196 protein-coding genes, 5 tRNA genes, 4 pseudogenes and 1 riboswitch (1 of these 206 running past the window's edge) are annotated in these 230,686 nt (G+C 71.4%); of the genes and pseudogenes, 67 read left to right on the top strand and 138 right to left on the bottom strand.

The window, feature by feature from the left end; genetic code table 11:
* The 6 genes from rbfA to rimP form a co-directional block, all read right to left on the bottom strand.
* A protein-coding gene (gene rbfA / locus ACFYP3_RS01910) for a 30S ribosome-binding factor RbfA (protein WP_031148855.1) crosses the window boundary here: on the bottom strand, positions 1-249 show its 5' portion. The gene continues 204 nt to the left of window position 1, outside the view; only the first 249 of its 453 coding nucleotides appear in the window; its start codon is at positions 247-249; its stop codon lies beyond the left edge, outside the window.
* A gap of 28 nt (positions 250-277) precedes the next feature.
* Positions 278-571: a DUF503 domain-containing protein gene (locus tag ACFYP3_RS01905; RefSeq protein ID WP_030651158.1), complete on the bottom strand. Its 294-nt coding sequence runs from the start codon at positions 569-571 to the stop codon at positions 278-280.
* Between the two features lie 185 nt (positions 572-756).
* Positions 757-3,879: a translation initiation factor IF-2 gene (infB, locus tag ACFYP3_RS01900; RefSeq protein WP_388825136.1), complete on the bottom strand. Its 3,123-nt coding sequence runs from the start codon at positions 3,877-3,879 to the stop codon at positions 757-759.
* 148 nt (positions 3,880-4,027) lie between these two features.
* Positions 4,028-4,315: a YlxR family protein gene (locus ACFYP3_RS01895; protein ID WP_388825132.1), complete on the bottom strand. Its 288-nt coding sequence runs from the start codon at positions 4,313-4,315 to the stop codon at positions 4,028-4,030.
* 169 nt (positions 4,316-4,484) lie between these two features.
* On the bottom strand, positions 4,485-5,495 hold the full coding sequence (gene nusA, locus ACFYP3_RS01890) for a transcription termination factor NusA (RefSeq protein ID WP_327737706.1): 1,011 nt from the start codon (positions 5,493-5,495) through the stop codon (positions 4,485-4,487).
* Between the two features lie 2 nt (positions 5,496-5,497).
* Positions 5,498-6,010: a ribosome maturation factor RimP gene (gene rimP / locus ACFYP3_RS01885; RefSeq protein ID WP_388825129.1), complete on the bottom strand. Its 513-nt coding sequence runs from the start codon at positions 6,008-6,010 to the stop codon at positions 5,498-5,500.
* Positions 6,011-6,166: 156 nt separating this feature from the next.
* On the opposite strand from rimP, the gene ACFYP3_RS01880 reads away from it, so the two are divergent.
* The 4 genes from ACFYP3_RS01880 to ACFYP3_RS01865 are packed head-to-tail and all read left to right on the top strand — an operon-like array spanning position 6,167 to position 9,073.
* Positions 6,167-6,706: a hypothetical protein gene (locus ACFYP3_RS01880; RefSeq protein ID WP_388825126.1), complete on the top strand. Its 540-nt coding sequence runs from the start codon at positions 6,167-6,169 to the stop codon at positions 6,704-6,706.
* The gene (locus tag ACFYP3_RS01875) at positions 6,703-7,170 is read left to right on the top strand and encodes a ferritin-like domain-containing protein (protein ID WP_388825123.1); all 468 of its coding nucleotides are present in this window, start codon (positions 6,703-6,705) and stop codon (positions 7,168-7,170) included. The genes ACFYP3_RS01880 and ACFYP3_RS01875 overlap by 4 nt, the downstream gene beginning before the upstream one ends.
* Positions 7,171-7,186: 16 nt before the next feature.
* Entirely contained in the window at positions 7,187-8,092 is a 906-nt protein-coding gene (locus ACFYP3_RS01870; RefSeq protein ID WP_388825120.1) for an aminoglycoside phosphotransferase family protein, read from the top strand.
* A 42-nt stretch (positions 8,093-8,134) separates the two neighbouring features.
* Positions 8,135-9,073 carry a slipin family protein gene (locus ACFYP3_RS01865; protein WP_388825117.1) on the top strand — a complete coding sequence of 313 codons (939 nt, stop codon included), beginning with the start codon at positions 8,135-8,137 and terminating at the stop codon, positions 9,071-9,073.
* Between the two features lie 44 nt (positions 9,074-9,117).
* Here the strand turns inward: ACFYP3_RS01865 and ACFYP3_RS01860 are convergent, their stop codons facing one another.
* The 8 genes from ACFYP3_RS01860 to ACFYP3_RS01825 form a co-directional block, all read right to left on the bottom strand.
* Positions 9,118-10,818, bottom strand: coding sequence for a proline--tRNA ligase (locus ACFYP3_RS01860; RefSeq protein WP_388825114.1), 1,701 nt, complete (start codon positions 10,816-10,818; stop codon positions 9,118-9,120).
* A 42-nt stretch (positions 10,819-10,860) separates the two neighbouring features.
* Positions 10,861-11,403: a GNAT family N-acetyltransferase gene (locus ACFYP3_RS01855; protein ID WP_388825111.1), complete on the bottom strand. Its 543-nt coding sequence runs from the start codon at positions 11,401-11,403 to the stop codon at positions 10,861-10,863.
* Between the two features lie 112 nt (positions 11,404-11,515).
* On the bottom strand, positions 11,516-12,361 hold the full coding sequence (locus ACFYP3_RS01850) for a GNAT family N-acetyltransferase (RefSeq protein ID WP_388825108.1): 846 nt from the start codon (positions 12,359-12,361) through the stop codon (positions 11,516-11,518).
* 148 nt (positions 12,362-12,509) lie between these two features.
* On the bottom strand, positions 12,510-13,667 hold the full coding sequence (gene ispG / locus ACFYP3_RS01845) for a flavodoxin-dependent (E)-4-hydroxy-3-methylbut-2-enyl-diphosphate synthase (protein WP_388825105.1): 1,158 nt from the start codon (positions 13,665-13,667) through the stop codon (positions 12,510-12,512).
* Between the two features lie 178 nt (positions 13,668-13,845).
* A complete protein-coding gene (locus tag ACFYP3_RS01840) occupies positions 13,846-15,147 on the bottom strand; it encodes a M50 family metallopeptidase (RefSeq protein WP_388825102.1) in 1,302 nt (433 codons plus the stop codon).
* Complete coding sequence (dxr, locus tag ACFYP3_RS01835; RefSeq protein WP_388825099.1) at positions 15,144-16,397, bottom strand: 1-deoxy-D-xylulose-5-phosphate reductoisomerase; 1,254 nt, start codon at positions 16,395-16,397, stop codon at positions 15,144-15,146. Before dxr ends, ACFYP3_RS01840 begins: the two co-directional genes overlap by 4 nt.
* Positions 16,398-16,418: 21 nt before the next feature.
* A complete protein-coding gene (locus ACFYP3_RS01830) occupies positions 16,419-17,741 on the bottom strand; it encodes a hypothetical protein (RefSeq protein WP_388825096.1) in 1,323 nt (440 codons plus the stop codon).
* A gap of 91 nt (positions 17,742-17,832) precedes the next feature.
* Complete coding sequence (locus ACFYP3_RS01825) at positions 17,833-19,818, bottom strand: acyl-CoA dehydrogenase family protein (RefSeq protein WP_388825093.1); 1,986 nt, start codon at positions 19,816-19,818, stop codon at positions 17,833-17,835.
* Between the two features lie 338 nt (positions 19,819-20,156).
* Between ACFYP3_RS01825 and ACFYP3_RS01820 the strand changes: the two genes are divergently transcribed.
* The 3 genes from ACFYP3_RS01820 (at position 20,157) to ACFYP3_RS01810 (ending at position 29,861) form a co-directional block, all read left to right on the top strand.
* Positions 20,157-23,510 carry a helicase-related protein gene (locus ACFYP3_RS01820; RefSeq protein ID WP_388825090.1) on the top strand — a complete coding sequence of 1,118 codons (3,354 nt, stop codon included), beginning with the start codon at positions 20,157-20,159 and terminating at the stop codon, positions 23,508-23,510.
* Positions 23,511-23,592: 82 nt separating this feature from the next.
* Positions 23,593-26,454: a DUF1156 domain-containing protein gene (locus tag ACFYP3_RS01815; protein WP_388825087.1), complete on the top strand. Its 2,862-nt coding sequence runs from the start codon at positions 23,593-23,595 to the stop codon at positions 26,452-26,454.
* A complete protein-coding gene (locus ACFYP3_RS01810; protein ID WP_388825084.1) occupies positions 26,454-29,861 on the top strand; it encodes a Swt1 family HEPN domain-containing protein in 3,408 nt (1,135 codons plus the stop codon). Before ACFYP3_RS01815 ends, ACFYP3_RS01810 begins: the two co-directional genes overlap by 1 nt.
* A gap of 67 nt (positions 29,862-29,928) precedes the next feature.
* Here ACFYP3_RS01810 and ACFYP3_RS01805 read toward each other — a convergent pair whose 3' ends face one another.
* The 3 genes from ACFYP3_RS01805 to ACFYP3_RS01795 form a co-directional block, all read right to left on the bottom strand.
* Positions 29,929-31,374: an aldehyde dehydrogenase family protein gene (locus tag ACFYP3_RS01805; protein WP_388825081.1), complete on the bottom strand. Its 1,446-nt coding sequence runs from the start codon at positions 31,372-31,374 to the stop codon at positions 29,929-29,931.
* Between the two features lie 208 nt (positions 31,375-31,582).
* Positions 31,583-33,163, bottom strand: a complete 1,581-nt coding sequence (locus tag ACFYP3_RS01800; protein ID WP_388825078.1) for a PucR family transcriptional regulator — start codon at positions 33,161-33,163, stop codon at positions 31,583-31,585.
* 142 nt (positions 33,164-33,305) lie between these two features.
* Complete coding sequence (locus ACFYP3_RS01795; RefSeq protein ID WP_388825075.1) at positions 33,306-35,420, bottom strand: ATP-binding protein; 2,115 nt, start codon at positions 35,418-35,420, stop codon at positions 33,306-33,308.
* 253 nt (positions 35,421-35,673) lie between these two features.
* Here ACFYP3_RS01795 and gabT point away from each other — a divergent pair, with 253 nt between their 5' ends.
* On the top strand, positions 35,674-37,020 hold the full coding sequence (gabT, locus tag ACFYP3_RS01790) for a 4-aminobutyrate--2-oxoglutarate transaminase (protein WP_388825072.1): 1,347 nt from the start codon (positions 35,674-35,676) through the stop codon (positions 37,018-37,020).
* 156 nt (positions 37,021-37,176) lie between these two features.
* Positions 37,177-37,989 (top strand): phosphatase PAP2 family protein, encoded by an 813-nt coding sequence (locus ACFYP3_RS01785; RefSeq protein ID WP_388825069.1) that lies wholly within the window; start codon positions 37,177-37,179, stop codon positions 37,987-37,989.
* An 89-nt stretch (positions 37,990-38,078) separates the two neighbouring features.
* On the opposite strand, the gene ACFYP3_RS01780 is transcribed toward ACFYP3_RS01785, so the two are convergent.
* The 8 genes from ACFYP3_RS01780 to ACFYP3_RS01745 form a co-directional block, all read right to left on the bottom strand.
* A complete protein-coding gene (locus ACFYP3_RS01780) occupies positions 38,079-39,881 on the bottom strand; it encodes a chitinase (protein ID WP_388825066.1) in 1,803 nt (600 codons plus the stop codon).
* Between the two features lie 85 nt (positions 39,882-39,966).
* Complete coding sequence (locus ACFYP3_RS01775) at positions 39,967-40,455, bottom strand: hypothetical protein (RefSeq protein ID WP_388825063.1); 489 nt, start codon at positions 40,453-40,455, stop codon at positions 39,967-39,969.
* Positions 40,456-40,679: 224 nt separating this feature from the next.
* The gene (locus ACFYP3_RS01770) at positions 40,680-42,098 is read right to left on the bottom strand and encodes an NAD(P)/FAD-dependent oxidoreductase (RefSeq protein ID WP_388825060.1); all 1,419 of its coding nucleotides are present in this window, start codon (positions 42,096-42,098) and stop codon (positions 40,680-40,682) included.
* A 23-nt stretch (positions 42,099-42,121) separates the two neighbouring features.
* A complete protein-coding gene (locus ACFYP3_RS01765; protein ID WP_351288836.1) occupies positions 42,122-42,928 on the bottom strand; it encodes an ABC transporter permease in 807 nt (268 codons plus the stop codon).
* On the bottom strand, positions 42,928-43,866 hold the full coding sequence (locus ACFYP3_RS01760) for an ABC transporter permease (RefSeq protein ID WP_388825056.1): 939 nt from the start codon (positions 43,864-43,866) through the stop codon (positions 42,928-42,930). The genes ACFYP3_RS01765 and ACFYP3_RS01760 overlap by 1 nt, the downstream gene beginning before the upstream one ends.
* The gene (locus tag ACFYP3_RS01755) at positions 43,863-45,011 is read right to left on the bottom strand and encodes an ABC transporter ATP-binding protein (RefSeq protein WP_388825053.1); all 1,149 of its coding nucleotides are present in this window, start codon (positions 45,009-45,011) and stop codon (positions 43,863-43,865) included. The genes ACFYP3_RS01760 and ACFYP3_RS01755 overlap by 4 nt, the downstream gene beginning before the upstream one ends.
* 64 nt (positions 45,012-45,075) lie before the next feature.
* Positions 45,076-46,323, bottom strand: a complete 1,248-nt coding sequence (locus ACFYP3_RS01750; RefSeq protein ID WP_388825050.1) for a spermidine/putrescine ABC transporter substrate-binding protein — start codon at positions 46,321-46,323, stop codon at positions 45,076-45,078.
* A gap of 47 nt (positions 46,324-46,370) precedes the next feature.
* Positions 46,371-47,885: a gamma-aminobutyraldehyde dehydrogenase gene (locus ACFYP3_RS01745; protein ID WP_388825243.1), complete on the bottom strand. Its 1,515-nt coding sequence runs from the start codon at positions 47,883-47,885 to the stop codon at positions 46,371-46,373.
* A gap of 194 nt (positions 47,886-48,079) precedes the next feature.
* Here ACFYP3_RS01745 and ACFYP3_RS01740 point away from each other — a divergent pair, with 194 nt between their 5' ends.
* Together ACFYP3_RS01740 and ACFYP3_RS01735 are read left to right on the top strand one after the other, a co-directional pair.
* Complete coding sequence (locus tag ACFYP3_RS01740; RefSeq protein ID WP_388825047.1) at positions 48,080-48,634, top strand: NADAR family protein; 555 nt, start codon at positions 48,080-48,082, stop codon at positions 48,632-48,634.
* Positions 48,631-49,083 (top strand): NUDIX hydrolase, encoded by a 453-nt coding sequence (locus ACFYP3_RS01735; RefSeq protein WP_388825044.1) that lies wholly within the window; start codon positions 48,631-48,633, stop codon positions 49,081-49,083. The genes ACFYP3_RS01740 and ACFYP3_RS01735 overlap by 4 nt, the downstream gene beginning before the upstream one ends.
* Before the next feature lie 426 nt (positions 49,084-49,509).
* On the opposite strand, the gene ACFYP3_RS01730 is transcribed toward ACFYP3_RS01735, so the two are convergent.
* Positions 49,510-50,199, bottom strand: coding sequence for a DUF4190 domain-containing protein (locus ACFYP3_RS01730; protein WP_388825041.1), 690 nt, complete (start codon positions 50,197-50,199; stop codon positions 49,510-49,512).
* A 110-nt stretch (positions 50,200-50,309) separates the two neighbouring features.
* Here ACFYP3_RS01730 and ACFYP3_RS01725 point away from each other — a divergent pair, with 110 nt between their 5' ends.
* The 5 genes from ACFYP3_RS01725 to ACFYP3_RS01705 all read left to right on the top strand — a co-directional run bounded on the left by ACFYP3_RS01725 (position 50,310) and on the right by ACFYP3_RS01705 (position 55,275).
* Positions 50,310-51,335, top strand: a complete 1,026-nt coding sequence (locus ACFYP3_RS01725) for an adenosine deaminase (protein ID WP_388825038.1) — start codon at positions 50,310-50,312, stop codon at positions 51,333-51,335.
* 36 nt (positions 51,336-51,371) lie between these two features.
* Positions 51,372-52,067, top strand: a complete 696-nt coding sequence (locus ACFYP3_RS01720) for a glycerophosphodiester phosphodiesterase (RefSeq protein ID WP_388825035.1) — start codon at positions 51,372-51,374, stop codon at positions 52,065-52,067.
* The gene (locus ACFYP3_RS01715) at positions 52,064-53,230 is read left to right on the top strand and encodes a sensor histidine kinase (protein ID WP_388825032.1); all 1,167 of its coding nucleotides are present in this window, start codon (positions 52,064-52,066) and stop codon (positions 53,228-53,230) included. The genes ACFYP3_RS01720 and ACFYP3_RS01715 overlap by 4 nt, the downstream gene beginning before the upstream one ends.
* A complete protein-coding gene (locus tag ACFYP3_RS01710; RefSeq protein WP_388825029.1) occupies positions 53,227-53,919 on the top strand; it encodes a response regulator in 693 nt (230 codons plus the stop codon). Before ACFYP3_RS01715 ends, ACFYP3_RS01710 begins: the two co-directional genes overlap by 4 nt.
* Positions 53,920-54,069: 150 nt before the next feature.
* Positions 54,070-55,275 carry a serine hydrolase domain-containing protein gene (locus tag ACFYP3_RS01705; RefSeq protein WP_388825026.1) on the top strand — a complete coding sequence of 402 codons (1,206 nt, stop codon included), beginning with the start codon at positions 54,070-54,072 and terminating at the stop codon, positions 55,273-55,275.
* A gap of 8 nt (positions 55,276-55,283) precedes the next feature.
* Here the strand turns inward: ACFYP3_RS01705 and ACFYP3_RS01700 are convergent, their stop codons facing one another.
* From ACFYP3_RS01700 to ACFYP3_RS01690, 3 genes are all read right to left on the bottom strand, one after another.
* Positions 55,284-55,748, bottom strand: coding sequence for a hypothetical protein (locus tag ACFYP3_RS01700; RefSeq protein ID WP_388825023.1), 465 nt, complete (start codon positions 55,746-55,748; stop codon positions 55,284-55,286).
* 77 nt (positions 55,749-55,825) lie between these two features.
* Positions 55,826-57,004: a PotD/PotF family extracellular solute-binding protein gene (locus tag ACFYP3_RS01695; protein ID WP_388825020.1), complete on the bottom strand. Its 1,179-nt coding sequence runs from the start codon at positions 57,002-57,004 to the stop codon at positions 55,826-55,828.
* A 92-nt stretch (positions 57,005-57,096) separates the two neighbouring features.
* Positions 57,097-58,536, bottom strand: coding sequence for a gamma-aminobutyraldehyde dehydrogenase (locus tag ACFYP3_RS01690; RefSeq protein WP_376611195.1), 1,440 nt, complete (start codon positions 58,534-58,536; stop codon positions 57,097-57,099).
* A gap of 168 nt (positions 58,537-58,704) precedes the next feature.
* On the opposite strand from ACFYP3_RS01690, the gene ACFYP3_RS01685 reads away from it, so the two are divergent.
* From ACFYP3_RS01685 to ACFYP3_RS01640, 10 genes are all read left to right on the top strand, one after another.
* Complete coding sequence (locus ACFYP3_RS01685) at positions 58,705-59,208, top strand: Lrp/AsnC family transcriptional regulator (RefSeq protein WP_007266859.1); 504 nt, start codon at positions 58,705-58,707, stop codon at positions 59,206-59,208.
* Positions 59,193-60,572 carry an aspartate aminotransferase family protein gene (locus tag ACFYP3_RS01680; RefSeq protein ID WP_388825016.1) on the top strand — a complete coding sequence of 460 codons (1,380 nt, stop codon included), beginning with the start codon at positions 59,193-59,195 and terminating at the stop codon, positions 60,570-60,572. The genes ACFYP3_RS01685 and ACFYP3_RS01680 overlap by 16 nt, the downstream gene beginning before the upstream one ends.
* A gap of 203 nt (positions 60,573-60,775) precedes the next feature.
* The gene (locus tag ACFYP3_RS01675) at positions 60,776-61,531 is read left to right on the top strand and encodes an ABC transporter ATP-binding protein (protein WP_388825013.1); all 756 of its coding nucleotides are present in this window, start codon (positions 60,776-60,778) and stop codon (positions 61,529-61,531) included.
* Positions 61,513-62,586, top strand: a complete 1,074-nt coding sequence (locus ACFYP3_RS01670; RefSeq protein WP_388825011.1) for a hypothetical protein — start codon at positions 61,513-61,515, stop codon at positions 62,584-62,586. The genes ACFYP3_RS01675 and ACFYP3_RS01670 overlap by 19 nt, the downstream gene beginning before the upstream one ends.
* A gap of 26 nt (positions 62,587-62,612) precedes the next feature.
* Entirely contained in the window at positions 62,613-63,704 is a 1,092-nt protein-coding gene (locus ACFYP3_RS01665) for an LOG family protein (protein ID WP_388825008.1), read from the top strand.
* 80 nt (positions 63,705-63,784) lie between these two features.
* Positions 63,785-64,690 (top strand): hypothetical protein, encoded by a 906-nt coding sequence (locus ACFYP3_RS01660; RefSeq protein WP_388825005.1) that lies wholly within the window; start codon positions 63,785-63,787, stop codon positions 64,688-64,690.
* 96 nt (positions 64,691-64,786) lie between these two features.
* Positions 64,787-65,437: a hypothetical protein gene (locus tag ACFYP3_RS01655; protein WP_388825002.1), complete on the top strand. Its 651-nt coding sequence runs from the start codon at positions 64,787-64,789 to the stop codon at positions 65,435-65,437.
* 120 nt (positions 65,438-65,557) lie between these two features.
* Positions 65,558-65,821: a ferredoxin gene (locus ACFYP3_RS01650; protein ID WP_388824999.1), complete on the top strand. Its 264-nt coding sequence runs from the start codon at positions 65,558-65,560 to the stop codon at positions 65,819-65,821.
* Positions 65,818-67,224 (top strand): NAD(P)/FAD-dependent oxidoreductase, encoded by a 1,407-nt coding sequence (locus ACFYP3_RS01645; RefSeq protein WP_388824996.1) that lies wholly within the window; start codon positions 65,818-65,820, stop codon positions 67,222-67,224. The genes ACFYP3_RS01650 and ACFYP3_RS01645 overlap by 4 nt, the downstream gene beginning before the upstream one ends.
* Before the next feature lie 60 nt (positions 67,225-67,284).
* Positions 67,285-68,535 (top strand): cytochrome P450, encoded by a 1,251-nt coding sequence (locus ACFYP3_RS01640; RefSeq protein ID WP_388824993.1) that lies wholly within the window; start codon positions 67,285-67,287, stop codon positions 68,533-68,535.
* Here the strand turns inward: ACFYP3_RS01640 and ACFYP3_RS01635 are convergent.
* The 9 genes from ACFYP3_RS01635 to rpsB all read right to left on the bottom strand — a co-directional run bounded on the left by ACFYP3_RS01635 (position 68,532) and on the right by rpsB (position 78,339).
* The gene (locus ACFYP3_RS01635) at positions 68,532-69,560 is read right to left on the bottom strand and encodes an ABC transporter ATP-binding protein (RefSeq protein WP_388824990.1); all 1,029 of its coding nucleotides are present in this window, start codon (positions 69,558-69,560) and stop codon (positions 68,532-68,534) included. The genes ACFYP3_RS01640 and ACFYP3_RS01635 overlap by 4 nt on opposite strands.
* The gene (locus ACFYP3_RS01630; protein WP_388825240.1) at positions 69,560-71,176 is read right to left on the bottom strand and encodes an ABC transporter permease; all 1,617 of its coding nucleotides are present in this window, start codon (positions 71,174-71,176) and stop codon (positions 69,560-69,562) included. Before ACFYP3_RS01630 ends, ACFYP3_RS01635 begins: the two co-directional genes overlap by 1 nt.
* Positions 71,177-71,271: 95 nt before the next feature.
* Positions 71,272-72,363 (bottom strand): thiamine ABC transporter substrate binding subunit, encoded by a 1,092-nt coding sequence (locus ACFYP3_RS01625; protein WP_388824987.1) that lies wholly within the window; start codon positions 72,361-72,363, stop codon positions 71,272-71,274.
* An 85-nt stretch (positions 72,364-72,448) separates the two neighbouring features.
* Positions 72,449-72,558: riboswitch (TPP riboswitch) on the bottom strand.
* A 58-nt stretch (positions 72,559-72,616) separates the two neighbouring features.
* Positions 72,617-73,729 (bottom strand): 23S rRNA (adenine(2503)-C(2))-methyltransferase RlmN, encoded by a 1,113-nt coding sequence (rlmN, locus tag ACFYP3_RS01620; protein ID WP_388824984.1) that lies wholly within the window; start codon positions 73,727-73,729, stop codon positions 72,617-72,619.
* Positions 73,730-73,857: 128 nt separating this feature from the next.
* Positions 73,858-74,931, bottom strand: a complete 1,074-nt coding sequence (locus ACFYP3_RS01615) for a phosphatidate cytidylyltransferase (RefSeq protein ID WP_388824981.1) — start codon at positions 74,929-74,931, stop codon at positions 73,858-73,860.
* Positions 74,931-75,488, bottom strand: a complete 558-nt coding sequence (gene frr / locus ACFYP3_RS01610) for a ribosome recycling factor (protein ID WP_031144133.1) — start codon at positions 75,486-75,488, stop codon at positions 74,931-74,933. Before frr ends, ACFYP3_RS01615 begins: the two co-directional genes overlap by 1 nt.
* Positions 75,489-75,573: 85 nt before the next feature.
* Complete coding sequence (pyrH, locus tag ACFYP3_RS01605) at positions 75,574-76,353, bottom strand: UMP kinase (RefSeq protein WP_052872354.1); 780 nt, start codon at positions 76,351-76,353, stop codon at positions 75,574-75,576.
* 162 nt (positions 76,354-76,515) lie between these two features.
* Positions 76,516-77,352, bottom strand: a complete 837-nt coding sequence (tsf, locus tag ACFYP3_RS01600) for a translation elongation factor Ts (protein ID WP_030708563.1) — start codon at positions 77,350-77,352, stop codon at positions 76,516-76,518.
* Positions 77,353-77,487: 135 nt separating this feature from the next.
* Positions 77,488-78,339 (bottom strand): 30S ribosomal protein S2, encoded by an 852-nt coding sequence (gene rpsB / locus ACFYP3_RS01595; RefSeq protein WP_388824977.1) that lies wholly within the window; start codon positions 78,337-78,339, stop codon positions 77,488-77,490.
* Here rpsB and ACFYP3_RS01590 point away from each other — a divergent pair.
* Positions 78,338-78,958: pseudogene (locus ACFYP3_RS01590) on the top strand (M23 family metallopeptidase); the annotation flags it as partial. The gene rpsB and the pseudogene ACFYP3_RS01590 overlap by 2 nt on opposite strands.
* Positions 78,959-79,191: 233 nt before the next feature.
* On the opposite strand, the gene ACFYP3_RS01585 reads toward ACFYP3_RS01590, so the two are convergent.
* From ACFYP3_RS01585 to ACFYP3_RS01570, 4 genes and pseudogenes are all read right to left on the bottom strand, one after another.
* Positions 79,192-79,749, bottom strand: coding sequence for a TetR/AcrR family transcriptional regulator (locus ACFYP3_RS01585; RefSeq protein ID WP_388825237.1), 558 nt, complete (start codon positions 79,747-79,749; stop codon positions 79,192-79,194).
* A 52-nt stretch (positions 79,750-79,801) separates the two neighbouring features.
* Positions 79,802-80,638, bottom strand: coding sequence for an RNA polymerase sigma factor WhiG (gene whiG / locus ACFYP3_RS01580; RefSeq protein WP_388824974.1), 837 nt, complete (start codon positions 80,636-80,638; stop codon positions 79,802-79,804).
* 209 nt (positions 80,639-80,847) lie between these two features.
* Positions 80,848-81,753 (bottom strand): annotated as a pseudogene (gene dprA, locus ACFYP3_RS01575) (DNA-processing protein DprA); the annotation flags it as partial.
* A 357-nt stretch (positions 81,754-82,110) separates the two neighbouring features.
* Positions 82,111-82,977: a GNAT family N-acetyltransferase gene (locus ACFYP3_RS01570; protein ID WP_388824971.1), complete on the bottom strand. Its 867-nt coding sequence runs from the start codon at positions 82,975-82,977 to the stop codon at positions 82,111-82,113.
* A 563-nt stretch (positions 82,978-83,540) separates the two neighbouring features.
* On the opposite strand from ACFYP3_RS01570, the gene ACFYP3_RS01565 reads away from it, so the two are divergent.
* The 5 genes from ACFYP3_RS01565 to ACFYP3_RS01545 all read left to right on the top strand — a co-directional run bounded on the left by ACFYP3_RS01565 (position 83,541) and on the right by ACFYP3_RS01545 (position 89,268).
* Positions 83,541-84,650 carry a hypothetical protein gene (locus tag ACFYP3_RS01565; protein WP_388824968.1) on the top strand — a complete coding sequence of 370 codons (1,110 nt, stop codon included), beginning with the start codon at positions 83,541-83,543 and terminating at the stop codon, positions 84,648-84,650.
* 23 nt (positions 84,651-84,673) lie between these two features.
* A complete protein-coding gene (locus ACFYP3_RS01560) occupies positions 84,674-85,006 on the top strand; it encodes a hypothetical protein (protein WP_388824965.1) in 333 nt (110 codons plus the stop codon).
* Positions 84,993-85,883 carry a hypothetical protein gene (locus ACFYP3_RS01555; RefSeq protein ID WP_388824963.1) on the top strand — a complete coding sequence of 297 codons (891 nt, stop codon included), beginning with the start codon at positions 84,993-84,995 and terminating at the stop codon, positions 85,881-85,883. Before ACFYP3_RS01560 ends, ACFYP3_RS01555 begins: the two co-directional genes overlap by 14 nt.
* Positions 85,884-85,943: 60 nt before the next feature.
* Positions 85,944-87,140, top strand: a complete 1,197-nt coding sequence (locus ACFYP3_RS01550) for an MFS transporter (RefSeq protein ID WP_388824960.1) — start codon at positions 85,944-85,946, stop codon at positions 87,138-87,140.
* A 562-nt stretch (positions 87,141-87,702) separates the two neighbouring features.
* The gene (locus tag ACFYP3_RS01545) at positions 87,703-89,268 is read left to right on the top strand and encodes an ISL3 family transposase (protein WP_388824957.1); all 1,566 of its coding nucleotides are present in this window, start codon (positions 87,703-87,705) and stop codon (positions 89,266-89,268) included.
* Here the strand turns inward: ACFYP3_RS01545 and ACFYP3_RS01540 are convergent.
* A complete protein-coding gene (locus tag ACFYP3_RS01540; RefSeq protein ID WP_388825234.1) occupies positions 89,240-89,944 on the bottom strand; it encodes a transposase in 705 nt (234 codons plus the stop codon). The genes ACFYP3_RS01545 and ACFYP3_RS01540 overlap by 29 nt on opposite strands.
* Here ACFYP3_RS01540 and ACFYP3_RS01535 point away from each other — a divergent pair.
* Positions 89,889-90,116, top strand: coding sequence for a hypothetical protein (locus tag ACFYP3_RS01535; RefSeq protein WP_388825249.1), 228 nt, complete (start codon positions 89,889-89,891; stop codon positions 90,114-90,116). The two genes, ACFYP3_RS01540 and ACFYP3_RS01535, sit on opposite strands and share 56 nt — an antisense overlap.
* Before the next feature lie 172 nt (positions 90,117-90,288).
* Here the strand turns inward: ACFYP3_RS01535 and ACFYP3_RS01530 are convergent, their stop codons facing one another.
* From ACFYP3_RS01530 to proS, 20 genes and pseudogenes are all read right to left on the bottom strand, one after another.
* Positions 90,289-90,813 carry a hypothetical protein gene (locus ACFYP3_RS01530; protein WP_388824954.1) on the bottom strand — a complete coding sequence of 175 codons (525 nt, stop codon included), beginning with the start codon at positions 90,811-90,813 and terminating at the stop codon, positions 90,289-90,291.
* Positions 90,810-93,023, bottom strand: coding sequence for a hypothetical protein (locus ACFYP3_RS01525; RefSeq protein ID WP_388824951.1), 2,214 nt, complete (start codon positions 93,021-93,023; stop codon positions 90,810-90,812). Before ACFYP3_RS01525 ends, ACFYP3_RS01530 begins: the two co-directional genes overlap by 4 nt.
* A complete protein-coding gene (locus tag ACFYP3_RS01520) occupies positions 93,020-94,735 on the bottom strand; it encodes a hypothetical protein (protein WP_388824948.1) in 1,716 nt (571 codons plus the stop codon). Before ACFYP3_RS01520 ends, ACFYP3_RS01525 begins: the two co-directional genes overlap by 4 nt.
* 71 nt (positions 94,736-94,806) lie before the next feature.
* Positions 94,807-96,267 carry a site-specific integrase gene (locus ACFYP3_RS01515; RefSeq protein WP_388824945.1) on the bottom strand — a complete coding sequence of 487 codons (1,461 nt, stop codon included), beginning with the start codon at positions 96,265-96,267 and terminating at the stop codon, positions 94,807-94,809.
* Positions 96,260-96,604, bottom strand: coding sequence for a hypothetical protein (locus ACFYP3_RS01510; protein WP_388824942.1), 345 nt, complete (start codon positions 96,602-96,604; stop codon positions 96,260-96,262). Before ACFYP3_RS01510 ends, ACFYP3_RS01515 begins: the two co-directional genes overlap by 8 nt.
* Positions 96,601-98,235, bottom strand: coding sequence for a YifB family Mg chelatase-like AAA ATPase (locus tag ACFYP3_RS01505; RefSeq protein WP_388824939.1), 1,635 nt, complete (start codon positions 98,233-98,235; stop codon positions 96,601-96,603). The genes ACFYP3_RS01510 and ACFYP3_RS01505 overlap by 4 nt, the downstream gene beginning before the upstream one ends.
* Positions 98,235-98,606 (bottom strand): YraN family protein, encoded by a 372-nt coding sequence (locus ACFYP3_RS01500; RefSeq protein WP_388824936.1) that lies wholly within the window; start codon positions 98,604-98,606, stop codon positions 98,235-98,237. Before ACFYP3_RS01500 ends, ACFYP3_RS01505 begins: the two co-directional genes overlap by 1 nt.
* Positions 98,607-98,715: 109 nt before the next feature.
* Positions 98,716-99,024 (bottom strand): DUF2469 domain-containing protein, encoded by a 309-nt coding sequence (locus ACFYP3_RS01495; protein ID WP_005311352.1) that lies wholly within the window; start codon positions 99,022-99,024, stop codon positions 98,716-98,718.
* Between the two features lie 55 nt (positions 99,025-99,079).
* A complete protein-coding gene (locus ACFYP3_RS01490) occupies positions 99,080-99,583 on the bottom strand; it encodes an NUDIX hydrolase (protein WP_388824933.1) in 504 nt (167 codons plus the stop codon).
* Positions 99,573-100,355 (bottom strand): signal peptidase I, encoded by a 783-nt coding sequence (lepB, locus tag ACFYP3_RS01485; RefSeq protein ID WP_388824930.1) that lies wholly within the window; start codon positions 100,353-100,355, stop codon positions 99,573-99,575. Before lepB (ACFYP3_RS01485) ends, ACFYP3_RS01490 begins: the two co-directional genes overlap by 11 nt.
* A 43-nt stretch (positions 100,356-100,398) precedes the next feature.
* Entirely contained in the window at positions 100,399-101,295 is an 897-nt protein-coding gene (gene lepB / locus ACFYP3_RS01480) for a signal peptidase I (RefSeq protein ID WP_388824927.1), read from the bottom strand.
* Positions 101,219-102,265, bottom strand: a pseudogene (lepB, locus tag ACFYP3_RS01475) (signal peptidase I). Before lepB (ACFYP3_RS01475) ends, lepB (ACFYP3_RS01480) begins: the two are co-directional and overlap by 77 nt.
* Entirely contained in the window at positions 102,258-103,019 is a 762-nt protein-coding gene (gene lepB / locus ACFYP3_RS01470; protein WP_388824924.1) for a signal peptidase I, read from the bottom strand. The pseudogene lepB (ACFYP3_RS01475) and the gene lepB (ACFYP3_RS01470) overlap by 8 nt, the downstream one beginning before the upstream one ends.
* Positions 103,020-103,063: 44 nt before the next feature.
* A complete protein-coding gene (rplS, locus tag ACFYP3_RS01465; RefSeq protein WP_030823745.1) occupies positions 103,064-103,414 on the bottom strand; it encodes a 50S ribosomal protein L19 in 351 nt (116 codons plus the stop codon).
* A gap of 132 nt (positions 103,415-103,546) precedes the next feature.
* Positions 103,547-104,368 carry a tRNA (guanosine(37)-N1)-methyltransferase TrmD gene (gene trmD, locus ACFYP3_RS01460; RefSeq protein WP_388824921.1) on the bottom strand — a complete coding sequence of 274 codons (822 nt, stop codon included), beginning with the start codon at positions 104,366-104,368 and terminating at the stop codon, positions 103,547-103,549.
* Positions 104,368-104,937 carry a ribosome maturation factor RimM gene (gene rimM / locus ACFYP3_RS01455; RefSeq protein WP_388824918.1) on the bottom strand — a complete coding sequence of 190 codons (570 nt, stop codon included), beginning with the start codon at positions 104,935-104,937 and terminating at the stop codon, positions 104,368-104,370. Before rimM ends, trmD begins: the two co-directional genes overlap by 1 nt.
* 82 nt (positions 104,938-105,019) lie before the next feature.
* A complete protein-coding gene (locus ACFYP3_RS01450) occupies positions 105,020-105,259 on the bottom strand; it encodes an RNA-binding protein (RefSeq protein WP_030011889.1) in 240 nt (79 codons plus the stop codon).
* 2 nt (positions 105,260-105,261) lie between these two features.
* Positions 105,262-105,702 carry a 30S ribosomal protein S16 gene (gene rpsP, locus ACFYP3_RS01445; protein WP_030386406.1) on the bottom strand — a complete coding sequence of 147 codons (441 nt, stop codon included), beginning with the start codon at positions 105,700-105,702 and terminating at the stop codon, positions 105,262-105,264.
* 383 nt (positions 105,703-106,085) lie between these two features.
* Positions 106,086-106,682, bottom strand: coding sequence for a hypothetical protein (locus ACFYP3_RS01440; protein WP_030708534.1), 597 nt, complete (start codon positions 106,680-106,682; stop codon positions 106,086-106,088).
* A 210-nt stretch (positions 106,683-106,892) separates the two neighbouring features.
* Positions 106,893-108,305 carry a proline--tRNA ligase gene (gene proS / locus ACFYP3_RS01435; protein ID WP_388824912.1) on the bottom strand — a complete coding sequence of 471 codons (1,413 nt, stop codon included), beginning with the start codon at positions 108,303-108,305 and terminating at the stop codon, positions 106,893-106,895.
* A 131-nt stretch (positions 108,306-108,436) separates the two neighbouring features.
* On the opposite strand from proS, the gene ACFYP3_RS01430 reads away from it, so the two are divergent.
* The gene (locus ACFYP3_RS01430; RefSeq protein WP_388824909.1) at positions 108,437-109,114 is read left to right on the top strand and encodes a class I SAM-dependent methyltransferase; all 678 of its coding nucleotides are present in this window, start codon (positions 108,437-108,439) and stop codon (positions 109,112-109,114) included.
* 58 nt (positions 109,115-109,172) lie between these two features.
* Here ACFYP3_RS01430 and ftsH read toward each other — a convergent pair whose 3' ends face one another.
* The 6 genes from ftsH to ACFYP3_RS01400 form a co-directional block, all read right to left on the bottom strand.
* Positions 109,173-111,110, bottom strand: a complete 1,938-nt coding sequence (ftsH, locus tag ACFYP3_RS01425) for an ATP-dependent zinc metalloprotease FtsH (protein ID WP_388824906.1) — start codon at positions 111,108-111,110, stop codon at positions 109,173-109,175.
* 128 nt (positions 111,111-111,238) lie between these two features.
* Entirely contained in the window at positions 111,239-112,813 is a 1,575-nt protein-coding gene (gene ffh, locus ACFYP3_RS01420; protein ID WP_388824903.1) for a signal recognition particle protein, read from the bottom strand.
* A 160-nt stretch (positions 112,814-112,973) separates the two neighbouring features.
* Positions 112,974-115,403, bottom strand: coding sequence for a [protein-PII] uridylyltransferase (locus ACFYP3_RS01415; RefSeq protein WP_388824901.1), 2,430 nt, complete (start codon positions 115,401-115,403; stop codon positions 112,974-112,976).
* Between the two features lie 17 nt (positions 115,404-115,420).
* Positions 115,421-115,759: a P-II family nitrogen regulator gene (locus ACFYP3_RS01410; RefSeq protein ID WP_030708521.1), complete on the bottom strand. Its 339-nt coding sequence runs from the start codon at positions 115,757-115,759 to the stop codon at positions 115,421-115,423.
* Positions 115,756-117,099, bottom strand: coding sequence for an ammonium transporter (locus ACFYP3_RS01405; protein ID WP_388824898.1), 1,344 nt, complete (start codon positions 117,097-117,099; stop codon positions 115,756-115,758). Before ACFYP3_RS01405 ends, ACFYP3_RS01410 begins: the two co-directional genes overlap by 4 nt.
* Before the next feature lie 292 nt (positions 117,100-117,391).
* Positions 117,392-118,882 (bottom strand): hypothetical protein, encoded by a 1,491-nt coding sequence (locus tag ACFYP3_RS01400; protein WP_388824895.1) that lies wholly within the window; start codon positions 118,880-118,882, stop codon positions 117,392-117,394.
* Between the two features lie 421 nt (positions 118,883-119,303).
* On the opposite strand from ACFYP3_RS01400, the gene ACFYP3_RS01395 reads away from it, so the two are divergent.
* Positions 119,304-119,972, top strand: coding sequence for a bifunctional DNA primase/polymerase (locus ACFYP3_RS01395; protein WP_388824892.1), 669 nt, complete (start codon positions 119,304-119,306; stop codon positions 119,970-119,972).
* An 87-nt stretch (positions 119,973-120,059) separates the two neighbouring features.
* On the opposite strand, the gene ftsY is transcribed toward ACFYP3_RS01395, so the two are convergent.
* Positions 120,060-121,274, bottom strand: a complete 1,215-nt coding sequence (ftsY, locus tag ACFYP3_RS01390; protein WP_388824889.1) for a signal recognition particle-docking protein FtsY — start codon at positions 121,272-121,274, stop codon at positions 120,060-120,062.
* Between the two features lie 142 nt (positions 121,275-121,416).
* Here ftsY and ACFYP3_RS01385 point away from each other — a divergent pair, with 142 nt between their 5' ends.
* Both ACFYP3_RS01385 and ACFYP3_RS01380 read left to right on the top strand, forming a co-directional pair.
* A complete protein-coding gene (locus ACFYP3_RS01385) occupies positions 121,417-122,883 on the top strand; it encodes a cytosine permease (RefSeq protein ID WP_388824886.1) in 1,467 nt (488 codons plus the stop codon).
* A 63-nt stretch (positions 122,884-122,946) separates the two neighbouring features.
* Complete coding sequence (locus tag ACFYP3_RS01380) at positions 122,947-123,933, top strand: LLM class flavin-dependent oxidoreductase (protein ID WP_388824883.1); 987 nt, start codon at positions 122,947-122,949, stop codon at positions 123,931-123,933.
* Positions 123,934-123,973: 40 nt separating this feature from the next.
* Here ACFYP3_RS01380 and ACFYP3_RS01375 read toward each other — a convergent pair whose 3' ends face one another.
* The 4 genes from ACFYP3_RS01375 to ACFYP3_RS01360 form a co-directional block, all read right to left on the bottom strand.
* A complete protein-coding gene (locus ACFYP3_RS01375; protein ID WP_388824880.1) occupies positions 123,974-125,404 on the bottom strand; it encodes a sugar porter family MFS transporter in 1,431 nt (476 codons plus the stop codon).
* Positions 125,405-125,621: 217 nt separating this feature from the next.
* A complete protein-coding gene (locus ACFYP3_RS01370; RefSeq protein WP_388824877.1) occupies positions 125,622-129,920 on the bottom strand; it encodes an AAA family ATPase in 4,299 nt (1,432 codons plus the stop codon).
* Positions 129,921-130,140: 220 nt separating this feature from the next.
* A complete protein-coding gene (locus ACFYP3_RS01365) occupies positions 130,141-130,359 on the bottom strand; it encodes a hypothetical protein (RefSeq protein ID WP_030708500.1) in 219 nt (72 codons plus the stop codon).
* Positions 130,360-130,707: 348 nt separating this feature from the next.
* Positions 130,708-130,989: an acylphosphatase gene (locus tag ACFYP3_RS01360; RefSeq protein ID WP_030708499.1), complete on the bottom strand. Its 282-nt coding sequence runs from the start codon at positions 130,987-130,989 to the stop codon at positions 130,708-130,710.
* A gap of 136 nt (positions 130,990-131,125) precedes the next feature.
* Here ACFYP3_RS01360 and ACFYP3_RS01355 point away from each other — a divergent pair, with 136 nt between their 5' ends.
* Positions 131,126-132,046, top strand: a complete 921-nt coding sequence (locus ACFYP3_RS01355; RefSeq protein WP_388824872.1) for a CAP domain-containing protein — start codon at positions 131,126-131,128, stop codon at positions 132,044-132,046.
* 5 nt (positions 132,047-132,051) lie between these two features.
* Here the strand turns inward: ACFYP3_RS01355 and ACFYP3_RS01350 are convergent, their stop codons facing one another.
* Entirely contained in the window at positions 132,052-132,663 is a 612-nt protein-coding gene (locus tag ACFYP3_RS01350; protein ID WP_388824869.1) for a flavodoxin family protein, read from the bottom strand.
* Positions 132,664-132,802: 139 nt separating this feature from the next.
* Between ACFYP3_RS01350 and ACFYP3_RS01345 the strand changes: the two genes are divergently transcribed.
* The gene (locus ACFYP3_RS01345; protein ID WP_388824866.1) at positions 132,803-133,207 is read left to right on the top strand and encodes a winged helix-turn-helix transcriptional regulator; all 405 of its coding nucleotides are present in this window, start codon (positions 132,803-132,805) and stop codon (positions 133,205-133,207) included.
* On the opposite strand, the gene mutM is transcribed toward ACFYP3_RS01345, so the two are convergent.
* The 9 genes from mutM to ACFYP3_RS01300 all read right to left on the bottom strand — a co-directional run bounded on the left by mutM (position 133,180) and on the right by ACFYP3_RS01300 (position 143,117).
* Positions 133,180-134,064, bottom strand: a complete 885-nt coding sequence (mutM, locus tag ACFYP3_RS01340) for a bifunctional DNA-formamidopyrimidine glycosylase/DNA-(apurinic or apyrimidinic site) lyase (RefSeq protein ID WP_388824863.1) — start codon at positions 134,062-134,064, stop codon at positions 133,180-133,182. The genes ACFYP3_RS01345 and mutM overlap by 28 nt on opposite strands.
* 115 nt (positions 134,065-134,179) lie before the next feature.
* A complete protein-coding gene (gene rnc, locus ACFYP3_RS01335; RefSeq protein WP_030708490.1) occupies positions 134,180-135,025 on the bottom strand; it encodes a ribonuclease III in 846 nt (281 codons plus the stop codon).
* Positions 135,026-135,044: 19 nt separating this feature from the next.
* Entirely contained in the window at positions 135,045-135,218 is a 174-nt protein-coding gene (gene rpmF / locus ACFYP3_RS01330; RefSeq protein WP_003965982.1) for a 50S ribosomal protein L32, read from the bottom strand.
* Between the two features lie 2 nt (positions 135,219-135,220).
* On the bottom strand, positions 135,221-135,871 hold the full coding sequence (locus ACFYP3_RS01325) for a DUF177 domain-containing protein (protein ID WP_351597467.1): 651 nt from the start codon (positions 135,869-135,871) through the stop codon (positions 135,221-135,223).
* Between the two features lie 140 nt (positions 135,872-136,011).
* The gene (locus ACFYP3_RS01320) at positions 136,012-137,043 is read right to left on the bottom strand and encodes a DivIVA domain-containing protein (RefSeq protein WP_388824860.1); all 1,032 of its coding nucleotides are present in this window, start codon (positions 137,041-137,043) and stop codon (positions 136,012-136,014) included.
* 103 nt (positions 137,044-137,146) lie between these two features.
* On the bottom strand, positions 137,147-137,626 hold the full coding sequence (gene coaD / locus ACFYP3_RS01315) for a pantetheine-phosphate adenylyltransferase (protein WP_388825231.1): 480 nt from the start codon (positions 137,624-137,626) through the stop codon (positions 137,147-137,149).
* 14 nt (positions 137,627-137,640) lie between these two features.
* Positions 137,641-138,219: a 16S rRNA (guanine(966)-N(2))-methyltransferase RsmD gene (rsmD, locus tag ACFYP3_RS01310; RefSeq protein ID WP_388824858.1), complete on the bottom strand. Its 579-nt coding sequence runs from the start codon at positions 138,217-138,219 to the stop codon at positions 137,641-137,643.
* A 72-nt stretch (positions 138,220-138,291) separates the two neighbouring features.
* Entirely contained in the window at positions 138,292-141,408 is a 3,117-nt protein-coding gene (locus ACFYP3_RS01305) for a helicase-related protein (protein WP_388824855.1), read from the bottom strand.
* 26 nt (positions 141,409-141,434) lie between these two features.
* Positions 141,435-143,117 carry a DAK2 domain-containing protein gene (locus ACFYP3_RS01300; RefSeq protein WP_388824852.1) on the bottom strand — a complete coding sequence of 561 codons (1,683 nt, stop codon included), beginning with the start codon at positions 143,115-143,117 and terminating at the stop codon, positions 141,435-141,437.
* 239 nt (positions 143,118-143,356) lie between these two features.
* On the opposite strand from ACFYP3_RS01300, the gene rpmB reads away from it, so the two are divergent.
* The gene (gene rpmB, locus ACFYP3_RS01295; protein WP_007266795.1) at positions 143,357-143,542 is read left to right on the top strand and encodes a 50S ribosomal protein L28; all 186 of its coding nucleotides are present in this window, start codon (positions 143,357-143,359) and stop codon (positions 143,540-143,542) included.
* Positions 143,543-143,630: 88 nt separating this feature from the next.
* Here rpmB and thiD read toward each other — a convergent pair whose 3' ends face one another.
* Together thiD and ACFYP3_RS01285 are read right to left on the bottom strand one after the other, a co-directional pair.
* Positions 143,631-144,431, bottom strand: a complete 801-nt coding sequence (thiD, locus tag ACFYP3_RS01290; RefSeq protein ID WP_388824849.1) for a bifunctional hydroxymethylpyrimidine kinase/phosphomethylpyrimidine kinase — start codon at positions 144,429-144,431, stop codon at positions 143,631-143,633.
* Entirely contained in the window at positions 144,428-145,411 is a 984-nt protein-coding gene (locus ACFYP3_RS01285) for a thiamine-phosphate kinase (protein WP_388824846.1), read from the bottom strand. Before ACFYP3_RS01285 ends, thiD begins: the two co-directional genes overlap by 4 nt.
* 245 nt (positions 145,412-145,656) lie before the next feature.
* On the opposite strand from ACFYP3_RS01285, the gene ACFYP3_RS01280 reads away from it, so the two are divergent.
* Together ACFYP3_RS01280 and ACFYP3_RS01275 are read left to right on the top strand one after the other, a co-directional pair.
* Positions 145,657-145,890, top strand: a complete 234-nt coding sequence (locus ACFYP3_RS01280) for an Lrp/AsnC family transcriptional regulator (protein ID WP_030028650.1) — start codon at positions 145,657-145,659, stop codon at positions 145,888-145,890.
* 23 nt (positions 145,891-145,913) lie between these two features.
* Positions 145,914-146,405, top strand: coding sequence for a DUF3515 domain-containing protein (locus ACFYP3_RS01275; protein WP_388824843.1), 492 nt, complete (start codon positions 145,914-145,916; stop codon positions 146,403-146,405).
* A 93-nt stretch (positions 146,406-146,498) separates the two neighbouring features.
* Here ACFYP3_RS01275 and ACFYP3_RS01270 read toward each other — a convergent pair whose 3' ends face one another.
* Genes ACFYP3_RS01270 through ACFYP3_RS01260 form a run of 3 tightly spaced genes read right to left on the bottom strand, consistent with a single transcriptional unit; the run spans position 146,499 to position 149,455 of the window.
* Positions 146,499-147,656: a D-alanine--D-alanine ligase family protein gene (locus ACFYP3_RS01270; protein WP_388824840.1), complete on the bottom strand. Its 1,158-nt coding sequence runs from the start codon at positions 147,654-147,656 to the stop codon at positions 146,499-146,501.
* A gap of 39 nt (positions 147,657-147,695) precedes the next feature.
* Positions 147,696-148,706 (bottom strand): NAD(P)H-dependent glycerol-3-phosphate dehydrogenase, encoded by a 1,011-nt coding sequence (locus tag ACFYP3_RS01265; RefSeq protein WP_388824836.1) that lies wholly within the window; start codon positions 148,704-148,706, stop codon positions 147,696-147,698.
* Positions 148,703-149,455 carry a lysophospholipid acyltransferase family protein gene (locus ACFYP3_RS01260; RefSeq protein ID WP_388824833.1) on the bottom strand — a complete coding sequence of 251 codons (753 nt, stop codon included), beginning with the start codon at positions 149,453-149,455 and terminating at the stop codon, positions 148,703-148,705. Before ACFYP3_RS01260 ends, ACFYP3_RS01265 begins: the two co-directional genes overlap by 4 nt.
* Before the next feature lie 229 nt (positions 149,456-149,684).
* On the opposite strand from ACFYP3_RS01260, the pseudogene cofC reads away from it, so the two are divergent.
* Positions 149,685-150,326, top strand: a pseudogene (gene cofC, locus ACFYP3_RS01255) (2-phospho-L-lactate guanylyltransferase); the annotation flags it as partial.
* A 317-nt stretch (positions 150,327-150,643) separates the two neighbouring features.
* On the opposite strand, the gene ACFYP3_RS01250 reads toward cofC, so the two are convergent.
* From ACFYP3_RS01250 to leuC, 4 genes are all read right to left on the bottom strand, one after another.
* The gene (locus tag ACFYP3_RS01250; protein WP_388824830.1) at positions 150,644-151,324 is read right to left on the bottom strand and encodes an HU family DNA-binding protein; all 681 of its coding nucleotides are present in this window, start codon (positions 151,322-151,324) and stop codon (positions 150,644-150,646) included.
* A gap of 144 nt (positions 151,325-151,468) precedes the next feature.
* On the bottom strand, positions 151,469-151,696 hold the full coding sequence (locus tag ACFYP3_RS01245) for a hypothetical protein (RefSeq protein ID WP_030009267.1): 228 nt from the start codon (positions 151,694-151,696) through the stop codon (positions 151,469-151,471).
* Between the two features lie 137 nt (positions 151,697-151,833).
* Positions 151,834-152,427 (bottom strand): 3-isopropylmalate dehydratase small subunit, encoded by a 594-nt coding sequence (leuD, locus tag ACFYP3_RS01240; protein WP_388824827.1) that lies wholly within the window; start codon positions 152,425-152,427, stop codon positions 151,834-151,836.
* Positions 152,428-152,430: 3 nt separating this feature from the next.
* Entirely contained in the window at positions 152,431-153,855 is a 1,425-nt protein-coding gene (gene leuC / locus ACFYP3_RS01235) for a 3-isopropylmalate dehydratase large subunit (protein WP_388824824.1), read from the bottom strand.
* Positions 153,856-154,038: 183 nt separating this feature from the next.
* On the opposite strand from leuC, the gene ndgR reads away from it, so the two are divergent.
* The gene (ndgR, locus tag ACFYP3_RS01230; protein ID WP_007266782.1) at positions 154,039-154,755 is read left to right on the top strand and encodes an IclR family transcriptional regulator NdgR; all 717 of its coding nucleotides are present in this window, start codon (positions 154,039-154,041) and stop codon (positions 154,753-154,755) included.
* Between the two features lie 197 nt (positions 154,756-154,952).
* On the opposite strand, the gene ACFYP3_RS01225 is transcribed toward ndgR, so the two are convergent.
* From ACFYP3_RS01225 to ACFYP3_RS01185, 9 genes are all read right to left on the bottom strand, one after another.
* Positions 154,953-155,025, bottom strand: a tRNA-Glu gene (locus ACFYP3_RS01225).
* A gap of 23 nt (positions 155,026-155,048) precedes the next feature.
* Positions 155,049-155,120 (bottom strand) — tRNA-Gln (locus ACFYP3_RS01220).
* Between the two features lie 24 nt (positions 155,121-155,144).
* Positions 155,145-155,217, bottom strand: a tRNA-Glu gene (locus tag ACFYP3_RS01215).
* 61 nt (positions 155,218-155,278) lie between these two features.
* Positions 155,279-155,351 (bottom strand) — tRNA-Glu (locus tag ACFYP3_RS01210).
* Between the two features lie 27 nt (positions 155,352-155,378).
* Positions 155,379-155,450 (bottom strand) — tRNA-Gln (locus ACFYP3_RS01205).
* Positions 155,451-155,536: 86 nt separating this feature from the next.
* On the bottom strand, positions 155,537-156,265 hold the full coding sequence (locus ACFYP3_RS01200) for an HAD family hydrolase (protein WP_388824821.1): 729 nt from the start codon (positions 156,263-156,265) through the stop codon (positions 155,537-155,539).
* Positions 156,266-156,392: 127 nt separating this feature from the next.
* Positions 156,393-157,868: a glutamate--tRNA ligase gene (gene gltX / locus ACFYP3_RS01195; protein WP_388824819.1), complete on the bottom strand. Its 1,476-nt coding sequence runs from the start codon at positions 157,866-157,868 to the stop codon at positions 156,393-156,395.
* On the bottom strand, positions 157,861-158,649 hold the full coding sequence (locus tag ACFYP3_RS01190; RefSeq protein WP_030708445.1) for a fumarylacetoacetate hydrolase family protein: 789 nt from the start codon (positions 158,647-158,649) through the stop codon (positions 157,861-157,863). The genes gltX and ACFYP3_RS01190 overlap by 8 nt, the downstream gene beginning before the upstream one ends.
* Before the next feature lie 96 nt (positions 158,650-158,745).
* A complete protein-coding gene (locus tag ACFYP3_RS01185; RefSeq protein WP_388824816.1) occupies positions 158,746-158,931 on the bottom strand; it encodes a hypothetical protein in 186 nt (61 codons plus the stop codon).
* A gap of 578 nt (positions 158,932-159,509) precedes the next feature.
* On the opposite strand from ACFYP3_RS01185, the gene ACFYP3_RS01180 reads away from it, so the two are divergent.
* The 8 genes from ACFYP3_RS01180 (at position 159,510) to ACFYP3_RS01145 (ending at position 169,854) form a co-directional block, all read left to right on the top strand.
* A complete protein-coding gene (locus ACFYP3_RS01180; protein WP_388824812.1) occupies positions 159,510-163,169 on the top strand; it encodes a nitrate- and nitrite sensing domain-containing protein in 3,660 nt (1,219 codons plus the stop codon).
* Between the two features lie 9 nt (positions 163,170-163,178).
* The gene (locus ACFYP3_RS01175) at positions 163,179-163,592 is read left to right on the top strand and encodes a roadblock/LC7 domain-containing protein (protein WP_030708442.1); all 414 of its coding nucleotides are present in this window, start codon (positions 163,179-163,181) and stop codon (positions 163,590-163,592) included.
* Between the two features lie 151 nt (positions 163,593-163,743).
* The gene (locus ACFYP3_RS01170; protein ID WP_030037344.1) at positions 163,744-164,136 is read left to right on the top strand and encodes a DUF742 domain-containing protein; all 393 of its coding nucleotides are present in this window, start codon (positions 163,744-163,746) and stop codon (positions 164,134-164,136) included.
* A complete protein-coding gene (locus ACFYP3_RS01165; RefSeq protein WP_266605322.1) occupies positions 164,117-164,701 on the top strand; it encodes an ATP/GTP-binding protein in 585 nt (194 codons plus the stop codon). The genes ACFYP3_RS01170 and ACFYP3_RS01165 overlap by 20 nt, the downstream gene beginning before the upstream one ends.
* 333 nt (positions 164,702-165,034) lie before the next feature.
* Positions 165,035-168,214 (top strand): nitrate- and nitrite sensing domain-containing protein, encoded by a 3,180-nt coding sequence (locus ACFYP3_RS01160; RefSeq protein ID WP_388824808.1) that lies wholly within the window; start codon positions 165,035-165,037, stop codon positions 168,212-168,214.
* 10 nt (positions 168,215-168,224) lie between these two features.
* On the top strand, positions 168,225-168,638 hold the full coding sequence (locus tag ACFYP3_RS01155) for a roadblock/LC7 domain-containing protein (RefSeq protein WP_030037347.1): 414 nt from the start codon (positions 168,225-168,227) through the stop codon (positions 168,636-168,638).
* A 93-nt stretch (positions 168,639-168,731) separates the two neighbouring features.
* Positions 168,732-169,286, top strand: a complete 555-nt coding sequence (locus ACFYP3_RS01150) for a DUF742 domain-containing protein (protein ID WP_388824805.1) — start codon at positions 168,732-168,734, stop codon at positions 169,284-169,286.
* The gene (locus ACFYP3_RS01145; protein ID WP_073911148.1) at positions 169,267-169,854 is read left to right on the top strand and encodes an ATP/GTP-binding protein; all 588 of its coding nucleotides are present in this window, start codon (positions 169,267-169,269) and stop codon (positions 169,852-169,854) included. The genes ACFYP3_RS01150 and ACFYP3_RS01145 overlap by 20 nt, the downstream gene beginning before the upstream one ends.
* A 167-nt stretch (positions 169,855-170,021) precedes the next feature.
* Here the strand turns inward: ACFYP3_RS01145 and ACFYP3_RS01140 are convergent, their stop codons facing one another.
* Positions 170,022-170,222, bottom strand: coding sequence for an acyl-CoA carboxylase subunit epsilon (locus ACFYP3_RS01140; protein WP_388824802.1), 201 nt, complete (start codon positions 170,220-170,222; stop codon positions 170,022-170,024).
* Positions 170,223-170,245: 23 nt separating this feature from the next.
* Positions 170,246-171,829 (bottom strand): acyl-CoA carboxylase subunit beta, encoded by a 1,584-nt coding sequence (locus ACFYP3_RS01135; protein ID WP_388824799.1) that lies wholly within the window; start codon positions 171,827-171,829, stop codon positions 170,246-170,248.
* Between the two features lie 279 nt (positions 171,830-172,108).
* Here ACFYP3_RS01135 and ACFYP3_RS01130 point away from each other — a divergent pair, with 279 nt between their 5' ends.
* Positions 172,109-172,732: a YceI family protein gene (locus tag ACFYP3_RS01130; RefSeq protein WP_388824796.1), complete on the top strand. Its 624-nt coding sequence runs from the start codon at positions 172,109-172,111 to the stop codon at positions 172,730-172,732.
* A 31-nt stretch (positions 172,733-172,763) separates the two neighbouring features.
* On the opposite strand, the gene ACFYP3_RS01125 is transcribed toward ACFYP3_RS01130, so the two are convergent.
* The 6 genes from ACFYP3_RS01125 to ureA all read right to left on the bottom strand — a co-directional run bounded on the left by ACFYP3_RS01125 (position 172,764) and on the right by ureA (position 180,395).
* Complete coding sequence (locus ACFYP3_RS01125; protein ID WP_388824793.1) at positions 172,764-174,122, bottom strand: hypothetical protein; 1,359 nt, start codon at positions 174,120-174,122, stop codon at positions 172,764-172,766.
* 63 nt (positions 174,123-174,185) lie between these two features.
* Positions 174,186-175,814, bottom strand: a complete 1,629-nt coding sequence (gene cimA, locus ACFYP3_RS01120) for a citramalate synthase (RefSeq protein WP_388824790.1) — start codon at positions 175,812-175,814, stop codon at positions 174,186-174,188.
* Positions 175,815-176,142: 328 nt separating this feature from the next.
* On the bottom strand, positions 176,143-176,772 hold the full coding sequence (locus ACFYP3_RS01115) for a TetR/AcrR family transcriptional regulator (RefSeq protein WP_388824787.1): 630 nt from the start codon (positions 176,770-176,772) through the stop codon (positions 176,143-176,145).
* A 29-nt stretch (positions 176,773-176,801) separates the two neighbouring features.
* Positions 176,802-177,848: an agmatine/peptidylarginine deiminase gene (locus tag ACFYP3_RS01110; RefSeq protein ID WP_388824784.1), complete on the bottom strand. Its 1,047-nt coding sequence runs from the start codon at positions 177,846-177,848 to the stop codon at positions 176,802-176,804.
* A 34-nt stretch (positions 177,849-177,882) separates the two neighbouring features.
* On the bottom strand, positions 177,883-179,565 hold the full coding sequence (locus ACFYP3_RS01105; RefSeq protein WP_388825228.1) for an urease subunit alpha: 1,683 nt from the start codon (positions 179,563-179,565) through the stop codon (positions 177,883-177,885).
* Between the two features lie 56 nt (positions 179,566-179,621).
* The gene (gene ureA / locus ACFYP3_RS01100; RefSeq protein ID WP_388824781.1) at positions 179,622-180,395 is read right to left on the bottom strand and encodes an urease subunit gamma; all 774 of its coding nucleotides are present in this window, start codon (positions 180,393-180,395) and stop codon (positions 179,622-179,624) included.
* A 156-nt stretch (positions 180,396-180,551) separates the two neighbouring features.
* Here ureA and ACFYP3_RS01095 point away from each other — a divergent pair, with 156 nt between their 5' ends.
* Complete coding sequence (locus ACFYP3_RS01095) at positions 180,552-181,991, top strand: cytosine permease (RefSeq protein ID WP_388824778.1); 1,440 nt, start codon at positions 180,552-180,554, stop codon at positions 181,989-181,991.
* A gap of 91 nt (positions 181,992-182,082) precedes the next feature.
* On the opposite strand, the gene ACFYP3_RS01090 is transcribed toward ACFYP3_RS01095, so the two are convergent.
* The 3 genes from ACFYP3_RS01090 to ACFYP3_RS01080 form a co-directional block, all read right to left on the bottom strand.
* Complete coding sequence (locus ACFYP3_RS01090) at positions 182,083-183,168, bottom strand: branched-chain amino acid aminotransferase (protein WP_388824775.1); 1,086 nt, start codon at positions 183,166-183,168, stop codon at positions 182,083-182,085.
* A gap of 229 nt (positions 183,169-183,397) precedes the next feature.
* Complete coding sequence (locus ACFYP3_RS01085) at positions 183,398-184,438, bottom strand: 3-isopropylmalate dehydrogenase (RefSeq protein ID WP_365469821.1); 1,041 nt, start codon at positions 184,436-184,438, stop codon at positions 183,398-183,400.
* 78 nt (positions 184,439-184,516) lie between these two features.
* Positions 184,517-184,645: a hypothetical protein gene (locus ACFYP3_RS01080; RefSeq protein WP_388824772.1), complete on the bottom strand. Its 129-nt coding sequence runs from the start codon at positions 184,643-184,645 to the stop codon at positions 184,517-184,519.
* 532 nt (positions 184,646-185,177) lie between these two features.
* Between ACFYP3_RS01080 and ACFYP3_RS01075 the strand changes: the two genes are divergently transcribed.
* Positions 185,178-185,339 carry a hypothetical protein gene (locus tag ACFYP3_RS01075; RefSeq protein ID WP_388824769.1) on the top strand — a complete coding sequence of 54 codons (162 nt, stop codon included), beginning with the start codon at positions 185,178-185,180 and terminating at the stop codon, positions 185,337-185,339.
* Between the two features lie 119 nt (positions 185,340-185,458).
* Positions 185,459-187,489: a phosphocholine-specific phospholipase C gene (locus tag ACFYP3_RS01070; protein ID WP_388824766.1), complete on the top strand. Its 2,031-nt coding sequence runs from the start codon at positions 185,459-185,461 to the stop codon at positions 187,487-187,489.
* 4 nt (positions 187,490-187,493) lie between these two features.
* On the opposite strand, the gene ACFYP3_RS01065 is transcribed toward ACFYP3_RS01070, so the two are convergent.
* On the bottom strand, positions 187,494-188,036 hold the full coding sequence (locus ACFYP3_RS01065; RefSeq protein ID WP_388824763.1) for a GNAT family N-acetyltransferase: 543 nt from the start codon (positions 188,034-188,036) through the stop codon (positions 187,494-187,496).
* Positions 188,037-188,161: 125 nt separating this feature from the next.
* On the opposite strand from ACFYP3_RS01065, the gene ACFYP3_RS01060 reads away from it, so the two are divergent.
* Positions 188,162-188,863, top strand: a complete 702-nt coding sequence (locus ACFYP3_RS01060) for a nitroreductase family protein (protein ID WP_388824760.1) — start codon at positions 188,162-188,164, stop codon at positions 188,861-188,863.
* Here the strand turns inward: ACFYP3_RS01060 and ACFYP3_RS01055 are convergent.
* The 4 genes from ACFYP3_RS01055 to ACFYP3_RS01040 form a co-directional block, all read right to left on the bottom strand.
* Entirely contained in the window at positions 188,847-189,065 is a 219-nt protein-coding gene (locus ACFYP3_RS01055) for a hypothetical protein (protein ID WP_388824757.1), read from the bottom strand. The two genes, ACFYP3_RS01060 and ACFYP3_RS01055, sit on opposite strands and share 17 nt — an antisense overlap.
* Complete coding sequence (locus ACFYP3_RS01050; protein WP_388824754.1) at positions 189,062-189,955, bottom strand: hypothetical protein; 894 nt, start codon at positions 189,953-189,955, stop codon at positions 189,062-189,064. Before ACFYP3_RS01050 ends, ACFYP3_RS01055 begins: the two co-directional genes overlap by 4 nt.
* Before the next feature lie 250 nt (positions 189,956-190,205).
* Positions 190,206-191,837 (bottom strand): L-glutamate gamma-semialdehyde dehydrogenase, encoded by a 1,632-nt coding sequence (pruA, locus tag ACFYP3_RS01045; protein WP_388824751.1) that lies wholly within the window; start codon positions 191,835-191,837, stop codon positions 190,206-190,208.
* 31 nt (positions 191,838-191,868) lie between these two features.
* Positions 191,869-192,795, bottom strand: a complete 927-nt coding sequence (locus tag ACFYP3_RS01040; protein ID WP_388824748.1) for a proline dehydrogenase family protein — start codon at positions 192,793-192,795, stop codon at positions 191,869-191,871.
* Between the two features lie 159 nt (positions 192,796-192,954).
* Here ACFYP3_RS01040 and ACFYP3_RS01035 point away from each other — a divergent pair, with 159 nt between their 5' ends.
* Positions 192,955-194,307 (top strand): PucR family transcriptional regulator, encoded by a 1,353-nt coding sequence (locus ACFYP3_RS01035; RefSeq protein ID WP_388824745.1) that lies wholly within the window; start codon positions 192,955-192,957, stop codon positions 194,305-194,307.
* Between the two features lie 174 nt (positions 194,308-194,481).
* Here the strand turns inward: ACFYP3_RS01035 and ACFYP3_RS01030 are convergent, their stop codons facing one another.
* A complete protein-coding gene (locus ACFYP3_RS01030; protein WP_388824742.1) occupies positions 194,482-195,075 on the bottom strand; it encodes a TetR/AcrR family transcriptional regulator in 594 nt (197 codons plus the stop codon).
* An 89-nt stretch (positions 195,076-195,164) separates the two neighbouring features.
* On the opposite strand from ACFYP3_RS01030, the gene ACFYP3_RS01025 reads away from it, so the two are divergent.
* Complete coding sequence (locus ACFYP3_RS01025; protein ID WP_388824739.1) at positions 195,165-196,721, top strand: MFS transporter; 1,557 nt, start codon at positions 195,165-195,167, stop codon at positions 196,719-196,721.
* Between the two features lie 66 nt (positions 196,722-196,787).
* Here the strand turns inward: ACFYP3_RS01025 and serA are convergent, their stop codons facing one another.
* The 6 genes from serA to ACFYP3_RS00995 all read right to left on the bottom strand — a co-directional run bounded on the left by serA (position 196,788) and on the right by ACFYP3_RS00995 (position 206,523).
* Entirely contained in the window at positions 196,788-198,377 is a 1,590-nt protein-coding gene (serA, locus tag ACFYP3_RS01020; RefSeq protein ID WP_388824736.1) for a phosphoglycerate dehydrogenase, read from the bottom strand.
* 241 nt (positions 198,378-198,618) lie between these two features.
* Positions 198,619-199,620 (bottom strand): ketol-acid reductoisomerase, encoded by a 1,002-nt coding sequence (ilvC, locus tag ACFYP3_RS01015; RefSeq protein WP_388824733.1) that lies wholly within the window; start codon positions 199,618-199,620, stop codon positions 198,619-198,621.
* 128 nt (positions 199,621-199,748) lie between these two features.
* Positions 199,749-200,273 carry an acetolactate synthase small subunit gene (gene ilvN, locus ACFYP3_RS01010; protein ID WP_030010002.1) on the bottom strand — a complete coding sequence of 175 codons (525 nt, stop codon included), beginning with the start codon at positions 200,271-200,273 and terminating at the stop codon, positions 199,749-199,751.
* Between the two features lie 31 nt (positions 200,274-200,304).
* A complete protein-coding gene (locus tag ACFYP3_RS01005) occupies positions 200,305-202,191 on the bottom strand; it encodes an acetolactate synthase large subunit (RefSeq protein ID WP_388824729.1) in 1,887 nt (628 codons plus the stop codon).
* Between the two features lie 204 nt (positions 202,192-202,395).
* A complete protein-coding gene (locus tag ACFYP3_RS01000; RefSeq protein WP_388824727.1) occupies positions 202,396-205,293 on the bottom strand; it encodes a putative bifunctional diguanylate cyclase/phosphodiesterase in 2,898 nt (965 codons plus the stop codon).
* 282 nt (positions 205,294-205,575) lie between these two features.
* Positions 205,576-206,523, bottom strand: a complete 948-nt coding sequence (locus ACFYP3_RS00995) for a 2-hydroxyacid dehydrogenase (protein WP_388824724.1) — start codon at positions 206,521-206,523, stop codon at positions 205,576-205,578.
* 73 nt (positions 206,524-206,596) lie between these two features.
* Between ACFYP3_RS00995 and ACFYP3_RS00990 the strand changes: the two genes are divergently transcribed.
* The 3 genes from ACFYP3_RS00990 to ACFYP3_RS00980 all read left to right on the top strand — a co-directional run bounded on the left by ACFYP3_RS00990 (position 206,597) and on the right by ACFYP3_RS00980 (position 209,166).
* A complete protein-coding gene (locus ACFYP3_RS00990) occupies positions 206,597-207,604 on the top strand; it encodes an aldo/keto reductase (RefSeq protein WP_388824721.1) in 1,008 nt (335 codons plus the stop codon).
* A 104-nt stretch (positions 207,605-207,708) separates the two neighbouring features.
* Positions 207,709-208,944 carry a PQQ-dependent sugar dehydrogenase gene (locus tag ACFYP3_RS00985; protein ID WP_388824718.1) on the top strand — a complete coding sequence of 412 codons (1,236 nt, stop codon included), beginning with the start codon at positions 207,709-207,711 and terminating at the stop codon, positions 208,942-208,944.
* Positions 208,945-208,986: 42 nt separating this feature from the next.
* Complete coding sequence (locus tag ACFYP3_RS00980; RefSeq protein ID WP_388825225.1) at positions 208,987-209,166, top strand: DUF6191 domain-containing protein; 180 nt, start codon at positions 208,987-208,989, stop codon at positions 209,164-209,166.
* Here the strand turns inward: ACFYP3_RS00980 and ACFYP3_RS00975 are convergent.
* From ACFYP3_RS00975 to ACFYP3_RS00950, 6 genes are all read right to left on the bottom strand, one after another.
* The gene (locus tag ACFYP3_RS00975) at positions 209,129-212,224 is read right to left on the bottom strand and encodes an AAA family ATPase (protein WP_388825222.1); all 3,096 of its coding nucleotides are present in this window, start codon (positions 212,222-212,224) and stop codon (positions 209,129-209,131) included. The genes ACFYP3_RS00980 and ACFYP3_RS00975 overlap by 38 nt on opposite strands.
* 59 nt (positions 212,225-212,283) lie before the next feature.
* Positions 212,284-212,472: a hypothetical protein gene (locus tag ACFYP3_RS00970; protein ID WP_388824715.1), complete on the bottom strand. Its 189-nt coding sequence runs from the start codon at positions 212,470-212,472 to the stop codon at positions 212,284-212,286.
* 167 nt (positions 212,473-212,639) lie between these two features.
* Positions 212,640-213,227 (bottom strand): hypothetical protein, encoded by a 588-nt coding sequence (locus ACFYP3_RS00965; protein ID WP_388824712.1) that lies wholly within the window; start codon positions 213,225-213,227, stop codon positions 212,640-212,642.
* Between the two features lie 109 nt (positions 213,228-213,336).
* The gene (locus tag ACFYP3_RS00960; protein ID WP_388824709.1) at positions 213,337-213,891 is read right to left on the bottom strand and encodes a GNAT family N-acetyltransferase; all 555 of its coding nucleotides are present in this window, start codon (positions 213,889-213,891) and stop codon (positions 213,337-213,339) included.
* Between the two features lie 39 nt (positions 213,892-213,930).
* A complete protein-coding gene (locus tag ACFYP3_RS00955; RefSeq protein ID WP_388824706.1) occupies positions 213,931-216,180 on the bottom strand; it encodes an MMPL family transporter in 2,250 nt (749 codons plus the stop codon).
* Between the two features lie 128 nt (positions 216,181-216,308).
* Positions 216,309-216,746 (bottom strand): signal peptidase I, encoded by a 438-nt coding sequence (locus ACFYP3_RS00950; protein WP_365469889.1) that lies wholly within the window; start codon positions 216,744-216,746, stop codon positions 216,309-216,311.
* A gap of 60 nt (positions 216,747-216,806) precedes the next feature.
* Here ACFYP3_RS00950 and ACFYP3_RS00945 point away from each other — a divergent pair, with 60 nt between their 5' ends.
* Both ACFYP3_RS00945 and ACFYP3_RS00940 read left to right on the top strand, forming a co-directional pair.
* On the top strand, positions 216,807-217,610 hold the full coding sequence (locus ACFYP3_RS00945; RefSeq protein WP_388825220.1) for a GNAT family N-acetyltransferase: 804 nt from the start codon (positions 216,807-216,809) through the stop codon (positions 217,608-217,610).
* Between the two features lie 114 nt (positions 217,611-217,724).
* Positions 217,725-218,225, top strand: coding sequence for a DinB family protein (locus tag ACFYP3_RS00940; RefSeq protein ID WP_388824703.1), 501 nt, complete (start codon positions 217,725-217,727; stop codon positions 218,223-218,225).
* Positions 218,226-218,280: 55 nt separating this feature from the next.
* Here ACFYP3_RS00940 and ACFYP3_RS00935 read toward each other — a convergent pair whose 3' ends face one another.
* Positions 218,281-219,021 carry a siderophore-interacting protein gene (locus ACFYP3_RS00935; protein WP_388824700.1) on the bottom strand — a complete coding sequence of 247 codons (741 nt, stop codon included), beginning with the start codon at positions 219,019-219,021 and terminating at the stop codon, positions 218,281-218,283.
* 76 nt (positions 219,022-219,097) lie between these two features.
* Here ACFYP3_RS00935 and ACFYP3_RS00930 point away from each other — a divergent pair, with 76 nt between their 5' ends.
* From ACFYP3_RS00930 to ACFYP3_RS00920, 3 genes are all read left to right on the top strand, one after another.
* Positions 219,098-221,239: a penicillin acylase family protein gene (locus ACFYP3_RS00930; protein ID WP_388824697.1), complete on the top strand. Its 2,142-nt coding sequence runs from the start codon at positions 219,098-219,100 to the stop codon at positions 221,237-221,239.
* Positions 221,236-221,835: a GNAT family N-acetyltransferase gene (locus ACFYP3_RS00925; RefSeq protein WP_388824694.1), complete on the top strand. Its 600-nt coding sequence runs from the start codon at positions 221,236-221,238 to the stop codon at positions 221,833-221,835. The genes ACFYP3_RS00930 and ACFYP3_RS00925 overlap by 4 nt, the downstream gene beginning before the upstream one ends.
* A 169-nt stretch (positions 221,836-222,004) precedes the next feature.
* Positions 222,005-223,897 (top strand): protein kinase, encoded by a 1,893-nt coding sequence (locus tag ACFYP3_RS00920; protein WP_388824691.1) that lies wholly within the window; start codon positions 222,005-222,007, stop codon positions 223,895-223,897.
* Between the two features lie 183 nt (positions 223,898-224,080).
* On the opposite strand, the gene ACFYP3_RS00915 is transcribed toward ACFYP3_RS00920, so the two are convergent.
* The 6 genes from ACFYP3_RS00915 to ACFYP3_RS00890 form a co-directional block, all read right to left on the bottom strand.
* Positions 224,081-224,362: a hypothetical protein gene (locus ACFYP3_RS00915; protein WP_388824688.1), complete on the bottom strand. Its 282-nt coding sequence runs from the start codon at positions 224,360-224,362 to the stop codon at positions 224,081-224,083.
* A 157-nt stretch (positions 224,363-224,519) separates the two neighbouring features.
* Entirely contained in the window at positions 224,520-226,028 is a 1,509-nt protein-coding gene (gene gatB, locus ACFYP3_RS00910) for an Asp-tRNA(Asn)/Glu-tRNA(Gln) amidotransferase subunit GatB (protein WP_388824685.1), read from the bottom strand.
* Between the two features lie 16 nt (positions 226,029-226,044).
* Positions 226,045-226,290 (bottom strand): hypothetical protein, encoded by a 246-nt coding sequence (locus ACFYP3_RS00905; protein ID WP_356878288.1) that lies wholly within the window; start codon positions 226,288-226,290, stop codon positions 226,045-226,047.
* A complete protein-coding gene (gatA, locus tag ACFYP3_RS00900) occupies positions 226,287-227,780 on the bottom strand; it encodes an Asp-tRNA(Asn)/Glu-tRNA(Gln) amidotransferase subunit GatA (RefSeq protein ID WP_388824682.1) in 1,494 nt (497 codons plus the stop codon). Before gatA ends, ACFYP3_RS00905 begins: the two co-directional genes overlap by 4 nt.
* A gap of 5 nt (positions 227,781-227,785) precedes the next feature.
* Positions 227,786-228,082 (bottom strand): Asp-tRNA(Asn)/Glu-tRNA(Gln) amidotransferase subunit GatC, encoded by a 297-nt coding sequence (gene gatC / locus ACFYP3_RS00895; protein WP_030010586.1) that lies wholly within the window; start codon positions 228,080-228,082, stop codon positions 227,786-227,788.
* Positions 228,083-228,279: 197 nt separating this feature from the next.
* Complete coding sequence (locus ACFYP3_RS00890) at positions 228,280-230,460, bottom strand: putative bifunctional diguanylate cyclase/phosphodiesterase (RefSeq protein ID WP_388824679.1); 2,181 nt, start codon at positions 230,458-230,460, stop codon at positions 228,280-228,282.
* Positions 230,461-230,686: the final 226 nt, after the last annotated feature.

The raw sequence follows: 230,686 nt of genomic DNA, 5'->3' as shown, positions 1-230,686 counted from the left end.
CGCCCGGCCGACCGCGGAGCGCAGGACGCCCTTGGCGCTCTCCAGGCCCGCTGCCGCGCTGGCACGGTCCTCGTCGTCCCCGTAGACCGTGTAGAAGACCGTGGCCTCCCGCAGGTCGCCGGTGACCCTGGTGTCGGTGATGGTCACGTGCGTACCGAGGCGGGGGTCCTTGACACCACGCTGCAGCTTCTCCGCCACCACCTCCCGGATGAGGTCCGCCAGCTTCTTCGCCCGCGCATTGTCGGCCACTGGTCCGTCTCCTTCTTATGTCTTGCTGTCAGTCTTCATCACCGTGGAGGCGCCGTCGTACGGACAGCAGCTCCACTTCCGGACGTGCCGCGACCAGCCGCTCGCAGCGGTCGAGTACGTCCGAGAGGAACCCCGCGTCCCCACTCACCAGAGCGACCCCTATACGGGCCCTGCGGTGCAGGTCCTGGTCGCCCACTTCAGCCGCGCTCACGGAGAACTTGCGTTGGAGCTCGGCCACGATGGGCCGGACGACGGAGCGTTTCTCCTTCAGCGAGTGGACGTCGCCGAGGAGCAGGTCGAAGGACAGAGTCCCCACGTACATGCAGTTCCGGATGTCCCGCCGGTGCGGGTTCGGTGGCCTGCCGGGCCGTCGCCCGGCAGGATCACCCGGCGCTCGCGCGGCCGGGTCACCAGAACCGTACACGCAACGGCCGGGGCCGATCGACGGATATTCCGCCGACCGGCCCCGGTGTGACGAGTTACGACACGGTGCGAACCGCCTCGCGCTTACGCGCGGGGCTTCTCGCGCATCTCGTACGTCGCGATGACGTCGTCGATCTTGATGTCGTTGTAGCTGCCGAGGTTGATACCGCCCTCGAAGCCTTCGCGGATCTCGGTGACGTCGTCCTTGAAGCGGCGCAGACCGGAGATGGTGAGGTTCTCGGCGATGACCTTGCCATCGCGCAGGAGCCGCGCCTTGGTGTTGCGCTTGACCTCGCCGGACCGGATGAGGACACCGGCGATGTTGCCCAGCTTGGACGAGCGGAAGATCTCGCGGACCTCCGCCGTACCGAGCTCGACCTCTTCGTACTCCGGCTTGAGGAGACCCTTCAGGGCCGCCTCGATCTCCTCGATGGCCTGGTAGATCACCGAGTAGTAGCGGACGTCGACGCCCTCGCGGTCCGCCATCTGCGCGGCACGGCCGGCCGCACGGACGTTGTAACCGATGACGATGGCGTCGGAGCCCATCGCCAGCGAGATGTCGGACTCGGTGACCGCACCCACACCGCGGTGCAGGACCCGGATGTCGACCTCTTCACCGACGTCGAGCTGGAGCAGCGAGGACTCGAGAGCCTCGACCGCACCGGACGCGTCGCCCTTGATGATGAGGTTGAGTTCCTGGACCAGACCGGCCTTGAGCACGGAGTCGAGGTCCTCGAGGGACACGCGACGGACGCGCTTGGCGAAGTTGGCGTTGCGCTCACGCGCAGCACGCTTCTCGGCGATCTGACGGGCCGTACGGTCCTCGTCGACGACGAGGAAGTTGTCGCCGGCGCCGGGGACGTTGGTGAGACCCAGGACCAGGACGGGAGTCGACGGACCCGCTTCCTCGACGTTGTTGCCCTTGTCGTCGAGCATGGCGCGCACTCGGCCGTAGGCGTCGCCCACGACCATCGTGTCGCCGACGCGGAGGGTACCGCGCTGGACGAGGACGGTGGCGACGGCACCGCGGCCGCGGTCGAGGTGGGACTCGATCGCAATACCCTGAGCGTCCTGCTCCGGGTTGGCGCGGAGGTCGAGCGAGGCGTCGGCGGTGAGGACGACGGCCTCGAGCAGGGAGTCGATGTGCAGACCCTGCTTGGCGGAGATGTCGACGAACATCGTGTCGCCGCCGTACTCCTCGGCGACCAGACCGAACTCGGTGAGCTGACCGCGCACCTTGACCGGGTCGGCACCCTCGACGTCGATCTTGTTGACCGCGACGACGATCGGGACGCCGGCGGCCTTGGCGTGGTTGAGCGCCTCGATCGTCTGCGGCATGACGCCGTCGTTGGCCGCGACCACGAGGATCGCGATGTCGGTCGACTTGGCACCACGGGCACGCATGGCGGTGAACGCCTCGTGACCCGGGGTGTCGATGAAGGTGATCTTGCGCTCTTCGTCGTTGACCTCGGTGGAGACCTGGTACGCACCGATGTGCTGCGTGATGCCACCGGCCTCGCCCGCAACGACGTTCGTCTTGCGGATGGCGTCGAGCAGTCGGGTCTTACCGTGGTCGACGTGACCCATGACGGTCACGACCGGCGGACGCGGCATGAGGTATTCCTCGCCGCCCTCGTCCTCGCCGAACTCGATGTCGAAGCCCTCGAGGAGCTCGCGGTCCTCTTCCTCCGGGCTGACGATCTGGACGACGTAGTTCATCTCGCCGGCCAGCATCTCGAGCGTCTCGTCGGAGACGGACTGCGTGGCAGTGACCATCTCGCCGAGGTTCATCATCACGGCGACGAGCGACGCCGGGTTGGCGTTGATCTTCTCCGCGAAGTCGGTGAGGGACGCACCGCGCGACAGGCGAACGGTCTCGCCGCCACCGCGGGGCAGCATCACGCCGCCGACGGACGGGGCCTGCATGGCCTCGTACTCCTGGCGCCTCTGACGCTTGGACTTGCGACCACGACGGGCCGGACCACCGGGACGACCGAAGGCGCCCTGCGTGCCACCACGGGCACCGGGACCGCCGGGACGGCCACCGAAGCCGGGACGACCGCCGCCACCGGCGCCGGCCGGGCCGCCGCCGAAGCCGCCGCCACCCGGACGCGGGCCGCCGAAGCCGCCGCCGCCCGCGGGACGCGAGCCGGGACCGGCCGGACGGCCGGCGAAGCCGCCGCCACCGGGACGACCGGCGCCACCACCGGGACGCGCGCCACCGGCACCGGGACCACGGCCACCGGGGCCGCCACCGGGACGGGGCCCGGGACCACCGGCAGCGGGACGCTGCGGCATCATGCCCGGGTTCGGACGGTTACCACCGGGGGCACCACCCGGACGCGGGGCGCCGGCCTGCGGGCGCGGCATGCCGCCCGGGGTCGGACGGGCGCCGCCGGGACCCTGCGGACGCGGGGCGCCGCCGGGGCCGCCCTGCGGGCGGGGAGCACCCTGGCCGCCACCGGCGCCGGGGGCACCGGGACGGGGAGCGCCGGCCGGACGGGGCGCCTGCGGGCGCGCCATGCCGGTGGAGCCACCAGAGGTGAAGGGGTTGTTGCCCGGACGGGGACCGGCCGGACGGGCGCCCTGGGGACGCGGGGCCTGCGCACCCTGGGGGCGCGGGGCCTGGCCACCGGGGGTGGCGCCGGCCGGACGCGGGGCGCCGGGACGGGCGCCGGCCTGGCCGCCCTGAGCCGGACGCTGCTGCGCCGGACGGGGACCGGGGGCCGCGGCGGCGGGACGCTCGGTGCGCGCCGGGGCGGCCGGGGCCGCCGGAGGCGCGGAGAACTCGGTCGCCACGGGCGCCGCCGGAGCGGGCTTCGGGGCGGCCGGGGCCTTCGGGCCGGGACGCGGGCCGGAGGCGGCCGGAGTCACCGGGGCCGGCGCTGCGGCGGCGGGAGCCTCCGAGACGACCGGCTTGGGGGCCGGTGCGCCGGGCTTCGGCGCAGCGGGACGTGCAACGGCACCCGGGGTCGGGGCCCCGGGCTTGGCGGGCGCCGCCTTGCGGGGCGCACCAGGCTTGGCAGCGGACTTGCCGGCGTTGCCGCCGGGCCCCTGCAGTGCATCGGTCAACTTGCGCACAACCGGCGCCTCGATCGTCGAGGACGCCGAACGGACGAACTCACCGAGTTCCTGGAGCTTGGCCATGACGACCTTGCTCTCAACTCCGAACTCCTTGGCGAGTTCGTATACCCGGACCTTAGCCACTTCGCTCCTTTTAGGTCCGGGTTACGCCGGACCGTTGCTACTTCATGGGCGTACTCATCGCGTACTCATCGAGTGCTCATCGCAATCTCGACCTACTTCCAACTCGCGAGGTACCTGACCGCACGGGGTATCCGTGCCGTTCTACGTCTTACGGTGTGGCCCCGGCCTCGTCGACCAGGGCTTTGCGCAGTTCCGCCGTGTCGAGCGCCCCGGCGGACCGAAGGGCCCGGGGGAACGCCCGGCGGCGGACCGCCTGGTCGAGGCAGACCACGGCGGGGTGCACGTAGGCACCCCGGCCGGGCAGCGTACCGCGAGGATCGGGGACGCATTCGTCCTCGACCGCCACGATGCGCAGCAGATCGCTCTTGGCCGCTCGCTCCCGACACCCCACACAGGTGCGTTCGGGGCATGCGCGGGCTTGCGTCCGGCCAGACACGCCTAAGTCTACCTCCCCGCACCGACCTCTCTCCCGACAAGTGGCGGGCGAAAAATCGAACGGCTGTCGTGTTGTCTTGATCCGCTGCCTTCGCAGCGGCCGTACGGCGCCGCCTCGGCGGCGGCCGTACGCCCTGTCTACCGTCCGGGAAGCCCCGGCCGGTACCGGTTTATTCCCCGTCGCGGTCCCGGTCCGCGTCCGGGGACGCCTCGGTGTCGGGACGGATGTCGATGCGCCAGCCGGTGAGCCGCGCGGCGAGGCGGGCGTTCTGGCCCTCCTTGCCGATGGCCAGCGACAGCTGGTAGTCGGGCACGGTCACCCGGGCGGAACGGGAGTCCCAGTCGACGACCTCGACCTTGCTCACCCGAGCGGGTGACAGCGCGTTCGCGACCATCTCCGCCGGGTCGTCCGACCAGTCGACGATGTCGATCTTCTCGCCGTGCAGCTCGGCCATGACGTTGCGCACGCGGCTTCCCATCGGGCCGATGCAGGCGCCCTTCGGGTTCAGGCCCGAGCGGGTGGAGCGTACGGCGATCTTGGTGCGGTGACCGGCCTCACGTGCGATCGCCGAGATCTCGACGCTGCCGTCGGCGATCTCCGGGACCTCCAGCGAGAAGAGCTTCTTCACCAGGTTGGGGTGGGTGCGGGAGAGGGTCACGGACGGACCGCGGACACCCTTCGCCACTCGCACGACGTACGCCTTCAGGCGCAGACCGTGCGTGTACTCCTCACCGGGGACCTGCTCCTGCACCGGCAGGATGGCCTCCAGCTTGCCGATGTCGACGAGGACGTTCTTCGGGTCCTTGCCCTGCTGCACCACACCGGTGATGACGTCGCCCTCACGGCCGGCGAACTCGCCGAAGGTCAGGTCGTCCTCGGCGTCGCGCAGACGCTGCAGGATCACCTGCTTGGCGGTCGTCGCGGCGATCCGGCCGAAGTCCGACGGCGTGTCGTCGAACTCCTTGGGCTCCTGGCCCTCTTCGAGATCCCTCGGGTCTTCCGTCGCCCACACGACCACGTGACCGTTGGTGCGGTCCAGCACGACGCGTGCGCGGCGGAAGCTCCCCTCGGTCCGGTGGTACGCGATGAGGAGGGCCGACTCGATCGCCTCGACGAGCAGGTCGAAGGAGATCTCCTTCTCCCGGACCAGACCCCGCAGGGCACTCATGTCGATGTCCACGGCTACGCCTCCTCTTCCTTCTTGTCCTTGCGGTTGAACTCGATCTCGACACGCGCCTTGGCGATGTCGGTGAAAGCAATGCGGCGGGCGGTCGCCTTGCGGCCCTTCACGCCCGGGACCTCGAGGTCCAGTCCCTCGTCGTCGACGTCGAGGATGCGGGCGACCAGTTCCCCGGCGGCCTCGTCCCCCTCGGCGGACAGCTGGAACTTCACGAGACGGCCGATGGCCCGTACGTAGTGACGGTGCTCGGTCAGCGGGCGGTCGGCGCCCGGCGAGCTCACTTCGAGGACGTACTCGTCCTCACCCATCACATCGGTTTCGTCGAGCTTGTCGGAGACCTCGCGACTCAGCTCCGCACACGCGTCCAGCTCCACGCCCTCGTCGGAGTCCACGATGATCCGCAGCATCCGGCGCTTGCCCGCCCGCGACATCTCGATCTCTTCGAGGTCCAGGCCCTTGGCGGTGACGAGCGGCTCCAGCAGTCCGCGCAGCCTGTCGCTCTGGGTGGTGCTCATCCGGGTGACTCCTCGGCCGCGTGTGCTGTTGTGATTTCCGTCGTGTGTCAGGTCAAAGGGTATCCGGTGTCGGAGGGTGTTGCCGTCCGCCCTGTGGACGGGGCCCCGGGTACCGTGATCACACCCTGCCCCGCCATCACCCCCGAGGACGTCGCCGTGCCCTGGACTGTGCCTTCGAGACCCTCGCGCCGGAGCCTGCTCGCCGGAGCCGTCGGCGTGGTCGGAGCCGCGGCGCTGACGGGGTGTTCCGACGACCGCCCGGCCGCCGGCGAGGGCGGGATTCCACTCGAACGGCGGATGCGGGAGGCGGCCGTTCGTGACAGTGCGCGCCTGCTGGAACGTTACGACGCCACGGCCGCCGCCCATCCGGCCCTGGCCGCCCGGCTGGCGCCGCTGCGCGCCGCCGTCGCCGCGCACTCCGGGGCCCTGGCGGCCGCGGCGGGCTCGCCGTCGCCCTCCGCGTCCCGCTCGGGCGGTACGGGGGCCGCCGCGCCCGCGCCGGGCGGCGAGCCGGTGCCCCCGAAGGCCGAGGAGGCCCTGACCGCCCTCGCGGACGCCGAGCGGAGCCTGTCGCAGGCCCGCACCATCGATCTGGCCGGGGCCCCGGGCGAGCTGGCCCGGCTGCTGGCCTCGGTCGCCGCCTGCGGCGCCGTCCACGCGTACCTGCTGACCTCGACCCCCGGAGCCACGTCGTGAAGCCCGAACCCCCCGCCGCCGGCCGGGCCCTGGAGGCCGCCCAGGCCGCACTCGCCGCCGAGCACGCGGCCGCCTACGGCTACGGGGTGATCGGCGCGCGCACCACCGGCGCCCGCGCGACCGAGGCCCGGGAGGCGTACGGCGCCCACCTCGCGCGCCGGGACGCGCTGGCCCGGACCGTACGGGAGCTGGGGGGTGCGCCCCGGCCGGCGGAGGCGGCGTACGCGCTGCCGTTCGAGGTGCGCGGGCAGGCCGACGCCGAGCGGCTGGCCGCGGTGGTCGAGGACCGGGTGGCGGGCGCGTACTCCGATCTGGTGCGCGCGGCGGAGGGTCCGCTGCGCCGCGAGGCGGCCGACGCGCTGAGCGCCGCGGCCGTGCGCGCGGCACGCTGGCGCGGTGTCGGCGTAGCCTTCCCTGGGCTCACGGAACGCGCTGACGAGGCGCAACGGGCCCGGCACAGCTGAAAGGGACCACGCACGCATGGCTTTCGAACCGCCGCAGCGGCTTGTACGGGCGCTCGGCGAGATGCCGGAGACGGCGCAGGACGAGGACTGGCTGGGGCAGTTGCCCCGACTCACCGAGGCCGCGCTCTCCCGGCGCGGGGTACGCGCCCAGCGGGTCCAGGCGCCCGGCGGCCGCAGCAGCCTGGTGGTCCTCGTCACGTACGCGGACGGGACCCCGGCCGCGCTGAAGCTGGCGCCGCCGCACGCCCGGCCCGACCGGGAACTGGCCGCGCTGGCCCACTGGGGCGGTTTCGGCGCCGTACGGATCCTCGACACCCGGCATCACGAGGACGACGGGGCGCTGTTGCTGGAGCGGCTGCACCCGGAGGTGTCGCTGCGGTCGCTGCCGGAGGCGAAGGCGCTGCTGGAGGCCAGCGGCACCCTGCGCAGGCTGTGGGTGGCCCCGCCGGCCGGGCACGTCTGGGAGACGGTGGCGGAGCGCACCGGGCAGCAGTCGGGGGCCCTGCGGGCGGCCCCGGCGGAGGTGCGGGCCCTGGCCGACACGGCTCTGGCGATGCGTGCGGAACTGGTCGCCGCCCCGTCGGAGGAGCTGCTGCTGCTGCACGGCAACTTCCGGCAGGGCAAGGTCCTCGCGGGCGAGCGGGCGCCGTGGCTGACGGTGGGCCCCGACCCGCTGGTCGGCGAGCGGGCGTACGACCTGGCGCGGCTGGTCCGGGACCGGCTGGAGGACCAGGTGGCCTCCTCGGCGGGGGCGGCGGGCGCCCGGCGCCGGGTGAACAAGCTGGCCGACGCCCTGGAGGTGGACCGGGACCGGCTGCGGGGCTGGACGCTGTTCCGGGCCGTGGAGTCGGGCAACCGGGCCCTGGCCGCCGGGCGGCGCCGGGACGCGGAGCTGCTGCTGGAGTTCGCGGCCTGGCTGTAGGGCATACCGTAGATAGGAAGGTATGTCCGGCAGGGGGCCGTCATGGTCGAAGAACTGCTGACAGCGGCGATCGCCGCGGGTGTGGGCGTCGCGGTCTACGTGGGCGCGGCGGCCCGGGTGGTGAAGCAGTACGAGCGGGGCCTGGTCTTCCGCTTCGGCAGGCTGCGTGAGGAGATACGGCCTCCCGGCTTCGCGATGGTCGTTCCGGTCATCGACCGGCTCCACAAGGTGAACATGCAGATCGTGACGCTGCCGGTGCCCGCGCAGGAGGGCATCACCCGGGACAACGTCACCGTGCGGGTGGACGCGGTGGTGTACTTCAAGGTCGTCGACCCGGCGAGCGCGATCGTGGCGGTGGAGGACTACCGGTTCGCGGTCTCGCAGATGGCGCAGACCTCGCTCAGGTCGATCATCGGAAAGTCCGACCTGGACGATCTGCTGTCCAACCGGGAGATGCTGAACCAGGGTCTGGAGCTGATGATCGACAGCCCGGCGGTGGGCTGGGGCGTGCAGATCGACCGCGTCGAGATCAAGGACGTCTCCCTGCCGGAGACGATGAAGCGGTCGATGGCCCGGCAGGCGGAGGCCGACCGTGAGCGGCGGGCGCGCGTGATCAACGCCGATGCGGAGCTGCAGGCCTCGCACAAGCTGGCCGAGGCGGCGGAGGTCATGTCGGAGCAGCCGGCGGCGCTGCAGCTGCGGCTGCTGCAGACCGTCGTGGCGGTCGCCGCCGAGAAGAACTCGACGCTGGTGCTGCCGTTTCCGGTGGAACTGCTGCGGTTCCTGGAACGCGCGGCTCCGTCGCCTCCGGCGACGGCGGCGCCCGAAGAACCGGCCCCGGCCGGCCCGGCTTCCGAAGGCCCCGGGCCGACCGAGGTCGCCGACGCGGCGGGCGACGCCCCGGCCGAGCTCGACGGCCCGGAGCCCGGCCTGATGCTGGACGCGCCGCCGCCGCCCGACCCGGACGAGCCGCGCGCGTAGTGCACCGGACGCGGCCGGGCCGGGCCCGGCCGCGTCCGCGCGGGTCAGCGCGTCGTCAGGCGGGACAGGGCTTCGGCCAGGGGGAGTTCCTCGCGGGTGCCGGACGCGCGGTCCTGGAGCTCCACCACCGACTCCGCGGAGCGTCGGCCCGCCACGAGGATCCACGGCACGCCGATCAGCTCCGCGTCCGTGAGCTTCACACCGGGTGACAGCCCGGGCCGGTCGTCCAGCAGGACCCGCAGGCCGGAGCCGGCCAGGGCGGTCGCCGCCTCCTCCGCCAGCGCCAGCGGCACGGCCTTGCCCGCGGCCACCACGTGGACGTCGGCCGGGGCCACCGCCGCCGGCCAGCACAGCCCCCGCTCGTCCGCCGTCTGCTCGGCGAGCGCGGCCACCGCCCGCGAGACGCCGATGCCGTAGGAGCCCATGGTGACGCGGACCGGCTTGCCCTCCTTGCCGAGGACGTCGAGGCCGAAGGCGTCGGCGTACTTGCGGCCCAGCTGGAAGATGTGGCCGATCTCGATGGCCCGGTCCAGGCGCAGTCCGGCCCCGCAGTTCGGGCAGGGGTCACCGGGCTCGACGACCACCACGTCGAGGTACTGGTCCACCTCGAAGTCGCGGCCGCAGACGACGTTGCGCGCGTGCGTGTCCACCCGGTTGGCCCCGGTCACCCAGGCGGTGCCGGGCGCGACCCGCGGGTCGGCGAGGTAGCGGACCTTGTCCAGGCCCTGCGGGCCCACGTAGCCGCGGACGAGGTCGGGCCGGTCCGTGAAGTCCTCGGCCGTGACCAGTTCGACCACCGCCGGGGCCAGGTGCTCGCCCAGCTTGCCGAGGTCCACCTCGCGGTCCCCCGGGACGCCCACGGCCACGATCTCGCCGTCCACCTTCACGAGGAGGTTCTTCAGGGTCGCCGAGGCGGGGACGCCCAGGTGCGCCGCGAGGGTCTCGATGGTGGGGGTGTCCGGGGTGTCCACCTCCTCCGGCAGCGGGTGCTCCGCGGCCACCGGGGTCAGGGCGAAGGTCACGGCCTCCGTGTTGGCCGCGTAGTCGCAGGACGGGCAGTCGACGAAGGTGTCCTCGCCGGCCCCGGCCGGGGCCAGGAACTCCTCCGACGCCGAGCCGCCCATCGCCCCCGACACCGCCGAGACGATCCGGTGGTCGAGGCCGAGCCGCTCGAAGATGCGGACGTACGCCTCGCGGTGGAGCCGGTAGGACTCCTCCAGCCCCTCGTCGGACACGTCGAAGGAGTACGAGTCCTTCATCTGGAACTCGCGCCCGCGCAGCACGCCGGACCGGGGCCGCGCCTCGTCCCGGTACTTGGTCTGGATCTGGTACAGCATGACCGGCAGGTCCTTGTACGAGGTGCACTGGTCCTTCACGACCAGGGTGAAGATCTCCTCGTGGGTGGGGCCGAGGAGGTAGTCGGCGCCCTTGCGGTCCTTGAGCCGGAAGAGCAGGTCCCCGTACTCCGACCAGCGCCCGCTGACCTCGTACGGCTCCTTCGGCAGCAGCGCCGGCAGCAGCACCTCCTGGGCGCCGATGGCGTCCATCTCCTCGCGGACGACGCGCGAGACGTTGTCGAGGACCCGCTTGCCGAGCGGCAGCCACGTCCACACCCCGGCCGAGCTGCGCCGGACGTAGCCGGCGCGGACCAGGAGCCGGTGGCTGAGGGTTTCGGCGTCGGCCGGGTCCTCGCGGAGGGTCTTGGCCATGAGACGGGACATGCGCTGCACGTGTTGCGTAGACATGCCGGGAGGTTACCGGGGGCCGCGCGGGCCCCGGTAATCAATTCAGTGCCTGCTCAGCGGCAGTGTGGCGCCCATGACGGCGTACGGGAGGCTCGCGCTCGGGAAGTGGACCTGGCGGGCGAGGTCGGTGTAGCCGAGGGCCCGGTAGAGCCCTCGGGCGGGGCTCTCGGTGTCGATGGCGGAGAGGATCGAGCGGGGCTCGACGGCGTCGTCGGTGATCCGGGTGATCAGCTCGCGGCCCACTCCGTGGCCCTGGAAGCCGGGGTGGACGTGCAGTTCGGTGATCACGAAGGAGTCGTCGAGCCAGCCCTCGTGTCCGCCGGCGCGCAGGTAGGGCTCGACGATCGTGGACCACCAGTGGCTCCGGTCGTTCGGCATCCCGTAGACGAAGCCGGTGAGGGCCCCGTCCTCGGCGAAGGCCCCGAGGGCGCGGGCGCCGCGGCAGGTCATGTGGCGCTGGACGATGTAGCGCCGGATGCCCACCTCGTCCTCGCTGAGGCCGAAGGCGACGGCCTGCACGCGCAGGGCCTCGTCCACGCGGGCGGCGAGGTCGAGGGGGCCGATGCGGACTCCGGAAGGCAGCATGCGGCGACCTTACTTCGCGGTAGGGGCGGGCCGGAATGCCATCGGCGGGGTCCGGGGGCCGCCTTTTCGATCAGGGCGGCCGGGAACCGGTGGCCCGCTCGGAGCGGCGGGCTCAGAACAGCACGCTCATGAACGCGCCGACCTCGCGGAAGCCGACCCGCCGGTAGGCGGCCCGCGCGGCGGTGTTGAAGTCGTTGACGTAGAGGCTGACCACGGGAGCGACGTCCCGCAGCGCGTACGCGACGACGGCGGCCATCCCGGTCTCCGAGTGCCCGCGGCCGCGGAACTCGGGGGCCACCCACACGCCCTGGATCTGGCAGGCCCGCGCGGTGGCGGCGCCGATCTCCGCCTTGAAGACGACCTTGCCGTCGTCGACGTGCGCGAAGGACCGGCCGGCGGCGACGAGCTCGGCGACGCGGGCCTGGTAGAGCAGCCCGCCGTCGCCGGCCATCGGCGAGATGCCGACCTCCTCGGTGAACATGGCCACGCAGGCGGGCATGATCAGGTCCATCTCGTCCTTGCGGACCCGGCGGACCCGCGGGTCGGCCTCGACGGTGGCGGACGGGCGCTCGATGACCATGAGCGGCTGGTGGGAGCGGACCTCGCGGGCCGGTCCCCAGCTGGGCTCCAGGAGCTGCCACAGCAGCCGGGTGGCCTCGGCGGGGCCGACGATGGACGAGCAGCGGCGGCCGGTGCGGCGGGCGCGGTCGGCGAAGGCGCGTACGGCGTCGGGCTCGGCGCAGACGGGGACCAGGTTGGCGCCGGCGTAGCAGAGCGAGCGGAGCTCGCCGTCGGCGTACCAGCCCCACATCTCGCCGCCCAGGCGCCAAGGGTCGAGTCCGGCGACCTGGACCCGGGAGGTGACGAAGGCGTTCTCGACCGGCTCGCGTCCGAGGATGTCGAGCGCGGCGTCGAGATCACTGGGCTCAAGGACCCGGGTGGTGGTCTGCGTCAACACTGGGGCCTCACCATGCAAGTCTGCTGATCTCCGCACTGTACCCGGCGATGCCTGGCGATGCCGCGTCGCAGGTCACGAAAAGGCCCCGGCCCCGCCCGCGAACTGCGGGAACGGGGCCGGGGCCACTGATCGGGCCGGGTCCGCAGGATCAGACTCCGATGGCGACGCTGGGCTCGCCGCTCGGGACGCCGTCCTTCTCCATCTGCTCGGCGATCTTCATCGCCTCTTCGATGAGGGTCTCCACGATCTTCGACTCGGGGACGGTCTTGATGACCTCGCCCTTGACGAAGATCTGGCCCTTGCCGTTGCCGGAGGCGACGCCGAGGTCGGCCTCACGGGCCTCGCCGGGGCCGTTGACGACGCAGCCCATGACCGCGACGCGCAGCGGGACCTCCATGCCCTCCAGGCCCGCCGTGACCTCCTCGGCCAGCTTGTAGACGTCCACCTGCGCGCGCCCGCAGGACGGGCAGGAGACGATCTCCAGGCGGCGGGGCTTGAGGTTGAGCGACTCCAGGATCTGGATGCCGACCTTGATCTCCTCGACCGGCGGGGCCGAGAGGGAGACGCGGATGGTGTCGCCGATGCCCTCGGAGAGCAGCGCGCCGAAGGCGACGGCGGACTTGATGGTGCCCTGGAAGGCGGGGCCGGCCTCGGTGACGCCCAGGTGCAGCGGGTAGTCACAGGCGGCGGCCAGCTGGCGGTAGGCGTTGACCATGACGACCGGGTCGTTGTGCTTGACCGAGATCTTGATGTCGCTGAAGCCGTGCTCCTCGAAGAGGGAGGCCTCCCAGAGCGCGGACTCGACCAGCGCCTCGGGGGTGGCCTTGCCGTACTTCTTCAGCAGTCGCGCGTCGAGGGAGCCCGCGTTGACACCGATCCGGATCGGGGTGCCCGCGTCCTTGGCGGCCCGCGCGATCTCCTTGACCTTGTCGTCGAACTGCTTGATGTTGCCCGGGTTCACGCGGACCGCGGCGCAGCCGGCGTCGATCGCGGCGAACACGTACTTGGGCTGGAAGTGGATGTCGGCGATCACCGGGATCTGCGACTTCTTCGCGATGACCGCGAGCGCGTCGGCGTCGTCCTGCGTCGGGCAGGCCACGCGGACGATGTCGCAGCCGGAGGCGGTCAGCTCGGCGATCTGCTGGAGCGTCGCCCCGATGTCCGAGGTCCTGGTGGTGGTCATCGACTGCACGGAGATCTGTGCGTCGCCACCGACGGCGACCTTGCCGACCTGGATCTTGCGGCTGACCCTGCGGTCGGCAAGCTTCGTCGGCACGGCCGGCATTCCGAGAGAGATGGCAGTCATCTGCTGTGCAACCCCAAGGTGTGGATCAAGGTCCCGAATTCGGCGGGCTCCAGGCTTCGAGATTACGCCAACCACGGGACGCCCCGTGCATCCGAGGGGGGTGAGCCACCCGAACGTAGGGAGCCGGGCACGATGTGTGCCCGGCTCCCGTGGATGCGCGGTGGTGCCCCGCGCCCGACTAGGTGATCTTGATGGGGTTCACCACGTCCGCGACCATCACCAGCAGGGTGAAGCAGATGAACAGACCGGCGACCACGTACGCGACGGGCATCAGCTTCGCCACGTCGAAGGGGCCGGGGTCGGGTCGCCGGAAGACCCGCGCGACGTTGCGCCGGAGCGACTCCCACAGGGCGCCGGCGATGTGGCCGCCGTCGAGCGGGAGCAGCGGCAGCATGTTGAAGAGGAACAGCGAGAGGTTGAAGCCGGCCAGCAGGTTGAGGAAGAACACCAGCTGGTGCTGGGCGGGGATGTCGAGGGTGAAGATCTCACCGCTGACCCGCGCCGCGCCGACGACGCCCATCGGGCTGTCCTGCTTGCGCTCGGCGCCGTTGAAGGCGGCGTTCCACAGGTCCGGGACCTTGGACGGCAGCTGGACCAGCGACTGCACGCCGGCCTCCATCATCTCGCCCATGCGGTCGACGGACTGGCCGAAGGACTGCGGGACGTAGCCGGAGGCGGGGGCGAAGCCGAGGAAGCCGGCGGTGACGTACTCGTCCTTGACGTAGCGGCCGTTGCCGTCGGTCTTGGCGACCTTGTTCTCGATCAGGTTCGCCGTGAGGTCCAGGCGCTGCCCGGCCCGTTCCACCGTGATCGTGGCGGGGCCGACGGTGGCGCGGATGTCCTTCTGCAGGGCGGACCAGTCCCCCACCGCGCGGCCGTCGAAGGCGACGATCTTGTCGCCCGCCTTCAGGCCCGCCGCCTTGGCGGGGGCGGCCGGGTCGCCGGGGGCGCACTTGTCGCGCCTCTCGCTCTGCTGGATGACGCAGTCCGAGACGGTGGCGACCGAGGTGGTCTGGGTGTTCAGCCCGAAGGTCATCAGCGTGGTGAGGAAGATCGCCACGGCCAGGACCAGGTTCATGAAGGGGCCGGCGAACATCACGATCACGCGCTTCCACGGCGTGCGCGTGTAGAAGAGCCGGCTCTCGTCCCCGGGCTGGAGCTCCTCGTACGCGGCCGAGCGCGCGTCCTCGATCATCGAGCGGAACGGCGAGGTGGAGCGGGCGGTGACCTTGCCGTCCTCACCGGGCGGGAACATCCCGATCATGCGGATGTAGCCGCCCATGGGGATGGCCTTGATCCCGTACTCGGTCTCGCCCCTGCGCCGCGACCAGACGGTCGGGCCGAAGCCCACCATGTACTGCGGCACGCGGATGCCGAAGAGCTTGGCCGTGGACAGGTGCCCCAGCTCGTGCCACGCGATCGAGACCAGCAGGCCGACCGCGAAGACCACGACCCCGAGCACCGTCATCAGTAGTGTCATGCGCGCGCCTCCACGGCGGCTCGCGCCGCCCTCTCCCGCGCCCGGGCCCTGGCCCAGGCCTCGGCTTCAAGGACGTCCTGGACGGTCAGGGAAGTTCCCGACTCCGGTGTCCCGTGCTCGTCTACCACGGCAGAGACGGTATCCATGATTGCTGTGAACGGCAGCCGCCCGGCCAGGAACGCCTCCACGCACTCCTCGTTGGCCGCGTTGAACACGGCCGGGGCGGTGCCGCCGAGGGTGCCCACGTGCCGGGCCAGGCCCACGGCGGGGAAGGCCTCGGTGTCCAGGGGGAAGAACTCCCAGGTGGAGGCCTTGGTCCAGTCGAAGGCGGGGGCCGCGTCCGGGATCCGCTGGGGCCAGCCGAGGCCGATCGCGATGGGGCCGCGCATGTCCGGCGGGGTCGCCTGGGCGAGCGTGGAGCCGTCCGTGAACTCCACCATCGAGTGCACGTAGGACTGCGGATGGACCACGACCTCGATGCGGTCGAAGGGGATGTCGTAGAGCAGGTGCGCCTCGATGACCTCCAGCCCCTTGTTGACCAGGGTGGCGCTGTTGACCGTGATCACCGGGCCCATGGCCCAGGTGGGGTGCGCGAGGGCGTCCTCGACGGTGACGTGTCCGAGCTCGGCGCGGGTGCGGCCGCGGAAGGGCCCGCCGGAGGCGGTGACCACGAGCTTGCGGACGTCGGCCCGGGTGCCGGCGGCGAGCGCCTGGAACAGCGCCGCGTGCTCGGAGTCCACCGGGATGATCTGGCCGGGCTGCGCGAGGGCCTTGACCAGCGGGCCGCCGACGATCAGCGACTCCTTGTTGGCCAGGGCGAGGGTGCGGCCCGCGCGCAGGGCGGCGAGGGTCGGCGCGAGGCCGATGGAGCCGGTGATGCCGTTGAGGACGGTGTGGCACTCGGAGGCGGCGAGCTCGGTCGCGGCGTCCGGTCCGGCCAGGACCTCGGGCAGCGGCTCGGAGGGACCGTACTGGGCGCTCAGCGCCTCTTTCAGGGCCGGTACGACGTCCTCGCGGGCGACGGCCACCGTCTTGACCCGCAGCAGCCGGGCCTGCTCGGCCAGCAGCCCGACCCGTCCGCCGGCGGCGGACAGTGCGGTGACCCGGAACCGGTCCGGGTTGCGCAGGGCGAGGTCGATCGCCTGCGTGCCGATGGATCCGGTGGACCCGAGGATGACGATGTCCCGGAGGCCGGCCGCGGGGTCGAAGAGGAGGTGCGGATCGGCGAGGGGGGCTGGGCGGTCGCTCATGCCCCCCATTGTTGCCGGAAGTCAGGAGCGGCCGGACACGGAGCCCCCTTCCGTGACGCGGAGCAGCAGGTGCGGGAGCGTTCCGGCGAAGTCCGGGAGGGTGCGGGCCACCCGCCACCAGGCGTCCGGGTCCTCGCCGAGGGCCGCGGCGAACAGCCGGTCGGCCTCGGCGTGGGCGGCGAGAACGGCCTCGGGGTGGTCGTGCCGGTCGGGGTGGTCCACCTCGCCGAGCCAGTGGTCCTCGTCGAGGGCCCAGCAGGCCGGCAGCTTGTGCCGGATCACGTCGATGCCGGTGAGCAGGCCGCGGTCGAGGCAGTCGCGCACCCAGCGGATGTCCTCCTCGACGCTGTCCATCGGGACGGCGAGGCTCGCCAGGGCCAGCTCGCGCTCCACCTCGCCGGGCGGCTCGGCGGCCGCCGGGGCCAGGTGGCGCACCGCCCGGGTGAGCTCGGGGCCCGGCTGCCGCGCGTCGGCCGGCTCGGGCAGGGTCCCGTCGGTCACGGCGGCCACGAGCGCGGGCAGCGGACCGGGGTGGTCGGGGGCGTGCCTGAGCAGCTCCGCCCACAGGCGCGGGTCGTCGCCCAGCGGGCGCAGGGCCCGCATCACGGCCGTCTGCATGTCGGCCTGTTCGGGCAGGGTCCAGCGCAGGGACCGGAGGGCGGGGAGGTGGCCGAGGAGCAGGGTGTGGTGTGCGGGGGCCACGTGGGCGACGAGTTCCTCGTGCGTGACGCGGCCCATCCGCACGGCGCGGACGGCGGGCCGGTGCCAGGAGCGCTCGTCCGGCGCCGAGGTGGCGAGCAGCCCGCGGACGGTCTCCGGGGGCAGGTCCTCGACGAGGAGCAGGGCCTCGACGGAGCCGGCGGGCAGGGGCCGGCGCCGGTGCTCGGCGAGCAGCAGTTCGGGATCCGGGCGGTGGCGCAGCGCCAGGATGTCCAGCGGGACTCGGGGGCCGCGCCGGCCGTGGCGGCGCAGCAGGCCGATCAGTTCGGCGGCGGTGAGGGGCTCCTCGCCGGGGTCCCGGCCGAGCTCGGCGCGGAGCACGGGCAGGAGTTCCGGCGGGGTCCGGCGGCGGGCGTAGCGGGCGGGTCCGGGCAGGCCGGGAAGCGGCCGGCCGACGACGCGGGGATTGCGGGCGATGTAACTCCGGTCGGTCGCGCCGCCGTGGCGCAGGAGCAGGGTGACCGTCGAGGCCGCCAGCCATTCGTCCCGGCACAGGTACTTGAGGGCGGGCCCGTCGAGCCGGCCGGTCATGTCGGTGACGACGTGGTCCGGTGCGTGGCGCAGCAGGTGCGCCACGCACCAGGCCAGCCGTCGGCTGGTGCGGTCTTCCTCGGCCGTCGGCATCGTTCTCGTCCGCCTCGCGCTGTGCTCGTACGCGTACCAGTACTCGTACTCATCCTCGTACGTCTGTCCGACGTCCGGCGATGATCGCAGGTCAGCGGATGGGGCGGTGCACGTTTTTCCGAGTGGAGGGTCCGGGGGCGGCGTCCGCGATCCAGGGGCCGTCGCCGGAGGGGTCGAGGACGCCTTCCTCCAGCCAGGCGTACGTGCCGGTGAGGACTCCGGCGACGACCTTGCGGTCGAGGTCGTCGGTGTTGGCCCAGAGCCGGCCGAAGAGCTCCTCGACGCGCAGTCGGGACTGCTCGCAGAAGGCGTCGGCCAGCTGGTACGCCTCGCGGCCGTGCTCGCCGGTGGCGCGCAGGTGCTCGGCGCGGACGCAGGCCGCGCTCATCGCGAAGAGCTCGGCGCCGATGTCGACGATCCGGCCGAGGAAGCCCTGTTTGGTCTCCATGCGGCCCTGCCAGCGGGACATGGCGTAGAAGGTGGACCGGGCGAGCTTGCGGGCGCTGCGTTCCACGTAGCGCAGGTGGGTGGAGAGGTCGGGGTGGCCGCCGGGGTGGAAGGCGCGGTAGGTGCCGGGGACCTGGCCGGGGCCGGCGGCCAGCTTGGGCAGCCAGCGGGCGTAGAACCCGGCGGCCCGGGCGCCCGCCTTCGCCTTGTCGCCGAGGGCCTTGTCGGGGTCGATGAGGTCGCCGGCCACCGAGAGGTGGGCGTCGACGGCCTCGCGGGCGATCAGCAGGTGCATGATCTCCGTCGAGCCCTCGAAGATCCGGTTGATCCGCAGGTCGCGGAGCATCTGCTCGGCGGGGACGGCGCGCTCGCCGCGGGCGGCCAACGACTCGGCGGTCTCGAAGCCGCGTCCGCCGCGGATCTGGACCAGCTCGTCGGCCATCAGGCAGGCCATCTCGGAGCCGTAGAGCTTGGCGAGGGCGGCCTCGATGCGGATGTCGTTGCGGTCCTCGTCGGCCATCTGGGAGGCGAGGTCCACGACCGCTTCCAGGGCGAAGGTGGTGGCGGCGATGAAGGAGATCTTGGCGCCGACCGCCTCGTGCCGGGCGACGGGCCGGCCCCACTGTTCGCGTACGGAGGACCATTCGCGGGCGATCTTCAGGCACCACTTCCCGGCGCCGACGCACATGGCGGGGAGCGACAGCCGTCCGGTGTTGAGGGTGGTCAGGGCGATCTTGAGGCCGGCGCCCTCGGCGCCGATGCGCTGGGCGGCCGGGACCCGTACGCCGTGGAAGCGGGTGACGCCGTTCTCCAGGCCGCGCAGGCCCATGAAGGCGTTGCGGTGCTCGACGGTGATGCCCGGGGAGTCGGCCTCGACGACGAAGGCGGTGATCCCGCCGCGGTGGTTCTCCGACTTCGGGACGCGGGCCATCACGACGAGGAGGTCCGCGACGACCCCGTTGGTGGTCCACAGCTTCACCCCGTCGAGGACGTACGCGTCCTCCCCGTCCGGGACGGCGGTGGTGGCCAGCCGCGCCGGGTCGGAGCCGACGTCGGGTTCGGTGAGCAGGAAGGCGCTGATCGCGGTGGTGGCGCAGCGCGGCAGGTAGGCGTCCTTCTGTTCCTGCGTGCCGAACATCTTCAGCGGCTGCGGTACGCCGATCGACTGGTGGGCGGAGAGCAGGGCGCCGATGGCCGGGCTGACCGAGCCGACGAGGGCGAGCGCCTTGTTGTAGTAGACCTGGGTGAGGCCGAGCCCCCCGTACTTGGGGTCGATCTTCATGCCGAGGGCGCCGAGCTCCTTGAGCCCGCGCACGGTCTCGTCGGGGATCCGCGCCTCGCGCTCGATGCGGGCGCCGTCGATCTCGGTCTCGCAGAAGGTCCGCAGCCGGGCGAGGAAGGCCTCGCCGCGCCGGACGTCCTCGTCGGCGGGCAGGGGGTGGGGATGGATCAGGTCGAGCCGGAACCGTCCGAGGAAGAGTTCCTTGGCGAAACTGGGTTTGCGCCAGTCCTGTTCCCGGGCCGCTTCCGCGACCTGCCGTGCCTCGCGCTCGGTCACCTTGGGCTGCGTGCCGCCGGGCTGTACGGGCTGTGCGGGCTGTGCTGGCTGTGCGGGCTGTGTTGCGGACATGAGGGGACTCACCTCGCCGCCGGAGTCGGGGGGTTCAAGGGATTACCAGCCGGTGCTACCTGTGAGTCGTACCCCAAGTCGGCGGGATGGAAAAGGGGAACGGCCGGGGCCCCCGCGCACCGGCGTCTCGACACCCCTTCTGACCTGCGCTTTCTCGTCGCCCTGCGGGGGCGCGGCGGAGCCTGGGCCGGCATCTTCACTCATCTGTCCGAATCCCCCCGGGTGCGGCGGCCGTCCGACCGGGGACTTTCATGATCGAACAGGGCTGACGGGCGCCTCCTCCTGGCTACGATGGAAACGCCGGGGCCCCTCGGCTCCCGGCCGAAGAGAAGGGCCCCATGCCCGCCGACGATGTCCAGCCCGGCGTCCGCCCGACCGACATCGCCGCCCTCCGACCGCAGGCACCGCGCCCGCGGTGGTCGTTCGACGCCGACCCCGGCCGGTTCCGGCTGGCCGCCGAGGCGCTGCGGATGCGGCACGCGGGCCTGTCGGACCCCATGGCGGCGGTGGAGAGCAGCGACATCGACCCCCTGCCCCACCAGATCCGCGCCGTCTACGGCTCCCTGCTGGCCCGGCCCGGCTCCCTGCGCTTCCTGCTCGCGGACGACCCGGGGGCCGGAAAGACGATCATGGCCGGCCTGTACCTCAAGGAACTGCTGCTCCGCGGCGACGTGCAGCGCTGCCTGATCGTCGCGCCCGGTGGCCTGGTCGAGCAGTGGCAGACCGAACTCGCGGAGCGGTTCGGGATCGAGATGACGGTCCTCAGCCGCGAGCGCGCCGCGGCCGACCGCGACGGCGACCCGTTCCGCCACCACCCGATGCTGCTCGCCCGCATGGACCAGCTGGCCCGCAACGACGAGTGGCGGGCGCTGCTCGCCGGGTCGCAGTGGGACCTCGTCGTCGTGGACGAGGCCCACCGGATGAGCGCCTCCTGGTCCGGCGGCGAACTCAAGCGCACCCGCCGCTACGAACTGGGCCGGCTGCTCGGCGGGATCACCCGGCACTACCTGCTGATGACGGCGACCCCGCACTCCGGGTCGGAGGCCGACTTCCAGACCTTCCTCGCCCTGCTGGACCCCGACCGCTACGCCGGCCGGTACCGCGAGGGCGTGCACTCCACCGACACCACCGGGCTGATGCGCCGGACGGTCAAGGAGGACCTCCTCACCTTCGAGGGCAGGCCGCTCTTTCCCGAGCGGGTGGCGGAGACCGTCGCGTACACGCTCTCGCCGCAGGAGATGCTGCTGTACGAAGAGGTCACCGCGTACGTGCGCACGGAGATGAACCGGGCCGAGCAGGCCGACGGCAGGCGGCGTACGGTCGGCTTCGCGCTCACCGTCATGCAGCGGCGCCTCGCGTCCAGTCCCGAGGCGATCCACCGGTCGATCCAGCGCCGCATCGCCCGCCTGCGCGACCACCGTGAGCAGACCCCGGCGGGCCCGTTCGTCCCCCCGTCCGGGACGCCTTCCTTCGACCCGGACGACTTCGACCCCGACGAGCTGGGCTGCGCCGAGCTGGAGCAGTTGGAGAACGAGGTCCTGGACTCCGCGACCGCCGCGCGCACCGCGGCCGAGCTGGACGCCGAGCTCGCGGCCCTGGCACGCCTGGAGGAGATCGCCCGGCGGGTGCGGTCCTCGGGCGAGGACCGCAAGTGGCAGGAGCTGCGCTCCCTCGTGCTGAAGGCGCGGGAGGACGGTCTGGGCGGGGCCGGGCGGGCCCCGCTCAAGCTCATCGTCTTCACCGAGCACCGCGACACCCTCGACTACCTCGCGGGCCGCGTCACCACCCTGCTGGGCGACGACGACGCCGTGCGGACGATCCACGGCGGGACGGCGCGACAGGCGCGCCGGAAGATCCGCACCGACTTCACCCACGACCCGCGGTGCCACGTCCTGATCGCCACCGACGCCGCCGGCGAGGGCCTGAACCTCCAGGCCGCCCACCTGATGGTCAACTACGACCTCCCCTGGAACCCCAACCGGATCGAGCAGCGCTTCGGACGCATCCACCGCATCGGCCAGCGGGAGGTCTGCCGGCTGTGGAACCTCGTGGCCTCCGGGACCAGGGAGGGCGAGGTCTTCCAGCGGCTGCTGACCAAGATCGAGCAGCAGCGGCGCGCCTACGGCGGCAAGGTCTTCGACGTCCTGGGAGAGAACGCCTTCGCGGACGAGCCCCTGCGCGACCTGCTCGTCCGGGCCGTCCGCTACGGCGAGCGGCCCGAGGTCCGGGCGTACCTGGACCGGGTCATCGACACGTCCGTCGCCGACGGCCTCCGGGAACTGCTCAGGGAACGCGCCCTGGCCACCCCGGAGATGGCGCCGGAGGAGCTGGCCGGGCTGCGGCGGCGGATGGACGAGGCCCGGGCCCGGCGCCTGCAGCCGCACTTCGTGCAGGCCTTCGTCATGGAGTCGCTGCGCGCCCTGGGCGGGCGGGCCGCCGCGCGGGAGAAGGACCGCTTCGAGCTGACCCGGGTGCCCGCCGCCCTGCGCGCGGGCAGGCGTACGGTCAGCCCGCGCTACGCACGCGTCACCTTCGACCCGTCCGCCGTGGTGATGACCGGCCGCCCCGACGCCGAGCTCATAGCCCCCGGTCATCCGCTGATGGACGCGATCATCAGCGAGATATTGGCCCGGTACGGCGAGGCCCTGACCCGCGGGGCCACCTTCCCGGACCGGACCGCCACCACGGCCCGGCTCGTGGTCACCCTGCTGGAAGAGGCCTCGGACGGACACGGCACCGCGATCGGCAGGAGGTTCTCGTACGTCTGTGTGGAACCGGACGGAACCGCGCGGCCGGCCGGCCCCGCCCCGTACCTCGACCTGTCCCTGCCCCCCGCCCCTGACCCCGGGCAGCGCGCCGCGCAGGCCCGTGCCGTCGCCTGCGAGCTGTCCTCGGCGTGGCTCACCGAAGGGGTGGAGAAGATCGCCCGGGACTGGGCCGTCGAGCACGGCCTGCCGGAGCACCGCGCCGACCTCGTCGCCCGCGTGCTCCCGGCCGTCGAGCGCACGCGGGGGCTCGTACGCCGGCGCCTGAGGGCCCAGATGAACTACTGGGACGGCGAGGCGATCAAGCTCGCGGAGGCGCAGGCCGCCGGCAGGAAGGTCCGCGTCTCGCCGGCCACCGCCCGCGAGCGCGCCCGGTCGCTGGAGGCCCGGCTCGAACGCCGCCTGGCCGACCTCGACCTCGAAGCCCGGGTCCACATGCACCCGCCGCAGATCATCAGCGCCGCGCTCGTCCTGCCCGCCCCGGTCGTCGCCGCCCCGGCCGGCGAACCGCCCGCCCCCGACGGCTTCGCCCTGGACACCACCGTCACCGAGCGCCGGGCCGTCGACGCCGTACTGGCCGCCGAGCGCCGGCTCGGCCGGGTGCCCGAGGAGATGCCGCACTCCCACAAGGGCTTCGACATCCGTTCCGTCATGCCCGACGGCCACCTGCTCTTCATCGAGGTGAAGGGGCGGGTGCTGGGCGCCGACACCTTCACGGTCACCACCAGCGAGGTCGCCTGCGCCAAGAACGCCGAGCCCCGCTACCGGCTCGCCCTGGTCGCCGTCGACCCGGAAACCCCGGACGGATCCGCCGATCGGGTCCGCTACGTGCTCAACCCCTTCGCCGACCTCGTCCTCGACCAGTACGTCGACGACCTGCGCCGCACCTGGAAGGCCGAGTGGGAGCGCGGGGTGGAGCCCCTCTGACGCACGACGTCCACCTCCCGCCCCCCCCGCTCGAAGACCACCCGAGGCACGGTTCGAGCGCCCCGGAAACTAAATTGAGTAGGTGAACACCGCAGTGCAGCCCGGAACGCCGTCAGGCTCCGTCCCCCGACGCAAGCTCATCGAGGTCTCCCTCCCGCTGGAGGACATCAACGCCGAGTCGGCCCGAGAGAAGTCGATCCGCCACGGGCACCCGTCCACGCTGCACCTGTGGTGGGCCCGCCGTCCCCTGGCGGCCGCACGGGCGGTGCTCTTCGCCCAGCTCGTCGACGACCCCTCCTCGCATCCCGCGCTGTTCCCCACCGAAGAGGCGCAGAAGAAGGAGCGCGAGCGCCTGCACGGCATCATCCGACGGCTCGTGGTCTGGGAGAACATCAGCGACGAGGGTCTGTACCGGGAAGCCCGCGAGGAGATCCTCAAGAGCACCGGCGGGAGTCCGCCGGCCGTCCTGGACCCCTTCGCGGGCGGCGGGACGATCCCGTTGGAGGCGCAGCGCCTGGGCCTGCCGGCGCACGCCAGCGACCTCAACCCGGTGCCGGTACTGATCAACAAGACCCTGATCGAGATCCCGCCGAAGTTCGCGGGACAGCCGCCCGTCTTCCCCGGCGCGGCGGAGGAGCTCCTGCTCCCCTGGCCCCGTGCCACCGGTCTGGCGGAGGACGTCCGCCGCTACGGCGCCTGGATGCGGGACCGCGCCCGGGCCCGGCTCGGGCACCTGTACCCCACGGCGCGGGTGCCGGTGCCGGGACCCGACGGCGAGCCCACCGGGAAGACCACCGAGGCCACCGTCATCGCGTGGGTCTGGGCCCGGACGGTGGTCTGCCCGAATCCGGCGTGCGGCATCCGGATGCCCCTGGTGCGTTCCTGGTGGCTGGGCAAGAAGAAGGGCAAGGAGGCGTACGTCGTCCCGACGGTGGTGGACGACGTGGCGGCGCCCGGCGGGCGGCGGGTGGAGTTCGGCGTCGGGCACGACCCGAAGCAGGCCCCCACCAAGACGCACGACGGGACCATGACGAGTAGCAGGGGCGCCACCTGCGTCGCCTGCGGGGGGTTCGTCGAGCTGACGGTCATCCGGTCCGAGGGAGCCGCCGGCCGGATCGGTGTCCAGCTGATGTCGGTGGTCGCGGAGGGCAACCGCCGCCGCGTCTACCTCGCCCCGGACGAGGAGCACGCGAAGGCGGCCGAGGTCCCCCGGCCGGACGACGCGCCCATGGGGTCCATCGCGACGAACCCGCGCTGGTTCTCGCCGCCCCAGTACGGTCTGACCGAGTTCTCCGACCTGTTCACCGACCGGCAGCTCACCACGCTGATGACCTTCACCGACCTGATCGCCGAGGCGCGCGAGCAGGTGCTCGCCGACGCCGTCGCCGCCGGTCTGCCCGCGGGCTCCCGGCTGGCGCAGGGCGGCACGGGCGCCGCGGCGTACGCGGACGCGGTCGCCACGTACCTCGGCCAGGCGGTGAGCCGCCTGGCCTCCACCAACTCGTCGTTGTGCCGCTGGAACTCCGCGCCGTCGAAGGAGAGCGTCTCCGACACGTTCTCCCGGCACGCCCTGCCCATGCTCTGGGACTTCGCCGAGGGGAACACGTTCTGCAAGGGACCGTGTGACATCGAGTGGAGCGCGACCTGGGTGTCCCGGGCCCTGGACATGCTTCCCGCGTCCACGCACGGCACGGTCACCCAGGCGGACGCGTCGAGCCGCGACTACACGGGCCTCCTCGTGTCGACGGACCCTCCCTACTACGACAACATCGGGTACTCCGACCTGTCGGACTTCTTCTACGTCTGGCTGCGCCGGTCCCTGCGCGGCATCCACCCGGACCTGTTCCAGACGATGCTCGTTCCCAAGGCGGAGGAGCTCGTCGCGAACCCGTACCGGCACGGGAGCAAGGAGAACGCGGAGGAGTTCTTCGAGAACGGCTTCCAGCACGTCTTCGCGCACGCCCGGGAGACGGCCTCGCCCGACTACCCCATCACCGTCTTCTACGCCTTCAAGCAGGCCGAGCTGGAGAAGGAGGGCGTCGCCTCCACCGGGTGGTCCACCTTCCTGCAGGGCATGGTCCGGGGCGGCTGGACCATCACCGCGACGTGGCCCGTCCGTTCGGAGCGCGGCGGCCGGATGATCTCGGTGGGCACCAACGCCCTGGCCTCGTCGATCGTGCTGGCCCTGCGGCCCCGCGAGACGACCGCACCCGCGACGGACCGCGCGGGATTCCTGGCGGCGCTGCACACCGAGCTGGACGAGGCGCTGCCGCGGATCCGCGAGGGCGCCATCGCGCCCGCGGACCTGCGCCAGACGATCCTCGGCCCCGGCATGGCCGTGTTCTCCCGGTTCTCCCGGGTGCTGGAGGACGACGGCTCCACGATGTCGGTGAAGACGGCGCTCGCGCTGATCAACCAGACCTTCGACTCGCTGCAGAACGAGCACGACGCCGAGCTGGACGCCGACACCCGTTTCTGCCTGGACTGGTTCCGCTCCTACGGCTGGGACACGCGCCCCTACGGTGACGCCGAGTCGCTGGCCGTCCCGCTGGGCCTGTCGGTGGACGGGATCGCCCGCGGCGGATCCCTCACCTCGGGCGCGGGGAAGGTCGCGCTGGTCAAACCGCAGGACATGGACGCCCGGTGGGTGCCGGCCCTCGACGACCGGCTGACGCTGTGGGAGGTCACCTGCCACCTGGCGCGGGCGTACGCGACCGAGGGGCGCGAGGAAGCGGCCCGGCTGATGTCCGAGGTGGCGGGCCGGGTGGACCTGGACGAGGTCAACCGCCTGGCCACCCGCCTCTACGAACTGACGGAGTCCCACGACTCCTTGACCGCCGGCCTGTTCAACGGGCTCGGCGGCGCGTGGGCGGACGTCTGCGCGACGTCGACCACGATCCGCCCGGCCGCCGTGGCCGAGATGCTCTTTGGGGAGGAGATCTGATGGCGCTGACGAACAACGAGAAGGTCCTGCGCAGCCTCGACCAGCTGATGGAGGGCATGCGCCCGTGGGTCGACATGCGCATGTCCGCCCAGGCGCCGGCCGGCAAGGACTGGATCGAGCTGATCTCGGCCGAGGACACGGCGAAGTTCGGCATCCCGAAGACGTACGCGCGGGAGGACGTGCGGTTCCTGCTGCGCATGGTCACCGAGCGCTGGAAGGTCTTCGAGAAGGACCTCTCGCGCCCGCAGTCCGCCCTGGCCTCGGAGCTGCGGGAGACGGCGAACGCCGCGCACCACGGGCAGAAGTTCTCCTCGGACGACACCTACCGCGCCCTGGACACGATCGAGCGCCTGCTGACGGTGATCGGCGCCGGTGAGGAGGCCGACGCGGTCGCCAGGATGCGCATGGAACACCAGCGGGAGGTCTTCGAGAAGCAGACCCGCAACCGGCTGATGCGCGAGGCGCAGGCGGTCAAGGTGGCCGGCATGCAGGCCGGTACGACGATCAAGCCGTGGCGCGAGGTCGTCCGGCCGCACGCCGACGTGATCCGCGGACAGTTCTCCGCCGCCGAGTTCGCCGCCGACCTGTACGCGGTGGCCCACGGGCACACCGCGGCGCCGGAGTACCTGGACCCGGCGGAGTTCTTCTCCCGTACCTACCTCACCAGCGGGCTGTCCGACCTGCTGACCCGTGCGCTCAAGCGCCTGTCCGGGGACGCCGGCGCGAGCCCGGTGGTGAACCTCCAGACCCAGTTCGGCGGCGGCAAGACGCACTCGATGCTGGCCCTGTACCACCTGTTCTCCGAGGGGCTGGCCACGAGCGCGCTGTCCCAGGGCGTGCAGGACGTCGTGCACGCCGCGCTGCCCGCGGCCGGGGACGACCCGCTGCGGTCGTTGGACGTGCGGCGGGTCACGCTGGTGGGCACGAAGCTCTCCCCGAGCCAGCCGATCGTCAAGGACGACGGCACCCGGGTCCGCACGATCTGGGGGGAGCTGGCCTGGCAGCTCGGCGGGCGCGCGGCGTACGACCGCGTCGCGATGGCCGACGCCACCGGCACCGATCCGGGTGACGCCCTCGACGCCGTCGTGCGCGACGTCGTCACCGACGGCAAGAGCGTGCTGATCCTCGTCGACGAGTGGGTGGCCTACGCCCGCCAGCTCGTGGGACGCGACGACCTGCCCGGCGGATCCTTCGCCACCCAGCACACCTTCGCCCAGCACCTGACCGAGATGGCCAAGTCCGTCCCGGGCGTCATGCTCGTGGTCTCCATCCCCGCCTCCGACTCCCTGGACAACGGCGGAGGCGGCTCGGCGCTGGAGGTGGGCGGCCCCAACGGGCACGTCGCTCTGGAGACCCTGCAGCACACCATCGGACGCAACGCCGACGACTGGCGGCCGGCGAACAACATCGAGTCCTTCGAGATCGTGCGCCGCCGCCTGTTCGAGGAACCCGATGCCGTGGCCCTCGCGGACATCTCCGCCGTGGCCAAGCAGTACGTGAAGTACTACCAGGAGAACACCGGGTTCTTCCCGCGCGAGACGACCACCGTCGAGTACGAGCAACGCATCCGGGCGGCGTACCCGATCCACCCCGAGCTGTTCGACCGGCTCTACGAGGACTGGTCGACGCTGCCGAAGTTCCAGCGCACCCGCGGTGTGCTGCGTCTGATGAGCGTGGTCATCAACGCGCTGTGGGCGGCCAACGACACCGCGCCGCTCATCACCCCGGGCGCGGTGCCCGTCCACGACACCCAGGTCTTCAGCGAGATCACCAAGTACCTCGACGACAACTGGAAGCCGGTGGTCGACAAGGACGTCGACGGCGAGGGGGCCACCCCGGTCCAGATCGACCGCGAGCGCCCCTCCTTCGGGCAGCGGGCGCTGACCCGGCGCGTCGCCCGGTCGGTGTTCATCGCGACCGTCCCGACCCTGCGCTCCGCGCACAAGGGCGTCGACATGCAGCAGCTCCGCCTGGGCACCGCGGTGCCCGGCGACGTCATCAACCACATGGGTGACGCCCGCGCCCTGCTGGGCCAGCGGGCCACGTACTTCTACGAGGAGGGCGACCGCTCCTGGTACGACCTGGCGGCCTCGGTCTCCCGGGTGGCGGCCGACCGGGCCGCCGGCTACGGCGAGGCCGACGTGCACGCCACGATCGTCGAACGCCTCAAGGCCATGGGCAAGGCGCCCAAGGCGGCCTTCGGCGCCGTGCACGCCGCGCCCCTCGACACCGGGGACGTCCCCGACTCCGAGGTCCTCAAGCTGGTGGTGCTGCACCCGCGGTTCACCTGGGGCAAGGACGCCTCCACCGCCGCGGACTTCGCCGAGCGCCTCCTCAGGGAGGCAGGCAGCGGGCAGCGGCAGCGGCGCAACATGCTCGTCATGGTCGCCGCCGACCGCGAGACCTACCCCGAACTCGAAGGCGTCGTGCGCGAGTACCGGGCCTGGCAGTCCATCGCCGACGAGGCCGAGGAGCTCGAACTCAGCGCCCAGCAGCGCAAGCAGTCCGTCACCCGGGCCCGCCAGCTGGACGCGGCCGTCGACGACCGCGTCCGCGCGGCCTTCACCGCGGCGCTGGTCCCGACCGAGGTGCCGGGCCGGAGGCCGACCATCTCCTTCACCCGTGTCGCCAAGGACGGCGGCCCCCTGGCCGAGCGCGTCACCGCGGCGCTCAGGGCCAAGGGGTGGATCACCCCCGTGCTCGGGGCCACGCTCGTGCGGATGGCCCTCGACAACGCCCTGGCCAATGCGTGGGGCAAGGGGCACGTGCGCTTCGGCGACCTGTGGTCCTGGTACACGCAGTACCCGTACCTGAAGCGGCTGCCCCACCGGCAGGTGCTCGAACAGGCCGTGCTCGGCGCCGCGGACGTCCTTCTGTGGCAGCAGGACGCCTTCGCCCTCGCCGACGGCTACGACGAGGCCTCCGGCGAATACCGGAATCTGTGGATCCACGGCGACAAGCCCGAACCCGGTTCGGTCACGGACGACACCCTCCTCGTCCAGCCGGGCCGGGCCGTGGCCCAGCGCGCGCGGGTCGTCGCCGCGCCGCCGGCCGAGCCGGCCGTCCCGGCGGCCGCCGCCCACGGCGGGGCCGGCACCCCGCAGCCGGGTACCGCCGCTCCCCACCCGGCGGGCGCCGGCCCCAAGCCCCCGCTGCCGGTGGCCCGGCAGGTCGCGCGGAGGTTCTGGGGCGTCAAGGCCCTCAACCCGAACCGCCCGGCCGCTGACTTCGCCCACATCCAGCAGGAGGTGCTCGCGCACCTCGAAGCCGCCGACGGCGTCCACCTGGAGGTCCGCATCGAGATCACCGCGACCACCGCCGACGGGTTCACGGAGCAGCAGGTGCGCACCGTCCGCGAGAACGCCGTCCAGCTGAAGTTCGAGGACAGCGGCTTCGAGGAGAACTGACAAAAAAAGAGACGGCCGGAGCCCCCGCACAGTGGGCTCCGGCCGTCGGCCTTCGGGTCGTACGAGATCAGATGTCGAGGCCGGTGAGGACCAGGACCCGCTCGTACGTGTAGTCGTCCATCGCGTAGCGGACGCCCTCGCGTCCCACACCGGACTGCTTGACGCCGCCGTACGGCATCTGGTCGGCGCGGTAGGACGGCGCGTCGCCGACGACCACGCCGCCGACCTCGAGCTCGCGGTGGGCGCGGAACGCGGTCTGGATGTTCCGGGTGAAGACGCCGGTCTGCAGACCGAACTTCGAGTCGTTCACCGCGGCGAAGGCCTCGTCGGTGTTCTCGACCCGCTGGAGGGTCAGGACCGGGCCGAAGACCTCCTCGGTGGCCAACTTGACGCCGTCGGGCACGTGCGCGACCACGGTGGGCTCGTACGAGGCACCCTCGCGCTTGCCACCGGTGAGCAGCTTGGCTCCGGCGGACACCGCCTCGTCGACCCAGGACTCGACGCGCTGGGCGGCGGCCTCGGAGACGAGGGGGCCGACGTCGGTGGCGTCGTCGTTCGGGTCGCCGGTGACCTGGGCCTGGACCTTCGCGACGACCTTCTCGACGAGGCGGTCGTAGACGGAGGCGTCGGCGATCACGCGCTGCACGGAGATGCAGGACTGGCCGGCCTGGTAGTTCGAGAAGGTCGCGATGCGGGTCGCGGCCCAGTCGAGGTCGGCCTCGGAGGACCAGTCGTCCAGGACCACGGCCGCGGCGTTGCCGCCGAGCTCCAGCGTGCAGTGCTTGTGGGGCACCGACTGCTGGATGGCGTAGCCGACGGTGTCGGAGCCGGTGAAGGAGATGACGGGCAGACGCTCGTCCTTGACCAGGTCGGGCATCTTGTCGTTCGCGACCGGCAGGACCGACCAGGAACCGGCCGGGAGGTCGGTCTCGGCGAGCAGCTCGCCCAGGATCAGCCCGGAGAGCGGGGTGGCCGGGGCCGGCTTCAGGATGATCGGCGCGCCGACGGCGATGGCCGGGGCCACCTTGTGGACGCACAGGTTCAGCGGGAAGTTGAACGGCGCGATGCCGAGGACCGGACCCTTGACGAAGCGGCGGGTCAGCGCGAGCCGGCCGACGCCGCCGGCGTCGGTGTCGAGGCGCTGGGCCTCTCCGCCGTTGAAGCGGCGGGCCTCTTCGGCGGCGAAGCGGAACACGGACACCGCACGGCCGACCTCACCGCGGGCCCACTTGATGGGCTTGCCGTTCTCGGCGGAGATCAGCTGGGCGATCTCCTCGGTGCGCTCGGCGAGCCGCTTGGACACGTGGTCCAGGGCGGCGGCCCGTACGTGGGCGGGGGTCGCGGAGAATTCCGCCGTCACGGCGTGCGCCGCGGCCACGGCCTCTTCGACCTGCTCGTCGGTGGGCACGCTGACGGTGCCGACCAGCCGGCCGTCCCACGGGGAGTGGACGTCGAAGCTGTCCTCGCCGGTGGCCTGGCGGCCGGCGAGCCAGAAGGCGTGGGTGGAAGTCATGCGAATCCCGGCCCTTCGGATGGGTGCGGTGGGGCTTGTCCCCTCCACCGTAGGACTCCGCCGGCGTTTCGGCGTTTGTCCCAGATGGAGCGGCGGGTCGTCGGGCTTCGCCGCTTTGTCACTGTCGCCCGGCCGGTCCGGCCGCCCCGGCCGGGCGGAAGGGGCGCTCCGGCAGCCCCGGGGCGCCGACGGGCGGTCGGCTACGCGACTACGACGGGGCCGACGTGGCCTTGAGGGCGAGCCAGAGCTCCATGCGGACGTCCGGGTCCTCCAGGGAGCGGCCGAGGATCTCCTCGACCCGCTTCATCCGGTAGCGCAGGGTGTGCCGGTGCACGCCGAGGTCGGCGGCGGCCGCGTCCCACTGTCCGTGGCGCGAGAGCCAGGCCTGCAGCGAGGCCACCAGGTCGCCGCGGCCCGTCGCGTCGTGCTCCCGCAGCGCGCGCAGGGTGCCGTCCGCGAAGGCCCGTACCGCGTCGTCGGCCAGCAGCGGCAGGACCGAGCCCGCCGCCATGTCCTCGTGCTCCACCATCGGCCGCCCGCGCCGGCGGGCCACGGCGAGCGCCTGGTCGGCCTGCTTGAGGGCCGCCGCCACGCCTTCCGGGCCGGCCGGGGCCGACAGGCCGACGACCAGTTCGTCCGGTTCGGGTCCGGCCGCGTCCCGGCCGCGCCGGGACTCCAGTGCCTCCGCGTGGTCCGCGCACGCCTGGACGGCCGGGCCCGCATCGGAGGCCAGCACCATCAGCCGCCCCGGTTCCGGCACCACCAGCAGCGCCTCGCCCGTGCGGGCGGCCGCCGACTCCACGGCGTCGGCGAGCAGCGCCAGACCCTCCGGCTGCGCGGTCCCGGGCAGCGCCGGCTCGGCCACGATCAGCCGGAACGGCGCCTCCAGCAGGTTGCCGTACAGGTCCCCGGCCACCGACCGCGCGTGCTCCGCCTCGCCCGCCAGCAGCATCCGCAGCACCGCCGCCCCCAGCCGGGACTCGGCGTCGTGCAGCGAGCGCGACCGCTCGGTGGTGAGGGTCAGCAGGGCGACCGCGGAGTGGACGGCGTACCGCTCGGCGGTGCCCAGCGGGGCCCCGGTGCCGACGGCGAGCGCGCCGCGCGCCCGCCGGCCCGTGCCCAGGGACTGGAGTTCGACGCGGTCCTCCGAGCCGCCGACCACGGCGCTGGCGGGCGCCGGCCGCTCCCGCAGCCGCTCCACGTCGGGGGTCAGCCGGGCCGCGCGCCGCGCGGCCCAGTCGGGGGCGGCCGCGACGACGGCGCCCGAGGTGTCGTACAGCGCCGCCCAACCGTGCACGTGCGCCGCCAGCTTCGCCAGCAGTTCGGCGGGCCCGTCGGCGGAGAGGGCGGCGCGGGTCAGCTCCCGCTGCGCCTCGAAACCGGCGGTCACCGCCCGGTACTGGTCCGCCGCGAGGGCCGCGGAGACGGCCTTGCTGATCGCCAGGAAGGGGGTCCGGCGCGGCACCTCCAGCAGCGGCATGTCCTCGGTGCGGGCCGCCTCGACCAGCGCCTCGGGGATCTCCTCGTAGTTCACGCCGATCGCGAAGCCGATGCCGACGACCCCGGCCGCGGCGAGGCGGCGTACGTAGCGGCGCATCTCCTCCGGGTCCTCCGCGTCCAGCTTCATCGCGGTGATCAGGAGCAGCTCGCCGCCCTCCATGTACGGGACGGGGTCGGCGAGCTCGCTGACGTGGGCCCAGCGCACCGGGGTGTCGAGGCGGCCCTCCCCCGCCCGGACGCCGAGCTTGAGCGCCGAGTGCTGGACGAGTGAGGCGAGGGTGAGCGGCATCGGTTTCCAGGGGCCTTGGCGGGAGGGGACGGCGGGCGCGGGTGCAGAGCTGCAGGGGAACAGAGCCACCGCAGACACTTTTCGCCTCTACGTACGAACGGCTCCTCTCGATTCTGCCACCCCGTACGGGTCGGGGCGCGGGTCAGGCCGTCGGGCCGGACCCGCCGCCCTCGGCCAGGCGGACCAGCAGCGGAGCCGCCCGTTCCCCGCGGACCGAGGTCAGCGACAGCACCGCGTGCCCGGGCGGCACGGCGTGCGCCAGGTCCGAGGCGGACCACCGCTCCCGCTCGACCTGGCGCACGGTCACCGCGTCGGTGGTGACCGCCTTGCCGGTGACGAGCTTGCGGAAGGCGTGCATGGCGCGGGTCAGCGGCTGGTCGGCGAAGACGGTGCGGTGGGTGACGTCGCGGGTCTCCACCCATTCGGTGCCCCAGGCCTCGGCGAAGCGCTTGCCGTCCCAGGTGGTGACCCCGGAGAAGGCCATGCGGCAGCCGACCGCCCCGAGCAGCGGCGTCCGCAGCGCCTCGGGTACGTCGTCCAGCGTGCGCAGCGTGAGCAGTACGCCGGCGTGCGCCGAGCGCAGCCGCTGGACGCCCCGCACGGTCTCCGCGGTCAGGGTCTGCGAGGCGTCGTCGAGGGCGAGGAAGGCGAAGAGGGAGCGGTCGGTGCGGGCGGCGGCCGCGGCGTTGAACTGGCTGAGCAGCAGCCGGGCCAGGATCCGGGAGGCGTCGGCGTGCCCGCGTTCGGGCAGGTCGACGCGGACGCGCAGCGGGTGTTCCAGGGCGCGCAGCGAGAACGGCTGCCCCTGGCCGGTGGTGTCGAAGAACCCGGCGAAGGCGGGCCGGTCCAGCAGGGCCACCCGGTCGGCGAGGGCCGGTCCGGGGTCGCCGTGGGCCCCGTGCTGGCGGGTCCGGGCGTCGAGCTCGCGCAGCATCGCCTGCTGCCCGGCGAGCTCACCGCGCAGCGCCTCGAAGGCGGTGGGGAGCCCGTCGAGGAGTTCGCGCAGCTCGGGCACGGCCGGGAAGCGGCCGTACGCCGCCCGGAACGGGCCGAGGAGCTGGGCGAGGGCGGTCGCGGCCCGGCGCACGTCGATCCCGGGGACGTCCCCGACGAAGGCGTCGGCGAGCAGCGTGGCGGCCTCGTCGGGGTCGGCGGCGCCGCCGTAGAGGTCGAGGTCGTAGACGGAGGCGGGGTCGCCGATGCGGACCACGACGTCGTAGCCGGTGTCCGGCCCGAGCGGGGCCCCGGCCGCGCCGACGGCGACGACGGCGGCCTGGCCGGCGAGCGCCTGCAACATGAGGGACTCGACGACGGGCCGCACCAGGCGCTGGGTCTTGCCGCTGCCGGAGGGTCCGACGGCGAGGAGGGAGGTGCCGAGCACGTCGGGGTCGAGGGCCAATCCGGTGGCGCGGCGGGCGTAGGGGTTGCGCGCGCCGTCCGCGACGGTGCCGAGCAGCACCTGCCGGGCCAGCAGATCGTGCCGGGCGGCCCGCACGGGCAGGTCCCGCGCGCCGGACGGGTGGACGCAGGCTGCGGCGCCCTTGTCGCGCACGGCCTCGGCGAAGGCCCGCATCCGGGAGGGGTCGACGCGCACGGAATCCCAGGCGCGCCGGATGCGCGCGTAGTCCACGTCGTTCATCCGCCCGGCCCCGGCCTCCCCCTCCAACCGATCGGCCACCTCCCCCAACCCGACCTCCCGCAACTGCGGCCACCGGGCGGGATCGTCCGGGCCGCCGGCGACGGGGCCGACCGGTCCGGCGGGGTGCCGGGGCCGCGCGGCGCGGCCGCGGATCGCCCGGCGGCCCAGTTCGGGCCAGCGGCCGAGGCGTCCGAAGCCGAAGACCAGGGCACCGATGACGATGGCGTACCAGACGTACGCGGCGACGACGGCGGCATTGGTGCGGGCCCACGAGTCGGGCGTGAACATGTAGAGCGGCCACAGCCAGAAGCCGCCGAGGTAGTTGTTCACCAGCAGCGACCACAGCAGCAGCCCGGCCAGCAGGGAGATCAGGGCGCCGCTGATCAGCTGGCGGGTGGGGGTCTCCTCCGGCTCCTCCGCGGACCGCGGCACGTGTCCGTACGTCCACACGCCCGGCCCGTCCGAGGAGCGCGGGACGCGCAACCAGTCCCCCAGCGTCGGCCCGGCCGCCGGCGCGTGGGACGGCTTCGGCGGGAGGCCCTGGGGCGGCGGGGCGGCCGGTCTCGGGATGTGCCCGGCGTGGGCCGGGCGCGTCTCGTGCGTGCCGTCGGTGTCCATGAACCCCTGCCCCCTGACCGTGCCTGCGCTGCTGCGTCGCTCAATGTAGTTGCCCGGCGTCGGCCGTGGGCCCGTACCGGCCCTCCGGTTCGCCGCGCCGTCCACAAGACCCCCCGCGGCCCCCTTCTATGGCCGTCGCGGACAAGGACACGCGGAGATCACTACCGAACGGAGCATGCAGGACCCCCTCCCCCGGGCCTAGCCTGCGGACAAAGACACAAGTGCGTCCGAAAACACCCCCCAGGAGCCCCCTATGACCGCTGTCCCGCAGGAGCGCAAGATCGTCACCGCGATCCCCGGCCCCAAGTCGCAGGAGCTGCAGGCCCGCCGCCTCCAGACGGTGGCCGGCGGCGTGGGCTCCGTCCTGCCCGTCTTCACGGCCCGCGCGGGCGGCGGCATCATCGAGGACGTCGACGGCAACCGCCTGATCGACTTCGGCTCCGGCATCGCCGTGACCTCGGTCGGCGCCTCCGCCGAGGCCGTCGTGCGCCGCGCCTCCGCGCAGCTCGCCGACTTCACCCACACCTGTTTCATGGTCACCCCGTACGAGGGCTACGTCGAGGTCTGCGAGGCCCTCGCCGAGCTGACCCCCGGCGACCACGCGAAGAAGTCGGCCCTGTTCAACTCCGGCGCCGAGGCCGTCGAGAACGCCGTCAAGATCGCCCGTTCGTACACCAAGCGCCAGGCCGTCGTCGTCTTCGACCACGGCTACCACGGCCGCACGAACCTCACCATGGCGCTGACGGCGAAGAACATGCCGTACAAGCAGGGCTTCGGTCCGTTCGCCCCCGAGGTCTACCGCGTCCCGGTGGCCTACGGCTACCGCTGGCCCACCGGTGCCGAGAACTGCGGCCCCGAGGCCGCCGCCCAGGCGATCGACCAGATCACCAAGCAGATCGGCGCCGAGAACGTCGCCGCGATCATCATCGAGCCGGTCCTCGGCGAGGGCGGCTTCATCGAGCCGGCCAAGGGCTTCCTGCCCGCGATCGTGAAGTTCGCCAACGAGAACGGCATCGTCTTCGTCGCCGACGAGATCCAGTCCGGCTTCTGCCGCACCGGCCAGTGGTTCGCGTGCGAGGACGAGGGCATCGTCCCGGACCTGATCACCACCGCCAAGGGCATCGCGGGCGGTCTGCCGCTCGCCGCCGTGACCGGCCGCGCCGAGATCATGGACTCCGCCCACGCGGGCGGCCTGGGCGGCACCTACGGCGGCAACCCGGTGGCGTGCGCCGGTGCGCTCGGCTCCATCGAGACCATGAAGAAGCTCGACCTCAACGCCAAGGCGAAGAAGATCGAGTCCCTCATGAAGGCCCGCCTGACGGCCATGCAGGAGAAGTACGACATCATCGGCGACATCCGCGGCCGCGGCGCCATGATCGCGATCGAGCTGGTCAAGGACCCGGTCTCCAAGACCCCGTTCCCGGAGGCGGCCGGCGCGCTCGCCAAGGCCTGCCACGCAGAGGGCCTGCTCGTCCTCACCTGCGGCACCTACGGCAACGTGCTCCGCTTCCTCCCCCCGATCGTCATCGGCGAGGGCCTGCTGAACGAGGGCCTGGACCTGATCGAGGCCGCGTTCGCCGCCATCGGCACGGACGTCTGAGCGGACGTCTGAGCGGACGGCTAGAACGTCCGCACGCAGCCGCCCCCATCCCTACCGGCGGTAACGGGCGGACGCTGTGAAGAAGCTGTGGGGGGCCGATGGCGGGAACGCGATCCTGCTGTCGGTCCCCCTTCCGCTGCCGTACGGTTTCTGCAGATGAGTGAGACACCCCGCTCACGGGAAACCGAGGGCGACACCAGTACCGGGCTTCCCCAGCACCGTATTGGGCATGCGTTCGCGCACACTCCTCACCGATCGGACAGCCGTTCGCCCCAAACCCCCCGGGGCGTGCGGCAACCCGGTCCGGGCGGCCGTCCCGGAACCACCCCCCCTGTTCCGGGACGGCCGGCCATTCCTCTTCTGAGCGCCGCGGTCTGCGGCCTCCTCTTCTCCCTGATCACCTGGCAGGTGCTGGTCTCCGGCCCGCTGCTGACGCCGGATCACGAGCTGAGCCGCGCCCTGGTGCGCACGGTCCCGGACGCCGTCACCGAACGCCTCTCGGACCTCGGCAACATCCCGGTCGCCGTGCCCGTCCTCGCGCTCGCCATGGCCTACGCCGCCCGGCGCGGCCGGCGCCTCGCCGCCGGGGCCGCGGGCCTGGCCATGGCCTTGGTGCCGGCCCTGGTCATCCCGTTCAAGGAGTGGACCGCCCGGCCGGGCCCCCTGGAACCCTGGGCCGCCGGCTACTTCCCCTCGGGCCACACGGCCACCGCGGCCGTCGCCTACGTCGGCGCCGCGCTGCTGGTCCGCCCGTACACCCGCCGCCCCTGGCCGACGGCCCTCGCCCTCGCCCTCACCGGGGCCACGGCCACCGGCCTGATCCTGCGCGGCTGGCACTGGCCCCTGGACGTGGCGGCCAGCCTCCTGATGTGCGCGCCCCTGCTGCTCGGCGTGGGCTGGGTGGTCGCGCGCGGTCGTTCCGGCCGCGGAAGTACGCGTTCACGGCCGGGGGCCGCCCGCACGAGGTGACCTGTCGGGCGGCTGCCGGGCGCCCTCGCGGTGCCGGGCGGGCCGGAGCCCTTCGGCGGCTCCGGCCCGGTTGCGGCGGACGCGCCGGGTCAGCCGCCGAAGTAGGCGTCGAAGGTGCGGCTGAACTCCCAGCCGCCGAAGCGGTCCCAGTTGATCGACCAGGTCATCAGGCCGCGCAGGGCGGGCCAGGTGCCGTGGGTCGGGTAGCTCCCGCAGTTCGTCTTCTTCGTCAGGCAGTCCAGGGCCTTGGTCACCTCGGCGGGCGGGGTGTGTCCGTTGCCCGCGTTGGTGGTGGCCGGGAGGCCGATGGCCACCTGGTCGGGGCGCAGCGGCGGGAAGACCCGCGCCGTGTTGCCCGCGACCGGGAAGCCGGTGAGCAGCATGTCGGTCATGGCGATGTGGAAGTCCGCGCCGCCCATGGAGTGGTACTGGTTGTCGAGGCCCATGATCGGGCCCGAGTTGTAGTCCTGGACGTGGAGCAGGGTGAGGTCGTCGCGCAGGGCGTGGATGACCGGGAGGTACGCGCCGGCGCGCGGGTCCTGGCCGCCCCAGGGGCCGGAGCCGTAGTACTGGTATCCCAGCTGGACGAAGAAGGTCTCCGGGGCCATGGTCAGGACGAAGCCCTGGCCGTACTTGGCCTTGAGGGTCTTCAGGGCCGAGATCAGGTTCACGACCACCGGCGTGGTGGGGGCCCGGAAGTCGGTGTCCCCGGTGGCCAGGGAGAGGGAGTGGCCCTCGAAGTCGATGTCGAGGCCGTCGAGGCCGTACTCGTCGATGATCTTGCTGACGGAGGAGACGAAGGTGTCGCGGGCGGCGGTGGTCGCCAGCTGCACTTGGCCGTTCTGGCCGCCGATGGAGATGAGCACCTTCTTGCCCGCGGCCTGCTTGGCCTTGATCGCGGCCTTGAACTCGGCGGGGGATTCGACGTTCGGGCACTCGGCGACCGGGCAGAGCCGGAAGCGGATGTCGCCGGAGGTCACCGAGGTCGGTTCGCCGAAGGCGAGGTTGACGACGTCCCAGGAGGCGGGCACGTCGGCCATCCGGACGTAGCCGGAGCCGTTGGCGAAGCTCGCGTGCAGGTAGCCGACCAGGGCGTGCGCGGGCAGGCCTCCCCCGCCACCGCCGCCGGCCGTCGTGGTCACGGAGGCGGGGGCGCTCTGCGGGGACTCGCCCGCCGCGTTCACCGCGCTGACCCGGAAGGTGTACGTCGTGGACGCGGCGAGGCCGGTCACGGTCGCCGGGGCGGAGCCGACGGAGAGCGGCGCGGCGCCGTCCCGGTGGACGGCGTACGAGGTGGCTCCGGGTACCGCCGTCCAGTTCAGGGAGACCGAGCTCGACGAGGTGGCGGTGGCCGTCAGGCCGGTGGGGGCGGCCGGGGGCTGGGGCTGGCCGGGGCCGCCGGGGTCGGGGCCGATCAGGGTGACGTCGTCGGTGAGGTGGGCGGGCTGGCCGTACCAGCCGTGGGTGTAGACCGTCACCGAGGTCGTCGAGGGGCCGGTCCGGAAGGTGGTGGTGAGCTGCTTCCACGCGCCCGGGGTCTGCGTCCAGGCCGACACGTCGGTGGTGCCGGTGCCGCTCGCGCCGAGGTAGACGTAGGCGCCCTGCACCCAGGCGGCCAGCGTGTACGAGGAGTCGGGCTTGACGGTGACGCTCTGGGAGCAGCGGGCGTTGTCCTGTCCGGCCGGGGTGGCCCGGAGGGCGGAACCTCCGCTGTGGACGGGTGTGGTGACGACGGCTCCGCTGCCCGCCGAGCAGCTCCAGCCGTCGAGGCCGGCCTCGAAGCCGCCGTTGCGCACGAGATCGGCGTCGGCCGCCGCGGCGGGCGGTCCCGCGGCGAGGAATGCGGCCGCCGCCAGGACGGCGGCCGTGAGGATGGACCAGGTTCTGCGCACAACTGCCTCCGGGGCATGGGGGGATGGAGTCAGGCTGCGGAACGGGGAACAGCGGCGCCCAAGATGGTCCAGACCAATGCCCTTGTCAAGACGTGCGACCGTCCCCCTCCCCGGCCGGCGCCGAGGCGGGTGCCGCGACCGTCGCCGCCGCCTCGTGCATCGCCAGCTCCAGCACGGCCGGGTCGGTGAGGGTCCCCTCCCCGTCCGGGAGCACGGCCCAGCGCACCCCGCCGGTGGCGCGGCCCGGGTAGGGGACGACGATCCAGGTCCCGCGCCCGGCTCCGCGCACACCCGTGCCGATCCAGCGGGACGCGGTGCCCGCGGGCACGAAGAAGCCCGTACGGCAGTCACCGAAGTCGGCGAGCACCGGGCCGGGCCGGTCGACGATGAGCCGCAGTACGTCGAGGGTCAGCTGCCCCAGGTCCCCGGGCAGGATGAGCACGTCCCACAGCCGGCCGGCGGGCAGCAGGACGACCCCGAGGGGGCTGCGCTCCCACTCCCACCGGCAGGCGTCGGGGTCCGGCGCCACCGATACCAGCCACTCCACTGCCGTCTTGGCCCCCGGGAACGTCATCGCCCGGCCTCCGTTCGTCTCGTGACTCGGTGAAGGGTTCTCACCGGGAGAGAGCGGGGCCGGGCGGGACCATGACGCGGGTTTCGTTACTCCATGGTGGTGAATCGGGTCACACGGTGACCGGCGGAGTGCGCCGGGGCGCGTGCGCTCGGCGGCAGAAGTTCAGCCGCCGGGACCACCTGTCGGGGTCGGCTGGATCGGCTGGTTCAGCTGGTTCAGCCGGTTCAGCTGTCGAAGCCGAGACCGAAGCGGTCGAGCGTGCGCAGCCAGAGGTTGCGGTGCCCGCCGCGGCGGTCGGCGCGGGCCAGCGACCACTTCGTGAGGGTGATGCCGGTCCAGGCGAAGGGCTCGGGCGGGAACGGCATCGGCTTGGACTTCACCATCTCCAGCCGGGTGCGCTCGGTGGAGAGCCCGTCCAGCAGGTCGAGCATCACCTCCGCGCCGAAGCGAGTGGCACCCACGCCGAGCCCGGTGTAGCCGGCCGCGTACGCCACCTTCCCGGAGTGCGCCGTGCCGAAGAAGGCCGAGAAGCGCGAGCAGGTGTCGATGGCGCCGCCCCAGGCGTGGCTGAACTTCAGCCCTTCCAGCTGCGGGAAGGCGGTGAAGAAGTGCTCCGCCAGCTTGAGGTACGTTTCGGGGCGGTGGTCGTACTCGGAGTCGAGCCTGCCCCGGTAGGGGTAGACCGCGTCGTAGCCGCCCCACAGGATCCGGTGGTCCTTGGTGATCCGGAAGTAGTGGAACTGGTTGGCGCTGTCGCCGAGCCCCTGCCGGTTCTTCCAGCCGATCGCCGCGAGCTGGGCCTCGTCCAGCGGCTCGCTCATCAGCGCGTAGTCGTAGACCGGCACCGTGAAGGGGCGGATCCGCCTGACCAGCGAGGGGAAGATGTTGGTGCCCAGGGCGACCCGGCGGGCGAGGATCGTGCCGTAGGGGGTCTGGACGGCCATCCCGGTCCCGACCGCTGACATCTTCAGCCCGCGGGTGTTCTCGTAGATCCGCACGCCGAGGCCGAGGCAGGCCTGCTTGAGGCCCCAGGCCAGCTTCGCCGGGTTGAGCATGGCGACGCCGTCGCGGTCCCAGAGGCCCGCGAGGAAGGTCGGCGAGTCGACCTCGGCGCGCAGGGCGTCGGCGTCCAGCCATTCGGAGTTGCCGGCGAGGCCCAGGCGCTGCGCCTCCTCGTGGAGCTCGCGCAGCTCCTCCACCTGGTGGGGTTCGGTGGCGACGTCGATCTCGCCGGTCCGCTCGAAGTCGCAGTCGATGCCGTAGCGGGCGACGGCCTCCTCGATGGCGTCGAGGTTGCGGGCGCCGAGTTCCTCCAGCTTGGCCAGCTCGTCGGGCCAGCGGGCGATCCCGTTGCCGAGTCCGTGGGTGAGGGAGGCGGCGCAGAAACCGCCGTTGCGCCCGGAGGCGGCCCAGCCCGCCTCCTTGCTCTCGATGAGGACGACGTCCCGCTCGGGGTCGCGCTCCTTGGCGAGCAGCGCGGTCCACAGCCCGCTGTAGCCGCCGCCGATGACCAGCAGGTCACAGCGCTCGTCCGCGGTCAGCGCCGGCTGTGGCGCGGGCTTGCCGGGGTCGTCCAGCCAGTACGAGACCGGCTTCGCTTCGGAAAGGGATTTCGCAACACTACGCATGGCGACTGGGGCCATGGCTTCCAACTCCCTACAGGGGTCTACTTCGGTTGTGCCTTCTTGCGGCGGTTGCCAACCATCTGGCCGACGAGGACCACCAGCACCGCGATGACGAACATCGCCGTGCCGATGACGTTGATCTGCACGGGCGTACCGCGCTGGGCCGATCCCCACACGAACATGGGGAAGGTGACGGTGTTGCCCGAGTTGAAGTTGGTGATGATGAAGTCGTCGAACGACAGCGCGAAGGAGAGCAGCGCGCCCGCCGCGATGCCGGGGGCCGCGATCGGCAGGGTGACCCGTACGAACGTCTGCACCGGGCCCGCGTAGAGGTCCCGGGCGGCCTCCTCCAGTCGCGGGTCCATGGACAGGACGCGCGCCTTGACCGCGGCGACGACGAAGCTGAGGCAGAACATGATGTGGGCGATCAGGATCGTCCAGAACCCCAGCTGGATGCCCATGTTGAGGAAGAGCGCGAGCAGCGAGGCCGCCATCACGATCTCGGGCATGGCCATGGGCAGGAAGATCAGCGAGTTGACCGCGGCGCGCCCCCGGAAGCGGTAGCGGACCATCGCGAAGGCTATGGCCGTGCCCAGGGCGGTCGCGGCGAGGGTGGACCACAGGGCGATCTGGAGCGACAGCGAGAGCGAGCCGCACATGTCGGCGACGCCGCAGGGGTCCTTCCACGCGTCGAGTGAGAACTCCTGCCAGGCGTAGTTGAACCGCCCGGTGGGGTTGTTGAAGGAGAAGACGGTGACGACGACGTTCGGCAGGATCATGTACGCGAGCGTGCCGAGGCCCGCGATGACGACCAGATTGCGGCGGAGCCACGTGAGGGGATTGCGCATCAGACCAGGTCCTCCGTCCCCGCTCGGCGGATGTAGATGGTGACCATGATCAGCACGATGGCCATGAGGATGAAGGACAGCGCGGCCGCCGTCGGGTAGTCGAGGATCCGCAGGTACTGCGACTGGATGACGTTGCCGATCATCCGGGTGTCCGTGGAGCCGAGCAGTTCGGCGTTGACGTAGTCGCCGCTCGCCGGGATGAAGGTGAGCAGGGTCCCGGAGACCACGCCCGGCATGGAGAGCGGGAAGGTGACCTTCCGGAAGACCGTGGCGGGGTGGGCGTACAGGTCCCCGGCCGCCTCGTGGAGGCGGGTGTCGATGCGCTCCAGCGAGGAGTACAGCGGAAGGATCATGAAGGGGAGGAAGTTGTACGTCAGACCGCAGACGACCGCGAGCGGCGTGGCCAGCACCCGGTCCCCCTCGGTCATGCCGAGCCAGCTGGTGACGTCGAGGAAGCCGATGTCGTTGAGGACGGCGACCACCGGGCCGCCGTCGGCCAGGATCGTCTTCCAGGCCAGCGTGCGGATCAGGAAGCTGGTGAAGAAGGGCGCGATCACCAGGACCAGCAGGAGGTTGCGCCAGCGGCCCGCCTTGAAGGCGATCAGGTAGGCCAGCGGATACCCGAGCAGCAGGCACAGCGCGGTCGCGGTGCCGGCGTAGAGCAGGGAGCGCAGGAACTGCGGGTAGTACTCGGTGAAGGCGTCCCAGTAGGTCCCGAAGTGCCAGGTGACCTGGAAGCCCTCTTCGAGGGAGCCGGTCTGCACCGAGGTGGAGGCCTGGTAGACCATCGGCAGTACGAAGAACACCAGCAGCCACAGGATGCCGGGGAGCAACAGCCAGTACGGGATCAGCCGCTTGCGCACGGACGGCTTGTGCACCGGGGGTTCGGCGGCGGCGGGCGCCTGGGGCGGCGCCGTGTCGACGGCGGGGCCGGTCATGCGCTCTCCTCGACGGTTTCGATGCCCGCGTCGATGTCCTGGGCGGCGTCGAGGCCGAAGGTGTGCTCCGGGTTCCAGTGCAGGATCACGTCGGCGCCCGGGACCAGGCGGGCGTCGCGCTCGATGTTCTGCGCGTACACCTCCAGCTCGGGGCAGACCCGGCTGTCGATGACGAACTGGGTGGAGACTCCGATGAAGGAGGAGTCGGCTATCTTGCCGGCGACCTTGTTGCGGCCGCTCTCGATGGTGTGCTCGTCCGACGCCAGGGCCAGGGAGATCTTCTCCGGGCGCACGCCGACCAGCAGCTTCCCGCCGGCGCGGGGCGTGGTCGAACATCGGGCGGCGGGCAGCCGGAGCGTGGTGCCGGAGGCCGAGACGACCACGTCGGACCCGGCGGACTCCACGTTCGCCTCGATGAGGTTCGAGGTGCCGAGGAAGTTGGCGACGAAGGTGGTGCCCGGGTTCTCGTACAGCTCGGCGGGGGCGCCCAGCTGCTCGACGCGGCCGCCGTTCATCACGGCGACCGTGTCGGCCATGGTCATGGCCTCCTCCTGGTCGTGCGTGACGTGCACGAAGGTGATGCCGACCTCGGTCTGGATCCGCTTGAGCTCCAGCTGCATCTGGCGGCGCAGCTTGAGGTCGAGGGCGCCGAGCGGCTCGTCGAGGAGCAGCACCTGCGGGTGGTTGATCAGCGCGCGGGCGACGGCGACGCGCTGCTGCTGGCCGCCGGAGAGCTGGTGCGGCTTGCGCTGGGCGAACTGACCGAGCTGGACCAGCTCCAGCATCTCGTCGACCTGCTTCTTGACCGACTTGATGCCGCGGCGGCGCAGTCCGAAGGCGATGTTCTCGTAGATGTTCAGGTGCGGGAACAGCGCGTAGCTCTGGAAGACCGTGTTGACCGGGCGCTTGTACGGCGGCAGGTCGGTGACCTCCCGCTCGCCGAGGTGGACCGTGCCGGTGGAGGGCTCCTCCAGGCCGGCGATCATGCGCAGGGTGGTGGTCTTCCCGCAGCCGGAGGCGCCGAGCAGGGCGAAGAAGGAGCCCTGGGGGATGGTGAGATCCAGCGGGTGCACGGCGGTGAAGGTGCCGTAGTGCTTGCTGATCCCGGAGAGGCGGACGTCGCCGCCCGCGGTCTTGTCAGTCATGGATGGGTCCCGGGGGTGGGTGGGCGGAGCGGGCAAGGGAGGGTTCGCGGCGGGGCGCGGACGGCTACGCGCCGATGAGCTTGGCGAACTTCTCTTCGTACGCGGTCTCTTCCTCGCTGGTGAGGGAGCGGAAGGCGTGGGCCTTGGCGGCCATCGCCTGGTCCGGGACGATCAGGGGGTTGTCCGCGAGTTCGGGATCGATCTTGGCCAGCTCGTCCTTGACGCCGTCGACCGGGCAGACGTAGCTGATGAAGGCGGCCAGCTGGGCGGCGACCGCGGGCTCGTAGTAGTAGTCGATGAGCTTCTCCGCGTTGGCCTTGTGCCGGGCCTGGGCGGGGACGAGGAGGTTGTCGCTGGAGGTGATGTACCCGGGGGCGGGGATCGCGTACTTGATGTCCGGGTTGCCGGCCTGCAGCTGGATGACGTCGCCGGCCCAGGCGAGACAGGCGGCGAGGTCGCCCTTGTCGAGGTCCGCCGTGTAGTCGTTGCCGGTGAAACGGCGGATCTGCTTGGTGTCCACGCCCTTCTGGAGGCGGCCGATCGCCCCGTCGAAGTCCGCGGTGGTGAAGTCGGCGGGGTTCTTGCCCTGGTCGAGCAGGGTCATGCCGACGCTGTCGCGCATCTCGGTGAGGAAGCCGACGCGGCCCTTGAGGGTGGGGTCGTCGAGGAGCTGGGTGACGGAGTCGACCTTCTTGCCGCCCGTCGCCTTCTCGTTGTAGGCGATGACGGTGTCGATGCCGGTCCAGGGATAGCTGTACGCCCGTCCCGGGTCCCAGTCCGGGGTGCGGAACTGCGGGATCAGGTTGGCGTAGGCGTGCGGCAGGTGCGAGGGGTCCAGCCGCTGTGCCCAGCCGAGCCGGATGATGCGGGCGGCGAGCCAGTCGGTGACGACGATCAGGTCGCGGCCGGTGTCCTGGCCGGCCGCGAGCTGCGGTCTGATCTTGCCGAAGAACTCGACGTTGTCGTTGATGTCCTCGGTGTACTTGACGTTGATCCCGGTCCGCTTGGTGAACTCCTCCAGTGTGGGACGGGACTTCTCGTCCTCGCTGGTGTCCATGTACTCGGTCCAGTTCGAGAAGTTGATCTCCTTCTCCTGGGCCGAGTGGTCGTCGGAGGCCACCGCCGCGTCGCCCGCGCGCTTGGCGGGCGGGATGCCGCACCCGGCGAGGGTGGCCAAGCCGCCGAGGGTGAGCGCCCCGACACCGGAGGCGCGCAGCAGTGAGCGGCGGGTGAGGGCGCCGCGGCCACTGGTGAGGCTGCGCCGCATCGCGGCGAGTTGCGCCGCCGAGAGGCGGGGCTCGAACTGCTCCATGCGCTGTGCCCTTTCGGGAGGTGTACCGCTGGTCGGGCGGTGGTTTCTTATCGGTCCCCGAAGATCGTGCGGTGCCAGTCCTTCGCGGCCACCGCGGTGTTGTCGTACATCACGTGCTTGACCTGCGTGTACTCCTCGAAGGAGTAGGCGGACATGTCCTTTCCGAAGCCGCTCGCCTTGTAGCCCCCGTGGGGCATCTCGCTGATGATCGGGATGTGGTCGTTGACCCAGACGCAGCCCGCCTGGATCTCACGGGTGGCGCGGTTCGCCCGGTAGAGGTCGCGGCTCCAGGCGGAGGCCGCGAGTCCGTACGGGGTGTCGTTGGCCAGCGCGATGCCCTCGTCGTCGGTGTCGAAGGGCAGGACCACGAGGACCGGGCCGAAGATCTCGGACTGGACCACCTCGCTGTCCTGGGCGGCGCCGGAGATGAGGGTGGGCCGGTAGTAGGCGCCGTCGGCCAGCTCGCCCGCCGGGATCTCGCCGCCGGTGACGACGGTGGCGTAGCCGCGGGCCCGCTCGACGAAGCCGGCGACCCGGTCGCGCTGGGCGTGCGAGACCAGCGGTCCGAGGTCGGTGGTGGGCGCGAACGGGTCGCCGAGGCGGACGGTCTCCATCAGCTCGGCCACCCGGACGACGAAGGCGTCGTGGAGGGGGCGCTGCACGTAGGCGCGGGTGGCGGCGGTGCAGTCCTGGCCGGTGTTGATGAGGGAGGCGGCGACGGCGCCGTGCGCGGCGGCCTCCAGGTCCGCGTCGTCGAAGACGAGGAAGGGGGCCTTGCCGCCGAGCTCCAGGTGGAGCCGCTTGACGGTGGCCGTGGCGATCTCCGCGACCCGCTTGCCGACGGCGGTGGAGCCGGTGAAGGAGGTCATCACCACGTCGGGGTGGCCGACCAGGTGCTCGCCGGCGACGCGGCCGGCGCCGGTGACGATGTTGATCACGCCGTCGGGCAGGCCCGCCTCCTTGGCCGCCTGCGCGAACATCAGCGAGGTCAGCGGGGTGAGCTCGGCGGGCTTGAGGACGATCGTGTTGCCGGCGGCGATCGCCGGGAGGATCTTCCAGGCCGCCATCTGGAGCGGATAGTTCCAGGGTGCGATGGAGCCGACGACCCCGATGGCCTCACGGCGCACGTAGGAGGTGTGGTCGCCCGAGTACTCGCCGGCGGCCTGCCCCTGGAGGTGGCGGGCGGCTCCCGCGAAGAAAGCCGTGTTGTCGATGGTCCCCGGCACGTCGAACTCCGTGGACAGCTTGATCGGCTTGCCGCACTGGAGGGACTCGGCGTACGCGAAGTCCTCCGCCTGCTCGGCCAGTACGGCGGCCAGCCGGTGCAGGGCGTCCGAACGCTCGCCGGGGGTGGCCCCGGACCATGCCGGGAAGGCACGCTTGGCGGCGGCGACCGCCTCGTCGACGTCCGCGGTACTCGCCAGTTCGTAGGTGAGGACCTCGTCGCCGGTCGCCGGATCGACCACCGTGTGTGACCGTCCGGAGGTGCCCGGCCTGAGCTGCCCGTCGATGTACTGCGCGCCCTCTGCGAAGCGGTCCTTGACCTGGAAGCGGTTGCCCATCACGCTCTCACGCTCTCCGTAGCTACAGTTCGAGCTACAGCTCGAATTGAGTGCCGATCCTGACAGAGGTGGTGCCCTCGGCCAAGTGATTCCGTTGTTGCCTTTTGATTACGCGACGGAATCGGTCGACCATGTGTCGAGGCACACCGAAAATCCCGTACGAAGTGTCAGTGGCGACTGCCAGACTCGCGTGCATGGAGATGATCGAGGACCTGATCAAGCAGGTCAGCCGCGGTGAACGGGTGAAGTACCTGCCCTTCTGGGGGCACCGGCCGCTGCCCGACGGCAGGCTGGGTCCGAGCTGCCTGAGCCAGTGGTGGCCCTCGGCTTTCACTGTCGGTGACGTCCGGTACGCCACGGCCGAGCACTGGATGATGGCGGGCAAGGCCCGGCTGTTCGGGGACGCCGAGGGGGAGCGGGCCGCGCTGGCGGCGAAGAGCCCGGCGGAGGCGAAGAAGGCCGGGCGGCTCGTGCGCGGCTTCGACAACGCGATATGGGAGCGGGAGCGCTTCGCCCTGGTCGTGGAGGGCAGCGTGCACAAGTTCGGCTCCGACCCGGCGCTGCGCTCGTACCTGCTGGGCACCGGGAGCCGGGTGCTGGTGGAGGCGAGCCCGATGGACCGGATCTGGGGCATCGGACTGGCCGCCGACGACCAGCGCGCGCTGGACCCGGCGCGCTGGCGCGGGCTGAACCTGCTGGGCTTCGCCCTGATGGAGGCCCGGGAGCGACTGCGCGGGGACGGCGCGTGACGGAGCGGCGCCGGGTCGCCGCGATCATCGTCCGCGACGGCTGCGTGCTGATGGTGCGCGAGCGCGGCATCGGGGCCACGGGGCGGCACGACGGGCCGGAGTACTGGACCCTGCCCGGCGGCGGCCTGGAGGCCGGCGAGGAGCCCGAGGAGGCGGTCCGGCGCGAGGTGGCCGAGGAGACCGGCCTGCGCGCCCTGGGCGTGCGGTACGCGTACGAAGCGCCCTACCCCTCGGGCCGGACCTCCTGCTTCCGCGTGGACGTGGCGCCCGAGGAGCCGGTCCTCGGCGTCGACGCCGACCTGGAGTGCGACTGCCCGCGGATGGTCGGGCTGATCTGGGTCCCGCTCTCGCGCGGCACGGACGGCGCGTCGGTCATGGTGCCGACGCTGCTCAGTCATTGCGTGGTGGATCCCGGCCCCGCCGCCTCCCATGATCTTCGCCGGGTGTGAAGGCGAGCCCTGCTTCGACTCATGATCGGGCGGGCGGGGGTTCGAGCCCCGTCACCGGCGCCCTGCCGGTGTAGCTCAGCAGGCGGGCCGGGCCCGCGCCGGCCGGGGCGGCCCCGGCCACCTGCGCGATCCCCGCTCCGAGCCGTTACCGCTCGCCGTCGCCAACTCCGTTGCGCAGCGCACCGCGTGCGAGAGCGGCGAGGCCCGCGACGACCGCTTCGCCGCGCCCGTGCGCACCCTCGCCGTCGAGGATGCCGCGGGGACGCGAACGCGCACCGCCTCCCTCGTCGGCGCCGCCGAGTACGTCAAGGCACGGCCCGACGCGGGCGCCACCGACGGGCCTTCGACCGCCAGGGCGTGGACTGCGTCCTGCGGCGGCACCGAAGCAGCCTTCCGGATCGTCTCCCTGGCCCCCCGGGGCCTTGGTCAGACCTTCTCGTGGACCTGGGAGTTGTCGTACGGGCTGTCGTACGGGGAGTCGTCGATCGGCCCCAGGTCCATGACACTGGCGAACACGGCCAGGAGCACCAGCACGCCCAGCAGGATGCCCACCGCGCCGAGGATGATGCCCGCGAGCGCCATCCCGCCGTTGTCGGCCTCGCCGCGGTTCGCCTTGCCCTTGCCGAGGGCGCCGAAGACGACCGCGGCGATCCCGATGGCCACCCCCGCGAAGCTCAGGAAGCAGCCGAGGACCGAGATGATGCCGAGGACGAGCGCGGCTATGCCGAAGCCGTTGCTGGGCTGCGGCCCGTACGGCGCGTAGGGGCCGTGGCCCGGGTACCCCTGCGGGCCCGGGTAGCCCGGGTACCCCTGCGGGCCGGGGTAGCCCGCGTCGCCGGGGTATCCGTAGCCGGGCTGGACGGGATATCCGTACGCCGCGGACGCGGGGCCGGCCGGCGGCGCGAACGGCGCGGCCGCAGGCTCCGGCGCCGGAGCGGTCGGCGGCGGCTGGTCCCCCGGCATTCCCGCGAGCGTCGGCTGGTCGTGCACGGACGGCGGGCCCGACACGCCCGGTGTGCCGTGGGCGTCCTGCGTGCCCTGCGGCTTGCCCAGGTCCACCGCGGGCCGCTCCGGCGGCGCCCACGGGTCGCCCGGCTCGGGACTGTTGTCGTTCATACGGCGCCCCCCTCTCGTACAGCCATGCTAAGCGCTGCCACCGACAGTCACGGGCCTGCCTACGATGAATCCCGACCCGCCCGCAACCGTGTCCTCCCGGAGGCAACCCCATGACCGACCTGCACCCCTTCATCGCGGGGCTGCCCAAGGCCGAACTCCACGTCCACCACGTCGGCTCGGCATCCCCGCGCATCGTGGCCGAGCTCGCCTCCCGGCACCCCGACTCGAAGGTCCCCACCGACCCCGAGGCCCTCGCCGACTACTTCACCTTCACCGACTTCGCCCACTTCATCGAGGTCTACCTGTCGGTCGTCGACCTGGTCCGCACCCCGGACGACGTACGCACCCTCACCTTCGAGGTCGCCCGTGACATGGCCCGGCAGAACATCCGCTACGCCGAGCTGACCATCACCCCGTACTCCTCCACCCGCCGCGGCATCGACGAGCGGGCGTTCATGGAGGCCATCGAGGACGCCCGCAAGGCCGCCGAGGCCGAACTGGGCGTCATCCTGTGCTGGTGCTTCGACATCCCCGGCGAGGCCGGCCTCGAAGCCGCCGCCGAGACCGCCCGGCTCGCCGTCGACCTGCGCCCCGAAGGCCTGGTCTCCTTCGGCCTGGGCGGCCCCGAGATCGGCGTCCCGCGCCCGCAGTTCAAGCCGTACTTCGACGCGGCGCGCGCCGCGGGCCTGCACAGCGTGCCGCACGCCGGCGAGACCACCGGCCCGGAGACCGTCTGGGACGCCATCCGCGAGCTCGGCGCCGAGCGCATCGGCCACGGCACCAGCTCCACGCAGGACCCGGAGCTCCTCGCGTACCTCGCCGAGCACCGCATCGCACTGGAGGTCTGCCCGACCTCGAACATCGCCACCCGCGCGGTCACCGACCTCGACCAGCACCCCGTCAAGGAGATGGTGGCGGCGGGCGTGCTCGTCACCATCAACAGCGACGACCCGCCGATGTTCGGTTCCGACCTCAACAACGAGTACGCGGTGGCCGCCCGTCTCCTGGAACTCGACGAGCGCGGTCTCGCGCAGCTCGCCAAGAACGCCGTCGAGGCCTCCTTCCTGGACCCGGCCGGCAAGGCGCGGATCACCGCGGAGATCGACGCGTACACCGCCGAATGGCTGGCGCGCTGACGTCCGATCGGCCTCCGCGGCACGGAGAATGGGGCCATGCGCACCCTGACTGCCGTCGGCCACCGCGGCGATCCCTACCGAGTCCGTGAGAACACCCTGCCCTCGATCCGCTCCGCCTTCGCCCGCGGGGCGGACGCGGTGGAGATCGACGTACGGCTGACCCGTGACGGGGTGCCGGTCCTGCTCCACGACGAGACGCTCCAGCGGTTGTGGGGCCATGACCTACGCCTCGACGACGTCACGGCCCCCCAGCTCAAGGAGCTGACGGAGGGCGGGGTTCCCACGCTGCGCGACGCCCTGACGGACGCGGGGGCGGCCGCGGGGCGGCTGATGCTCGACCTCCCGGGTGCCTCTCCCGAGGCGGTGCGCGACGTGGTGGGCCTGGTCCGCGAGTGCGGCGCGCGCGAGCGGACGTACTACTGCGCGGGCCCGAACAGCATGCTGGCGGTCCGCGCCGCCGATCCGGACGCCGAGATCGCGCTGACGTGGACCACGCTGTCGCCGCCGCGGCGGGTGCTGATCGACGCGGTGACGCCGCGCTGGCTCAACTACCGCTTCGGGCTGGTGAGCCGGGAGCTGACGGACGCGCTCCACCGCGACGGCCTGCTGGTCTCGGCCTGGACCGCGGACACCAAGTGGGCGATGAAGCGGCTCGTCAAGGCGGGGGTCGACTCCATCACCACGAACCGGATGAGCGCGCTCGCGGCCGTCCGGGCCGAGTCCGGGCGGTGATACGCGAGCTGGCGGAACGGGTCCGGCGGGCCGATCCGCGCTGGCAGGACGCGGGTCTGATGCTGCTGGTGCAGGTGGCGACGACGATCCCGTTCGTCGTGCCGCGGGACCCGCTCGAATCGCCGGCGAACTGGCCGGCGTACCTCCTGACCACTCTGGTCAACGTCCCGCTGGTCTGGCGCCGGCGGGCTCCGGTGTGGGTGATGTTCGGCGTGATCGCGGCGGGGTCGGTGTACCGGCTCTCGCTGGACGGCCCCGGGCAGCCGCTCCCGTACGCGGCGCTGATCTGCGCCTACACGATCGCGCTGATCTGCGCGCCGCAGGTGCGGCTCGTGATGTGGATGGTCGTGACGGTGGCGATCCTGGGCTCCGTGGCACTCAACACCACGACGGCCAAGGAGCTGCTGTTCGCGCTGTTCGTCTTCGGGGCGGCGGTCGCGCTGGGCCGGCTGCAGGCGACCCGGCAGGCGTACACGGCGGCCGTCGAGGACCGGGCGGCCCAGCTGGAGCGGGCGAACCGGATCGAGGCGGAGCAGGCGGCGGCGCGCGAACGGGCCCGGATCGCACGGGAGATGCACGACGTCCTCTCGCACGCGGTCAGCATCATGATCGTGCAGGCGGAGGCCGGTCCGGTGGCCGTGCGCAGGGCGCCGGCCCGGGCCGAGGCGGCCTTCGAGGCGATCGCCGAGACCGGCCGGGACGCGATGGCGCAGCTGCGCACGATGCTGGGGGTGCTCCGTACGGACGAGGGCGCTCCGCGGGCGCCGCAGCCCGGGATCGGGGCGCTGCCGGCGCTCCTGGACCGGGTGCGGGCCGGCGGGGTCCGGGTGTCGTACGAGCGGTCGGGCGAGGTGCGCGAGCTCGCGGGCGCGCTGGAGGCGACGGTGCACCGGGTGGTGCAGGAGGCGCTGACGAACGTCGTGAAGCACTCCGGCGCCTCGGCGGTGGAGGTCCGGCTGGAGTACGGGGCGCGGACGCTCACCGTGTCGGTGACGGACGACGGCCGGGGCCCCGGGCCGGGTTCGGGCGGGCACGGTCTGATCGGGATCCGCGAGCGGGCGGCGGCGCACGGCGGGACGGCGCGGACGGGGCCGGGGCCGGACGGGCGCGGCTTCTCGGTGCAGGTCGTCCTTGTAACCTCGCCGCTGGAGGTGGGGACGTGACGATCCGTGTGGTGGTGGCCGACGACCAGGAGCTGGTGCGCAGCGGGTTCGCGTTGATCCTGGACGTGCAGGAGGACATCGAGGTCGTGGCGGAGGTGGGGGACGGCGCGGCGGCGGTGGAGGCGGTGGCCCGGCTCGCCCCCGACGTGGCGCTGCTGGACATCCGCATGCCGGTGCTGGACGGGATCGAGGCGTGCCGGGCGATCTCGGCGCGCAGTGCGTGCCGGACGGTGATGCTGACGACCTTCGATTCCGACGCGTACGTGTACGAGGCGCTGCACGCCGGGGCGAGCGGCTTCCTGCTGAAGGACGTGCGGCGGGACGATCTGGTGCACGCGGTACGGGTGGTGGCGGCGGGCGAGTCCCTGCTGGCGCCCTCGGTGGCGCGGCGGCTGATCGAGGAGTACACGGCGGCGACGGCGCGGCCCTCCCTTCCGGCGGAGCGGCTGGAGGTGCTGACGGCGCGGGAGCGGGAGACGCTGCTGCACCTGGGGCGGGGGCTGTCGAACGCGGAGATCGCGGCGGCGCTGGTGGTGAGCGAGCACACGGTGAAGTCGCATGTGGGGAACGTGCTGGCGAAGCTGGGGCTGCGGGACCGGATCCAGGCGGTGATCTGCGCCTACGAGACGGGCCTGATCGCCGCGGGCACTCCGGCGGGTACTCCGGCGGGTTCTCCCTCCGGGGAGTGAGGGGACGGCGTGTCGCCTCCCTCCCGGAGGTGAGTTGTCGTACCGGTGAAGACCCCTCTTGATGGTGATCCGCAACTACCCCTTCGACCTGCAGCATTGAGGTCATCGGGGCGGAAGGTCCCGGTCACCTCACAGGGGGAGCACACCGCCATGAACGCACGTACGCGCACGCTGATCGCCGCCGCTCTGGTCCTCGGGATCGCGTCCGGCCCGACCGTCGCCCACGCCGCTCCGGCCTCGGCCCCGGCTCCGGCCCCGGTTTCCGACGCGCGGGTCGCGCCGGAGATTCCCACGCCGCCCGACGTCGCCGCGCTGGAGAAGGCCATCGCCGGGCTGGGTCCGGATCACCGGGACGCGACCGCCGCTCTGGTCCGCGTGGGCGGCAGCAGCGGCACCTGGCAGGGAAGTTCCGGTGTCGCCGATGTCCGTACGGGGCGCGCGGCCCTGGAGCAGGGCCGGTTCCGGGTGGGGTCGGTGACCAAGACCTTCACGGCGGCGGTGGTGCTCCAGCTGGCCGCCGAGGGCTCGGTGGATCTGGACCGTCCGGTGCAGGAGTACCTGCCGGGTCTGCTGCCGGCGACGTTCAAGCCGGTCAGCGTGCGGCAGTTGCTCAACTACACGAGCGGCATCCGGTCGGCCGACGGTCCGGGGGATTCCTTCGCGCAGGCGTACGCCCACCGGTTCGACGTGGAGGATCCGCGCGCCCTGATCGCCAACGCGGTGGCGAAGGGGCCGGAGTTCGACCCTGGGACCAGGCAGCACTACCTCAACATCGACTACACGATCCTGGGCGTACTGATCGAGAAGGTGACGGGCACGTCGTACGAGAAGGCCCTCACCGCCCGGATATTCAAGCCCCTGGGCCTGCGTCACACCTCGCTGCCGGCTCCCGGGCAGACCCGCATACCGGGTCCGCACAACCACGGTTACCAGGCGGTGGCGAAGGCCGACGGCGGCCGGATGCTGGTCGATGTGACCGAGTGGGGTTCGTCCCGGGAGTGGGCCGCCGGCGACCTCATGTCGACCACGGCGGACCTGGAGCGCTTCACCACGGCCCTGTTCGCCGGGCGAATCGTGCCGAAGGCCCAGCTGGAGGAGATGTTCACGGTGCCGGCGGTGGCGGACTTCACCACCGGCGCCCCTGCCGAACTGACCGCGGGGATGAAGCGGTTCGTCCTGCCCGACGGCAGGGTGGCCTGGGGAAAGACGGGCGGCCGCCATGGCTACAACACCGCGATCGGCGGGACCCGCGACCTGTCCCGCACGCTCGTGTATTCGGTGAACTCCACCGACGCCAAAGGCCAGGACATGAACAAGGTGGCCTTCGACATCGTGATGGCGGCCTTCGCACGATAGGGGCCCGGCTAGGCGGGCATCGCCTCCAGGCGCTTGATCATGCGGCGGAGCACGAGCAGGGGGATGACGCCGAAGACGCCGAACGACATGTCGATGACGCTCCACCAGATGGGGATGCCCCGGATCGGGCCGCAGATCAGGGCCAGGGGTATCACTCCGGCACAGGCGATCATGCCGGCCTCGACGATCCAGATGTTGCGGACGGGGTCGCGGTGGACGCCGTAGAAGAAGACGGCGATGACGAGGTGGGCGAAGGCGAGCCAGTCGGTTCCGTAGAGGAGGAAGGGGTATTCGGCATCGGCCCGGTCCAGGCCGTCGCCCACCCGCCGCACCCAGTCGTTGTCCACGAGGGAGTTGGCCCAGTGGAGTTCGGTGACCAGGGGGAAGGCGGTGAGGCCGCTCAGCACCAGGCAGATGAGGAACAGGGTCAACCAGGCACGGATCCGCCGCTGAAGGGCGCTTCTCTCGCTCATGGGAGTAAGCCTACGGAAGTTTCTGAACACGTTCAGCCAAATTGCTGAACGCGTTCAGTTCCGTGGCCGGACCGTGATCAGAGCCCGACGATCGCGTTCCAGCGCCTGGCGAGGGAGCGGCGCTCGGCCGAGGAGATGTCGCGGGACACCACCAGCCGCTTGCGCATCTCGTCGTCCGGGAAGATCAGCGGGTTCTCGGCCAGTTCGGCGGTCTCCTTGTCGTCGGAGCCGGCCAGGACCTCGCGGGCGGCCGGGACCGGGCAGACGTAGTTGACGGAGGCGGCCAGTGACGCGGCCACCGCCGGGTCGTAGTAGTAGTCGATCAGGGCCTCGGCATTGGCCTTGTGGCGGGCCAGGTTGGGGACGAGCAGGCTCTCCGCCCAGAGTTCGGCCCCCTCCTCGGGGACCACGAACTCGATGTCCGGGTTGTCGGCCTGGAGCTGGATGGCGTCACCGGAGTAGGCCTGGCAGGCGAGGACGTCGCCCTTGCTCAGATCGGAGGTGTAGTCGTTGCCGGTGAAGCGGCGGATGTGCTTCTTCTTCACCATGCTCTCGACCTGGTCGCACATCCGGTGGAAGTCGGACTCGGTCCAGCGGGTGACGTCCACGCCGTTGCCCTGCATCAGGAGCGAGAAGGACTCGTCGAGTCCGGAGAAGAGGGTGACGCGACCCGCCAGGTCCGGGTGCCACAGGTCCTTGACCGACTTGATCTCCCGGCCCAGGGCCTTGCGGTTGTAGGCGATGCCGGTGATGCCCGACTGCCAGGGCACGGTGTGCAGCCGGCCCTCGTCGAAGGCGGGGGACCGCAGCTGCGGGTCGAGGTGCCGGGACACGTTGGGCTGCGCCGAGCGGTCCAGCTTCTGGGCCCAGCCCAGGTGGACGAAGCGGGCGGCCATCCAGTCGCTGACCACGACCAGGTCGTGGCCGGTCTCCTGGTGGTTCATCAGGGCCGGGCTGACCTTGCCGAAGAACTCGTCGTTGTCGTTGATCTCCTCGGTGTACCGGACCTCGATGCCGGTGTGCTCCGAGAAGGCTTCCAGCGTCGGCCGGCGCTCCTCGTCCTCCTCGTCGGTGTCGATGTAGAGCGGCCAGTTGGAGAAGGCGACGCTCCGGTCCCGCTCGGACCGGTCCGGTCCGGTACGCCGTTCCTCGGGAACGTAGGCGGCCGGCACACCACAGCCGACGAGGGCGGCCGACAGGCCCGCGGCACCGAGGCCGCACAGCGCCGCACGGCGGGAGAAGGCGAGTTCAGGCATGGGCACAGCCTCGGGGAACGCGGAAGGGCGGGCAATAGACATGTTGTCTACTGCCCGCCCCATCAACGCTGTGCTGTGATCGATGCGGCCGATCAGCCGTCGAGCGAGGTCATGACGTGCTTGATGCGCGTGTAGTCCTCGAAGCCGTAGGCGGAGAGGTCCTTGCCGTAGCCGGACTTCTTGAAGCCGCCGTGCGGCATCTCGGCGACGAGCGGGATGTGGGTGTTGATCCACACGCAGCCGAAGTCGAGGTTCTTGGACATGCGCATCGCACGGCCGTGGTCCTTGGTCCACACCGAGGAGGCGAGGGCGAACTCGACGCCGTTCGCGTACTCCAGGGCCTGGGCCTCGTCCGTGAAGGACTGGACGGTGATGACGGGGCCGAAGACCTCGTTCTGGATGATCTCGTCGTCCTGCTTGAGGCCGGAGACCACGGTCGGGGCGTAGAAGAAGCCCTTCTCACCGACCTGGTGGCCACCCGCCTCGACCTTGGCGTGCGCGGGGAGCCGCTCGATGAAGCCCGCGACCTGCTTGAGCTGGTTCGGGTTGTTCAGCGGGCCGTACAGCACGTCCTCGTCGTCCGGCTGGCCGGTCTTCGTGTCCGTGGCGGCCTTGGCGAGCGCGGCCACGAACTCGTCGTGGATCGACTCGTGCACGAGCACGCGGGTGGCGGCGGTGCAGTCCTGGCCGGCGTTGAAGTAGCCGGCGACCGCGATGTCCTCGACGGCCTTCGGGATGTCGGCGTCCTCGAAGACGACGACCGGGGCCTTGCCGCCGAGCTCCAGGTGGACGCGCTTGACGTCCTTGGAGGCGCTCTCGGCGACCTGCATGCCGGCGCGCACCGAGCCGGTGATGGAGGCCATCGCCGGGGTGGAGTGCTCGACCATGGCCTTGCCGGTCTCGCGGTCGCCGCAGACGACGTTGAAGACGCCCTTGGGCAGGACCGAGTCGATGATCTCCGCCATCAGCACGGTGGAGGCCGGGGTGGTGTCCGAGGGCTTGAGCACGACGGTGTTGCCCGCCGCGATGGCCGGGGCGAACTTCCACACGGCCATCATCATCGGGTAGTTCCACGGCGCGACCTGGGCGCAGACACCGACCGGCTCACGGCGGATGATCGAGGTCATCCCCTCCATGTACTCGCCGGCCGAGCGGCCCTCCAGCAGACGGGCGGCGCCCGCGAAGAAGCGGATCTGGTCCACCATCGGCGGCAGCTCCTCGCTGGCCGTGAGGCCCAGCGGCTTGCCGGTGTTCTCCGACTCCGCGGCTACGAGCTCGTCCGCGCGCGCCTCGAAGGCGTCCGCGATCTTCAGCAGCGCCTTCTGACGCTCGGCGGGGGTGGTGTCGCGCCAACCCGGGAAAGCCGCCGCGGCGGCGGCCATGGCGGCGTCGACGTCGGCCTGGCCCGACAGCGGGGCCGTGGCGTACACCTCGCCGGTGGCCGGGTTGACCACCTCGGTGGTCCGCCCGTCGGCGGCGTCCTTGAACTCCCCGCCGATGTAGTTGCGCAGACGACGCAGTTCGGTGGTCACTACAGCCACACTCCTGATCACATGTCCAACGATTGAGACAAAAGCCAAGCCTAGCCCCTAGGCGGAGGCTTTCGACAGACCCAGACGCCATCAACTACGAAATCAGTGAGATCGGCGAGCGCAAACAACGAATTTCATCGGTTCGGTCTTGCGGAACAGACGACCCTCGTGCACAGTGAGGTCGTGGTCAGTCGAAGCGCAGATTCCAGGAACAGACAACCGTCCCCTTCGGTCGATGCTGTGTCCCTGGCGATCATCGAGCAACTGCAGGAGGACGGCCGCCGTCCCTACGCATCGATCGGCAAGGCCGTCGGCCTCTCCGAAGCTGCCGTGCGCCAGCGCGTGCAGAAGCTGCTCGACCAGGGCGTCATGCAGATCGTCGCCGTCACCGACCCGCTCACCGTGGGCCTGCGACGCCAGGCCATGGTCGGCATCAACGTCGAGGGCGACCTCGACCCGGTGGCCGATGCACTGACCGCCATGGCCGAGTGCGAGTACGTGGTGATGACCGCAGGGTCCTTCGACCTGATGGTGGAGATCGTCTGCGAGGACGACGACCACCTGCTCGAAACGATCAACAAGAAGATCCGCACGCTCCCCGGCGTGCGATCAACCGAAAGCTTCGTTTACCTGAAGCTGAAGAAGCAGACCTACATGTGGGGAACCCGATAACCGTGAGCCAGGACCTCTCCAAGACCGCGTACGACCACTTGTGGATGCACTTCACCCGCATGTCGTCCTACGAGAACTCCCCCGTCCCCACCATCGTCCGGGGCGAGGGCACCTACATCTGGGACGACAAGGGCAAGCGCTACCTCGACGGCCTCGCCGGCCTGTTCGTGGTCAACGCCGGTCACGGCCGCAAGGAACTGGCCGAGGTCGCGTACAAGCAGGCCCAGGAACTCGCGTTCTTCCCCATCTGGTCGTACGCGCACCCCAAGGCCGTCGAGCTCGCCGAGCGCCTCGCCCACTACGCCCCGGGCGACCTGAACAAGGTCTTCTTCACCACCGGGGGCGGCGAGGCCGTCGAGACCGCCTGGAAGCTCGCCAAGCAGTACTTCAAGCTGCAGGGCAAGCACACCAAGTACAAGGTCATCTCGCGTGCGGTCGCCTACCACGGCACCCCGCAGGGCGCCCTGTCGATCACCGGCCTGCCGGCCCTGAAGGCCCCCTTCGAGCCGCTGGTACCCGGCGCGCACAAGGTGCCGAACACCAACATCTACCGCGCCCCGATCTACGGCGACGACCCCGAGGCCTACGGCCGCTGGTGCGCCGACCAGATCGAGCAGGAGATCCTCTTCGAGGGCGCCGACACCGTCGCCGCCGTCTTCCTGGAGCCGGTGCAGAACGCCGGTGGCTGCTTCCCGCCGCCGCCCGGGTACTTCCAGCGGGTCCGCGAGATCTGCGACGAGTACGACGTCCTGCTCGTCTCCGACGAGACGATCTGCGCCTTCGGCCGTCTGGGCACCATGTTCGCCTGTGACAAGTTCGACTACGTGCCGGACATGATCACCTGCGCCAAGGGCATGACCTCGGGCTACTCCCCGATCGGCGCCTGCATCATCTCCGACCGCCTCGCGGAGCCCTTCTACAGGGGCGACAACACCTTCCTGCACGGCTACACCTTCGGCGGCCACCCGGTCTCCTCGGCGGTCGCGCTGGCCAACCTCGACATCTTCGACAAGGAAGGCCTCAACCAGCACGTGCTGGACAACGAGGGCGCCTTCTTCTCGACGCTGAAGAAGCTGCACGACCTGCCGATCGTCGGCGACGTCCGCGGCAACGGCTACTTCTACGGCATCGAGCTCGTCAAGGACAAGGAAACGAAGGAGTCCTTCACGGACGAGGAGACGGAGCGCGTGCTCTACGGCTTCCTCTCCAAGGCGCTCTTCGAGAACGGCCTGTACTGCCGGGCCGACGACCGTGGCGACCCGGTCATCCAGCTCGCGCCGCCGCTGATCGCGGACCAGGGCACCTTCGACGAGATCGAGGGCATCCTGCGCTCGGTGCTCACCGAGGCGTGGACGAAGCTGTAAACAGGCCCGCCCGGCCGGCCGGGATGTAAATCGTCCCAGGCTGCAATAGTCCGATCACACGGCCCGGATCCCCCGTTCGAGTGAGAACGCGGGGGTTCGGGCCGTGTGCTGTCGCCATCCAGGACGTTCATCTCTTTACATCGCAGTGCGGCGCCAGTGACCGAACCGGCTCCGCTTCGTTCCCCCGGACGGAGGTGTACGCCATGGTGGCTCCACCGGACACAGCCCCGCCTGACAATGACGTTCTCTGGGCTCGGTCCCTTCAGTACTCCCACGACGGATCCCCCGCCCTCGTCGGGGTCTCCGTGGCCGTACGCCAGGGCGAGATCCTGGCCCTGACCGGTCCCCGCGGCAGCGGCAAGACCACGCTGCTCCGCTGCCTGTCCGGGCAGCTGCGGCCCGAGGGCGAGGTCTGGTTCAACAGCGTCCCCGTGCACACCATGGGCGCGACGGCCCGCGAACGGCTGCGCCGCGACCGCTTCGGCTGGATCGGCCCGGAGCCGCAGTTGCTGCCCGAGCTGAAGGTCTGGGAGAACGCCGCGCTGCCGCTGCTCCTCGCCGGCGCCTCCCACCGCGCCGCCAAGAACGCCACCTGCGCCTGGCTGGACCGCCTCGACATCGGCGGTCTCGCCCGCAAGCGCCCGGCTTCCCTCACCCGGGCCGAGGGTCAGCGCGTCGCCCTGGCCCGCGCCCTGGTCAACGAGCCCGCGGTGATCTTCGCCGACGAGCCCACCGCCCCGCTGCACCGCGCCGAGCGGGCCCTGCTGCTCCGGGCCCTCACCACCGCGGCCCGCTCCCACGAGGTCACCGTGCTGCTGGCCACCGACGACGAGTCCACCGCGGCCGTCGCGGACCGCCGGCTGGCGATGCTCGACGGCCGGCTCGCGGGGGCCGCGGCCGTCTCCTCCGCCGCCCACGACACCCCGGAGGGCCAGGCCGCGTGCTCGCTCTCCGCCTAGCCCGCGGTTCCCGGCCGCTCGTCCAGCTGCGCCGGCTCCTGGTCGCCGCCGCGTCGGCCGGGACCGGGTTCCTGCTGCTCTCCGTACTCGCCGGGGCCGTGGCCCGGCCCGCCGGATCGTTCCCTCGCCTGCTCTGGGCGCTGATCCCGGTGGCCGTCACCGTCCACTTCGCCGTGGTCGTGGCCCGCGCCGACCCGGCGAACCGCCCCCGCGCGGGCCTGGACGCCGTCGGACCCGGACCCGTACGCCTCGTCCTCGTCGCCGCGATCTCCACCGCCGTCGCCTGCACCCTGGGCAGCGCCCTGGCCCTGGCCGCCTTCCTCCACCTGCGCGGGGACCTGGCCGGACTGCCGTTCGACGGAGCCGGGGCCGCGCTGCTCCACGCCGACCAGCCGCTGCCCGTGGCCGGAGCCCTCACCCTGCTGGCCCTGGTCCCGCTGACCGCCGCGGCCGCCACCGCCCTCGCCCTGCGCCCGCACCGGCCGCTCGCCCCGCAGACCGGCCTGCCCTGGGGGATCGCGCTGACCGCCTGCGGGTTCGCCGCCGAGGCCTACGCGGGCCGCAGCGGCCCCGGGATGCTCGCCGGCTGGTCACTGACCGCGATCGGCCTCGCCCTCGCCGGGCCGGGCTTCGCCTACGCCTCCGGGAGCCTGATCCAGGCCGTGCGCCCCGGCGCGCTGCGGCTGCTCGCCGGGCGGGTCCTCCAGGAGGAGGCGCCCCGGATCGGCCCGCCGCTCGGCGTGCTGTGCTCGGTCGGTGCGGGCGCCCTGACCGCCGTGGCCCTGCGCGGGCAGGGCGGGCCGCTCGCCCCGCTGGGACCGCTGACCGGGCCGGCCGCCGCACTGGTGGCCCTGTGCGCGGCCGCGACCCTTCTCACATCCGCGGTGGAGGCGCGCCGCAGCCGGGGCGCCGCGCGGGAGGCCCTGCTCGACCTCGGCGCGCCCGCCAAGGTCCTGCGTACGGCGGCGAGTCTGCGGGCCGGCGCGCTCGTGGCGGTGTGCGTTCCGCTCAGCTGGGGTGTGGCGCAGCTGACGTCGCTGGCACTGACCCGCTGACGCGAGCAGCCCTTAGGGTGGGCCGAATGGTCAACGCAGACATCGAGATAGAGACGCTCGCCGAATTCGACCAGGTCGTGGCACGCGGCTCGCTCAGCGGCTACCGGATCCAGTCGGTCAACCTGCTGGAGCGGACCTTCGCGCTGCTCTCCGCCGACACCTCGGCAGCCGTGTTCCTGGGCTGCGCGATGGAGCCCGATGCCTCGGTGAAGGTCCGCGCCGACGGCGCGCTGGTCTTCCCGCCGGTCCCGGACCTGCCGTTCAACCCGTACCGGGGGCTGCTCTACACGCCCGAGGAGCTGTTCGACGGACTCCCCGACGGGTACGAGGCCACCCCGGACGCCCTGGCCTACGCCTGGTTCCAGGAGACCAAGGCCGACGGCGACGTCTTCTCCTCCATGCTCCGCTCCATCCACGACGACGCCGTCTCCGACGCCCTCGACGAGCACCTCGCCGGCGCCCGGGTCGTCGGCGTGATGGGCGGCCACGCCATGTCCCGCGGCGGTACGGACTACCGCGGCGCCGCGGAGCTGGGCCGGGCCCTGACCCGGTCCGGGCTGACCGTGGCCACCGGCGGCGGCCCCGGCGCGATGGAGGCCGCCAACCTCGGCGCCTACCTGGCCCCGGCCCCCGACGATGCCCTCGCGGAGGCCCTGGAGCTGCTGGCCAAGGCCCCGTCCTTCACCCCGTCGGTGTCCGACTGGGCGCGCGCGGCCTTCGCCGTACGGGAGCGCTGGCCGGCCGGCGGCGACTCGGTGGGCATCCCGACCTGGTTCTACGGGCACGAGCCGCCGAACGCCTTCGCCGCGCACATCGCGAAGTACTTCGCGAACGCCACCCGGGAGGACGGGCTGCTGGCCCGCTCCACCGCGGGCGTGGTCTTCCTGCCCGGTGCGGCGGGCACGGTCCAGGAGGTCTTCGACAGCGCCACGCCGAACTACTACGGGTCCCGGGGCGAGCCGGCGCCGATGGTCCTGGTCGACCGCGAGCACTGGACCGAGCACCTCCCTGTCTGGCCGCTGCTCCGGGCGCTCGCCCGCGGCCGCGCCATGGAGTCCCGGATCGCGCTGGTCGACTCGGTGGACGAGGTCCCCGGCGTCCTCGCCTCGATGAGCTGAGCTCCGGAAGCAACTTCGCGGGCCGTTCGCACGTCTGGCAGAGGTACCGCAAAACCTGCCAGACGTGAACGGAGCCCTTGGTGCTCATAGGCCTGCTGACCGCTGTCGCGGCGTCCATCTGCTACGGCACGGGATCCGTGCTGCAAGCCGTCGGATCGCGCCGCGCCGCCCGGATGTCGCCCACCGCCGCCGGGGTGACCGCCCACGGCGGACCCAATCTGTCGTCCACCGCGAAAGCGGCGATGACCTGGGAGTTCATCGTCGGCACGATCCTGGACTTCGTGGGCTTCGGGCTGGGCGCCCTGGCGGCCCGCCTCCTTCCCCTGTTCCTCTCGCAGACGGTGATCAGCGCCAACCTGGTGATCACGGCCGTGCTGAGCGTGAAGATGCTGGGCATCCGGCTGAGCCGGAAGGAGTGGACCTCGATCGGCGTCGTCTGCACGGCGCTGGTGCTGCTCGCGACGGCGGCGGGCCACGAGGGCGGCCACCACGCACCGATGTCCACGCACTGGTGGCTGTTGGGGATCACCGTGCTGCTCATGGTCGGCGGCACGGTCGCGGTACGCCTCCTCGGCGGCGGGGCGGCGATCCTGGCGGGCCTGCTGTCGGGCCTGGGCTTCGGCGCGCTCGGCGTCGGCGTCCGGATCCTGGACGGCGTCGACCCGTTCGACCTCGGCACCCTCCTTGCCGACCCGGCCCTCTACGCCGTTCTGGTGGCGGGCGTCGGCGGCATGTACCTGCACACGGTCGCCCTCCAGATCGGCTCCGTGAACGGCGCCACGGCGGCGCTGGTCGTCGGCGAGACGGTGCTCCCCGGCGCGATCGGCGTGCTCTGGCTCGGTGACGCCTCCCGTCCGGGTCTGGCCTGGCTGGCGGTCCTCGGCTTCGTCCTGGCCGTCGCCGGCGCGGTGGCCGTCGCCTGGTACGGCAAGCACGAGGGCGCCCAGGAGGCGGCCCCGACCCCAGTGCCGGAGGCCGTCGGCTGACCCGCCCGCCGGCCGGGCGTCACCCGGTCGGCCGCCCCCGGTGGTGGCGCGGCGGCGGCTGCCGCTTGCTGGACCGGGGGAGAGAGCGAGGGGCTGATGGAGCCCACGACCGATCGGCTGAAGACACCGCGCGCCGCCGGGATGGCCGGAGTCGGCTTCGCCCTGCTGCTCGGGGTGGCGATCGTCCTCATGCGGATCGCCGTCCCCGGCGACGCCGCCGACGCGGCCGTCGACCCGGACAAACGCTGGGCCGTCCAGGTGGCCCTGGAGATCGTGCCCTTCGCGGGCATCTTCTTCCTCTGGTTCATGGGCGCCCTGCGCGCGCACACGGGTGACGCCGAGGACCGGTTCGTCGCCACCGTGTTCCTCGGCAGCGGATTCGTCTTCGTGGCCACGCTGTTCGCCTCCGCCGCCGCCGCGGGCACGGTGTTGAACGAGGACACGCCCTCCGACTTCGGCCGCCACTACGCCTATGTGCTCCTCGCGACCTACGCCATGCGGATGGCGGCCGTCTTCGTCCTCGCGACCTCGACCATCGGGCGGCTGCTCGGGGTCTTCCCCCGCTCGCTGGCCCTGCTGGGCACCGTCGTCGGCCTGATCCTGATCGTGGTGGGTTCCGGCGTGCCCTGGTCCGAGATGCTGTTCCCGGCCTGGGCCCTGGTCATCAGCGTGCACATCCTGCGCGCCCGCCGCGCCGCCGCCAGGACGGCCCGGTCCGACCGCCCTGACCCGGCTGACCCGGGCTGACCTGGGGGTGTGTACTCCGGCAGGCGGCCCGGGGGCCCCACGTGCATGCTGGGGTGAAGGGGAGGATCCGGGGATTTCGGGGGTGACGGGGTACCCAGCCGAGGGAAAGGCAGCACCGTCATGAGGCTTGTCGTCGACCTCAACCGATGCCAGGGATACGCCCAGTGCGCGTTCCTCGCTCCCGACGTGTTCGCCATGCACGGCGACGAGTCGCTCCTCTACAACCCGGAGGCGGCCGCCGAGCAGCGCGAGAACGTCGAACGCGCCGTGGCCGCCTGTCCGGTCGGTGCGATCCTCCTGGAACTGACCGACGAGGACATGGCGAACGTGCCGTCCCCCGACGCCGTGGCCGGAGCCGGCTCCCGTTCCGGAGGCCCGCGGTGACCGGTGAAGGAACACGCGACGGAGCCCTGGAGCGGCTCAAGCGCGAGGGGCGCATCGTCGTCGTCGGCGCTTCGCTGGCCGGCCTGCGGGCGGCCGAGACCATGCGCGAGAAGGGCTTCGCCGGTTCGCTCACGATGATCGGCGACGAACCGTACGAACCCTACGACAGGCCCCCGCTGTCCAAGCAGGTCCTGCTGGGCAACGCGGTGGCCGACCACACGGCGCTCCCCCGCCGCCGCGCGATCGACGCCGATTGGCGCCTCGGGGTCCCCGCCACGGGACTGGACATGTCCGCCCGCCGGGTCCGGCTCGGCAACGGCGACGAGGTCGAGTACGACCGGCTGCTGATCGCCACCGGAGTGCGGGCACGGCCCTGGCCCAACCCGGAGGAGGGCGCCCTCAAGGGAGTCTTCGTCCTGCGCACCCGCGACGACGGCGAGAAGCTCCAAGCGGCCCTCGCCGCCGGCCCCCGCCGGGTGCTCGTCATCGGAGCCGGCTTCACCGGGTCCGAGATCGCCTCCGCGTGCCGGGAACGCGGCCTGGAGGTCACCGTCGCCGAACGGGGCGCGGCGCCGCTGGTCGGCGCGCTCGGCGGGGTCATCGGCGAGATCGCGGCCGGGATGCACCGCGAGAACGGGGTGGACCTGCGCACCGGTGTCATGGTGACCGGGCTGGAGGGCGATCCCTCCGGGCGGGTGCGCGCCGCCCACTTCTCCGACGGATCCACCGTCGAGGCCGATGTGGTGGTGGTCGGGCTCGGCGCGCAGCGCAACACCGAGTGGCTCGCCGGGTCGGGGCTGGGCGCCGGCCCCCGCGGCATCGCCTGCGACGCGGGCTGCCGGGCCTTCGACATCCGCGGCATAGTGACCGATGACATCTACGTGGCGGGTGACGTGGCGCGTTCCCCGCACGCCCTGTTCGGTTACCAGTTCCTCTCCCTGGAGCACTGGGGCAACGCGGTCGCGCAGGCCGACACCGCCGCGCACAACATGCTCAGTGAGAGCGCGGACCGCCGCCCCCACCTGTGGGTGCCGGCGTTCTGGTCCTCGCAGTTCGGGGTGAACATCAAGTCGGTCGGGGTTCCGCCGATGGGGACCGAGCTCCTCGTCACGCAGGGCTCGCTCGCGGAGCGCCGGTTCGCGGCCGTGTACGGGTACCAGGGGCGCGTGATCGCCGCCGTGACCTTCGACAACTGCCGGTGGCTGCCGTTCTACGAGCACCAGATCGAGACGAACGCCCCGTTCCCCCCGGAGTTCTCCACGGTGGACCGCAGGCCGGAGGGGCACAGGCCGGTGCCGGCGGACTTCCCGGACCCCTCGGTGCCGACGCACGGGCCGACCATCACCCTCAGCGGCTACTCGCCGGCCGACCGGAAGATGACCTTCGTCCCCGGGCGCCCCTGACCGCGTCCCGGACCGCACCGCGCCCTCCCCCGAGGATCACGAGGATCACGAGGACCCGCCATGACACAAGCCCTCCTGCGGGAGATCATCGACTACGCGAACCGCGCGAACCCGTATCCGCTGTACGAGGAGCTCCGCAAGACCCCGGTGTCCCACGACGGCGACGGCCCGTACGTGGTCAGCACGTACTACGAGATCCAGAGCCTCCTGCACGACCCGCGGATCAGCTCCGACGCGAAGAACCTCAAGTCCACCGGGGACGACCCGCTGGGCCAGGCCGAGGACGAGGGGACCGGGACGGCCCTGCCGCCGTCCTTCCTCAAGCTCGACCCGCCGGACCACGACCGGCTGCGGCGGATGACGAACCGGCCCTTCGGCCCGCCCCACAGCCCCCACCGGGTGCACGACATGCGCGACGAACTCGGCGGCCTCGTCACCGGGCTCATCGACTCGATCTCCGAGAGGGGCAACCTGGACCGGGTCGACCTGGTCGACCAGTTCGCCTACCCCTTCCCGGTCACGGTCATCTGCCGGCTGCTCGGCGTGCCCCACGAGGACGAGCCGAAGTTCCACGTCTGGGCGGAGACCCTCGCCGCGAGCCTGGACCCCGACCCGGACGCCGACCCCACCGAGCACGGCAAGGGCGCCATGGACGCCCGCATGGAACTGGGCATGTACCTGGCCGGGTTGATCGAGGAGCGCCGCAAGAACCCGGGCACCGACATGCTGTCCCAGCTGGCGACCGACGACGGCCCGGACGGGTCGATGACCACCATGGAGGCGCTCAGCACCTCCGCGCTGCTGCTGATCGCGGGCCACGAGACCACGGTCAACCTGATCACCAACGGGATGCTGACCCTGCTGCGCCACCCGGACGTCCTCAAGAGGCTCCGCGAGGACCCCGGTCTGTCCGTCCCCATCGTCGAGGAGCTGCTGCGGTACGAGCCGCCCGTGCAGCTGCTCCCCCAGCGCACCACCCTCTCCGACATCGAGGTCGCCGGCGTCATGATCCCCAAGGGCGCCTCCCTGTGGCTGATCCTGGCCTCCGGGAACCGTGACCCGAAGCGGTTCGAGAACCCCGACCGCTTCGACCCCGACCGCAAGGACATCCAGCACCTCGGCCTCGGCAGCGGCATCCACAGCTGCTTCGGGGCTCCGCTGGCCCGGCAGGAGGCGCAGCTCGCGCTGAGCGAGCTGGCCCGCCGGCTGGAGAACCCTCGGCTGCTGGAGGACCCGCCGCCCTACCGGCAGAACGCGGTCCTGCGCGGCCCGCGCCACCTGCCGATCGCCTGCGACGGCATCCGTCCCTAGGTCGGGTCCGGCGGGAGGACGACGACCTCGGACGGGGTGAAGGTGACCGCGACCCGGTCCCCCACGGCCGGCGCCCCGGCCAGTGCGCACTCCGCCTCCAGCTGCGGCCCGGCCCCGGGCCTCAGCCGCAGCGCGACGTGCGTGCCGCGGAAGGTGCGGGACACCACCTCGCACCGCAGGCCGGCCGCGCAGAGCACCACCCCGGCCGGGCGGATCAGCAGCCGCTGCTCCCCCTCGGGGGATCCCTCCGGGACCGCCACCCTGCCCCACGGGGTCCCGGCCGCCGTGCCCGAGACCACGGCCGGGACGACGTTCTCGAAGCCGAGGAACCGCGCCACGAACTCCGAGGCGGGCCGCTGCCACACCTCCAGCGGGGTCCCGGCCTGCGCGATCCCGCCGTCCCTCATCACGACGACCCTGTCGGCCAACGCGAAGGCCTCCCCCTGGTCGTGGGTGACGGCGAGCACCGTCGTGCCCAGCCCGGAGAACAGCTCCCGCAGTTCCACCACGAGCCGCTCCCGCAGCCCGCGGTCCAGCTGTCCCAGCGGTTCGTCGAGCATCAGCAGCCGGGGCGACGGCGCCAAGGCCCGGGCCAGCGCGACCCGTTGCTGCTCGCCGCCCGACAGGGAGGCCACCGCCCGGCCCTGGGCCCCGGGGAGCCCGACCAGTTCGAGCAGGTCCGCGACCCGGGACGCGTGGGAGGCGCGCGCGCCGCCGCGCATCCGCAGGCCGAAGGAGACGTTCGCGCCGACGTCCCGGTGCGGGAAGAGCTGGTGGTCCTGGAACATCAGGCCCACGCCCCGCCGGTGCACGGGCACGTCGGACTGGTCGTCCCCGCCCAGCAACACCCGGCCCTCGGACACCTGCTGGAGTCCGGCGACGACCCGCAGCAGGGTGGACTTGCCGCTTCCGCTCGGCCCCAGCACGCATACGATCTCGTGCTCGGCGACCTCCAGGTCCACGGAGTCGACGACCGCGCGCTCGCCGAAGCGGACCGACACCCCTTCCAGCTGAAGCAGTGTCATCAGAACTCCCCGGAGGTCTTGTCGGGTCGCAGTCGCTCCAGCACCAGCAGGGACACTGCGCACACCAGCATCAGGATCGTGCTCAGGGCCATCGCCTGCCCGTAGTTCATCTCGCCGGCCCGCCCCAGCAGCCGCGCCACGGCCACCGGCAGCGTCGGCCGGTCCGCCCGCGCGATGAACACGGTCGCGCCGAACTCGCCCAGCGAGACGGCGAAGGCGAACCCGGCCGCGATCAGCAGCGCCCGCCGCACCAGCGGCAGGTCCACCTCCCGCCAGGCCCGCAGCGGCGACGCGCCGAGCACGGCGGCCGCCTCCCGCAGCCGCCCGTCGACCGCGCGCAGCACCGGCAGCATGGTCCGTACGACGAAGGGCACGCCCACCAGCGCCTGGGCCAGCGGCACCAGGATCCACGAGGTCCGCAGGTCCAGCGGCGGCTCGTCCAGGGTGATCAGGAAGCCGAAGCCCACCGTCACGGCGGACACCCCGAGGGGCAGCATCAGCAGCGCGTCGAAGCCGCGTACGAAGCGGCCCGCGCGCCGGGTCAGCGCGGCGGCCGCGAGTCCCCCGACGAACAGGGCGATCGCGGTGGCGGCGAGCGCGTACCGCAGCGAGTTCCAGATCGCCTCCAGCGGCGGCACCAGGAAGGTCCCGCCGCCGGCGCCCGCGTCCTGGAGGGCGCGGTAGAAGCCGAGGCCGTATCCGCCGGGGGTGTCGAAGGACCGCTCGACCAGCACGCCCAGCGGGAGCACGATCAGCAGCGCCACGGTCAGCAGCACCGCGCCCAGCAGTGTGCGCTGCGCCCAGCCGCGGGGCCGGTGCGTGGTCCGGCCCGGGTCCACCAGCCGCAGCGCGGTCTCGCGCCGCCGCACGGTCCGGGCGTGCACGGCGAGGATCCCGCCGATCGCGGCGAACTGCACCATGGTCAGCACGGCGGCCGTCGACAGGTCCAGGAGCTGCGCGGTCTGCCGGTAGACCTCCACCTCCAGGGTGGAGTAGGCGGGCCCGCCCAGGATCAGGACGACGCCGAAGGAGCTGAAGGTGAACAGGAAGACCATCAGCGAGGCCGCGGCCACCGACGGGGCCAGCGCGGGCAGGGTCACGCGCCGCCAGGCGGCGAACCGCCCTGCGCCCAGCACCCGGGCGGCCTCCTCCTGGCGCGGATCGAGCTGGGCCCACAGCCCGCCGACGGTACGGACGACGACCGCGTAGTTGAAGAAGACGTGCGCGAGGAGGATCGCCCAGACGGTGGTGTCGAGCCGGACCCCCATCGTTTCGTCCATCAGCCCGCCGCGCCCCAGCAGTGCGAGGAAGGCGGTGCCGACGACCACGGTCGGCAGCACGAAGGGAACGGTCACCACGGCCCGCAGCAGCTGCTTGCCGGGGAACTCGAAGCGCGCGAAGACGTACGCGCCGGGGAGTGCGATCAGCAGCGTGAGCACGGTGGAGGCGAGCGCCTGCCAGGTGGTGAACCACAGCACGCCGGCGATGTCGGGCCGGGTCAGCACCTCGCCGATCCGGCCGAACTGCCAGCCCTCGTCGGTCTTGACGCCGCGGCCGACGATCGCGGCGACGGGGTAGGCGAAGAACAGCCCGAAGAAGGCCAGGGGCACGGCCATGAGGGCGAGCCGTACGGCCGTCGCCCGGCCGCCCTCCCGGGGGCCGGGGCCCGGCGCGGCGCCCCCCGACGCCGCGCCCGACCCTTTGGCACCGCCTACTTCACGACGAGCGAGGTCCATGCCTTGACCCACTGCTCACGGTTCTTGGCGATGGTCTCGGGAGCCACGCTCTCGGGCTTCTCGACCACCACTCCGTGCTTCGTGAACAGCTCCGGCAGGGCGGCGTCCTTCGTGACCGGGTTCACGAACATCTGGAGCGGCATGTCCTCCTGGAACTTCTTGCTGATCAGGAAGTCCAGCAGGGCCTTGCCGCCCGCCTCGTTCTTCGCTCCCTTGAGCAGGCCCGCGAACTCGACCTGGCGGAAGCAGGTGCCGGTGGCGACGCCCGTCGGGGCCTCGGCCGGCTGCGGCTCGCCGTACAGCACCTCGACCGGCGGGCTGGAGGCGTAGGAGACGACCAGCGGGCGGTCGCCCTTGGCCTTCTTGCCGCCCGCGGAGCCGGAGAACCGCTCGTTGTAGGCCTGCTCCCAGCCGTCGACGACCTCGACGCCGTTGGCCTTGAGCTTGCTCCAGTAGTCCTTCCAGCCGTCCTCGCCGTACTTGCCGACGGAGGCGAGCAGGAAGCCGAGGCCGGGCGAGGAGGTCGCGGCGTTCTCGGTGACCAGCAGGTTCTTGTACTCGGGCTTGACCAGGTCGTCCAGCGTCTGCGGCGGGGCGATCTTCTTGTCGGCGAAGTAGGCCTTGTCGTAGTTGACGCAGATGTCGCCGGAGTCGATCGGGGTGACCCGGTGCTCCTTGTCGAGCACGTACTCCGGCTTGACCGTGTCCAGGCCCTTGGCCTCGTACGCCGTGAAGATGCCGTTGTCGAGGGCGCGCGAGAGCAGGGTGTTGTCCACGCCGAAGAACACGTCGCCGCGCGGGGAGCCCTTGGTGAGGATCTCCTGGTTCAGGGCGGCGCCGGCGTCGCCGGACTTGAGCACCTTGACGGTGTAGCCGCTCTGCTGCTCGAACTCCTTCAGGACCGTGTCGGTCACGTTGAAGGAGTCGTGGGAGACGAGCGTGACGGTCTTGTCGGTCGTGCCGGCGGACTTGCCGCCGGAGTCGCCGGAGTCGCCGCACGCGCTCAGCGTGGTCACGCCCAGCGCGGCCGCGAGCGCGGCGCCCGCGATCTTCTTGGTGGTGCTCACTGGTGAATTCCTCCTGGGATGTCCAGGAGAAGACGCGGCCCTGCCCGGCGCTCTGTGGGAGCGGACGCCGGGCAGGGCGCAACAGCTTGAGTGGTGACCGAACTTCCTACCCCGAATGACCGGGGCGAGGTTCAGAGGGTCTGCGGATGACGGATACCGCACTCTCAGCGCTGTGGCGCTCCCCTGTCGGAATATGAAATTGGTTCGGCCACAGGGTACCCCGTGGCCGAATAGGGCCTCCGCTGACCGGAACCTAGCGCTCCGAGGCCGCGAGCTGGCCGCACGCGCCGTCGATCTCCTGGCCGCGGGTGTCCCGTACGGTCACGGGTACGCCGTGGCGGGCGATGGCCTCGACGAAGGCCTTCTCGTCCTCGGGCCGCGAGGCGGTCCACTTCGAGCCGGGCGTGGGGTTCAGCGGGATCAGGTTGACGTGGACGCGCTTGCCCTTGAGCAGCTTGCCCAGCAGGTCGCCACGCCAGGCCTGGTCGTTGATGTTGCGGATCAGGGCGTACTCGATGGAGATCCGGCGGCCGGACTTCTCCGCGTACTCCCAGGCCGCGCCGAGCACCTCGCGGACGTTCCAGCGGGTGTTCACCGGGACCAGCGTGTCGCGCAGCTCGTCGTCGGGCGCGTGCAGCGAGACGGCGAGACGGCACTTGAAGCCCTCGTCGGCGAACCGCAGCATGGCCGGGACCAGGCCGACGGTGGAGACGGTGATGCCGCGCTGCGACAGGCCCAGGCCGTCGGGCTCGGGGTCGGTGAGCCGGCGGATGGCGCCGACCACGCGGTTGTAGTTGGCGAGCGGCTCGCCCATGCCCATGAAGACGATGTTCGACAGCCGTGCCGGGCCGCCGGGGACCTCGCCGTCGCGCAGCGCGCGCATGCCGTCGACGATCTGGTGCACGATCTCGGCGGTGGACAGGTTGCGGTCGAGGCCGGCCTGCCCGGTGGCGCAGAACGGGCAGTTCATGCCGCAGCCGGCCTGCGAGGAGATGCACATGGTGACCCGGTCGGGGTAGCGCATCAGCACGGACTCGACGAGCGTGCCGTCGTGCAGCTTCCACAGGGTCTTGCGGGTGGTGTCGTCGTCGCACGAGATGTGCCGGATGACGCTCATCAGGTCCGGCAGCAGCTCCTGCTGGAGCTTCTCCCGCGAGGCCGCCGGGATGTCGGTCCACTCGGCCGGGTCGTGGGCGTAGCGCGCGAAGTAGTGCTGGGAGAGCTGCTTGGCCCGGAACGGCTTCTCGCCGATCGCGGCGACCGCCTCGCGGCGCTCGGCCGGGGTCATGTCGGCGAGGTGCCGGGGCGGCTTCTTGGCCCCGCGAGGGGCGACGAAGGTGAGCTCTCCCGGAACGGGGCGGGCCATGGCAGGTACTCCTTGTAAGACGAAAGGCGCGCCGCAGAAGCAGCGCGCCCTCCAAGAGTAACCGCCCGGCGTGTCACACCGCCTTTTCGCAGGTCAGCCGGGGTCCGCGAAGGCGTCGGCAGGAGGGCTCAGCCCGTACCCACGAAGGCCGCCAGCAGCAGCCACACCACCGGGGCGGTCGGCAGCAGCGAATCGAGCCGGTCCATGATGCCGCCGTGGCCCGGAAGGAGGGTGCCCATGTCCTTGATGCCCAGGTCCCGCTTGATCATGGATTCGCCCAGGTCGCCCAGGGTGGCGCTGACCGCGACCGCGAGGCCGAGCAGGAGGCCCTGCCACCAGACGCCGCCGTCGATCAGGAACTCCATGCACAGCGCGCCGGCCGCCATCGCGAAGGCCACCGCGCCGAAGAGCCCCTCGCGGGTCTTTCCGGGGCTGATGCGCGGCGCGAGCTTGGTCTTCCCGAAGCGCCAGCCGACCGCGTAGGCCCCGGTGTCGCTGACCACGGTCAGGAGCAGGAAGGTGATCACGCGCTGGGGGCCGTCGTCGGCGGTGAGCAGCATCGCGACGAAGGTGGCCAGGAAGGGCACGTAAAACGCCGCGAAGGCGCCCGCCGTGACGTCCTTGAGGTAGTCCTCGGGTGGTTCGGTCATCCGCCACACCAGGACCGCCAGCACGGTCAGGGCCATGGCGACCCAGGCGCCCTCGGCCCCCCGGACGTACCCGGCGATGACCATGGCGGCGCCGCCGACCGCGAGCGGGACCAGCGGGGCCTTGATGCCCTTCTTCTCCTGGAGCCGGGAGGTGAGCTCCCACAGGCCCACGACGACCGCGACGACGATGACGCCGACGAAGACCGCCTTGACGATCAGCAGCGAGGCGAAGATCACCGCGCCGAGACCGACGCCGACCCCTATGGCGGCGCGCAGATCCCGGCCCGCGCGCTTCTTCGGCGGCGGCGAGGCGTCCTGCGGCTGCGGGGCATGCGGAGGCGGAGGGCTGGGCATGGGCTCCTGCGGCGGCGTATCGGCGCGGAAGAGGGGGCCGCCGTCCGGGGCGGCCCCCCGATCGCGTGCTTCCCGGTCGTCGAAGTCACGGCCGGCGGCATCGGGCACGATGGGCATGGGCCGAGTGTGCGGGCCCACCTGCGCATCGTATGCGGGACCCGCCGGAACCGGCTCCGGCTGCCAGGAAGTGTCGTTCATCAGACTTCGAGGAGCTCGGCTTCCTTGTGCTTGAGGAGCTCGTCCACCTGCGCGACGTACTTCGCGGTGGTGTCGTCGAGCTCCTTCTCCGCGCGACGGACCTCGTCCTCGCCGGCTTCCTTGTCCTTGACGAGCTTGTCGAGGGCGTCCTTCGCCTTGCGGCGCACGGCGCGGATCGAGACCTTGGAGTCCTCGGCCTTGGTGCGGGCGACCTTGATGTACTCCTTGCGCCGGTCCTGCGTCAGCTCGGGGAAGGTCACCCGGATGATGCTGCCGTCGTTGCTCGGGTTGACGCCGAGGTCGGAGTCGCGGATGGCCTGCTCGATGTTGCGCAGGGCGCTCTTGTCGAACGGGGTCACGATCGCCATGCGCGGCTCGGGCACCGAGAAGGAGGCGAGCTGGTTGATGGGCGTGATGGCGCCGTAGTAGTCCGCCACGATCTTGTTGAACATCGCCGGGTGCGCACGGCCGGTGCGAATCGCGGCGAAGTCTTCCTTGGCGACGACGACGGCCTTTTCCATCTTCTCCTCGGCCTCGAGGAGGATCTCTTCGGTCACCACGTGCTCCTGCATGTCTTGAATGGATGGTTCAGGCGGGCGGGGCCGGCGGGGCCGGTCCGGGCTCGGTCCGGCAGCGGACCGCTCAGACCCGGGTTTCCTGGTCGCTGACGAGCGTGCCGATCTTCTCACCCTTGACGGCGCGGGCGATATTGCCCTCGGCGAGCAGCTCGAACACGAGGATCGGCAGCTTGTTGTCGCGGCAGAGCGTGATCGCGGTGGCGTCGGCGACCTTGAGGTCGCGGGAGAGGACCTCGCTGTACTCCAGCGCGTCGAACTTGACCGCGTCCGGGTTCTTCTTCGGGTCGGAGTCGTAGACCCCGTCGACGCCGTTCTTGCCCATGAGCAGGGCTTCGGCGTCGATCTCCAGGGCACGCTGGGCGGCCGTGGTGTCGGTGGAGAAGTACGGCATGCCCATGCCCGCGCCGAAGATGACGACGCGGCCCTTCTCCAGGTGGCGCACGGCACGCAGCGGGATGTACGGCTCCGCGACCTGGCCCATGGTGATGGCGGTCTGCACGCGGGAGTCGATGCCCTCCTTCTCCAGGAAGTCCTGGAGCGCGAGGCAGTTCATGACGGTGCCGAGCATGCCCATGTAGTCGGACCGTGCCCGGTCCATGCCGCGCTGCTGGAGTTCGGCGCCGCGGAAGAAGTTGCCGCCGCCGATCACGACGGCGATCTCCGCGCCGTCGCGGACCACCGCGGCGATCTCACGCGCGATGGCGTGGACGACGTCGGGATCGACGCCCAGTCCTCCGCCACCGGAGAAGGCCTCGCCCGACAGCTTCAGCATGAAGCGGCGGCCCTTCTTGTCCTGGTCGCTCTTGTCGTCGGATGCGGTGTGGGGGTCCACGCCCTGATTCATGGAGATCTCCTCGTGCACATACGAAGAAGGCCATTGCCGGTGGGTCCTTGCGGTTCCCTCTACGGCAATGGCCTCCTCGTCAGATCTGCGGTCGCCTCGCGCAAGCGCGGACGACTGCTTCAGACCCTACCGGGGTCCGGTGTCCGTCGCGTACGGACGGACTCAGATGCCGACCTTGATGCGGGTGAAGCGCTTCAGGGTGACACCGGCCTCGTCCAGAACCTTCTGGACGGACTTCTTGTTGTCCAGGGCGTACGCCTGGCCGAGCAGCGTGGCGTCCTTGAAGAAGCCGTTGACGCGACCCTCGACGATCTTCGCGATGGCGGCCTCGGGCTTGCCCTCCGCGCGGGTGACCTCTTCGGCGATGCGACGCTCGGACTCGACCTTCTCGGCCGGGACGTCCTCGGCGGACAGCCACTGCGGGGCGAACGCGGCGATGTGCTGCGCGACGCCGCGGGCGACCTCGGCGTTCTCCTTGTCGAGCTCGACCAGGACGCCGATCTGGAACGGCAGGTCGGGCATCGTGCGGTGCATGTACGCCGTCACGTAGCCGCCGTTGAACTGCGCGAAGCGGTCCAGGACGATCTTCTCGCCGAGGTTGGCGTTGGCCTCGTCGACGAAAGCGGTGACGGTCTTGCCGGGCTCGATCTCGGACGCGAGGAGCGCCTCGATGTCGGCCGGGGAGGTGGCGGCCACGTGGGCGGCCAGCTGGTTGGCGACGGCCAGGAACTTCTCGCCCTTGGCGACGAAGTCGGTCTCACACTTCAGCTCGACGATGACACCGGAGGTGTTGTCGTCGGCGATGAGGGAGACGACCGCACCGTTCTCGGCAGAACGGCCCTCGCGCTTGGCGACGCCCTTCTGACCCTTGATGCGGAGCGCTTCCTGGGCCTTGTCGACGTCGCCGTCGGCGTCCACGAGCGCGTTCTTGCAGTCCAGCATGCCGGCGCCGGTGAGCTCGCGGAGCTTCTTGACGTCAGCGGCGGTGTAGTTCGCCATGAGTCTGTGATTCTCTCTCGAAGTCGTAGATCTACGGGTGAACGGCGGAGGTGCCGCGCTCGTGGCGCGGCTCCCCCGCCGTCATCGTCCGTGCTGTGAGTGCCCGGCGTGTGAACACCGGGCGCTCTCAGTGGGTCAGGCCTGCTCGGCGTCGGCGGCCGGGGCCTCAGCCTCGGCGGCCGGGGCGGCCTCGGCGTCGTCGGCCTTCTTGTCACCCTCGAGCAGGTCGCGCTCCCACTCGGCGAGCGGCTCGGCGGCGGCCTTCTCGCCCGGCTTCGAGTCGCCGGTCGCAGCGCCGGAGCGGGCGATGAGGCCCTCGGCGACGGCGTCGGCGATCACGCGGGTGAGCAGGGTGACGGAACGGATCGCGTCGTCGTTGCCCGGGATCTTGTAGTCGACCTCGTCGGGGTCACAGTTGGTGTCGAGGATCGCGACGACCGGGATGTGCAGCTTGCGCGCCTCACCGACGGCGATGTGCTCCTTCTTGGTGTCGACGATCCAGACGGCGCTGGGAACCTTCGACATCTCGCGGATACCACCGAGGGTCTTCTCCAGCTTGGTCTTCTCGCGGGAGAGGACCAGGAGCTCCTTCTTGGTGAGACCCGAGGCGGCGACGTCCTCGAAGTCGATCGCCTCAAGCTCCTTCAGACGCTGGAGGCGCTTGTAGACGGTGGAGAAGTTGGTGAGCATGCCACCCAGCCACCGCTGGTTGACGTACGGCATACCAACGCGCGTCGCCTGCTCGGCGATGGCCTCCTGGGCCTGCTTCTTGGTACCGACGAACATGATGGAGCCACCGTGCGCGACGGTCTCCTTCACGAACTCGTAGGCGCGGTCGATGTACGACAGCGACTGCAGCAGGTCGATGATGTAGATGCCGTTGCGCTCCGTGAAGATGAAGCGCTTCATCTTCGGGTTCCAACGACGGGTCTGGTGACCGAAGTGGACGCCGCTTTCCAGCAGCTCCCGCATCGTGACGACGGCCATGGCCATCTCCTTGGTTTCTCGGTTTTGGTTCCTGACGCCCCATCGCGCCCTGCCCCATGAGGGACCGAGAGACGCTGCCACCTGGCCGTTTCGGGCTGGTGCTGGGGCGTGCGAAGTCGACCCGGTGACCCGGATCGCCACAAGAAGTGTACGGGACCCGGCGGTATGCCGGGTGACGCCGTTGTCCACAGTGCCCGGACCGTCCACAGGCCCGCCCCCGGCCGCGGGCGGGCGCGGGACGCTACGGCCCATGACGACCTTGCTGCTCAGCCTGTTCCTCGCCCTGGCCCAGGCGGTCCTTCCGGGAACCGCCCCCGGGCCCGTACCCGGCGTCCGCCCGCTGCCCGCGCCGCTGAGGGTGGTCCGCTGGTGGGACCCGCCGCCGACGCCGTACGCGGCCGGGCACCGCGGTGTGGACCTGTCCGCCCCGGTGGGCGCGGAGCTCCGCGCGGTCGGGCCCGGGCAGGTCCACTACGCCGGGCTGGTCGCGGGCCGCGGGGTGCTCTCCCTGACCCTCTCGAACGGCCTGCGCACGACCTACGAACCGGTCCGCCCGCTGGTCACGGAAGGCGAGCAGGTCACGGCGGGCCAGGTCGTGGCGGTCCTGACGGAGGGCTCCCACTGTCCGCAGCCCTGCCTCCACTGGGGCCTCCTGTCGGGCGAGACGTACCTCAACCCGCTCAGCCTCGTCCCCCGACCGACCCCGCGCCTCCTGCCGGATCCGGCTCCCACCGGCGCCACGGGCACTCCCGGCCCGGCCGGCGTCCGAGGCGGTCTTTCGGCCCCGCCGACGTGCGGGCCGTGGGGGCCGGGGGCGGAGCCCCACGGTTTCGGGGCGGAGCCCCGGGGGCCTCAGCCGCGCACGCCCCGCAGCGCCATGGTCACGGCCGCCTCCGTCACCACGGCGGGATCCTCGGCGGCCCCGAGCTCGATCCGCCGGACGGCGGCGTCCACCACGCCCTGGAGGAGCATCGCCGCGAGCCGGGGCTCCTGCTGCCCGAGGGCGGCCAGCGCCTCGACGATCATCGCGACCAGACCGCCGTGCGCCGCACGGATCTTCTCCCGCGCCCCGGCGTCCAGCTCGCTCGCGGAGATGGCCACCACCGCCCGGTGCCGCCTGTCCCCCACCAGCCCCAACTGGCTCCGCACGTAGGCCTCGATCTTCGCCTCAGGCGACGGGGCCTGCTCCATCGCCGCCTCGATCTCGGCGGCCCACACGGGGAAGTCCACCGTGCACAGCTCTTCGACGACGGCCGCGCGGGACCGGAAGTACTCGTACACGGAGGACCGGGCGAGCCCGGTCCGCTCCGCCAGGGCGGGGAAGGTCAGCGCTTCCGTCCCGCCTTCGGACAGCAGGGAACGCGCGGCGTCCAAGAGGGCGCCTCGCTGCATCGACCGGTGCTCGGCCACGGAGGCCGCTCGAATCCTGGGCACGCGTCCACTCTACGGAGGTGTCGCAAGCTCACCGCCCTACATCCGCCAACTTCGCGCGCAGCTGGAGAACGGACTTGGTGTGGATCTGGCTGACCCGGCTCTCGGTGACGCCCAGCACGTTCCCGATCTCGGCGAGCGTGAGGCCCTCGTAGTAGTAGAGGGTCACCACGGTCTTCTCCCGCTCGGGCAGCGTGTTGATGGCCCGCGCCAGCAGGCGCCGCAGTTCGCGGTCCTCCGCCACCTCGACCGGGTTGTCGGCGGCGGTGTCCTCCAGGGTGTCCATCAGCGAGAGGCGGTCGCCGCCCTCGCCGCCGACGTGCAGCAGTTCCTCCAGCGCGACCACGTTCGCGAGGGACAACTGGCTGAAGACGGTGTGCAGGTCCTCCACCCCGATGCCCATCTCCGCGGCGACCTCGGTCTCCGTCGGGGTGCGCCGCAGCTGCGCCTCCAGCGTGGCGTAGGCCCGCTCCACGGCCCGCGCCTTCTGCCGGACCGAGCGGGGGATCCAGTCCAGGGCCCGCAGTTCGTCGATCATGGCGCCGCGGATCCGGGTGATCGCGTACGTCTCGAACTTGATCGACCTGTCGATGTCGAACTTCTCGATGGCGTCGATCAGTCCGAAGACGCCGGAGGAGACGAAGTCGGCCTGCTCCACATTGGGCGGCAGCCCCACGCTGACGCGGCCGGCGACGTACTTCACCAGCGGCGAGTAGTGCAGGATCAATTGCTCCCGCAGCCGCTCGTCACCCGATTCCTTGTACGAGCGCCACAGCACCTCCAGGGACGAGGGCGCGGTGGACCGCACGCTGCCACGGGCAGCGGGGGGCACCGCAGCGCGGTCGGACCCTGAGGTGTGCTGGGGCATGCTTCGCCTTTGCCGGAGCCGGATTCCTTGGGAGCGTAGCGTGACGGAAGTGTCGCGGTGCGCGAAGAGTACGGGATGGCGCGGGGGCACAGACGCGCCCCGGCTCGCACCGGCCGCCCGGGACCGGCGCCGTGCGCACGCTCCCGGCAGCTGCCATCGGGAAGACCGCGTCTCTCATCGGTTTCACTCTTTCACCGGAACTCCCCAGGTCAACGACCGCCTCGCCGGGTGGACCGGGTTTGTGTGTCCCCTTCAGCCGTTTGTCTGCTCAACTGCCAGCCGTCGCCCTGCCGTTCGACGAACCCCAGAGAGTGAAGTTCGTACAGTCTGCCGATGACTTCATCGGTGCCGGTGCCGGAGGCAAGTGCCAGCTCCGCCGCGTCGGCCGGGCGTCCGGCCGGCAGCGCTTCGAGCACCCGGGCGGTGTCGCGGTCCAGCAGGTCCCGGGCGAGCACCGGTCCGCGCCGCTCGGGAGCCAGCTCCCCCATGGCGCCCACCAGTTCGACGACCTCTGCCGCGTCGGTGACGAGCGCGGCCTCGCCCCGCAGCAGTTCGTGCACCCCGGCCGAGAGCGCGCTGGTGGCGGGCCCCGGGATGCCCATCGTGATCCGCCCCAGCTGCTGGGCCCGCCGAGCGGTGACGAGGGCACCGCTGCGGTGGGCGGCCTCCACGACGACCGTCCCCCGCGTGAGGGCGGCGATGACCCGGTTGCGCAGCACGAACCGGCTGGGGGTCGGGTGGCTGCCGGGCGGCAGCTCCCCGAGGATCAGCCCCTGGCCGGAGATCCGGTCGAGCAGCCCGGAGTGTCCGCGGGGGTAGGCGACGTCCACCCCGCAGGCCAGTACCGCCGCGGTCGCGCCGCCCGGGGCGAGGGCCCCCCGGTGGGCGGCGCCGTCGATGCCGAACGCGGCCCCGGAGACCACGACCCAGCCCCGCTCGGCGAGCCCGGCGGCCAGGGTCTGGGCCATGTGCGCGCCGTACGGCGTGCAGGCCCGGGCCCCGACCACGGCGACCGAACGCAGCGCCCACGTCCGCAGGTTCGGCCGGCCCCGCAGCCACAGCCCGACGGGGCGGGCGTCGCCGAGGTCGTCGAGCTGGGTCGGCCACTCCGCTTCTGGGGACAGTTTCAGCGTGTTGCCTCAGCCTGACATGTGGACCCTAGCAGCGGTTGCCCAAGTAGTGCCGGCACCTGCTGGCAGCCCGACACCCCTATATAAGGAGAGGGGACAAGCTATTCGGTGGGTCTGAGCCTTCTGCACCCCGCAGCACTCTCGCCTCTCTACCAGCGTCGATGCCCTTCGAACCACTCATGCTCAGCGGGCACACGCTCACCTACGCCTCGGGCCGCCTCTGCTCCTACCCGAGACCGGGCTGGGGTAGGAGAGTGAGGACATGACAGGACTCGGGTCGCCTGTCTCCCAACGACTGGCCGCCTCTCCCCGGCGGCGGGACAGCGCTGTGGCACGACAAGGCTACGCAGCAGAGAAGCGACAGCTGATGAAGTCCGCGACGGGCCGGTAGCCGAGGCGCTGGTAAAGCGCGTTGCTGATGGGGTTGGCGAGGTCCGTAAAGAGGAGCACGTTGTCCGCGCCGATGTTGAGGGCAGCCTGCGTCACCGCTGCGGTGACCGCGCTCGCGTATCCGTGGCCGCGAAGGTGGGACGGAGTGTAGACCGGTGCGATGCGGACCTGGCCCGCGATCAGGCGTGAGGAGCCGGCCATTGAGACGGGCTTGCCGTCGGCGCTCTCCCAAAGCGTGACCCCACCGTAAGCAAGACGCGCATCCGCCCAAGCCCCGAAATCACGGTCGCTGACATCGCCGATCGCGACGGTGTACTCCTGCGCCCAGCGCACGAGCTGAGTTCGGTCCGACCAGTTGGCGACCCGAGCCCGACCGGCAGGCGCCGGATCAGTGGCTCTCAGGGTGTCGAGGCCGTAGAGCCGCTCACTGCGCTGCTGCACGACGCCGGCTCCAGTGCCCTGTCGCCAGGCTTCCGCGAACTGCTCGACGCTCTCACGATCGCCCGTCACGCCTTGCAGGCTTTCCCCGTCGCCCAGGAGGCAGGCGACGAGAGCTGCGACCTCGGGAGCGGACAGCGGCGTAATAACCAGCCCCTGCTGGGGTGTACGAGCGAAGGCCGCCCGCACCTCACCGTCACGGCTCAGCGTGCCGAAGAGAGGCGCGTCGGGCCCAAGCGCCGTCCCCCCGCTTCCGCGCAGTGCGTTGGTCAGGGTCAGTAGGACCGTGTGCACTACCGGCCGTGAATGCAGGAAGACCTCGGCGCGGCCGAGGAAGGCGTCGATGTCAGAACCGAGCTGCCAAGTGTTGGGAGTTGCCATACGTCATCTTGACTCAAGCTGCCCTCGGCGTGCCACGGGGAGGGAGATTTCAAGCTGCGCACGCACGGCTTACGAGCCAGGAAAAAGCCACATTCGCCACAGCGAAGAGCGGAGCAAACGGGACAGAGGTGTCAAATTGGAGAGGCGTCAGATTCCGCCAGAACCCCAAGGTTCCGCAAAAAGGTGTTGACACCACACACCTCTCACCCTAGGTTTCACGTCAAGATCAAACCGCCCCCGTCGGGGGATACTCGGGGAAGTCTTTTCCTAAATATTACGGGAGGCTGTCATGGCTGAGCAGGCGCAGGTCAACGACGACATCTACACCGACCTTGAGGGAACGGAGGCCATTTCGGCCTCGGTCCACCTCGACTGATAACTGGCTACGCAGGAGATTGCCCCCTTGCCCTGTCAGGGCAAGGGGGCAATCTTTTTGAGAAGAGGAAAAGATGACGTCGTCCGCAGACCCAACCTATGTATTCTCCCTGGAGCAGAACCTCGCCCCGTACCTCACCATGGGGGAAAGGCCGGCGGACGCGCCACTTTTCACACATGCTCCTCGCTTGGCGTGGGACGCCTACACGAGGAAAGCTGAACCCTGGTTCGAGAGCCCCTACCTTCAGCGCTCCGTCATCTCTACGTTCCGCCCAGAATTGGCCAAGGCTGCGGCCCTGTCTGGGCTGGCCGACGCCTCCGTTCAGGCGGACTTCGACGCATGGATCGCGGCTCCCGGCAGCCCTGCGAAGCAGCGCCTCGCACACGACCTGGCGGACCTCCCGGACGATCCTCTAGAAGTTGCCCTGCTGGCCCGAACGGTTTCGTACCTCGGCTTCCAGGAGGAGGCCCGTCACCTCCTCAAAGACGTGCCGGACCTGCCCGGACCGGACTACGCTTATGCGCGTTACACGAGGGTCTTCATCGACTACATCATCCACCTTGGCCGCGGCGACTCCCAGGGCGAATTCGAGGCGTTGTACCTCAGGATCAGCGGCACAGATCCGCGTTATGCTCGAACTCGACTTTCCCTCTGCATCCTGGCCATCGTGGCGAGCGCCACCCAAAAGCAGCTTCCAGAGCTGTCTAAGTGGCACGGGCGAGGATTCGCGGCGCTCCAGCAGTACATCGCCCTTCCGGAGGTAGATGAGTTTGAAGCAGCGCTGATGACCAGCAGATACTACCGAGCTGCCGCCTTTGAGCCTTTCCTCAATGGAAGAATCGACGACCTGCGTGCGGACATCGACCGGTGGCTAGGGATCGCACGCGAGCTGACTGGGCACGACGACCGTACCCGCACGTTGGCGAAGGAGAACATGTTCCCGGCTCTGGAATCCGCCTCCCGCAGCGAAGCCGCGCTCGGCAACAAGGTGCGGAGCAGGGAACTGATGGAAGAGATCGTCACCGAGATCGATCCCATCGACAGCAAGGTATGGATACAAGTCGGTGAATTGCGCAGAAAAGACGGTGACGAACGCGGAGCACTGCGGGCATACTTGACGGCCGCTCAATTCCAGGTTCCCCTCGGACGCATTGCCTGGTTCAGTGCCGGCCGTTGCTGGGAGAGGTTGGGCGAACCGCAGCAGGCCGTCCATTGCTACAAGAAATCATTGGAATTGTGGCCTACCGGGCTGGCTCCTGCCCAGCGAATTGCTGCAATCGAAGCCGGACTGACCTGAGCCGTTTCGGAGCCGACAGGACCATGGAATATTTTGCTCTGCTAGGCCTGGCAGCCTATCTCTCCTTGTTGACCTGGCGATCTTCCCGCCGGAAGCCTGGGTTTGCCACCTGGCACATGTTCGCCGGGGTCAACATATCTAGCTTCTCGCTCCGCAGTCGCAGTAGCGGTGCCGACCTGAATATTTGGGACTTCGTTCCTCATACCCAGCTGAACATGAGCAGCCAAGATGTCAAGCTTTTCCTTTTCTATCTTTCGCGGGTACACGGCATGACCGATCTCTGCGGAACCGTCGAGGTGCGTGAGGACATGAAGACGTATCAGCTGGCTGTCAAGGATTCCCGTGTGGTCGATTGATTCTTTCATGAACCTTATGGTGGGCGATGGCTCGGCCGTAGGGACGTGGCTGGCCAGAACTGGATTCTCACTGGCCTGCCTCATCAAGATCGCCATGGAATTCAAGCGTGATTACTCCGGCTACTACGAGCCTACGACTTACCTCTATTTCAAGGTGCGCGCCCAACACCTGAAGCATCGGCAAAGGATGCCGACAAAACTCCACTATCGAGTCTTCCTTGCCACGCGACTGCTCTTTTCTGCAGCATTGTTCCTTGGGATCGCCCCCCGGTTCGCGGCAGTAGGCCTGGCTTTCTGCTTCGCCTTCGAAGGCCTCATCCACTTCAAGTTTCACGTTAACTTCTTCACCCTGCTGGCGTGCTGCTTTGTTTTCAGCCCAGACATGCCCATGCTGTGGGACCCGGTGGTGAAGATTCTGGCGGGAGATCCGCAATCCGCCTTGAATATTGTCCGATCCGCACACGGTTCACGCTTCTGCCAGAGTGCGGTGGCCCTGACCCTGAGTGCTCTTTACATCGGAGGGGCGCGCAGAAAATTGAACACGCCATTCATCTCCGGGATGGTGGTCATCTCAATTTTGCGGTATACGCTCGCAGAGGCTCCCCGGCGCCACCACTTCGATGGATGGTACCCGCGTTCGTTCCAAGCCTGGACAGCAAGGGTTCAACCCGGAGACAGGATAGTGAAGGTTGCGATGACTTCAGTTATCGGACTGGAAGCCGTCTTGCCTTTGGCACTCCTCATACCTGGCGTCTGGCCATACGCGCTGGGTGTGGGCGTTCTCATGCATGCAGCATTCACCTTCATGTTCCCCGGCACGCTGACGGCGTTCTCGGTAGCCACCGTTTCAACCTACTTCTGCTTCATGCCGGCATAGACAAAGACTCCTCCACTTCGCAGCCGGGGATGCCACCTTATGTTCCGAAATAATGCCCTCATGAACGTCTCACCGACTGTGAAGTCGCTGCTGGTCACTGCTTTCGTGAATGCGGCGGGAACCGGCGCTTTCATGTCGGGTTCCGTTCTCTATTTCAGCTTGCACCTTCACATAGCAGGCGACACTCTTGCTGTTACCCTATCGGCCTGCGCCCTCATCACCTTGATCACTACCGTTCCCATTAGCGCCTTCCTGGAGCGGTTCGATCTCAAGAGCGTCATTATTTTTCTGCACATATTCCGAGGAGTTACTTACTCGGCATATCTTTTGATCGACTCGGTTCCGGCGTTCATGGCGGTGACCCTCGTCGCAACCATCGCAGACCGCCTTTCCAATCCCGCGTCCCAAGCCCTCCTCGCTTCGGTCCTTCCTTCCGACCGGCGAGTCGAGATCATGGCATGGCGTTATTCTCTCCAGAACGCTGGAGTCGGCCTGGGGGCGCTGGCCGTCGCCGTGTCGATATCCCTCAACCCGACGTTCGGCTATCCGCTCATCATGGCGCTTAACGGGATCTCGTTCTTTGCGGCTGCCATCCTCATGGTGCCCGTCGATACCACCGGCACCCCGGCTGCGATGAAGCGCCGCAATGTGTTCGCCGGGGAGTGGCCGAATCCGAGGTACCTGGCCTTCGTTGGCCTGTCCGCCCTCTTCCTCCTCTCTGATGCTCTGCTGACTGTGGCCGTACCACTTCAAGTCTCGGACCGCGAGGACGTGATAGCCGGTCTTGTCGGAGTCGCTTTTCTGGCTAACACCCTGATAAAAGTTGTCCTTCAACCCCGCCTCTCCCGGAATATTGCAACCACCGGCGCCGCCGCCCGAGCCATGGTTCAAGCCGGCTTCCTTCTGGCGGCGGGGACCGCTCTCATCGGTGTGTCCTGTCTTTTCTCGAGCTGGAGGCTGGGCGCTGGAATGATCTTCGGAGTCTGCGTGATGACTCTTGGAGAGACGAGGTTCCTTGCCGCCAGCTGGTGGATCTCCGTGGAGCTCGCACCGGTAGACAAACAGCCTCGATTTCTCGCCGTCTACAGCCTCAGTGCTACAGCAGAGCGAACTGTGGGGCCGCTCATCGCTTCATTCATCGTGATCCACTTCGGAGTGGCTGGCTGGGCTGCCGCAGCCATGCTCTTCATCCTCTGCGCCGCTGTGGTTCCCACGTTCAGGTTCGTCGACCGGACACTCAGCGAAACGTCCGCATGATCAATGCGGTGATGGGACTCTTCCCTGAGTACGGCAAGGGCGTGTCCGCGCCTGCTTGCGGGTGCTCGGTTTTCAGTTCGCCAGTGCATTCGTGGGTGCCGACGACGGTGAAGCAGCTGTTGGGGGCCAAAGCTTCACCATGACACCGGGCTCCTCGTAAAGCTCGCGAGCCGCGACCACAGGGTGCGGAGTCCAGGCAGCGGCTGGCGGGAAGGGCCAGATCCTCAGCCTCGACCTGTCCGCTCGGCCCGGCCGGCCGCAGCGACTCGCCGACCTCGCCACCGCCATCGGCGCCAACTCGAATGTCTGTGGGCCCGGCGGCATGAAGCGTCTGGACGGGGCCCGTTCTCGGCTCACGCCATCACCGTTGTGGACGATCACGTAATTCGGCTCTGGCGATGATCACGTGACGTTGCCTGTTCAGCGTGCCCTGGCCCGATCGGCTGCGTTGATCAGCGTGGAGCCGGGAGGATGACCGGCGTGCGTATCTCCAAGTATTGACTTGTTGTTGCCCCATCTGCGAGCGGTCAGCGTTGACCGGATCGAGTCCGATGGGTTGTCCGTGACGTTCTTTGTGCAGTCGTCCGCGCAGGTCGCGGGGTGTTCGGGGTGCGGGGCGCGTTCATCCCGGGTTCATGGGCGCTACCAGCGGACGCTGTCGGACGCGCCGTCGGCCGGGCGCAGGACGAGAGTCGTGGTGACGGTTCGCCGTTTCAAGTGCGACGATCCTGCGTGCGCACTGGCGACCTTTAGCGAGCAAGTCCCGGGCTTGACAACGCCGTTCGCGCGGAGGACACCGGTACTGACGAGCGCCTTAGTGTCCATTGCGCTCGCGCTGGCCGGCCGGGCCGGTGCGCGACTGGCCACGACGCTGGGCATGCCGTGCGGCCGGGACCTGCTCATCAAGATGATCCGCGCGCAGCCGGCACCCGAGGTCCCGGCGGTGACAGTAATAGGGGTCGACGACTTCGCGATTCGCCGCCGTCACACCTACAACACCATCCTGATCGATATGGCCACGCACCGGCCGATTGACGTCCTGCCGGATCGCGAGGCCGCCACGCTGGCGTCCTGGCTGGTCAAACACCCGGGCGTCGAGGTCGTATGTCGTGATCGCGGAGGCGCGTATGCCGAGGGCGCTCGCGCCGGCGCGCCGGACGCCATCCAGGTGGCAGATCGCTTTCATTTATGGCAAAACCTGTGCGAAGCGGTCGGTAAGACCGTGAACTCCCACTACCACTGCCTCCGCGTCCAGAACGAGCCGGCCACACCAGAACCGGAGCTGACCCCGGAACCCGTGCTGGCGATGGTCCTCCCGCCGGAGCCCGTGCTGCCACTACGCCCGGAGCGACGACTGGTCATCCGAACCCGCGACCGTTTCGAGGCGGTGCAGAGCCGCTTGGCGGCTGGCATGACGCGGGCGGCGGTCGGCCGTGAGCTGAACCTGGACCAGCAGACGGTCCGCCGGTTCGCCGACGCCAGCACGCTGGCGGAATTACTGGTGAAGTGCGAGAACCGCGTGACCAAGCTTGATAGTTACCGCGAGCAGGTCCACGGGCTGTGGAACTCCGGCGTCACCAACGCCTCGGTGATCACCGAGCGGATCAGGCCGCTTGGGTTCACCGGCAGCGTGCAGATCGTGCGCCGCTACCTGCGCGAGTTCCGGGTAGCCGGAACCAGCCGCTGCCGTCCCGACCCGGTCCGAAGGCGGCCGATCCCATCAGGCCCGGTGGTTCCCAAGCCCCGGAAGATCAGCCGATGGATCCTCAGCCACCCCGACCACCTGGACGACGACGAGACCCTCGAGATCAAAGACCTCCTCACACGGTGCGAGCACCTGTACCGCCTGGACGGTCACGTGCGCTCTTTCGCCGCTATCATGACCGGCCGACGCGGCGCCGAAATCGCCGAATGGATCGAACGCGTCGAGGCCGACGACCTGCCCACACTCCACACCTTCGCCACCGGACTACGCCGCGACCTCGCCGCGGTCACCAACGGCCTGAGCATGGAACACAACTCCGGCGCCGTGGAGGGAGCAGTCACACGAGCGAAGGCCCTCAAACGCCAGTGCTATGGGAGAGCCAACTTCGATCTCCTCAGGCTCCGAATACTCCTGACACCCTGACCGTCACGTGATCATCGCCAGAGCCGAAAACGCTGACCGTCGACAGCTCGCGGTAGTCGTGCTCGATCCGCCAGCGGGCTTTCGCCAGACGGACCAGGTCCTTGGCGGGAATGTTCGCGGGCAGGTTGGAGATCCAGTACTTGACCGGCTCGTCGTGGCCCTCGGGCCATTGGGCGATCAGCCAGACCAGTGGGATCGTGCCGTCGGCGGCGGGTCTGGGCCGCCGGCCGGCGAGGCGGACACGCTGGAGCACGAAGTGCGAGCTCATCGCGGCCTTGGAGCCCTTGCGCCAGGCCAGAGTCCGTCCTCGGTCCCGGCCCGCGGCTAGCACGTGCTCGCGTAAGGAGACCGGGCGGGTGCGGTAGCGGGACAGAGGCCGCGGGCCCAGGCCGCCATAGGCGGGCTGGACGGGTTCGGTGTCCTGCCCGTGAGCGGTCATCTCACCTCTGACCTGCAAGACGTAGGCCAGGCCGCGGTCTTCCAGGCCATGGCGGAAGCCGGCGTTCGCGCCGTAGCCGGAGTCCGCTACCAGCACGGCGGGCCGCAGACCGGTGCCGGCGAGTTCGTCGAGCATGTCCAGGGCGAGCTGCCACTTCGGCCGGTGGTGTTCGGTCTCGGGGATGCGGCATGCCTCGCGCCGCCCGGCCGCCTCGGGACGGTCCCATGCCTGGGGCAGGAACAGCCGCCAGGACAGCGGGCACGAGGCGGTGTCGGAGGCTGCCGGGATATGGGCCTCCGGCCGACGGGTCAGTGCTCTGTGGGCCCTGACGACGCTCGGCCCCGCCGCCCTGACCAACCGGCTGCGGGCCGTCGCCGCGGCTCAGAGCGCACTGGAGCCTGCTGCCTGAGCACGTTTCTCTGTACTTCCCCATCCTCGAGGGGGAAGTACCGCTGAACGTCCCCGATCGCGTAGGGGTTCGTCCCTGCGGTGTGGCGCCACTCCTTCCCGTCCTTCCCGGCCGCCGAGTACGGACCGAACGTGCCCAGCCGCAGGTTCCTACCGATCCACCTTGCCCCCGGTCAATGCCGACGCAAGACCCTCACCACCCCGTTCTGGCCGGCAGACTCCCTCAGCTGGTGGTTCTCCACCTCCAGCACCTGAACGACGCGAACCAGCTGCTTGACCTGTGCCTGGAGCTGATCGCGTTCTTCGCGGACCTTCTTGAGCCGCACCGAGAGCTCGTCGTTGGTCTCCTTCAGCCCATCAGCGACCTTCGGCCGGACGTCCTGGGCCCTGATCAGGGCATAGAACAGATCCTTGAGACCGGTGTGCTTGTGGGTGAGCTTGTTGCGCCGTAGCCCCGCCTCTTCGGCCAGGGACTTCACCGTCAGCTGGCCATCGGACCGCAGGGGGACCCCGACCAGCAAGCGGACCATCGCGTCCGTGATCGCCTGGATCTCCGCCGCATCCTGTGGGCTGCCCGGTGTGGCCACTGCCGAGACCTGGGCCAGCACAGCCCCGACGGTCTTGGCGATACCCGCCGACAACGGCTCCCCGATGGCCGCCAGCGCGGCGGCCTCGGTGGTGGACTGCATCTGGGTCATTCGCACTCCTCAGCGGTCAGGGTGGGCTGGCGACGTGTCGCCTCGTGCGACTCGATGATCAGGTCGAGCTTTTCGATCCGTTGCTCCAGGCGCAGGGCCACGGGCTGCGGATTCAATCCGTCGGCGAGTTCTTCGGCCAGTTGTTGCTTCTCCGCTTGCGCACGCTCGATATGGGTGTCGGTCCGCGAGATGTTCGTGCAGGCCGGGTTGCAGCGGTTGAAGCTCGGGGTCCGCAAGCCGTTCCCCCGGCCGAGATCCGGATCGCACAGCGCCTTGAAGGGGTCCAAGTTGCAGGTCAGGAGTGCGTTCTCGCTCTCGTAGACACGCAACCGAGGGTTGGCCTTCAGCGCGGTGTGCTGGCGCCGAGTGAGGAAGCCGCCCCCGTAGCGCGCCCGGAATTCCTGGGCGGCGGACAGATAGCGGCTGGAGGCCGGGCCGCTGACCCCTTCCCCGGCCTCCAGCCGGTCGCCCGCCTCGGCCAGGGTCTCGGCGACCGCCAGGCTCTCCTCGAAGTCCAGGACGCTGAGCATGTCGAACTTGGTGCGGCTCCCGTACGACTCTCCCATGGAGGAGCCGACGTGGCCGTACTGAAGCCCCAGGGCGATGCGCCCGCCCGGCCGCCGGTAGATGAACCACGCGACCGTTCTGCGAAACCGCCCCAGCGTCAATCTGTCCTGGGGATCGGGCGGGATCACCTCGTGATCCCGCCCATGGGCGGCGGCCAGCCCGTTCGCCCAGGCCATCAGGTAGCCGATCCGGTCCTTCACCCAGCCGGTCCGGATCGCCTCGCCATGATGCGCCGAAGGCCGGCGCTGCTTGCTGATGCTGGAGGGGAACAGCAGGGTCTCGTCGTGTGCCTGCTCGACTGCCTCGATGGCGCGGTGGACCAGCTCGATCACGGTCCATGGCTCGGGTCTCATCTCGCCCTCGGGGACGGTGTTGCCGTCCTCGTCGGTGACACCCTTGAAGTGCCGCCCGTTGACGCGGTAGCGGATGGTGCCGTCCCCGCGTGTCTCACGGTGGGCGCATCCACGCTCCAGATGGAGGACTTCTTCCTGCCGCATTCCGGACAAATACGCTATGACCACAAGAGAGGCAGTGACCAGGTGCAGGGTCAGATCCTTGACCTCGGCGAAGTCGATGCCGTCCGTCCACCGCTCGCCGTCGATCCGGCCAGTCACCGGGATGTCCAAGAACACGCCACTGCCGAACTCCAGGTCCGCCCACGCCTCTGGGTGATCACGCATGAAGTTGGCGACCTGCGTCCTGTGGATGCCCAGCGTGCCTGCGATGTACGTCTGGTTCACTCCCGGCCGCTGCCCCTGATCGTGGCCGGTGCGGGCCAGCGTGGCCTTCGCGCGGCGTGCGGCGTCGGGGGCGGCGTAGACCGGGATCGGCCGGCCCGTCTCACGCAGGTCCGCGAAATATCGTTCCAGCACGTCTCTGGCCGGCCCCGCCACTGAGGCCGGGATACGGGCCAGCAGACGCTGGTGTTCCGCGATGGCAGCCAGGATGTCCGGCGCCAGATCGGTGACGATACGCAGGGACCAGACCAGGAGAGGTGACATGGTCGCCGGGTGGATCACCTCCGTCGTGTTCTCTCCCCGGCCGCCATCGTTCTCGCCGAGGAAGTCCGTGAGCTCAGCACCGGGGTCGTCCCACGGGGGCATCACCAGCCGGTCCTGCGGCAGCAGAAACGGCGCGTAGGCCCAGATCCGGGTAATCGCGAGCAGGACGTTCCTGTCGTGGGCATACGTCCTGCCCTTCGCGGCGATCATGGCGGCGAAGTCCTCCATGACGGCGCGGTCGACCTGGTCGAAGGCAGTCACCTGCCGCTGGACCAGCCAGCGCGTGAACTCCCGCCAGGCCTTCGCCGCGTGGTGGACCGTCCCGGCCGCTATCAAGGGGCGGGACGTCGTGCGGGCGCGTCGCAGCAACACGTCCGGGGTCTCGATGTTGATCACGGCCCATCCGATGCGCCGCAACGACTCCTGGAAGGCCTCCGGGAAGGTGTCCCAGTCAAGGAACTTGGTCTCACCGGTCTGCTTGTGTTCCATGTCCGACAAGGTCCAGCGCCGGTCACCGAACACGGAGACGCGTGCAAGGTCGATGCCCGGCCGAAGCCGCCCGGCCGGGATGACCGGCGTGTCGTGTGACGGGTTCACCAGCCTGATGCCAGCGAACAAAGGTGCAGTTGCTTCACGGATCACGGGTCGAGCCTCCTTTCGAGCATGCGGTCGACGAGGTTGCGGTCATGGTCGCTGAGCGTGGCCAACAACGCGGGGCGGGCGTCGACGGGACAGTGCGTGTCCAGCAGGTCGGCGACCCGGGCATGGTGGGCGGCCCAGTCCTGGAGCCAGGCGGACGCGCTTGCCACCGAGCGCTGGGCTTCCAGGGCTCGGTGGAGGTAGATGATTCGCGGCAGGTGCCGCCCTGTAGCCAGGGCGTTCGGGCAGGCGAAGCACAAGAGGAAGGACACCGAGCACGGACCCGACGCGGTGAAGGGGCTGTGCTCGAAATCCGTGCAGGCGGCGACCGGGGTGTCCAGGAGTCCGCTGACGACTCCCTGGGCGGTCTCGGTTCCGATCCCGGCCCGCTCGGCGATCTCCTGGGCATCCGGGTCCCCGCTGCCGTCGTCTTCGACGATCACACGCATCTGCACCTGGGCTCGGGCTTGGGCAACGGCGGCGCTCAGGGCCTCGGCGACGATGTCGGCGGCATCGTCGCGTACCCCTTGGTCCTGCATGAGGTAGGCGTCGCGGTGGACGGTCTCGGTGTTGTTGCGCGGTCCGCCGTGGATGACCTGGACCGCATGGCGGACGGTGCTCGTGGCCACCCCTGTAGGGAAGTCCGGATCGCCTGCTTCCTGCTGGCGGGCCCAGGCTCTGATCGCCCAATCCAGTCCGCGGCCGTCGGTGAACAGCCCAGGGTCCTTCGCTGCACCAGGTGTGATCCGGCGGGACAGGAACAGCGACATAGAAGGCGTCCCCAGCTGGTCCAGGGTCGCCCGTGCCTGAGCGGACATGTCGAGGACCTGTTGCATGGCCTGGCCCGCACTGCCTTCACCGACGTTGACCAGGTTGTTGGTGTTGTGGCGCCGTCCCCGGCGGCGGGGCTTGTCGGTGGCAACGTGGTGGACTGCCGGCTCATCGGCGTTCTGGTCCGCGTTCGGCCAGTACGTGGGGATCTCCATCTTCTCCAGCACCGACATGTTCCACGCTTCGTGGCAGGCCAGCAGGATCGCGGCAGCCCCCATCTCGGTGGGCGTCGGGAACAGCCGGGATATCGCCCGGCCGAAGCCCTCCTTCACGATCACCTTCTTGACGCGGTCCGGCATCTGCCCACAAGGCAGGCGCGGGGCGTCGGCCGTGCGGGCCATGTGGTCCAGCAGCTCGCCCCACCGAGCGTCCTCGTCCTCCAAGTCCGCGGCACCGGCCCGCCACCGTTCCAGCAGCGTGACGTTGTCCGCGATCCGCAGACGGGCCGTCCTGACGGTCTTGGCCGCCGCGGACCGGATCGCCTTCAGCTCCGCTCGGGAGTACCCGGTCTTGATCGCCGGCTTCTTGCGCCGGATGCGGGCGGTGACTGCGGCCCTCGTCGCCTCCGGCAGCGCCCCGATCTCTCCGAGCAGGACACCGACGGTGGCCCGGTCGACGCCGCCCGTCAGCCGCCACTGCTTCCAGTGGGAAACGGTGAACTGGGCCATCGAGGCGATCGGGGGGTCGAGTTCCGCCGCCCAGGCTATGAACGTCTTCAGCCCTTTGGCCCGGGTGTGGTAGGTGTCCTCACTGCCCCAGTGCCGCAAGCCTCGGGCGGCGAAGGCGGCCACGAGCTCACGCTTCATCTGCTCGGGCCCGGGGGCGTCAGTGAAGTTGTAGACGCCCAGCGACAAGCCACCCTGGTTGACGGGCCGGACGATCAACCCGGAGGTATCGAGGGCCTGGGGCCGCCGGTAATCCGCTGGGGGCAGGACGGCCCCACGCTTACGGGCCGTCACGCCGCATCCAGGATCAGGCCGGTGCGGGCGGCAAGGTCAGCCAGCAGTTCCTCGTTGCTCGGGTTGTCCTCATCGTTCAGCAGCGACTCCAGTTGCAGTCCACGCAGCGGCTCAAGGTAGACCTCCCGCGTGGTCTCCTCCGAGGCGTGTCCCAGCAGGTCCTTCACCATCACCCATACATTTCCGTAGATGTCTTCGTAGTTCCGACGCTGAGCCGGGTCCAGGCCCAGCCGGCGGTCCAAAGCGCGGTTGAGTGCGAGCAGAACCCGAAGAGCCATCGAGTGCCGCAGCATGTGCGGTGTGGCCCATACGCCCAGGTCATGGGCCTGGCAGCGGTCGCTGGCACGCTCGAAGACCTTGCTCCAGCCCCGGTAGCGCATCGGCAGGCCGGACTCCGTCAGCCACACCATCGCCGGTTCCAGCCCGTCTTCCCCCCTGACGAACAGCAGCAGCCGCTGCCGGTCGGTCAGCGTGTCCAGATGGGCCCGCCCGCCCTGGCCGTTCGTCTCCGTCCAGCGAACCAGCCCCCGCCGGGACACTTCCTCGACGATCCGCCGGCCCTCGATCTGCTCGTAGAGCCCGCGGTGCTGAGCACGGCGGACTGCTTGGGCCCGGGTGGTGATCCGGTAGGTCTCCACGCCCTGCAAAGCCCCATGGCTGGCGTAAAAGAAGCGGCCAGCCCGTTTGGCGACCGCCTTCGCCACGTTCCCGGCGTAGTAGCGCCGGTCCCCGAGTGCGGGTAGTTCGGCCGTGAGCAACGTGCCCGACTCCCGGCGCCGAAGCCCCGTGGAATAGACAAGATCCGCGAAGGCGGTGTCCCGGCCATCGTTGCGACCCCGCCAGCTCTCGTCCTCAAGCCCGCTTGGCAGCAGGCCCCCAAGCCCCACATCACGCCACAGCCGGTAAGCGCGGGGCGTCAGCCACTTCACATTGGAAGCACGTACGTCCTTCGGCGCCAACTCGGCGACCTCGGCTATCGCGCCGTCCCGCGTCACGATCGAGCGGGTCCGGACGGGGCTGGCCCGCATGTACTGACGCTCGACAGCCAGGTCATAGAACAACCGCATCGCGGCCAGTTCACGACCCCATTTCGAGCCGCCAATCAGGCTCGGGTTCCCAGCCCCGCGCAGCCGCCAGTCCTCCCAGTCTTCAAGATCGTCAGGTGAGGCCTCATCCCAGCCCAGACCTCGTTGCCACAGGAACGTGAAGAACAGCCGCAGATCCGTCACGTACGACTCCTGCGTGCCCTGAGCCTTCACCGCGAAGCGCCCGCGCCGGAAGATCTCGGTCATCCGCGCATCCACCCGGCCCAGAGGCGAAAGCAAAATCGGCTGCCGGTCCCGGAACCCCAGCACGCGCTCACGCTCGCTCAGGTCCTCCCACCCGGCAAGAGCATCCGTTCCCGAACCGCTCGGTGTACCGCCGTCGCCCACCCAATACAGACGCCACTCATCCACAACACAGACCTCCACGCGCGCAACACGACCTTGGGCAACACGCCAACTGTAAACAGAACTCCGCCGCACCCGGGAACACGAACCGGCCTCCCGTCGCGGCGGCCCGCTCGAGGTCGCGCCGCGGATCGGCCAGCGCCGCCCGTCTGCGGTATCCGGCGAGCCGCTCCGGCCCCACTCCGGCCGGGGCCCGCGATCCCGCCTCGGGGCCGGTGAGCAGCTCCATCAGTCCGACCGCCCCGTGCTCGCGCAGCCAGCGCCCGCCGTGCTCGTCCCCGGGCTCCAGCACCCGGGTCAGCGCCGCCCGCGCCAGCAGTTCCCCTTCCCCGGCGCCGGTCATGCCGCTCCTCCCGTCACGGGGATCGCCCCGCGGGTGATCCCCGTCCGCAGCTCCAGCGCGACGGCCACGTCCAGCGCGTCGGGCCGGTCCCGCCCCCGCAGGTCGGCGACGGTCCAGGCGACCCGCAGGACCCGGTCCAGCCCCCGCGCGGTGAGCAGCCCCCGCTCCAGATCGCGCTCGGCCTGCGCCAGGGCCCCGGGGCCCGCCTGCCACCGGGTCCGCAGTTCCTGCCCGGGCACTTCGCAGTTGAGCCGCCAGGGGGTGTCGGCGAGCCGGGCCGCGGCGCGCTCCCGGGCCTCCCGCACCCGCCCGGCGACCACGGCGGTGGCTTCTCCGCGCCCGCCCTGCCCCAGCAGATCGGAGCGGGTCACCGGCTCCACCTCCACCCTCAGGTCCACCCGGTCGAGCAGCGGCCCGGACAGCCGCGCCTGGTAGCGCCGGATCACCGAGGGCGGGCATTCGCACCCGGCTCCCATGAGGGTGTGGCGCCCGCACGGGCAGGGGTTCGCGGCGAGCACCATCAGGAACCGGGCCGGCAACCGCACCACGCCGGCCGCGCGGGCGATGACCACGTGTCCCGATTCGAGGGGCTGACGCAGCGCGTCCAGGGCCCGGCTGTGGAACTCGGCGGCCTCGTCCAGGAAGAGCACCCCGCGGTGGGCCAGGGAGACCGCCCCGGGCCTGGGGACGCCGCTCCCGCCGCCCACCAGGGACTGCATGGTCGCCGAATGGTGCGGTGCGCAGTACGGCGGCCGGGCGACCAGCGGTTCGCCGGGCGGGAGGATTCCCGCGACCGAGTGCACGGCCGTGACCTCGACCGAGTCCTTGCGGGTGAGCGGCGGCAGGATCCAGGGCAGCCGCTCGGCCAGCATGGTCTTCCCCGCGCCGGGAGGTCCGCTGAGGAACAGGTGGTGACCTCCGGCGGCCGCCACCTCCAGGGCGCGGCGCGCCGTGTGCTGCCCCGCCACGTCGGCGAGGTCGGGGAAGTCCGCGGCGTCCCCCCGGCCGGCGCGGCCGGAAGCGAGACCGGTGCCCAGCCCCGCCCCGGGGACGAGCAGGCCGGCCAGTATCGGATCGGGGCGCCCCGGCGGTTCGGGCGGATCCTCCTCGGGGAGCACCCCGTCCGTCAGGACCGCGATCAGCCGGCGCAGGCTGCGCACGCCGAGCACGGAGACGTCCGGCACCAGGGCCGCCTCGGCGGCGCACTGCTGCGGCACCACCACCTGCCGGTATCCGGCCTCCGCGGCGGCGAGGACCGCCGGCAGGATCCCGCGGACGGGCCGCACCCGGCCGTCCAGTCCCAGCTCACCGATGAGGACCAGGTCGGCGATGGCGGCCGGGTCGACCACCTCGGCGGCCCCGAGCACCGCCGCGGCGACGGCCAAGTCGAATCCGGCGCCGGACTTCGGCACGGAGGCGGGGCTGAGCCCGACCGTGAGCTTCTTCTGCGGCCAGGCCGCGCCGGAGTTGACCACGGCCGCCCGAACCCGGTCCCGGCTCTCGACGAGGGTCTTGTCCGGCAGCCCCACCAGGGTGAAGGCCGCGACCCCGGGCTCCAGATCGGCCTGGACCTCGACCACCACCCCGTCGACGCCGATCAGGGCCACCGAGCAGGCTCGTGCGAAGCCCATCAGGCCACCCCCCTGACGTGTTCCACCAGGGCAGCGCCGCGCCGCGGCAGCAGGACTCCGACGAGGTCGATGCGCACGCCACCCGGGGGCGGTCCGCCGTGGTCGGCGAGCCACCGCCCGGCGAGCCCCCGTAAGCGCTCGGCCTTGGCGGGCCGCACGGCGGCCATGGGATGCTCGAAGTCACCCGCCCGGCGGGTCTTGACCTCGCACACGACGAGGGCGTCCCCGTCCCGCGCGACGATGTCGATCTCCCCGCCGCGGCACCGCCAGTTCCGCGCGATCACGGTCATCCCGGCCTCGGTCAGCCGCCGCGCCGCGAGGTCCTCGCCGTACCGCCCCAATGCCTGCTGTGCCACGCCCTTCGCGTTCATCCGGCACCACCTCCGGCACCGACGGTCCCGCGTCCCCGCCCACCGTGCGGATCTTGGTGGACAAGCCGGCCGTTGTGGACAACCTCCTCACCCTTCCGGGTGAGAAAGCTCAGCTGCCGGGCAGTTCGAGGTCGCTCTTGTTGAGCTCCTCGATGTTCACGTCCTTGAAGGTCAGCACCCGGACCTGCTTCACGAAGCGGGCCGGCCGGTACATGTCCCAGACCCACGCGTCGGCCATCGAGACCTCGAAGAAGACCTCGCCCTGGACCGAGTGCACCTGCATCTCGTAGTCATTGGTGAGGTAGAAACGGCGTTCGGTCTCGATCACATACTTGAACAGCCCGACGACGTCGCGGTACTCCCGATAGAGCTTCAGCTCCATCTCGGTCTCGTACTTTTCGAGGTCCTCGGCACTCATGGCATGTTCCCCTTCAGCCGTGCGTCCCCCCATTGTGCGCCAGGCCCCTGCGCCCCTAGACGATTTCCGGGGCCAGGACCACCGGCTCACCCGGAGGACCGTCGTCGAGCAGCGTACGGAGCAGCTCGGCGAGTCTGGTCGGGTACACCGTCTCATGGGCCGAGAGAAGTTCCTCGGAGGTCCACCACCTGGCTCCGGTGACGCTGCGCCGCTCCAGCTCGGTCAGCCCGCCCATCTCGGTCGCGGTCTGGCTGGTACGTGCCAGGAAGTACCACTCGTCCTGCTCCCAGCGGCGCCCGTCGAAGGGGAAGGAGCAGTAGCGGTGCCACAGCACCGGCCCCAGCTCGACCTCTGTGATCCCCGTCTCCTCCGCCAGCTCGCGCAGGGCGGCCTGCTCACGGCTCTCGTCGCCCTCCAGCCCGCCGCCCGGGGTGAACCACCAGTCGTCCGAGGGGTCCGCCGGCTCGAAGCCGTGCAGCAGCAGGATCCGGTCCTCCGGGTCCAGCAGGATCACCCGCGACACCTTCCGGTGGCCCGTTGCGGCCAGGTCAGCGGGCACCGGCCCGCTCCTGTCGCCGGGTGCGCCCCAGGAGCCGCGCCAGGGGACCGTACGCGGCCCCCAGCAGGACCAGGGCGGCGCCGGCCGCCACCGTCACCAGCTGGAGCCGCAGCGGCCCGGGCCGCGAGATGCCGCCGGGCAGGGCGGCGTACGTCTCCGGCCGCTCCAGCATCTTCGCGGAGGGCCAGGCCAGGGCGTCGACGCGGGCGCTGACGGCCGACCGGGCCACGGTCCCCTGCCCGGCCTCCTGCAGGTGGGCCCGGGAGTCCAGGGACGCGGCCCGCCGGTCGCCCAGCAGGAAGAGGTTCCCCTCGGGGACCGTCACCTCGAAGGGGGTCCCGGGCGCCGGGGCCTGCCCCGGCGGCATCGCGAGACCCGTGTCCGGCCGGCTGGTGTCGGCGTACGGCTCGTCCAGCGGGGTGCCGTTCACGGTGAGTTCGCCGCCCGCGCCGCAGCACTTCACGGTGTCGCCACCGATGCCGACGACCCGCTTGACCATGGGCGAATCGCTCCACATGGAATCAGTGAAGATGACCACGTCGCCGCGGCGCACCTCCTCGCCGTCGATGCGCTGCGCGAGGACCCGGTCCCCGGGCCGCACGGTCGGCATCATCGAGTCGGTCGGCACCGTGTAGGGCTGGTAGAGGAACGCCCCCCACACGAAACCGCCGAGGAACAGCGCAAAGCCGATGGCCACGGCGAGTCCCGACAGCACGTTGCCGAGACCGCCGCGGCCATCCTTGCCACTGCGTATCGCTTGTGTTCCGCCCATTGCAGCGCCCCCACACTCCGGGATCGTCGACCTGGGCGGCACCCTACCGGGCGGTACGACCGCCGGTCAGCTTCTGCCTGCGCCACATGACGAGCGGAACCGCTCCGACGAGGCCCAGCGCGGCCGGCCCGAGCCCGACCGGTGCCAGTCCGGAGGCCCCGAGACCCAGCGCGGTCGCGGCGGCCTGGTTGCCGATGCCCGGCTGGTCGAAGGTGGCCGGGACCGGCAGGGTGGACCAGCGGGTGAGCGGCCACGCGATCACGACGGCGCGCCCGACGACCTTGTCGACCGGAACGAAGCCCTGGGTGGAGTCCTGCATGTGGTAGCGGGAGTCCTGGGAGTTCTGCCGGTGGTCGCCCATCACCCAGATCTTGCCCTTGGGCACGGTGATCGGACCGAAGGGGGCGTCGTCACAAGGGGTGTTGCCGGGGAAGATGTACGGCTCGTCGAGCTCCTTGCCGTTGACGACGACCGGTCCCCCCTTCTTGCACTCGACCGTGTCGCCGCCGACGGCGATGGTCCGCTTGATCAGGTCCTTCTCCTCGGCGGACGGCATCAGGCCGATCCAGCTGAGGGCCTTCTGCACGATGTTCGGCTCCGGGGTCGGCTCCCCGGAGAGCCAGTTCGCGGGGTCGTGGAAGACCACGACCTCACCGCGCTCCGGCTCGGAACCGAACCACGGGGTCAGCTTGTCCACCAGCACCCGGTCACCGCGCTGCAGCGTGTCCTGCATCGAGTCGGACGGGATGGAGAACGCCTGCACCAGGAAGGTCTTGATCAGCAGGGCCAGCAGCAGGGCGATGCCGATGAGGAGCGGAAGTTCCTTCCAGAACGAGCGGTGCGCGCGCGCCGCGGTACCGTCCTCATCGGCGTCGCGCTCGACTGCATCGTCCGGCCGCTCCTCGCCCTCGTCGCGTCCGGATCGTGCGCCTACCGCCACATCCCCCACATCCACTCCTCACTCGCGATCGCCGCCCGCGCCGAAACAGACACGGGCCCTCCCCTCCCTTAACGAGCGGGAGTTCCCTAAGGCGCGGGAGACCGAAGACACACTATGCGAACGGCACGCCCCGACGGCGCTTACGCCGTCCGCGTCCTTCGCTGCGTGCCTGATCGGGCACCATGCGGAAGGTCGCGGGCTGTTCCAGTCGCTTCCAGTGCCCGAACGGCCAGGCGATCACCACGGCTTCGCCGACGACCCCCTTCTCGTCGATCGTGCCGTCGAAGGCCTCGTCGAGGTGGAAGCGCGAATCCGCCGAATTCGCCCGGTGGTCGCCCATGACGAAGAGCCGGCCGGGCGGCACCTCGACCTCGAAGGTGATCTCCGACGGGGCGTTGCCCGGGTTCACGTACGGCTCCTCGAGCGGGGAGCCGTTGACGGTGACCCGGCCCCGGCTGTCACAGCACTTGACGGTGTCACCGCCCACGCCGATGACGCGCTTGATGAGGTCCTGCTCGTCCGCCGAGGGCAGCAGGCCGATGAAGGTCAGGGTCTGCTTGATCTGTTTGACGCCGACCGGGTCCGGGGCCGGCCGGGCCGCCTCTCCCTTGAGCCAGCCGCCCGGGTCCTTGAACACGACGACGTCGCCGCGCTCGACCTTGGAGCCGAACCACGGGGTCAGCTTGTCGACGAGGACCCGGTCGCCGATCCGGATCGTCTGCTCCATCGAGCCCGAAGGGATGAAGAAGGCCTGCACGAGGAAGGTCTTGAGGAGCAGGGCTATGCACAGCGCCACCACGACCAGCAGCGGCAGTTCGCCGGCCCGGCGCGTGCGGCGCCGCCGGCGCACCTTGCGGGCCGTCCGGCGCCGTTCGGCCCGACCGCCCTCCACCACCGGTACGGGTGTCGGTTCCGGCTCCGGTTCGGGCTCCCGCTCCCGGCCGCCCCGCGGCCGTCCCCGGTTACCCATGACCGCCGCCGACCGCGCCCCAGCGCGAAACCGGCCAGCCGATCCAGTCGGCCCGTCCGATCACCATCTCCACCGGCACCATCCCCCCGCCCGGTTCCCCGAGGTGGTCCCGTGAGTCCCGGGACTGGGACCGATGATCTCCCATCACCCACAGGCTCCCCAGGGGTACGACGATCCGGAACGGCACCGTCGAGGGCGCGTCACCGGCATACAGGTACGGCTCGTCCAGCGGTACGCCGTTGACCTCGACCCGCCCGGCGGCGTCGCAGCACACCACGTCGTCACCGCCGACGCCCACGACCCGCTTCACGAAGTCGGTGTCGGACGGCTCCGCGAGCCCGAGCGCCGAGGCCGCGCCGTGCAGCAGCACGCCGACCGGATTGCCCTCCGGGCGTTCCCGTACGAAGGAGCCCGTGCCGTCGAAGACCACCACGTCCCCGCGGCCCGGCCGGTCGCCGAAACGGTACGCCAGCTTGTTGACCAGTACCCGGTCCCCGACCTGGAGCGTCGGCTCCATGGAGCGGCTCGGGATCAGGAAGGGCTGGACCACGAAGTTGCTGAAGAGCAGCAGGAAGACCGTGCAGATCACGCCGAGGAGTCCGGCCCGCCGCCAGGTCAGCGGGGACCGGGACGACGTCCGCCCCCGCGCGGGCGCCCCGTTGCGCCCACGCGCGGAGAACGCAAAACGCGGCCGCTCCTCCCCCTCGCCGGGGGAAGAGTGGCCGCGCTGCGTGTGAGGTGCTTCGGTGTCCATCGGGGGCGAGCCTATCCGGCCGCCCCCGAACACCGGAGGCGACCTTACTTGTCGCGCTTCTCCTTGATCTTCGCGGCCTTGCCGCGGAGCTCACGGAGGTAGTACAGCTTCGCACGGCGAACGTCACCGCGGGTGACGAGCTCGATCTTCTCGAAGATCGGGGAGTGGACCGGGAAGGTACGCTCCACGCCGACGCTGAAGGAGACCTTGCGGACGGTGAAGGTCTCGGAGACCCCGGCGCCCTGGCGACGGATGACGACGCCCTTGAACTGCTGGATACGGGAGCGGTTGCCCTCGATCACGCGGACGTGCACGTTGATCGTGTCACCCGGGCGGAAGGCCGGGACGTCCGAGCGGAGCGCGGCGGCGTTGACGCCATCGAGCAGGTGAGACATGTTCTTCGTCTGCTTTCTTCGCACGACGCCACAGGCCGCCGGGCGGGTTTCCGTAGAGAATTCGGGAGCTGTCCCACCCTGCGGGCGACGGTCCCCCTGTGGCAGGGGCGCTCGCGGGCGTACAGCAGCCGCCTATTCTTCCACGGCCTGCGGCCTGCGCCAAAATCGGCCGTCGGGGGACGGCGTCCAGCCCAGGATGGAGAGGATCTCCCGGTCCTTCTTGTCGAAGGCGGCGGCCTCGCAGCGCTCGATCAGGTCGGGGCGGTTCTGCGCGGTCCGGCGGAAGGCCTCGTCCCGGCGCCAGCGGGCGATCTTCCCGTGGTGGCCGCTGAGCAGCACCTCTGGGATGTCGCGGCCGCGCCACACCGGGGGCTTGGTGAAGACGGGCCCCTCCAGCAGGTTGGCCATCTCGCCCGGCGCGAAGGAGTCGTCGCGGTGGGATTCGGCGTTGCCGAGGACTCCGGGCAGCAGCCGGGCCACGGCCTCGGTGACGACCAGGACGGCGGCCTCGCCGCCCGCCAGGACGTAGTCGCCGATGGAGACCTCGTACACCGGCATGCGCGTGGCGTACTCGTCCATGACCCGGCGGTCGATGCCCTCGTACCGGGCCGGCGTGAAGATCAGCCAGGGCCGCTCGGAGAGCTCGACGGCCAGCTCCTGGGTGAAGGGCCGGCCGCTGGGCGTGGGGACGACCAGGACGGGCCCGTGCGCGCCCGCCTCGTAGCCGTCGGCCAGCGCCTGGTCCAGGGCCTCGCCCCACGGCTCGGTCTTCATGACCATGCCGGGACCGCCGCCGTACGGGGTGTCGTCGACCGTGTTGTGCCGGTCGTACGTCCAGTCCCGCAGGTCGTGGACGTGCACGTCGAGCTGGCCGCGGGCGCGGGCCTTGCCGACGAGGGAGACGTTCAGCGGCTCCAGGTACTCGGGGAAGATCGTGACGACGTCGAGTCGCATCAGGCGTCGTCCCCGGAGGCCTGCGCGTCCTCGTCACGGGACGAGGCGACGACCGCCTCGCGCTCGTCGATCAGCCCGGGCGGCGGGGTGATGACGCAGCGCTGCTCCTCCAGGTCGATCTCGGCGACGATCTCCTCGACGAAGGGGATCATCACCTCGGAGCCGTCCGGTCGCTCGACGATGAAGAGGTCCTGCGAGGGCAGGTGGGAGATCTCGGTGATCCGGCCGATCTCGGTGCCGTCCTCCAGTACCACGTCCAGGTCCATCAGCTGGTGGTCGTAGTACTCGTCCTCCTCCTCCGGCAGCTCCGCCGGGTCCACCTCGGCGATCAGCAGGATGTTGCGCAGTGCCTCGGCCCCGGTGCGGTCCTTGACGCCGGCGAAGCGGAGCAGCAGCCGGCCGCTGTGCACCCGGCCCGTCTCGATGGTCAGCGGTCCCGCGGTGACGGGGTCCGTCTTGAGCACCGCGCCGGGGCTGAGCCGCAGCTCCGGCTCGTCCGTGCGCACCTCGACGGTGACCTCACCCTTGATGCCGTGGGCGCGGCCGATCCGCGCGACTACCAGCTCCACTGTGGTCTCTCTCCTGTTCAGACGACGACGGGCCGGGGTGGGCACGAATGCCCTCCCCGGCCCGTGCCGGTGATTCAACTGCTCAGCGGACCTGGTCCACGTCGACGAGGTCGACGCGGATCCCACGGCCGCCGATGGCGCCCACGACGGTACGCAGAGCACGCGCGGTGCGGCCGTTGCGGCCGATCACCTTGCCGAGGTCGTCCGGGTGGACCCGGACCTCGAGCACCTGCCCGCGGCGCAGGTTGCGCGAGGCGACCTGCACTTCGTCGGGGTTGTCCACAATGCCCTTTACGAGGTGCTCAAGAGCCTCCTCGAGCATGATCAGGCCTCGGTCGACTCGGCGGCGGCCTCAGCCTCGTCCGCCTTCTTGTCGGCCTTCTTCGCCTTCTGCGTGATGGCCTCGCCCTTGCCCTCGCCGATGCCCTCGAGGGCCTTGGCGAACTCGTCGAAGGAGCGACGCTTGCTCTCCTTCGTCTCCGGCTGCAGGAGCGGCGCGGGGGCGGGGAGACCCTTGTGGGCCTGCCAGTCACCGGTCAGCTTCAGGATGGCGAGCACAGCCTCGGTGGGCTGGGCGCCGACGGACAGCCAGTACTGCGCACGCTCGGCGTTGACCTCGATGCGCGACGGGTTGTAGGTCGGGTGGTAGATACCGATCTCCTCGATCGCGCGACCATCCCGGCGGGTGCGGGCGTCGGCGACGACGATGCGGTAGTGCGGCTGGCGAATCTTGCCGAGGCGCTTGAGCTTGATCTTGACTGCCACTGGAGTGGTGTCTCCTGAACTTGACGTGGTTGGGCACATGAGATGCCACGTGGGGTTGCGGTACTCGGGTGCCCGATGGACGCGTCAGCCGGAGGAGAGAGGGGTCCTATGCGACTGTCGAGTACAGCTAGCCATTGTGCCATACGCCCGCGGCGCGCTCGGCCGGGCGGGACGGTCCGGCTCGCGCGGGCGGCCCGCTCCCCCACCGGTGCGGACATGCCGTGCCGCGGGGACGGCGGTGCGGGGCGCGGGGAGCGGCCCACCGGGGGTGCGGCGGTGCGGGCTGCCCGCGTGCGCGCCGTCGGCGGTCGCCCCGGTGGGGGCGAGGGCCCGGCGGCCCGTTCGCCGTGGGGCGGTGGCCCCGGTGGCGACGGTGACGGCGGTCAGGAGGCCGCCGCGATGGCGACTTCGGGGATGCGGAAGGGCTTCATGCACCCACCACACACGATCGGCGCCTGGGCCAGCACGGAGGGGACCACCCGCACGTTGCGCCCGCAGTCGCAGACCGCCTTCACGCGCACGCCGCCGCCGGAGGACCCGTGCCGGGCGGCCGGTCCGCGGAAGCTGCGTTTGGTGTCGGCGGCCGTGGCGGCGGTGTGCGCCTTGAGGGCGCGCTGCAGCCGTTCGATGGTGGGGCGATAGCGCCGCTTCGCCTCCGGATTGAGCGTGACGAGCGAGAAGCCGCTGCTGGCGTGCGGTTCCTCGGAGTGGTCCAGCCCCAGCTCCTCGGCGATCGCGAGGAATCTGCGGTTGTGGTAGCGGCCGGCGCGCGAGGTGTCTCGGACTCCGCGGGCGGCGGCGATGCCGTGGACTGCCTCGTGCAGCAGTCGCTCGAAGGAGAGCTCGGCGCCGCAGGCGGACGAGGACTCTCCGATCAGGGACTCGGGCGCGGCAAGGTCAGGCAGCTCGGGGTGGTGCCGCTGAATATCGGCCCACGCCTGCGCCAGCTCTGCGGCGAGAACAGGTGGTGTCGTGCTCACGTCGTGACAACGAGCCGGGGTGCCCCGGTGTTCCGATTCCGGGCCATTCCAAATTTTTTGCACGTACCAGTCAGTTCAGTCTCATGCGTCCGGAGGAGGACGGGTGCGCCGATCCCAGGAGGAGTCGGTACGTAACGAGGACCACCGACGCAGCCGCCCCGGCGCGCGGCACGAGCCGCACGCCGGGGCGCAGGAGCCTTCGGGGCCCGACTAGTACGAGCGCGCGACGATCGCGAGGGTACCGGGAGCGTCGTCCGCCTCGGGAACCGACCCGTCCGCGGCGATCAGGCAGCGCACGGAGACGGCCTGCTCGGCCAGCTTCGCCTCGCCCTCGGGACCTAGGTCCGCCCACGGGATCCGCGCCCAGCCACCGGCGACGGCGGCCTCGGCGGCCTCCTCGATGGTCGCGACGTCGCAGGTGCGGGACTCGCGGCGCTCGCGGGACTCGCGCAGCAGCTGCGCCTGGTCCTCGTCGAGCACCTTGGGCAGCAGGTCGGCGAGCGCGTCGATCTGCACCGGGGTCTTCCCGCCCGGGATCCGGCGGGCCAGCATCGCGGTGCCGGCCTCCAGGTCGCGGGGGCCGATCTCGATGCGCACCGGTACGCCCTTGAGCTCCCAGTCCACGGCGCGACGGCCGAAGGGGGTGTCCACGCGGTCGTCGACCTGGACGCGGAGACCGGCCGCCTTCAACTGGGCGCCGAGCTCGCGGACCTTGGCGACGGCCTCGTCGCCCTTGATCGCCATGACGACGACCTGGACGTGCGCGAGGCGCGGCGGCACCCGCAGGCCGTTGTCGTCGCCGTGCGACATGATCAGGCCGCCGACCATGCGGGTCGAGACGCCCCACGAGGTCTGCCAGACGAGCTCCTGCTTGCCTTCCTTCGACAGGTACTGGGTGTTGAAGGCCTTGGCGAAGTTGGTGCCGAGCTCGTGGCTCGTGCCCAGCTGCAGGGCCTTGCCGTCGCCCATCATGCCCTCGAGGGTGAGGGTGTTGATGGCGCCGGCGAAGCGCTCCTTGGCGGTCTTGCGGCCGAGCACGACGTCGATGCCGAGCACGTTCGTCATGAAGTCGCCGTAGACGTCCGTGTGGATGCGGGCGGCGTAGTCGCGGGCGTCCTCGTAGGTGGCGTGGGCGGTGTGGCCCTCCTGCCAGAGGAACTCGCTCGTACGGAGGAACACCCGCGGGCGCATCTCCCAGCGCACCACGTTGGCCCACTGGTTGATCAGCAGGGGCAGGTCGCGGTAGCTCTGGACCCACTTGGAGAAGTAGTCGTTGATGATCGTCTCGGACGTGGGCCGGACGACGACCGGCTCTTCCAGCTCCTTGCCGCCGCCGTGCGTGACGACCGCGAGCTCGGGGGCGAAGCCCTCGACGTGCTCGGCTTCCTTCGTCAGGTACGACTGGGGGATGAAGAGCGGGAAGTACGCGTTCTGGGCGCCCGCGTCCTTGATGCGCGCGTCCATCTCCTGCTGCATCCGCTCCCACAGGCCGTAGCCGTACGGTCGGATGACCATGGTGCCGCGGACCGGACCGTTGTCGGCCAGCTCGGCCTTGTTGATCAGATCCTGGTACCAGCGGGGGAAATCCTCCGCCTGCGGGGTGAGAACGGGTGCCTTTGCCATGCCGCGAATCGTACGGCGCCGGGCACGCGATGCGTGAATCGGGTGGCGCGCTCCTCTGGACGCGGGGGCGAATGGGGAGTTCCCTGGCAACGGGGGCATGGGGGCGACACGGAATCAGGAGCGCTCTTTCGATGACACCGACGCCGACGGCGACGCTCGTCGCCCGGGACTGGGCGGAGATCCAGGAACGGATGCTGGTACCGCTGTACGAAGCGGTCTACGACCGACTGGAGGTAGGGCCGGGTGACCGGCTGCTGGGCCTCGACTGCGGGGCGGGCCTGCCCCTGCTGCTCGCGGCCGGGCGGGGAGCCGTGGCCACGGGCGTGGAGGCGGATCCGGCCCGGCGGGCCCTGGCCCGTGAGCGGTTGCTGGAGGTGCTGGCGGCACCGCCGTCGGCGCCGCGCCCGTACGACGCCCTGCTGGCCTTCTCCCCGTCGCCGGCGGCGCTGGCCGCGGCCCTGCCCGCGGTGCGCCGCGGCGGGGCGGTGGTGCTGGCCGACTGGGGCCCGGCGGAGCGCTGCACGGTACCCGCGGTCCTGGGGGGCGGGCCCTCGCCCCGCGACCTGGACGCGCTGGTGGAGGGGGCCGGACTCACACCGGACGGATCGGGGCGGGTGTTCTGCCCGTTCGGGTACGCGGACGTGGACAGCGCGGTGCGCGGGCTGGTGTCGACCGGGCTCTACGCCGGCGCGGCCGATCCGGCGCTGGCGGAGAAGGAGCTGGCCGAGGCGCTTCACCCGTTCGAGCGGTCCGACGGCGCCGTGTGGCTGCCGAACATCTTCCGGTACGTGATCGCCCGCACGGGCTGATTCCCGCGCGGCCGTCCCGTCGGCCGGCCGGCCGTCCGTCCCGCCGTCCCGCCGTCCGTCAGTCGGTGTCGTGGGCCTTCGTCAGGCGGGTGATCCCGGCGGCGGCGTAGGCGGCCGCCTCGTCCAGGGTCTCGTTGGCGAGCAGGGCCTCGGCCAGGGCGTCGAGCTGCGGCCGGTGTTCGCGCAGCAGGCGGCAGGCGTCCATGTAGCACTCGTCGACGATCCGCCGCATCTCGTGGTCGACCGCGTCGAGGGTGGCGGGGGCGGCGGACAGGCCGTAGGGGCCGCCTCCGTCGGAGGGGATGGCGGTGAGCTTGCCGACGCGGTCGCTCATGCCCCAGCGGCCGACCATGCCGCGGACGATGTTGGTGACCTGTTCGAGGTCGTTCTCGGCGCCGGTGGTGATGACGTCGTAGACGACGTGTTCGGCGGCCATGCCGCCGAGCGCCCCGATGATGCGGCCGCGCAGGTACTCCTCGGTGTACGCGTACCTGTCGGCGTCCGGCGTGGAGAGGGTGACGCCGAGGGCGCGGCCGCGGGGCACGATCGTGATCTTGCGGACCGGGTCGGCGCCCGGCTGGAGCATGCCCAGGAGGGCGTGGCCGCTCTCGTGGTACGCGGTGCGCCGGCGTTCCTCCAGCGGCATCACCAGGGACCGCTCCGCGCCGAGCTGGACCTTCTCCAGGGCGTCGGAGAGGTCGGACTGGGTGACCTGGTCCTGCCGGCGCTTCACGGCGAGCAGCGCGGCCTCGTTGGCGAGGTTGGCCAGTTCGGCGCCGGTCATTCCGGGGGTGGTGCGGGCGACCTGCGCGAGGTCGACGCCGGGGCCGAGCGGGATGTCCCGGGTGTGGATGCGCAGGATGGCCTCGCGGCCGGCCCGGTCGGGCGGGGAGACGGCCACCGTGCGGTCGAAGCGGCCCGGCCGGGTCAGGGCGGGGTCGAGGACGTCGGCCCGGTTGGTGGCGGCGAGGACGACCACCCCCTCCGAGCCGGAGAAGCCGTCCATCTCGGTGAGGATCTGGTTCAGGGTCTGTTCGCGCTCGTCGTGGCCGCCCATGGCCGCGCCGCCGCCGCGCACCCGGCCAATGGTGTCGATCTCGTCGATGAAGATGATCGCGGGGGCCACTTTGCGCGCCTCGGTGAAGAGCTCGCGGACGCGGGAGGCGCCGACGCCGACGATCATCTCGATGAACTCGGAGGCGGAGGCGGAGAAGAACGGCACCCCGGCCTCGCCCGCGACCGCGCGCGCCAGCAGGGTCTTTCCGGTGCCGGGCGGGCCGGACAGGAGGACGCCGCCGGGCATCCGGGCGCCCAGTTTCCGGTAGGTCTGCGGGTTCTTGAGGAAGTCGACGACGTCGTTGAGCTCGCCCTCGACCTCGTCGATGCCGGCGACGTCCTCGAAGGTGGTGCGCTTGTCACCCGTCTCCAGTTCCACCGGTCTGGGCGGGGCCTTGCGCCCGAGGGCTCCCATGCCGCCCATCCCCGAGCCCATCCGGCGGGCGATGACCACCCACAGGAGGACCAGCAGGAGCATCGGGGCGAGGGAGAGCAGCAGGTTGGCGAGGAAGCTGCGCTGCACGACGACCGGGGAGGCCGTCACGGTCACGTTCTGCTTGGTGAGGTCGGCCCACAGGTCGTCGTCGGCGAAGGCCGGGCGCTGGGTGACGAATTTGGTGTAGTCGCCCTTGTCCCCGTCGGGCAGTGGCTGCTTGGCCTTCAGCTCGCCCTGGATCGCGTCGCCCTTGGAGTAGATCTTCGAGACGTTGCCGTCGGCCACCTGCTTGCTGAACTCGGTGTACGAGATCGTCGGCTCGTCCCCCTCGTTGAAGAAGGACAGCACCAGGTTGGTCACCAGGTAGACGATCAGGGCGGCGAGGATCAGTCCCCGCCAGCCGCCCGGCATCCTCTTCTTCGGCGGAGGGGTGGGCGGGGCGCCTTCCGAGCGCCAGGGCGTGTCGGCCCTGTCTCGGGGAGGTACGGGGGTGGGGCTGGGCACGGGGCGCCTCCTTCTGCCATCCTCCCGGCCGACGATAAGCGACAAATCGACCCGTTGCCCCGCAGAGCACAGAGGGCCCCGGCCGTGGGATCACGACCGGGGCCCTCCGCTGTCCGCCTGCGCGGGTACTACTTCATGAACTTCTTGAACTCGTCCGGAAGGTCGAAGTCCTGGCCCGGCTGGCCGCCGCCGGCGGGAAGGCCGAAGGGGCTGCCGCCGGCCGCGGGCTCGATCGCCTGCGGGCCCTGCTCGCGGCGGGCCGCTGCCGCGGCCTCCTCTTCCTTGCGCTTCATCGGGTTGCCGCTCTTGCGCTTGCCCTTGGCCTGCTTGACCTGCTTCTTCTGCCGGCCGGGGCCGCCGCCCATCCCGGGGATGCCCGGCATGCCCGGCATGCCGCCGCCCTGGGCCATGCGGGACATCATCTTGCGGGCGTCGAAGAACCGCTCGACGAGCGCCTTGACGGCGCTGACCTCGGTGCCGGAACCCTTGGCGATACGGGCACGGCGCGAGCCGTTGATGATCGTCGGGTCCTGGCGCTCGGCCGGGGTCATCGACTTGATGATCGCGGCGGTGCGGTCCACGTCGCGCTCGTCGATGTTGTTGATCTGTTCCTTGATCTGCCCCATGCCGGGCAGCATGCCGAGCAGCTTGGAGATGGAGCCCATCTTGCGGACCTGCTCCATCTGGGCCAGGAAGTCGTCGAGCGTGAACTCCTTGGGACCCTTGGCGAGCTTGGCCGCCATCTTCTCGGCCTCGGCCTGCGAGAAGGTCTTCTCGGCCTGCTCGATGAGGGTGAGCATGTCACCCATGTCGAGGATCCGGCCCGCCATGCGGTCGGGGTGGAAGGCGTCGAACTCGTCGAGCTTCTCGCCGTTCGAGGCGAACATGATCTGCTTGCCGGTGACGTGCGCGATGGAGAGCGCGGCACCACCGCGGGCGTCGCCGTCGAGCTTCGAGAGCACGACGCCGTCGAAGCCGACGCCGTCGCGGAAGGCCTCGGCGGTGTTGACCGCGTCCTGACCGATCATGGCGTCGACGACGAAGAGGATCTCGTCGGGGCTGACGGCGTCGCGGATGTCCGCGGCCTGCTGCATCAGCTCCTGGTCGATGCCGAGGCGGCCGGCGGTGTCGACGATGACGATGTCGTGCTGCTTGGTCCGCGCGTACTCGACGGAGTCCTTGGCGACCTGGACCGGGTCACCGACGCCGTTGCCCGGCTGGGGGCCGTAGAAGGCCACGCCGGCGCGGTCGGCGACGACGGAGAGCTGGTTGACGGCGTTGGGGCGCTGGAGGTCGCAGGCGACGAGGAGCGGGGTGTGGCCCTGCCCCTTGAGCCAGAGGCCGAGCTTTCCGGCGAGGGTGGTCTTACCGGCACCCTGGAGACCGGCCAGCATGATCACGGTGGGCGCGGTCTTGGCGAAGCGCAGCCGCCGGGTCTCGCCGCCGAGGATCGTGACGAGCTCGTCGTTGACGATCTTCAGGACCTGCTGGCCGGGGTTCAGCGCCTTGCTGACCTCCTCGCCGCGGGCCCTTTCCTTGACGTTCGCGATGAAGGAGCGGACGACCGGGAGGGCGACGTCGGCCTCGAGGAGGGCGATACGGATTTCCCGGGCCGCGGAGTCGATGTCAGCCTCGGACAGCCGGCCTTTGCCGCGCAGGCCCTTGAAGGTATTCGCCAAGCGGTCGGAGAGCGTATCGAACACGGTGGTCGCGATTCCTCGGGTCGGGGGCGTTGTGGTCGTCCCCCAGGGTATCCGGCCGTACCACGTGGTGGACCCGGCGGCCCGAACCGGGGCTCCGGCCCGCACCCCGCGGAGCCCCCGCCGGCGGCGCCGCACCCGTACGGGCCGGCGCCCGGCGGGGCTACGACAGGGCGGCCTGCACCGCCCCGGCCAGGGCGGCGGCCTCCGCGGGCGCCAGGGGTTTGCCCTCGGCGTCGGTCACGTACAGCGTGTCCACCGCGTTCGCGCCCAGCGTGGAGACGTGCGCGCTGCGGACCCGCACGCCCCTGGACTCCAGCGCCCGCCCGATCCGGTGCAGCAGGCCCACCGCGTCGGGAGCCCGCACCTCCAGGACCGTGGCCATCGAGGAGACGTCGGGGACGACCGCGACCCGGGGCGGCGGCGGGACCACCCCGCGCCGGCGCGGGTACGCCGCCTCGCGGTCCGCCAGCTTCGCCGGGACGTCCAGCGATCCGTCCAGCGCGCGGACGAGGTCGCTGCGCAGCCGTGCGGCCTCGGGCAGCGCGCCGTACTCCGCCGCCACCCGCCACCGCAGCACCAGGACCTCTCCCAGCCGGTCCGGGAGCTCCGTGGAGCGCAGGTCCGCCGCCCGTACGGTGAGCCGGTGCAGGGCCAGCACCCCGGCGACCGCCGGGAGGACCCCCGGCTGGTCGGGGACGGCCACGACCAGTTCCCCGCCGACCGCGTCCGCCTCCTCCTGCCGCACGTGGAGCGCGAGCACCGGCTCGCGGGTGCGCAGGGCCTCGACCGCCAGGCGTTCCTGTTCCGTGGTCGGGATCTGCGCCTCCCGGACCGCCGGGGCCGTGCCGCGCAGCACGGCGGCGACCCGCGTGACCAGGTCCGCCACCAGCGAGCCCCGCCATGCGCTCCACGCCGCGGGTCCGGTGGCCAGGGCGTCCGCCTCCGTCAGGGCGTGCAGTATCTCCAGCGTGCCCACCGACCCGACGGCCTCCGCGACCGAGGCGACGGTGGCCGGGTCGTCCAGGTCGCGCCGGGTCGCGGTGTCGATCAGCAGCAGGTGGTGCCGTACGAGCGTCCCCAGTACGGCGGCGTCCTGCGCGTCGAAGCCCACGCGGGCGGCGACGTCGCGGGCGATCGTCTCGCCGGCCACCGAGTGGTCGCCCGGCCAGCCCTTGCCGATGTCGTGCAGGAGGGCCGCCGTCAGCAGCAGGTCGGGGCGGCCGACGCGGCGGGTGAGGGCCGCGGCCCGCACCGCCGTCTCGATGAGGTGGCGGTCCACCGTCCAGGTGTGGACGGGGTTGCGCTGCGGGCGGCAGCGCACCCGCTCCCAGTCGGGGAGCAGCCGCGTGATCAGGCCTTCCGCCTCCAGGGCCTCCCACACGGCGACCATGGGCTCCCCCGCCCCGAGCAGGGTCACCAGCTGTTCCCGCGCCTCGGCCGGCCAGGGCACCGGGAGCGCTTTGGCCTGCGCCGCGAGCCTGCGTACGGCGTGCAGCGATACGGGGAGACCCGCCTGCGCGGCGGCCGCGGCGAACCGCAGGGTCAGGACGGGGTCGCGCTCGGGACGCGCCGCCAGGGCCAGGACGGCCTCGCCGTCGGACTCCACCACGCCCTCGGCCAGCGGTGCCCGGGCGGCGGCCGCGGCGGCCCGGGCGCCCAGCAGCCCGCGCAGCCGGGGCCGTGCGGCGCGGGCCCGCAGCACCCGCCCGACCTCCCGCCAGGTCACGTCGCCGGCGTACGCGACGACCCGCGCGGCCTCGTACACCTCGCGGAGCAGCGCGTCCGCGTCGAGCAGCCCGAGCTGCGCCGCGACCTGGTCCTGTTCCTGGAGCGAGAGCCGGTCGGTGGCCCGGCCGGTCACCAGGTGGAGGGCGTCGCGCGCGTCGAGGAGCCGCAGCCGGGCCTCGGCGAGGCCGTCGCGCGGGGCGTCGGCGAGCCAGGAGGCCGCGACGGCCCGCAGGGCGGTGACGTCGCGGAGCCCGCCGCGGGCCTCCTTGAGGTCGGGTTCGAGCAGGAAGCGGAGCTCGCCGGCGCGCTCGGCCCGCTCGCGGCACAGGGCGTGCAGTTGCGGGAGCCGTTTGGCGGCCTGGTTGCGCCAGTCGGCCAGGACGGACGTCCGCAGTCCGGCGAGGAGTCCGGCGTCGCCGGCGACGGTCCGGGCGTCGAGGAGGCCGAGCTGGACCTTGAGGTCCTCGGCAGCGGTCTTGCGGGCCTCGCCGGGGGTGCGTACCGAGTGGTCGAGGGCGAGGCCGAGGTCCCACACCGGGTACCAGAGGCGGTCGGCCAGCGCGCTCAGCGCCCGCGGTTCCGCCTTGCCGTCGTGGAGCAGCACCAGGTCGAGGTCGCTGCGCGGGGAGAGTTCGGCCCGTCCGTAGCCGCCGACGGCGACCAGGGTGGCGCCGCGGACGCCGGTCTCCCGTACGGCGGTCGTGAACAGGGCGTTCAGCCAGTCGTCGGTCAGTCCGGCCAGGGCGGAACGCCGCGAGGGCCCGGACCGCGACTCCTCCTGGAGGAGTCGCAGCCGGGCCGCGGCGTATCCGCCGGGTCCCGGGTCGGCCGTGTGGTCCGTGGTCTTTTCCACGCTCGTCACCCGGGAGCTCCCGTCACCTAGAGCGCGTCAGCGCCGCGCTCGCCGGTGCGGACCCGTACGACGGAGTCCACGGGGACGCTCCACACCTTGCCGTCTCCGATCTTGCCGGTGGCCGCCGCGCTCACGATGACGCGGATCAGTTCCTCGGCGTCGGAGTCGTCGACCAGGACCTCGATGCGGATCTTGGGGACGAGGTCGACCTGGTACTCGGCACCGCGGTAGACCTCGGTGTGGCCGCGCTGGCGGCCGTAGCCGCTGGCCTCGGTGACCGTGAGGCCCTGCACTCCGAAGGTCTGGAGGGCTTCCTTGATCTCGTCCAGCTTGTGCGGCTTGACGATCGCGGTGATCAGCTTCATGCGTCAACCTTCTTGCTCGCGGCGGAGGGGGCGGGTGCGGCGGTGCCGCGCGAGGCCGCGCCGCCACCGGCTCCGCTGAAGTCGTAGGCGGTCTCGGCGTGTTCGACCTGGTCGATGCCGGCGACCTCGACGTCCTCGCTGACCCGCATTCCGATCGTCTTGTCGAGGAGGAAGGCGAGCAGCGCGGACGCCACCAGAGAGTAGGCGAGGACGGAGAAGACCCCGACGGCCTGCTTGCCGAGCTGTTCGAAGCCGCCGCCGTAGAAGAGGCCGGCCACGTCGGACTGGACCCCGCCGGTGGCGAAGAGGCCGACGAGGAGGGAGCCGACGACGCCGCCGACGAGGTGGACGCCGACCACGTCGAGGGAGTCGTCGTAGCCGAACCTGTACTTGAGGCCGACCGCCATGGCGCAGAGCACACCGGCGATGGCGCCGACCGCGATGGCCCCGAGCGGGCTGACCGCACCGCCGGAGGGGGTGATCGCGACGAGGCCGGCGACCGCGCCGGAGGCGGCGCCGAGGGTGGTGAAGGAGCCGTGGCGCAGCTTCTCGTAGCCGAGCCAGGCGAGCATGGCGGCGGCGGTGGCGACCTGGGTGTTCACGAACATGACCGCGCCGACGCCGTCGTCGTTGCCGAGCCAGGAGCCCGCGTTGAAGCCGAACCAGCCGAACCAGAGCAGACCGGCGCCGAGCATCACGAGGGGCAGGCTGTGCGGGCGCATCGGGTCCTTCTTGAAGCCGACGCGCTTGCCGATGACCAGGATCACGCCGAGGGCGGCGGCGCCGGCGTTGATGTGGACGGCCGTGCCGCCCGCGAAGTCGATGACGCCGAGCTCGAAGAGCCAGCCGCCCGCGCCCCAGACCCAGTGGGCCACGGGGAAGTAGACGACGGTGACCCACAGGACGGTGAACAGGGCCCAGGCGCTGAACTTCACCCGGTCGGCGAGGGCGCCGCTGATCAGGGCCGGGGTGATGACGGCGAACATCAGCTGGAAGACGGCGAAGACGTAGACCGGGATGGTGTAGCCGTCCCACAGCTCGGTGATCCCGATGCCGCTGAGGCCGACGTAGTCGGAGTTCCAGCCGATGAGGGAGCCTGAGTCGGTGCCGAAGGCGAGGCTGAAGCCGTAGAGGACCCAGAGGATCGTGACGATCCCCAGGCTGATGAAGCTCATCATCAGCATGTTGAGGCTGCTCTTGACGCGGACCATGCCTCCGTAGAAGAAGGCGAGTCCCGGGGTCATCAGCATGACCAGGGCGGAGCAGATGAGCATGAACCCGGTGTTCGCGGCAGACAGCGTCGGGGCGTCTGCCGCGAGGGTCGTGATGGCTGATGCCATCGGCGTCTCCTCGTCGTCGGTACGTTCGCGTGCGGGCGATCGTGAAAACCTGAGCGGCGGTATTGGGAACTGGCCGGTTATTGGCCATGAGATTCGCGCAGGCCGGTTTCCGGCGGCGCCGCTGGGTGTTTCGCGCCGATGACGAAGAGGTCGGGCGTGTTACGCGTCCATGAACTGTGCGGGTGGTGCGACCGGCCGCGGCGGTGACCCGGACGTCCTGGCTGGGGGAGCCTGATCGGGCTTCACGGGGTGACTGCCGCGGCCGGGGCCTGAGGGACGGCCGCCGGGGCCGTCAGACGGCCTCCGCGGCTTCGGGGAGCCGGGAGGCGAGATGGTCGGTGAGCCGGACCACCTCGGCTACGTCGCCGTACTCACGGGCGGCGCTGTCGACGGTCTTGCGCAGGCGCGTGTTCACTCGTTCGGACCGCACCTTTCCCGCCACGTCGAGGGCCCTGTCGACGAGGGCCGCGGCCTGCTCCGGCTCGCGCTGGAGCAGGTGGACGGTGGCCATGCCGATGAGGTTGAGGGCGTAGGAGCGCTGGTGCTCCTCGTCCTTCTCGAAGAGCTCGACGGCCCGCTCCATGACGGGCTCCGCGAGGGAGGCGTACATGGGGCTGCGCCCGGCCACGTAGGCCAGGTCCCGGTACGAGTGGGAGTTCTCGCCGTTCAGCTCGGCCTCGGAGAAGAAGCGGATCCAGTCGGGCTCGGGCTCGCCGCCGAAGGCCACGTCGGAGAAGGTGTCCTCGGCCATCCGCACGGCCCGCTTGCAGCGGCTGGGCTGGCCCATGTTGGCGTACGCGCGGGCCTCCATCGCATACAGCATGGCCTGGGTGCGCGGGCCGGCGCAGTCGCGGCTGCCGTACTGCGCGAGGTGGACGAGTTCGAGGGCGTCCTCGGGGCGGCCCAGGTGGATCATCTGGCGGCTCATGCCGGAGAGGATGTACGAGCCGAGCGGCTTGTCGCCGGACTCCTTGGCCGCGTGCAGGGCGAGCACGAAGTACTTCTGCGCGGTGGGGTGCAGCCCGATGTCGTAGCTCATCCAGCCGGCCAGTTCGGCCAGCTCGGCGGCGACCTTGAAGAGCCGCTTCATGACGGGCGCCGGGTGGTTCTCCTGGAGCAGGTCGGTGACCTCGTGGAGCTGGCCGACGACGGCCTTGCGGCGCAGCCCGCCCCCGCACTGGGCGTCCCACTGGCGGAACATCACGGTGGTGGCGTCGAGGAGGTCGAGTTCCGGTTCGGAGAGCCGGGGCGGGCGGTGGCCGCCGAGGGCCCCCGTCGGCCCCACCGTGCGCGGTCCCGGGTCGGCGGCCGGGACCGGTACGAGCCAGCGCTGCATGGGCTCGATCAGGGCGGGGCCGGCGGAGAGGGCGAGCGAGGTCCCGAGGAAGCCGCGGCGGGCCAGCATCAGGTCGCTGCGGGAGAACTCGCCGAGCAGTTCGACGGTCTGCGGGCCGGCCCAGGGCAGGTCGACCCCGGAGACGGAGGGGGTCTGGTGGGCGGTGCGCAGACCGAGCTGCTCGATGGCGACGACGGAGCCGAAGCGCTCGGAGAATAGCTCGGACAGGATGCGCGGGACGGGCTCGCGGGGCTGCTCGCCGTCCAGCCAGCGGCGCACCCGGGAGGTGTCCGTGCTGATGTGGTGGGCGCCCATCTGACGGGCCCGGCGGTTGACCTGCCGGGCGAGTTCGCCCTTGGACCAGCCGCTGCGGACGAACCACGAGGTCAGCTGGTCGTTGCGCGCAGCAGCGTCCTCGATCGTTCCGCTTGCGCCGTTGCCGCTCACTGGAACGCCCCCATCCGATCAGCCTCTTCCACACGAAACCCTGGCCGGGGCGCAGGGCGCCGCCACGGACCTTCACAGATCCCTCACACATTGCCTCCGGCATACCCACGGACGGGTCTGCCTTTGGGGTTCGTGTACCGAAAGTAATCCTACGATCACCCCTGCGGCGAGGTCGATTCCAGAAACGCCACCATTCGCCACCCCTTCGAATGAACTCGCCACCGGCCAGGCGCGATTCACTTGACACCGAGGTGAAACGGCTTGGTTGGACTGGAGTGCGCTCGGGGCGCGCGCGGCGAGGAGTGCGCCGGGCAGCCCTGCGGGCACCCCGCGGCGGACCGCGGTCTGCGGGTTCCGCCGACGTCGTCACCACCGGCGTCGTAACCACCGGCGCGTCCGACCCGTTGGAGGGGGCATGGGCATGGGCTTCACGATCGGCGGCGGCCGCGGCACCAGGGAGTTCCGTTCCGGCACCCGGCGCCGGGGCCGGACCTCGGAGTGCACGGCGGTGGCGGAGTACACCGGGCTGTGGGGCTGGGACGTGGTCCCCGGCGCCCGCGCCGCGGCACCCGCCCGCGACTGTTCCTGCGGCGACGCGGAGTGCGTCGCCCCCGGGGCGCATCCGCTCCCCTTCGCCCCCACGGTCAAGGCCGGGGCCACCCTGGACGAGGTCACCGAGGCCTGGGGGGACTACCCGGGCGCCGCGGTGCTGCTGCCCGTGGGCCGCGCCTTCGACGTCATCGAGGTCTGCGAGGAGGCCGGGCGGCGGGCGCTGGTGCGGCTGGAGCGGATGGGGCTGCCGCTCGGCCCGGTGATCGTGACCGCGGACGGGCGGGCGCAGTTCTTCGTGGCCCCGGGCGCGGCGGCCGAGCTGCCCCAGCTGCTGTACCGGATGGGCTGGGACGACGCCGACCTCGACCTGCGGGCCCTCGGCCCCGGGGCGTACGTGACCGCCCCGCCCTCGGACCGGGCCGGGCTCGGCCAGGTCGGCTGGCTGCGGCCGCCCGCCCTGGACTGCGCCGGGGGCCCGCCGCAGGCCCGGCTGCTGCTGGGCACCCTCGCCTACATCTGCCACCGCTCGCGCCGGTAGCCACGCCCACGCCCACCCCCCGCACGCGACGGTGCCCCCGCGTTCCGGACGGAACGCGGGGGCACCCGTAGTGCGCGGCGGCCGCGCTCAGTCGCCGATGAGGGCGTCGACGAACGCCTCCGGCTCGAAGGGGGCCAGGTCGTCCGGGCCCTCGCCGAGTCCGACGAGCTTGACCGGGACGCCCAGTTCGCGCTGGACGGCGATGACGATGCCGCCCTTGGCCGTGCCGTCGAGCTTGGTCAGCACGATGCCGGTGATGTCCACGACCTCGGCGAAGACGCGGGCCTGGGTCAGGCCGTTCTGCCCGGTGGTGGCGTCGAGGACCAGCAGGATCTCGTCCAGCGGGCCGTGCTTCTCGACGACGCGCTTGACCTTGCCGAGCTCGTCCATGAGGCCGGTCTTGGTGTGCAGGCGGCCGGCGGTGTCGATGAGCACCACGTCGGCGCCCTCGGCGATGCCCTCCTTGACCGCGTCGTAGGCGATCGAGGCCGGGTCGCCGCCCTCGGGGCCGCGTACGGTACGGGCGCCGACGCGGTCGCCCCAGGTCTGGAGCTGGTCGGCGGCGGCGGCGCGGAAGGTGTCGGCCGCGCCGAGCACCACGCTGCGGCCGTCGGCGACGAGCACCCGGGCGAGCTTGCCGGTGGTGGTGGTCTTGCCGGTGCCGTTGACGCCGACGACCATGATCACGCCGGGCGTGTCCTCGCCGCTCTCCGTCTTCACGACGCGGTCGAAGTCGGTGCCGACCAGGGTCAGCAGCTCCTCCTTGAGCAGGGCGCGCAGGTCCGCCGGGGTGCGGGTGCCGAGCACCTTGACCCGGTCGCGGAGCCGGTCGACGAGCTCCTGGGTGGGCACGACGCCGACGTCGGCGACGAGGAGGGTCTCCTCGATCTCCTCCCAGGTGTCCTCGTCGAGGTGCTCCCGCGAGAGCAGCGTGAGCAGCCCCTTGCCGAGGGAGTTCTGGGACCGGGCGAGGCGGGCGCGCAGCCGGACCAGGCGGCCGGCGGTGGGCTCGGGCACCTCGATCGCGGGCGCGGCCGGGACCTCGGGCTCGGCGGCCGGCGCCTCGACCGGGGCCTCGACCTCCGCGTGCGGGAGTCCGACCTCCTCGATCGTGCGGCGCGGCTCTTCCGCCGTCTCTACGGCGTCCTCCCCCACCTGCGGTTCGGCAGGCGGGGCAGTGATGGTCGGCGAGCTGGGCGGTGCCGGGGGCAGCTGCTTCTTCTTGCGGCTGCTGACCACGAGCCCGCTGATCGCGCCGACCGCGACCAGGGCGATGACTACAGCAAGGATGAGGATGTCCATAACCTCATCAGTATCGGCCACGGGCGGCCCGGAGCTCGGACCCCGGGCGTCACACCGGGACGTAAGGCTCCGTTTGTGCTCTTAGCGGCACATCCCCCATGATGGGCGACTTCCCCTCATCCCTCCCCCACGGAGCAGCCGCATGCCTGCCGAGCCCGCCGACGGCGCAACCGAAACCGCGATGGAGACCCGCGGGCTGGAGCCCGTCCCGGACGGCGAGCGCGGCGGCCGGGTCCGCGACCTCTTCCCCACCTGGGTCGCCGCCAACATCAGCGTGCTGCTGCTGACCATGGGCGCGGGTCTGGTGATCTTCAACAAGCTCAACATCTGGCAGGTGCTCGTCGTCGCGGTCGCCGCGCCGGTCGTCTCGTACGGGATGGTCGGCCTGATATCGATCGCCGGCAAGCGCGGCGGCGCTCCCGGCATGGCCCTCTCGCGGGCCGTGTTCGGGCAGCGCGGCAACCTCTTCCCCGGCTCCCTGATCTGGGTGGCGCGGTGGGGCTGGGAGACGATCAACGCGGTGAGCGGCGCCTACGCCGTGCTGACCGTGCTCGGCCTGCTCTTCGGGATCAAGAGCAACACCCCGCTCATCGTCGTCACCCTGGTGTTCTTCGTGGGCTGCACCTTCGTGGTCTCCGGCCTCGGCATCAAGGCGCTGCGCGTGTGCTCCACGTGGTCGACGTACCTCTTCGGCGCCTTCAGCGTGCTCGTCCTCGGCTACCTGCTCTTCACGACCGACTGGTCCGCCGTCCTCGGCAAGCCGGCCGGCTCCACCGCGATGATGATCGCGGGCATCGGCACCATCGCGGCCGGCGGCATCAGCTGGGTGCCCTCGGGTCCCGACTTCACCCGCTACCTGCCGCGCACCGCCTCCTCCAGGGGGCTGGTGGGCGCGACGATCGGCGGCGCCGGCGTCGTCGTCCTCCCGATGGTCCTCATGGGCGCGGTCATGGCCGTCGGCACTCCGGACCTGGCCACCGCCCAGGACCCGGTGTCCTTCATCGGCGAGCTGCTCCCGACCTGGATCGCGGTCCCGTACCTGCTCGTCGCGCTCGTCGGGATGCTGCTGATCAACTCGATGTCCATGTACTCGGCCGGCTTCACCGCGCAGACCCTCGGCATCAAGGTCCCGCGCGCGTGGGCGGTCAGCGTCAACGCGGCCATCAGCCTGGTCTTCGGCTTCCTGCTGATGGTGGTCGCGACGAGCTTCTTCGGCTCCTTCATCTCCTTCCTGACGCTGCTGGCCGTGGCCTTCTCGGCGTGGATCGGCGTCTTCGGCGTGGACATGCTGCGGCGCCGGACCTACGACGGGGCCGCGCTGCTGGACACCACGCGGACCAGCGCCTACTGGTACCGGGGCGGTTTCGCCTGGCAGGCCATGACCGCGTGGGCCCTGGCCCTGGTGGTCGGCCTGCTGTTCACCTCGGTGGACTGGCTCAGCGGGCCGCTCGCGACCACCTGGATCGGGCGCAACGGCCTGGGCTGGGTGGCCGGCATCGTGACCTCCGGCGTGCTGTACGCCGTCCTGCCGCGCACGGCTCCCGTGGCGCCCGGGCCCGACGCGGCCCCGGCGCAGGAGCCCGCGCTCGCCGGATCCCTGTCCAGCTGACGCCACGTCAGCTAACGTCCCCCTTCGCCCGCCCACCCACCTCCGGCGAAGGGGGACTCCTCCATGCCCATCACCGTGGCCCGGTTCAATCTCGTCGACCCGAACGGCACCCCCGAGTCCCTCTCCGCCCGCTACAAGGCGGCCCTGGAGATGGCCCGGTACGCGGACGACCGCGGGATCGACACCATCCAGACCGAGGAGCACCACGGCACGGACAACAACTGGCTGCCCTCCCCCTTCGCCTTCGCGGGCGCCGTCTTCGGCGCCACCCGCCGGATCGCCGTCACCGTCTCGGCGATCATCGGGCCGCTGTACGACCCGCTGAAGGTGGCCGAGGACATCGCCGTCCTGGACCTGCTGAGCGGTGGCCGCCTCGTGACGGTCGCGGGCATCGGCTACCGGCCCGAGGAGTACGAGCAGCACGGCGTGGAGTGGGGCCGGCGCGGCAGGCTCCAGGACGAGCTGCTGGAGACCCTGCTGAAGGCGTGGACCGGCGAGCCCTTCGAGTTCCGCGGCCGCACGGTGCGGGTCACCCCGACGCCGTTCACGCGGCCGCACCCGCTGCTGCTGGTCGGCGGCAGCTCCGAGGCGGCGGCCCGCCGCGCGGCCCGGCTGGGGCTGCCGTTCTTCCCCAGCGCGCACCTGCCGGAGCTGGAGGCGTACTACCACGCGAGGCTCGCGGAGTACGGCACGGAGGGCTTCTGCATGATGCCGGCGGCCGAGACCCCGCTGCTGCACATCGCGGAGGACCCGGACCGGGTCTGGGCGGAGCACGGCGAGCGCTTCCTGCACGAGGCCGGGATGTACGCCTCCTGGCAGTCCAAGGACATCCGCAGCGCCGTACGGTCGGCCGCGCGCTCGGTGGCGGAACTGCGCGCGGAGGGCGTGTACCGGGTCCTCACCCCCGACGAGGCCGTCGCGTACGCGCGGGGAGCGGGCGAGGCGGGGAACCTGGTCCTGCACCCGCTGTGCGGCGGGATGCCGCTGGACGAGGGCTGGCGCAGCCTGCACCTGCTGTGCGAACAGGTACTGCCCCGGCTCAGGGACTGAGCCGGGGCAGTATCGAGGAGAGGGGTGGTGGCGGGGATGGTTACCCCATCTCCTCCAGCGCCTTGCCCTTGGTCTCCGGCACCCACTTGAGGATGAACGGGATCGAGAGCAGGGCGAAGAACGTGTAGATCATGTACGCGCCGGACAGGTTCCAGTCCGAGAGCGTCGGGAACGTGACGGTGATGACCCAGTTGGCGATCCACTGGGCCGCGGCGGCGACACCGAGCGCCGCGGCCCGGATGCGGTTCGGGAACATCTCGCCGAGCAGCACCCAGACCACCACGCCCCAGGACAGGGCGAAGAAGAGCACGAAGGAGTGCGCCGCGATCAGCGCGACCGTGCCCTGGGTGTCGGGCATGGTGATGTCGTCGCCCGTGCCCTCCTTGAAGGAGAAGGCCCACGCGGCGAGGCCGAGGGAGATCGCCATGCCCGCGGAGCCGATCAGCGCCAGCGGCTTGCGGCCCAGCCGGTCGACCAGGACCATCGCGATCACCGTGCCGATGATGTTGATGATCGACGTGGTGAAGGAGTAGAAGAACGAGCTGGACGGATTGATGCCGACGGACTGCCACAGCGAGGAGCTGTAGTAGAAGATCACGTTGATGCCGACGAGCTGCTGGAAGACGGAGAGCCCGATGCCGATCCAGACGATGGGCAGGAAGCCGAAGCGTCCGCCGAGCAGGTCCTTGAAGGTGGACTTGTGCTCGGAGCGCATGGCCCGGTCGATCTCGGCGGCCCGCTCGTCGATGTCGATCTTCGATCCCTCGACCTCGCGCAGCACCTTCTTGGCCTGATCGGTGCGGCCGACGGAGATCAGGTAGCGGGGTGACTCCGGGATGACGAAGGACATCAGCCCGTAGACCACGGCGGGGACGACCATGATGCCGAGCATCCACTGCCAGGCCTCCAGGCCGGCGATCTCGCCGCGCTGGTCGCCGTCGGCGATGTTGAGGATGGCCCAGTTGACGAGCTGGGAGACGGCGATGCCGATGACGATGGCGGCCTGCTGGAAGGAGGCGAGACGGCCGCGGTAGGCGGCCGGGGAGACCTCGGCGATGTAGGCGGGGCCGATGACGGAGGCCATGCCGATGCCGAAGCCGCCGATGACGCGCCACATGGCCAGGTCCCACAGGGCGAACGGCAGGGCCGAACCGATGGCGCTCGCGGTGAAGAGGACCGCGGCGATCTGCATGCAGCGGATTCGGCCGATCCGGTCAGCGATGCGGCCGGCGGTGGCGGCGCCGAACGCGCAGCCGATCAGGGCGGCGGCGATCACCTGGGCGAGCGCCGCGGACCCGACGTCGAAGCGTTCGCGGATGGCGACGACCGCGCCGTTGATGACGGAGCTGTCGTAGCCGAAGAGGAAACCGCCCATCGCCGCGGCCGCGGCGATGAAGATGACGTGCCCGAGGTGGTCGGGGCGTGCCTCCCGGCCACTGCCGGACGCGGGTGCGTTCGCTGTGCTGGTCAAGGTGTGCTCCTGGGCCCGGCGCCGACGGCGGGCGGTGTGGGGGTGTACGTGTGTACGCGTGTTCCTCCAGTGGCGCACAGCAAACTGCTCACCACCACCTGAACGTCGGACACGGCAACCAGAGCTTATGGCTTCACTTTCTGAAGTCAATAGCCGAAGAAAAACCGTCAGGACTGAGTGAAGAGGGCCACAGCGTTCACTTCTCGAAGTAAGTGGGTCAGCGCAGTCGCTGGCTGATGACCTTGGAGACCCCGTCTCCCTGCATCGAGACGCCGTACAGGGCGTCCGCGACCTCCATGGTCCGCTTCTGATGCGTGATCACGATCAGCTGTGAGCTCTCCTGGAGCTCCTCCATGATCCGGATCAGCCGCTGCAGGTTGGTGTCGTCGAGCGCGGCCTCGACCTCGTCCATCACGTAGAACGGGCTGGGGCGCGCCTTGAAGATGGACACCAGCAGGGCCACGGCCGTCAGCGAGCGTTCGCCGCCGGAGAGCAGCGACAGCCGCTTGACCTTCTTGCCCGGCGGGCGGGCCTCGACGTCGACTCCGGTGGCCAGCATGTTGTCGGGGTCGGTCAGGACGAGCCGGCCCTCGCCGCCGGGGAACAGCCGCGAGAAGACCCCCTCGAACTCCCGGGCCGTGTCCCGGTAGGCCTCGGTGAACACCTGCTCGACGCGCTCGTCGACCTCCTTCACCACTTGAAGGAGGTCGGCTCGCGTCTTGCGGAGGTCCTCCAGCTGCTCGCTCAGGAACTGGTGGCGCTCCTCCAGCGCGGCGAACTCCTCCAGCGCGAGCGGGTTGACCTTGCCGAGCTGCTGGTAGGCGCGTTCGGCCGCCCTGAGCCGCTTCTCCTGCTGGGCGCGGACGAACGGGCCGGGCCGGTTGCGCGGGTGCTCCGGGTCCTCGGGCAGCTCCTCGCCCTCGGCGGGCGGGGACGGCGGCACCGGCTGGTCGGGGCCGTACTCGGCGAGGAGCCCGGCGGACTCCATGCCGAACTCCTCCAGCGCCCTGGCCTCCACCGCCTCGATGCGCAGCCGCTGCTCGGCGCCGAGCACCTCGCCGCGGTGGACGGAGTCGGTGAGCTTGTCGAGCTCCCCCTTCAGTTCCCGTCCGCGGTTGCGCGCCTCGCCGAGCTCCCGCTCGCGCAGGCCCTTCGCCCGTTCGGCCGCGACGCGCTCCTCGTCGGCCCGCAGCAGCGAGACCTCCACGTGCGCGAGGAGCTGCCGGGAGCCGTCGGCGACCGCCCGGGCCACTTCCGCCTCGTGCCGCAGCCGCGCCCGGCGCCGCTCGGCGCGGGCCCGGGCCTCGCGTTCCGCCCGGGCCGCGCGGTCCAGGGAGTCGGCCCGTCCGGCCAGCCCCTTGACCCGTTCCTCATGGGTCCGCAGCTGGAGCCGGGCCTCCATCTCGGTCTGCCGGGCGTTGGCCCCGTCGGCCGCGAGCCGCTCCCGGCGGGAGCTGTCCGGCTCCTCCTCCACCGGCAGTTCCTCGGCCGTCGCGAGCCTTTCCGCGCACTCCTCCACATCGGCGAGCGCCTGCTCCAGCGCGTCCTGGGCCTTGGCGGCCGCGGCGGCGCTGCGCTCGGCTTCGCCGGCGGCCCCCTTCGCCTGACCGGCGAGCCGCCCGAGCTGCTGCGCGACCCCGGCGCGGGCCTGCTCCGCGGCGCGGCGGCGCTCGGCGAGCTCCTCGACCAGGGCGGCCGCGTCCCGGCGCCGGGACTGGGCGGCCGCCTGGGCCCCGGCCAGGTCCGCGCAGCGCGCGTCCAGCGCGGTCAGCTCCGCCGCCGCCTCGTCGACGGCGGCCTGGACCTCGATCAGGCTGGGCGCCCCGGCGGAGCCGCCGTGCGCGAGGTGCGCGCCGAGCACGTCTCCGTCGAGGGTCACGGCCACCGCGTCGGGCCGCGCCGCGACGAGGGCCTCGGCGGCGTCGAGCGTGTCGACGACGACGTGGTCGCGGAGCACCCAGGCGGCCGCCCGCCGCGCCTCGTCGTCCCCGCCGACCAGCCGCTCCGCGGGAATCCCCTCGCCCGCCGGCCCCTCGCCGGGGCTCCGCCCCGCACCCCGCGCCTCAAACGCCGGCGAGGCTGGAGTGTGCGGCCCGCCGGACAGAGCCCCGTCCGGGGACGGGGCGGGGTGGGGGACTCCCCCGGCCGAAGCCTGCCCCGCCGGCGCCGGCTCCGCCGCCGCGGGCCGCTGTGCGCCCGCTGAGCCGCCCGGATCCTGGCCCGGTACGGCCGGCTCCGCCTGCGCGGGCCCGGCGCCGAGGGTCTGGCCCGGAACGCCAGGCGAACCCCCGAGACCGGCGGCCGGGCGCACGCCGGCCACGGGACCCGAAGGATCCCCGGCGCGGCCCAAGGCGGCCGACGGAACCGCAGCGTCGACGGCCGGGGCGGTCACGGCCGCCGGACACCCGCGGTCGACCGCCTGATCCGGCACGGCCGACGGAACCACAACATCAACAGGCTGACCCAAGGCAGCCGCCGGACCCGCAGCGTCGACGGCCCGGCCCGACACGACCGGCGGACACCCGCGGTCGACCGCCCGGTCCGGCACGGCCGACGGAACCACAACATCAACAGGCTGACCCAAGGCAGCCGCCGGACCCGCAGCGTCGACGGCCCGGCCCAAGGCAGCAGCCGGACCCGCACGGTCGACCGTCTGGTCCGGCACGGGCGACGGAACCACGGGGTCGACCGTCTGGTCCGGCACGGGCGACGGAACCGCGGGGTCGACGGCCTGGCCCGGCAGGGGCGGCGGGGCCGCGGGGTGGGCGGCGCCGGCGGGGAGCGCCGGGGATCCGGGCCGGAGGGGCGGGGTGATCAGGAGGGTGGCGCGGCCCGCGTCCGTGTCGCGGAGGTGGCGGATCGCCCCGGCCGCCGCACCCGGCGAGGACACCGCCAGCGCGTCCGCCGCCGAGCCCAGCGCAGCGGCCACGGCGGCTTCGTAGCCCGGCGTCACCGTCAGCCGCTCCGCCGCCGGCCCGAGCAGCCCGGCCAGCTTCTCGCGCGCCGCCAGCAGCGCCCCCGTACCGTCCTTGCGGCGCAGCCCCATCGCCAGCGCATCGCGCCGCGCCGACACCGCCGCCCGCGAGCGTTCCGCCCCCGACAGCGCGTCCCGCGCCGCGGACAGGTCGGCCTCGGCCGCCGCCAGCTCCGCCCGCGCGGCGTCGTGGTCCGCGTCCGCCGACGGCTCGTCGAGTCCGCCGACCTCTTCCGCCAGTGCCTCGTACTCCGCCTGCGCGGCGGCGGCCCGGGACTGGGCGCCGTCCCGGGCCGCGACGAGGCGGTCGATCTCCGCCTGCGCCGCCCCCGCGCGGGAGCGGGCCGCGCCGAGCCGTCCCGTCAGCCGGGCCAGCCCCTCGCGCCGGTCGGCGATGGCCCGCGCGGCGTCCCGCAGCCGCCGCTCCTCCTCGGCCAGTGCCCGCTCCAGCTCGGCCCGGTGCTCGGCCGTGTCCTCCAGCGCCCGCGCGGCCGCCTCCAGAGCCGCGGCCAGTTCCGCCTCCTGCTCGCGGATCCGAGCGGCCTCCCGCTCCAGGTCCTCCGGGTCGCGGCCCCTGCGCTCGTCCTCCACGGGGGCCGTCGCGCTCTTCACCCGCGCGTCCGCCAAGGACGCGGTGCCCCGGACCCGTTCGGCGAGCTGCGACAGCTCGTACCAGGTCTGCTGCGCCCGCTGCAGCCGCGGCGCGAGCTCCCGTACCGCCTCCTCCAGCTCGGCCTCGCGCCGCAGCGCGAGCGCCAGCTGGGCCTCGGCGGCCTCCTTGCGTTCCTTGAGCGCCGCCTCGTCCGCGATCTCCGCGTCCAGCGCCCGCCGCAGCATGACCAGGTCGTCGGCGAGCAGCCGCAGCCGCGCGTCGCGCAGGTCCGCCTGGATGACGGCGGCCCGCCGGGCGACCGCGGCCTGCCGTCCCAGGGGTTTGAGCTGCCGGCGCAGCTCGTCGTTGAGGTCCTGCACGCGCGCGAGGTTGGCCTGCATCGCGTCGAGCTTCCGCAGCGCCTTCTCCTTGCGCTTGCGGTGCTTCAGTACGCCCGCCGCCTCCTCGATGAAGGCGCGGCGGCCCATGGGGTCGGCGTGCAGGACGGAGTCCAGCTGGCCCTGGCCGACGATGACGTGCATCTCCCTGCCGATGCCGGAGTCGGAGAGCAGGTCCTGGATGTCGAGCAGGCGGCAGGTGTCGCCGTTGATCTGGTATTCGCTGCTGCCGCCGCGGAACATGATCCGGGTGATGGTGACTTCGGCGTAGTCGATGGGCAGCGCGCCGTCGGAGTTGTCGATCGTCAGGGACACCTCGGCGCGCCCGAGCGGCGGCCGGCCGGTGGTCCCGGCGAAGATGACGTCTTCCATCTTCCCGCCGCGCAGGGACTTGGCGCCCTGCTCCCCCATGACCCAGGACAGCGCGTCCACCACATTGGACTTGCCCGAGCCGTTCGGACCCACGACGCAGGTGATGCCGGGTTCGAAGCGCAGGGTGGTGGCGGAGGCGAAGGATTTGAAGCCGCGCAGGGTCAGGGACTTGAGGTGCACGCCGCCGGACTCTACCTTTCACGTTCGGTTTCACCCATGAAGGTGCAGGGCACCACTGACGCTAAAGGCATCACGCCCCCCACCTGGCCCCCTGGTCCGCGGCGCGGACGGGCACGGCGGCAGGGGTGGAGGGCCGAGGAAGCGGTCAAAGAAAGAAGGGACGCCGAAGCGTCCCTTGCAGATCTGACGGGGCTGGAGTCGAGCGACGAGTGAGCGCGGATCAGGTGAGCGCAGGCTCCGCCTGGGGTACGTCGATGTCGATGCGGTCCAGCAGCGAGTCTCCGTCGTGCTGAGCGGCGGCCGCGTTCAGCGCGTCATTTTCGGACTGAATCCGTACGAGCTCGGACTCAAGGTCCTGGACGCGCTGCTGAAGCCGTCGCATCTCGGCGAGGAGTCGCGGATCGGAACCGCCGACGTAACCGAGAAGCGCCTTTGCCATGATGGATGGTCCTCCACACTGAGTGACCGACCGAAGCGGTGTGGGTCGTGAGGGAATCGCACCCGCGGATGTCCGGCAGCGACTGACAGTCACTGCGCTTACTACTGCCAACACTGCCAAACAGCTCAGGTGCGCGGGGCTTCCAGCGTCTCACCAAAAAGTTTGACGGTCAACACGATCACACCCCGTATCGGTGGGCGTCCCGGCCCCGGCAGGGCACGTGGAGATCATCCTCATCTCCGAGCCTTCCACGGTTCGACCCCATCGGCAACGCGTCGGCGACGAATGCGCAGTTCCGACCGTGTGCGGACGATCAGAGGTGTGATCAGTGCATGATCAGCCGATCGGTCACCGCATTCCGAATCCGTCGTAGCCACCGCGCGGTGTGCCCCAGATCTCTGTCACTCCGTCCACCCGGCCGGGCGTGTCGGCGGAGCGCAGCCAGTCGAGCAGCCGGTGGCAATTCTCACGTTGACCTTCGGCGACCACCTGTACTCGCCCGTCGTCGAGGTTGAGCGCGAAGCCGACGACTCCGCCGATCTCCAAGGCGTTCTCCCTGGTGAACCAGCGGAAGCCCACTCCCTGCACACGGCCGCGCACCCAGGCGGTCAGACGGACATCTTCGTTCATGCGTGAACGCTAACCGGGCGATCACTTTCCGGACACATCGCCCCCTGGCCCCATGCCGTACAGTCGCGCAGCAATGAACTCACCCATTTGGGTGAGTAAGGGACGATCTTGATCCGGCAAGGAAGGCACGACAGCGATGGGACGCCACCGACTCAACGCCGCGCCGCGCAGCGGCGGCAACCGCGGCACCGTCCTGCGCACCAGCCTGCTGGCCGTCTCGGTGGCCGTGGCCCTCGGCACGGCGGCCGTCACCACCGGCGTGGTGCCGGTCGGCGCCTCCTTCCCCTATGTGGGCGTCAGCGGTACGGGTGCCGACGCCACCCCGGAAGCCAAGGCCAAGGCTTCGTCTCCTCCGGGCTCCGCGGCCGAGCAGCAGGGCGGCCTCGCCAGCCTGTCCGGCCGCGCCGGTACGGGCACCGCCTCCGCCGCCCCGTCCAAGAGCCCGTCGACCTCGCCTTCGCCGTCGGCCTCGCCGTCCCCCTCGGCCTCCCCCTCCGTCTCGGCCTCCCCGGCAGCCTCGCCGAGCGCCGCCGCGCCCGCCGCGCCCAGCGCCCCGCCTTCGGCCAAGCCCGCTCCCGCTACCAAGGCTCCGCAGAAGAAGCCGGTACCGGCGCCTTCGAAGCCGGCCCCGCAGCCCTCGAAGCCGGCCGTCCCCGCGACCCCGCCGGACCTGGACGGTCACTCCGCCGAGGAGGCCGCCGTGGTCGCCCTGGTGAACCAGGAGCGCGCGATGGCCGGGTGCGGTCCGGTGCGGGCCAATCCGCCGCTCGCGACGCTGGCCGGAGCCTTCAGCGAGGACATGGCCACCCGGGGCTTCTTCAGCCACGACGACCCCGACGGCAACAGCCCGTGGGACCGCGCCGCCAAGGCCGGCCTCTCCGGACTCGGCGGCGAGAACATCGCCCGCGGCCAGGGGGACGCCGAGGCCGTGATGAAGGCCTGGATGAACAGCCCGGACCACAAGGCGAACATCCTGAACTGCGAGTTCCGCACCCTGGGCGTCGGCGCCCACTTCGCCGCCGGCGGCCCCTGGTGGACCCAGGACTTCGGCTTCTAGCAGGCTCAGACGCCTACGGCGGCCAGGGCCGCGCGGCCCGCGACCACGATGCGGGTCTGCTCGGCGACGCGGCGGCCCAGGTGCTCGGCGGTCGCGATGTCGGCCTTGTGGACGGCGTCCGCGCCCTCGTCGGAGTTGCTCTGGGCGGCGGCGCCGGCGAAGACGCCGAGGCGGTTGAGGTCGTTCTCCGAGGCGGTGCTGCTGTTCCAGCCCGGCTTCAGGCCCAGGTTGACCCAGCTCATGCCGTGCTGGGCGGCGAGGATCTGGAAGAACTGCAGGGTGTGCAGCTTGTCGCCGCTCTTGGACGCGGAGTTCGTGAAGCCGGCGGCGACCTTGTCCTGCCAGGCGTCGCCGAACCAACGCTTCGAGGTGGCCTCCGCGAACACGTGGAAGGCGCCGGATGCGGTGCCCATGTAGGTCGGCGAGCCGAAGACGATCGCGTCGGACGCGTCGAGCAGCTCCCACTGCGCGTCGTCGATCTCGTCGACCTTGATCAGGTGGACGGTCGCGCCCGCGTCGGCGGCGCCGGTGCGCACCGCCTCGGCGATCACGGCGGTGTGGCCATAGCCCGAGTGGTAGGCGATCGAGACGACGGGGGTGTGCGCGATACCGGACAAGGTGCTCTCCCTCAGGAAACTCCCGCGGCCGCGCTGAGCGCGGTCCGGTGGGAGCAGGACTGTGACGACACCAAGAGAAGCACTAACTTTTGGAAAGCGCAACCCATTGGTTAGCGCTGTAGAGGAGTACGCTCTTCCTATGGAGACCCCTGTCCGAATCGAAGCCGCGGAGACCGAGCAACCGTTCGACGTCTTCGCGCGTGCCTGCCCGTCCCGCGAGACCCTCGAACACGTCACCGGCCGCTGGGGCAGCCTCACCGTGGGCGCCCTGCGCGAAGGCCCGTGCCGCTTCAACGAACTGCGCCGCCGGGTGGAGGGCGTCAGCGAGAAGATGCTCTCCCAGACCCTGCACGCACTGGAGCGCGACGGCATAGTCAACCGCGAGGCCCAGCCGACGAACCCGCCGCGCGTCGACTACGAGCTGACCCCGCTCGGCATGGAGGTCGCGGAGCGGCTGCTCTCGCTCATCCACTGCCTGGAGGGCAACATGCCCGCGGTGCTCTCCGCCCGCGAGGCCTACGACACCACGCGCGGCGGCTTCTGACAGCGCGGGCAGAAGTAGCTCGACCTGTTCATCCACGGCCGGCGCCGCATCGGGGTGCCGCAGCGCCGGCACGGCTCGTCCTCGCGCCCGTAGGCGTCGAGCGAACGGTCGAAGTAGCCCGACTCGCCGTTGACGTTGACGTACAGGCTGTCGAAGCTGGTGCCGCCGACCGCCAGGGCGGCGTTCATGACGTCCCGGACGTGGCCGAGGAGTTCGGCGCTCCGGGGGCGCGTGAGGTTGGCGGTGGGGCGCTCGTAGTGCAGCCTGGCGCGCCACAGCGCCTCGTCGGCGTAGATGTTGCCGACCCCGCTGATCAGGGACTGGTCCAGCAACGCCCGCTTGACGGTGGTCCGCTTGGCGCGCAGCGCGAGGTGGTACGCCCCCTCGTCGAAGAGCGGGTCCAGCGGGTCCCGGGCGATGTGCGCGATGACGTCCGGCAGCCCGTCGGCCGTGTTGTCGTGCAGCGAGAGCCCGCCGAAGGTCCGCTGGTCCACGAAGCGCAGCTCCGTGCCGGCGGCATCCGCGGCGGAGCCGCTGGGGGAATCGGTGAACCGCACGCGGATCCGCAGGTGCTTCTCGTCGGGGGCGTCCTGCGGCTGCACCAGCAGTTGCCCGCTCATCCCGAGGTGCCCGAGCACGGACAGGTCCCGCCCCTCCAGCGGCAGCCACAGGTACTTCCCGCGCCGCTGCGGCACTCCGACGGTCTCCCCGCGCAGCCGCTCCGCGAAGTCGGCCCCGCCGCCCGGGTGGCGGCGTACGGCCCGCGGGTGCAGGACCTCGACGGCCTCGATCGTCCGCCCGGCCACCCAGCGCTCGAGCCCCCGTCGCACGACTTCGACTTCGGGCAGCTCGGGCACGGTGCACCTCCGGGGACGCGGATCTGGACGCTCCCGGCGAGCGTACCGGCCCCCTGGAAACGGAATCGCCCGCCCCTGCGAGGCAGGGGCGGGCGGGTGCTTCCGGAAGGAAGGGTCAGGCGTCCGGCGCCGGATCGGCGGGCGTCGGCACCCCGCCGTCCTCGGCCACGGCCGGAGCCGGGACCTCGGCCGGAGCGGCGGCGGCCACGGCAGCCGCCGCGATCCGCTCGTCCGCCGCGGTGCGGATACCGCGCCAGGCGGACTCCGCGGCTTGCTGTTCCGCTTCCTTCTTGCTGCGGCCGGTGCCGGTGCCGTACGAGACACCACCGACGCGGGCGGCAGCAGTGAAGGTCTTCTCGTGGTCCGGACCGGTCTCGGTGACCAGGTATTCCGGTACGCCAAGACCTTCGGCCGCCGTGAGCTCCTGGAGACTGGTCTTCCAGTCCAGGCCGGCCCCGAGGTTCGAGGACTTCTCGATGAGCGGGTCGAAGAGCCGGTGAACCAGCTCCGAGGCCGCGTCGAGGCCCTGGTCGAGGTAGACCGCGCCGATCACCGCTTCAAGGGTGTCGGCGAGGATGGAGGCCTTGTCCCGGCCGCCCGTGCCCTCTTCGCCCCGGCCGAGCCGGATGAAGGAGCCGAGTTCGAGGCCGCGCCCGACCTCCGCCAGTGCGCGCGAGTTGACCACCGCGGCCCGAAGCTTGGCCAGCTGGCCTTCGGGAAGATCGGGGTGGGTCGTGTACAGCGTGTCCGTGACCACCAGGCCCAGCACGGAGTCCCCGAGGAACTCCAGGCGTTCGTTGGTGGGCAGACCGCCGTTCTCGTACGCGTACGAGCGGTGGGTCAGTGCACGCACCAGAAGGGCGGACTCGAGTTGATACCCGAGCCGCCCTTCCAGAAGCGTGTGGGACGAGGCCGCGTTGTTACTGTCTGCCTGCTTCTCAGCGTTGGACAGCTCAGACATTGCGCCTCTCACCAGCCGCTCAGACCTCGAGGACCTGGCGCTTGTTGTAGGTGCCGCAGCTCGGGCACGCAATGTGCTGGAGCTTCGGCTCCTGGCAACGCTCGCACGAAACCAGGGTGGGGACCGCAGCCTTCCACTGCGACCGGCGGTGGCGCGTGTTGCTGCGCGACATCTTCCGCTTCGGAACAGCCACGGCTACTTCTCCTGCTTCTCGGCGGCGCCCTGAACTCCGTCAGAGGCAGTGCCGCTCATGTTGTCCTTCTCGTCGTCCTGATCGGTCACGACGAGTCCTTGCAATGCCGCCCAACGGATGTCGACGGCGTCATGGTGGTGGTCCGGGTCGTCGTTCAGGCTGAGCCCGCAATCGGGGCACAGTCCGAGACAGTCCTCCCGGCACACCGGCTGCAGCGGCAGTGCGAGCACCACCACGTCGCGCAGCACGGGTTCGAGGTCGAACAAACCGTCCTCGAGGAAGAGCGTGTCCTCGTCGTCCTCGGCGTCGTCGGCCGGTTCCGCCTTGGAGCGGCTCCGGTCGTCGGCGTCAGGGTACGAGAACATCTCCTGGAAGTCCGCCTTGAGCTCGCGCTCGACGGACTCCAGACACCTTACGCACTCCCCCACGGCCGATGCACGGGCGGTGCCTGTGACAAGCACCCCTTCCATGACCGACTCCAGGCGGAGCTTGAGCTTCAGCGGGCTGCCTTCCGGCACCCAGATGACGCCGGCGAGACCGAGGTCCGCCGGTGCCGCGATCTCACGGGACAGCCGCTGCATGGCACCAGGACGCCGACCCAGCTCGTGCGTGTCGAACACGAGGGGGTTGCGGTGGTCGAGGCGGGTGTTCAGGGCCGTTCCTGCTTTCACAGATCGCTGAAGATCAAAGAATCTTGCATGTATGCCACACGTAAGGGCAGCACGGATCGCGGTGCATACGCGCGACCGAAGAGCCAGGATACCCGGCGCGGCGCCCAGTGCCCAATCCGGCCCTAGCGCCCCTGTTCGTACTGGCGCAGCTGGTCCAGGTTGATCATGCTCGTGTCGAACAGGCTGGTCTCGTCGAGCGAGGGCTGCTGCGCCTGCGGGGCCTGCTGGGCCTGCTGCTGGTACGCGGCGTAGGGGTCCGGCTGCTGCTGGTAGGCCGCGTAGGGGTCGGGCTGCTGCTGGTAGCCGCCGTACGGGTCCTGGTAGGAGTACGTGTCCTGCTGCTGGGCTGCGGGCTGCTGGTAGGAGTACGAGTCGTACACGGGCTCGGCCTGGGCCGGGATCGGCGCCTGCACGTGGGGCTGCTCCGGCTCCGCCAGGCCGGCCAGGAAGTCCGAGTCGCTCGCGGAGCGCGAGGCCTGGTCCCCCGCCGCGTCCTGGGCGGCCATGTGCACGCCCAGGTCGTCCGACGGGACCCGCCCCAGCAGCTTCTGGCGGCCGCGGCCCACCGCCTCCAGGGTCTTGGAGAGCACCGCCTCGAAGGTCGCCAGCTTGGTGTCCACGTACGCGTCCGCCTGCTGGCGCTGCGTCTCGGGATCGTGGCTGCGCTCGGGCGCCTCCGCGTCGGGATAGCCGTGCTCGTCCAGGCCCGGGCCGCGGCCCAGCAGCTTCTCCCGGCCGCGGTCCACCGAACCGATGGTCTTGGTCAGCACGACCTCGAAGTTGGCGAGCTTGCTGTCGACGTAGTCGTCGGCCTCGGCCCGGATCTCCTCGGCCTCGCGGCGGGCCTCGTCGAGGATCCGGTCCGCCTCGGCCTGGGAGCGCCGCGCGATCTCGGTGTCGGAGATCAGCGAGCCGCGCTGGTTGTGGGCGGCGTCGATGATCCGTTCCGCCTCCCGGCGGGCCTCCTCGACCATCTGCTCCCGGCCGCCGATGAGCTCCTGAGCCTGCGCGAGCGAGCCGGGGAGCGCCTGGCGCACCTCTTCGAGCTGGGCGAGCAGCTCGGCGCGGTTGATCACGCAGGAGGCCGACATGGGCATGGACCGGGCGCCGCCGACGGCCGCGACGATCTCGTCGAGCTTCTTCTGCACGTCCATGGGGGCTCGCACTCTCTCGGCCTCGGGCGGTTCCTGAGACGGACGGGACGACTGTAAGGCCACCGGGCGGGCGCCCGACACTGCCTGACGGATCGTCAGGTGGTCAGCGGTCGCGCAGCCGCTCCAGGAGGGCCGCGTGCACGTGCGCCGGCAGCAGGTGGGCGACGTCGCCGCCCCAGGTCGCGACCTCCTTGACCAGCGAGGAGGACAGGAAGCTGTAGGTGGGGATGGTCGGGACGAACAGCGTCTCGACGCCCGACAGGCCCATGTTCATCTGGGCCATCTGGAGCTCGTAGTCGAAGTCGCTGACCGCGCGCAGGCCCTTGACGATGGCCGGGATGTCGCGCTGCTTGCAGAAGTCGACGAGGAGGCCGTGGAAGGACTCGACCTGGATGTTGCCGTAGTCGGCGGTCGCCTCGCGGATCAGCTCGATCCGCTCCTCGACCGTGAACAGGCTCTGCTTCGACTTGTTGATCATCACGGCGACGTGCACGACGTCGTAGAGCCTGGAGGCGCGTCCGATGATGTCGAGGTGTCCGTTGTGGATGGGATCGAAGGACCCCGGACAGACGGCGCGGCGCAACTGAACTCCCTCGTTCATGAGTCTTCGCTGGTGAAGGCGGCGCGGCCGTACCACAGGGTGCCCTCGCCGTACTTGCGCGACCGGAGCGGCTCGAAGCCCTCGGGCCACGGGAAGGCACCGCTCCGGGTGCTGCGCTCCACGGTGACGAGCGCGTCGCCGGTGATCCAGCCATTGGACCGGAGTGTGAGGAGGATCTCCCGCAGGTCGGCGCTGTCCACGACGTACGGCGGGTCCAGGAAGACGATGTCGTACGGGTCCCCGGCGGCCTTGGCCGCCACGATCTGCTCGGCCTTGCCCGCACGGAACTCCGCACCGGGCAGGCCCAGCGTCCGGATGTTGTCCCGGATCGCCTTGGCGGCCTTGGCATCGGACTCGACGAGCAGGGTGTGGGCCGCGCCGCGGGAGAGCGATTCCAGGCCGACGGCGCCGGAGCCGGCGTACAGGTCGAGCACCCGCGCCCCCTCCACGCCGTGCAGCGACTCCCAGGTGGAGAAGAGGCCTTCGCGCATCCGGTCCGAGGTCGGGCGGGTGCCGGTGCCGGGGGGCACGGCCAGCCGTCGCCCGCCGGCGCTGCCGGCGATCACGCGGGTCATCTGGGGTCCTTCGGTACGGCGGTAGGGGGCGCCGCGGGGCTGCCGCGGCACTCCAACGATAGGTCGTGCGGCTCAGCCCTTCTCCAGGTACTGCTCGCGCTCGGTGTCGAGCAGCGCGTCCAGCGCGGTCCGCAGGCCCGGCAGCCGCTCCAGCGCGGGGTCTTCGGCGACGACGCGGGTGGCCTCCTCGCGGGCCTCGGCGATGACCTCCTCGTCCTCGATGACGGCGAGCATGCGCAGCGAGGAGCGCACGCCCGACTGGGCCTGTCCCAGCACGTCGCCCTCCCGGCGCTGCTCCAGGTCGATGCGGGAGAGCTCGAAGCCGTCGAGGGTGGCGGCGACGGCCGCCAGCCGGGCCCGTGCGGGGCTGGCCTCGTGCATCTCGCTGACCAGCAGGCACAGTCCGGGCGCGGAGCCGCGGCCGACGCGGCCGCGTAGCTGGTGGAGCTGGGAGACCCCGAACCGGTCCGCGTCCATGATCACCATGACGGTGGAGTTCGGGACGTTCACACCGACCTCGATGACCGTGGTCGCGACCAGCACCTTGACCTCGCCCGCGGCGAAGCGCCGCATGACGTCGTCCTTGTCGGCCGGGTCCATCCGGCCGTGCAGCACCTCCACGGACAGCCCGGCGAGCGGGCCCCGGGCGAGCTGCTCGGCGATCTCCAGCACGGCCAGCGGGGGCCGCTTGTCCCCGTCCTCCTCGGCCGCCTTCTTCTTCTTGGGCTCGTCCTCGCCGTCGCCGATGCGCGGGCACACCACATACGCCTGGTGGCCCTTCTCCACCTCCTCGCGGACCCGTTCCCAGGCCCGGGCGAGGAAGTGCGGCTTGTCCTTCGCGGGCACCACGTGGGTGGCGATCGGCGAGCGCCCGGCCGGCAGCTGGTCGAGGACGGAGGTCTCCAGGTCGCCGAAGACGGTCATGGCGACCGTGCGCGGGATCGGGGTCGCGGTCATCACCAGCAGGTGCGGGGGCTGCTTCCCCTTGGACCTGAGGGCGTCGCGCTGCTCGACGCCGAAGCGGTGCTGTTCGTCGACGACCACCAGCCCGAGGTCGTGGAACTGCACCTTGTCCTCGATCAGCGCGTGCGTGCCGATCACGACCCCCGCCTCGCCGGTGACCAGGTCCAGCAGGGCCTGCCGGCGCGCGGGCATCCCCATCGACCCGGTGAGGAGCACCACCTTGGTGCCCTGGTCGGAGCCGCCGAGCATGCCCCCTTCGGCGAGCTCGCCCATCATCTCGACGATGGACCGGTGGTGCTGCTGCGCGAGCACCTCGGTGGGCGCGAGCATGGCCGCCTGCCCGCCGCTGTCGACGACGGCGAGCATGGCCCGCAGCGCGACCATCGTGTTGTGCGTCACGGTGAAGTGGTCGGTCACGTAGGCGTGGCTCGGATGCTCGACCCTGATGCACTGGACCGGCTTGGGGCCCACGTACCGCACAGCCCGGATGCCGCGCCGGAAGGCGTCGGGCTCCGGCCCCGGCCGCACGCGTGCCGCCTTGCGCGGCAGCCGGAAGGGCTCGAACTCCCGGGGCAGCGCGACGGAGACGTGGAACGCCGCCTCCTCGGGCAGCACACGTGCCCGTCCGCCGAGGGAGCGCACGAGCCAGGCCACGTCCTGCGCCAGCCGGAGGGAAGCGGAGCGGAAGGAGGTGCTCGTTCCGTTCGGGTCCGGCGTCCCACCCGTGTCCATGAGCCCTTGTAGGACCGCCCAGCGGTCCTTGACGGGTGCGTTCTTGCAGACGTCGGGGACGAACCTGTCATCGCCGGCAGAGCCGGGCACGTGGGCCCTCTCGCCGTGCGGGGCGAGCGCCGCATCGACCGCGGCCTGGATCTCGTCGTCCGCGGCGGACGCTCCCAGGTCGTGCCGGAAGGAGCCGTCACCGATGAGCACGCCCGTCAGGTAGGGATCGAGCGGGGGCCGGTCACCGTTCCCGAGGTCCACGGGGGCGGCCACCGGCAGGTACCACTTGGCCGATCCGTCGGCCTGGTGGAGATCCGACCTGATCTCCCGTGTGGTCAGTACCTCGGGCTCCCGGCCGCGGTCCCATCCGCTGCTCGTCCCGACGATCCACAGGTGTTCGTCGTCGCACTCGACCTCGCTGCCGTCCGAGAGCACCACCCGCCAGACGTCGCGTTCCCCTTGGGGGAAGACACCCCCCACGAGGGCGGTCTCGCCGGACGGCACCACCACCTCGTCCCCCACCCGGATGTCTCCCATGGGCCGGAAACCCGTGGGCGTCAGCACCAGTGAGTCGAGGGGCTGGGCCTTGCCCGAGCCGACCTCGCCCTGGAGGAGGCGGTGCATGGGGTGGCTGGTGGCCAGGTCGTCGAAGATCTCCTTCGAGACGGTGCGCTGGCCGTCGGTGAGGGTGAAGGGGAGCTTGGCGTCGAAGGAGTCGAGGAGGCCGCCGGGTGCGGGGCGGCGGGGGACGGCCGGGAGCTGGGCGTCGGCGTGGCGGCGGCGGGCGAGGGCGACCTGGAGGACGAAGGCCTCGTCCCACTTCAGGCGCCGGCGGGCGTCCTCGATGTCGGCCTTGGTGGCGGGCCGGTGGATCTTCAGCAGGGCCTCGGTGAGCGGGACCAGCCCGCGGCCCTCGCGCAGGACGGGCGGCAGCGGGTCCACGGCCTCGCGGGCGCCGGGCAGCACCGCGTCCACGCATTTGGCGATCTTCCAGGACTCCATCTTCGCGCAGGCCGGGTAGATCGGGATGAGCTGACTCGCGAAGGCGGTGGCGGCGTCCCTGTCGGATGCGTCCGCGCCGAGCGGCTCGTACGCGGGGTGGGCGAGCTGGAGCTTGTGGTTGAACTTGGAGACCTTGCCGGCGAACATCGCGCGGCTGCCGGGCTGCAGGTCCTTGTGCGGCTTGTGGACGCCGGCGCCGAAGAAGACCAGCTGGAGGCGGCCGCTGCCGTCGGTGATGGTCACCTCCAGGCGCTTGCCGCGGCCTCCGTTGAAGGTGAGGATGCGGGCGTCGGCGACCTGGGCGACGACGGTCACGTGCTCGTCGATCTGGTCGGCGAGCTCGGCCAGCGAGGTCAGCTCACCGCGCTCGGCGTACCGCCGCGGGTAGTGGTGGAGCAGGTCCAGGGCCGTGTGCAGGCCGAGCTGCTCGGCCAGCACCTTGGCGGTGGCGGGTCCGAGCGTCTTCTTGAGGTCTTCGTCGAGCGCGGGCACGTCCTCCATTGCACACCATGGCGCTGACAAGCCCGCTATTCCACCCCGATGAGGAGCGGCGCCGAGTACCGGCCGCCCCGGTAGGTCACGGTGTCCACGGCCAGGTGGCCGTGCTGGACGTACGCCTCCAGGCGCTCGGCGAGCGCGTCCGCCACCTCGGGTCCGAGGACCAGGGTGACGAGTTCGCCGCCGGAGCCGAGCATGCGTTCCAGGACCGCCTCGGCGGTCTCGGCCAGGTCCGAGCCGATCACGGCGACGTCCCCGTCGATGAGGCCGAGCACGTCGCCGGCCTGGCAGATGCCGGCGGAGGTGAAGGACTGCCGTTCGGCGACGGCCAGTTCCCCGTACCGGGTGGCGCCGGCCGCCGCCGTCATGGCGACCACGTCCTCGTCGAAGCTGCCGTCCGGGTCGTGCACGGCGAGGGCGGCGAGCCCCTGGACCGCGGAGCGGGTGGGGATCACGGCCACCCGCACCCCTTCGGCGCGGGCCTGTTCGGCCGCGGCGGCCGCGGCGGCCCGCAGCTCGGCGCCGCCCGGCAGCAGGACCACCTCGCGGGCATGGGCGCGACGGATGGCGTCGAGCAGTTCGGGGACGGCGGGGACCTCGCCGGAGCGCACGAGCACGGCGGTGGCTCCCGCCTCCCCGCACAGCCCGGCCAGTCCCTCGCCGGGGACCACGGCGACCACGGCCCGCTGGGCGCGCTCGCCGCGGCCCCGGCGCCGCTCGTCCCCGAAGTGCGTGATCCGTATCCGGTACGGCCTTCCGGCGACGACTCCGGCCTCCACGGCCGCGCCGGGGTCGTCGACGTGCACGTGGACGTTCCACAGCCCGTCGCCGCCGACCACGACCAGGGAGTCGCCGAGCCCGTCGAGGCGTTCGCGCAGTTCGTCGACCGCCGCCTCGGAGGCCTCCAGCAGGTAGATCACCTCGTACGCGGGCCCCTCCTCCTCCTGGGCGCAGGGGTCCGCGGGCTGCGGCACGGGCACCGCCCGGCCGCGTACGGGTTCCGAGGCCGGTTCCTGCCCGGACAGCGCCTGCCACAGCGCCCCGAGTACGGCGACCAGCCCGCAGCCCCCGGCGTCGACCACCCCGGCCCGGCCGAGTGCGGCGAGCTGCCCGGGGGTCTCGGCCAGGGCGGCGCGGGCCCCGTCGTAGGCGGCGCGGGCCACGTCGGCCGCGGTCCCGGCGGCGGCTCCGGCGGCCTCGCCGGCCCGCGCGGCGGCGCCGGCGACGGTGAGCATGGTGCCCTCCACCGGGTGCGAGACGGCGGCGTACGCCTCCTCGGCGGCCCGGGTCAGGGCCTGCGCCAGCAGCGCGCCGGAGCCGGCCGCCGCGGCCCCGGTCCCCGCGGGCCCGGCCGGCCCCGGCTCGTCGCCGAGTACGTCGGCCACTCCGCGCAGCAGCTGGGCCAGGATCGTCCCGGAGTTCCCCCGGGCCCCGACGAGCGCGCCGTGCGCCCAGGCCCGTACGGCGTGGGCCAGGGAGGCGGGCGCTGTGCCCTCGGTCACCTTCGTGAAGGCGTCGTCCAGCGCGCGGTCGGCTGATTCGGCGGTGAGGTAGAGGTTGGTCCCGGTGTCCGCGTCGGCGACCGGGTAGACGTTGATCGCGTCGATGTCCTCGCGGGCCCGGCCCAGTGCGGCCAGGGCCAGCGAGCTCCAGGTGCGCACCGCCTGGGCGTCGAGCTCGTCAGGGGCCTGCGGCTGCGGCTGGTGCGGCACCGGGCGTTCCTCCTCGTGCGGGCCAGGGTTCACCGCAGGGTAGCCAAGGTCTGCGCGGACGTCCGGACCGCGGGGCGGGGGCGGCGGCGGTCGTGGTAGTTTTCTTGGACCGACGCAGTCGTTGTATGCTGCTCCGGTTGCCCGATGAGAGTCGGGCCATTCCCCGGCAAACCACTTCAGTTCTCTGATTCCGGTGCGCCGGTTTCACTGTAATTGCATCTGAAGTCTTGGAGTGACCTGTGGCTGCCAACTGCGACGTTTGCGCCAAGGGGCCGAGCTTCGGCAACAACATCTCCCACTCGCACCGCCGCACCTCGCGTCGCTGGAACCCGAACATCCAGCGCGTCCGTGCCGTGGTCAATGGGACGCCGAAGCGCCTCAACGCCTGCACCTCGTGCATCAAGGCCGGCAAGGTCTCGCGCTGACGCCTCCCGTCGTAGCGCAGCCCTTTCCGGTTGCCAAAAAGGCCGGTTCACCTCTGGTGAACCGGCCTTTTGCCTTGTCCGGCGGGGCTCAGCGCCACCGCCAGGCGTGATCCACCGGGCCGATGCCCCCGCCGAGCGCGAAGCCGGCGGCGATGGCGCCCGTGACGTACTCCTTGGCGGCCGTGACCGCCTCCGGGACGGCCAGGCCCTTCGCCAGGCCCGCCGCGATCGCGCTGGCGAGGGTGCAGCCCGTGCCGTGGGTGTGCCGGTTGTCGTGGCGGGGGGCGCGCAGCCACCGCTCCTCGGTGCCGTCGGTGAGCAGGTCCACCGCCTCGTCGCCGTGCGCCGCGAGGTGTCCGCCCTTGATCAGCGCCCACCGCGGTCCGAAGCCGAGGATCGCGTCGGCGGCCCGCCGCATGTCCTCCTCGGTCTCCACCCGCACGCCCGTGAGCTGCGCCACCTCGTCCAGGTTGGGCGTGGCGACGGTGGCCCGCGGCAGCAGCTGCGTGCGTACGGCGTCCAGCGCGGAGGCGGCGAGCAGCGCGTCCCCGTGCTTGGAGACGCCCACGGGATCCACGACGGTCGGGGCGCGGGTGTCGGCGAGCAGCGCCGCCACCGTCTCCACCAGCCGGGCCGAGGACAGCATCCCGGTCTTGACGGCCTGGACGCCGATGTCGTCCACGACGGCCCGGTACTGGGCCGTGACGGCCTCGGCGGGCAGCTCCCAGGCTCCCCGCACGCCGAGCGAGTTCTGTGCCGTCACGGCCGTCACGACGCTCATGCCGTGCACGCCGAGGGCGAGCATCGTCTTGAGGTCGGCCTGGATGCCCGCGCCGCCGCCGGAGTCGGATCCGGCGACGGTCAGGCACAGGGGCGGGGCCGTGCTCACGGCGCGCCGTCCTGGCCGGCCGGGTCGGCCCCGAAGTGGTCCCAGCCGCCGGTGTTGGTCCAGGGCGCGCCGTCCACGGTCACCTGGGGCAGCGCGGAGCGGTTCAGCACCTCGCCGATGACCTTCCAGCGGGCGGGGAGTTTCACGTCGGGCGGGAAGGTCGCCACGATCGCGTGGTCCTCTCCCCCGGTGAGCACCCACTGGAGCGGGTCCACGCCGACGGCCTGCCCGATGTCGTGCATCTGGGTCGGGATGTCGACGGCCCCCGAGTGCAGGTCGATCCGTACCTTGCTGGCCTCGGCGATGTGCCCGAGGTCGGCGATCAGGCCGTCGCTGACGTCGGTCATGGCGGTGGCGCCGAGCCCGGCGGCCGCGGGGCCCGCGTGGTACGGCGGTTCGGGGCGCCGGTGCGCCTCCACGAACGCCCGCGGGGAGCGGAAGCCGCGCGAGAGCACGGCGAAGCCGGCGGCGGACCAGCCCAGCCAGCCGGTGACGGCGACGACGTCGCCGGGCTGGGCGCCGGAGCGCAGCACGGGCTCGTGGTTGCGCAGGTCGCCGAGGGCGGTGATGGCGACGGTGATGACGTCGCCGCGGACCACGTCCCCGCCGACGACGGCCGCACCGGCGACCTGGCACTCGTCGCGGATGCCGTCCATCAGCTCGGTGGGCCAGGTGACCGGGAGTTCGGCGGGGACGACCAGGCCGAGCAGGAGCGCGGTCGGCACCGCGCCCATGGCGGCGATGTCGGCGAGGTTCTGCGCGGCGGCCTTGCGGCCGACGTCGTAGGCCGTGGACCAGTCGCGCCGGAAGTGCCGGCCTTCGAGGAGGATGTCGGTGCTCGCCACGACCCTCCGGTCGGGGGCCGACACCACCGCGGCGTCGTCGCCCGGCCCGAGCCGGACCGCCGGGGTGGTGGTGAGCCGTGAGGTGAGCTCCCTGATCAGCCCGAACTCCCCCAGCTCGCCCACAGTGCCCTTCATCGCTGTGCCCCTTCTTGGCCAGTCCGCTTGCGGTCGCGAGCCGTCACAGCTCTGGGTACCGTCAACAGATACGTCAACTTCTGCTCTCCGTACGCCTCGCCGTGCGTGGCGCCGGGCCCGCGGGTCTCCCCGCGGCGCACGGCGACGCGGTACCGTGGCGTCCCTTCTTCCCCCGGCCCTGTCGAGCGTGTGGGGCCCACCCGAAGGTTAGGGGAAATGATCCTCGTGGCCGCCCTGGAGGTTCCGTGGTACAGGCGTACATCCTTATCCAGACCGAGGTGGGCAAGGCGTCGTTCGTCGCCGAGTCCATCGGCCAGATCCCGGGGGTGATCCAGGCCGAGGACGTGACCGGCCCGTACGACGTGATCGTGCGCGCCCAGGCCGACACCGTGGACGAGCTCGGCCGCATGGTCGTGGCCAAGGTCCAGCAGGTGGAGGGGATCACCCGCACCTTGACCTGCCCGGTGGTCCATCTGTAGCCCCCGTCTACTCTTGGCCGGTGATGAGCACTCACCGCCGGCCCCTCCGTGTCCTGGCCCTGCCCGCCGCGCTGGCCCTGCTGGGCCTCGCGGTGTGCTCACCGGGCGGTTCCGAGGCCCGGGTGGATCCGCCGCCCGCGCCTCCCGCCGCCATCGGGGAGCTCTGTGCGGCACTGCACGAGGAGCTTCCGGAGACGGTGGCCGGTCTGGAGCGGACCCGGACCGATCCGGAGTCCGCTCTGACGGCCGCGTGGGGCGGCTCGGCGATCGTACTGCGGTGCGGTGTCCCCAAGCCCCCCGAGATGCTGGACGAGAAGCAGGAGGGCGTCCACGTCAACGACGTCGCCTGGCTGATCGACAAGCAGTCCGACGGGGGGTTCCGTTTCGTCTCCGGAATGCGGAAGGCGTACACGGAGGTCCTGGTCGACAAGGAGCATGCCACGGACGCGGGGATGCTGGTCGGGCTGTCCGCGGCGATCTCCAAGACGGTGCCCCTGGGCTTCTCCTCGTACTGATCTCCGCCGGCCCCGTTCCGCAGGCCGCTCCCCCTCACGGCGACCGCCCGCCGGGCATCCCGGCGGGCGGTCGTCGTGTCTTCGCGTGCCTGTCTAGCGCAGCCCGGTGGAGCGGCTCAGGGCGGCCTGGATCAGGCGGTCCACCAGCTCCGGGTAGGCGACGCCCGTCTTCTGCCACATCAGCGGGTACATGGAGATCGGCGTGAAGCCCGGCATCGTGTTGATCTCGTTGATCACGAAGGTGCCGTCCTCGGTGAGGAAGAAGTCGGCGCGCACGAGGCCCTCGCAGGACGCGGCCTCGAAGGCCTCGATCGCGAGCCGCTGCACCTCGGCGGTCTGCTCCGGGGTGAGCGGGGCGGGCACGATCCCGGAGGCGGAGTCGATGTACTTCGCCTCGAAGTCGTAGAAGTCGTGGCTGGAGACCGGCGGGATCTCGGCGGGCACGCTGGCGCGCGGACCGTCCTCGAACTCCAGCACCCCGCACTCGATCTCGCGGCCGCGCAGCAGCGCCTCCACGATGATCTTCGGGTCGTGGCGCCGGGCCTCCTTGACGGCGGCGTCCAGGCCGGACGCGTCGTCGACCTTGGTGATGCCGATGGAGGAGCCGGCCCGGGCGGGCTTGATGAACAGGGGCCAGCCGTGCTCGGCGGCGAAGTCCAGGATCTTCGCCGTGGCGGCGTCCCGGTCGGCTTCCCACTCGCGCGGGCGGACGGTCACGTACGGGCCGACGCGCAGCCCGAAGGAGGTGAACACCCGCTTCATGTAGTCCTTGTCCTGGCCGACGGCCGAGGCGAGGACGCCCGAGCCGACGTACGGGATGCCGGACAGCTCCAGGAGGCCCTGGAGGGTGCCGTCCTCGCCGTACGGGCCGTGCAGGACGGGGAAGACGACGTCGACCTCGCCGAGGGCCTTCGGGACGGCGCCCGGCTCGGTGTAGACGACCTGGCGGCTCGCGGGGTCGACCGAGAGCACGACGGCGCCGTCCTCGGAGTCGGCGAGCTCCTCGACGCTCGGGAGCCGGCGGTCGGCGATGGCCATCCGCTCGGGCTCGTCGGCGGTCAGCGCCCATCGGCCGTCCGTGGTGATGCCGATGGGCAGCACCTCGTACTTGGACCGGTCGATGGAGCGCAGCACGGCGCCCGCCGTGACGACCGAGATGGCGTGTTCCGAGCTGCGGCCGCCGAACACGACGGCCACGCGGGGCTTGCGGCCCTGCTGCTCAGGGCTCTGGGGGAGGTTCTCGCTGCTCATATCGCCACGAGAGTACCCGCTCATGCGTCCGGAATGGAGTCAGCGACGTTCCGGTTTGGCGCTGCGGCCCATCAGTTCCTTCAGGGCGACCAGGGTCGGCTTGCCGTGGTGGACGATGTCCACGACCGTGTCGGTGATGGGCATGTCGACGCCGTGGCGGCGGGCCAGATCGGCCACCGACTGGCAGGACTTGACGCCCTCGGCGGTCTGCCGGGTGACCGCGATGGTCTCCTCCAGGGTCATCCCGCGGCCGAGGTTGGTGCCGAAGGTGTGGTTCCGGGAGAGCGGCGAGGAGCAGGTGGCGACCAGGTCGCCGAGGCCGGCGAGGCCGGAGAAGGTGAGCGGGTCGGCGCCCATCGCGACGCCCAGCCGGGTGGCTTCGGCGAGTCCGCGGGTGATGAGCGAACCCTTGGTGTTGTCGCCCAGGCCCATGCCGTCCGCGATGCCGACGGCGAGGCCGATGACGTTCTTGACGGCGCCGCCGAGCTCGCAGCCGGTGACGTCGGTGCTCGTGTAAGGGCGGAAGTACGGGGTGTGGCAGGCGGCCTGGAGGCGCTGCGCCACGCTCTCGTCCACGCAGGCGACGACGGAGGCGGCGGGCTGGCGGGCGGCGATCTCGGCGGCCAGGTTGGGGCCGGTGACGACGGCGATGCGCTCGGCGGGGACCTTGGCCACCTCCTCGATGACCTCGCTCATCCGCTTGGCGGTGCCGAGTTCGATGCCCTTCATGAGGGAGACGAGCACCGTGTCGGGGGCCAGCAGGGGCGTCCAGACGGCGAGGTTGTCGCGCAGGGTCTGGGAGGGGACGGCGAGGACGGTGAAGTCGGCGCCGGCCGCGGCCTCGGCGGGGTCGGTGGTGGCCCGCAGGTTCGCGGGGAGTTCGACGTCGGGGAAGTAGTCCGGGTTGGTCCGGCCGGTGTTGATGGCGTCGACCACCTCCTGCCGGCGGCCCCACAGGGTCACCTCGCATCCGGCGTCGGCGAGCACGATGGCGAAGGCCGTGCCCCAGGAGCCTGTTCCGAAGACGGTCGCCTTCACGGGACGTGTCACTTCTTGCCCTCCCCTGCGGCCTTGCGCCGCTGTTCCGCCCTGGCGTTGCGATGGTCGTACGGCTGCTCGGGCGCGGTCTCTCCGCGCACCTCCTCCAGCAGCGCGGTGATGGCGGCCATGATGACCTCGGTGACCTCCTTGAGCACGTCCGGGGTGGGGTCGCGGTCGTAGAAGGCGGAGAGCTCCACCGGCGGTCCGGCGAGCACCTGGAGGGTCTTGCGCGGGAAGAGGCGGACCTTGTTCTCCTTGGCGTACGGCGGCATCGCGAGGTTCGCGCCCCACTGGGCCACCGGAATGACGGGCGCCCTGGTGATGAGTGCGACTCGGGCGGCGCCGGTCTTGCCGGCCATCGGCCACATGTCGGGGTCGCGGGTGAGGGTGCCTTCCGGGTAAAAGGCCACGCATTCGCCGCGCTCGATCGCGTCCACCGCGGCCCGGAATGCGTCCAGGGCGTTGGTGCTCTCCCGGTAGACGGGGATCTGGCCGGAGCCGCGCAGGATCGACCCGACAATGGGGACCTTGAAGAGGGCGGCCTTCGCGAGCAATCGGGGCACTCGGCCGGTGTTGTACTGGAAGTGCGCGTAGGAGAGCGGGTCCAGATACGAGTTGTGATTGACGGCGGTGATAAAGCCGCCCTCGGCCGGAATGTGCTCCATTCCCCGCCAGTCCCGCTTGAAGAGCACTACCAGCGGCGGTTTTGCGATGACCGCCGCCAGGCGGTACCAGAAGCCGATTCTGCGGCGGGACACTCGGACACCTTTCCTCTGGACCGGTGGGCGGGGGTACCTCCCAGCGTCGGCTGGGGAGTCTGGGCACCTCGCCGGCGGGACAAGTGTCGCCCCGGGGCCGGTCTCTGTCGAGAACACCGTACGCCCCGCTCACACCACCGGGCTGCCGGGTCGCCCGGGCGGAGGCGACAATGGGCCGACACATGACCCGGCCGTGACCTGACCATGGTCCGGGGTTGGGCGGGAGCGCATCGCGGGGAAGGGGTCCGTCACGAACGCCGTCTGGAGTCTGGTGGTCCCGCTGAAGCCCCTGGCGGTGGCGAAGAGCCGTCTCGCGGCGGCCGTGGGCGCCTCCCGGCCGGGGCTCGCGCTGGCCTTCGCGCAGGACACCGTCGCAGGGGCCCTGGCCTGCGCGGCGGTCGCGGATGTGGTGGTCGTCACGGACGACGCGGCGGCCGGTGCGGAACTGTCCCGGCTGGGCGCGCGGATCGTGGCGGACGTCCCGGCGGCCGGGCTCAACGCGGCGCTGGCCCACGGGGCGCGGGCGGTGCGGTCGGGGCGGCCCGGTGCCGCGGTGGCTGCGATGAACGCGGACCTGCCGGCGCTGCGGCCCCCCGAATTGCTACGCGTGCTCGAAAACGCCTCGGTATTTCCGCGGGCATTTCTGGCGGATGCGGCCGGAATCGGGACGACCTTGCTTTCCGCTGCGCCGGACGTGGAATTGACCCCCTCCTTCGGCGGGCCGTCACGGGCCCGGCATTCGGCCTCGGGGGCGGTGGAAATCGCTCTGGCGGACGTTGACAGCGTGCGCCGGGACGTGGACACGGCGGCGGATCTGCGGACGGCGCTCGCCCTCGGTGTGGGGCGCCACACGGCCCGATACAGTGCCGGTATGCAGGCGACCGCGTACACGTACGACTCCCAGACCCGCAGCGGCAGCGTGCTGCTGGACGACGGCACCCCGGTGCCCTTCGAGGCCCCGGCCTTCGACGCGGGCGGCCTGCGTCTGCTGCGACCCGGGCAGCGGGTGCGGATCGAGACGGACGGAGAGGGCGCGGGCCTGCGGATCACCCTGGTGACGCTGCAGACCTTCTGATCGCCCGACTTCGCGACCGTCCGGCCGCCAGCCCGTCTGACCTGCGACGGAACGCACCGCGGGCCGGCTTCCCCAGCGGGGGGAAGCCGGCCCGGCGTGTGTGACCCGTACCCCTACTTCTTGCGGGCCGTGGTCTTCTTCGCGGTGGCCTTGCGCGTCGCCGTCTTCTTGGCGGGCGCCTTCGTCGCGGCGGTGACCTTCTTGGCCGCCGGGGCGGTCTTCTTCGCGGTGGCGGTGGTCTTCTTCGCCGTGGCCGTGGTCTTCTTCGCGGTCGGGGTCGACTTCTTCGCGGCGGCCGTGGCCTTCTTCGTCGTGGCCGTGCTCTTCACCGCCGCCTTCTTGGCGGTCGCGGTGGTCTTCTTGGCCGTCACCTTCTTTGCGACCGCGGTCTTCGCCGCGGCCTTCTTGGCCGTGGTGGCCTTCTTCGCGGCGGCCTTCTTGACCGTCGCGGAGGCACCACCGGTGAGGCTGCCCTTGGGCGCCTTCTTCACCGACACCTCGCCGCCCTTGGGCAGCTTCTTGGTGCCGCTGACCAGGTCCTTGAAGCCCTGGCCGGCGCGGAATCGGGGCACGGAGGTCTTCTTGACCCGGACGCGCTCACCCGTCTGCGGGTTGCGGGCGTAACGGGCCGGGCGGTCGACCTTCTCGAACGAGCCGAAGCCCGTGACCGAGACCCGGTCGCCCGCGACGGTAGCGCGGACGATCGCGTCCAGTACCGCGTCGACAGCATCCGCGGCCTGCTGGCGGCCGCCCAGCTTGTCGGCAATCGCTTCTACGAGCTGCGCCTTGTTCACGTCTTCCCCTTCGGAGACTTCGCCAGAACGAATGTGTTCAAGCTTATTTCGCACGTTAGGCGGATATATACCGCAAATCAAACACGAAACGGGCTAATCACCCTAGTGCCGCAACGCCGGAGGCCGTTACGGAGTTCCTTCGCATCAGTCGCCTTCAGGGAATCGACCCTCGTCGAGGTCCTTCATCAACCTGTCCAGGCGCCTTGCCGCATCGGCGAGATCGTGCTTCGCCGCGGCCGTGACGACCAACAGCTTCCGGGACAGCGCCATCCTTACGCCCTCCGGGACTTGCAGTGAGCGCACCCGTGTGTGTGCTTCTTTCAACCGGTCCGCGACGAGTTCGTAGAGCTCGAGTTGACTGTCGCGTTCCATGCACAGATTGTGCCATCTGGGGCGAGTTGTCGCCTCACGGGGCCTCAACAAACGGCTGTGCCCCCCGCCGGAAGGCGGGGGGCACAGTGTTGTCGATGTGATCACCCGAGGGTGAATAAGCGCTGATCAGGCAGGAATCAGGCGCGAATCGTGCGCGGCTTGAAGGCCGGGCGGACGCTTTCGTACGTGGCGATGTCCGCTTCGTTCTGAAGGGTGAGCGAGATGTCGTCCAGGCCCTCCAGCAGACGCCAGCGGGCGTTGTCGTCGAGCTCGAACTCCGCGACGACGCCCTGCGCTCGCACCTGGCGGTCGACCAGGTCGACCGTGATCTCGGCGGTGGGGTCGGCCTCGGTCAGCTCCCACAGCCGCTCGACGGTCTCCTGCGGGAGCACGACCGTCAGCAGGCCGTTCTTCAGCGAGTTCCCACGGAAGATGTCGGCGAAGCGGGAGGAGATGACCGTCTTGAAGCCGAAGTTCTGCAGGGCCCAGACGGCGTGCTCGCGCGAGGAACCGGTACCGAAGTCGGGGCCGGCGACCAGCACGGTCGCGCCGGCTCGCTCCGGCCGGTTCGTGATGAACTCCGGGTCCTTGCGCCAGGCCTCGAAGAGCCCGTCCTCGAACCCGTCGCGGGTGATCTTCTTCAGCCAGTGGGCCGGGATGATCTGGTCGGTGTCGACGTTGCTGCGGCGCAGCGGGACGGCCCGGCCGGTGTGGGTGGTGAAGGCTTCCATGGTTCAGACTCCGGCGGTCGCGTCGGCGGCGGACAGATCGGCGGGCGAGGCCAGATGGCCCAGCACCGCGGTGGCGGCGGCCACCTGCGGGGAGACCAGGTGGGTGCGCCCGCCCTTGCCCTGCCGGCCCTCGAAGTTGCGGTTGGAGGTGGACGCGGAGCGCTCACCGGGCGCCAGTTGGTCGGGGTTCATGCCCAGACACATCGAACAGCCCGCGTGCCGCCATTCGGCGCCGGCCTCCTTGAAGACCTTGTCCAGGCCCTCTTCCACCGCCTGCAGGGCGACGCGGACCGAGCCCGGGACGACCAGCATCCGTACGCCGTCGGCGACTTTGCGGCCCTCGACGATCCCGGCGACGGCGCGCAGGTCCTCGATGCGGCCGTTGGTGCAGGAACCTACGAAGACGGTGTCGACCTTGATGTCGCGCAGCGGCTGCCCGGCGGTCAACCCCATGTACTCCAGGGCCTTTTCGGCGGCCAGGCGCTCCGAAGCGTCCTCGTACGAAGCCGGGTCGGGGACGTTGGCCGACAGCGGCGCGCCCTGGCCCGGGTTGGTGCCCCAGGTGACGAACGGCGACAGCGCGGCGCCGTCGATGACGACCTCCGCGTCGAAGACCGCGTCGTCGTCCGTGCGCAGGGTCTTCCAGTACGCGACCGCCGCGTCCCAGTCCTCGCCCACGGGGGCGTGGTCGCGGCCCTGCAGGTAGTCGAAGGTGGTCTGGTCGGGGGCGATCATGCCCGCCCGGGCACCGGCCTCGATCGACATGTTGCAGATGGTCATGCGGGCTTCCATCGAGAGCTGCTCGATGGCCTCGCCGCGGTACTCCAGGATGTAGCCCTGGCCGCCGCCGGTGCCGATCTTGGCGATGATCGCCAGGATCAGGTCCTTGGCGGTGACCCCCTCGGCCAGCGCGCCGGTGACGGTGATCGCCATCGTCTTCGGGCGGGCCAGCGGCAGCGTCTGCGTCGCCAGCACGTGCTCGACCTGGCTCGTGCCGATGCCGAAGGCCAGCGCGCCGAAGGCGCCGTGCGTGGAGGTGTGCGAGTCACCGCAGACCACGGTGGTGCCGGGCTGGGTCAGTCCCAGCTGCGGTCCCACCACGTGGACGACTCCCTGCTCGACGTCGCCCAGCGAGTGCAGGCGGACGCCGAACTCGGCGCAGTTCTTGCGCAGCGTCTCCAGCTGGGCCCGGGAGACCGGGTCCGCGATCGGCTTGTCGATGTCGAGGGTGGGGGTGTTGTGGTCCTCGGTCGCGATGGTGAGGTCGAGGCGTCGGACCTTGCGGCCGGCCTGACGCAGGCCCTCGAAGGCCTGCGGGCTGGTCACCTCGTGCAGCAGGTGCAGATCAATGAAGAGGAGGTCGGGCTCGCCTTCGGCGCGCCGGACGACATGGTCGTCCCAGACCTTCTCCGCGAGTGTCCTACCCATCGCTTTCCCTCCGGCCGGCCGGTTGTGCCGGCGCTTCATAGAGATCTTGTGCGCCTGTCGCCCGTACCCCACGTCCCGGACGACGGCTCGGACCCAGTGGTTCGTGGACCCGCACATACAGACTCGCTGGTTCTTGGAAAAATTGAACTTGCGTTTCACAGTGTGAGACGCGAATATCGTTTCATGGACAACTCTAGCGGCGTCGGCGTTCTCGACAAGGCAGCTCTGGTACTGAGCGCACTGGAGTCCGGTCCGGCCACCCTCGCCGGGCTGGTCGCGGCGACAGGGCTCGCACGACCCACGGCACATCGCCTTGCCGTGGCACTGGAACACCACCGGATGGTGGCGAGGGACATGCAGGGCCGGTTCATCCTCGGCCCGCGGCTGGCGGAGCTCGCCGCCGCGGCCGGCGAGGACCGCCTGCTGGCCACGGCGGGACCGGTACTCACCCACCTCCGTGACGTGACGGGCGAGAGCGCGCAGCTCTACCGCCGTCAGGGAGACATGCGCATCTGCGTGGCGGCCGCGGAGCGGCTGTCGGGCCTTCGGGACACCGTCCCGGTGGGCTCCACGCTCCCGATGAAGGCCGGCTCGGCCGCGCAGATCCTGATGGCCTGGGAGGAGCCCGAGCGGCTCCACCGCGGGCTGCAGGGCGCGCGCTTCACGGCGACGGCGCTCTCGGGCGTACGGCGTCGCGGCTGGGCGCAGTCGATCGGTGAGCGGGAGCCCGGCGTGGCCTCCGTGTCGGCGCCCGTGCGCGGGCCGTCGAACCGCGTGGTGGCCTCCGTGTCGGTCTCCGGGCCGATCGAGCGGCTGACCCGCCACCCCGGCCGGATGCACGCCCAGGCCGTCATCGACGCGGCCGCTCGCCTCACGGAGGCCCTGCGCCGCTCCGGCTGACCCCTTTCACCGCCCCGAAGGGGCCTCCCCCATCCGTCCCCCCGGGCCCGGGGCGCGTACGACGCCGCACACGTCCGAACACGCGCCTCCGGGCCCGCACTTATGTCCGCGCCCGCGCCCGCTCCCCGTACGCGCGCCCGCGTCGGCGCACAGCGAAGAGGCCCTCCGCGATGAACGCGGAGGGCCTCTTCGATGCGTACCCCCGACCGGATTCGAACCGGCGCTACCGCCTTGAGAGGGCGGCGTGCTAGGCCGCTACACAACGGGGGCTAGCTGGTGCTGCTGTTACTGCGCTGGGCTACCAGGACTCGAACCTAGAATAAGGGAACCAGAAACCCTCGTGTTGCCAATTACACTATAGCCCAAAGTGGTCTAGACCAGACCAACAGTACCCCCGACCGGATTCGAACCGGCGCTACCGCCTTGAGAGGGCGGCGTGCTAGGCCGCTACACAACGGGGGCCCTAGCGATCCTGCATCAAGACGTCCGGGTGCGACCCTGGAGATCTCGCGGGAAGGATCTGTACCCCCGACCGGATTCGAACCGGCGCTACCGCCTTGAGAGGGCGGCGTGCTAGGCCGCTACACAACGGGGGCAAAGCACTGCGTTACTACTGCACTGCGCTGGGGTACCAGGACTCGAACCTAGAATAAGGGAACCAGAAACCCTCGTGTTGCCAATTACACTATACCCCACCAAAAGTCAACCCCTTGGCGGGGTTTTCCTTCGGGTGGCGCCTCCGTCCGGCCTTTCGGCCCGCTCCGGCGGCGCAGAAAGAACATTACCGGATGCCTGACCGTGCTCCAAAACGGGTATCCCCTGCCAGCAGCTCCGGGAGCTGGTCAAGCCCCTGGATGCGGTGCGCGCCGTCCGGGCCGGGCCCGCGACCGCCGTCGCGGTCGATCCAGACCGCCAGCAGCCCGGCGTCACGGGCCCCGCGCGCGTCGATCTCGGGCTGGTCCCCCACGTACGCCACCTCCCCCGGCGGCAGCCCCAGCGCCCGGCACGCGGCGAGGAAGGCCGCCGCCTCGGGCTTGCTGAACCCGAGCTCGACCGCGCAGACCAGCACTTCGAAGCGGTCGCGCAGCCCGAGGTGGCGCAGTTTGGGGTCCTGGTTGGCGCTGGAGGAGTTGGAGAGCACCCCGTGCCGGTAGCCGGCCGCGAGGACGTCCAGCGCGGGCACCACGTCGGGGAAGACGGTCCAGGCGGCCCGGTAGTGCTCGACGTAGCGGTCGAACCAGGCGTCGGCCTCGTCCTCGGTCATCCCGGGCCGCTCCAGGAACTCCCGCACCCGGTCCCGCCGCTGCCCCTGGAAGGTTCCCTCGCCGGCGGCGAAGCGCGCCCAGTGCCTGTCGGTGATCTCCCGCCACAGCGCCAGGGCCTGCGCGGGGGTGCCGTACCGGTCCGCGAGTTCCTCGGTCTCCAGCTGCCGCGCGAGCCCGGCGGCATCGGCCCCCGTGTAGTCGAAGAGGGTGTCGTCGATGTCCCACAGCACGGCGCGGATCGGCATGGGGCCGAGCCTACGCCCGCGCCGGCGCCCCCGGGCCCCGTTCCGCGGGGAACGCCGGGCCGGGCAACGCCGCAGGGGGCGGCGGCCGGAAGTCCGGCCGCCGCCCCCTGCGGGACGTACGGGAGTGCTACGCGGCGAGCTTGGCCAGCGCGGCGTCGATGCGGGCCAGGGAGCGGTCCTTGCCCAGGATCTCCAGGGACTCGAAGAGCGGCAGGCCGACCGTGCGGCCGGTGACGGCCACGCGGACCGGGGCCTGGGCCTTGCCGAGCTTGAGGCCGTGGGCCTCGCCGGCGGTCAGGACGGCCTGCTTGAGGGACTCGGGGTCCGACCAGTCGGCGTTCGCGAGGTTCTCGCGCGCCGTCGTCAGGAGGGCCGCCGGATCGCCCTTCATCGCCTTGTCCCACGAGGCCTGGTCCTCGACCGGCTCCTTGCGGAACAGGAAGTCGACGTTGGCCGTGATGTCCGACAGGACGGTGACGCGGGTCTGGGCGTACGGGGCGATGCGCTCCCAGGCCGCCGGGTCGAAGTCCTCGGGCTCCCAGTTGGCGTGCGGGGCCCGCAGCCACGGGGCGCAGGCGTCCGCGAAGTCCTTCGGGTCGAGCAGGCGGATGTGGTCGGCGTTGATCGACTCGGCCTTCTTCAGGTCGAAGCGCGCCGGGTTGGCGTTCACGCCGTCGATGTCGAACTTCTCGACCATCTCCTCGATCGAGAAGACGTCCTGGTCCTTGGAGAAGGACCAGCCGAGGAGCGAGAGGTAGTTCAGCAGGCCCTCGGGGAGGAAGCCGCGCTCGCGGTACAGGTTGAGCGAGGCCTCGGGGTCGCGCTTGGAGAGCTTCTTGTTGCCCTCGCCCATCACGTACGGCAGGTGGCCGAACGCGGGGGTGGACTTGGCGACGCCCAGCTCGGTCAGCGCCTTGTAGAGCGCGATCTGGCGGGGGGTCGAGGAGAGGAGGTCCTCGCCGCGCAGGACGTGCGTGATCTCCATGAGCGCGTCGTCGACCGGGTTGACCAGCGTGTAGAGCGGGGCGCCGTTGGCCCGGACGATGCCGAAGTCCGGCACGTTCTCCGGGGTGAAGGTCAGCTCGCCGCGGACGAGGTCGGTGAAGGTGATCGGCTCGTCGGGCATCCGGAAGCGGACGATCGCCGGGCGGTGCTCGCCCTGGTACGCCTCGACCTGCACGGCGGTGAGCTCGCGGCAGTGGCCGTCGTAACCGGAGGGCTTGCCGGCCGCGCGGGCGGCCGCGCGGCGCGCGTCCAGCTCCTCGGTGGTGCAGTAGCAGTGGTACGCGTAGCCGCCGTCGAGCAGCTTCTTCGCGACGTCCTTGTAGATGTCCATGCGCTCGGACTGGCGGTACGGGGCGTGCGGGCCGCCGACCTCGGGGCCCTCGTCCCAGGTGAAGCCGAGCCAGCGCAGCGAGTCGAGCAGCTGGTCGTACGACTCCTCGGAGTCGCGGGCCGCGTCGGTGTCCTCGATGCGGAAGACGAACGTACCGCCGTGGTGGCGGGCGAACGCCCAGTTGAACAGGGCGGTGCGGACCAGGCCCACGTGGGGGTTGCCGGTCGGGGAGGGACAGAAACGTACGCGGACAGGTCCGTTAACCACGCTTGATCACCTTGTTGGTGAGAGTGCCGATGCCTTCGATGGTGACGGCGACCTCGTCGCCGACGTTCAGGGGGCCGACTCCGGCCGGGGTCCCCGTGAGGATGACGTCGCCCGGGAGCAGCGTCATGGCCTCGGTGATGTGGACGACGAGGTCTTCGATGGAGCGGACCATGTCGCTGGTGCGGCCGAGCTGGCGCTGTTCGCCGTTCACGGTGCACTGGATGGTCAGGTCGCCCGGGTCCAGGTCGGTCTCGATCCAGGGGCCGAGGGGGCAGGCGCTGTCGAAGCCCTTGGCCCGGGCCCACTGCTTCTCCCGCTGCTGGACGTCGCGCGCGGTGACGTCGTTGGCGCAGGTGTAGCCGAGGATGACGTCCTTGACGCGCTCCCTGGGGACCTCCCGGCACATGCGGCCGATGACCACGGCGAGCTCCGCCTCGTGGTGGACGTCCTGGGAGAAGGAGGGGTACGTGATCGGATCACCGGGGCCGACCACCGAGGTGGAGGGCTTGAAGAAGGTGATCGGCGCGTCCGGGACCTCGTTCCCGAGCTCTGCCGCGTGCTCCGCGTAGTTGCGGCCGATGGCCACGACCTTGTTCGGGAGCACGGGCGGCAGCAGCCGGACCTTGCTCAGCGGCACCTTCGTGCCCGAGAGCTCGAAGTCCGCGAACGGGATGCCCTTGATGATGTCGAGCACGAGCGTCGCTTCGTCGCCGGGGGCGGTGCTGCCCTCGACCGCGCCGAACGCGACATTTCCGTCGATCGAGAACCTGGCGATGCGCACGTGTTGCGTCTGCCCCTCTGTATGTCCGCGGCTGGAGTCTGCGGACCCCAGGCTAACGCGGCGGGCAGGAACGCTCGGCGTTCCGCGGCTGCGCGGCTACTGCGCGGCGGCGACCGGCGCGTCCATGAGGACGGTGCGGCGCGGGTTGGCCGTCTGCGCGGGCAGCTCGACGGAGTGTTCCGGGGTGGCCGGCGCCGCCTGCAGCTCCTCGGCGTCCGTGAGGTGCGCGAGGGTGGTGCGGCGGGGGTTGGCTATGTTGCGGAACATCATCGTCGTCTTCATGGGAGTTCGGGGTCCTCGGTTCGATCTGTGAGTGTCGGCTGTCGATGCACCAACCCTGGCGCCAACCCTTTAAGGGGCAAGGCTAAACATCTGAATCCCCCGCGGAACCAGGAAGTAATGGCCACGGCTGTGTGAGTTTGCTCACCCGTGACCAGTCATTTCGGGCATAATGGACAGTCAACTTCACCTGCCGAAACGGACATTGCGCCACTGAATGCGCCATTCCGCTCCTGATCATCGCGACTGGGACACCTTGCCAGCCATGTTGTTTGGATGGCGTAAGTCCGGTTTCTACCGAATGCGGTCGCACATGTAGTAGCCCGCCCATCACGTGCCGTGACCGACTCTCCGAGCCGACACACGCACCTTGTTGGAGATCCGCCACTGTGCTGGAATTCGCGGGACCGCCGCGGGAATCAGCCGGCGCGCAGGTGGCGCGACTCAGCGCCGAGCGCGGTGGCAAGGAGAGGGAGACGCGCCGGTCACCGACGACCACCATGGGGCCGCACGTGCCCCACGACTCGACACCGTCCCACCGGTCGCCCGGCGGGACGCCTGGTCCAGAGGTTGCGACGCTAGTGCAGGGACGATTCAAGAGGGATGGCAGCGCTGCGGCGGAGCAGGAGCCGCGCGGCGGGACCGACCGTGGCTCCTCGCCCCAGCACGCCCAGAACCGCGGGCCGGCTGTCGAAGGCGCAGGCCCCGACTCCTCCGCCGCGGTGAAGGCGAAGGGCCGTGGGAAGTCCGCGAAGGCCGGCAAGGCCAAGGCCGGGCCGACCGAGCAGGACGTGGCGATACCGAAGGCCCCCAGTGGGCCCGGCTCTCGCCTCGCCATGCAGAACTGGCGCATCAGCACGCGACTCGTGTCGCTGCTGACCCTGCCGGTCGTCGCCGCCACCACGCTCGGTGGCTTCCGCATCAACGACTCGCTCAACGACATCGCGCAGCTGGAACACATGCAGCTGCTGACCACGATGACCCGGCAGGCCACCAACCTGGCCGCCATGCTCCAGGAGGAGCGCGACCTCTCCGCGGGTCCGCTCACGCTCTCCAAGGGCAAGAGCACCAGCTCGGTCGACGGTGTCCGCCAGCAGACCGACACCGCCGCGAAGGCCTTCGCCGCCGCGACCGACAAGGTCGACAGCACGGGCGAGAAGGACGACACCCTCAAGTCGATCCGCAACAACGTGCTGCAGATCGGCCGTCAGATCGCGAACATCCAGACCGTCCGCGACAAGGCGTACGTCAACGGCGCCCAGCAGACCGTCAGCGAGTACAACGCGATGATCGTCTCGCTGCTCTCGCTCTCCCAGGACATGGCGCAGGCCACCTCCAACCCGGAGATGATCAAGCGTACGCGTGCCCTGGCGGCCTTCTCCGCCGCCAAGGAGTACGCCTCCATCCAGCGCGCGATCATCGCCGCCTCGCTCCCCGACACCTCGGAGAAGCAGGGCGAGCTGAAGGAGAACGACCGGCTCTACGCCCTCTCCGCCCAGAAGGGCGAGACGCAGGCGAAGACCACCTTCGAGCTCGTCTACCAGGGCCGCACCGAGGAGCTCCTCGCCGGCCTCGGCGACAGCAACTCGGAGATCTCCACCGCCGACCACTACGCGCGCCGCGTGCTGGCCAGCCAGGACGCCTTCCTCCGCGAGAAGAACCGGTCCTGGCTCGACTGGTACGACGCCGACGGCACCAAGCTCCAGGCCATGAAGGTCATCGAGCTGACCCTGCTCGAGGAGATGGAGCAGAAGGCCCGCGAGCTGAAGAACGAGGCCCAGCAGGACGCCATCATCAACGGTGCCCTGATCCTGCTCGTCCTCGGTGTCTCCCTCGTCGGCGCCTTCGTCATGGCCCGCTCGATGATCCGCTCGCTGCGCCGCCTGCAGGACACCGCGACGCGGGTCGCGCAGGACCGGCTGCCCGAGCTCGTCAAGCAGCTGTCCGAGTCGGACCCGCAGGACGTGGACACGTCCGTGGAGTCGGTCGGTGTGCACACCCGCGACGAGATCGGCCAGGTGGCCGCGGCATTCGACGACGTGCACCGCGAGGCCGTCCGCCTCGCCGCCGAGCAGGCCCTCCTGCGAGGCAACGTCAACGCGATGTTCACCAACCTCTCGCGCCGCTCGCAGGGCCTCATCCAGCGTCAGCTGTCGCTCATCTCCGAACTGGAGTCGCGCGAGGCCGACCCGGACCAGCTCTCCTCGCTCTTCAAGCTCGACCACCTCGCGACCCGCATGCGCCGTAACGGCGAAAACCTCCTCGTCCTCGCGGGCGAGGAGCCGGGCCGCCGGTGGACGCGCCCCGTCCCGCTCGTCGACGTGCTCCGTGCCGCCGCCTCCGAGGTGGAGCAGTACGAGCGCGTCGAGCTGGCCTCGGTGCCCGGCACCGACGTCGCCGGCCGCGTCGTCAACGACCTCGTGCACGTGCTCGCCGAGCTGCTGGAGAACGCCACGTCGTTCTCCTCCCCGCAGACCAAGGTCAAGGTCACCGGTCACGCGCTGCCCGACGGCCGCGTGCTGGTCGAGATCCACGACACCGGTATCGGCCTCTCCCCCGAGGACCTCGCCGCGATCAACGAGCGGCTCGCGTCGCCGCCGACCGTGGACGTCTCCGTCTCCCGCCGCATGGGCCTGTTCGTGGTCGGCCGCCTGTCCCTGCGACACGGCATCCGCATCCAGCTGCGCCCCTCCGACTCGGGCGGTACGACGGCCCTCGTCATGCTGCCGGTGGACGTCGCCCAGGGCGGCAAGAAGCCCGGTCCGATGCCGGGCCAGGGCGGTCAGGGCGGCCCCGGTGGCGCCCAGGGTGCCCCCGGCGGTCAGGCTTCCGTGCCCGGCGCGGCCGCACGGCCGTCCGTGGGCTCGGGCCCGCAGCGCGGTCAGGTCGGCGCCGGCGGCCAGCGCGCCGCCCTCCCGGGCCGCGACGGCTCCGGTCAGGGCCCGCAGGGCGGTCGGCCTCCGCAGCAGGGCGGCCCCGGTGCTCCCGGTGCCCGTCCGCAGCAGGGTCCGACCACCGCGGGCCAGGGCCAGGGTGCCTTCGGCGCCGGTGGCCCGCTGCCGGCCCGCGGCCCGGTCGCCAGTGCCGGATTCGGCGGTGGCCCGCAGGCCCGTCCGACCCAGTCGCCCTCCGCGGCCGGCCCCTCCGGGTTCCCGCAGGGCAACGGCTTCGAGCGTCCGCAGCAGCAGCCCCAGCAGCAGGCCCAGCCCCAGCAGCAGCAGCAGCAGCCGGCCCCGGGCCCCCAGGGCGCCCGCCCGCAGCTGCCGCCGCGCGGCGGCGCCCCGCGTCCGGAGCTTGCCGGCCCGCAGACCACCAGCTGGGGCGCCGACCAGGCGCGCGGCCACGACGAGCTGTCGGGCCCCGGCTCGACGGCGGAGTTCGCGCGCCCGGACTTCAACGCCCCGATGCCGCAGGCCGACGGCCTGTCCGGCACGACCGGACAGTTCGAGCGTCCGGACGTGCGGGGCGCCGTGGACCCCTCCGCCACCGGACAGTTCGAGCGTCCGGGCTACCAGCCCCAGCGGCCCGGCGGCCCCGGTGTCGGCGGGTTCGCCCGTCAGCCCCAGGCCCCGCAGCAGCCCCAGCCGCAGCACGGGCAGCCGCAGCCTCCGCAGCCCGGCGGCGGGTACGCACCCGTACCGCCCGCGCGCCCGGAGACCCCGCGACTGCCGCAGGCTCACCGGCCGGAGGCGCTGCCGCCGGCCCAGAGCTCCGGCGACGGCCGCAGCCCGATCTTCGACACGCTCGAGTCGAACTGGTTCCGCGAGGAGGGGCAGCAGCCCCCCGCGCAGGGACCGGGTGCGGCGATGCCCCAGCAGGCCGGCCGGCCGCAGCAGTCCGCTCCGTCGGCCCCCGCGCCGCAGCAGCCGCTGCCGCAGCGCGGCCAGGAGTCCGCGGCCGAGCCCGCCGCGGCGGCGACCGGCAGCATGCCGACCGTCAGCTGGAAGTCCTCGCCGAACGACGAGCTGATGCGCCAGGCCGAGCGCGTGCGTCAGCCCGCGGCCGGCGGTATCACGACCTCGGGGCTGCCCCGCCGGGTCCCGCGGGCGAACCTCGTGGCCGGCACCGCGCAGCAGCAGGCCGAGGCACAGGCGGGTCCGCAGGTCTCGCGGGCACCGGACGACGTCCGCGGCCGTCTGACCAACCTCCGACGCGGTATCCAGCAGGGCCGTCAGGCCGGCAACAACGGACCGGCGACCGGCAGTTACCACATCGACCCCACTTACCAGCAGGAGCGATAGTTGAGTTCGATGAGCCAGGCGGCACAGAACCTGAACTGGTTGATCACCAACTTCGTGGACAACACCCCAGGGGTGTCCCACACGGTGGTGGTCTCCGCCGACGGACTCCTTCTGGCGATGTCCGAAGGATTCCCCCGCGACCGCGCCGATCAGCTGGCGGCCGTGGCCTCCGGACTGACGTCGCTGACCGCCGGTGCCTCCCGCATCTTCGAGGGCGGCGCCGTCAACCAGACCGTGGTCGAGATGGACCGGGGATTCCTCTTCCTCATGTCCGTCTCCGACGGATCCTCGCTGGCCGTACTGGCGCACCCCGAGTGCGACATCGGCCTCGTGGGCTACGAGATGGCTCTTCTGGTGGATCGCGCGGGCAGTGTCCTCACCCCGGACCTGCGCGCCGAACTTCAGGGAAGCCTGCTCGGCTGACTTCCCCCCTCCCGGCCGGACGGTACTTCCGGCCGGGAGACCGGGGCCCCGCCCCCGGAATCCAGTACCCCCGCCAGGCCGTCATACAGTCCCCCCACCGGCCGCCCCGTCAGACGGCACGCTGACCACTGCTGTCCAGCCCGGAGGATCCATGACCCCGCCCCCCGCCTACCCCGATGCGTACGGAGATTCGTACTCGGAAGGCGATCAGCCGCTGGTGCGTCCGTACGCGATGACCGGCGGCCGGACCCGGCCCCGCTACCAGCTCGCCATCGAGGCACTGGTCAGCACCACTGCCGATCCGATGCACCTGTCCGGCCTGCTCCCGGAGCACCAGCGCATCTGCACCCTGTGCCGCGAGGTCAAGTCGGTCGCGGAGGTCTCCGCGCTGCTGTCGATGCCGCTCGGTGTCGCCCGGATCCTCGTCGCCGACCTGGCGGAGGCCGGAATGGTGGCCATCCACCAGCCGGGCAATGGAGAGGCCGGCGGCACGCCGGATGTAACGCTGCTCGAAAGGGTGCTCAGTGGCCTTCGGAACATCTAGCGGAGCGGCTCCTGCTCGCTCCACCACCTCCGCGAAGATCGTGGTGGCGGGTGGCTTCGGCGTGGGCAAGACCACGTTCGTCGGAGCCGTGTCCGAGATCAACCCGCTGCGCACCGAAGCCGTCATGACCTCCGCGAGCGCGGGGATCGACGACCTCACGCACACCGGTGACAAGACGACCACCACGGTCGCCATGGACTTCGGCCGCATCACCCTGGACCAGGACCTGATCCTGTACCTCTTCGGTACGCCGGGCCAGGACCGCTTCTGGTTCATGTGGGACGACCTCGTCCGCGGCGCCATCGGTGCGATCGTGCTCGTGGACACGCGCCGCCTGGCCGACTGCTTCCCCGCGGTGGACTACTTCGAGAACAGCGGCCTTCCGTTCGTCGTGGCCCTCAACGGCTTCGAGGGACACCAGCCGTATACCCCGGAGGAAGTCCGCGAAGCGCTGCAGATCGGCCCCGGCGCCCCCATCATCACGACGGACGCCCGCCACCGGGCGGACGCCAAGAGCGCGCTCATCACGCTCGTCGAGCACGCCCTCATGGCGCGTCTCAAGTAACACCACGCAGACAGCCCGGCTCAAGCGGCATCACTCAAGTCCCACGGGTTCTTCACAACGTGAGAGGGCGGGCTGTGTCATAGGACACGGCCCGCCCTCTCGGTTCATAACGTTTCGACAGACAATTGCCGCCAGTTGGCCACGGGGTGCGTTCGGTTGGTACCGCTACGCGCACAACTCCCCCTATTTTTGCCGCAGGACGCTCTTTATGTCCGATTTATGTGGGGCATAAAGATCTTGGAATAGCTGATTCCAACTGTTTGGAACACGGCCGTCAACCGTGCTGGAATTCAACGAACTAGCTAGTAGCACCGCCGGAAGGTTGTTGGTCGAGTGAGGCGAAGCAACGCAAGCCCCGCGGTTGAACCCGCGCGCGGCAACTTCACCCCGCCGCCGCGAGCGGCCGCGTCGCCCGTCGACGTGCCCGTGGAGCCACCCGCGCGCCCGGGGAGCACCAGCAAGTTCTCGCCCCGCAACTGGCGCGTGCCGACCCGCCTGAACGCCATCCTCCTCGTGCCGGCCCTCGTGGGCCTGGTCATGGGCGGCTTCCAGGTGAAGGGCTCCGTCGACCAGTGGAACGAGGCCAAGGACGCCGAGCAGATAGCCCGGGTCGTCCAGGCCGCCTCGGAGTACAGCCAGGCACTGCTCAACGAGCGTGACCTGACGGCCGAGCCCCTCCTGAACGGCCAGACCAACTCCGAGCAGGTCACCAAGGCCTACGCGGTCACGACCGGGGCCAAGGAGAAGTTCGACAAGGCCGTCCAGGACATGCCGAAGAACCAGGGCCTGGAGCGGCGCCTGGACCTCTTCCGCGCGGAGGAGCCCAAGCTCAAGGAAGTCCGGGAGAAGGCCTACCAGGCCGCCTTCGAGACCCCCAAGAAGAACCTCCCCTCCGCCGGCGGCCCCATCCCGACCGAAGAGGGCTACGTCGGCGTCGAGCACTACCTCATGCAGTTCGCCAACGAGCTCGGTCTCGGCACCGGCAACGTGACCTCGTACGGCCGCATGGTCTACGCGGTCCAGCTGGCCAAGGCGGCGAACTCGCTGCAGCGCTCCGTCGGCACCCACCTCCTCGTCCGTCCCAGCACGGACGAGAACGTGCGCAAGGCCCAGCTCGTCGCCTTCTCCTCCTACGCCTACCTCGAGGAAATCGCCATCGGCGAGTACGTCGCGGCCGGCACCGAGGAGGACGTGAACCGCCTCAAGGAGGTCATGGGCAAGAAGTCGGACGAGGGCAAGGCCAAGCTCGCCGAGGCCAAGCACCAGGCCGAGCAGGCCGGCACCCGCTTCGTGCCGCCGCCCGCCCCCAACGGCAACCCGCTGCTCGGCATGACCGAGGCGATCGCCAGCGGCGACAACAAGAAGAAGCTCGCCGAGAACGGCACGAACCCGGTCTTCTGGCAGGCCGCCGCCACCGCCAAGTTCGACGGCTACGACGAGATCGAGAGGGAACTCCTCGACAAGGCCGTCAAGGACGCCGTCGCGGTCTCCGACGAGGCCCGCACCGACGCCATCGTCAACGGCGCCATCGTGGTCGTGGCCCTGCTCGCCGCGTTCATCATGGCCGGCCTCATGGCCCGCCAGATGGGCCGCGCGATGCGCCGCCTGCGCAGCTCGGCCTTCGACATCGCCGAGCAGCGCCTGCCGATGCTCGTCGACCAGCTCTCGCGCACCGATCCGGGCAAGGTCGACACACGGGTCCACCCGATCCCGATCGACTCCCAGGACGAGATCGGCGAGGTCGCCCGCGCCTTCGACCAGGTCCACCGGGAAGCCGTACGGCTCGCCGCCGAGCAGGCCCTCCTGCGGGGCAACGTCAACGCGATCTTCACGAACCTCTCCATGCGCAACCAGTCGCTGATCGAGGGCCAGCTGACCCTCATCACCGACCTGGAGAACAACGAGGCCGACCCGGACCAGCTGGAGAACCTCTTCCGCCTGGACCACCTGGCCACCCGTATGCGCCGCAACGGCGAGAACCTCCTCATCCTCGCGGGTGAGGAGCCGGGCCGCCGCTGGGACCAGCCGGTGCCCCTCGTCGACGTCCTGCGCGCCGCCTCCTCCGAGGTGGAGCAGTACGAGCGCATCGAGCTCTCCGGCGTCTCCGAGGCCGAGATCCACGGCCAGGCCGTGACCGACCTCGTGCACCTGCTCGCCGAGCTCCTGGAGAACGCCACCACGTTCTCCTCGCCGCAGACCAAGGTCCGCGTGAACGCGACCCGTCTGCCCGACGGCCGCGTGATGGTCGAGATCCACGACAAGGGCATCGGCCTCACCGCCGAGGACTTCGCGGACATCAACCACAAGCTGGCCAACCCGCCGACCGTGGACGCCGCGATCTCGCAGCGCATGGGTCTGTTCGTGGTCGGCCGGCTGGCGGACCGCCACAGCATCCGCGTCCAGCTGCGCCCCTCGGGCGAGGCGGCCGGCACCACTTCGCTGGTCATGCTCCCCGAAGCCATCACTCACGGTGGCGGTGGCGAGGGCATACCGGACGACGACTTCACGGTCTCCCAGATCATCCCGGAGCAGAAGACCCAGCAGGCCGCCCCGCTGCGCACCGCCGCCGAGCTCGGCTTCGACGACTCGCGGTACGACCAGCAGGGCGCCGACGGCCTCACCGCCGACCCGGTCGGCCGGTCCCTGGGACAGCAGGAGCGCCGGGCCGCGCTGGCGGCCCAGGTGGGCTTCCCGCAGGACCAGCAGCAGTACGCCGACCAGGGCGCCCAGGAGTATCCGGAACCGCAGCCGGAACACGGGTACCAGGAGTACCAGGGCTTCGAGCAGCAGTCCGGGCAGGCCTACGACCCCTCCTACGAGGCGCAGCAGGCCCAGCAGGGCTACGAGGCGTACCCGCAGCAGGACTACGGTTATACGGAAGACGGTTACCCGGACCAGCAGCCGGCCGCTCAGGGCTACGACAACGGCTACGAATCCCGGGCGGAGCAGGCCGAGTGGCCCGATCAGAACACGTATCCGGCTGCCTACCAGCAGGATTACGGGACCGAATCGGAATCCCGGGCCGTCCCCGAAGCCGCTCCGGAACGCGTAGGCTTCGACCGTCCGGGCGCCGCTGCCGACACCGGTCACGTGATGACCGGAGCGGGCCTGCCGCGCCGCGGCAGCCAGCAGCAGTGGCAGCCGGCACAGAAGGAAGCGGAGTCCTCCGGATCCCTCTTCGAACAGCGGTCGCCGCGTCAGCAGCCCGCCGTTCCGGAGCAGGAGAAGGAAGGCGGCACCGACTGGCGCTCGGGTAACGACGAGCGCTGGCAGCAGGCCGCCAAACTCCGTGAGCCGAAGGCGGGCGGGGTCACCCCGTCCGGTCTCCCTCGGCGCGTGCCCAAGGCCAACCTGGTCGAGGGCGCGGCGGAGACGACCCCGCAGGGCGGCCCCCAGGTCTCCCGCGCTCCGGAGGACGTCCGCGGCAGGTTGAGCAACCTGCGGCGCGGTGTCCAGCAGGGACGCAGCGCGGGTTCTGAGCAGTCAAGTAACAGCTATGACCAGGAGCGTTAGTGTGAGCCCGATGAGCCAGGCGGCACAGAACCTGAACTGGTTGATCACCAACTTCGTGGACAACACCCCAGGGGTGTCCCACACGGTGGTGGTCTCCGCCGACGGCCTTCTTCTGGCGATGTCCGACGGGTTTCCGCGCGACCGCGCCGATCAGCTGGCGGCCGTGGCCTCCGGTCTGACGTCGCTGACCGCCGGGGCCTCCCGCATCTTCGAGGGTGGCGCCGTCAACCAGACCGTGGTCGAGATGGACCGGGGGTTCCTTTTCCTCATGTCCGTCTCGGACGGATCGTCCCTCGCGGTGCTCGCGCACCCCGAGTGCGACATCGGCCTCGTGGGCTACGAGATGGCCCTTCTGGTGGATCGCGCGGGCAGTGTCCTCACCCCGGACTTGCGCGCCGAGCTGCAGGGAAGTCTTCTCAACTAGCAGACAGGCAGTGCGTTTCGCGCCATCGCACCATAGGGTGCGGTGGCGCGGTTCCACAGGGAGTACTGCGTACTTGGAGTCGGAGGAGGAAACGTGACAACACCCGGAGGACATCCTTATGGCGGCGCGCAGCAGCCGCAGGGTGGGCACGACCAGAACCGCTTCAACTTTCCCTCCGCTCCCAGCCGGCAGGTGCCGGAGCAGAACCCGTACCAGCAGCAGCCGTACGGCCAGCCCCAGCAGCCCCAGCACCAGATGCCTCCGCAGCAGCCTCCGCGCGCCGCTCGGCAGCCGGCGCCGAAGGCCCACAACCCGCTGGTGCGTCCGTACGCGATGACCGGCGGCCGTACTCGGCCGCGCTACCAGCTCGCCATCGAGGCGCTGGTCAGTACCACGGCCGATCCCGCGCGTCTGCAAGGGCAGTTGCCCGAGCACCAGCGCATCTGCCGTCTGTGCCAGGAGATCAAATCCGTCGCGGAGATCTCGGCACTCCTCTCCATTCCTCTTGGTGTCGCCCGCATCCTCGTCGCCGACCTGGCGGAGGCGGGCCTTGTCGCCATTCACCAGCCCGGCGGCGACGAGTCTGCCGGTGGCCAGCCTGATGTGACACTGCTCGAAAGGGTGCTCAGTGGACTTCGCAAGCTCTAACGGCGGAGCGGCTCCTGCTCGCTCCACCACCTCCGCGAAGATCGTGGTGGCGGGCGGCTTCGGCGTGGGCAAGACCACGTTCGTCGGAGCCGTGTCCGAGATCAACCCGCTGCGCACCGAAGCCGTCATGACGAGCGCCTCCGCCGGCATCGACGACCTCACCCACACCGGTGACAAGACGACCACCACGGTCGCCATGGACTTCGGCCGCATCACCCTGGACCAGGACCTGATCCTGTACCTCTTCGGTACGCCGGGCCAGGACCGCTTCTGGTTCATGTGGGACGACCTCGTCCGCGGCGCCATCGGTGCCGTCGTCCTCGTGGACACGCGCCGCCTGGCCGACTGCTTCCCCGCGGTCGACTACTTCGAGAACAGCGGCCTGCCGTTCGTCATCGCCCTCAACGGCTTCGACGGGCACCAGCCCTACACGCCGGAGGAAGTCCGCGAGGCCCTGCAGATCGGCCCGGACGCCCCCATCATCACCACGGACGCCCGCCACCGCGCGGACGCCAAGAGCGCGCTCATCACGCTCGTCGAGCACGCCCTCATGGCGCGCCTGCGGTAGCGGTCGCGGTCCGCAGCATCCGAAAGGCCCCCGTGTCGTGGACGCGGGGGCCTTCGGCGTGTCCGGGCGGGGGCCGTCGTGGGACGGCCGGCCCCCGGCACTCCTTCCGGGTACGCGCGAGGCCCCGCACCCGGAAGGGGTGCGGGGCCTCGCGCCGGGCTCGGGACTCAGCCCTGCCAGCTGTGCGGGGCGCGGAAACCCGGGGTGCGCTCCAGACGGCGCCAGCCGGCCTGGCGGGGCGTGCGGACCGCGGTCTCCGCGGGGGCGGCGGCGGCGCGGGCGAGCAGGATCGCGGTGATCGCGGCCAGCTCCTCCGGAGCGGCGTTGCCCTTCTCGACGCGCAGCAGGGTGTCAGTGGCGGTGGTCATGGGGTGGCAGGTCTCCTTCGCGGTTACTGCGGCGGGTTGCCGTGCTTGCGCGACGGCAGATCGGCGTGCTTGTTGCGGAGCATCGCGAGGGCGCTCACGAGGACCTCGCGGGTCTCGGCGGGGTCGATGACGTCGTCGACGAGGCCGCGCTCGGCCGCGTAGTACGGGTGCATCAGTTCGGCCTTGTACTCCTTGACCATGCGGACGCGCATGGCCTCGGGGTCCTCGGCGTCCGCGATCTGCTTGCGGAAGATGACGTTGGCGGCGCCTTCGGCGCCCATCACGGCGATCTCGTTGGTGGGCCAGGCGTAGGTGAGGTCGGCGCCGATGGACTGGGAGTCCATGACGATGTACGCGCCGCCGTAGGCCTTGCGCAGGATCAGCGAGATCCGCGGGACGGTGGCGTTGCAGTACGCGTACAGCAGCTTGGCGCCGTGGCGGATGATGCCGCCGTGCTCCTGGTCGACGCCCGGCAGGAAGCCGGGGACGTCCAGCAGGGTGACGATCGGGATGTTGAAGGCGTCGCACATCTGGACGAAGCGGGCGGCCTTCTCGGAGGCCTCGATGTCCAGGACGCCGGCGAGGTGACCGGGCTGGTTGGCGACGATGCCGACGACCTGGCCGTTCATCCGGGCCAGGGCGCAGATGATGTTGCGGGCCCAGCGCTCGTGGATCTCCAGGACGTCGCCCTCGTCGACGATCTCCTCGATGACCTTGAGCATGTCGTACGGGCGGTTGCCGTCGGCGGGCACCAGGTCCAGCAGGACCTCGCTGCGGCGGTCCGCGGGGTCGCTCGTCTCGTGGACGGGCGGGTTCTCGCGGTTGTTGGAGGGCAGCATCGAGATGAGGTAGCGGACCTCGGAGATGCAGGTCTCCTCGTCGTCGTACGCGAAGTGCGCGACGCCCGAGGTCTCGGCGTGCACGTCGGCGCCGCCGAGGCCGTTCTGGGTGATCTCCTCGCCGGTCACCGCGCGGACGACGTCCGGGCCGGTGATGAACATCTGCGAGGTGTCCCGGACCATGAAGACGAAGTCCGTGAGGGCCGGGGAGTACGCGGCGCCGCCGGCGCACGGGCCGAGCATGACCGAGATCTGCGGGATGACGCCCGACGCCTTGGTGTTGCGCTGGAAGATGCCGCCGTAGCCGGCGAGGGCGGAGACGCCCTCCTGGATACGGGCGCCGGCGCCGTCGTTCAGGGAGACCAGCGGGGCGCCGGCCGCGATGGCCATGTCCATGATCTTGTGGATCTTCGTGGCGTGGGCCTCGCCCAGGGCGCCGCCGAAGATGCGGAAGTCGTGCGCGTAGACGAAGACCGTGCGGCCCTCGACCGTGCCCCAGCCGGTGATGACACCGTCGGTGTAGGGCTTCTTGGACTCCAGGCCGAACCCGCTCGCCCGGTGGCGGCGGAGCTGCTCGACCTCCTTGAAGGAACCTTCGTCGAGGAGCAGCGCGATGCGCTCGCGGGCGGTCAGCTTGCCCTTCGCGTGCTGGGTCTCGGTCGCGCGGTCACTGGGGCCGCGCCGCGCCTGCTCGCGCAGGGAGTGCAGCTCGGCCACGCGCCCACGGGCGTCCGTCGGCTCGCTCGGGGTCTGGTCCACAACGGTCATGTACCGACCTTACGAAGATCGCGATGAAAAACCTCCGTTCATTCCGCACAGTCTCGGGAGTCTTCCGCTGTGTGGCCCGCACAGTACGACCAGAGGATGTAGGGACTCCGCCAGACGGGACCCCCGTCCGTTGTAGGACTTTCACAAAATGACCTGACACCTCGACCAGATGTTGAAATTTGAACAGAATAGGTCTAGCGTCGTGGTCGTGAGGTCGTTGAACATTCAACAGACTCTCCGGACCGAGCAGAACCCCCCGACACCACCGAGGAGCAGGCCATGGGTCTCTTCAACCGCCGCAGCCAGACCGCCGACCACCAGAGCGCCGGCGCCGCCGCGACCACGCTCGACGTCGACCCGGCACTCGCCGCCCTCACCGGCGACTACGTCATCGACGCCGCCCACAGCAGCATCGGCTTCACCGTCCGCCACGCCATGGTCACCAACGTCCGCGGCTCCTTCGCCGAGCACGAGGGCACCCTGCACCTGGACGGCGCGGACCCGGCCCGCTCCACGGCCACCATCGACGTCAAGATCCCCTCGGTGAGCACCGGCATCGCCGACCGCGACGCCCACCTGCTGGGCAGCGACTTCTTCGACGCCGAGCTCTTCCCGCTGATGACCTTCCGCTCCACCGAGGCGCGCGCGCTCGGCGGGGACGCGTACCGCATCACCGGCGACCTGACCATCAAGGACGTCACCCGTCCGCTCTCCATCGACCTGGAGTTCACGGGTTCCGCCAAGGACGTCTACGGCAACGAGCGCGTCGGCTTCGAGGGCTCCGCCCAGATCCTGCGCTCCGACTGGGGCCTCACCTGGAACGCCGCGCTGGAGGCCGGCGGTGTCATGGTCAGCGACAAGGTGAAGCTGACCTTCGACATCTCGGCCATCAAGCAGGGCTGACCGGCGGGACCCGGCGAACCCCCGGGGGCGGCTAGAAGCCGCCCCCGCCGTCGAAACCGCCGCCCCCGTCGAAGCCGCCCCCGCCGCCGAAGTCCCCTCCGCCGAAGTCGGACGGGTTGAAGTCGGCCCCGGAGACGTCCCCGCCGTCGAAGCCGCCGCCCGTGCCGCCGCCGAGGTCCGAGGCGTAGGCCGGGCTGGACATCATCGAACCGAGCAGCGTGCCCACCAGCAGGCCGGGCAGGATGCCGCCGCCGAAGTAGCCGCCGGCCCAGGGACCGTACGCCGGGCCGGCGTCGTAGTACGGCCGCGGCCCGTGCTCGGTGTCGACCGTGCGGACCGCCGGGTCCAGGCCGTCGCGCAGCCGCACGGCGTCCGCCGTACAGACGGGTACGGTACGGACCGCCCCGCCGGCCGGAGCCCAGGTGGCGTCCTCGGTGCTCGGCCCGTGGCGCGGGTCGAAGAAACAGGGCGAGCGGCGCTCGGGCACCGGCTCCCCCTGCCGGCGCGCGTCCAGGCAGGCCAGCGCGTACCGGCCGTCCTCCAGGGCCTGGGTCACGCCCTTGACCTCTTCGGGATACTGCACCGATCCCATGATCTGCTTGGCTTTGTCGTACGAGTCGAGCGCCTGCTCGTAGTCCTTGCGCATGGCGTCGTCGGCGCCGGGCTCGGCGGGATGGAAGTCGAGCCGTTCGAGCTCCTCGCCGAAGGCCGTGATGTCCTCGTCGACGACCACGCTGAGGCGCTCCAAGGCCTCGCGCCGGGCCTCTTCCCTCTTCTTCCGGTTGCGGCGGACCAGCGCGTACGCCCCGCCGCCGCCGATCACGGCCACCGCACCGAGGGCGATCAGCCCGCCGACGGGAGCGCCGGCCTCGCCGCCGGTGGTGCCCCAGGAGGCCGGGGCGCTGCCCTTGGCCTGGCTCAGGGCCTGGTCGACGAAGTTGTCGAGCTGGGTCGCCGCGTCGGGCGACCCCACCTTCACCGCGTCGGTCAGGTTGCGCACGGCGTTGGCCGGCATGACCGACTGGTCGGCGCGGGCACTGAAGCCGTCGCCGAGCCGGATCGCGTAGAGCCCGGTGATGCCGGTCTCGGCCCGGACGGCGCCGAACACCTTGTCGGCGGGGAACTCGCTCGTCGCGGGCAGCACGGCGACGAACACCGGCTTCCCGGCGTCCTTGATCTTCTTCGCGAGCGCGTCGGCCTGGGCCTGCGACAGCTGCGCCCGCGCCCCCGGGTCCACGTAGACGGGCCCTTCCTTGAGGGCCTCCCCCACGGCGGCGACCCCGGTGGCCGCCGACGCCTGCGGGGCGGCCGCGAGCGCGGTCCCCGACAGGCCCAGCAGCAGACCGGCCAGAACTGATCCAAGTCGTACGGATAGAAGCCTGGTCCTCATACGGACGACGCTACCCGAACCCGGACTTTCCTGTGTGAGCAGGACATAAGCCTGGCGCGGGCCCTACTCGGCCGGTTCGACCCCGGCGTGCAGCAGGCCGTACGTGAACGCGTCCTCCAGGGCCTGCCAGGAGGCGGCGATCACGTTCGGGGCGACGCCGACCGTGGACCACTCGCGGACGCCGTCCGTCGTGGCGACCAGCACGCGGGTCGTGGACTCCGTGCCGTGCGTGCCCTCCAGGATGCGGACCTTGTAGTCGACCAGCTCGAACTTGGCCAGCTGCGGGTAGAACCGCTCCAGCGCCACCCGCAGGGCCCGGTCCAGCGCGTTGACGGGGCCGTTGCCCTCGGCCGTCGCGACGATCCGCTCGCCCTTCGCCCACAGCTTGACGGTGGCCTCGTTGGCGTGGGTGCCGTCCGGACGGTCCTCGACGATCGCCCGCCAGGACTCGATGCGGAAGTACTTGCGGGCCCGGCCCTCGGCCTCGGCGCGCAGCAGCAGCTCGAAGGAGGCGTCGGCGGCCTCGTACGTGTAGCCCTTGAGCTCACGCTCCTTGACCCGCTCCACGACGCGGGAGATCAGCGCGCGGTCCCCGCCCAGCTCGACGCCGAGCTCCTTGCCCTTGAGCTCGATGGAGGCGCGGCCGGCCATGTCGGAGACCAGCATCCGCATGGTGTTGCCGACCCGCTCGGGGTCGATGTGCTGGTAGAGGTCCGGGTCGACCTTGATGGCCGAGGCGTGCAGGCCCGCCTTGTGCGCGAAGGCGGAGACGCCGACGTACGGCTGGTGCGTGGAGGGGGTGAGGTTCACGACCTCGGCGATGGCGTGCGAGATCCGGGTCATCTCGGCGAGCGCGCCCTCGGGGAGCACCTTGCGCCCGTACTTGATCTCCAGGGCGGCGACGACGGGGAAGAGGTTCGCGTTGCCGACGCGCTCGCCGTAGCCGTTGGCGGTGCACTGGACGTGCGTGGCGCCCGCGTCCACGGCGGCCAGGGTGTTCGCGACGGCGCAGCCGGTGTCGTCCTGGGCGTGGATGCCCAGGCGGGCGCCGGTGTCGGCGAGGACGGTGGCGACGGTGGCGGTCACCTGGGCGGGCAGCATGCCGCCGTTGGTGTCGCAGAGGATGACCACGTCGGCGCCGGCCTCGTGGGCGGTGCGGACGACGGCCTTCGCGTACTCGGCGTTGGCCCGGTAGCCGTCGAAGAAGTGCTCGCAGTCGACGAAGACGCGGCGGCCCTGGTCGACCAGGTGGGAGACGGTGTCCCGGACCATCTCCAGGTTCTCGTCCAGGGTGGTGCGCAGGGCGAGTTCGACGTGGCGGTCGTGGGACTTGGCGACGAGCGTGATCACGGGGGCGCCGGACTCCAGCAGGGCCCGCACCTGCGGGTCCGTGGCGGCCGTGCCGCCCGCGCGGCGGGTGGCGCCGAAGGCGACCAGCTGGGCGTTCCTGAAGTCGATCTCGGCGCGTGCGCGGGCGAAGAACTCGGTGTCACGGGGGTTGGCGCCGGGCCAGCCGCCCTCGATGAAGCCCACTCCGAAGTCGTCCAGGTGCCGGGCGATCGTCAGCTTGTCGGCGACCGTGAGGTTGATGCCCTCGCGCTGCGCGCCGTCGCGCAGGGTGGTGTCGAAGACGTGGAAGCTGTCGTCCAGGCCCCCTGAGCGCACAGTTGCCGCCTCTGGTGTCGTCGTCATGCTGATCTGACTCCTGTCGGATGAGTGGTTCCGGATATGCCCGGCATCCACTGCCCCCATCATCGCGCGCGGTCCGGTCCCGGCAGGGATGGTCCGGGAAACGAAAAAACCCCTCGCGGGTAGCGAGAGGTCTGCGCGCGGGTCCGAGGCACGGTGGCCGCTTCCGCGAAGTTCTTCCGCGGTTCAGCGGCCACTGGGGACCGGCGCGCTGCTGGCGATAATCATGAGCTGAGCAGGCACGCTGGCAGTGTGCCACACCGCTCGCCGCGGATGGACAGGGATCTCAGCATGCGGGCACCGGGTCGGCGCGGCGCGGAAACCGGGCGGTCTAGGCCGGGTTTTTCGTCGGGGTGAGTGCCTCGGTGAGGAACTCGCGGACGTGGTCGAGGATCTCCTGCCGGTCCACCGTCGGCAGACCCACGGCCAGCTGGATGCTGAATCCGTCGAGCAGGGCGCGGACGCGGGTCGCCACGCGGTCGGCGTCCACCGGGCGGAACTCCCCGCGCGAGATGCCCTCGGCGAGCAGTGCCACCAGGTCGCGGTGCCAGGCCCCCTCGATGGCCGCCTGCCGCTCGCGCTCCTGGGGGCCGGCGTTCTGGGAGCGGTTCCAGACCTCCAGCCACAGCGTCCAGTGCGGGTCGCGGGCCTGGGTGGGCACGTACAGGTCGACGTACGCGCGCAGGCGCTCGGCGACCGGGCCGCGCCGCGAGAGCAGGGCCCGCCGCTCGTCGCCCAGTGCCGCCTCGCTCCACTCCAGGGTCTGCAGCAGGAGCTCGTCCTTGCTGCGGAAGTAGTAGAGGAGGTGGCCGCTGCTCATGCCGACCTCACGGCCGAGACCGGCCATGGTCAGGCCTTCGAGGCCGCGCTCGGCGATCGTGGCCATGGCGGCGACGAGTACGTCCTCGCGCGGGGGCGCGTTCTTGCGCGCCGCCCGTACCGGTACTCCACCCGCCACCATGGGCCCACTCCTCGTCCGTTTCCCGAAGGTCAGACCTTCGGCTGCTGCTGGGTGATGCAGTGGATACCGCCACCCCCGGCGAAAATCGTACGTGCGTCAACGAGTGTCACGGTCCGCTCGGGGAACAGTCCGCGGAAGATCTCCGCCGCCTCCTCGTCGCGCGGGTCGTCGAAGGAGCACAGCACCACGCCGCCGTTGCACAGGTAGTGGTTGATGTACGAGTAGTCCACCCACTCCCCGTCCTCCTCCAGCACGGTCGGCGCGGGGATCTCCACGACCTCCAGCTGCCGGCCGCGGGCGTCGGTGGAGGCGCGCAGGATGGCGGCGATGGTCTTGCAGCGCTCGTGGTCCGGGTGGGCCGGGTCGGGCTGGGTGTGGACCATGACGACGCCGGGGCGGGCGAAGGCGGCGACGATGTCGACGTGGCCCTGGGTACCGTAGGTGCCGTAGTCGCCGGCCAGGCCGTAGGGCAGCCAGATCGCCTTGGTGGTGCCGAGGTGGGCGTGGATCTCGGCCTCGACCTGCTGGCGGGTCCAGCCGGGGTTGCGGCCCTCCCCCAGCTGCACGGTGTCGGTGAGGAGCACGGTGCCCTCGCCGTCGACGTGGATGGCTCCGCCCTCGTTGACGAGCGCGGTGCTGTACGTACGGGTGCCGGCCACGTCCGAGACGTGCCGGGCGATCTTCGAGTCGTGGTCCCAGCGGGCCCACTCCTGGGCGCCCCAGCCGTTGAAGGTCCAGTCGACGGCCGCGATCTCGCCGGCGTCGTTGGTGACGAAGGTCGGGCCGATGTCGCGCATCCAGGCGTCGTCGAGCTCCTGCTCGACGAGCTGTACGTCGTCGCCGACGATCGCGCGGGCGCTCTCGGCGTCGCCGGGCGAGACGACCAGGGTCACGGGCTCGTACGCGCGGACCGCGCGGGCGACGGCGCCCCAGGCCTCGCGGGCCTCGGCCAGCTCCTGCGCGTTGGTGAAGGTCGGGTTGGGGCTGGGCCAGGCCATCCAGGTGCGCTCGTGGGGCGTCCATTCGGCGGGCATCCGGAAGCCGTCGTTCACGGGCTTGGCGGGCTGTGCAGTCATGGCAGGGGTCCTAACGGGCTTACGGGCTGTGCTCTTACAGGAAGTACAGGCGGTTGAGGGAGACCGACTCGGCGGCTTCGGAGCGCAGCGGTTCCCCGTCGAGGGAGACGAGCCCGCTGCGCGCGTCCACATCGACCGCGCCCACCCGGGAGTTGAGGAGGAGGTCCTTGGGGCCGATGCCGCGGGTGCCGCGGACGGCCACGCGGCGCCGGCGGGTCGGCATCTCGTCGGAGCCGAGCGCGGCGGCCGCCGCGGAGACGAAGGCGACGGAGATGTCGGCCGCGGTGGCCCCGTACGAACCGAACTGCGGGCCGAGGACGAGCGGTTCGCAGGTGTCGGTGGCGGCGTTGGGGTCGCCGGTGACTCCGTAGGCCGGGAAGCCCGACTTGAGGACGAGTTGGGGTTTGGCGCCGAAGAACTGGGGGCGCCAGAGCACGATGTCGGCGAGCTTGCCGACCTCGATGGAGCCGATCTCGTGGGCCAGGCCGTGGGCGAGGGCCGGGTTGATCGTCAGCTTGGCCATGTAGCGCAGCACGCGGGCGTTGTCGTCGCCCTCGCCGTCGCCTTCGAGCGGGCCGAGCTCGCCCTTCATCTTCGCGGCCATGGCGAAGGTGCGGCGGATGGTCTCGCCGGCCCGGCCCATGCCCTGGGCGTCGGAGGAGGTGATGCCGATCGCGCCCAGGTCGTGCAGCACGTCCTCGGCGCCCATGGTGCCCGCGCGGATCCGGTCACGGGCCATGGCGGCGTCGCCCGGCAGGTCCGGCTTGAGGTCGTGGACGGAGACGATCATCCCGTAGTGCTCGGCGACCGCGTCGCGGCCGAAGGGCAGCGTCGGGTTGGTGGAGGAGCCGATGACGTTCGGCACGCCCGCCATCTTCAGCACGTTGGGGACGTGTCCGCCGCCGCAGCCCTCGATGTGGAAGGCGTGGATGGTCCGGCCGTCCAGGACGCGCAGGGTGTCCTCGACGGAGAGGCACTCGTTGAGACCGTCGCTGTGCAGGGCGACCTGCACGTCGTGTTCCTCGGCCACCCGCAGCGCGGTGTCCAGGGCGCGGGTGTGCGCGCCCATGTCCTCGTGGACCTTGAAACCGGAGGCACCGCCCTCGGCCAGCGCCTCGACGAGGGGGGCCGCGTCCGAGGACGAGCCACGGGCGAGGAAGCCGATGTTGACGGGCCACGCGTCGAAGGCGTTGAAGGCGTGCTTCAGCGCCCACGGGGAGTTGACGCCGACGCCCCAGACCGGGCCGAACTCCTGGCCGATGATCGTGGTGACGCCCGCGGCGAGGGAGGCCTCCATGATGCGCGGGGAGAGCAGGTGCACGTGGGTGTCCACGGCGCCCGCGGTGGCGATCAGGCCCTCGCCGGAGACGATGCTCGTGCCGGTGCCGACCACGACGTCGACGCCGTCGAGGGTGTCGGGGTTGCCGGCCCGGCCGATCGCATGGATCCGGCCCTCGCGGATGCCGATCGACACCTTCCGGATGCCCAGAACGGCGTCGATGACGAGCACGTTGCTGATCACCACGTCACAGGTCTCGCGGACCGCGGCCGCCTTCAGGTGCAGCCCGTCCCGGGCCGTCTTCCCGAAACCCGCCAGGAACTCGTCACCCGCCTTCTGCGCGTCCGACTCCACCCGGACGGTCAGCCCGGAGTCGCCCAGGCGCACCCGGTCCCCGGCACGGGGGCCGAAGACGGAGGCGTACTCGTGGGGGTCGATGTGCCGGCTGCCGGGCGCGCAGTGCGCGCTGTGATCGCTGTGGGGGGTCTGCCTGCTCACGTCTGCGCTCCGTCCGCTCGGTCGGTGCCGTCGGCCTGTCCGGCCCGTCCGGCCTGGGGGGTGGGGGAACCCGGGGCGGGGTCCTCGGCGGAGGCTCCCAGGTAGCCGCACGCTGCGGCCCGGGCCAGGGCGAGCGCCTTGGCGCCGGGGGCGTCGAGGGGGCCGTCGACCAGGCCCGCGAAGCCGATCGCGATGCGGTCGCCGCCGATGGGGACCAGGCCCACCTCGCCCTCGCCGTGCGGGTCGAACCGTACGGACGAGCCCGCCGGCACGCACAAACGCATGCCGTACGCCGCGGCGCGGTCGAAGTCGAGCCGCGGGTTGGCCTCGAAGAAGTGGAAGTGCGAGGTGACGCTCACCGGTACGGGGGCGGTGTTGCGCACGCGCAGGTGCACCACCGGCTCCGGTTGGGGGACGCCCGGGCCGGGGACGACCGCGCCGGGGGCGTCGTCGCCGAGCGGCTGCGCGTCCCGGATCGGCGACGAGACCACCGCGAGGCGGGATCCGTCGTCGAAGACGGCCTCCACGTGCACCTCGGTGACCACGTCGGCGACGCCCGGCAGGACATCGGCGGCGCCGAGCACGCTACGGGCCTCCTCGATGGCCTCCGCGAGCCGCTTGCCGTCGCGCGCGGCCTCGCAGACCGTGTCCGCGATCAGCGCGGTGGCCTCCGGGACGTTGAGCTTCAGGCCGCGGGCCCGCCGGGCCCTGGCCAGTTCCGCTGCGCTGCGGAGCAGCAGTCGGTCACGCTCCGTAGGGGTCAGCCGCACGCCGATCCACCACCTCTTGAGTCGATGGGTTAGAGCATCACTCTAACTCTTCATTTCGTTGCAGGGAATCATTGACCTGGGACATGGGCTTGAGTCACATTGAGTGTCGCTCAAACAAATGCGAACCACCCCCCGCCCTGCCAAGGGAGTCCCCCCATGCCCATCGAACAGCGCGGAGTCGACACCATCCCGGAGGAGGAGCGGACGAGCGGTCCCCGTGACCTGATCTCGATCCTCCTCGGCTCCAACCTCTGCCTCGGTGTGATCGTCTTCGGCTGGCTGCCCCCGTCCTTCGGACTGGGCCTGTGGCCCTCGGTCACCGCCATCGTGACCGGCACGCTCGTCGGTATCGCCTTCACCGCGCCGCTGGCGCTCGTCTCCCTGCGCACCGCGACCAACCTCTCCACGTCGAGCGGCGCACAGTTCGGCGTCCGCGGCCGGCTCGTCGGCTCGGTCGTGGGCCTGCTGCTCTCGCTCGGCTACACCGCCCTCACCCTGTGGATCGGCGGCGACGTGATGGTGGGCGCCCTCTCGCGGCTCACCGGACTTCCCGACACCGGCGTCTCGCGCGCGGCGATGTACGGGGTGCTCGCCGCGTGTACCGTCGTCGGGGCCGTCTTCGGCTACCGGCTGCTGCTGCGCATGAGCAAGGTCCTCTCCATCGGCATGGTGGTCCTGCTGGCCGTCGGCTTCCTCGCCTACGCCCCGGACTTCACCGCCGCCGCCCCGCCGGAGACCTCGTACCTGCTCGGCTCCTTCTGGCCGACGTGGCTGCTGGCCGCCGTCGCCGCCGGCCTCAGCGGGCCCGTCGCCTTCATCACCCTGCTCGGCGACTACACCCGCTACATCTCCCCGCGCCGGCACGGCTCCCGCAAGGTGCTCTGGGCCACCGCCTTCGGCCTGCTGATCGGCCTGCTGATACCGCAGCTGTTCGGTACGTACACCGCGCTGGCCGCCCGGGCGGGGCTGGAGTACGCCGGGCCGCTCGTGGCCGGCGCACCCTTCTGGTACCTGGTCCCGCTGCTGGTCGCGGCGGCGGCCGGCTCGGTGGGCAACGCCGGGCTGATGCTCTACTCCATGGGCCTGGACCTCGACGCGATCGTCCCCAAGGCCACCCGCACCACCGCCACCCTGGTCGCCGCGGCCGTCGCCACCGCCTTCGTCTTCTTCGGCTCCTTCGAGTGGGACGTGCAGTCCGCGATGACCTCGTTCGTGTTGCTGCTGACCGCGATCGGCACCCCGTGGGCCGTCATCACCCTCATCGGGTACGTGCGCTGCCGCGGGGTGTACGACCCCGACGCCCTGCAGGTGTTCAACCGGCGGGCCCGCGGCGGCGTCTACTGGTACAGCGGCGGCTGGAACCTGCGCGCCACCGCCTCCTGGGCGGCCGGCGCGGCGGTCGGGCTGGCCGCGGTGTCGACTCCGGTGTACGAGGGCCCGCTGCTGGCCCTCACCGGCGGAGTGGACTGCAGTTTCATCCTGTCGGGGCTGGTCGGCGGCGCGGTGTACACCGCGCTGACGCTCCGCCCGCAGCCGGCTCCGGCCGCCGATCCGGCCGCCGACGCGGCCGGGCAGGTGGCGGTCGCGGTCGACTGAGGCGCTGCCCGCGCCCCCCTTTCCCGGTCCCCCCGGTACGGCCGAAGGCCCCCGCGCATCGCGCGGGGGCCTTCGGTCCGTCCGGGACGGCCTAGCCGAGCGGGTGCATCCAGCCGTGGGTGTCGGCGCTGTGGCCGGTCTGGAGCTCCAGGAGCGCCTTGCGCAGCCGCATGGTGACCTCGCCGGGTTCGCCGTCGCCCTGGGTCCACTGGGCGCGCTCGGACTTGACGGAGCCGACCGGGGTGATGACGGCGGCGGTGCCGCAGGCGAAGACCTCGGTGAGGGTGCCGTTCGCGTTGTCGCGCTGCCAGTCCTCGGTGGTCAGGCGGCCCTCCTCGGCGGTGTAGCCGAGGTCGCGGGCGATGGTGAGGAGGGAGTCGCGGGTGATGCCCGGAAGGAGCGAGCCGGTGAGCTCCGGGGTGACGATGCGGTCCCCGTACACGAAGTACAGGTTCATGCCGCCCATCTCCTCGATCCAGCGGTGCTCGACGGCGTCGAGCCAGACCACCTGGTCGCAGCCGTGCGAGGCCGCCTGGGCCTGCGCGACCAGCGAGGCCGCGTAGTTCCCGCCGGTCTTGGCCGCGCCGGTGCCGCCCTTGACCGCGCGGACGTAGTCCTCGGACAGCCACACGGAGACGGGCTTGACGCCACCGGGGAAGTACGCGCCGGCCGGCGAGGCGATGACGATGAAGAGGAACTCGTTCGCCGGGCGGACGCCGAGGCCGACCTCGGAGGCGAACATGAAGGGCCGCAGGTACAGCGAGGCCTCACCGGAGTCCGGCACCCAGGCGCGGTCCTGCTTGATGAGGGCGTCGCAGGCCTCGATGAAGAGCTCGACCGGCAGCTCCGGCATGGCCATGCGGCGGGCGGAGGCCTGGAAGCGGGCGGCGTTGGCCTCGGGGCGGAAGGTGGCCACCGTGCCGTCGGGCTGGCGGTAGGCCTTGAGTCCCTCGAAGATCGTCTGCGCGTAGTGCAGGGTCATGTTCGCGGGGTCGATCGAGAGCGGCGCGTACGGGACCAGCTCGGCATCGTGCCAGCCGCGACCCTCGGTCCACTTGATCGTCACCATGTGGTCGGTGAAGTGGCGGCCGAAGCCGGGGCTGGCCAGGATCGCCTCGCGCTCCGCGTCGGACAGCGGGTTCGAGGAGGGCTTGAGCTCGATCGTGGGCGTCGTCATGAGTGCTTGTCCTTCACCGGTTGTGTATGGCGGACCGCGCTCACGGCGTACTAGGACGTCCGAGCTTCCCCGCATTCCGCGGCCTCGCGTTCGATTATCGCGCGTGAGGGACCTGCGGAGAAGCGGGGACTGCGGCCCAGGGGAGATGGTGGCACCCGGGGCCGCACAGGAAAAGCCGCCAGGTCCCATTGTGACCCGGCGGCTTCCTTCGTGAGGTGGGGCTGCCGGGTCAGCCGGCTACTCGAGCGGCGAGCGCGTCGCCGATCGCGTCGGTGGACCGGAAGGTGCCGTCGCGCTCCGCCAGGTCGGCGGAGACCGCGTCCTCGATGCGGGTGGCCTGGGCCTCGTAGCCGAGGTGACGCAGCAGGAGGGCGACGGACAGGATCGTCGCGGTCGGGTCGGCCTTGCCGGTGCCGGCGATGTCCGGGGCCGAGCCGTGGACGGGCTCGAACATGGACGGGAAGGCGCCGGTCGGGTTGATGTTCCCGGAGGCGGCGAGGCCGATTCCGCCGGTCACGGCGGCGGCCAGGTCGGTGAGGATGTCACCGAAGAGGTTGTCCGTGACGATGACGTCGAAGCGGTCGGGCTGGGTGACGAAGAAGATCGTCGCGGCGTCGACGTGCAGGTAGTCGGTGGTGACCTCGGGGTACTCCTGGCCGACCTTGTCGAAGATGTTCTTCCACAGGTGGCCGGCGTAGACGAGGACGTTGTTCTTGTGGACCAGCGTCAGCTTCTTGCGGGGGCGGGAGTTCGCCCGCTCGTACGCGTCGCGGACCACGCGCTCCACACCGTACGCCGTGTTGAGGCTGACCTCGGTGGCCACCTCGGCGGGGGTGCCGGTGCGCAGGCTGCCGCCGTTGCCGGTGTACGGACCCTCGGTGCCCTCGCGGACCACGACGAAGTCGATGTCCGGACGGCCGGCGAGCGGGGTGGCCGTGTTGGGGAACAGCTTCGACGGGCGCAGGTTGATGAAGTGGTCGAACGCGAAGCGCAGCTTCAGCAGCAGACCGCGCTCCAGCACGCCGGACGGGACCGAGGGGTCGCCGATGGCGCCGAGGAGGATCGCGTCGTGGTGCTTGAGGGCTTCGAGCTCCGCGTCCGGGAGGGTCTCACCGGTGCGGTGCCAGCGCTGCGCGCCGAGATCGTATTGCTTGGTCTCCAGCTTCACGTCCTGGGGCAGGACCGCGGTAAGGACCTTGAGTCCCTGAGCCACGACTTCCTGGCCGATGCCGTCACCGGGGATCACTGCGAGATTGATGCTGGTCGACATGGCGAAACCGTACTCCCTGTCCCAGCCCTCAGACATATTGCGTCCATCATGTGGACGCAATATGTCCGCCCGGGTGGCTCAGTGGCCGGTGGAGCCGCCGTTGTCACGGCGGTCGAGGGCGCGCTGGAGGGCGGCTGCGGCGTTCTTGCGGTCGGCGGCCGAGGCGGAGGTGTGGCGGACGCGACGGGCGGTGGTGGTTGCGGTCATGGTGATCGACTCCTTGAGATCACGGCGTGGCGGGGCCACGGATGAGGGGTTCCTTCAAGGCGCCGGAAGAGGCGGGGAGCAGTGCGCCGCAGGGGTTGCCTGCCAGGGGCGCGCGCTCTCGACCGCCATTCGCCGGATCGGCGAGACGTTCGGCTCCTACAAAGCTAGGCCAGGTCCCGCTGTATGTCTCGGCAATTACTCGGACTTCCTACTATCTGAGACGCGCAACGCCTCGGAAGGCCTCTCCGCAGGGCTCCGATTCAGGCCGCCTCAGAGCGAAGTTCCCTGATCAGAGCATGTGCAGCGAGAGTCGAGGCGGATTCCGGCGTGGTGACGTATCCCACGCGCCTCACGGGCCCCCGAAGGGCCCAGTCCGGTGATGTCCACGGCGCCTCCGCCCATCAGCCCCCGGGGGTACCCGCGAGCTGCGCGGCCACGCGGGCGTCCCGCTGGAGGCGCACCCGGGCGTCCTCGGCGGCGCCGGTACGACGGGAACCGCTCGGAGGGGGTATTGGTTCGCAATCACACCAATTTGCAGGAGGAGAGGGAGGACTTCCTGGTCCCCCACCTCCCGAGCGGCCGGATCGGTACGGACACCACCGTTTTGCAGGGAATCGAGCACACGGTGGAGGCCTTCCTCGGCATGCCGGGAGGCGATAATCCGGGCAAAATGCCGCTCCGTCTCGCCGACTGATTCCCGCCAACCGGATGTTCACCGACTTCTTACCGCACGGATGTAGACCTTTGGACCAACCCCCGTCACTCTTGCCGTCAATGTGCCAGCGGGGCACCTGAGTTGGAGGCGAGGGGCCAGTGACACCGATCAGCCGCAGAGGTTTCGTGGGAATCGGCGCCGGGCTGATGGCGGGGGCCGCCCTGCCCGCCGCCCTGCCGACGACAGCGGCCGTGGCCGCCGCGACCGGCACCATCACCGACGTGAAGCACGTGGTGATCCTCATGCAGGAGAACCGCAGCTTCGACCACTACTTCGGCAGGCTGAAGGGCGTCCGCGGGTTCGGCGACCGCGCCGCCGGCAACATCCCGGGCGGCTGGGGCACCTTCAACCAGCCCAACTGGGGCGGCCGCCAGTACCCGTGGAAGCTCAGCTCCACCCCGCCGGCCGGCGGCGTCGACGGCGAGACCCTGGCCCAGTGCAACGGCGACCTCCCGCACAGCTGGACCTCGCAGCACGCGGCCTGGAACAAGGGCCGGATGGACAACTGGGTCACCGGCGTGGGCAACACCCGCACCCTCGGGTACCTGGACCGGGGGGACATCCCCTTCCACTACGGCCTCGCCGACAACTACACGATCTGCGACGCCTACTTCTGCTCCACCCTCAGCGCGACCGGCCCGAACCGCACCTTCCTGTGGAGCGGCAAGGTCGACGCCTCCAGCAAGGACGGCGGCGACGAGTCCGGGCTGACCTGGGAGACGTACGCGGAGGCCCTCCAGCGGGCCGGCATGAGCTGGAAGGTCTACCAGAACGCCCAGGACAACTACGGGGACAACGGGCTCGCCTACTTCAAGAAGTTCACGGACGCGGCGCCGGGCAACCCCCTGTGGGACCGGGGCATGGCCTCGGTCCCCAAGGTCACCGGCTCCACCCCGGACGACATCGCGGCCGCCATCCGCGCCGACGTCGTCGCGGGCACCCTCCCCCAGGTGTCCTGGGTCGTGGCCAACGAAGCCTTCTCGGAGCACCCGTACGCCCCGCCCGGCGACGGCGCGCACTTCGTCGACCTGGTCTACCGCGCCCTGGCCGCGAACCCGGAGGTCTTCGACTCCACCGTCCTCTTCCTCAACTACGACGAGAACGACGGCTTCTTCGACCACGTCCCCCCGCCCATCGCCCCGCCCGGCACCCCGGGCGAGTACATCGACGGCACCCCGATCGGCCTCGGCTTCCGCGTCCCGATGATCGTGATGTCCCCGTGGACCCGCGGCGGCTGGGTGAGCTCGGAGGTCTTCGACCACACCTCCGTCCTGCGGTTCATGGAGACCTGGACGGCCGCCCTCGGCACCCCCGCCACCTGCCCGAACATCAGCGCCTGGCGCCGCAAGGTGGTCGGCGACCTGACCGGCGTCTTCGACTTCGCGCACCCGGTCTACGGGGTTCCGGCCGGCCTCCCGTCCACCGCCAAGGTCATCGGGCAGTCGACCTGCGGCCCGCTGCCCAACCCGGCGCCGCAGGACAACGCCCTCCCCGCGCAGGAGCCCGGCACCCGCCCGGCGCGGGCCGTCCCGTACCAGGTGAACGGGAATCTGGACCGCTTCGAGTTCGGCGCGGCCGGCAAGATCCTGGCCTGGTTCTCGATGACCAACCAGGGTGCGGAGGCGAAGCGGCCCGCGCACTTCTCCATCCACCCGCACCAGCACCGGGACACGGCGGCCTGGCAGTACACGGTCGACCCGGGCGCGACGGCGACGGACTACTTCAACATCGGACTCGGCAGCGGCTCCGGGAAGTACGACATCTCGATGTACGGACCCAACCGCTTCCTGCGCCGCTTCATCGGCGACGCCTCCAAGGCGGGCAAGGCGATCGAGGTGGCGGCCCGCTTCGCGGTCGAGCCGGGGACCGGCAAGACGGCGGTCTACTTCAAGATGACGAACTCCTCCGGCTCCCCCGTCACCTTCACGATCCGCTCGAACGCCTACCGCACGGACGGCCCCTGGACGTACACCGTCCCGGCGGACTCCTCGCGCGAGGACTACTTCAACGCCGTGGCCTACAGCAACGGCTGGTACGACTTCACGATCCTGGCCGACTCCGACGGCACCTGGTCGCGCCGCTACACGGGACACATCGAGACGGGGGCGCCCAGCGTCTCGGGCTCGTGACCGCCTAGAGCACGTCCCCGTCCCGCCAGTCGAAGTCGAGCCGCCCGGCCGGGTCCAGCCGGATCCCGCCGGGCGGCGCCCACACGTACGTCGACCCCTCCTCCTCGGGGAGGGGCACCGGCCCGTGGGGCGACAGCGCCCCGATCCGACCCGGCCACACCGACCAGCCCCGGGCGAGGTAGAGCCCGGCCCCCGCCTCCGACGCCGACAGCGCGCCCAGGACGTAGGCGCGCGCGACGACCCGTTCGAGCTCGGCCACCACCTGCCCGCCGAGGCCACGCCGCCGCGAGCCGGCCCGTACGGCGACGGCCTCCACGTACCCGGTCCGCAGGGCCCGCCCGCGGTGCACGACCCGGCGCTGCACCACGCTGCCGTGCGCGACGAGCAGGCCGTCCGCGTCCCGGACCAGTACGTGCATCCCGCCGAGCGCGTGCTCGAAGTCCTCCTCGCCGAAGTCCCCCTCGAAGGCCTCGTCGAGCAGGGCCCGCACCTCGCGGAGCTCGTCGCCGGTCAGCCCGGCGGTGTGTCCGACGCGCACGTCCGTCACCTCTCCAGCCGTTCGTCCCGCGACCGTACCAAGGACCGCAATGCGGACGCCGGACGCCGTCCACCGGCCGGAATCGGCCGACGCGGCTCTGGCGGTCTGGACCATTGCCTCGGCAGACTCGCCCCATGTCGCCCGAGACCCAACAGTGGACCCCGATCCACGGCCAGCCGTACCGTCCCGCCCCCTACCGGCCCGAGCGGATGGCGAGCGAGGAATCGCTCGCGCGGGCCGCCGCGTTGCGGGCCCGCATGCAGGAGCGGCGGACCGTACGCCACTTCTCCCCCGACCCGGTGCCCGAACAGGTCGTCCGGGACGCCATCGCCTGCGCGGCGACCGCCCCCTCCGGGGCGCACCAGCAGCCGTGGACCTTCGTCCTGGTCAAGGACCCGACCGTACGGCAGCAGATCCGCGCGGCCGCCGAGCAGGAGGAGCAGCTGTCCTACGACGGCCGCCTCGGCGACGAATGGCTCGCCGCCCTGCGCCCCATCGGCACCGACGCCGTCAAGACGCACCTCACCGACGCCCCGGCGCTGATCGTGGTCTTCCAGCAGCGCTACTGGCTCGGCCCGGACGGCACGAAGCGCAAGCACTACTACGTCGACGAGTCGGTCGGCATCGCGGTCGGCATGCTCCTGTCCGCCCTCCACCTGTCGGGCCTCGCCGCACTGGTCCACACCCCGAGCCCGATGCGCTTCCTGAGCCACGTCCTGAACCGCCCGGAGAACGAGAAGGCCTTCGCGGTCATCCCGGTCGGCTATCCGGCCGACGACTGCGAGGTCCCGGACCTGGTCCGAAAGTCCCTGGACCAGGTCATCGTGGAGGTGTGACGACGTCCGCGGCGGGCGGTTCCGGGGCCAGCCCGGACTGCCCGCCGCCGAGCGCCTCCGCGAGCCGCATCCCGATCCGCACCCGGTCCTCCGAGGTCCCGGCGTCCATGGCCGCCCGCACCTGCCGCAGGATCAACCAGTCCCGCACCACCTTGCTCACCCCGAGCACGGCCGCGGTGACGAGCGCCGCGGTGAGCATCACAGCACCCTCCGTCCCGGGGCGTCCGCCGCGTGGCAGGGCCCGCGCCGCAGGGTGACGAAGGCTCCGCCCATGGCGATCTCACCGGGGAACCACGGCCTGTCGCGCAACCGTTCGGCGATCCGTCCCGGCCGCTCCGCCAGTCCGCTGCGACGCAGCCGCCGCTCCAGTTCGTCCCGTTCCACGCCGCAGCACCACTCGACGACCACGTCCCCGCCGCCGTGGGTGTACACGTTGGCCGATCCGTGCGCGGCCCCGGCCGCACCCAGCAGCCCCGGCCGCCTCAGCAGCCTGCTGTTCAGCCAGTCCTGCGCCCTGGCCGATCCGGGGCCCTCCCCCGCACCGGCTCGTCCCCTCAGCTCCGCCGCCTCCGCGGGGTGCAGGCGGTGACGGTTGCGCCGCCAGAGTTGCGTCAGTCCGGCGCCGTGCTCCGGAAGCAGCGGGCGCCAGTCCGGGTCGGGGTGCACCACCGCCACCGTCGCCCGGCTCTGCAGCTGGGTCAGCGCCCAGGTGCAGCCCGTCGGGGCGATGCGCAGCCCCGGAACCCCGCGCAGTCCGCCGTACCGCTCGTCGACGCGCGGCAGCACCGTGGAAAGGACCCGGTCCGCCATCGCCGGATGCAGGACGAGTGCCAGGCCGGCGCCGGCCGGGCGGGCGGCGGTGAAGCCGAACAGGGCCCCGTCCCGGCACTCGTGTTCCCGGAGCCCGTCGGCGAGCTCGGCCACCAGGAGCGATTCGAGGGTGCGCTGCGCCTCGTCCTCGGGCTCCGGGACCGGTTGGCGGCGCGTGATCAGGCCGGCTTCGGCCCAGCGCAGACAGGTGTGGTGCGCCAGGCCCGTGGCCTCACGGCAGATGGTCGCCACGCGGTGGCGGTTGTCGGTGCGCCTGGACATACGTCTCCCCGGGCGTCGTCCCGGCACGGACGCGTAGAGGTCTCGTATCTCCTGGCAGACTTCCCACCCCGCACGGGAACTCGCGAGAGCCCTTCGCTCCCTCGGGTAGCCGGGCCCGAGTACTGGAGCGTGTCGCCGTACACGACAACTGCCTCCAGGCTAGCAGGAGTTGCCCACCCGGGAAATGGGAACCGCCCCCGCTCCGGACTTGGGGGTACCGGAGCGGGGGCGGGGTTCAGCGGGGTCGGGCTCAGCCCATGTGCGGGTAGCCGTACTCGGTCGGCGCGACCAGGGTCTCCTTGATGGAGCGGGTCGAGGTCCAGCGCTGCAGGTTGGTCGCCGCGCCCGCCTTGTCGTTGGTGCCCGAGGCGCGGCCGCCGCCGAAGGGCTGCTGTCCGACCACGGCGCCCGTGGACTTGTCGTTGATGTAGAAGTTGCCCGCCGCGAAGCGGAGCTTCTCCATCGCGTCCGCGGCCGCGTAGCGGTCGGCGGCGATGATCGAGCCGGTCAGGGCGTACGCCGAGACGGACTCCATCTGCGCGAGCATCGCGTCGAAGTCGGCGTCCTCGTAGACGTGCACGGCGAGGATCGGGCCGAAGTACTCGGTCGTGAAGACCTCGTTCTCCGGGTCGGTGCACGCGATGACGGTCGGGCGCACGAAGTAGCCCTCCGAGTCGTCGTACGTGCCACCGGCGATGATCTCGCAGGTCGGGTCGGCGATGGCGCGGTCGATCGCGGCCTTGTTCTTCGCGAACGAACGCTCGTCGATGACGGCGCCGATGAAGTTGGTCAGGTCGCGGACGTCGCCCATGGCGATGCCGTCGACCTCGGCCGCGAAGGCCTCCTTGAAGCCGTCGTTCCAGATCGAGGCCGGGACGTAGGCGCGCGAGGACGCCGAGCACTTCTGGCCCTGGAACTCGAAGGAGCCGCGGGTCAGGGCGGTCTTCAGGACGGCGCGGTCCGCGGACGGGTGCGCGACGACGAAGTCCTTGCCGCCGGTCTCGCCGACCAGGCGCGGGTAGGACTTGTACTTCTCGATGTTGTTGCCGACCGTCTTCCAGAGGTACTGGAAGGTCTTGGTCGAGCCGGTGAAGTGGATGCCGGCGAGCTCGGGGTGGTTCAGGGCCACCTCCGAGACCGCGATGCCGTCACCGGTGACGAGGTTGATGACGCCCTTGGGCAGGCCGGCCTCCTCCAGGAGCTCCATCAGGAGGACCGCGGAGTGGGTCTGCGTCGGGGACGGCTTCCACAGGACCACGTTGCCCATGAGGGCGGGGGCGGTCGGCAGGTTGCCGGCGATGGCCGTGAAGTTGAAGGGCGTGATCGCGTAGACGAAGCCCTCGAGCGGGCGGTGGTCGCTGCGGTTCCACACGCCGGCGGAGTTCGCGACCGGCTGCTCGGCCAGGATCTGGCGGGCGAAGTGGACGTTGAAGCGCCAGAAGTCGACGAGCTCGCACGGGGTGTCGATCTCGGCCTGCTGCGCGGTCTTCGACTGGCCCAGCATGGTCGAGGCGGCGAGCTTCTCGCGCCACGGGCCGGACAGCAGCTCGGCGGCGCGCAGGATGATCGCGGCGCGGTCGTCGAAGGACATCGAACGCCAGGCCGGGGCGGCGGCGAGGGCGGCGTCGATGGCCTCCTGCGCGTCGGCCTGGGTGGCGTGGGCGAAGGTGCCGATGACCGACTTGTGGTCGTGCGGCTGCACGACGTCGAAGCGCTCGCCGCCGCCCATCCGCTTGACGCCGTTGATCGTCATCGGGAGGTCGATCGGGTTCTCGGACAGCTGCTTGAGCTGTGCTTCGAGCCGCGCGCGCTCCGGGGTGCCGGGGGCGTACGAGTGGACCGGCTCGTTGACCGGCGCGGGGACCTGGGTCACAGCATCCATGGGGCTGGTAACTCCTTGACCTAGTTCTTGGCTAGTTCTTGGTGATCATCGAGCGGAGGAAGAACAGCAGGTTGGCCGGCTTCTCCGCGAGGCGGCGCATGAAGTAGCCGTACCAGTCCGTCCCGTACGCGGTGTAGACCCGCATCCGGTGGCCCTCGGCGGCGAGCCGCAGGTGCTCCTCGCTGCGGATGCCGTACAGCATCTGGAACTCGTACTCGTCCAGCTTGCGCCCGGCCTGCCGGGCCAGTTCCTGGCCGATGGCGATCAGCCGCGGGTCGTGGGACCCGATCATCGGGTAGCCCTCGCCCTCCATCAGGATCTTCATGATCCGGACGTACGCCTTGTCGATCTCCGCCTTGTCCTGGTACGCGACCTCGGCGGGCTCCTTGTAGGCGCCCTTGACGATCCGGACGCGGCTGCCGGCGGCGGCCAGGCGCCGGGCGTCGGCCTCGGTGCGGAAGAGGTACGCCTGGATCACGCAGCCGGTCTGCGGGAAGTCCCGGCGCAGCTCCTCGTGGATGGCGAACATCGAGTCGAGGGTGGTGTGGTCCTCGGCGTCGAGGGTCACGGTGGTGCCGATGGCGGCGGCGGCCTCGACGACCGGGCGGACGTTGGCGAGGGCGAGCTCGTGGCCGCCCTCCAGCGCCTGGCCGAACATCGACAGCTTCACGGACATCTCGGCCTTCTCGCCGAGGCCGAGCTCCGCGAGGCGCTCGATGAGCCGGAGGTAGGCGTCCCGGGCGGCGTAGGACTGCGCCACCTCGGTGATGTCCTCGCCGACGACGTCGAGGGTCACCTCGAGCCCGGCCTGAGTGAGCTCCTCGACGATGGGGATGACCTGGTCGACCGTCTCGCCGGGGATGAACCGATTCACCACGGGCTTGGTCACCGGGGCGGCAGAGACGATACGGCGCATCTTGTCGCTGCGCGAAGCGGCGAGGATCACGGGACCCAGCACGGGGCACCTCCAGCGGGTGGCAGAAGAAAAGCGCAAGTGAAACCACCGTGAAACCTAAGGATCGCTTTGATCCTCTGCCATCGACAGCTGTCACGCATCCGTGTCCCGGATCTCATACATGTGTCTGAAGAGTAGGTCCTGGGGTGGGAGAATGTCCGGGTGAAGGGCGATTACCAGGACCTGGTGGACGAGATCTCCGCGCTGCTCGGCGCCCCGGCGACCCTGGAGAACCGGGACTTCCGTCTCATCGCCTTCGGCGCGCACGACAGCGACGACGATCTGGCGATGGACCCGGTCCGCACGCGCTCGATCCTGACGCGGCAGTCGACGGCGGCCGTGCGGTCCTGGTTCGAGGGCTTCGGCATCGCCCGCGCCACCGGACCCGTCCGGATCCCGGCGGCGCCCGACGCGGGGGTCTTCCGGGGGCGGATCTGTCTGCCGGTGCGGTTCCGCGGCATCGTGCAGGGCTACGTGTGGCTCCTCGACCAGGGGCCGGGCGCGCCCGGCCCCGATCCGGCAGCCCTGGCCGCGGCCATGGAGGTGGCCCAGCGGATCGGGGTGCTGCTCGCCGAGGAGGCGAAGGCGGGGGCGGACCTGTCGCGGGAGTTCCAGGCGGTGCTCACCGCGGGGCGCGGCTGGCAGCAGGACATGGCGGTGGCCGCGCTGCGGGCAGCCCTCGGCCCGGGCGGGGACGGGCTGCACGCGGCGGTCTGCGTGGCGCCCTGGTCCGGGGAGGCTCCGGCGTCGGTGCCGGGCGCGGCGGCCGTGTGCCTCGTACCGCGGCGGGGCGGGAGCGGGAGCGGGGACGAAGCGGGGGCGACCGGCGACCTGGCCCTGGCGGTCCTGCTCCGGCTGCGCTCGACGGACGCGCTGACCCCGGCCCTGACGGCGGTGGCCCGGCTGCTGCCGCGCGCGGCGGAACCGGCACGGACGGCCGGCGCGGCCGGAACGGCCGGCGCGGGTGCGGCGGCTCCGGCCGGGGGAACGGGCGGCGCAGCCAAGGCGGACGGCGCGGGCAAGGCGGCCGGCGCGGGCAAGGCGGCCGGGTCGAGCGCGGCGGCCAGGGCCAAGGCCACGCCCCCGGCCATCCCCGCCCGCCGGATGACCGCGGGCGTCGCCGACCCCGTGCGGGGCCTCGCGGAGCTGCCCGCCGCCTGGGAGCAGGCCGTGGCGGCGGCCCGGGCGGCCGTCGCGCAGCCCCGGCTCGGGCCGGTCGCCCAGTGGTCGGCGATCGGCCCGTACCGGCTGCTCGCGACCCTCGCCGCCGACCCGGTGGACGATCCGGCGGCGCGCGCCCTGCTGGCTCCGGCCCATCGCGAACTCGCCCGCACCGCCGAGGTGTTCCTCGACTGCGCCGGCCAGGCGGGCCGGGCGGCGGCCGCCCTCGGGATCCACCGCCAGACCCTCTACTACCGCCTCGCCCGGGTGGAACAGCTGACCGGGCTCGACCTGGACGAGGGCGAGGACCGCCTGCTGCTCCACATGGCCCTGAAGGCAGCCCGCCTGACCTAGGCCGGTCTGAGGTTCGCGCAGCCGTCCTCGCTCCCGTCGGCGGGGAACACCGCCCTGACGGGGCCCGCGCGCTCCCGCTCGCGCACGGCCGGGGCCGACGGCTCCGGTCAACGGCCCGTCAGGCGGCACGCGCACGTGCGCCGTTCGGATCCCGGGCGGCGGGGTCCCGTACCCCTACTCCCCGCCCTCGGGGCCCCGGGGGCGGATCATCGCCTCGGCGGCCCGGCGCATGCCCTCGGTGAACTCCTCCGCCGTGGCCGCCGACTCCGGATCGAACAGCCACTGGATCATCAGGCCGTTCAGCAGCGCCTGGTAGAAGGCGCCCAGCGTGCGCACGTCGCGGTCGTCGAGCTGGTCCTCGGGGGTGCCGGTCAGCATGGAGATCAGGCCGCGGCGCCCCTCGGCCTGCGAGGCCGCGAGCAGGGAGCGCAACTCCGGCCGCTGGTCCCTGCCGAGCGCGACCTCCAGGCTGGCCGCCCAGATCGGACCCGACGTGTCGTGCTGGGCGATGACGCCCTCCCAGAGCGCGCGGAACCGCTCCAGCGAGCCGCCCTCACCGTCCAGGCCGTCCTGGAAGGCGGCGCCCCACTCCTCGATCAGGCCGATGAAGGCCTGGGTGAGCAGAGCGTCCTTCGAGCCGTAGTGGTAGCCGATGGACGCCAGGTTGGTCCCCGAGGCGCTGACGATGTCGCGCGCGGTCGTGCGCACGAACCCCTTCTCGACCAGGCACTTCTTCGCGCCTTCGAGTAGATCTTCGCGATGTCCCATGGCCACACGGTAGCAAGACAACCGTCCCAGACAACAGTTCCATACAGACGTCATAGACAAGCGTTTAAGACGTATGTATATTCCTGCTCATGACAAACCCCGCCGCCACAGCGCGACTTGCCGGCCGCCGCGAATGGATCGCCTTCACGGTCCTCCTGCTGCCCCTCCTCCTGGTGTCGATGGACGTCTCCGTCCTCTACTTCGCCATCCCGGCCATCACCGACCAGCTCGCCCCGAGCTCCACCCAGCAGCTGTGGATCTTCGACAGCTACGGCTTCGCCCTCTCCGGCCTGCTGATCACGATGGGCTCGCTCGGGGACCGGATCGGCCGCCGCAGACTGCTGCTGATCGGCGCGACCGCCTTCGGCGTCGCCTCGGTCGGCGCCGGCTACGCCACCAGCGCCGACATGCTCATCGCCTGCCGCGTCCTGCTCGGCATCGGCGGCGCGACCCTGATGCCCTCCACGCTCGCCCTCGTCCGGAACCTCTTCCAGGACGACAAGCAGCGCGGCAAGGCCATCGCCATCTGGTCCGGGGCCATGACCGGCGGCATCGCCCTCGGCTCGGTGCTCAGCGGCGTGATGCTGAACCACTTCTGGTGGGGCTCGGTCTTCCTCGTCAACGTGCCCGCGATGCTGCTCCTGCTGCTCCTCGTCCCGGTCCTGGTCCCGGAGTTCAAGGACCCGGCCCCGGGCCGCTTCGACCTGCTGAGCGTCCCGCTGTCCATGGCCGCCGTGCTGCCGGTCGTCTACGGCCTCAAGGAGATCGCCGCCGACGGCTTCGAACCCCTCTACCTGGGCTGCCTCGCCGTCGGCCTGGCCTTCGCGTACGTCTTCGTCCGCCGCCAGCGCTCCCGCGACGACGCCATGATCCCCCGGTCCCTCTTCCGGGGCCGCGGTTTCGGGGCGGGCATCGCCCTCAACACCCTCTCCGCCTTCGCCGTGATGGGCGCGTCCTACTTCACCACCCAGTACCTCCAGTCGGTGCTCGGCATGGGCACCCTGGAAGCCGCCCTGTGGAGCCTCGCCCCCTCGGTGGTCATCGGCGCCGCGGCCCCCGTCTCCGCCGCCCTCGCCCAGAAGGTGGACCGGGGCTACGTCATCGCCGGCGGGTTCGTCCTGGCCGCCGCCGGGTTCGCCCTGTTCGGCCTCCTGGACACCGACTCCCTGTGGCTGGTCCTGACCGGCGCCGGAGTGCTCTCCTCGGGCGTCGTCGCCGTGATGTCGCTGGTCTCCGACATGGCGCTGGCCGCGGCCCCCGCCGAGAAGGCCGGCTCCGCCGCCTCCCTGCTGGAGACCGGAACGGAATTCGGCGGCGCCCTGGGCATGGCGGTCCTCGGCAGCCTGGGCACCGCGGTCTACCGCGCCGACCTGGCGGGCTCCGAGCCCGCCGTGCGGGAGACCCTCGGCGGCGCCGTGGCCACCGCCCACCGGATCGGCGGGGAGGCGGGCGAGCAGGTGCTGGCCCTGGCCCGGGAGGCCTTCGTCCACGGGATGCAGTACGCGGCCTGGGGGGGCGCGGCGCTGCTGCTCGGGGCCGCCGTGCTCGCCGCGGCTCTGATGCGGGGCGTCGAGACCCCCGCCCCGGCCGCGGCGGAGCGGGCCGAGGGGGCGGAGGCCGACGTGGCGGAGCCGACGTACAACTGAACGGGACGGCGGGGAACGTGAAAGGGCCCGGGGGAATCCCCCGGGCCCTTCGTCGTGTCACACGGGTCAGCCGAGGCTGACCGTACGCGCCGAGACGGCGCCGATCTCGGCGGAGATGTCCGCGAGGACGTTCGCCGGGACCTCCGCGTCGACGGTGAGGACGGCGAGCGCCTCGCCGTGCGCCTCCGCACGGGCGACCTGCATGCCCGCGATGTTCAGACCGGCCTCGCCGAGGACGCGGCCGACGGTGCCGACCACGCCGGGGCGGTCGGTGTAGCGCAGCACGACCATGTAGTCGGCGAGCGCCAGGTCCACGTCGTACTCGCCGATGCCGACGATCTTCTGCAGGTGCTTCGGGCCCGCGAGCGTGCCGGAGACCGAGACCTCCTGACCGTCCGACAGGGTGCCGCGCACGGTCACCACGTTGCGGTGGTCCGGGGACTCCGAGCTGGTGGTCAGGCGTACCTCGACCCCGCGCTCCTGTGCGAACAGGGGGGCGTTGACGTAGGAGACCGTCTCGTCGACGACGTCCTCGAAGACACCCTTGAGCGCGGAGAGTTCGAGCACCTTGACGTCGTGCTGGGTGATCTCGCCGCAGACCTCGACGTCGAGGCGGACCGCGACCTCGCCCGCGAGGGCGGTGAAGATGCGGCCGAGCTTCTCGGCGAGCGGCAGACCCGGACGGACGTCCTCGGCGATGACGCCGCCCTGGACGTTGACCGCGTCCGGCACGAGCTCGCCGGCGAGGGCCAGGCGCACCGACTTGGCGACCGAGACACCGGCCTTCTCCTGGGCCTCGTCCGTGGACGCGCCGAGGTGCGGGGTGCAGACGACCTGGTCGAGCTCGAAGAGCGGGGAGTCCGTGCAGGGCTCCTTCGCGTACACGTCGAGGCCGGCGCCGGCGACGCGGCCCTCCTTGATGGCCGAGTACAGCGCGGCCTCGTCCACGATCCCGCCGCGGGCGGCGTTGACGATCCGGACCGAGGGCTTCACCTTGTGCAGGGCCTCGTCCCCGATGAGACCGAGGGTCTCGGGGGTCTTGGGCAGGTGCACGGTGATGAAGTCGGCGACTTCGAGGAGGTCGTCCAGCGTCAGCATCTTGACGCCCATCTGGGCGGCGCGCGCGGGCTGCACGTAGGGGTCGTACGCGACGATCTTCATGCCGAAGGCCGACATGCGCTGCGCGACCAGGACGCCGATGCGGCCGAGGCCGACGACACCGAGGGTCTTCTCGCTGAGCTCGACACCCGTGTACTTGTTCCGCTTCCACTCGCCGTTCTTCAGGGCGGTGTTGGCCTGCGGGATGTTGCGGGCGGTGGCGACGAGCAGACCGCAGGCCAGCTCGGCGGCCGTCACGATGTTCGAGGTCGGGGCGTTGACGACCATCACGCCGGCCTTGGTGGCGGCGGAGACGTCGACGTTGTCCAGACCGACGCCGGCGCGGGCGACGACCTTCAGCTTCTTGGCGACGGAGATGGCCTCGGCGTCGACCTTGGTGGCGGAGCGGACGAGGATCGCGTCGACGTCGACGATCGCGGGCAGCAGCTCCGCGCGGTCGGCTCCGTTGACGTGCCGGATCTCGAAGTCCGGACCGAGCGCGTCCACCGTGGCGGGCGACAGCTCTTCGGCGATGAGTACGACAGGTTTCGAGCTCACGTGGGTCATCCTCACAAGTCCAGTGCGGACGGCCGTCCCGACGGCCGCAGGCGGTGGAGGGGGTAGCCGCGTGGAAGACGCACGACACTGTGGGCCTGACGCGTATGTGTTGAGCAGTGTAGTGGCGCTGACGGACCGGATTTCCGCCTGTACGGAAGGATCACCCTTCCGGGGTTGGCCGTGTTGGACAAGCGACGCGCGGCGGGGCCGGGACACGGCGTCCCGGCCCCGCCGTCCACGATCAGCTCTCGTCGCTGTCGACCCAGCTCATCAGCTTGCGCAGCTTCTTGCCGGTGGTCTCCAGCAGGTGCGCCTCGTCGGCCTTCTTGTACTCGTTGTACTTCGGCAGACCGGCCTTGTACTCGGCCATCCAGGTGTTGGCGAACTCGCCGCTCTGGATCTCCGCGAGGACCTGCTTCATCTCGGCCTTGGTGGCGTCCGTGATGATGCGGGGGCCGGTGATGTAGTCGCCCCACTCGGCGGTCTCGGAGACCGACCAGCGCATCTTCTCCAGGCCGCCCTCGTACATGAGGTCGACGATGAGCTTCAGCTCGTGCAGGCACTCGAAGTACGCGATCTCCGGCTGGTAGCCGGCCTCGGTCAGCGTCTCGAAACCGGCCTTGACCAGGGCGGACGCGCCACCGCAGAGGACGGCCTGCTCACCGAACAGGTCGGTCTCGGTCTCCTCGGTGAAGGTGGTCTTGATGACGCCGGCGCGGGTGCCGCCGATGCCGGCCGCGTACGAGAGCGCCAGGTCGAAGGCCTTGCCGGTGGCGTCCTGCTCGACGGCGGCGATACAGGGAACGCCGCGGCCCTCCTCGTACTGACGGCGGACCAGGTGGCCGGGGCCCTTCGGGGCGACCAGGGCGACGTCGACGTTGGTGGGGGGCTTGATGAAGCCGTACCGGACGTTGAAGCCGTGGCCGAAGAAGAGCGCGTCGCCCTCCTTGAGGTGTTCCTTGATGGACTCCTCGTAGATCTCGGCCTGGAGCGGGTCCGGGGTGAGGATCATGATGACGTTCGCCCACTCGGCGGCCTCGGCCACGGGGACGACCTTCAGGCCCTGCTCCTCGGCCTTGGCCTTGGACTTCGAGCCCTCCTTCAGGCCGACGACGACGTCGACGCCGGAGTCACGGAGCGACAGCGCGTGGGCGTGGCCCTGGCTGCCGTAACCGATGACCGCGACCTTGCGGCCCTGGATGATGGACAGGTCGGCGTCGTTCTCGTAGAACAGCTCGGCCACTGGGATATCTCCTTGGTGCGCTGGTGTTGCTCCCACCGTACGGCGGGGAACGGAATCTGAGTTTCTCGGTCTCGCTATGCGAGCTGAGCGTGTCCTGAGCGGCTTGGATGTCCGCTGCGCCGGGCGGGTCAGGCGCTGCGGTCGAGCGCGCGCAGACTGCGGTCCGTGATGGACCGTCCGCCACGCCCTATGGCGATGGTGCCGGACTGCACGAGTTCCTTGATGCCGAAGGGTTCCAGCATCTTGAGCATCGCGCCGAGCTTGTCGGAGCCGCCGGTGGCCTCGATGGTGACGGCCTCCGGGGAGACGTCGACCGTCTTGGCGCGGAACAGCTGGACGATCTCGACGATCTGCGAACGGGTCTCGTTGTCGGCGCGGACCTTCACCAGGACGAGTTCACGCTCGATGGCGTTGTGGGACTCCAGCTCGACGATCTTGAGCACGTTGACCAGCTTGTTCAGCTGCTTGGTCACCTGCTCCAGCGGGAGGTCCTCGACATTCACGACGATGGTGATGCGGGAGATGTCGGGGTGTTCGGTGACGCCGACCGCGAGGGAGTCGATGTTGAACCCGCGGCGGGAGAACAGGGCGGCGATCCGGGCGAGGATGCCGGGCGTGTTCTCGACCAGGACGGAGAGCGTGTGCTTGGACATGTGGGGCGTTCTCTCTCTCGGCTCTCTCGGCTCAGTCGTCTTCGTTGTCGCCGAAGTCGGGACGGACGCCCCGGGCTGCCATGACCTCGTCGTTGGAGGTGCCGGCGGCGACCATCGGCCACACCATGGCGTCCTCGTGGACGATGAAGTCGATCACGACGGTACGGTCGTTGATCGCGTTGGCCTCGGCGATGACCTTGTCCAGGTCGGCCGGGTCCTCGCAGCGCAGCGCCACGCAGCCCATGGCCTCCGAGAGCTTGACGAAGTCCGGGACGCGGGTGCCCTTGCGGGGCGCGGTGGACTCGCCGAGCTGGGAGCCGACGGTGTCGTGGCCGGTCTCGTCGGCGTGCAGGACGGTGTTGGAGTACCGCTGGTTGTAGAACAGGGTCTGCCACTGGCGGACCATGCCCAGCGCACCGTTGTTGATGATCGCGACCTTGATCGGGATGTTGTTCAGGGCGCAGGTGACCAGTTCCTGATTGGTCATCTGGAAGCAGCCGTCACCGTCGATCGCCCAGACCGTGCGCTCGGGCATGCCGACCTTGGCGCCCATCGCGGCCGGGACCGCGTAGCCCATGGTTCCGGCGCCGCCGGAGTTCAGCCAGGTGCGGGGCTCCTCGTACTTGACGAAGTGCGAGGCCCACATCTGGTGCTGGCCGACGCCGGCCGCGAAGATCGTGCTCTTCGGCGCGAGCGCGCCGATCCGCTCGATGACCTGCTGGGGCGAGAGGCTGCCGTCGGTGGGCAGGTCGTAGCCCAGGGGGTACGTCTCGCGCCAGCGGCTGAGGTCGTTCCACCAGGCGGTGTAGTCCCCGGCGTTCCCCTCGGTGTGCTCGGCCTGGACGGCCTGGATCAGGTCGGCGATGACCTCGCGGGCGTCACCGACGATCGGGACGTCGACCGCGCGGTTCTTGCCGATCTCGGCCGGGTCGATGTCCGCGTGGATGATCTTGGCGAAGGGGGCGAAGCTGTCCAGCTTGCCGGTGACGCGGTCGTCGAAGCGGGTGCCGAGGGCGATCAGCAGGTCCGACTTCTGCAGCGCGGTGACGCCGGTGACGCTGCCGTGCATGCCCGGCATGCCGACGTGCAGCGGGTGGCTGTCGGGGAAGGAGCCCAGCGCCATCAGGGTGGTGCAGACCGGGACGCCCGTCAGCTCGGCGAGGACCTTCAGCTCGGCGGTCGCGCCGGACTTCATGACGCCGCCGCCGACGTACAGCACCGGGCGCTTGGCCTGGCAGATGAGCTTGGCGGCCTCACGGATCTGCTTGGCGTGCGGCTTGGTGACCGGCCGGTAACCGGGGAGGTCCTGGGCGGGCGGCCACGAGAAGGTGGTCTTCGCCTGCAGGGCGTCCTTGGCGATGTCGACCAGGACCGGGCCGGGGCGGCCCGTCGAGGCGATGTGGAAGGCCTCGGCGATCGTCCGCGGGATGTCCTCGGCCTTGGTGACCAGGAAGTTGTGCTTGGTGATCGGCATCGTGATGCCGACGATGTCCGCCTCCTGGAAGGCGTCGGTACCGATCGCCTTGGAGGAGACCTGGCCGGTGATGGCGACGAGCGGGACCGAGTCCATGTGCGCGTCGGCGATCGGGGTGACCAGGTTGGTGGCGCCGGGGCCGGAGGTGGCCATACAGACGCCGACCTTGCCGGTGGCCTGCGCGTAGCCGGTGGCGGCGTGGCCGGCCCCCTGCTCGTGGCGGACCAGGATGTGACGGACCTTCTTGGAGTCCATCATCGGGTCGTACGCGGGGAGGATGGCGCCGCCCGGGATCCCGAAGACGGTGTCGCACCCCACCTCTTCGAGAGAGCGGATGAGGGACTGCGCACCCGTGACGTGCTCAACTGCGGCGGACTGCTGTCCGCCGGAACGGGGCCGCGGCTGCGGATGGTGGGCCCCGGTGGCCTGCTCGGTCATCGGCATTCTCTTCTCGAAGCTGAGGGTTTTACGCGGATTCGACTCTGTGCCAGTGCAACAAAAAACCCCTCGTGCCGGGAGGCAAGCGAGGGGAGCGCGTCGGGGGTGTTGAGCGGGGACATGCAGGTCCCAGCCTCAGCCGACGCGCTTTCCAAGTACGAGAATTCGGGTGCGCATGGCATTGACCCTCCCTCCGGCGGGAGGGTGATGTCAAGTAGGTGGGACGGGCGTCTCATTATGTGAGCCTCTACGGATGGCCATCGAGCCCCCGGGGGAGCCGCCGGCAAGTGCTGGTTGGGCCGCTCCGCCCGGTACTGGGAACGTACCGCGCACCAGCGCGCGGCGCAGCCTGTACTCGTCGAGCGGGCCGGAAAAGGCCATTCCCTGACCGTGTGTGCACCCCATCGCGCGCAGGGCCATGACCTGCTCGGGGAGGTCGACCCCGTCGGCCACCGACCGCATGCCCAGGTCGTTTGCGATGCGCAAGAGACCGGCGGTGATCTTGTGGAGGCGGGCGGACTCGACCACGCCTTCCACCAGGCCCCGGTCCAGCTTGAGCATGTCCACGGGAAGGCGGCGCAGGGCGCTGATGGCCGCGTAGCCGCTGCCGAAGCCGTCCAGGGAGATACCCACTCCGAGCCGGTGCAGGGCCGTCAGGCGGCGCTCCAGGTCGTCGAAGGGCACTCTGGGGTCGGATACGGCGAGCTCCAGCACCAGGGCCCCGGAGGGCAGGCCGTGCCGCGTCAGCAGGGCCTCCACGGAACCGAGCGGCATGGCCCGGTCCAGGAGCCGCTGGGCGGTCATCCGCACGGCCACCGGTACGGCGTGCCCGGCCCGGTGCCGGTCGGCGGCCTGCTCCACGGCCTCCTCCAGCAGCCAGCGGCCCAGCTCGGCGGTGCGCGAGGCGTCCGGGCCCGCCGTGCCGGAGCCGCCGGCTCCGCCCGCGCCTCCCTCGCTGTACTCGGCGACGCGCAGGAACTCGGCCGGGGTGAAGAGGATCCCCTGGGCGGAGCGCCAGCGGGCCTGCGCGGCGACGGCCGCCACCTCGCCGGTGGCCAGCGAGACCACGGGCTGGTGCAGCAGCGCGAACTCCCCCTCGTGCAGTGCGGTTCGCAGCCGGCCGGCGAGCTCGGCCTTCCGTACGACCTCGGCCTGCATCTGGGGGGCGTACATCTCGACGCGGTCCTTGCCGCCCGCCTTGGCCCGGTACATCGCGAGGTCCGCGTTGCGCATCAGGTCCGAAGGGGTGATGCCGGGGTCGGCGAAGGCCACGCCGATGCTGGCGGCCACCCGTACCTCGCTGCCGCCGATCCGGTACGGCTGGGAGAGGGTGGTGCGCAGCCGCTCGGCGATCTCGCGCACCTGGTACTCGCGTGCGCTGCGGTCGCGGTTGCCGTCGCCCAGGATCAGGGCGGCGAACTCGTCGCCGCCGAGCCGGGCCGCGGTGTCCCCGGCGCGGACGGAGTCCTGGAGCCGGCGCGCGGCCTCGATGAGCAGCTCGTCGCCGGCCTGGTGGCCGATGGTGTCGTTGACCGCTTTGAAGCCGTCGAGGTCGATGAAGAGCACGGCGGTGCTGTGGTCGCCGGCGCGCCGGCCGGTCAGGGCCTGGCGCACCCGCCGGGTGAAGAGGGCGCGGTTGGGCAGGTCGGTCAGCGGATCGTGCTCGGCGCTGTGCTGGAGCTGGGCCTGGAGGCGGACCCGCTCGGTGACGTCCCGGCTGTTGAGGATGAGCCCGCCCTGGTGGCGGTTGACGGTGGACTCCACGTTCAGCCATTCGCCGCCGCCCGACTTGAAGCGGCACTCGATGCGGGTGGTGGGCTCCTCGGTCGGCGGGGCGGCGAGGAAGCGGCGTACCTCGTGGACCACCCGGCCGAGGTCGTCCGGGTGGATGAGCGTGGCGAGCTCGGTGCCGACCAGTTCCTCGGCCTCGCGGCCGTAGACCCCGGCGGCGGCGGGGCTGACGTAGCGCAGGGTCCCGGTGGGCGCGGCGATCATGATGACGTCGCTGGAGCCCTGGACCAGGGAGCGGAAGTGGTTCTCCTTCTGGGCCAGTTCCTGGGTGAGCGCGATGTTGTCGAGGAGCATGATGCCCTGCCGGATGACGAGGGCGAGCACGACCGTGCAGCCGGTGAAGACGACCACCCGGTCGACCTTCCGGCCGTCCACGACGTTGTAGAGGATGCCGAGGGTGCACACGGCGGCCGCGAGGTACGGGGTGAGGGCGGGCAGCGAGCCGGTGATCGGGCGGCTGTGCGGCCGGTCCTGGCGCGGGTGCCCGGCCGGCTCCGGGCCCGGGGGGATGCGCCGGGCGCCCCAGGGTGCGTACGCGAGCAGCAGCGAGCCGGCGAACCAGCCGGCGTCGAGCAGCTGTCCGGACTGGTACTCGGCGCTCAGCAGGGGCGAGGTGAACAGGGCGTCGCTGAGCACGGTCAGGGCCAGCGCCGCGATGGCGGTGTTGACGGCGGAGCGGTTGGTCTCGCTCCGCCGGAAGTGCAGGACCAGGACCATCGAGACGAGCGCGATGTCCAGGAGCGGGTAGGCGAGGGAGAGCGCGGCGCGCGGGACGCTGCCGGGGGCCCCGGACTGGGCGGTCCGCGCCGCGTGGGCCAGGGCCAGGCTCCACGACAGGGTGAGCAGCGAGCCGCCGATGAGCCAGGAGTCGAGCCCGAGGCAGACCCAGCCGGCGCGGGTGATCGGACGTTTGGCGAGGACGAGCAGGCCCACGATGGCGGGCGGGGCGAAGCAGAGGAAGGCGAAGTCGGCCAGCGAGGGCTTCGGGACCGGCTCCCCGAGGATCACCTCGTACCAGCCCCAGACCGCGTTGCCGCCGGCGCCCATGAGGGAGGAGAAGGCGAAGAGCAGCCAGGCGGGGCGTTCACGGCTGTCGATGGCGCGCGCGTAGGTGTAGCAGGAGACGGCGGCGAGTAAGCCGGCCGCGCTCAGTCCGAAGTCGCCCATGACCTCGGCGACTTCCTCCGAGCCCCAGTTGAGGGCGGCGCCGACGGCGTACCCGCCGCTGACCACCGCGAGGAGCAGCTGCATCGCCAGACCCCTGCCTCCGCCCGAGACGGACGGCCGGTTCAGGAGCGCCGCCCCGGGGGCACTCACCGGCCCCCCTCGCCGGCTGGTTCGGGTGCAGCCCAGTCTCGGCAGCGTCGCCTGCGGCGGCTGTGCCGCATCGGATCCTTCGTCCATTGGCCGTGCATCGCCCGTCGCCCCCCAAAGTGTCCGATCACTCCCCAGCGCCAGACGTTCGTGGCGCAGCCCCTTGTTCCGGACGATACACCACTTTCGTCACTCAGGGACATAGTCCCTCTACTCTGAGTTACCGATTGCGGAGTCCTGCCCACGGTGCGCGTCCGGGTGAATGCGGAGCGTGTGCACCGCGCCTCACTCGGTGATCAGCACCGTGTGCTCCAAGGGCTCTCCGGCGGCGAACCGGCCGAGCTGGCGGGCCAGCAGGCGCTTGGCGCGTGGCTCGAACGCCGTGCTGCTGCCGCCGACATGGGGCGTGATCAGGACATTCGGAGCATGCCAGAGCGGGTGGCCGGCGGGCAGCGGTTCCGGGTCGGTGACGTCGAGCGCCGCGCGCAGCCGGCCCGATTCGACCTCCGCGAGCAGGGACTTGGTGTCGACGACGGGGCCCCGTGACACGTTCACCAGCAGGGCGCCGTCCTTCATGCGGCTCAGGAAGCCGGCGCCCGCCAGGCCCCGGGTGGCGTCCGTCAGCGGCGTCGCGAGGATCACGACGTCGGCCTGCGGCAGGAGGCCGGGCAGGTCGGCGAGGGCGTGCACGGGCCCGCGTTCAGTGGTCCGCGCCGTACGGGCCACGCGCGCGATCGGCCCGCATTCGAACGGCACGAGCCGGTCCTCGATGGCCGAGCCGATCGATCCGTAACCGATGATCAGAACGGACTTGTCCGCGAGTGCGTCGTAGAAGCCGGAGCGCCACTCCTCGCGGTCCTGTCCGCGGACCATGCCGGGGACGCCGCGCAGGGAGGCGAGGGTCAGCGTCAGGGCGAGCTCGGCGGTGCTGGCCGTGTGGACCCCGGCGGCGTTGCACAGCCGGACGCCGGGGCGCAGGTCCCCGAGGCGGCCCAGCACGTCGTCGATGCCGGCGGTCAGGGTCTGGACGGCGCGGACCGCGGTCATCGCGGCGAGCGGGCGCACGGTGACCTCGGCGGGCTTCATGTAGGGGGCCACGTAGAAGACGCAGGCGGCGGGATCGGCCGGGTAGGCGTCCTCGCCGTCCCAGAGGCGGTACCGGAAGGCGTCGGGGAGGCCGGCGACCTCCTCGGCGGGGAAGGGGAGCCAGACGTCCTGGGGCGTAGCAGTCATGATCACGAGGCTATGCCAAGCCGTCTTGATCAAGCCGTTAGTTTGGTGGCCGGAGCGTGAGGGGGACCGAGGGGTGGAGCGCAGGTCGATCGGGGCGGGGGCGCTGACCGTGGGCGCCGTCGGCCTCGGCTGTATGCCGATGAGCTGGGCGTACGCGCCTTCGCGGCGGCGGGGACAGGAGTCGCTGGCGGCGGTGCACGCGGCACTGGACCTGGGGTCGAACCTGCTGGACACGGCCGACGTGTACGGGCCGTTCACCAACGAGCTGCTGCTCGGGCGGGTGCTGCGGGAGCGGCGCTCCGAGGCGTTCGTCTCGGCCAAGGTGGGCCTGCGGGCGGGTGACCAGCACGTGGTCGCCGACGGGCGGCCCGGCTATCTGCGCCGGGCCTGCGACGCCTCGCTGCGGCGGCTGCGCACCGATGTCATAGACCTCTACCAGCTGCACCGGGTGGATCCCGACGTGCCCGTGGAGGAGACCTGGGGTGCCATGGCGGAGCTGGTGGGTGCGGGGAAGGTGCGCGCCCTCGGCTTCTGCGCGCTGGGCGCCGGGGCCGGGCCGGGGGCGGGGCGCGTCGGGGACCGGACGTACCGGACGACGCTGCGGCACCTGGAGCGGCTGCAGCAGGTGTTCCCGGTGAGCGCGGTGCAGGCGGAGCTGTCGGTGTGGTCGCCGGAGGCGGCGTGGCAGCTGCTGCCCTGGTGCGCGGCGCGGGGGGTGGGCTTCCTCGCGGCGATGCCGCTGGGCAGCGGGTTCCTCACCGGGACGCTCACTCCGGGTGAGGGCTTCGAGCCGCAGGACGTGCGGGCCCGCCATCCGCGGTTCACGGCGGAGGCGATGGCGTCGAACCAGGTGCTGGTGGCGGGGCTGCGGCGGGTGGCGCGACGGCACGGGGCGCAGGTCACGGCGGCGCAGGTGGCGCTGGCGTGGGTGCTGGCGCAGGGGCCGCAGGTGGTGCCGGTACCGGGGGCCGACCGGGCGCACTGGGCCGCGGAGAACGCGCGGGCGGCGCAGGTGCGGCTCTCGGCGGGGGACCTGGCCGAGATCGCGGCCCTGCCGGCCGAGGTGGGAGCCTGGGACTGAGCGACAACCACTCGATCGAGTGTACGAGTGGTGGAACTTCGGGAACTGCCGCCGCTGTTGAGACGGGTGAAGGGCACGATCGGAGGACCGGAAGGAGCAGGGCGATGCGATACGGAAGTTCCCCCGGGCACGTGGGGTACGAGGCGCGGGGCGCGCGGCAGCGGAGCGTGCTGGCGGCGGTGGCTCTGGCGGGGTGCGGCGCGCTGTTGGCGGCGGGATGCGCACCGGCCGGTGCCCCCGGAGCGGGGGGTGGGAGCCCTCCACCGGGCACGGCCGCGGCGGGCTCCGGGTCGGCGGGTCCGTCGGGGACCGGCTCCGCCTCTCCGGAGGTGACCGGGCCGCCGGCCAAGGGCGCGGTGACCGTGACCGGCGAGGTCGCCAAGGGCCTGGAGTCGCCGTGGGGTGTGGCGGAGCTGCCGGGCGGCGACCTGCTGGTCGCCTCCCGGGACAAGGGGACGATCAGCAGGGTCGCGGTCGGCTCGGGCACGGTGACGCGGATCGGCGAGGTGCCGGGGGTGGCCCCGGGCGGTGAGGGCGGGCTGCTGGGGCTCGCACTGTCGCCCTCCTTCGCCTCGGACCGGCTGGTGTACGTGTACTTCACGACCGAGTCCGACAACCGCATCGCCCGGCTGCGGTACGACGAGCACAGATCCGCCGGTCAGCAACTGGGCGCGCCGGACACCGTGTTCCGGGGCATTCCCAAGGGCCTCGTGCACAACGGCGGCCGGATCGCCTTCGGTCCGGACAAGATGCTCTACGCGGGGACGGGCGAGACCGGCGACAAGGGGCTCGCGCAGGACAAGAAGTCACTCGGCGGCAAGATCCTGCGGATGACTCCGGACGGGGATCCGGTGCACGGTAACCCGGAGGCGGATTCGGTCGTCTACTCCTACGGTCACCGCAATGTGCAGGGCCTCGCGTGGGACAAGGACAAGAGGCTGTGGGCCGCCGAGTTCGGCCAGAACACGTGGGACGAGCTGAACCTGATCGAGCCCGGGGCGAATTACGGCTGGCCCGAGGCGGAGGGGAAGGCGGGCAGGCCCGGCTTCCGGGATCCGGTGGCCGTGTGGAAGACCGACGAGGCCTCGCCGAGCGGGATCGCCTGGGCGGAGGGTTCGGTGTGGATGGCCGCACTGAAGGGCAACCGGCTGTGGCGGATACCCCTGGCCGGGACGGAGCCGGTGGCGGAGCCCGAGGCCTTCCTGGAGGGGCGGTACGGCCGGCTGCGCACGGTGGTGGCTCTCGGGGGTGACCGGTTGCTGCTGGTGACGAGCGAGACGGACGGACGGGGCTCGCCGGAGGCGGGCGACGACAGGATCCTGACACTGACGGTGCGGTGACCAGCACGTCTCCGCACGGGGACCCCAGGGGTGGTGAGCGCGTTGTTCAACATGATCGAGGAGCTGTTCGGCCCGGGACGCAAGCACGCGCACGACGAGAAGAAGCGGCTGGAGCTGTCCCGGACCGACGTCAATGACAACGATCCGGGACGGGGGCCGATAGACCTCGACTCCGGCAGAGTGCTCATACGCCCTGCCGAGCCGCCTCCGGACGAGGACTGACCGGACCGGGGCCGGCTTCCACGGGGCCGCCATGGAGGGGCGGGGCGAAGAGCCGGAGCCGGTGGGCGAGGGCGGCCGCTTCACCGCGGCCCGCGACGCCCAGCTTGGCCAGGATGTTGGAGACGTGCACGCTCGCCGTCTTCGGGGAGATGAAGAGTTCCTCGGCGATCTTGCGGTTGGTGCTGCCCGCCGCCACCAGGCGCAGGACGTCCCGCTCGCGGCTGGTCAGGCCGAGCGCCTCGACCGGGTCGCGCTGCGGGGCGGCCGGGGCCGCGGACGGGTCGGCGTCGGTCAGCGGGAGCCGGGCGCGCCGGGCGAGCAGGGCCAGGTCCTCGCGCAGCGGGCGGGCACCGATCTGCTCGGCGGTGGCGTGGGCCGCGCGCAGGAGGGTGGCCGCGGGTTCGCGGTCGCCGGCGGCCAGCAGGGCCTCGGCGAGCCGGTGGCGGGCCCGGGCCAGCAGGTACGGGCGCTCCAGCGGGCGGACGGCCGCCTCGACGGCGGTCCAGTCCGCGGGGGTGTCGCGGGCCTCGGCCCGGCGCAGTTCGGCCCGGACGTACTCGGCGTGGGCGGCCCACAGCGGGACGGGGGTGGCGAGGGTGTGCGCGGCGCCGCGGATCACGGCCAGGGCGGCGTCCCGGCCGTCGTCGGCGGCCGGGAGCCCGCGGGCGTCCGCCTCGGCGGAGGCGGAGGCGAGCAGCAGCGGCCAGGCGTAGCGGTGCTGGCCGAGCGGGAACCCGTAGGCGATGGCGGCGGCCGTCTCGGCGCGCACGTCGGCGATCCGGCCCTCTCCCGCCGCGATCCCGATGGCGAGGCGGTACAGCGGTATCCGGTGCTGGGGCTGGGTGTCGTGGGTGCCGAAGTGGGCGTGGGCGGCGGCGAGCTGCTGGGCCGCCTCGGCCAACTCGCCGCGGGCCAAGGCCAGGTGGGCCAGCCGTGCGGAGCCGGAGCCGCGCGGGGCCGCGCTCTGGCCGACGCGCAGGCTGCGCCGGGCCGCCTCGGCGGCCTCCTCCCAGCGGCCGAGGCTGTACAGGCTCTCGGCCATGTTTCCGCAGACCCAGGCCTCGCTGTCCATCAGCCGGGATTCCCGGACCAGTTCGGCCCCTTGTTCGGCCAGTTCCACGGCTTCGCGGGACCGGCCCATGCTTTCCAACTGAGAGGTGAGATTGACATGCGTACGTCCTGCCAGCCTGGTGAGTCCGAGCTTCGCGGCCCGTTCCCTGACCGCGTGCAGTTCGGCGAGGCCGCCGGCGCCGTCCCCGGAGTCGGTGAGCAGGCAGCCGACCGTGATCCGGGCGTTGAGCTCGGTGTCCTCGGCGCCCAGCATGCGCGCGTACTCGACGGCGCGTTCGGCGGCGGCGAGGTTGTCGGGGCCCGGCTTGTGGAGCATGCCCCAGCTCGCGGCCCGGACCAGGACCTCGGCGTGCACCTGGGACGGGGGCAGCCCCCGGACGAGTTCCTGCGCCTTGGCGATCTCCTCCCAGCCGTCGCCACGGCCGAGGCCGGCGACCAGCCGGGAGCGCTCGGTCCAGAACCAGGCGGCCCGCAGCGAGTCGCGCTCCTCCTCCAGCAGGCGCAGCGCCGTCTTCGTGATCTTCAGGGCACGTTCGCGCTCGCCGCCGTAGCGTGCCGCGACGGTCGCCTCGGCCAGCAGGTCGATCCGCTGGAGCGGGGTGGCGGCGGAGTCGTCACAGCCGCACGGCGGGTACACCTCGGTGTAGTCCGCCGGGCGCAGGTCCTTGCGGACCTCCTGCGGGGCGCTGTCCCACAGGTCCATGGCCCGCTCCAGCAGGCGCAGCTGCTCGGAGTAGGCGTGCCGGCGGCGGGCCGCGACGGAGGCGGCCAGTACGGCGGGCAGCGCCTTGGCGGGGTCGTTCGCCTGGTACCAGTAGCTGGCCAGCCGGATGATCCGCTCCCCCGAGCGGATCAGCGACTCGTCGGCCTCCATGGCTTCGGCGTAGCGGCGGTTGACGCGGGCCCGTTCACCGGGCAGCAGGTCGTCGCTGACGGCCTCGCGGACCAGCGAGTGCCGGAAGCGGTAGCCGTCGCCGTCGGGGGTGGCGAGCAGGATGTTGGCCCCGACGGCGGCCCTCAGCGCTTCGATCAGCTCGTCCTCGGTGAGCCCGGCGACGGCGCGCAGCAGCGGGTACTCCACGGTGGAGCCGCCCTCGGCGACGATGCGCACCAGGCGCTGGGTCTCCTCGGGCAGCACTTCGACGCGGACGAGGAGGAGGTCGCGCAGGGATTCGGTGAGGCTGGTACGGCAGCCGCTCGCCCGGGAGGCGACGAGTTCCTCGACGAAGAAGGCGTTGCCGTCGGACCGGTCGAAGACGGAGTCGACGAAGTCCTCGTCGGGCTGCGCGGCGAGGATGCCGGCGAGCTGGCGGCGCACCTCCGCCCGGTTGAAACGGGCCAGTTCGATGCGGTGGACGGTGCGGAGCCGGTCCAGTTCGGCGAGGAGGGGGCGCAGCGGGTGGCGGCGGTGGACGTCGTCGGCGCGGTAGGTGGCGACGACGACGAGCCGGCCGCCGGCGAGGGTGCGGAAGAGGTAGGAGAGCAGGTGCCGGGTGGAGGTGTCCGCCCAGTGCAGGTCCTCCAGGACGAGGACGACGGTGCGGTCGGCGGCGAGCCGCTCCAGCATCCGGGCCGTCAGTTCGAAGAGCCGGGCGGTGCTCTCCTCGTCGTGCGGGCCGCGCGGGGTGTCGCCGAGTTCGGGGAGGATCCGGGCGAGTTCGTCCTCCTGGCCGGCGGTGGCGGCGGCCAGTTCGTCGGGCAGCAGGCGGTGCAGGGTGCGCAGGGCCGTCGAGAAGGGGGCGAAGGGAAGTCCCTCCGCCCCGATCTCGACACAGCCTCCGACGGCTACGACGGCGCCGCGGCGCTCGGCCTCGCAGACGAACTCCTCGGTGAGGCGGGTCTTTCCGACCCCGGCCTCTCCGCCGATGAGCATCGCCTGGGGCTCGCGGCCGGCGGCGCGGGTCAGTGCGTCGGTGAGTACGGCCAGTTCGTCGGCTCGGCCGACGAACACCGGGCTGACAGATCTGGTCTCCACGTCGCCGAGCATCGCACAGCCGTCCGGTGCGGCGGCACTCGATATCGGTGCGCTTCCCATCACGTGTCGCTTCAGGCGGTGCGGGGCGCGTGGCCCGCGGCGCGGGCGAAGCGGCTCCGGAGTGCTCTCACCGACCTTCGCGGTTCGAGGTGGTGCAAGGAGGCGCGGGGCGCGCCGGCCTCCCGGACCGTGCGGTACGCGGCGGCCTCGCGGAGGAGGTCGGTGGTGCGGGCGGTGGCGACGATCTCGTACTCGAACATCTCGTACTCCCTGGTGACGTTTCTCGGGCACCTCGTTCGGTGTGATCCAAGATTCGCGTCCCAGAGGGTGCCGGCACATCGGTCGCATGCCGCATCTGCCGGGGGCGGGGGGCCTTAGTCCGGGCCGGGATGGGCCCGGACCGGGCCGAGTTCGCCTAAGGCAGTACCTAGCCCGCCGCCTTCGGGATGGCGAGGAGGAGGTCGAAGTACATGAGGACGAAGAGGAGTACGCCGAGGGCGCCCAGGCCGATGCCCGCCCAGGAGACGGACCGCACCCAGGTGGGCAGGACGCGCTCGGGGGTGCTGAAGGCGGGGAGGGCCAGCACGAAGGTGGCGATGATCAGGGCGAGGGCGGAGAAGACGCCGTTCACCATCGCGGTGGTGTGCCACGGGTCGACGAACTGGGCGGCGATCTGCGCGTTGGCGTCGGCGGCCTGGCTCAGCTCCAGCCGGGCGGCGATGCTCGCGCGCTCGGACACGATGCCGGCGACCCAGCTGCCGCTGAGGGCGACGACGCCGAGCCCCGCGGCGACGATCGCGGAGGCGGCGGAACCGACGTGGCCGGGCTGTGCGGTCTCCGCCTCGTCCCCGTCCTCGTCCTCGTCCTCGGCGAAGGTCTCGTCCTCCGGGTCCGCGTCGGTGCGTACGGAGTCGGCTTCGGCCTCGGCGGGCTGGGCGACCTCGGTCTTGTCGAGGTCGACCGGGGTGGCGTCCGCCTCGGTGGCGTTCGCGGCGGGGGTCTTCGTGGTGTCCATGCGGGGCACCGTAGGCGCCCTGTCTGAGAGTCTTCTGAGAATCCGCTGGTGGTGGCCACAACGGGCCCCGCGGTCGGCGGGGCCCGGACCGGCGGCCGGTCGATCCGGTCTAGGCCGAGCGGGCCGCGGACCACTCGTGGGCGAGGAGGGACCAGATCTCGGTGTCCTGGCGGACGCCGCGGTGCAGGTGGTTCTGCCGCATGACGCCTTCCCGGGTCATGCCGAGGCGCTCGGCCACGGCGAGGCTCTTCTTGTTGCCGGTGGCTGCGTGCCACTCGACGCGGTGCATGCCGCGCTCACCGAAGGCGTAGTCGATCAGGACCCGGCAGGCCTTGGTCACCAGGCCCCGGCCGGCCGCGGCGGGCTCCAGCCAGCAGCCGATCTCGCAGTTGCCGCCGTCCGCGTCGAAGGCCGGGAAGAGGACCCCGCCCACGAGGGTGCCGTCGAGCCGGATGCCGAAGAACCGGGCGCCGTCCTCCCCCGCCTTCACGGCGTACTTGGCCAGGAAGGCCCGGGCGGAGTCGAGGTCGGGCGAGCGGTCGGGGAAGCCGACGTACTGGCCGATGAACTCCCGGCCGCGTTCGATGTGGGCGAAGAACTCCTCGGCGTGCCGGGCCTCCAGCGGGAAGAGCTGGGCGTCGTCGGCGAGGTCTATCGAGAACATGCGCGGGCTTCCTTGGGTCTCGGACGGCGGGTGGCCGGATCACCGGGAGGTGGTGGCGGGCTCGGCGCCGTCCTCGCTCGTGGCGGGGACCGCGGCGGGCCGCTGTGCCGGAAGTTTCGCATGCGGGCGGCATTCGGGGGGCTCGATGCTGATCCTGGGCAGCCGCCTGTCGAGCCAGGCGGGCAGCCACCAGTTGGCTCCGCCGAGCAGGTGCATGAGGGCCGGGACGAGGAGGGTGCGCAGCACGAAGGCGTCGAGGGCCACGGCCGCCGCGAGCGCGATGCCGAACATCGCGATGATGCGGTCGCCGCTGAGGACGAAGGCCAGGAAGACGGAGATCATGATCACGGCGGCCGAGTTGATGACCCGGCTGGTCTCGGCGAGGCCCACGCGCACGGCCCGCCGGTTGTCGCCGGTCTCCAGCCACTCCTCGTACATCCGGCTGACGAGGAAGACCTGGTAGTCCATGGACAGTCCGAAGAGGACGGACACCATGATCACGGGGAGGAAGGGTTCGACGGGTCCGGCGCTGCCGAGCCCCAGCAGTTCGCTCCCCCAGCCCCACTGGAAGACGGCGACCACGACGCCGAAGGAGGACGCCACGGCGGCGACGTTCATGGCCGCCGCCTTCAGCGGGATCCCGATGGACCGGAAGGCCAGCAGCAGGAGCACACAGCCGAGGGCGATAACGACGCCGACGAAGAGCGGCAGCTTGCCGATGATGACCTCGGCGAAGTCGTCGTAGGCGGCGGTCACACCGCCGACGTGGACGTCCATGGAGTTGCCGTGCCCGGCGCGCGGGACGACGTCCCGGCGGAGGGTGTCGACGAGGTCGCTCGTGGCCCGGGACTGGGGGGCCGAGTCCGGTACGACGGTCACGACGGCGGTGTCCCCGCTGCGGTTGAGGACGGCGGGGCCGGCGGACGCGACGCCGTCCGTCCGGCGGAGCGCGTCCGCGAGGCGGTCGACGGCGATCCGGTCCCCGGCGCCGTCCAGCCGGGCGACGACGGTGAGCGGTCCGTTCGTGCCGGGCCCGAACCCGTCCGCCAGCAGGTCGTAGGCCTTGCGGGTGGTGGAGGCGGCCGGGTTGTTGCCCTGGTCGGAGGTGCCCAGGTGGAGCGAGAGGGTGGGCAGGGCCAGCACCAGCATGACCGCGGTGGCCACGAGGCCGAGCAGTTTGGGGTGGCGTTCCACGAAGACGGACCAGCGGGCGGCGAAGCCGGAGGCCTGCGCGGGCCGCGGGCCCTCGGCGGCGAGCTTGCGGCGCTGGCGGCCCGAGAGGGCGCGCGTCCCGATGTACGAGAGGAGGGCGGGCAGCAGGGTGACCGAGGCGGCGACCGTGAGCACGACCGTCACCGAGGCCGCTATCGCGACCCCGTTGAGGAAGTTCAACCGCAGGACGAGCATGCCGAGCAGGGCGATGCATACGGTGGCGCCGGCGAAGACGACGGCCCGGCCGGTGGTGGCGACGGCGTTCTCGGCGGCCTCGTCGACGGGGAGGCCGCGTGCGAGGCCCTTGCGGTGGCGGGTGACGATGAAGAGGGCGTAGTCGATGCCGACGCCGAGGCCGACGAGGGTGCCGAGCATCGGGGCGAAGTCGGCGACGGGCATCGCGTGCCCGAGGAGGGTGATGCCGAAATAGGCGGTGCCCACGCTGACCAGGGCGGTCGCTATGGGCAGCAGGCTCGCGGCGAGCGATCCGAAGGCGAGGAAGAGGACCACGGCGGCGACGGCCACGCCGACGACCTCGGCGAGGTGCGCGGTGGGTGCCTCGGTGAGCTGGATGGCGCGGCCGCCCAGTTCGACCTGGAGCCCGTCGGTCTCGGTGGCGGGGTTCTTCACCGCGTCGACGACGGCCCTGGCCTGGGCCTTGGGTACGGAGTCCGCGTGCTGGTCGAAGGTCACCACGGCGTAGGCGGTGCGCCCGCCGGGGCTGATCCGTGCGGCGCTCTCGGGGCCGGGGCCGTAGGGTCCGGCGACGGAGCCGATGCCCGGGAGCGCGGCGACCGCGTCGAGGGCCCGGGTCATGCGCCGCTCGATGTCCGGGGTGCGCGCGCTCTGATGGTCAGGGGCCCGCCACACGATGGTGTCGGTGTCGCCGCCCTGGCCGTGGAAGCCCTCGCGGAGGAGGTCGTCGGCCTTGCCGGACTCGGTGCCGGGGACCTCGTAGTCGTTGGAGAACGCCGTTCCGGCGGCGGTCGCGGCCGCCGCGGTCCCGCCGAGTGCGAGCAGCCAGATCAGGACGGTGAGGAGACGGTGGCGCATGCACCAGCGCGCGATTCCTGCCAACGGACGTGCTCCCTGATGGTTCGGGTCTTCACCGGGAGGCGGCCCGTCGCAAAGAACGCATGAACTCGTGAGACCGGGCCGACGGCCCGGGGGATCGCCCCGGGGGTTTGGGCCCAGATGGTCTACACCTACACGATCTCAGCGTTTCGTGATCGTTGGCCCGTTTCGTGTGCATCGTCACAGGAGGAAAGGGAGGGTTCGTCCACCCGGTAGCCGGGGATCGAGGGCCAGCGGACGGTGAGGACCACCGCGTCCTCCTCGGCGTACCAGGAGTGGTCGACGCCCCGGCCCCAGAGCACGTAGTCCCCCTGCTCGGCGAGGACGACGGTCCGCCCCGGGAACTCCAGCCGGAAGCGCCCGCTGATCAGGACCAGCAGGGCGGTGCGCCGCTCGGCGGTGGCCCACCGCTCCCGTTCGTCGCCCTTCGGGTGGACCCCCCACTTGATCTCCACGTCCTCGCTGTGACGGGGATCGGCGGGATCCTTGAAGTGGCCCAGCAGCCAACCGCGGTCGGCGGCGGCGTCGGGGGCGGCCTTGCCGGTGTAGATGGTGGAGTCGTCGTTCACGGGGTGAGGCTAATGCAGTTGTGGCGGCCGGCCGCACACTGGTGAGCTGGGCCGATGACGATGGATCGTGACGAACTTCTGAAGGTGCGCGCCCGCTTCGACGCCGAGGTGCGCGAGGGGGCGCAGTCGGACAGCGCCCAGGCCCGGGTGGAGCGGGTGGGGCGGGTCGTACGGCACAGCACGCCCGGGCTCGGATGGAACGGCGTGCTCTGGTCGGACCTCGACGAGGAGAGCGCGGACGCGGAGATCGCGGCGCAGGTGGCGTTCTTCGCGGGGCGGGGATGTCCCGAGTTCGAGTGGAAGCTGTACGACTACGACGAGCCGGCCGATCTCGGGGAGCGGCTGCGGGCGGCCGGCTTCGTGCCGGAGCCGCCGGAGACCCTGATGGTGGGCCGGGCGGCCGAGCTCGCCCGGCTGTCGGTGGAGCCGCCGGAAGGGATCACGCTGCGGGTGGTGACGGACGAGGCAGGGGTCGACCTGATGATGGAGGTCCACGCGGGGGCCTTCGGAACCGAGCGGCCGCGGATCCGGGAGCACCTGCTCGACCAGGTGCGCAACGAGCCGGAGAACATCGCCGCGGTGCTGGCGATGGCGGGCGACACCCCGGTGAGCGCGGCCCGGATGGAGATGCGGCCGGGAACGGCCTTCGCGGGTCTGTGGGGCGGCGGCACGCTGCCGCAGTGGCGCGGGCGCGGCATCTACCGGCTGCTGGTGGCCCACCGCGCCCGCATCGCGGCGGAGCGCGGCATTGCGTACCTCCAGGTGGACGCGTCGGACGACAGCCGTCCGATCCTGGAGCGGCTGGGCTTCGGGGTCCTGGGCGTGACGGTGCCGTACATGTGGACGGCCGCCGCAGCCGTCTGACCTGCGGCGGGGAGGTCCGGTCCGCCGTCGGCGGGGCCGCTCGTGCGCGGGCCCCGGGGCAGTGCCTCCCCTACGGGGTTCCCCCGTCCGCGATCAACGGGCAGGATCGCCCGCATGGATCGCATCAGCCCACCCCTGACCGGCAACGAGCGCGAGACCCTCCGGGCCTTCCTCGACTACCACCGGGCCACCCTCGCCTGGAAGTGCGAGGGGCTCACCGACGAGCAGTTGCGCCGGAGCTCGATGCCCCCGTCCACGCTGTCCCTGCTGGGGCTGGTCCGGCACATGGCCGAGGTGGAGCGGCACTGGTTCCGCCGCGTCGTGAACGGCGAGGAGCTCGCGCACCTGTGGTCGGACACCCACGACTTCCAGGCCGCCTACGACGCCTCCGGCTCCAGCCGTACCGAGGCCTTCACCGCCTGGCGGGAGGAGGTCGCGCACGCGCGCCGGATCGAGTCCGCCGCCGAGTCGCTGGACGTGACGGCGTACGTGCCGAGCTGGAAGGAGGAGGCCTCGCTGCGCCTGGTCATGCTCCACCTCATCCACGAGTACGCCCGCCACAACGGCCACGCCGACTTCCTCCGGGAGGCGCTCGACGGCACCACCGGCGCGTAAGCCCGGTCCGGTGCGGTGCCCTCCGGCCCGGTCCGGCGCGGTCCGCCGCTCCGGGTCAGCCGCCCGTGCCCGGGCGCCAGTACCCGAGACCGTTCACCCGGTGCTTCGGCAGCGCGAGGTCCTTGCGCAGGTACGCCGTCAGGGCGCGCGTCGTCACCGTGTCGCAGGCCAGCCAGACGTACGCCGACTCCGGGTCGCCGAGCAGCTCCGGGAGTTCGGCCCGGACCCGGTCGGCCAGTGCCGTGCCGCCCCGCGGTACGCGGCGGACGTCGCGCAGTTCCGCGTCCCCGCGGACGGGCAGTTCCGCGTCCGAGGCGTGCTGGGTCTCGAACCAGAGGGTCGCCGGGGTCTGCGGGTAGGCGTCCATCAGCGAGTTGACCGCGGGGAGCGAGGCCGGGTCGCCGATGACCAGCAGGCGCTCGGGGGCGGGGACGGGGCCGGTGAAGCCGGTGCCCTGGACGGTGGCCTCGATCGTGTCGCCCGGCTCGGCGCCGCGCGCCCAGGCGCTGGCGACCCCGTCGTGCAGGGCGAACTCGAAGCAGAAGGTGCCCGCTTCGGGGTCCGGGTCGACGAGCGTGTAGGCCCGCTGGTGCGGACGGCCCGCGCCCTCGAACCAGACCCGCACCCACATCGTCGGGTGCAGCGACGCGCCGGCGGCCGCCAGCAGCCCGCCGTCGGTGAAGTACACCCGGCGGTAGTGCTCCGTGACGTCTTCCGCCCCCGTGACCGTGAACGTGAAGTCCTTGCCCCGCATGAGCTTCAGGACCACGCCCTCCCAGCCCTTGCCGACAGCCATGTCCAGCCCCTCCCCTGCACCCGTCTATAGTTAGGGCAGCCTAACCTAATGCACCCTGGGGAAGAGTGTGAGCAGCGTGAGCAGTGTGAGCAGCGAGAACGACTCGGGGACCTCCGCATCGTACGAGGTCTTCCGCGACCCCTGGGGCGTCCCCCACCTCCGCGCGTCCGATGAGCTCCGACTCGCCTACGCCCAGGGCCGCGTCACCGCCTTCGACCGCGCCTGGCAGCTGGAGGTCGAGCGGCATCGCGCCCAGGGCTCCAGCGCCTCCTTCCTCGGCGCGGACTCCGTCGGCTGGGACCGCTTCGCCCGCCAGTGCCGCCTCGCCGACACCGCCCGCCTCTGCCACGAGGCCCTGGAAGCCGACGATCCCGGCACCGCCGCCTGGGTCCGCGCGTACGTGGACGGCGTCAACGACGGGCTCGCCGCCGGCGCCGCCCGCGACGAACGCTTCGCCCGCACCGGCCTCACCCCCGTCCCCTGGGAGCCGTGGGTCCCGCTCGCCGTCTGGACCGCCACCCACATCCTGTTCGCCGGCTTCCCCACCAAGCTGTGGCGCGAGCGCGTCGCCCGCGCCCTCGGCGACGAGGCCGTCACCCTCTTCGCCACCGACGGCCCCGGCACCGCCGGCAGCAACGGCTGGCTGGTGCCGGGCGACCGCACCACCTCCGGCTCGGCGATCATCGCGGGCGACCCGCACCGGTTCATCGAGGACCCCGGCGTCTATCAGCAGATACGTCTCTCCTGCCCGGACTACGACGTCCTCGGCCTCGCCGTCCCCGGCGTCCCCGGCCTCGGCCACTTCGGCCACACCGGCACCGCCGCCTGGGCGATCACCAACGCGATGTCCGACTACCAGGACCTGTACGTCGAGCAGTTGCGCCGCAGCGCCGACGGCGTCGTCGAGGCCCTGGGCGCGGACGGCGCCTGGGAGTCCGTCGCCCGCCACACCGAGACCATCACCGTGGCCGGCGGCGAGGACGTCGAGGTGGAGGTCCTGGAGACCGCCCGCGGCCCCGTGATCATCCACGCGGACGGGGACACCGGGGCCGACGCGCACGCCGCGGCCCACGCCGACGGCAGCGCGCAGACCCTCTCCCTCCGCTACCCGCCCCGGGTCCGCCGGGACCTCGGCTTCGCCGCCCTCCCCGCCCTCCTGCGCGCCCGCACCGTCGCCGACATCGACCGCGCCCTCGACGGCTGGGCCGAGCCGGTCAACGTCGTCCACGCCGCCGACACCGAGGGCGGCCTGCTGCACCGCGTCGCCGGCGCCGTGCCGCTGCGCCACCGCACCAACCGGCTGCGCCCCGTCCCCGCCTGGGACCCGCGGCACGCCTGGCAGGACTGGGCCCCGACCCCCGCCGAGCCGGTACAGGGCTTCGCCGTGATGGCCAACGCGCGCGGGATCGCCTCCCCGCTCGGCGTGGAGTTCGCGCCCCCGCACCGCGCCAACCGCATCCGCGAGCTGCTCAGCGGCTCCGCGGACTGGTCCCCGAAGGCGATGGCCGACGTACACCGTGACACCTACCTGGCCTCGGCCGAGCCCCTGCTCGCCCTGCTGCCCGCCTTCGAGGACCTGACCCCGGCGGCGGGGGCCCTGCGCACGCGACTGCTGGCCTGGGACCGGCACATGGCGGCCGACAGCACCGACGCCACCGTCTTCTCGGCCTTCCGCAGCGCGACCGTACGCCGCTTCGCCGCCGCTTCGGTCTTCGAGGGGCTGTGGGGAGCGCCCGCCGGCCCGGCCGTCTTCCACCCGTGGCTCCACCTGGTCCCGAAGATCGGCTACGCCCTCGAAGGCCTGCTCACCACCTCCCTCCTCCCCGGCCTCGACCGTGCGGCGCACGTCCGGGCCGCCCTGGAGGAGACGGCCGCGGCCGACACCCCCGACACCCCCTGGTCGCAGGTGCACCGCCTGACCCCCTGGCAGGCCGTGCCCGACCTGGAGGCCCCGCAGTGGCCCGGCCTCGGCGGCGACCACGACTGCGTGAACGCCACCTCCACCGTCCCCGGTTTCACCGACCTCACCGCCCGCGCGTCGGCGGCCCGTTACGTCTGGGACCTCGCCCGCCGCGAGGACAGCCTCTGGGCGGTCCCGCTGGGTGCGGACGGCGTCACCGGCTCACCCCACCACCGCGACCAGCTGCCCCTGTGGGCCGCCTGCGAGCTCGTCCCCGTCGTCACCGACTGGACCCGTCTCACCAAGGAATCGATATGACCTCCGCCCCCTCCGTCAGACAGCCCGTGCACACCCAGGTCGTCGAGGGTTTCGGCACCGTCGCCATCACGCCCGTCGACCCGGCCGCCGACTCCGCGCTGATCCACAGCTGGGTCACGCAGGAGCGCGCCCGCTTCTGGGGCATGGGCGGGGCCAGCCGCGAACTGGTCCAGGAGATCTACGAGGACGTCGACCGCCGCACCACCCACCACGCCTTCATGGTCAGCCGCGACGGTGAGCGGGTCGCGCTGTTCCAGACGTACGACTGCGCCGAGGACCGCGTCAGCGAGTGCTACGAGGTCCGGCCCGGGGACGTCGGCGTGCACCTGCTGGTCGGCCCGACCGACGGGGCGGCCGAGCGCGGCTTCACCGGAGCCCTGATGGCCGCCTTCATCGCCTACGTGTTCTCCGACCCCGCCGCACGGCGCGTCGTCGTCGAACCGGATGCCCGCAACACCAAGGCCATCGCCCGCCTGGAACGCACCGGCTTCGTGCCCGGACCGGAGGTCGTCCTCCCCGAGATCGACCTGCCCGAGGTCCACCTCCCGGCGAAGCCGGCGCGCCTGGCGTTCCTCGAAGCGCCGGCCGGCCGCTGACCCGGCCGCCCACCCCGCCGGGCGTCCGGCGGACGGAACCTGCCCGAACGGCGGTTCCGCCCGCCGGGCGCCCGGCCGCGCTTCTCACCGGGATTACCGATTCCGATTGACCCCGCACACATCCCCCGGGAAGCTGAGGCCCTCTCAAACTGTGTTGAGGTGGGGGACATTGACCAGTCAGAACCTGCACATCGGACCCGACTCGGCGGCGGACCGCTACCGTCTGCTCCGGTCCATCGGGCGCGGTGGGGAGGCCGTGCTCTATCTCGCCGAGATCGAGCTCGCCGGCGGATCCGAGCCCGTGGTCGTCAAGGTGCTCGACTCCAAGACGACCATCACGCCCGACATCTTCGACCGCATCAGCCAGAAGTGGAACGAGCAGGCCGAACTGCTGCGCTTCGTCCACCGGCCCGGCGTCGTGGGTGTACGCGAGCACTTCGAGGGTCCGCCGATCCACCGGCCCGGTGAGTCCTCGACCCTGACGGGTCGGGCGCTCGTCCTCGTGATGAACCACGTCGACGGCCTGGACCTGCGGGACTGGCGGGCCGAGCGGACGCTCGCCACCGCCGCCGAGCGGCGCGAGGTGATGCGCACCCTGGAACAGCTGGCCGACGTACTGGACTGGCTGCACTCGGGGAAGGCCACGCCGTCCGGGCGCCAGGTCGTCCACGGCGACCTCTCCCCCGGCAACGTCATGGTCGACGCCCACGGGCAGGCCACGCTCGTGGACTTCGGCCTCAGCAAGCTGACTGCCGACCACCAGACGGCGGAGGTCTGGTTCACCCCGGGCTACGCGGCGCCCGAGGTCTTCGACGGCAAGCGGACGCCGGGCACGGACCGGTACGCCTTCGGGGCCATCGCCTACTTCCTGCTGAGCGGGCAGTCACCGCCCGCGACCCCGGAGCAGCTGGCGCACGCGCTGACGGCGCTGCCCCAGATCGCCGTGCTGGACGCCGAGCAGCGGGCGCGGATCGCCTCCATCTACGCGGCCGACCCGGGGAAGCGGCCGGTGAACCTGGCCGGCTGGATGAAGGACGTCCGCCACGCGGTGGTCTCCACGACCACCTCCACCTCGCAGCGGGCCGTCCAGGACACCCCGCCGCGCCCGGCCGCCCCGCCGCAGCCCGTGGCCCCGCCGGTGGCGGCGGCGCCGCCCCCGTCCGCCCCGCCCGCGTACACCCCGATCGCGCACGCGGCTCCGGCGGCGCCCTCGCCGGAGCCCGTCGCGGTACCGGACCGGGCGACGGCCCCGGTGACGGTGCCGGATCCGGCGCCCACCGCCCAGGCCACGGCCGCGGCGGAGCGGGTCCCGTCGGCCGTGCCCGCCGGGTACGGGCCGACGTACCACCTGGACCCGGCGCCGGCCCCGGCCCCGGAGCCCGCGCGGCCGAAGAAGCGGCGGACCGGCCTGGTCCTGGGCTCGGTCGCCACGGTGCTGGTACTGGCCGCCCTCGCGGTGGCCGGCGTACAGCTGCTGGGCGACAAGGACAAGGACCGGCGGACGGGGCAGGCCTCGGGCGCGGACGGACCGGTGGCCGCCGCCTCCAGCCGGCAGCCGTCCGCCCCGGACGCGACGCCGACGCCGGCCGCCGCCGGCCCGTCGGCCCCGGCCGACGGGCTGGTCGAGCCCACCGCCACCGCGTCGAAGCCCGCGAACGGCACCGCGCCCGGCGTCAACGCGGCCGATCTGACCGTCATGAACCCCGTCAACGGCCTCGGCGAATTCGCGGTCGGGGCGGCGAAGATCAACACCAAGCAGTACGGCGCGGCCTTCATCGCCGACCTGGGCTGCAACGGCGACGCGATCGCGGAGTTCGACCTCAACCGCGAGTGGAAGTTCCTGGACTTCACGGCCGGGATCGACGACGGTTCCACCAACGAGAAGGGGCGCGTCAGCGTCTCGCTCGACGGCCAGCCGGCCGCCTTCTCCGAACTCGTCGCGCTCGGCAAGCCGATCACCAAGCGGGTGGAGGTGAACGGCGCCCTGCGGCTGCGCATCAAGGTGGACGCCGGCTGTGACATGGGCAAGGTGGTCATCGCCGCCCCGCAGCTGACGCGCTGACGGAACGTCGCCTGCGGGGCGACCACGTGGTGCCGGCCCGCGGGGCTCCCGCAGGACGAGCCCGCGGGCCGCCCCGCGAAGGCCGCCGACGACTCGGTGCGCCCCGCCGTGGCGGTCGGGGACCACACCACGGACAGCGTCGGGCGGCTCGGTTCCGGGCGGCCGCCCGGGCCCGGTCCGGTCTCAGCCCACGCCGAGGTCGGCGCGCATGGCCTCCCGCATCACCCGGAGCGGGTCCCAGAGCTCCTGCCGGGCGTCGACGGTGCGTTCCCGCAGGGTGTGCAGGTGTTGGTTGAGCGCGGTGGTGAACTGCCGGGCGTCCCGGTCGAGGTCCGCGTAGCACGTGCGGCGCAGCGCCCGGTTCTCACGCAGCGTCGTGGGCGCGCACCAGCTCGCTCTCGCGGCGCTTCGCCCGCTCCGCGCCCCGCTGGGTGAGCAGCGTGCCGCCGAGCGTTCCCGCGACACCCGCCACCGCGATGACGATCGCACCGATCTCCGCCGGTCCACCCCCGACGTGCGAGGATCGCGCGCCCCTCGCGGGCGATCACCCCGCCCACGGCCCGCACGTGCGGCGGCCCCGCACCGGAGGGTCCGGTGCGGGGCCGCCGTGCGTGCGGAGGGGTTACTCGGAGACGCCCAGGCGTTCCAGGATGAGCTCCTTGACGCGGGCCGCGTCGGCCTGGCCGCGGGTGGTCTTCATGACCGCGCCGACCAGGGCGCCGACGGCCGCGATCTTGCCGCCGCGGATCTTGTCCGCGATGGCCGCGTTGCCCGCGATGGCCTCGTCCACGGCCGCGCCGAGCGCGCCCTCGTCCGAGACGACCTTCAGGCCGCGCTTCTCGACGACCTCGTCCGGGGTGCCCTCGCCGGCGAGGACGCCCTCCAGGACCTGGCGGGCCAGCTTGTCGTTGAGCTCACCGGCCGCGACCAGGGCCGCGACGCGCGCGACCTGGGCCGGGGTGATGGGCAGCTCGTCGACGACCACACCCTGCTCGTTGGCGTTGCGGGCCAGCTCGCCCATCCACCACTTGCGCGCGGCCGTCGAGTCTGCGCCCGCCTCGATCGTGGCGACGATGGAGTCCACGGCGCCCGCGTTGAGGATCGACTGCATGTCGTGCTCGCTGACGCCCCACTCCTCGCGGAGCCGGTTGCGGCGCACGCGCGGCATCTCGGGCAGGCCGGCGCGCAGCTCCTCGACCCAGTCGCGGGCGGGGGCCACGGGGACCAGGTCGGGCTCCGGGAAGTACCGGTAGTCCTCGGCGTTGTCCTTGATGCGGCCGGCCGTGGTGGAGCCGTCCTCCTCGTGGAAGTGCCGGGTCTCCTGCACGATCGAGCCGCCGGAGGTGAGCACGGCCGCGTGGCGCTGGATCTCGAAGCGCGCGGCACGCTCGACGGAGCGCAGCGAGTTGACGTTCTTCGTCTCGCTGCGGGTGCCGAACTCGGACTCGGGGGTGGGGCGCAGCGACAGGTTCACGTCGCAGCGCATCTGGCCCTTGTCCATGCGGGCCTCGGAGACGCCGAGCGCCTTGATGACCTCGCGCAGCTCGGCGACGTACGCCTTGGCGACCTCGGGGGCCCGCTCGCCCGCGCCCTCGATGGGCTTGGTGACGATCTCGATGAGCGGGATGCCGGCGCGGTTGTAGTCCAGCAGGGAGTGGGACGCGCCGTGGATACGGCCGGTGGCGCCGCCGACGTGCAGCGACTTGCCGGTGTCCTCCTCCATGTGGGCGCGCTCGATCTCCACGCGGAAGATCTCGCCGTCCTCCAGCTGGACGTCGAGGTAGCCGTTGAAGGCGATGGGCTCGTCGTACTGGGAGGTCTGGAAGTTCTTCGGCATGTCCGGATAGAAGTAGTTCTTCCGGGCGAAGCGGCACCACTCGGCGATCTCGCAGTTCAGCGCGAGACCGATCTTGACGGCGGACTCGATGCCGATCGCGTTGACGACCGGGAGCGAGCCGGGCAGGCCGAGGCAGGTGGGGCACGTCTGCGAGTTGGGCTCGGCGCCGAGCTCCGTGGAGCAGCCGCAGAACATCTTCGTCTTGGTGCCGAGCTCGACATGGACCTCGAGGCCCATGACGGGGTCGAACGAGGCGAGAGCGTCCTCGTACGACAGCAGTTCGGTGAAGGTCACGGTGAAACTTTCCCTCTCAGCCCAGCAGGACGTCGTCGTCGCCCAGGCGCTTCAGCTCGCGGTACAGGATCGCGAGGCCGGTGACGATGGCGGCGGCGGACACGGCGGCGTCGATCAGCTTGAGCGTGTCGTGCTCGACGCGGGCCTTCTTGACCTGCTTGATCACGCTCAGGGCGCCGAAGGCGGTGGTGCCGATGGACAGGTAGGTCCCGGTCTTGGACTTCTTGAAGCCCTTGGCCTTGGACAGTGCACTGGTGCTCACAGCGACGGTGCCTCCTCAAGCAGCGGGTGACCCCAACGGGCGACGAAGGCGGCCTCGACGGCGGCACCGACCTTGTAGAGCCGGTCGTCCTTCATCGCCGGGGCGATGATCTGCAGCCCGACCGGGAGACCGTCCTCCGGGGCCAGGCCGCAGGGGAGCGACATGGCGGAGTTGCCGGCCAGGTTGGTCGGGATGGTGCACAGGTCCGCGAGGTACATCGCCAGCGGGTCGTCGGTGCGCTCACCGATCGGGAAGGCGGTGGTCGGGGTCGTCGGGGAGACGATCACGTCGACCTGCTCGAAGGACTTCTCGAAGTCCTGCGAGATGAGGGTGCGGACCTTCTGGGCGGAGCCGTAGTACGCGTCGTAGTAGCCGGAGCTGAGCGCGTACGTGCCGAGGATGATGCGGCGCTTGACCTCGTCGCCGAAGCCGGCTTCGCGGGTGAGCGCGGTGACCTCCTCGGCGGACTTGGTGCCGTCGTCGCCGACGCGCAGGCCGTAGCGCATGGCGTCGAAGCGGGCCAGGTTCGAGGAGCACTCGGACGGCGCGATCAGGTAGTACGCGGCCATCGCGAGGTCGAAGGACGGGCAGTCCAGCTCGACGATCTCGGCGCCGAGCTCCTTGAGGAGCTCCACCGACTCGTTGAAGCGCTGGACGACGCCGGCCTGGTAGCCCTCACCGGCGAACTGCTTGACCACGCCGACGCGCATGCCGGCGACCGAGCCGTTGCGGGCGGCCTCGACGACCGGCGGGACCGGGGCGTCGATGGAGGTGGAGTCCAGCGGGTCGTGGCCCGCGATGACCTCGTGCAGGAGCGCCGCGTCCAGGACCGTACGGGCGCAGGGACCGCCCTGGTCGAGGGAGGAGGAGAAGGCGACCATGCCGTAGCGGGAGACACCGCCGTACGTGGGCTTCACGCCGACCGTGCCCGTGACGGCGGCGGGCTGGCGGATGGAGCCGCCGGTGTCCGTGCCGATCGCGAGGGGGGCCTGGAAGGCGGCGAGGGCGGCCGCGGAGCCGCCGCCGGAGCCGCCGGGGATCCGGGTGAGGTCCCAGGGGTTGCCGGTCGGGCCGTAGGCGCTGTTCTCGGTGGAGGACCCCATGGCGAACTCGTCCATGTTGGTCTTGCCGAGGATGACGACGTCGGCTTCCTTCAGCTTGCGCGTCAGGGTGGCGTCGTACGGCGGGATCCAGCCTTCGAGGATCTTCGAACCGACGGTGGTCGGGACCCCGACGGTGGTGAAGATGTCCTTGAGGGCGAGCGGGACGCCGGCCAGCGGGCCGAGCTTCTCGCCGCGCTCGCGCTTGGCGTCGACGGCGCGGGCCTGCGCGAGGGCGCCCTCGCGGTCCACGTGCAGGAAGGCGTGGACCTTCTCGTCGGTGGCGTCGATGCGGGCCAGGTGGGCCTCGGTCACCTCGACGGCCGTGAGCTCGCCGGAGGCGATCTTCTCGGCGGTCTCGGCGGCCGTGAGCTTGATGATGTCGACCATGGCTGTTAGTCCTCCCCCAGGATCTGCGGCACCTTGAAACGCTGCTGCTCCTGGGCGGGAGCACCGGAGAGCGCCTGCTCGGGGGTGAGCGACGGACGGACCTCGTCCGCGCGCATGACGTTCGTCAGCGGCAGCGGGTGGGAGGTCGGCGGGACGTCTTGGTCGGCGACCTCGGAAACGCGGGCGACCGCGCCGATGATGTCGCCGAGCTGTCCGGCGAAGTGATCCAGCTCGTTGCTGGACAGCTCAAGGCGCGCCAGCCGAGCGAGGTGGACGACCTCCTCGCGCGTAATGCCAGGCATGCAGCGATCCTCTGGGGGTGGGCGGATGTTTGGTTTCGGACCCAATCCTATGGGGCCCGGCCCCCGGCCTGCGAAACGGTTTGGCCCGATGCCCGGACGGGGCCGCCGGCTCGGCCCCCCGGGCGCCGCCCGACCCCGCGCCCCGATCGCCGGCGGGGTCGAGGATCCGGGGCCCCGCCCGGCCGGGCGGAGCGCGGTCAGACCGCGTCGGCCTCGGCCGCCGCCAGTTCGGCCGAGATGTCGGCCGGGCGGCGCCAGCCGCGTTCGCCGCGGGCCAGCAGCCAGGCGGTGGCCTCCTGCGGCGGCATCGCGGCGGCGACCAGCCACCCCTGCACGGCGTCGCAGCCCAGGTCCCGCAGCCGCTCCCACGTCTCGTCGTCCTCCACGCCCTCGGCGACGACCAGCAGGCCGAGCGAGTGGGCGAGGTCCACGGTGCAGCGGACGATCTCCGCGTCCTGCGCGTCGACCGCCAGCCGGCCCACGAAGGAACGGTCGATCTTCAGCTCGCTGACCGGCAGCCGCCGCAGGTGGACGAGCGAGGAGTAGCCCGTGCCGAAGTCGTCCAGCGACATCTTCACGCCGTGGCCGGTGAGCCCGGCCATGGTGTCGGCCGCCCGCTGGGGGTCCTCCAGCAGGACGTGTTCCGTTATCTCCAGCTGCAGCCCGCTCGCCGGGACCCCGTGCCGGGCCAGTCGCGCGGCGACCGCGCCCGCGAAGCCGGGGGTGTGGACGTCGCGCGGCGAGACGTTGACGGCGACCGGGACCTTCAGGCCCTGGGCCCGCCACCGTGCCACCTGGGCGAGGGCCGTCTCCAGGACGTACTCCGTCAGGTGCGGCATCAACCCGGAGGTCTCGGCGATCGCGATGAACTCGTCCGGGGACACGCGTCCGCGTTCCGGGTGGACCCAGCGGACCAGGGCTTCGAGCCCGGCCACCTGGCCGTCGAAGCGCACCTTCGGCTGGTAGTGGAGTTCCACTTCACCGGCGTCCAGGGCCCTGCGGAGGTCGCCGAGGAGGCCCAGGCGGTCGGGGGTGTTGCTGTCCCGCTTGGACTCGTACACCTCCACGCCCGTCCGGTCGCGCTTGGCCTGGTACATCGCCACGTCCGCGCGCCGCAGCAGCCCCTCCGCGTCCAGGGCGTGGTCGGGGAAGACGGCGAGGCCGGCGCTGGCCTCCAGGACGAGGGTGAGGCCGTCCAGGTCGAGCGGGGAGCTGAGCTCGGCGACCAGGTGGCGGGCGACGCGCTGGGCGCTCGTGGTGGAGTCGGTGACGGGCAGCAGCACGGCGAACTCGTCGCCGCCGAGCCGGGCCGCCTCGGCTTCCTCGGGCAGGGCCTGGCGCAGCCGGTCGGCGATCTGGAGCAGCAGGCGGTCGCCCGCCAGGTGGCCGAGGGTGTCGTTGACCGCCCGGAAGCGGTCCAGGTCGATCAGCACGAGAGCTGCCCGGGTGCCCAAACGTTCAGCCTCGTCCAGGGCGGACCAGGCCCGCTCCAGCAGCCACTGCCGGTTCGGGAGGCCGGTCAGCGGGTCCCGCAGCTGTTCCTCGGCGCGCGCCCGGGCGATCCACAGGGTGGAGTCCAGCGCGATCAGCGGTACGGCGAACAGCGGCAGCAGGACGGGCTGGGTGACGCCGACGACGCAGATCAGCGGGGCGATGCCGAGCAGCGCGACCGCGACTAAGGCCTGCCGGAGCAGGGCGGTGCGGGCGACGGTCGGCAGGCCGCCGCCGCGCGGGGCGAGCGCGATCCAGAGCAGGACGCGGGTGACGAGCAGGTAGGCGACGGCGACGAGGACCACCTCGGGGACCGCCTCCAGCCCCCAGGTGGTGGGCAGCCAGGGGGCCTCGACGGAGGGTTCCACTCCGAAGGCGGCGAGTACGAGAGCCCCGGCGCCGATGCCGAGGATGTCCACGGAGCCGTGCAGCAGCCCCTGCCGCCAGCGGTGGCGACGGGCGGCTCCGACGAGGGAGACGACGGCCAGCGAGACCAGGCCCGCGGGCACCCACCCGTAGAGGAGGAGCACGCCGAGGGTGAGCGCGGCGCCGGATCCGGTGCCGCCCCACCAGCGGTCCCGGCCCAGGGCGACGAGGTGGCCGACGATGATGCCGGTGAGCAGGGCCAGCGCCCAGCCGACCGTGCCGCCCGGGAACAGCGCGTGACGGCCGCTCAGCGCGGACACGATGCCGGCGCCGAGGACCACGACCGAGAGGCCCACGACCAGGAAGGGCAGCACGCCGCGGCGTTCCTGTCCGCCCGCGTCGGTGCCGATCGGTCGGGTCTCCGGTGTCCTGACACCCAGGACACCGAGCCTGCCCGCCCGCATGGACGGGAGTTCCCCGCCGAATTCAGGTGACGGGTCGGCGCTTTCGGTGGGTTTCATGCCCGTACCTCTCACAGCCGGCGATGCCGATGTCACTCGATGGCCCCGATGTCATGCCACCACGGCCGGATCGCGTCCTGCAGCCGTGCACGACAGGCGCACCCCTCAACAGTAGGACGCGGGAGGCTCCCAGGGGCAGCGGTCGGCAGTGGTTGCCCGAATGCGACCCAGCCATCCTCATCAGTACGGTATCCGCCGAACGGGTGAGTTTGGACCAGGACCCCCA

Origin of the sequence: Streptomyces sp. NPDC005533 (genome assembly GCF_042871845.1) — a bacterium.
Lineage (GTDB): Bacteria > Actinomycetota > Actinomycetes > Streptomycetales > Streptomycetaceae > Streptomyces.
The sequence above is the reverse complement of the archived record's forward strand: the minus strand, read 5'-3'. Positions and strand labels throughout refer to the sequence as shown.

Bases quoted from the DNA above. Each gene is read 5' to 3' on its own strand.
- ACFYP3_RS01905 (WP_030651158.1), bottom strand. From the start codon at position 571: ATGTACGTGGGGACTCTGTCCTTCGACCTGCTCCTCGGCGACGTCCAC.
- rimP (WP_388825129.1), bottom strand. From the start codon at position 6,010: ATGAGCACCACCCAGAGCGACAGGCTGCGCGGACTGCTGGAGCCGCTC.
- ACFYP3_RS01870 (WP_388825120.1), top strand. From the start codon at position 7,187: ATGGCTTTCGAACCGCCGCAGCGGCTTGTACGGGCGCTCGGCGAGATG.
- ACFYP3_RS01865 (WP_388825117.1), top strand. From the start codon at position 8,135: ATGGTCGAAGAACTGCTGACAGCGGCGATCGCCGCGGGTGTGGGCGTC.
- ACFYP3_RS01860 (WP_388825114.1), bottom strand. From the start codon at position 10,818: ATGTCTACGCAACACGTGCAGCGCATGTCCCGTCTCATGGCCAAGACC.
- ACFYP3_RS01855 (WP_388825111.1), bottom strand. From the start codon at position 11,403: ATGCTGCCTTCCGGAGTCCGCATCGGCCCCCTCGACCTCGCCGCCCGC.
- ispG (WP_388825105.1), bottom strand. From the start codon at position 13,667: ATGACTGCCATCTCTCTCGGAATGCCGGCCGTGCCGACGAAGCTTGCC.
- ACFYP3_RS01840 (WP_388825102.1), bottom strand. From the start codon at position 15,147: ATGACACTACTGATGACGGTGCTCGGGGTCGTGGTCTTCGCGGTCGGC.
- dxr (WP_388825099.1), bottom strand. From the start codon at position 16,397: ATGAGCGACCGCCCAGCCCCCCTCGCCGATCCGCACCTCCTCTTCGAC.
- ACFYP3_RS01830 (WP_388825096.1), bottom strand. From the start codon at position 17,741: ATGCCGACGGCCGAGGAAGACCGCACCAGCCGACGGCTGGCCTGGTGC.
- ACFYP3_RS01825 (WP_388825093.1), bottom strand. From the start codon at position 19,818: ATGTCCGCAACACAGCCCGCACAGCCAGCACAGCCCGCACAGCCCGTA.
- ACFYP3_RS01820 (WP_388825090.1), top strand. From the start codon at position 20,157: ATGCCCGCCGACGATGTCCAGCCCGGCGTCCGCCCGACCGACATCGCC.
- ACFYP3_RS01810 (WP_388825084.1), top strand. From the start codon at position 26,454: ATGGCGCTGACGAACAACGAGAAGGTCCTGCGCAGCCTCGACCAGCTG.
- ACFYP3_RS01805 (WP_388825081.1), bottom strand. From the start codon at position 31,374: ATGACTTCCACCCACGCCTTCTGGCTCGCCGGCCGCCAGGCCACCGGC.
- ACFYP3_RS01800 (WP_388825078.1), bottom strand. From the start codon at position 33,163: ATGCCGCTCACCCTCGCCTCACTCGTCCAGCACTCGGCGCTCAAGCTC.
- ACFYP3_RS01795 (WP_388825075.1), bottom strand. From the start codon at position 35,420: ATGGACACCGACGGCACGCACGAGACGCGCCCGGCCCACGCCGGGCAC.
- gabT (WP_388825072.1), top strand. From the start codon at position 35,674: ATGACCGCTGTCCCGCAGGAGCGCAAGATCGTCACCGCGATCCCCGGC.
- ACFYP3_RS01785 (WP_388825069.1), top strand. From the start codon at position 37,177: ATGAGTGAGACACCCCGCTCACGGGAAACCGAGGGCGACACCAGTACC.
- ACFYP3_RS01775 (WP_388825063.1), bottom strand. From the start codon at position 40,455: ATGACGTTCCCGGGGGCCAAGACGGCAGTGGAGTGGCTGGTATCGGTG.
- ACFYP3_RS01770 (WP_388825060.1), bottom strand. From the start codon at position 42,098: ATGGCCCCAGTCGCCATGCGTAGTGTTGCGAAATCCCTTTCCGAAGCG.
- ACFYP3_RS01765 (WP_351288836.1), bottom strand. From the start codon at position 42,928: ATGCGCAATCCCCTCACGTGGCTCCGCCGCAATCTGGTCGTCATCGCG.
- ACFYP3_RS01760 (WP_388825056.1), bottom strand. From the start codon at position 43,866: ATGACCGGCCCCGCCGTCGACACGGCGCCGCCCCAGGCGCCCGCCGCC.
- ACFYP3_RS01755 (WP_388825053.1), bottom strand. From the start codon at position 45,011: ATGACTGACAAGACCGCGGGCGGCGACGTCCGCCTCTCCGGGATCAGC.
- ACFYP3_RS01750 (WP_388825050.1), bottom strand. From the start codon at position 46,323: ATGGAGCAGTTCGAGCCCCGCCTCTCGGCGGCGCAACTCGCCGCGATG.
- ACFYP3_RS01745 (WP_388825243.1), bottom strand. From the start codon at position 47,885: ATGGGCAACCGCTTCCAGGTCAAGGACCGCTTCGCAGAGGGCGCGCAG.
- ACFYP3_RS01740 (WP_388825047.1), top strand. From the start codon at position 48,080: ATGGAGATGATCGAGGACCTGATCAAGCAGGTCAGCCGCGGTGAACGG.
- ACFYP3_RS01730 (WP_388825041.1), bottom strand. From the start codon at position 50,199: ATGAACGACAACAGTCCCGAGCCGGGCGACCCGTGGGCGCCGCCGGAG.
- ACFYP3_RS01725 (WP_388825038.1), top strand. From the start codon at position 50,310: ATGACCGACCTGCACCCCTTCATCGCGGGGCTGCCCAAGGCCGAACTC.
- ACFYP3_RS01720 (WP_388825035.1), top strand. From the start codon at position 51,372: ATGCGCACCCTGACTGCCGTCGGCCACCGCGGCGATCCCTACCGAGTC.
- ACFYP3_RS01705 (WP_388825026.1), top strand. From the start codon at position 54,070: ATGAACGCACGTACGCGCACGCTGATCGCCGCCGCTCTGGTCCTCGGG.
- ACFYP3_RS01700 (WP_388825023.1), bottom strand. From the start codon at position 55,748: ATGAGCGAGAGAAGCGCCCTTCAGCGGCGGATCCGTGCCTGGTTGACC.
- ACFYP3_RS01695 (WP_388825020.1), bottom strand. From the start codon at position 57,004: ATGCCTGAACTCGCCTTCTCCCGCCGTGCGGCGCTGTGCGGCCTCGGT.
- ACFYP3_RS01675 (WP_388825013.1), top strand. From the start codon at position 60,776: ATGGTGGCTCCACCGGACACAGCCCCGCCTGACAATGACGTTCTCTGG.
- ACFYP3_RS01665 (WP_388825008.1), top strand. From the start codon at position 62,613: ATGGTCAACGCAGACATCGAGATAGAGACGCTCGCCGAATTCGACCAG.
- ACFYP3_RS01655 (WP_388825002.1), top strand. From the start codon at position 64,787: ATGGAGCCCACGACCGATCGGCTGAAGACACCGCGCGCCGCCGGGATG.
- ACFYP3_RS01650 (WP_388824999.1), top strand. From the start codon at position 65,558: ATGAGGCTTGTCGTCGACCTCAACCGATGCCAGGGATACGCCCAGTGC.
- ACFYP3_RS01640 (WP_388824993.1), top strand. From the start codon at position 67,285: ATGACACAAGCCCTCCTGCGGGAGATCATCGACTACGCGAACCGCGCG.
- ACFYP3_RS01635 (WP_388824990.1), bottom strand. From the start codon at position 69,560: ATGACACTGCTTCAGCTGGAAGGGGTGTCGGTCCGCTTCGGCGAGCGC.
- ACFYP3_RS01630 (WP_388825240.1), bottom strand. From the start codon at position 71,176: ATGGCCGTGCCCCTGGCCTTCTTCGGGCTGTTCTTCGCCTACCCCGTC.
- rlmN (WP_388824984.1), bottom strand. From the start codon at position 73,729: ATGGCCCGCCCCGTTCCGGGAGAGCTCACCTTCGTCGCCCCTCGCGGG.
- ACFYP3_RS01615 (WP_388824981.1), bottom strand. From the start codon at position 74,931: ATGAACGACACTTCCTGGCAGCCGGAGCCGGTTCCGGCGGGTCCCGCA.
- pyrH (WP_052872354.1), bottom strand. From the start codon at position 76,353: ATGAATCAGGGCGTGGACCCCCACACCGCATCCGACGACAAGAGCGAC.
- tsf (WP_030708563.1), bottom strand. From the start codon at position 77,352: ATGGCGAACTACACCGCCGCTGACGTCAAGAAGCTCCGCGAGCTCACC.
- rpsB (WP_388824977.1), bottom strand. From the start codon at position 78,339: ATGGCCGTCGTCACGATGCGGGAGCTGCTGGAAAGCGGCGTCCACTTC.
- whiG (WP_388824974.1), bottom strand. From the start codon at position 80,638: ATGCCCCAGCACACCTCAGGGTCCGACCGCGCTGCGGTGCCCCCCGCT.
- ACFYP3_RS01570 (WP_388824971.1), bottom strand. From the start codon at position 82,977: ATGGCAACTCCCAACACTTGGCAGCTCGGTTCTGACATCGACGCCTTC.
- ACFYP3_RS01560 (WP_388824965.1), top strand. From the start codon at position 84,674: ATGGAATATTTTGCTCTGCTAGGCCTGGCAGCCTATCTCTCCTTGTTG.
- ACFYP3_RS01550 (WP_388824960.1), top strand. From the start codon at position 85,944: ATGAACGTCTCACCGACTGTGAAGTCGCTGCTGGTCACTGCTTTCGTG.
- ACFYP3_RS01535 (WP_388825249.1), top strand. From the start codon at position 89,889: ATGCGGCATGCCTCGCGCCGCCCGGCCGCCTCGGGACGGTCCCATGCC.
- ACFYP3_RS01530 (WP_388824954.1), bottom strand. From the start codon at position 90,813: ATGACCCAGATGCAGTCCACCACCGAGGCCGCCGCGCTGGCGGCCATC.
- ACFYP3_RS01510 (WP_388824942.1), bottom strand. From the start codon at position 96,604: ATGACCGGCGCCGGGGAAGGGGAACTGCTGGCGCGGGCGGCGCTGACC.
- ACFYP3_RS01505 (WP_388824939.1), bottom strand. From the start codon at position 98,235: ATGGGCTTCGCACGAGCCTGCTCGGTGGCCCTGATCGGCGTCGACGGG.
- ACFYP3_RS01500 (WP_388824936.1), bottom strand. From the start codon at position 98,606: ATGAACGCGAAGGGCGTGGCACAGCAGGCATTGGGGCGGTACGGCGAG.
- ACFYP3_RS01495 (WP_005311352.1), bottom strand. From the start codon at position 99,024: ATGAGTGCCGAGGACCTCGAAAAGTACGAGACCGAGATGGAGCTGAAG.
- lepB (WP_388824930.1), bottom strand. From the start codon at position 100,355: ATGGGCGGAACACAAGCGATACGCAGTGGCAAGGATGGCCGCGGCGGT.
- lepB (WP_388824924.1), bottom strand. From the start codon at position 103,019: ATGGACACCGAAGCACCTCACACGCAGCGCGGCCACTCTTCCCCCGGC.
- rplS (WP_030823745.1), bottom strand. From the start codon at position 103,414: ATGTCTCACCTGCTCGATGGCGTCAACGCCGCCGCGCTCCGCTCGGAC.
- trmD (WP_388824921.1), bottom strand. From the start codon at position 104,368: ATGCGACTCGACGTCGTCACGATCTTCCCCGAGTACCTGGAGCCGCTG.
- ACFYP3_RS01450 (WP_030011889.1), bottom strand. From the start codon at position 105,259: ATGCTCGAGGAGGCTCTTGAGCACCTCGTAAAGGGCATTGTGGACAAC.
- proS (WP_388824912.1), bottom strand. From the start codon at position 108,305: ATGGCAAAGGCACCCGTTCTCACCCCGCAGGCGGAGGATTTCCCCCGC.
- ACFYP3_RS01430 (WP_388824909.1), top strand. From the start codon at position 108,437: ATGACACCGACGCCGACGGCGACGCTCGTCGCCCGGGACTGGGCGGAG.
- ACFYP3_RS01410 (WP_030708521.1), bottom strand. From the start codon at position 115,759: ATGAAGCTGATCACCGCGATCGTCAAGCCGCACAAGCTGGACGAGATC.
- ACFYP3_RS01405 (WP_388824898.1), bottom strand. From the start codon at position 117,099: ATGGCATCAGCCATCACGACCCTCGCGGCAGACGCCCCGACGCTGTCT.
- ACFYP3_RS01395 (WP_388824892.1), top strand. From the start codon at position 119,304: ATGGGCTTCACGATCGGCGGCGGCCGCGGCACCAGGGAGTTCCGTTCC.
- ftsY (WP_388824889.1), bottom strand. From the start codon at position 121,274: ATGGACATCCTCATCCTTGCTGTAGTCATCGCCCTGGTCGCGGTCGGC.
- ACFYP3_RS01385 (WP_388824886.1), top strand. From the start codon at position 121,417: ATGCCTGCCGAGCCCGCCGACGGCGCAACCGAAACCGCGATGGAGACC.
- ACFYP3_RS01380 (WP_388824883.1), top strand. From the start codon at position 122,947: ATGCCCATCACCGTGGCCCGGTTCAATCTCGTCGACCCGAACGGCACC.
- ACFYP3_RS01365 (WP_030708500.1), bottom strand. From the start codon at position 130,359: ATGGCAAAGGCGCTTCTCGGTTACGTCGGCGGTTCCGATCCGCGACTC.
- ACFYP3_RS01360 (WP_030708499.1), bottom strand. From the start codon at position 130,989: ATGAACGAAGATGTCCGTCTGACCGCCTGGGTGCGCGGCCGTGTGCAG.
- ACFYP3_RS01355 (WP_388824872.1), top strand. From the start codon at position 131,126: ATGGGACGCCACCGACTCAACGCCGCGCCGCGCAGCGGCGGCAACCGC.
- ACFYP3_RS01345 (WP_388824866.1), top strand. From the start codon at position 132,803: ATGGAGACCCCTGTCCGAATCGAAGCCGCGGAGACCGAGCAACCGTTC.
- rnc (WP_030708490.1), bottom strand. From the start codon at position 135,025: ATGTCTGAGCTGTCCAACGCTGAGAAGCAGGCAGACAGTAACAACGCG.
- ACFYP3_RS01320 (WP_388824860.1), bottom strand. From the start codon at position 137,043: ATGGACGTGCAGAAGAAGCTCGACGAGATCGTCGCGGCCGTCGGCGGC.
- rsmD (WP_388824858.1), bottom strand. From the start codon at position 138,219: ATGACCCGCGTGATCGCCGGCAGCGCCGGCGGGCGACGGCTGGCCGTG.
- ACFYP3_RS01305 (WP_388824855.1), bottom strand. From the start codon at position 141,408: ATGGAGGACGTGCCCGCGCTCGACGAAGACCTCAAGAAGACGCTCGGA.
- ACFYP3_RS01285 (WP_388824846.1), bottom strand. From the start codon at position 145,411: ATGAAGGGCACTGTGGGCGAGCTGGGGGAGTTCGGGCTGATCAGGGAG.
- ACFYP3_RS01275 (WP_388824843.1), top strand. From the start codon at position 145,914: ATGAGCACTCACCGCCGGCCCCTCCGTGTCCTGGCCCTGCCCGCCGCG.
- ACFYP3_RS01270 (WP_388824840.1), bottom strand. From the start codon at position 147,656: ATGAGCAGCGAGAACCTCCCCCAGAGCCCTGAGCAGCAGGGCCGCAAG.
- ACFYP3_RS01245 (WP_030009267.1), bottom strand. From the start codon at position 151,696: ATGGAACGCGACAGTCAACTCGAGCTCTACGAACTCGTCGCGGACCGG.
- leuD (WP_388824827.1), bottom strand. From the start codon at position 152,427: ATGGAAGCCTTCACCACCCACACCGGCCGGGCCGTCCCGCTGCGCCGC.
- leuC (WP_388824824.1), bottom strand. From the start codon at position 153,855: ATGGGTAGGACACTCGCGGAGAAGGTCTGGGACGACCATGTCGTCCGG.
- ndgR (WP_007266782.1), top strand. From the start codon at position 154,039: ATGGACAACTCTAGCGGCGTCGGCGTTCTCGACAAGGCAGCTCTGGTA.
- ACFYP3_RS01200 (WP_388824821.1), bottom strand. From the start codon at position 156,265: ATGCCGATCCGCGCCGTGCTGTGGGACATCGACGACACCCTCTTCGAC.
- ACFYP3_RS01185 (WP_388824816.1), bottom strand. From the start codon at position 158,931: ATGAAGACGACGATGATGTTCCGCAACATAGCCAACCCCCGCCGCACC.
- ACFYP3_RS01175 (WP_030708442.1), top strand. From the start codon at position 163,179: ATGAGCCAGGCGGCACAGAACCTGAACTGGTTGATCACCAACTTCGTG.
- ACFYP3_RS01170 (WP_030037344.1), top strand. From the start codon at position 163,744: ATGACCCCGCCCCCCGCCTACCCCGATGCGTACGGAGATTCGTACTCG.
- ACFYP3_RS01155 (WP_030037347.1), top strand. From the start codon at position 168,225: ATGAGCCAGGCGGCACAGAACCTGAACTGGTTGATCACCAACTTCGTG.
- ACFYP3_RS01140 (WP_388824802.1), bottom strand. From the start codon at position 170,222: ATGACCACCGCCACTGACACCCTGCTGCGCGTCGAGAAGGGCAACGCC.
- ACFYP3_RS01135 (WP_388824799.1), bottom strand. From the start codon at position 171,829: ATGACCGTTGTGGACCAGACCCCGAGCGAGCCGACGGACGCCCGTGGG.
- ACFYP3_RS01130 (WP_388824796.1), top strand. From the start codon at position 172,109: ATGGGTCTCTTCAACCGCCGCAGCCAGACCGCCGACCACCAGAGCGCC.
- ACFYP3_RS01125 (WP_388824793.1), bottom strand. From the start codon at position 174,122: ATGAGGACCAGGCTTCTATCCGTACGACTTGGATCAGTTCTGGCCGGT.
- cimA (WP_388824790.1), bottom strand. From the start codon at position 175,814: ATGACGACGACACCAGAGGCGGCAACTGTGCGCTCAGGGGGCCTGGAC.
- ACFYP3_RS01115 (WP_388824787.1), bottom strand. From the start codon at position 176,772: ATGGTGGCGGGTGGAGTACCGGTACGGGCGGCGCGCAAGAACGCGCCC.
- ACFYP3_RS01110 (WP_388824784.1), bottom strand. From the start codon at position 177,848: ATGACTGCACAGCCCGCCAAGCCCGTGAACGACGGCTTCCGGATGCCC.
- ACFYP3_RS01095 (WP_388824778.1), top strand. From the start codon at position 180,552: ATGCCCATCGAACAGCGCGGAGTCGACACCATCCCGGAGGAGGAGCGG.
- ACFYP3_RS01090 (WP_388824775.1), bottom strand. From the start codon at position 183,168: ATGACGACGCCCACGATCGAGCTCAAGCCCTCCTCGAACCCGCTGTCC.
- ACFYP3_RS01085 (WP_365469821.1), bottom strand. From the start codon at position 184,438: ATGTCGACCAGCATCAATCTCGCAGTGATCCCCGGTGACGGCATCGGC.
- ACFYP3_RS01080 (WP_388824772.1), bottom strand. From the start codon at position 184,645: ATGACCGCAACCACCACCGCCCGTCGCGTCCGCCACACCTCCGCCTCG.
- ACFYP3_RS01060 (WP_388824760.1), top strand. From the start codon at position 188,162: ATGTCGCCCGAGACCCAACAGTGGACCCCGATCCACGGCCAGCCGTAC.
- ACFYP3_RS01050 (WP_388824754.1), bottom strand. From the start codon at position 189,955: ATGTCCAGGCGCACCGACAACCGCCACCGCGTGGCGACCATCTGCCGT.
- pruA (WP_388824751.1), bottom strand. From the start codon at position 191,837: ATGGATGCTGTGACCCAGGTCCCCGCGCCGGTCAACGAGCCGGTCCAC.
- ACFYP3_RS01030 (WP_388824742.1), bottom strand. From the start codon at position 195,075: ATGGGACATCGCGAAGATCTACTCGAAGGCGCGAAGAAGTGCCTGGTC.
- ACFYP3_RS01025 (WP_388824739.1), top strand. From the start codon at position 195,165: ATGACAAACCCCGCCGCCACAGCGCGACTTGCCGGCCGCCGCGAATGG.
- ilvN (WP_030010002.1), bottom strand. From the start codon at position 200,273: ATGTCCAAGCACACGCTCTCCGTCCTGGTCGAGAACACGCCCGGCATC.
- ACFYP3_RS01005 (WP_388824729.1), bottom strand. From the start codon at position 202,191: ATGCCGATGACCGAGCAGGCCACCGGGGCCCACCATCCGCAGCCGCGG.
- ACFYP3_RS00995 (WP_388824724.1), bottom strand. From the start codon at position 206,523: ATGACTGCTACGCCCCAGGACGTCTGGCTCCCCTTCCCCGCCGAGGAG.
- ACFYP3_RS00985 (WP_388824718.1), top strand. From the start codon at position 207,709: ATGCGATACGGAAGTTCCCCCGGGCACGTGGGGTACGAGGCGCGGGGC.
- ACFYP3_RS00975 (WP_388825222.1), bottom strand. From the start codon at position 212,224: ATGCTCGGCGACGTGGAGACCAGATCTGTCAGCCCGGTGTTCGTCGGC.
- ACFYP3_RS00970 (WP_388824715.1), bottom strand. From the start codon at position 212,472: ATGTTCGAGTACGAGATCGTCGCCACCGCCCGCACCACCGACCTCCTC.
- ACFYP3_RS00965 (WP_388824712.1), bottom strand. From the start codon at position 213,227: ATGGACACCACGAAGACCCCCGCCGCGAACGCCACCGAGGCGGACGCC.
- ACFYP3_RS00960 (WP_388824709.1), bottom strand. From the start codon at position 213,891: ATGTTCTCGATAGACCTCGCCGACGACGCCCAGCTCTTCCCGCTGGAG.
- ACFYP3_RS00945 (WP_388825220.1), top strand. From the start codon at position 216,807: ATGGATCGTGACGAACTTCTGAAGGTGCGCGCCCGCTTCGACGCCGAG.
- ACFYP3_RS00940 (WP_388824703.1), top strand. From the start codon at position 217,725: ATGGATCGCATCAGCCCACCCCTGACCGGCAACGAGCGCGAGACCCTC.
- ACFYP3_RS00935 (WP_388824700.1), bottom strand. From the start codon at position 219,021: ATGGCTGTCGGCAAGGGCTGGGAGGGCGTGGTCCTGAAGCTCATGCGG.
- ACFYP3_RS00925 (WP_388824694.1), top strand. From the start codon at position 221,236: ATGACCTCCGCCCCCTCCGTCAGACAGCCCGTGCACACCCAGGTCGTC.
- gatA (WP_388824682.1), bottom strand. From the start codon at position 227,780: ATGGTCGACATCATCAAGCTCACGGCCGCCGAGACCGCCGAGAAGATC.
- gatC (WP_030010586.1), bottom strand. From the start codon at position 228,082: ATGCCTGGCATTACGCGCGAGGAGGTCGTCCACCTCGCTCGGCTGGCG.
- ACFYP3_RS00890 (WP_388824679.1), bottom strand. From the start codon at position 230,460: ATGAAACCCACCGAAAGCGCCGACCCGTCACCTGAATTCGGCGGGGAA.